The 181108-nt window shown below is 62.1% G+C and carries 150 protein-coding genes, 1 tRNA gene and 2 pseudogenes (1 of these 153 running past the window's edge); 77 read left to right on the top strand and 76 right to left on the bottom strand.

Annotated features, from left to right (window positions below):
• Positions 1–304 precede the first annotated feature (304 nt).
• The 36 genes from flgB to fliP all read left to right on the top strand — a co-directional run bounded on the left by flgB (position 305) and on the right by fliP (position 34998).
• A complete protein-coding gene (gene flgB / locus ACVOLZ_RS01215; RefSeq protein WP_481510530.1) occupies positions 305–709 on the top strand; it encodes a flagellar basal body rod protein FlgB in 405 nt (134 codons plus the stop codon).
• Between the two features lie 11 nt (positions 710–720).
• The gene (flgC, locus tag ACVOLZ_RS01210; RefSeq protein WP_282271517.1) at positions 721–1128 is read left to right on the top strand and encodes a flagellar basal body rod protein FlgC; all 408 of its coding nucleotides are present in this window, start codon (positions 721–723) and stop codon (positions 1126–1128) included.
• 26 nt (positions 1129–1154) lie between these two features.
• Positions 1155–1829 (top strand): flagellar hook capping FlgD N-terminal domain-containing protein, encoded by a 675-nt coding sequence (locus ACVOLZ_RS01205; protein WP_481514787.1) that lies wholly within the window; start codon positions 1155–1157, stop codon positions 1827–1829.
• Between the two features lie 31 nt (positions 1830–1860).
• Complete coding sequence (gene flgE / locus ACVOLZ_RS01200) at positions 1861–3081, top strand: flagellar hook protein FlgE (RefSeq protein ID WP_481514786.1); 1221 nt, start codon at positions 1861–1863, stop codon at positions 3079–3081.
• Positions 3082–3183: 102 nt separating this feature from the next.
• On the top strand, positions 3184–3933 hold the full coding sequence (locus ACVOLZ_RS01195) for a flagellar basal body rod protein FlgF (RefSeq protein ID WP_481514785.1): 750 nt from the start codon (positions 3184–3186) through the stop codon (positions 3931–3933).
• Positions 3934–4234: 301 nt separating this feature from the next.
• Positions 4235–5020 carry a flagellar basal-body rod protein FlgG gene (gene flgG / locus ACVOLZ_RS01190; protein WP_481510526.1) on the top strand — a complete coding sequence of 262 codons (786 nt, stop codon included), beginning with the start codon at positions 4235–4237 and terminating at the stop codon, positions 5018–5020.
• A gap of 22 nt (positions 5021–5042) precedes the next feature.
• Positions 5043–5732, top strand: a complete 690-nt coding sequence (gene flgH, locus ACVOLZ_RS01185; protein WP_481514784.1) for a flagellar basal body L-ring protein FlgH — start codon at positions 5043–5045, stop codon at positions 5730–5732.
• An 8-nt stretch (positions 5733–5740) separates the two neighbouring features.
• Complete coding sequence (locus tag ACVOLZ_RS01180) at positions 5741–6856, top strand: flagellar basal body P-ring protein FlgI (RefSeq protein WP_481514783.1); 1116 nt, start codon at positions 5741–5743, stop codon at positions 6854–6856.
• A 1-nt stretch (position 6857) separates the two neighbouring features.
• Positions 6858–8051 (top strand): flagellar assembly peptidoglycan hydrolase FlgJ, encoded by a 1194-nt coding sequence (gene flgJ, locus ACVOLZ_RS01175; RefSeq protein WP_481514782.1) that lies wholly within the window; start codon positions 6858–6860, stop codon positions 8049–8051.
• A gap of 11 nt (positions 8052–8062) precedes the next feature.
• On the top strand, positions 8063–9940 hold the full coding sequence (gene flgK, locus ACVOLZ_RS01170) for a flagellar hook-associated protein FlgK (RefSeq protein ID WP_481514781.1): 1878 nt from the start codon (positions 8063–8065) through the stop codon (positions 9938–9940).
• A 1-nt stretch (position 9941) separates the two neighbouring features.
• Entirely contained in the window at positions 9942–11144 is a 1203-nt protein-coding gene (gene flgL, locus ACVOLZ_RS01165; RefSeq protein WP_481514780.1) for a flagellar hook-associated protein FlgL, read from the top strand.
• 363 nt (positions 11145–11507) lie between these two features.
• Positions 11508–12680, top strand: coding sequence for a flagellin (locus tag ACVOLZ_RS01160; RefSeq protein WP_481514779.1), 1173 nt, complete (start codon positions 11508–11510; stop codon positions 12678–12680).
• Positions 12681–12752: 72 nt separating this feature from the next.
• Positions 12753–13916, top strand: coding sequence for a flagellin (locus ACVOLZ_RS01155; RefSeq protein WP_481514778.1), 1164 nt, complete (start codon positions 12753–12755; stop codon positions 13914–13916).
• A gap of 82 nt (positions 13917–13998) precedes the next feature.
• On the top strand, positions 13999–15228 hold the full coding sequence (locus ACVOLZ_RS01150) for a flagellin (protein ID WP_481514777.1): 1230 nt from the start codon (positions 13999–14001) through the stop codon (positions 15226–15228).
• A gap of 82 nt (positions 15229–15310) precedes the next feature.
• Positions 15311–16537 (top strand): flagellin, encoded by a 1227-nt coding sequence (locus tag ACVOLZ_RS01145; RefSeq protein WP_481514776.1) that lies wholly within the window; start codon positions 15311–15313, stop codon positions 16535–16537.
• 440 nt (positions 16538–16977) lie between these two features.
• Positions 16978–18384, top strand: a complete 1407-nt coding sequence (gene fliD / locus ACVOLZ_RS01140) for a flagellar filament capping protein FliD (protein ID WP_481514775.1) — start codon at positions 16978–16980, stop codon at positions 18382–18384.
• Positions 18385–18510: 126 nt separating this feature from the next.
• Positions 18511–18933, top strand: coding sequence for a flagellar export chaperone FliS (fliS, locus tag ACVOLZ_RS01135; RefSeq protein WP_481514774.1), 423 nt, complete (start codon positions 18511–18513; stop codon positions 18931–18933).
• The gene (locus ACVOLZ_RS01130) at positions 18933–19244 is read left to right on the top strand and encodes a hypothetical protein (RefSeq protein ID WP_481514773.1); all 312 of its coding nucleotides are present in this window, start codon (positions 18933–18935) and stop codon (positions 19242–19244) included. Before fliS ends, ACVOLZ_RS01130 begins: the two co-directional genes overlap by 1 nt.
• Positions 19241–19810, top strand: a complete 570-nt coding sequence (locus ACVOLZ_RS01125; protein WP_481514772.1) for a PilZ domain-containing protein — start codon at positions 19241–19243, stop codon at positions 19808–19810. Before ACVOLZ_RS01130 ends, ACVOLZ_RS01125 begins: the two co-directional genes overlap by 4 nt.
• A 78-nt stretch (positions 19811–19888) precedes the next feature.
• Positions 19889–20521, top strand: coding sequence for a response regulator (locus ACVOLZ_RS01120; protein ID WP_481514790.1), 633 nt, complete (start codon positions 19889–19891; stop codon positions 20519–20521).
• Between the two features lie 261 nt (positions 20522–20782).
• The gene (rpoN, locus tag ACVOLZ_RS01115) at positions 20783–22192 is read left to right on the top strand and encodes an RNA polymerase factor sigma-54 (RefSeq protein WP_481514771.1); all 1410 of its coding nucleotides are present in this window, start codon (positions 20783–20785) and stop codon (positions 22190–22192) included.
• Positions 22193–22206: 14 nt separating this feature from the next.
• A complete protein-coding gene (locus ACVOLZ_RS01110) occupies positions 22207–22587 on the top strand; it encodes a response regulator (RefSeq protein ID WP_313172108.1) in 381 nt (126 codons plus the stop codon).
• Complete coding sequence (locus ACVOLZ_RS01105; protein ID WP_481514770.1) at positions 22580–24067, top strand: sigma-54 dependent transcriptional regulator; 1488 nt, start codon at positions 22580–22582, stop codon at positions 24065–24067. Before ACVOLZ_RS01110 ends, ACVOLZ_RS01105 begins: the two co-directional genes overlap by 8 nt.
• 449 nt (positions 24068–24516) lie before the next feature.
• Positions 24517–24873, top strand: coding sequence for a flagellar hook-basal body complex protein FliE (gene fliE / locus ACVOLZ_RS01100; RefSeq protein ID WP_481514769.1), 357 nt, complete (start codon positions 24517–24519; stop codon positions 24871–24873).
• 12 nt (positions 24874–24885) lie between these two features.
• Positions 24886–26529 carry a flagellar basal-body MS-ring/collar protein FliF gene (gene fliF / locus ACVOLZ_RS01095; RefSeq protein ID WP_481514768.1) on the top strand — a complete coding sequence of 548 codons (1644 nt, stop codon included), beginning with the start codon at positions 24886–24888 and terminating at the stop codon, positions 26527–26529.
• 10 nt (positions 26530–26539) lie between these two features.
• Positions 26540–27526, top strand: coding sequence for a flagellar motor switch protein FliG (fliG, locus tag ACVOLZ_RS01090; protein WP_057628133.1), 987 nt, complete (start codon positions 26540–26542; stop codon positions 27524–27526).
• Positions 27523–28173 (top strand): FliH/SctL family protein, encoded by a 651-nt coding sequence (locus ACVOLZ_RS01085; RefSeq protein ID WP_481514767.1) that lies wholly within the window; start codon positions 27523–27525, stop codon positions 28171–28173. Before fliG ends, ACVOLZ_RS01085 begins: the two co-directional genes overlap by 4 nt.
• A complete protein-coding gene (gene fliI, locus ACVOLZ_RS01080) occupies positions 28170–29555 on the top strand; it encodes a flagellar protein export ATPase FliI (RefSeq protein WP_481514766.1) in 1386 nt (461 codons plus the stop codon). The genes ACVOLZ_RS01085 and fliI overlap by 4 nt, the downstream gene beginning before the upstream one ends.
• Positions 29552–30004, top strand: a complete 453-nt coding sequence (gene fliJ, locus ACVOLZ_RS01075) for a flagellar export protein FliJ (protein WP_481514765.1) — start codon at positions 29552–29554, stop codon at positions 30002–30004. Before fliI ends, fliJ begins: the two co-directional genes overlap by 4 nt.
• The gene (locus tag ACVOLZ_RS01070) at positions 30001–31062 is read left to right on the top strand and encodes a flagellar hook-length control protein FliK (protein WP_481514764.1); all 1062 of its coding nucleotides are present in this window, start codon (positions 30001–30003) and stop codon (positions 31060–31062) included. Before fliJ ends, ACVOLZ_RS01070 begins: the two co-directional genes overlap by 4 nt.
• 158 nt (positions 31063–31220) lie before the next feature.
• Positions 31221–31733, top strand: a complete 513-nt coding sequence (locus tag ACVOLZ_RS01065; RefSeq protein ID WP_481514763.1) for an REP-associated tyrosine transposase — start codon at positions 31221–31223, stop codon at positions 31731–31733.
• 182 nt (positions 31734–31915) lie between these two features.
• Complete coding sequence (locus ACVOLZ_RS01060; RefSeq protein WP_481514762.1) at positions 31916–32431, top strand: flagellar basal body-associated FliL family protein; 516 nt, start codon at positions 31916–31918, stop codon at positions 32429–32431.
• Between the two features lie 9 nt (positions 32432–32440).
• Positions 32441–33457 carry a flagellar motor switch protein FliM gene (fliM, locus tag ACVOLZ_RS01055; protein WP_481514761.1) on the top strand — a complete coding sequence of 339 codons (1017 nt, stop codon included), beginning with the start codon at positions 32441–32443 and terminating at the stop codon, positions 33455–33457.
• On the top strand, positions 33450–33797 hold the full coding sequence (fliN, locus tag ACVOLZ_RS01050; RefSeq protein WP_481514760.1) for a flagellar motor switch protein FliN: 348 nt from the start codon (positions 33450–33452) through the stop codon (positions 33795–33797). Before fliM ends, fliN begins: the two co-directional genes overlap by 8 nt.
• Positions 33794–34201 carry a flagellar biosynthetic protein FliO gene (gene fliO, locus ACVOLZ_RS01045; protein WP_481514759.1) on the top strand — a complete coding sequence of 136 codons (408 nt, stop codon included), beginning with the start codon at positions 33794–33796 and terminating at the stop codon, positions 34199–34201. Before fliN ends, fliO begins: the two co-directional genes overlap by 4 nt.
• 74 nt (positions 34202–34275) lie before the next feature.
• Positions 34276–34998 (top strand): flagellar type III secretion system pore protein FliP, encoded by a 723-nt coding sequence (gene fliP, locus ACVOLZ_RS01040; RefSeq protein ID WP_481510818.1) that lies wholly within the window; start codon positions 34276–34278, stop codon positions 34996–34998.
• Positions 34999–35049: 51 nt separating this feature from the next.
• Here fliP and ACVOLZ_RS01035 read toward each other — a convergent pair whose 3' ends face one another.
• From ACVOLZ_RS01035 to lexA, 4 genes are read right to left on the bottom strand one after another with little or no spacing between them, the layout of a single operon-like run.
• A complete protein-coding gene (locus ACVOLZ_RS01035) occupies positions 35050–38139 on the bottom strand; it encodes an error-prone DNA polymerase (protein WP_481514758.1) in 3090 nt (1029 codons plus the stop codon).
• On the bottom strand, positions 38136–39563 hold the full coding sequence (locus ACVOLZ_RS01030) for a Y-family DNA polymerase (protein WP_481514757.1): 1428 nt from the start codon (positions 39561–39563) through the stop codon (positions 38136–38138). The genes ACVOLZ_RS01035 and ACVOLZ_RS01030 overlap by 4 nt, the downstream gene beginning before the upstream one ends.
• Positions 39564–39566: 3 nt before the next feature.
• On the bottom strand, positions 39567–40187 hold the full coding sequence (gene imuA / locus ACVOLZ_RS01025) for a translesion DNA synthesis-associated protein ImuA (RefSeq protein ID WP_481514756.1): 621 nt from the start codon (positions 40185–40187) through the stop codon (positions 39567–39569).
• Positions 40187–40795: a transcriptional repressor LexA gene (lexA, locus tag ACVOLZ_RS01020; RefSeq protein ID WP_481514755.1), complete on the bottom strand. Its 609-nt coding sequence runs from the start codon at positions 40793–40795 to the stop codon at positions 40187–40189. Before lexA ends, imuA begins: the two co-directional genes overlap by 1 nt.
• A 102-nt stretch (positions 40796–40897) precedes the next feature.
• On the opposite strand from lexA, the gene ACVOLZ_RS01015 reads away from it, so the two are divergent.
• Complete coding sequence (locus tag ACVOLZ_RS01015; protein WP_481514754.1) at positions 40898–41899, top strand: GGDEF domain-containing protein; 1002 nt, start codon at positions 40898–40900, stop codon at positions 41897–41899.
• Positions 41900–42050: 151 nt separating this feature from the next.
• Here the strand turns inward: ACVOLZ_RS01015 and ACVOLZ_RS01010 are convergent, their stop codons facing one another.
• From ACVOLZ_RS01010 to serS, 12 genes are all read right to left on the bottom strand, one after another.
• Positions 42051–42239: a hypothetical protein gene (locus ACVOLZ_RS01010; protein WP_481514753.1), complete on the bottom strand. Its 189-nt coding sequence runs from the start codon at positions 42237–42239 to the stop codon at positions 42051–42053.
• 103 nt (positions 42240–42342) lie between these two features.
• On the bottom strand, positions 42343–43041 hold the full coding sequence (locus ACVOLZ_RS01005) for a YiaD family glycine zipper/OmpA-like lipoprotein (protein WP_481514752.1): 699 nt from the start codon (positions 43039–43041) through the stop codon (positions 42343–42345).
• Positions 43042–43178: 137 nt separating this feature from the next.
• Positions 43179–44588 carry a cryptochrome/photolyase family protein gene (locus ACVOLZ_RS01000; RefSeq protein WP_481514751.1) on the bottom strand — a complete coding sequence of 470 codons (1410 nt, stop codon included), beginning with the start codon at positions 44586–44588 and terminating at the stop codon, positions 43179–43181.
• Positions 44589–44602: 14 nt separating this feature from the next.
• Positions 44603–46033, bottom strand: coding sequence for a replicative DNA helicase (locus tag ACVOLZ_RS00995; protein ID WP_481511325.1), 1431 nt, complete (start codon positions 46031–46033; stop codon positions 44603–44605).
• Positions 46034–46247: 214 nt separating this feature from the next.
• Positions 46248–46805 carry an NADPH-dependent FMN reductase gene (locus ACVOLZ_RS00990; protein ID WP_481514750.1) on the bottom strand — a complete coding sequence of 186 codons (558 nt, stop codon included), beginning with the start codon at positions 46803–46805 and terminating at the stop codon, positions 46248–46250.
• Between the two features lie 100 nt (positions 46806–46905).
• Positions 46906–47760, bottom strand: a complete 855-nt coding sequence (locus ACVOLZ_RS00985) for an EcsC family protein (RefSeq protein WP_481514749.1) — start codon at positions 47758–47760, stop codon at positions 46906–46908.
• A 5-nt stretch (positions 47761–47765) separates the two neighbouring features.
• On the bottom strand, positions 47766–48341 hold the full coding sequence (gene orn / locus ACVOLZ_RS00980; protein WP_481514748.1) for an oligoribonuclease: 576 nt from the start codon (positions 48339–48341) through the stop codon (positions 47766–47768).
• A 91-nt stretch (positions 48342–48432) separates the two neighbouring features.
• A complete protein-coding gene (gene tadA, locus ACVOLZ_RS00975) occupies positions 48433–48936 on the bottom strand; it encodes a tRNA adenosine(34) deaminase TadA (protein WP_481514747.1) in 504 nt (167 codons plus the stop codon).
• Between the two features lie 290 nt (positions 48937–49226).
• Positions 49227–50765: a sensor domain-containing diguanylate cyclase gene (locus tag ACVOLZ_RS00970; protein ID WP_481514746.1), complete on the bottom strand. Its 1539-nt coding sequence runs from the start codon at positions 50763–50765 to the stop codon at positions 49227–49229.
• Positions 50766–50992: 227 nt separating this feature from the next.
• Positions 50993–51082 (bottom strand) — tRNA-Ser (locus tag ACVOLZ_RS00965).
• 67 nt (positions 51083–51149) lie between these two features.
• Positions 51150–52142 carry a LysR family transcriptional regulator gene (locus ACVOLZ_RS00960; protein ID WP_481514745.1) on the bottom strand — a complete coding sequence of 331 codons (993 nt, stop codon included), beginning with the start codon at positions 52140–52142 and terminating at the stop codon, positions 51150–51152.
• A gap of 733 nt (positions 52143–52875) precedes the next feature.
• A complete protein-coding gene (gene serS, locus ACVOLZ_RS00955) occupies positions 52876–54153 on the bottom strand; it encodes a serine--tRNA ligase (protein WP_481514744.1) in 1278 nt (425 codons plus the stop codon).
• 113 nt (positions 54154–54266) lie between these two features.
• On the opposite strand from serS, the gene ACVOLZ_RS00950 reads away from it, so the two are divergent.
• Both ACVOLZ_RS00950 and ACVOLZ_RS00945 read left to right on the top strand, forming a co-directional pair.
• A complete protein-coding gene (locus ACVOLZ_RS00950; protein ID WP_481514743.1) occupies positions 54267–54917 on the top strand; it encodes an energy transducer TonB in 651 nt (216 codons plus the stop codon).
• A 102-nt stretch (positions 54918–55019) separates the two neighbouring features.
• The gene (locus tag ACVOLZ_RS00945) at positions 55020–55517 is read left to right on the top strand and encodes an energy transducer TonB (protein WP_481514742.1); all 498 of its coding nucleotides are present in this window, start codon (positions 55020–55022) and stop codon (positions 55515–55517) included.
• On the opposite strand, the gene aroA is transcribed toward ACVOLZ_RS00945, so the two are convergent.
• The 4 genes from aroA to ACVOLZ_RS00925 all read right to left on the bottom strand — a co-directional run bounded on the left by aroA (position 55501) and on the right by ACVOLZ_RS00925 (position 60306).
• Positions 55501–56814 (bottom strand): 3-phosphoshikimate 1-carboxyvinyltransferase, encoded by a 1314-nt coding sequence (gene aroA, locus ACVOLZ_RS00940; RefSeq protein WP_481514741.1) that lies wholly within the window; start codon positions 56812–56814, stop codon positions 55501–55503. The two genes, ACVOLZ_RS00945 and aroA, sit on opposite strands and share 17 nt — an antisense overlap.
• 176 nt (positions 56815–56990) lie before the next feature.
• On the bottom strand, positions 56991–58217 hold the full coding sequence (pheA, locus tag ACVOLZ_RS00935; protein ID WP_481514740.1) for a prephenate dehydratase: 1227 nt from the start codon (positions 58215–58217) through the stop codon (positions 56991–56993).
• A 50-nt stretch (positions 58218–58267) separates the two neighbouring features.
• A complete protein-coding gene (gene serC / locus ACVOLZ_RS00930) occupies positions 58268–59353 on the bottom strand; it encodes a 3-phosphoserine/phosphohydroxythreonine transaminase (RefSeq protein WP_481514739.1) in 1086 nt (361 codons plus the stop codon).
• A gap of 140 nt (positions 59354–59493) precedes the next feature.
• Positions 59494–60306, bottom strand: a complete 813-nt coding sequence (locus ACVOLZ_RS00925) for an FHA domain-containing protein (RefSeq protein ID WP_481514738.1) — start codon at positions 60304–60306, stop codon at positions 59494–59496.
• 119 nt (positions 60307–60425) lie between these two features.
• Here ACVOLZ_RS00925 and ACVOLZ_RS00920 point away from each other — a divergent pair, with 119 nt between their 5' ends.
• From ACVOLZ_RS00920 to ACVOLZ_RS00905, 4 genes and pseudogenes are all read left to right on the top strand, one after another.
• Positions 60426–60701, top strand: a complete 276-nt coding sequence (locus ACVOLZ_RS00920; protein ID WP_481511312.1) for a polyhydroxyalkanoic acid system family protein — start codon at positions 60426–60428, stop codon at positions 60699–60701.
• Between the two features lie 79 nt (positions 60702–60780).
• Positions 60781–61245 carry a phasin family protein gene (locus ACVOLZ_RS00915; protein WP_481514737.1) on the top strand — a complete coding sequence of 155 codons (465 nt, stop codon included), beginning with the start codon at positions 60781–60783 and terminating at the stop codon, positions 61243–61245.
• A 221-nt stretch (positions 61246–61466) separates the two neighbouring features.
• Positions 61467–62273: a YggS family pyridoxal phosphate-dependent enzyme gene (locus ACVOLZ_RS00910; RefSeq protein ID WP_481514736.1), complete on the top strand. Its 807-nt coding sequence runs from the start codon at positions 61467–61469 to the stop codon at positions 62271–62273.
• Between the two features lie 89 nt (positions 62274–62362).
• Positions 62363–63401: pseudogene (locus ACVOLZ_RS00905) on the top strand (restriction endonuclease).
• 74 nt (positions 63402–63475) lie between these two features.
• Here ACVOLZ_RS00905 and hutC read toward each other — a convergent pair.
• Positions 63476–64204, bottom strand: coding sequence for a histidine utilization repressor (hutC, locus tag ACVOLZ_RS00900; protein ID WP_481514735.1), 729 nt, complete (start codon positions 64202–64204; stop codon positions 63476–63478).
• Between the two features lie 42 nt (positions 64205–64246).
• On the bottom strand, positions 64247–65611 hold the full coding sequence (locus ACVOLZ_RS00895; protein ID WP_481514789.1) for a formimidoylglutamate deiminase: 1365 nt from the start codon (positions 65609–65611) through the stop codon (positions 64247–64249).
• A gap of 66 nt (positions 65612–65677) precedes the next feature.
• Between ACVOLZ_RS00895 and hutI the strand changes: the two genes are divergently transcribed.
• From hutI to hutU, 4 genes are all read left to right on the top strand, one after another.
• Complete coding sequence (gene hutI / locus ACVOLZ_RS00890) at positions 65678–66883, top strand: imidazolonepropionase (RefSeq protein ID WP_481514734.1); 1206 nt, start codon at positions 65678–65680, stop codon at positions 66881–66883.
• Positions 66884–66934: 51 nt separating this feature from the next.
• The gene (hutH, locus tag ACVOLZ_RS00885; RefSeq protein ID WP_481514733.1) at positions 66935–68482 is read left to right on the top strand and encodes a histidine ammonia-lyase; all 1548 of its coding nucleotides are present in this window, start codon (positions 66935–66937) and stop codon (positions 68480–68482) included.
• 358 nt (positions 68483–68840) lie between these two features.
• Complete coding sequence (hutG, locus tag ACVOLZ_RS00880; protein ID WP_481514732.1) at positions 68841–69692, top strand: N-formylglutamate deformylase; 852 nt, start codon at positions 68841–68843, stop codon at positions 69690–69692.
• Positions 69689–71356: a urocanate hydratase gene (gene hutU / locus ACVOLZ_RS00875; RefSeq protein ID WP_481514731.1), complete on the top strand. Its 1668-nt coding sequence runs from the start codon at positions 69689–69691 to the stop codon at positions 71354–71356. The genes hutG and hutU overlap by 4 nt, the downstream gene beginning before the upstream one ends.
• 97 nt (positions 71357–71453) lie before the next feature.
• Here hutU and ACVOLZ_RS00870 read toward each other — a convergent pair whose 3' ends face one another.
• Positions 71454–71873, bottom strand: coding sequence for a DoxX family protein (locus tag ACVOLZ_RS00870; RefSeq protein ID WP_481514730.1), 420 nt, complete (start codon positions 71871–71873; stop codon positions 71454–71456).
• A gap of 256 nt (positions 71874–72129) precedes the next feature.
• Between ACVOLZ_RS00870 and ACVOLZ_RS00865 the strand changes: the two genes are divergently transcribed.
• Both ACVOLZ_RS00865 and tssA read left to right on the top strand, forming a co-directional pair.
• Positions 72130–74253 carry a CocE/NonD family hydrolase gene (locus ACVOLZ_RS00865; RefSeq protein ID WP_481514729.1) on the top strand — a complete coding sequence of 708 codons (2124 nt, stop codon included), beginning with the start codon at positions 72130–72132 and terminating at the stop codon, positions 74251–74253.
• A 220-nt stretch (positions 74254–74473) separates the two neighbouring features.
• On the top strand, positions 74474–75535 hold the full coding sequence (gene tssA, locus ACVOLZ_RS00860) for a type VI secretion system protein TssA (RefSeq protein ID WP_481514728.1): 1062 nt from the start codon (positions 74474–74476) through the stop codon (positions 75533–75535).
• 35 nt (positions 75536–75570) lie between these two features.
• Here the strand turns inward: tssA and ACVOLZ_RS00855 are convergent, their stop codons facing one another.
• From ACVOLZ_RS00855 to ACVOLZ_RS00830, 6 genes are all read right to left on the bottom strand, one after another.
• On the bottom strand, positions 75571–76362 hold the full coding sequence (locus tag ACVOLZ_RS00855) for an OmpA family protein (RefSeq protein WP_481514727.1): 792 nt from the start codon (positions 76360–76362) through the stop codon (positions 75571–75573).
• 2 nt (positions 76363–76364) lie between these two features.
• Positions 76365–77348, bottom strand: a complete 984-nt coding sequence (gene tagF, locus ACVOLZ_RS00850; RefSeq protein ID WP_481514726.1) for a type VI secretion system-associated protein TagF — start codon at positions 77346–77348, stop codon at positions 76365–76367.
• The gene (gene tssM, locus ACVOLZ_RS00845; protein ID WP_481514725.1) at positions 77345–81070 is read right to left on the bottom strand and encodes a type VI secretion system membrane subunit TssM; all 3726 of its coding nucleotides are present in this window, start codon (positions 81068–81070) and stop codon (positions 77345–77347) included. The genes tagF and tssM overlap by 4 nt, the downstream gene beginning before the upstream one ends.
• A 16-nt stretch (positions 81071–81086) precedes the next feature.
• Positions 81087–82511 (bottom strand): hypothetical protein, encoded by a 1425-nt coding sequence (locus ACVOLZ_RS00840; RefSeq protein WP_481514724.1) that lies wholly within the window; start codon positions 82509–82511, stop codon positions 81087–81089.
• Between the two features lie 44 nt (positions 82512–82555).
• Complete coding sequence (locus tag ACVOLZ_RS00835; protein ID WP_481514723.1) at positions 82556–82816, bottom strand: PAAR domain-containing protein; 261 nt, start codon at positions 82814–82816, stop codon at positions 82556–82558.
• A 101-nt stretch (positions 82817–82917) separates the two neighbouring features.
• On the bottom strand, positions 82918–83802 hold the full coding sequence (locus tag ACVOLZ_RS00830; RefSeq protein WP_481514722.1) for a M15 family metallopeptidase: 885 nt from the start codon (positions 83800–83802) through the stop codon (positions 82918–82920).
• Positions 83803–84000: 198 nt separating this feature from the next.
• On the opposite strand from ACVOLZ_RS00830, the gene ACVOLZ_RS00825 reads away from it, so the two are divergent.
• A complete protein-coding gene (locus ACVOLZ_RS00825) occupies positions 84001–84756 on the top strand; it encodes a hypothetical protein (protein WP_481514721.1) in 756 nt (251 codons plus the stop codon).
• Between the two features lie 139 nt (positions 84757–84895).
• Here ACVOLZ_RS00825 and ACVOLZ_RS00820 read toward each other — a convergent pair whose 3' ends face one another.
• From ACVOLZ_RS00820 to ACVOLZ_RS00740, 17 genes are all read right to left on the bottom strand, one after another.
• Complete coding sequence (locus ACVOLZ_RS00820; RefSeq protein WP_481514720.1) at positions 84896–85903, bottom strand: DUF6708 domain-containing protein; 1008 nt, start codon at positions 85901–85903, stop codon at positions 84896–84898.
• Between the two features lie 147 nt (positions 85904–86050).
• A complete protein-coding gene (locus tag ACVOLZ_RS00815) occupies positions 86051–86785 on the bottom strand; it encodes a putative type VI secretion system effector (protein ID WP_481514719.1) in 735 nt (244 codons plus the stop codon).
• Between the two features lie 75 nt (positions 86786–86860).
• The gene (locus tag ACVOLZ_RS00810; protein WP_481514718.1) at positions 86861–87784 is read right to left on the bottom strand and encodes a DUF6708 domain-containing protein; all 924 of its coding nucleotides are present in this window, start codon (positions 87782–87784) and stop codon (positions 86861–86863) included.
• Positions 87785–87986: 202 nt separating this feature from the next.
• Positions 87987–88898 (bottom strand): DUF6708 domain-containing protein, encoded by a 912-nt coding sequence (locus ACVOLZ_RS00805; RefSeq protein ID WP_481514717.1) that lies wholly within the window; start codon positions 88896–88898, stop codon positions 87987–87989.
• A 239-nt stretch (positions 88899–89137) separates the two neighbouring features.
• A complete protein-coding gene (locus ACVOLZ_RS00800) occupies positions 89138–90244 on the bottom strand; it encodes a hypothetical protein (protein WP_481514716.1) in 1107 nt (368 codons plus the stop codon).
• Positions 90241–93504 (bottom strand): toxin VasX, encoded by a 3264-nt coding sequence (locus tag ACVOLZ_RS00795; protein WP_481514715.1) that lies wholly within the window; start codon positions 93502–93504, stop codon positions 90241–90243. Before ACVOLZ_RS00795 ends, ACVOLZ_RS00800 begins: the two co-directional genes overlap by 4 nt.
• Complete coding sequence (locus tag ACVOLZ_RS00790; RefSeq protein ID WP_481514714.1) at positions 93497–94447, bottom strand: DUF4123 domain-containing protein; 951 nt, start codon at positions 94445–94447, stop codon at positions 93497–93499. Before ACVOLZ_RS00790 ends, ACVOLZ_RS00795 begins: the two co-directional genes overlap by 8 nt.
• Positions 94410–97145, bottom strand: coding sequence for a type VI secretion system Vgr family protein (locus ACVOLZ_RS00785; protein ID WP_481514713.1), 2736 nt, complete (start codon positions 97143–97145; stop codon positions 94410–94412). Before ACVOLZ_RS00785 ends, ACVOLZ_RS00790 begins: the two co-directional genes overlap by 38 nt.
• 126 nt (positions 97146–97271) lie before the next feature.
• On the bottom strand, positions 97272–97622 hold the full coding sequence (locus tag ACVOLZ_RS00780) for a hypothetical protein (RefSeq protein WP_481514712.1): 351 nt from the start codon (positions 97620–97622) through the stop codon (positions 97272–97274).
• A 21-nt stretch (positions 97623–97643) separates the two neighbouring features.
• Entirely contained in the window at positions 97644–100394 is a 2751-nt protein-coding gene (tssH, locus tag ACVOLZ_RS00775) for a type VI secretion system ATPase TssH (RefSeq protein WP_481514711.1), read from the bottom strand.
• Between the two features lie 66 nt (positions 100395–100460).
• Positions 100461–101546: a type VI secretion system baseplate subunit TssG gene (gene tssG, locus ACVOLZ_RS00770; protein WP_481514710.1), complete on the bottom strand. Its 1086-nt coding sequence runs from the start codon at positions 101544–101546 to the stop codon at positions 100461–100463.
• Positions 101510–103345, bottom strand: coding sequence for a type VI secretion system baseplate subunit TssF (gene tssF, locus ACVOLZ_RS00765; protein WP_481514709.1), 1836 nt, complete (start codon positions 103343–103345; stop codon positions 101510–101512). The genes tssG and tssF overlap by 37 nt, the downstream gene beginning before the upstream one ends.
• The gene (gene tssE / locus ACVOLZ_RS00760) at positions 103345–103836 is read right to left on the bottom strand and encodes a type VI secretion system baseplate subunit TssE (protein ID WP_481514708.1); all 492 of its coding nucleotides are present in this window, start codon (positions 103834–103836) and stop codon (positions 103345–103347) included. Before tssE ends, tssF begins: the two co-directional genes overlap by 1 nt.
• A gap of 120 nt (positions 103837–103956) precedes the next feature.
• The gene (locus ACVOLZ_RS00755) at positions 103957–104454 is read right to left on the bottom strand and encodes an Hcp family type VI secretion system effector (protein WP_057628616.1); all 498 of its coding nucleotides are present in this window, start codon (positions 104452–104454) and stop codon (positions 103957–103959) included.
• A gap of 146 nt (positions 104455–104600) precedes the next feature.
• Entirely contained in the window at positions 104601–106091 is a 1491-nt protein-coding gene (gene tssC / locus ACVOLZ_RS00750) for a type VI secretion system contractile sheath large subunit (RefSeq protein WP_481514707.1), read from the bottom strand.
• A 3-nt stretch (positions 106092–106094) separates the two neighbouring features.
• A complete protein-coding gene (gene tssB, locus ACVOLZ_RS00745; RefSeq protein WP_481514706.1) occupies positions 106095–106595 on the bottom strand; it encodes a type VI secretion system contractile sheath small subunit in 501 nt (166 codons plus the stop codon).
• A gap of 32 nt (positions 106596–106627) precedes the next feature.
• Positions 106628–107254, bottom strand: coding sequence for a tetratricopeptide repeat protein (locus ACVOLZ_RS00740; protein ID WP_481514705.1), 627 nt, complete (start codon positions 107252–107254; stop codon positions 106628–106630).
• 239 nt (positions 107255–107493) lie between these two features.
• On the opposite strand from ACVOLZ_RS00740, the gene tssJ reads away from it, so the two are divergent.
• The 8 genes and pseudogenes from tssJ to ACVOLZ_RS00700 all read left to right on the top strand — a co-directional run bounded on the left by tssJ (position 107494) and on the right by ACVOLZ_RS00700 (position 116530).
• Positions 107494–108105 carry a type VI secretion system lipoprotein TssJ gene (tssJ, locus tag ACVOLZ_RS00735; RefSeq protein WP_481514704.1) on the top strand — a complete coding sequence of 204 codons (612 nt, stop codon included), beginning with the start codon at positions 107494–107496 and terminating at the stop codon, positions 108103–108105.
• A gap of 221 nt (positions 108106–108326) precedes the next feature.
• Positions 108327–109661 (top strand): type VI secretion system baseplate subunit TssK, encoded by a 1335-nt coding sequence (gene tssK / locus ACVOLZ_RS00730; protein ID WP_481514703.1) that lies wholly within the window; start codon positions 108327–108329, stop codon positions 109659–109661.
• Entirely contained in the window at positions 109661–110452 is a 792-nt protein-coding gene (gene icmH / locus ACVOLZ_RS00725) for a type IVB secretion system protein IcmH/DotU (RefSeq protein ID WP_481514702.1), read from the top strand. The genes tssK and icmH overlap by 1 nt, the downstream gene beginning before the upstream one ends.
• A gap of 10 nt (positions 110453–110462) precedes the next feature.
• Positions 110463–113378, top strand: a complete 2916-nt coding sequence (gene tssI, locus ACVOLZ_RS00720; RefSeq protein ID WP_481514701.1) for a type VI secretion system tip protein TssI/VgrG — start codon at positions 110463–110465, stop codon at positions 113376–113378.
• Positions 113379–113390: 12 nt separating this feature from the next.
• Positions 113391–113648 (top strand): annotated as a pseudogene (locus ACVOLZ_RS00715) (peptidoglycan-binding domain-containing protein); the annotation flags it as partial.
• 24 nt (positions 113649–113672) lie between these two features.
• Positions 113673–115208: a hypothetical protein gene (locus ACVOLZ_RS00710; RefSeq protein ID WP_481514791.1), complete on the top strand. Its 1536-nt coding sequence runs from the start codon at positions 113673–113675 to the stop codon at positions 115206–115208.
• 3 nt (positions 115209–115211) lie between these two features.
• Complete coding sequence (locus ACVOLZ_RS00705; protein WP_481514700.1) at positions 115212–115769, top strand: hypothetical protein; 558 nt, start codon at positions 115212–115214, stop codon at positions 115767–115769.
• A gap of 155 nt (positions 115770–115924) precedes the next feature.
• The gene (locus ACVOLZ_RS00700) at positions 115925–116530 is read left to right on the top strand and encodes a DUF7738 domain-containing protein (RefSeq protein ID WP_481514699.1); all 606 of its coding nucleotides are present in this window, start codon (positions 115925–115927) and stop codon (positions 116528–116530) included.
• A 345-nt stretch (positions 116531–116875) separates the two neighbouring features.
• On the opposite strand, the gene ACVOLZ_RS00695 is transcribed toward ACVOLZ_RS00700, so the two are convergent.
• The 15 genes from ACVOLZ_RS00695 to ACVOLZ_RS00625 all read right to left on the bottom strand — a co-directional run bounded on the left by ACVOLZ_RS00695 (position 116876) and on the right by ACVOLZ_RS00625 (position 138729).
• Positions 116876–117325 (bottom strand): SMI1/KNR4 family protein, encoded by a 450-nt coding sequence (locus ACVOLZ_RS00695; RefSeq protein WP_481514698.1) that lies wholly within the window; start codon positions 117323–117325, stop codon positions 116876–116878.
• A 12-nt stretch (positions 117326–117337) separates the two neighbouring features.
• Positions 117338–121966, bottom strand: coding sequence for an RHS repeat-associated core domain-containing protein (locus tag ACVOLZ_RS00690; protein ID WP_481514697.1), 4629 nt, complete (start codon positions 121964–121966; stop codon positions 117338–117340).
• 146 nt (positions 121967–122112) lie between these two features.
• Positions 122113–123729, bottom strand: coding sequence for a tetratricopeptide repeat protein (locus tag ACVOLZ_RS00685; protein ID WP_481514696.1), 1617 nt, complete (start codon positions 123727–123729; stop codon positions 122113–122115).
• Between the two features lie 18 nt (positions 123730–123747).
• Positions 123748–125994, bottom strand: coding sequence for a type VI secretion system Vgr family protein (locus tag ACVOLZ_RS00680; protein ID WP_481514695.1), 2247 nt, complete (start codon positions 125992–125994; stop codon positions 123748–123750).
• A gap of 435 nt (positions 125995–126429) precedes the next feature.
• Positions 126430–128157: a single-stranded-DNA-specific exonuclease RecJ gene (gene recJ / locus ACVOLZ_RS00675; RefSeq protein ID WP_481514694.1), complete on the bottom strand. Its 1728-nt coding sequence runs from the start codon at positions 128155–128157 to the stop codon at positions 126430–126432.
• On the bottom strand, positions 128150–129073 hold the full coding sequence (locus tag ACVOLZ_RS00670) for a phosphoglycerate mutase (RefSeq protein WP_481514693.1): 924 nt from the start codon (positions 129071–129073) through the stop codon (positions 128150–128152). Before ACVOLZ_RS00670 ends, recJ begins: the two co-directional genes overlap by 8 nt.
• 2 nt (positions 129074–129075) lie before the next feature.
• Positions 129076–129540 (bottom strand): transcription elongation factor GreA, encoded by a 465-nt coding sequence (greA, locus tag ACVOLZ_RS00665; RefSeq protein WP_481514788.1) that lies wholly within the window; start codon positions 129538–129540, stop codon positions 129076–129078.
• Between the two features lie 8 nt (positions 129541–129548).
• The gene (carB, locus tag ACVOLZ_RS00660; protein ID WP_481514692.1) at positions 129549–132791 is read right to left on the bottom strand and encodes a carbamoyl-phosphate synthase large subunit; all 3243 of its coding nucleotides are present in this window, start codon (positions 132789–132791) and stop codon (positions 129549–129551) included.
• 54 nt (positions 132792–132845) lie between these two features.
• Positions 132846–133406, bottom strand: a complete 561-nt coding sequence (locus tag ACVOLZ_RS00655) for a hypothetical protein (RefSeq protein WP_481514691.1) — start codon at positions 133404–133406, stop codon at positions 132846–132848.
• Entirely contained in the window at positions 133403–134533 is a 1131-nt protein-coding gene (gene carA / locus ACVOLZ_RS00650) for a glutamine-hydrolyzing carbamoyl-phosphate synthase small subunit (RefSeq protein ID WP_481514690.1), read from the bottom strand. The genes ACVOLZ_RS00655 and carA overlap by 4 nt, the downstream gene beginning before the upstream one ends.
• Positions 134534–134770: 237 nt before the next feature.
• Complete coding sequence (dapB, locus tag ACVOLZ_RS00645) at positions 134771–135502, bottom strand: 4-hydroxy-tetrahydrodipicolinate reductase (RefSeq protein ID WP_481514689.1); 732 nt, start codon at positions 135500–135502, stop codon at positions 134771–134773.
• A 49-nt stretch (positions 135503–135551) separates the two neighbouring features.
• Positions 135552–136058, bottom strand: coding sequence for a hypothetical protein (locus tag ACVOLZ_RS00640; protein ID WP_481514688.1), 507 nt, complete (start codon positions 136056–136058; stop codon positions 135552–135554).
• A gap of 312 nt (positions 136059–136370) precedes the next feature.
• Positions 136371–136625, bottom strand: a complete 255-nt coding sequence (locus tag ACVOLZ_RS00635) for a DUF6587 family protein (protein WP_481514687.1) — start codon at positions 136623–136625, stop codon at positions 136371–136373.
• Entirely contained in the window at positions 136625–138484 is a 1860-nt protein-coding gene (gene feoB / locus ACVOLZ_RS00630; protein WP_481514686.1) for a ferrous iron transport protein B, read from the bottom strand. The genes ACVOLZ_RS00635 and feoB overlap by 1 nt, the downstream gene beginning before the upstream one ends.
• A complete protein-coding gene (locus ACVOLZ_RS00625) occupies positions 138481–138729 on the bottom strand; it encodes a FeoA family protein (protein ID WP_481509755.1) in 249 nt (82 codons plus the stop codon). Before ACVOLZ_RS00625 ends, feoB begins: the two co-directional genes overlap by 4 nt.
• 125 nt (positions 138730–138854) lie before the next feature.
• Between ACVOLZ_RS00625 and ACVOLZ_RS00620 the strand changes: the two genes are divergently transcribed.
• From ACVOLZ_RS00620 to yeiP, 5 genes are all read left to right on the top strand, one after another.
• A complete protein-coding gene (locus ACVOLZ_RS00620; protein ID WP_481514685.1) occupies positions 138855–139643 on the top strand; it encodes an enoyl-CoA hydratase/isomerase family protein in 789 nt (262 codons plus the stop codon).
• Between the two features lie 48 nt (positions 139644–139691).
• Complete coding sequence (locus ACVOLZ_RS00615) at positions 139692–140585, top strand: hydroxymethylglutaryl-CoA lyase (protein WP_481514684.1); 894 nt, start codon at positions 139692–139694, stop codon at positions 140583–140585.
• Positions 140582–143167, top strand: a complete 2586-nt coding sequence (locus ACVOLZ_RS00610; protein WP_481514683.1) for a sensor domain-containing protein — start codon at positions 140582–140584, stop codon at positions 143165–143167. Before ACVOLZ_RS00615 ends, ACVOLZ_RS00610 begins: the two co-directional genes overlap by 4 nt.
• A 65-nt stretch (positions 143168–143232) precedes the next feature.
• Positions 143233–144003: an SDR family NAD(P)-dependent oxidoreductase gene (locus ACVOLZ_RS00605; protein ID WP_481514682.1), complete on the top strand. Its 771-nt coding sequence runs from the start codon at positions 143233–143235 to the stop codon at positions 144001–144003.
• Positions 144004–144144: 141 nt separating this feature from the next.
• Complete coding sequence (gene yeiP / locus ACVOLZ_RS00600; protein WP_062167704.1) at positions 144145–144711, top strand: elongation factor P-like protein YeiP; 567 nt, start codon at positions 144145–144147, stop codon at positions 144709–144711.
• A gap of 164 nt (positions 144712–144875) precedes the next feature.
• Here the strand turns inward: yeiP and ACVOLZ_RS00595 are convergent, their stop codons facing one another.
• The 5 genes from ACVOLZ_RS00595 to ACVOLZ_RS00575 form a co-directional block, all read right to left on the bottom strand.
• Positions 144876–145994 carry a two-component system sensor histidine kinase NtrB gene (locus ACVOLZ_RS00595; RefSeq protein ID WP_481514681.1) on the bottom strand — a complete coding sequence of 373 codons (1119 nt, stop codon included), beginning with the start codon at positions 145992–145994 and terminating at the stop codon, positions 144876–144878.
• Positions 145991–147868 (bottom strand): DUF7844 domain-containing protein, encoded by a 1878-nt coding sequence (locus ACVOLZ_RS00590; protein WP_481514680.1) that lies wholly within the window; start codon positions 147866–147868, stop codon positions 145991–145993. The genes ACVOLZ_RS00595 and ACVOLZ_RS00590 overlap by 4 nt, the downstream gene beginning before the upstream one ends.
• Complete coding sequence (locus ACVOLZ_RS00585; RefSeq protein WP_481514679.1) at positions 147868–148167, bottom strand: DUF2388 domain-containing protein; 300 nt, start codon at positions 148165–148167, stop codon at positions 147868–147870. Before ACVOLZ_RS00585 ends, ACVOLZ_RS00590 begins: the two co-directional genes overlap by 1 nt.
• Before the next feature lie 93 nt (positions 148168–148260).
• Positions 148261–151389: a multidrug efflux RND transporter permease subunit gene (locus tag ACVOLZ_RS00580; RefSeq protein WP_481514678.1), complete on the bottom strand. Its 3129-nt coding sequence runs from the start codon at positions 151387–151389 to the stop codon at positions 148261–148263.
• Between the two features lie 9 nt (positions 151390–151398).
• Positions 151399–152496 (bottom strand): efflux RND transporter periplasmic adaptor subunit, encoded by a 1098-nt coding sequence (locus ACVOLZ_RS00575; protein ID WP_481514677.1) that lies wholly within the window; start codon positions 152494–152496, stop codon positions 151399–151401.
• A gap of 176 nt (positions 152497–152672) precedes the next feature.
• On the opposite strand from ACVOLZ_RS00575, the gene ACVOLZ_RS00570 reads away from it, so the two are divergent.
• Both ACVOLZ_RS00570 and ACVOLZ_RS00565 read left to right on the top strand, forming a co-directional pair.
• Positions 152673–153419 carry a response regulator gene (locus ACVOLZ_RS00570; protein WP_481514676.1) on the top strand — a complete coding sequence of 249 codons (747 nt, stop codon included), beginning with the start codon at positions 152673–152675 and terminating at the stop codon, positions 153417–153419.
• Complete coding sequence (locus ACVOLZ_RS00565; RefSeq protein WP_481514675.1) at positions 153419–154486, top strand: ATP-binding protein; 1068 nt, start codon at positions 153419–153421, stop codon at positions 154484–154486. The genes ACVOLZ_RS00570 and ACVOLZ_RS00565 overlap by 1 nt, the downstream gene beginning before the upstream one ends.
• Before the next feature lie 37 nt (positions 154487–154523).
• Here the strand turns inward: ACVOLZ_RS00565 and ACVOLZ_RS00560 are convergent, their stop codons facing one another.
• Positions 154524–155912, bottom strand: coding sequence for an FAD-binding oxidoreductase (locus ACVOLZ_RS00560; protein WP_481514674.1), 1389 nt, complete (start codon positions 155910–155912; stop codon positions 154524–154526).
• Positions 155913–156114: 202 nt separating this feature from the next.
• Here ACVOLZ_RS00560 and serA point away from each other — a divergent pair, with 202 nt between their 5' ends.
• Positions 156115–157356 carry a phosphoglycerate dehydrogenase gene (serA, locus tag ACVOLZ_RS00555; RefSeq protein WP_481514673.1) on the top strand — a complete coding sequence of 414 codons (1242 nt, stop codon included), beginning with the start codon at positions 156115–156117 and terminating at the stop codon, positions 157354–157356.
• A gap of 306 nt (positions 157357–157662) precedes the next feature.
• Here serA and ACVOLZ_RS00550 read toward each other — a convergent pair whose 3' ends face one another.
• Positions 157663–158208 carry an NUDIX hydrolase gene (locus ACVOLZ_RS00550; RefSeq protein WP_481514672.1) on the bottom strand — a complete coding sequence of 182 codons (546 nt, stop codon included), beginning with the start codon at positions 158206–158208 and terminating at the stop codon, positions 157663–157665.
• Positions 158209–158396: 188 nt separating this feature from the next.
• Between ACVOLZ_RS00550 and ACVOLZ_RS00545 the strand changes: the two genes are divergently transcribed.
• The 6 genes from ACVOLZ_RS00545 (at position 158397) to ACVOLZ_RS00520 (ending at position 164298) form a co-directional block, all read left to right on the top strand.
• The gene (locus tag ACVOLZ_RS00545; RefSeq protein ID WP_481514671.1) at positions 158397–159872 is read left to right on the top strand and encodes an amino acid permease; all 1476 of its coding nucleotides are present in this window, start codon (positions 158397–158399) and stop codon (positions 159870–159872) included.
• A 78-nt stretch (positions 159873–159950) separates the two neighbouring features.
• Positions 159951–161396, top strand: a complete 1446-nt coding sequence (locus ACVOLZ_RS00540) for an amino acid permease (protein ID WP_481514670.1) — start codon at positions 159951–159953, stop codon at positions 161394–161396.
• Positions 161397–161570: 174 nt separating this feature from the next.
• Positions 161571–162218: a methylthioribulose 1-phosphate dehydratase gene (locus ACVOLZ_RS00535; RefSeq protein ID WP_481514669.1), complete on the top strand. Its 648-nt coding sequence runs from the start codon at positions 161571–161573 to the stop codon at positions 162216–162218.
• A 28-nt stretch (positions 162219–162246) separates the two neighbouring features.
• A complete protein-coding gene (locus ACVOLZ_RS00530) occupies positions 162247–162801 on the top strand; it encodes a 1,2-dihydroxy-3-keto-5-methylthiopentene dioxygenase (protein WP_481514668.1) in 555 nt (184 codons plus the stop codon).
• A gap of 142 nt (positions 162802–162943) precedes the next feature.
• Positions 162944–163642 (top strand): acireductone synthase, encoded by a 699-nt coding sequence (gene mtnC, locus ACVOLZ_RS00525; protein WP_481514667.1) that lies wholly within the window; start codon positions 162944–162946, stop codon positions 163640–163642.
• 146 nt (positions 163643–163788) lie between these two features.
• Positions 163789–164298, top strand: a complete 510-nt coding sequence (locus tag ACVOLZ_RS00520; RefSeq protein ID WP_481514666.1) for an MgtC/SapB family protein — start codon at positions 163789–163791, stop codon at positions 164296–164298.
• A gap of 135 nt (positions 164299–164433) precedes the next feature.
• Here the strand turns inward: ACVOLZ_RS00520 and ACVOLZ_RS00515 are convergent, their stop codons facing one another.
• Together ACVOLZ_RS00515 and ACVOLZ_RS00510 are read right to left on the bottom strand one after the other, a co-directional pair.
• On the bottom strand, positions 164434–165591 hold the full coding sequence (locus ACVOLZ_RS00515; protein WP_481514665.1) for a metallophosphoesterase: 1158 nt from the start codon (positions 165589–165591) through the stop codon (positions 164434–164436).
• 351 nt (positions 165592–165942) lie between these two features.
• The gene (locus ACVOLZ_RS00510; protein WP_481514664.1) at positions 165943–167760 is read right to left on the bottom strand and encodes a DUF885 domain-containing protein; all 1818 of its coding nucleotides are present in this window, start codon (positions 167758–167760) and stop codon (positions 165943–165945) included.
• A 218-nt stretch (positions 167761–167978) separates the two neighbouring features.
• Here ACVOLZ_RS00510 and ACVOLZ_RS00505 point away from each other — a divergent pair, with 218 nt between their 5' ends.
• On the top strand, positions 167979–169247 hold the full coding sequence (locus ACVOLZ_RS00505) for an amino acid permease (RefSeq protein ID WP_481514663.1): 1269 nt from the start codon (positions 167979–167981) through the stop codon (positions 169245–169247).
• 138 nt (positions 169248–169385) lie between these two features.
• On the opposite strand, the gene ACVOLZ_RS00500 is transcribed toward ACVOLZ_RS00505, so the two are convergent.
• The 6 genes from ACVOLZ_RS00500 to ACVOLZ_RS00475 form a co-directional block, all read right to left on the bottom strand.
• A complete protein-coding gene (locus ACVOLZ_RS00500) occupies positions 169386–171023 on the bottom strand; it encodes a family 43 glycosylhydrolase (protein ID WP_481514662.1) in 1638 nt (545 codons plus the stop codon).
• 125 nt (positions 171024–171148) lie between these two features.
• Positions 171149–172645 (bottom strand): efflux transporter outer membrane subunit, encoded by a 1497-nt coding sequence (locus tag ACVOLZ_RS00495; RefSeq protein WP_481514661.1) that lies wholly within the window; start codon positions 172643–172645, stop codon positions 171149–171151.
• A 10-nt stretch (positions 172646–172655) separates the two neighbouring features.
• Complete coding sequence (locus ACVOLZ_RS00490; RefSeq protein WP_481514660.1) at positions 172656–173771, bottom strand: ABC transporter permease; 1116 nt, start codon at positions 173769–173771, stop codon at positions 172656–172658.
• Between the two features lie 2 nt (positions 173772–173773).
• Positions 173774–174895, bottom strand: coding sequence for an ABC transporter permease (locus tag ACVOLZ_RS00485; RefSeq protein WP_481514659.1), 1122 nt, complete (start codon positions 174893–174895; stop codon positions 173774–173776).
• Positions 174895–176655 carry an ATP-binding cassette domain-containing protein gene (locus tag ACVOLZ_RS00480; RefSeq protein WP_481514658.1) on the bottom strand — a complete coding sequence of 587 codons (1761 nt, stop codon included), beginning with the start codon at positions 176653–176655 and terminating at the stop codon, positions 174895–174897. Before ACVOLZ_RS00480 ends, ACVOLZ_RS00485 begins: the two co-directional genes overlap by 1 nt.
• Entirely contained in the window at positions 176655–177656 is a 1002-nt protein-coding gene (locus ACVOLZ_RS00475) for an HlyD family secretion protein (RefSeq protein WP_481514657.1), read from the bottom strand. The genes ACVOLZ_RS00480 and ACVOLZ_RS00475 overlap by 1 nt, the downstream gene beginning before the upstream one ends.
• Before the next feature lie 110 nt (positions 177657–177766).
• Here ACVOLZ_RS00475 and ACVOLZ_RS00470 point away from each other — a divergent pair, with 110 nt between their 5' ends.
• From ACVOLZ_RS00470 to ACVOLZ_RS00455, 4 genes are all read left to right on the top strand, one after another.
• The gene (locus tag ACVOLZ_RS00470; RefSeq protein ID WP_481514656.1) at positions 177767–178453 is read left to right on the top strand and encodes a TetR/AcrR family transcriptional regulator; all 687 of its coding nucleotides are present in this window, start codon (positions 177767–177769) and stop codon (positions 178451–178453) included.
• Between the two features lie 149 nt (positions 178454–178602).
• On the top strand, positions 178603–178872 hold the full coding sequence (locus ACVOLZ_RS00465) for a flagellar biosynthetic protein FliQ (protein WP_481511224.1): 270 nt from the start codon (positions 178603–178605) through the stop codon (positions 178870–178872).
• Positions 178873–178876: 4 nt separating this feature from the next.
• Positions 178877–179668, top strand: a complete 792-nt coding sequence (gene fliR / locus ACVOLZ_RS00460; RefSeq protein WP_481514655.1) for a flagellar biosynthetic protein FliR — start codon at positions 178877–178879, stop codon at positions 179666–179668.
• Positions 179669–179837: 169 nt separating this feature from the next.
• Positions 179838–181108 carry the 5' portion of a putative bifunctional diguanylate cyclase/phosphodiesterase gene (locus tag ACVOLZ_RS00455; protein WP_481514654.1) on the top strand. 853 nt of this gene lie beyond the right edge of the window, so 1271 of the gene's 2124 nt are visible here — the first part of the coding sequence; its start codon is at positions 179838–179840; its stop codon lies beyond the right edge, outside the window.

Genomic DNA, 181108 nt, shown 5'->3' with positions numbered 1-181108 from the left:
CCCCCCCCCGGCCGCGCGCCCGCGGCGGCGCCGCCCCCCCCCCCCCCCGCGCCCCCCCCCCCCCCCCCCCCCCCCCCCCCCCCCCCCCCCCCCCCCCCCCCACTACCGCCCCCTCCCTTTGGCGAAGCCAAGGGGAGGACTGGGGAGGGGTAGCTCTTTGCGACCTGTCGCAGCAACGGCTTCGCGGCTTACGCCACTCCTACGGCATTGCTGGTAACGCCCCTGCCGAGCATGGCTCGGCACTACATGGCTTTCTGGCACAGGTTTTGCAGCTTCCCCGGCAACGTTCCGTGGGAGGTTCCACATGGCCAACCTGTTTTCAAATTATCTCGGCATCCACGCCCAGGCGATGCCGCTGCGAGAGCAGCGCATGAAGCTGATCGCCAGCAACCTGAGCAATGCCGACACGCCTGGCTACAAGGCCCGCGACCTCGACTTTGATGCCGCCCTGCGCAATGCACAGGGCGCGACCAGCGGCAATGGCCTGCTGACCGCCACCGCCGAACAGCACTACGCCATCGGCGGCGCCAACGGGCTCAATCCGTTCCAGATCCTGCGCGAAGGCGCCCAGCCCAGCCTCGACGGCAACACCGTCGACCCGGATACCGAGCGCGCTGCTTATGGCCGCGCCGCATTGGAATACCGCGCCTCGCTGAGTTTCGTCGAGTCCAAGGTGAAGACCATGCTCACCGCCATCACCGGCCAGTAAGGAAACACGCCATGAGCAACCTGCCCATCTTTGATATTGCCGGCTCGGCGCTACAGGCGCAGTCGGTGCGCATGAGCACCATTGCCTCCAACCTGTCCAATGCCGATTCGATCGCCGGATCGCCGCAGGCGGTTTACAAGCCGCTGGAGCCGATTTTCCAGGCCGTTACCAGCCGCAATGACCCGAACCTGACCGGCGTGCAGGTCAAGGAAATCGCACAGAGCGATGCGCCGCCGATCAAACGCTACGAACCCAACCATCCGCTGGCCGATGGCGAGGGCTATGTGTACTCGCCCGACGTCGATCCGGTTGCGCAGATGGTCAACCTCATCTCCACCTCGCGCAATTACCAGGCCGGCGTGGAAATGCTCAGCACCGCCAAGGAACTTGCCCTGGCCACGCTGACCATGGGCCGCTGAGCCCACTCCCCCAGGAATCTGCCGACATGAGTACCAGCGTCAACTCCGATCTCTACAAGTCGCTCGGCCTCACTGCGCCGAACACCACGCCCACCAGCAAGAACAAAGGCTCGCTTGACCAGGCCGACTTCCTGAAGCTGATGACTACCCAGCTGCAGCATCAGGACCCAACCAAGCCAATGGACAACAGCCAGATGGTTGCGCAGATGGCGCAGCTGTCCACGGTGCAGGGCATCAGCGATCTGAACACCTCCGTGAAGGGCTTCCAGGAATCCATGGCCAGCGACCAGGTGCTGCGCGGCGCGGCGCTGGTCGGGCATGACGTGATGGTGCCCTCCACCAAGGTCTCTCTGGAGGCCGAAGGCGGCACCAGCGGCACGGTTGCGGCGCCGTCGGCCGGCTCGGTCACCGTCGATATCACCGATGCCAATGGCCTGAAGGTCAATCAGTTGACCGTGCCGGCCAACGCTGCGGGCGAGGTCGCCTTCCAATGGGATGGCAACAATGCCGATGGCAAACGCATGCCGCCTGGCAGCTATACCGTCACCGCAAGCCACACCGATAGCGCAGGTGCGCAAACCAAGCTCGCCACCTACGTCGAGGCGGAAGTTGAAAGCGTGACGGTGGGTTCCGACGGCCTGTACCTGAACCTCAAGGGGCTGGGCACCGCCCCGCTCGACTACGTGCTCCGCGTCAGCTGAGCCCCCTCTTCGATTTCCCAGGAGTATCGCCATGGGCTTCAATGTCTCACTGTCGGGCATCAACGCGGCCAACGCCGACCTGAATGTCACCGCCAACAACGTCGCCAACGTCAACACCACCGGCTTCAAGGAGTCGCGCGCCGAGTTTGCCGATCTGTTCAATGCCACGAGCTATGGCCTGTCGCGCAACGCAATGGGCTCCGGTGCACGCTTGAGCAATGTGGCGCAGCAGTTTTCGCAGGGCAATATCAACCAGACCGGGCGCAGCCTGGACCTGGCCGTGGCCGGCGAAGGCTTCTTCACCTTGAACATGAATGGTGCGCGCGTGTACTCGCGCGCCGGCAACTTCCAGACAGACAACAACGGCTATGTGGTCAACCCACAGGGCGCGCGGCTGCAGGTGTTCACTCCCAACGCCGATGGCACTCGCTTCGATGGCCAGCTGACCGATCTGCAGTTGCTCACCACCGACAGCCCGCCAAAGCAGAGCACCTTGGTCAATATGGCATTCACCCTCCCCGGCAATGCGCCGGAGCCGACGGTAGCGCCGTTCGACCCAACCGATTCCAACACATACAACCACTCCACCGGTGGCATCACGGTGTACGACTCACTGGGCGTCAGCCACACCCAGACTTCGTACTTCGTGAAGACGGCCAATGCCAACGAATGGCAGGTACACAACTATGTGGACGGCCAGCCGGCCGGCGCGCCGTCGGTGCTGCAATTCTCCAACGCTGGCGCCTTGATCAGCCCGGCCAATGGCGACATTGCCTTGGCACCGTTCACGCCAAGCACCGGCGCCGGCGTGGTCAACCTGACCTTGAATGTCGCAGGCGCAACTCAGTACGGCGAGAAGTTTGCGATGCGCGATACCCGCCAGGACGGCTACGCTGCCGGCAAGCTCAATGAGATCAGCATTTCCGAGCAAGGCGTGGTGTATGCGCGTTACTCCAATGGCGACGACAAACCGCTTGGCCAGGTCGCATTGAGCACCTTCAACAATCCGCAGGGCCTGCAGAACCAGGGCAACAGCCTGTGGGTGGAGACGTTCTCCTCCGGCAACCCGCGCGTCGGCGCGCCTGACTCTTCGGATTTCGGCCAGGTCCAGGCCGGCGCACTGGAAGCCTCGACCGTGGACCTGACCGAGCAGCTGGTCAACATGATCGTCGCCCAGCGCAACTTCCAGGCCAACTCGCAGATGCTTTCGACGCAGGACCAGGTCACCCAGGCCATCATCAATATCAGGTAAGGCAAGGAGCGGGGATCAATCAAAACCTGACTGATCCCCGCTCCACGTTTGCTGCCGCCTGCGATTTTCCAACTCCAATCTCAACACGCGAACCACAGCCCCATGGACAAAGCCCTCTACGTTGCCATGACCGGTGCCCGCGCCTCGCTGCAGGCACAGGCCACCGTGTCGCACAACCTGGCCAACTCGGATACGCCGGGCTTCAAGGAAGCGCTGGCCAATACCGAGGCGTTCCGCATCCAGGGACCGGGTTTTCCGTCGCGGGTGGATGCAGTGCACGTCGACGCAGGCTTCAACCGGCGCGTTGGCGCGCAGCAGATCACCGGCAATTCGCTGGATCTATCCCTGCAGCCGGGCAGCTGGTTGGCGGTGCAGTCCAGCGATGGCAGCGAGGCATATACCCGCAGCGGCGCCTTGTCGTTGACGCCGAACGGACAGTTGGTGACGGCCGAAGGCAATGCCGTTCTCGACGACAACGGCAATCCGATCGCGGTACCGCCACACCAGGCCATGGAGATCGGTCATGACGGCACCTTGTCGATCATTCCGCTGGGCGAAGGCCCGCAGACTATGGCAATGATCGGCCGTTTGCGTGTGGTTGATGCGCCCAATGAACAGCTGGAGCGGCGCCTGGATGGACTGATGCGCAACACCGATCCGCAGCTGCCTTTCGCGCAGCGCCAGGGCAAGGCTTTGGACAGCGGTATGCTGGAATCCAGCAACGTCGATGCGGCCGGCGCACTCGTGCAGATGATCCAGCTGCAACGCCAGTTCGAAATGCAGGTGAAAGTAATCAAGCACGGCGACGAGAATGCGCGCAGTGCCAACAGCCTGTTGCGCCTGAACGGCTGATAGAACGACGCCAGCGCGCATGCATTGCGCGCGCCCTCGCCTTCGGCTGAGTCAGTGCAGGAAACGGTGATTTACCCGTTGCTGCCGCGATGGTGTCACACCCACTCTTATTCCTGTTCGACCGGCATGTACTGTGCCGGCGCATGCGGAGCCGTGCCACGAGCCACGCATGTGCGCAGCGACAGGCCCGTGCAATGTCGCTGTGCTCAGCGCCGATATTCCGACACCGGTTTTGGCACAGCCCATGCATTGACAGAGGCAAGGGCCAATCGGCCGGTATCCGTCACCAAGGAATTGCACCATGAATCAGGCATTGTGGGTCGCCAAGACCGGCTTGGATGCACAACAGACACGTATGTCGGTTGTCTCCAACAACCTGGCCAACACCAATACCACCGGATTCAAGCGTGATCGCGCCAGCTTCGAGGACTTGCTCTATCAGCAGGTGCGCCAGCCCGGCGGCTCGTCATCGGCCCAGACGCAGTTGCCGACCGGCCTGCAGCTTGGCACTGGTGTTCGCGTGGTCGCCACCTCCAAGCACTTCGAACAGGGCAGCCAACAGCAGACCGGTCGCGCTCTGGATGTGATGGCAAATGGCCGCGGTTTCTTCGAAGTGATGATGCCCGATGGCACGTCAGCCTATACGCGCGACGGTAGCTTCCAGATCAACGCACAGGGCGAACTGGTGACCAATAGCGGCTACCCGGTACAGCCTGGCATCCAGATTCCGGAGGGTGCGCAGTCGATGACCATCGGTACCGACGGCACCATCAGCGTGAAGATGGCCGGTGAGGCAGCCTCGGTCGAAATCGGTTCGTTGACGCTTACCGATTTCATCAATCCCGCTGGCCTGCAGGCCAAGGGCGAAAACCTATATCTGGAAACCACCGCATCCGGTCCGGCCCAGAACGGTACGCCCGGCCTCAACGGCTTGGGCACGGTCGTGCAGGGTGCGCTGGAAGGCAGCAACGTCAACGTGGTCGAAGAGCTGGTGTCGATGATCGAGACCCAGCGCGCCTACGAAATGAACGCCAAGGCTATCTCCACCACCGACTCGATGCTCGGCTACCTCAACAACAACGTCTGATTGGTCGCCAAGGGATACCGTCATGAGCAGCACCCCACTCCTGCGCCAACTTTCCATCGCCATGTGCGCGGCCTTGATCGGCGGCTGCACGCTGGCCGGCGACGTGCGTCCGTATGCACCGATGGCGCCGATCCAGCCCATCGTCGTGCAGGCCGCGGCGCCGACCGCTGGCGCGATCTACGCGGCCGGTCCGGGCTTGAATCTGTATGGCGATCGGCGCGCGCGTGATGTCGGTGACCTGCTGACCATCACCTTGGTCGAAAACACCATGGCCACCACCACCGCCACCACAGCGATAAGCAAGAAATCCAGCGTTGATGTCGGCACGCCGACGTTGTTTGGCGCGCCAGTCACCTTGGGCGGCAAAGACATTCTGGGTGCCTCGGCATCTGCCGAGCGCGACTTTGGCGGCAAGGGCAATAGCGCGCAGAGCAACCGCCTGCAGGGTAGCGTCACTGTCACCGTGATCCAGCGCCTGCCCAACGGCAACCTGGTCATACAGGGGCAGAAGAATCTTCGCCTCAATCAAGGCGACGAACTGGTGCAGATCCAGGGTGTCGTACGTGCTGCGGATATCAACCCGGACAACACCATTTCCTCCAGCAAGGTTGCCGACGCACGCATCGCTTATGGCGGTCGCGGCGCAGTGGCGCAGTCCAATGCGATGGGCTGGCTGGGCCGCTTCTTCAATTCAGCGTTTGCGCTGTTCTGAGCACTGTGATGAAGACTTTCTCTTTCATGCGTCCCCTCGCCCTGGCTGCGCTGGCATTGGCTGCCGCCCTGCCCGCCCATGCAGAGCGGATCAAGGATCTGGCCCAGGTCGGCGGCGTGCGCGGCAATGCGCTGGTCGGCTACGGCCTGGTGGTTGGCCTGGATGGCAGCGGTGACCGCACCAGCCAGGCACCGTTCACCGTGCAGAGTTTGAAGAATCTGCTGGGCGAGTTGGGCGTCAATGTTCCGTCCAATGTAAATCCGCAGTTGAAGAACGTCGCAGCAGTGGCAATCCATGCTGAGCTGCCGCCGTTCGCCAAGCCCGGCCAGACCATCGACATCACCGTCTCCTCGATCGGCAACGCCGTCTCGCTGCGCGGCGGTGCATTGCTGATGGCGCCGCTGAAAGGTATCGATGGGCAGGTGTATGCCATCGCCCAAGGCAATCTGGTGGTCGGCGGTTTTGGCGCGCAGGGCAAGGACGGCTCGCGTGTTTCGGTGAATATTCCAAGCGCTGGCCGCATTCCCAATGGCGCCACCGTTGAACGTGCGCTGCCTGACGTGTTCGCTGGCGGTGGCGATATCACCTTGAACCTGCACCAGAACGACTTCACCACCGTCTCGCGGATGGTCAATGCCCTCAATGCCACCTTCGGTGAAGGTGCGGCGCGTGCGGTTGATGGCGGTACGGTTTCGGTGCAGACACCGACTGACCCCGGTGCGCGCATCGGCATGCTGGCGCGTATTGAGAACGTCGAGCTTTCGCCTGGCACTGCGCCGGCTCGTATCGTGGTCAACTCGCGTACCGGCACCGTGGTCATCGGCTCGCAGGTGCGGGTCAGTCCAGCAGCGATCTCGCACGGTTCCTTGACGGTGACCGTCAGCGAATCGACCCAGGTCAGCCAACCCAATGCCTTTGGCGGTGGCCAGACCGTCGCCACGCCACAGTCCACAATCACGGCCAGCAACGAAGGCAGCCGCATGTTCCGCTTTGATGGCGGCGCGACCCTGGACGAGATCGTTCGTGCGGTCAACGAAGTTGGCGCGGCACCGGGTGACCTGATCGCGATCCTGGAAGCCCTCAAGCAGGCCGGCGCATTGACTGCCGACCTTGAGGTGATCTGACATGCGTATCGCCGCGCCTTCGCTGGAACTGAATCCGGCCATCGCCAATGATCCGGCGAAGATCGACAAGGTTGCACGCCAGCTGGAAGGCCAATTCGCACAGATGCTGGTCAAGAGCATGCGCGATGCCAGCTTCGGCGATTCGCTGTTCCCGGGCGAAAACCAGATGTTCCGCGAGATGTACGACCAACGTATTGCCGAGGCGATGACGCGCGGTCGCGGGCTCGGCCTGTCGGCCATGATTGCGCGTCAGTTGGGCGGCACAGAAGGTGCTGCAACGGCGCCGGTAGATCCCAGTATCAAGCCAGCCGCCGCAGCACGTGCCTATCAATTGGCCGCTCCCGCTGCCACTGGTCTGCCACTGAGTGCAGCGCCGGCAATCGGCGAGGACCCACTGTCTTCGCTGAACATCAATGACCAGTCCACCTACATGGCACCGCAGGCACAAGCACTGGATCTGATTGCCGGCCGTGACAGCAGCAGCTTCCATGCCTCGTTGAACAATGCCAACCCGTACCAGGACACTGCAGTGGCTGCACAGCCAGCCGATTGGGCGATGAGCAACGACCGCTGGAGCAATGTCTCGGCGGCAGAGCGTGGGGATGCGGTTGATACCACCACCGCCAACGTCGCTGCCAACAAGCTCGGCAAGCACACCCCGGAAGGCTTCGTCGCAAGCATCTGGCCGCATGCCGAACGCGCTGCGCGCGAACTCGGTGTCGATCCGCGCGCACTGGTCGCCCAGGCTGCACTGGAAACCGGCTGGGGCAAGCGCCATATCAAACGCGATAACGGTGATAGCAGCCACAACCTGTTCGGCATCAAGGCAACCGGTTGGAGTGGCGAACGCGCCACCACCGGCACCCACGAATACGTCAACGGCCAGCGCCGCAACGAGACCGCCAGCTTCCGCGCCTACGGTTCGATGGCGGAGAGCTTTGGCGACTACGTCCGCATGCTGAAGACCAGCCCACGCTACCAGGCCGCACTCAGCGCCGGCAGCGATGTGCGCAGCTTCGCCCAAGGCCTGCAGCGCGCCGGCTATGCGACTGATCCAGCCTACGCCGCCAAGATCGCCGCCATTGCTGCTGGCCCCACCATCGAGCGCGCAGTCGCCGCCATCGGCGATGCCGGGGCGCGACTGGGCCAGACCTTTGCCAGTAACGCCGGCTTTGCCGGCATCACCCGTCGTTGAGATAGCCGTCCATGTCTAATGTTCTTTCCACCGGTACGAGTGCCCTGCTTGCTTTCCAGCGCGCATTGGCCACCGTCAGCCACAATGTGGCCAACATCAAGACCGAAGGTTACAGCCGGCAGAAGGTCGATTTTGCGACGCAAGATCCTACCAACGTCGGTTACGGCGATGTGGGTAACGGCACCAAGATCACCGATATCCGCCGCGTAGCCGATCAGCTGGCGATATCGCGCCTGCTGGACAGCAATGGCGAATTGGCGCGACTGCAACAGCTGTCAGGCATGGCCGACCGCGTTGATGCCTTGTTTTCGGATCCCGCCACCGGGGTTACTGGTGTGTGGTCCAACTTCTTCGACTCAATCAGTGGCTTGTCGGCCAATGCATCGGGCGCCGCAGACCGGCGCAATGTGCTGGACAGTGCCAATACGTTGGTTACGCGCTTCAAACAACTCACCAACAACCTCGACTCACTGAACAGCGAGGTCAACAACGGCTTGCTGTCAGCGGCGACTGAGGTCAATCGATTAGCGAGCGAGATCGCCCAGCTCAACGCCGCTGTTGGCAGCAACGCTGCGGCGGCCGCCCCGGATTTGCTGGATCGTCGCGATCAGCTGGTTTCGCAGTTGGTGGGCTTCACCGGTGGCACGGCGGTGATCCAGGACGGCGGTGTCATGAACGTCTACTCGGCTGGCGGCCACGCCCTTGTAGTCGGCAACAATGCATCGCAGGTCACTACCGCGGTCGATCCCTATCGTCCAGAGCGCCTGCAGTTGGCGATCAAAACCCAGAGCATGACCGTGACCATGGACAGCAAAGCCATGGGTGGCCAGATTGGTGGCCTGCTGGAAGTGCGCGATTCCGTGCTGACACCGGCTCAGGCCGAGCTCGGTCGCATTGCTGTCGGCATGGCCCAGACGTTCAACCAGGCCCATCGCGAAGGCATGGACCTGTACGGCGACATGGGCACCGATTTTTTCAATCTCGCCCCCCCCCAGATCAGCGGACACAGCAGCAACGCTGGCAACGCCACGCTGACCGCAAGCTATGGCGATCTATCCGCGTTGGATGGCCAGAACCTGCTGCTCAAGTTCAATGGCACCAATTGGGAAGCCAATCGCGCCGACACCGGTGCAGGTGTGCCGATGACGGGCACCGGCACCGCAGCGGACCCGTTCGTGGTCAATGGCGTGCAGTTAGTGGTCAGCGGCACACCTTCAGCCAACGACCGCTATCTGCTGCAGCCAACGGCCGCTGCCACCAACGGCTTGTCGGTTGCCATCACTGACCCTTCGCGTGTTGCCGCAGCCAACCCGATCAGGGGCTCCGGCAACCTGTCCAATTCCGGCAGCGGTGTATTGGGCAAGCTCGACGTACTCGACGCTGCCAACCCTGCGCTGCTCAACCCGGCCAGTATTCAGTTCACCAGCGCCAATCAGTACACCATCGATGGCACGGGGCCGTTCCCGTACACACCCGGCCAGACCATCAGCGCCAATGGCTGGAGTGTGGTGCTGGACGGCAAGCCAGCCACCGGCGACAGCTTCAACATCGGCAAGACCGCAGCCGGCTCCAGCGACAACGGCAATGCCTCGCAACTTGCCGGCGTAGAAGACATGAAAGCCTTCAGCGGTGGCACCGTGACGCTCAACGGCGCGCTGGGGGGGCTGACCACCCAGGTGGGCTCGGCCGCCCGTGCGGCGGACTATTCGCTGCAAGCCCAGCAGGTCATCCATGCCAATGCTCAAGCCAGCCGCGATACGGTGTCTGGCGTCAACCTCGATGAAGAGGCCGCAGATATGCTCAGGCTGCAGCAAGCCTACCAGGCCGCGTCACAGTTGATTTCGACGGCGGACACGATGTTCCAGACAATCCTGCGCGCGGTGGGCTGAGATGAACAACCGTATTTCCAGCAACATGGTCTACGACCAGTCAGTCTTCCTGATGCTCTCCAAACAGCGCAAGCTGGCCCATTTGGAACAACAGTTGGCTACCGGCAAGAAAATCATCACCGCCAAAGACGACCCGGTCGCCTCCGGCACCGCGGTTGGCCTGGACCGAAGCCTGGCCGCGCTGGAGCAGATGAAGCTCAACGGCAGTACCGTGCAGAACCGGCTGGGCCTGCAGGAAAACACCTTGGCGCAGGTCAACGACATGATGGGGCGGGTAACCGAACTCACCATCTACGCCAACAATCCCGGGCTAGCCGCCGCTGACAAGAAGACATTGGTCGCCGAAATCAGCTCCATCCGCGATGGTTTGTTGGCGCTGGCCAACGCCACCGACGGCACCGGGCGCTATGTCTTTGGCGGCACCCAGGATGGCAGCCCACCTTTCAGCATGGTCAATGGCAACGTGGTCTACAGCGGCGACCAGACCCAGCGGCAGGTAGAGGTTGCGCCTGACACCTACGCCAAGGACGCGCTGCCCGGCAGCGAGGTGTTCCTGCGGATACCCACGGGCGATGGCGCAGTGGATGCCGCGGCAAACGCCGGCAATACCGGCACAGCAGTACTGACCAACGTAGGCCGTGATGGCAGTGGCGGTTGGGACGGCACCGCGTTCAGCGTCCGCTTTACAGCTACCGACCAGTACGAAGTACTTGATGCGGGGGGTAATGTCACCGCTACCGGCACCACGTCCAGTGGTGAGGATATTGTGGTCAACGGCGTGCGTCTGCACATCGACGGCAACGCCGCAGCCGGCGACAGCTTCAACGTGCAACCTGCCACCAGCCGCGACATCTTCGCCACACTGGATGGTTTGATAAACACGCTGAACAGCGACACCGGCACGCCTGCGCAGATGGCGGCACAGCAGAACCTGCTGCAAGGCGCGCTGCGGGATGTCGCCCGTGCCTCGGAACGCATGATCGACGCCCGCGCCTCCGGCGGTGCCCAGCTCAAGACCCTGGACGATGCATCAGCGATGCGCGAAGCCAATAACGTGACGATCAAAGGCACGCTCTCGCAACTGCGCGACCTCGACTACGCCGCCGCCATCAGCGAATACCAACTTGAAAGCACCGCCTTGCAGGCGGCACAGACCATCTTCATGCAGATGCAGCAGATGTCGCTGTTCAGCCGCCTGGGCTGACCCCAGCCGCCAAACCACACCGTGTTCACCAAAGGCCGCGACGCCACAGCATCGCGGCCTTTCTGCGTTTTGGCTCAAGTACCGTTCTTCCATGCCGCTAAGCGCACCCGCCTGAGCAGATCCGCCACCCCGCAGATACCCAGGCGGCTGGGCGCAGCGCCCCGCATCCAGCCTTTCGTCTTCGCTTTTCCGGTGGGTTTGGCAATGGCGTCAGCGCACCGCGTGGAAGCAAACGAAATTCCCTTCTAAAGGTTGTTGACAGCGCGCCGTTATTCCTTTTGCACCAGCGATATGCACGACCGAAAAAACAAAACAACGGCGGCACTTCGCTTCACCAACGGGATTCCATAAGGGAGACGACCCATGGCACAAGTAATCAACACCAACACGATGTCACTCAACGCTCAGCGCAACCTGAGCAGCAGCGGCAGCTCTCTGGCCACCACCATCCAGCGCCTGTCCTCAGGCTTGCGCATCAACAGCGCCAAGGACGACGCGGCTGGTCTGGCCATCAGCGAGCGCTTCACCACCCAGATCCGCGGCCTCGATGTCGCCATCCGCAATGCCAACGACGGCATTTCGCTGGCCCAGGTCGCCGAGGGCGCGCTGAGTGAAGTCGGCAACAACCTGCAGCGCATCCGCGAGCTGGCCGTACAGGCCTCCAACGCCACCAATTCGGCGACCGACCGCAAGGCTCTGCAAGCAGAAGTGACCCAGCTGGTCAGCGAAATCGACCGCGTCGCCAAGCAGGCCGACTTCAACGGCACCAAGCTGCTGGACGGCAGCTTCACCAGCCAGTTGTTCCAGGTCGGTGCCAACGCCGGCCAGTCCATCGCCATCGACAGCGTGGTCAATGCCAAGGCTGATTCGCTGGGCAACAGCAAGTTCGCGGCAGCCAGCACCGGCGGCACCCTCCCCGCGATTGCTGCCCCGACCACGGTCGCCGGGCTGACGATCAACGGTGTCACCATCGGCGACATCACTGGCGGCACCACCAATGAGCTGGCCTCCTCGGCCGCCGCACAGATCAACTCCAAGATCGGTGAGGCCGGCGTCTACGCCGAGGTTGTCACCACCACCGGCACCCCGGACACCTACGCACTGAAGCTGACCCCGGTTCAGGCAGACCGCGATCTGGTGATCAGCGCCAGCGCCGCGCTCGGCCTCACCGCTTCCACCGCTGCCGCCCCCACCTCGGTGGCAGCCACCGCCACCTCTACCTACGTCGCGGCCCTGAACGTTTCCGACTATGTGGGCGCGCAGAAGGCGCTGGGCATCGTCGACAAGGCACTGGAGTCGGTCAACAGCGTGCGCGCCGACCTTGGCGCCATCCAGAACCGTTTCACCTCGGTGGTCGCCAACCTGCAGACCTCCTCGGAAAACCTGTCCGCATCGCGCAGCCGCATCCGCGATACCGACTTCGCCAAGGAAACCGCCGAACTCACCCGCACCCAGATCCTGCAGCAGGCCGGTACGGCCATGCTGGCCCAGGCCAACCAGGTTCCACAGAACGTGCTCAGCCTTCTGCAGCGCTGACATGAGTCGCTCCTGAAGCACGTCAGGACCGCCTAACCCACCGTACGTGCAACCGCTCAAGGACCCCTCCTCATGGCACAAGTCATCAACACCAACACGATGTCGTTGAATGCTCAGCGCAACCTGAGCACCAGCGGCAGTTCGTTGGCCACCACCATCCAGCGCCTGTCGTCGGGTTCGCGCATCAACAGCGCCAAGGACGATGCGGCCGGTCTGGCCATCTCCGAGCGCTTCGGTACGCAGATCCGCGGTACCGACGTGGCCATCCGTAACGCCAACGACGGCATCTCGCTGGCGCAGGTCGCCGAAGGTTCGCTGAGCGAAATCGGCAACAACCTGCAGCGCGTGCGTGAACTGGCCGTACAGGCCTCCAACGCCACCAACTCGGCCAGCGACCGCAAGGCCCTGCAGGCTGAAGTGACCCAGCTGGTCAGCGAAATCGATCGCGTCGCCAAGCAGTCCGAGTTCAACGGCACCAAGCTGCTGGACGGCTCGTTCTCCAGCCAGCTGTTCCAGGTCGGCGCCAATGCGGGCCAGGCCATCGCCATCGACAAGGTCGTCGACGCGACCGTCGCCAAGCTGGGTGGTTCGAGCTTCAGTACGGGCAAGCTGGCTGATGCCGGCGGCGCCTTGGCAGCAGACGGCACCCTTACCGGCACCATCAAGGTCGGCACAACCACGGTCAACCTCGACAAGATCGAGCTGAAGAGCGGCGCCAGCGTGATCGACCAGAACAAGGCCGCCGTCACCGCGATCAACTCCAAACTCGGTGAAACCGGTGTATTGGCTGAGCTGGACACCAACAACAAGATCGTTGTGACCCAGGTCAAGGACGGTGTCGCAATGGCTACTGCCGACATCAGCCTGACCATTGGCGGCACGGCCGCATTCGCCCACACCGCGGACGCCGCCACCACCAAAGCCAACGTCAAGGACATCGACGTGTCCACCGTAACCGGTGCGCAGAAGGCTCTGTCGCTGGTTGACAACGCACTTGGCTCGATCAACAACACCCGCGCCGACCTTGGCGCCATCCAGAACCGCTTCACCTCGGTGGTGGCCAACCTGCAGACCTCGACGGAGAACCTGTCGGCGTCGCGCAGCCGCATCAAGGACACCGATTTCGCCAAGGAAACCGCGGAACTGACCCGCACCCAGATCCTGCAGCAGGCCGGTACGGCCATGCTGGCCCAGGCCAACCAGGTGCCGCAGAACGTGCTCAGCCTGCTGCGCTAAGCCGACCTCTAAGCGCCTGCGTCGGTCGTGATCGACGCAGGCGTTGGCTACGCAACCTGCACCACCGCCTAAGGACACAACCATGGCACAAGTAATCAACACCAATACGATGTCGCTCAATGCCCAGCGCAACCTGAGCACCAGCGGCAGCTCGTTGGCCACCACCATCCAGCGCCTGTCATCGGGTTCGCGCATCAACAGCGCCAAGGATGATGCGGCCGGTCTGGCCATCTCCGAGCGCTTCGGTACGCAGATCCGCGGTACCGATGTCGCTATCCGCAACGCCAACGACGGCATCTCGCTGGCCCAGGTCGCCGAAGGTTCGCTAAGCGAAATCGGCAACAACCTGCAGCGCGTGCGTGAACTGGCCGTGCAGGCCTCCAATGCGACCAACTCGGCCAGCGACCGCAAGGCTCTGCAGGCTGAAGTGACCCAGCTGGTCAGCGAAATCGACCGCGTCGCCAAACAGTCCGAGTTCAACGGCACCAAGTTGCTGGATGGCTCGTTCTCCAGTCAGTTGTTCCAGGTTGGCGCCAATGCCGGCCAGGCCATTGCCATTGACAAAGTCGTAAACGCCAAGAGTGATTCATTGGGGTCGACGAGTTTCATGAGCGGCACGATGACGGTGACCGCACCGGCGACGACTCCTGGTGTAGCAGGTCCGCCTGCAACTTCTGGCTACAACGCAGTGTCGATGACTGGCATCCAGATCAACGGCATTGCCATCGACAACGTCGATCTGGTCGCCAGCGGAGCCACCTTCAGCGCTGCAAACCCGGGTGCAGCCGATACCGCTGCCGCCGCTGCCGGCAAGCTGGCCCTGGGTAATGCACTGGCATCAGCTATCAACAAGAAAACGGGCGACACCGGCGTGACCGCAACCGTTGATGCTGCTGGCGATCTGAAGTTTGATTCGTGGAAGGAAGGCACTACTGCCATCAGCCACGCAGGTCTCGCCGCCAATGGCACCGTGACCATGGCAACCGCTGCCACACAGCAGACCGCGAAAAACCTCGATGTCAGCACCTTTGCAGGGGCTCAGCAGGCACTGCAGATCGTCGACAACGCGCTGGGCTCAATTAACAGCACGCGCGCTGACCTTGGTGCCATCCAGAACCGCTTCACCTCGGTGGTGGCCAACCTGCAGACCTCGACGGAGAACCTGTCGGCGTCACGTAGCCGCATCAAGGACACCGATTTCGCAAAGGAAACCGCAGAGCTGACCCGCACGCAGATCCTGCAGCAGGCCGGTACAGCCATGCTGGCCCAGGCCAACCAGGTGCCGCAGAACGTGCTCAGCCTGCTGCGCTAAGCAGACGGCCAATCGCTAGCACCGGCACTGGTCGGGGCTGGCACTGTCAAACAATTTTGCTCTATCGCCTAAGGAAATCACCATGGCACAAGTCATCAACACCAATACGATGTCGTTGAATGCTCAGCGCAACCTGAGCAGCAGCGGCAGTTCGTTGGCTACCACCATCCAGCGCCTGTCGTCGGGTTCGCGCATCAACAGTGCGAAGGACGACGCGGCTGGCCTGGCCATCTCCGAGCGCTTCGGCACCCAGATCCGCGGCACCGATGTTGCCATCCGCAATGCCAATGACGGCATCTCGCTGGCCCAAGTCGCCGAAGGTTCGCTGAATGAAATCGGCAACAACCTGCAGCGCGTGCGTGAACTGGCCGTGCAGGCTTCCAACGCTACCAACTCCACCAGTGACCGCAAGGCCCTGCAGGCCGAAGTGACCCAGCTGGTCAGCGAAATCGACCGCGTCGCCAAGCAGTCCGAGTTCAACGGCACCAAGCTGCTGGACGGCTCGTTCTCCAGCCAGCTGTTCCAGGTCGGTGCCAATGCTGGCCAGGCCATTGCCATCGACAAGGTGGTCAATGCCAAGGCCGACGCGCTGGGCAATGCAGGCTTTGACGTCACCGCGATCACCATCGCTGCTGGTGGTTCTGTGGCTGCCGACAAGGGCAAGACCATCAGCTTTGATGGGCTGAAGATCGGCGGTGGCGGTCTTGCCGCCGCCGTGAGCATCGACAAGGTCGAGATCACCTCGACCGGCGTTGCTGCCGAAGACCAGAAGGCACTTGTGGCAGCGGTTGCTACTGCCGTCAATGCCAAGATCGGCGAGACCGGCGTTTACGCCGAGATCGACGCGACGGCCGGCAAAATCAACCTGACGTCGGTAAAGGAAAGCGTCGACAAGAACGGCAATTTCAGCGCGATGACCGTCACTGCTGGTACCAGCGCTGGTGTTACCGGCTTCAACTCGACTGCTCCCACTGCAACAACCGGTGCTACTGGCAAGTTGCTCAAGGACGTCAACATCGACAGCGTCAAGGGCGCCCAGCAGGCGCTGGAAATTGTCGACAAGGCACTGAGCTCGATCAACAACACCCGCGCCGACCTTGGTGCCATCCAGAACCGCTTCACCTCGGTGGTGGCAAACCTGCAGACCTCGACCGAGAACCTGTCGGCCTCGCGCAGCCGCATCAAGGACACGGATTTCGCCAAGGAAACCGCGGAACTGACCCGCACCCAGATCCTGCAGCAGGCCGGTACGGCCATGCTGGCCCAGGCCAACCAGGTGCCGCAGAACGTGCTCAGCCTGCTGCGTTGATCTGCTAGTTGCTGCACTCGTTTCATCCCCTCTCCCGCAAACGGGAGAGGGGCTTCTGGAACCGCTTCAAAGGTGCAGGCCATGCCGGCCCCGGGGATTCCCCGAAACGGCCAGGCATCGCCAGCCCCTGTGGCGCTTTCTGTTTCAGCGTTGTGTTTTTAACTGCACGTAACGGACGGCTTCGTCTCCCTCCGATTGTCAGTAGCCTGATCCCTCCCCTGCATTGGGGGAGGGTTTTTTCGTTGGGCCACCGGCAGCCTGCGGCAACTTGCCCGCACCCTGCCCCAGTACCCATGCAACCTGTGTGCCAGAACGCGCCTCGCCGTTGGCACAACTCCTGCATCAAACCAATCCTCAAGATCAGGCGGCGCGAGCCGCTACTTTCGTTGACGATCCGGCAAGCGGCCAGCTGGCGGCCCCGGGAAACCAGGAGATACAACATGGCAGACTTTGGTTACGGCGGCATTGGCTCGGGGCTGGATATTTCCGGCATGGTCAGCCAGTTGGTGGCTGCGGACCGCAAGCCGGCCGACAATGCGCTCAACCTTCAGCAATCCAAAGCCAAGATGCAGCTCTCGGCCATCGGCACGGTCAAGTCAGCGTTTGACACGTTGAAGACGGCACTGGAAGCACTGAAAGCCAACACCGCATTTGACACGCGCACCGTCACCGCCACCAAATCCGGTACGGATGAGATCCTGTCCGCTTCGGTGTCGTTGATCGACAACGTCACCGGCAAGACCGCCGCGGCAAACGGCACGCATGTGGTCAAGGTCGACTCACTGGCCGCCGCCAACAAGTGGATCGCCAACGACGCCATCCCCAAGACGCAGACCTTTGCCGCCGGGACCTTGACGCTCACCGTGGGTGCTGGCGACAAGCAGAAGACGCTGAACATCGAGGTCGAGCAGGACGATACGCTCAGCAGCATCCGCACCAAGATCGACGCAGCCGGCCGCAAGGAAGGCGTGCAGTCCACCTTGATCAGCTCCGGCGACGAACAGTACCTGTCGATATCGCAGGAAAAAACCGGCACGGCCAATGCCATCAAGCTGTCCTATGCCGGTAGCGACCCAGGCCTGACCGCGCTGGTCAACTCAATGACCGAACATACCGCGGCGGCCGACGCCAAGCTGACCATCGACGGCGTCGCTGTTGTCAGCAGCGAGAACACCGTTGCCAATGCGGTACCCGGGCTGACGCTGAACCTCAAGAAGGAAGGCACCAGCACGGTAACCATCAGCACCGACGTGACTGCTGCCACCAAGGTCATGCAGGACTTTGTTACCGCTTATAACGGTGCGCTGGCCGCAATCAACAACTCCACCAAGTACGACATCGAGAACAAGGAGCCCTCCTCGCTCACCGGCGACGCGCAGATGCGCGGCGCAGCCAGTCAGCTGCGTTCGGTGATGGGGGCCTTGCTGAAGGACCTTTCCAGCGCAGGATTGGACCCGAAGACCCTGGGTTTGCAGACACGCGGCTACCCCAACGCAGATGGCAGCCTGGTACTGGACACCACCAAGTTCAGCGCGGCACTGGCCAACCAACCGGAAAAGATCCGCCTGGCCATCACCGGCGACATCGGCGGCGCCAACAAGCTGTTCGGTGTCGTCGATGGCTACGTCAGCACCACCGTTGGCAAAGAAGGTGCCTTCGTATCGCGTACCAAGAGCCTCAACACCAACCTGACCGACATCGACAAGCGTCGCAAGGCGCTGGACACACGCATGGACGGCGTGGCCGAGCGTTACAAGAAGCAGTTCCTAGCTTTGGACACCCTGATGGGCAAGCTCAGCCAAAGCAGTGCGGCATTGCAGCAGCAGCTTTCCCAGCTTTCCAGCTGATCGGCTGGCCCGGTGGGCGTGACGCTCAAGTTTTGCGTCACGCTCACCGATAACAGGTTAGAAACGTCACCGTCGCGCTGCGACGCGCAAACCACCCACGCGGGTGCGCACCAGGAGAATCACTGAATGTACGGTTCCAGCCGTCAATACGCAGAACAGTACCGCCATGTGGGCGTGAGCAGTGCCGTCGCTGAGGCTGACCCCCACAAACTGGTGGCATTGTTGCTGACCGGAGCGCTGGACCGGTTGCGCCTGGCGTCGGCAAGCATCGAGCGTGGTGACCAAGCGCGTAAAGGCAAGGCTATCGGCGAGGTCTGCGCCATTGTCGGGCACCTGAATGGCTCGCTCGATCACCAGGCCGGCGGTGAAATTGCCGGAAATCTTTCAGCGTTGTACGAATATGTGCTGCAGCGGCTGACGGAAGCCAATCTGAACAGCGACAACAGCGCGCTGGATGAAGCGCTGCAGCTGATGACCGAGATCGACAGTGCCTGGAACGCCATTCCGACCGAGCAGCGCAGCGTGCCAAGCGCAAGCGGAGCACGCTGATGGCCAACGCCGCGAACGAGATGCTTGATGCGCTCCAGGCCGACCTCGATGCCCTGAAGAACGCCATCGAGGTCGAAGATCACGACGGCGCCGAGCAGATTGTCGTCGCCCATGATCAGCGCCTGCGCACCTATATCCAGGACAATGGGGTGGCGGGAAGCGCCGCCGCCCTGCAGGCATTGCTGGAACAGCAGCACGCTGTAACCGAACGGATGCGCGACCTGCGCGATCAAGCTGCCATGCACCTGCGCGCCGAGCGTCAATCCACCCGTGCGGCCAGCGCCTATCAACAGGCTGGAACCCTGGCATGAACCCCACCGGCATCGCCCACCCTGCAGAAACCGAGCTGTTCGACGACACACTCAGTTGTGAACTGTCACTGCCAGCGGTGTTCGAGGCCGGCGCCAAGGTCAAGCGCCCGGGCAGCGCTGAAATGCTCCTGCGCAGCATCGCCCTGGTCGAGGATGCCCGCAACGTTGATGACAGCGACGAGCGCAACGACAACAGCCTGCAGCTGCAGCGGTTGGAAGCACGCCTGGATCTGACCCTGGTACTGCTGGGCCGCCTGCTGCAGCGTGAGGCGCCGCCTGTGGCAGCCACGCAGCTGCGCTGGTCTCGGCATGGTCTGCGCCTGCAATGCCAGCAGTTGGGCGGCCTTGTGGCCGGCACGGCGGGCGTCGTCAGCCTGCAACCCGCCGAATGGCTGCCCGACGCGATTGAACTGCCTGTCGTGGTCCTGGCCGAAGCCGATACTGCACAGGGCGCGCAACTGTGGCTGCGCCTGGATACACAGAATGATGCGTTGCTGGCAGCGGTGGAACGTCACTTGTTCCGAGTGCATCGCAAGCAGATTGCTGACATTCGCCGCAACCGGTGAGCCTATTCCCACTTTGTGCTCTGGCGCCCGCCTCGCTGCTCCGCTAAGGTGCAGCCTTCTGTTATGACCCGGTCTCCTGTGCGCGTTCTTATTGTCGACGACCATACCTTGGTTCGCGCTGGGCTCACCCGGCTGCTGCAGACATTTGACGGGATCCAGGTGGTGGCCGAAGCCAGCAATGCTGATCAAGCATTGGAAATGGCGCTGTTTCATGTCCCGGACCTGATCCTGCTGGACCTGTCCCTGCCGGGCCGCTCCGGGCTGGAAGCCTTGACCGATATCCGCCAGCGGCTGCCGCATGCACGTGCGGTGATCATGTCGATGCACGACGACGCTGCGCACGTGCGCGACGCACTGGACCGCGGTGCCGTTGGCTTTCTGGTCAAGGATGCGGCCCCTGCCGAGCTGGAGCTGGCATTGCGCGCCGCCCATGCCGGCCAGGTTTTCCTGAGCCCGCAGATTTCCGCAAAGATGCTGGCGCCGCTGATCGGCAAGGAGCGGACTACCGGCATTGACGCGTTGTCACCACGACAGAAGCAGATCCTGCGACGTCTGGGCACCGGCCAGACCACCAAGGAAATCGCTGCTGACCTTGGTATCAGCGTCAAGACGGTTGAAACCCATCGCGCGCGAATGATGGAATCGCTGGGCTGCCGCCGCGCCAACGACCTGCTTCTGCTGGCGCTGCGCCATGAAAACGACCTTTCTTGACACCAGCACGCCAGTAAAAGCGAAGCTGCGTCACGAAATCGGAAAGCCGTCGCCAGCGCGCCGCAAACAATACAAATCAATGGCTTGCAGAAGCAACGCAGATTTAATGCGCCAATTATTCGACGCCACGTAAGGGAATCACCTACGGCGCGTAGGGTGGATTTTGACAGGTATAGGGCCAACACCTATTACCGCCCTGACATGAAGCACGCAAGATGCGTTCCACAACGCAGCCATCCACTGGCAGCAACGGGGAAACGCATGAAGGCCACACTCTCTGCCCAGCTGGGCCAGCAACTCCATCTCACGCCTGCTCTGCTGCAATCGATCCGCTTGCTGCAGCTCAATGGCATGCAGCTGGAGCTGGAGATCCGCCAGGCCCTGGAGAGCAATCCGCTGCTGGAACTGCAGGAGCAGGCAGAGGACGCACCAGCATCGACCGATGGCGATGTCGCACAGACTGAAACTGCAGCGTTCGATGAACTGCCCGAAAGCAATCTGTGGGATGTGCCCGGCGCCAGCTGGAACGCCGACGACGAGGACCGCATGGCCCGCGTAGCGGCCGGTGAGTCCACCGATCCGCAGCTGCGCATCCTCAACGCGCTCGCCTACGAGTTGAACGACGCCGACCTTGCCGTGGTCAGTTTCTGGCTGGATCACTGCGATGAAGCCGGCTACCTGCAGGCCCCGCTGGCCCAGTTGACCCAGCTGGCCAGCGCCCGCCTGGATCGCAGTAGCGCCGATATCGAAGCCCTGCGTCAGCGCCTGCTGCACGGCGAACCGGCCGGTATGGCGGCAGTCGATCTGCGCGAATGTCTGCTGGCTCAGCTCACTGCCCTGCCCGGCCAGGTCCCGGCCCGCAATCTGGCGCGCCGCTTGCTCGACGCCGACATGCAGCTGCTGGCCAACCACGACTATCTGGCCTTGGCCCGCGCCCTGGATGCCGAAGTAGAGGACGTGCAGGAAGCCTTCCGTCTGGTTCTGTCCTTGCAGCCGCGCCCGGGTGAAACCCTGCTGCCGCAGCAGGAATTGAGCGTGATTCCGGACGTGGTCGCCTGGCACGCCGACGGCCAATGGCGGGTTGCGCTGAATCCGGCAACAACGCCGCGCCTGGCCATCAACAGCAGTTACGAGCGGGTTGTCGCCGACAGCAGCGGTGAATCCGCGCAGCCCCTGCGCGACATGCTGCAGGAAGCGCGCTGGCTGACCCGCGGCCTGTCGATGCGCTACGACACCCTGCTGCGCACCGCACGGGTCATCATCGAGCGCCAAGCTGCCTTCCTGGTGAATGGCGACGAGTGCATGGCGCCGCTGACCTTGAAGGAAGTGGCCGACCTGATCGGCATGCACGAATCCACTGTCTCGCGGATCACCTCCGGCAAGTACCTGCAGACCCCGCGCGGCACCTTTGAACTGAAACACTTCTTCGCCGTGCGCCTGGAAGGTGCCAGTGTCTCCGGGCAGGCCGTCAAGGCCATGGTCAAGCGCCTGATCGATGCCGAACCGGTGGCCCGTCCGCTGGCCGATGAGGCCATTGCCGGCCTGTTGTCGCGCCAGGGAGTGAACATTGCACGCCGGACCGTCGCAAAATACCGCGAACAGCTTGACATCGCCCCGGCCCGCGAACGTCGCCGCCAGAGCAGCAAGCCCCAGCTGGCCCGTGTGGGCTGAGACCAAGGATTCCCATGAACAAGCTCACCGTAGTGCTGGTCGATGACCATGAAGGTTTCATCAACGCCGCCATGCGCCATTTCCGCAAGATCGACTGGCTGGAAGTTGTAGGCAGCGCCGCCAACGGGCTGGAAGCGATCGAGCGCTCCGAAACGCTGCGCCCGCAGGTGGTGCTGATGGATCTGGCGATGCCGGAAATGGGCGGCCTGCAGGCCACGCGCCTGATCAAGACCCAGGACCAACCGCCGTACATCGTGATCGCCAGTCACTTCGATGATGCCGAGCACCGTGAACATGCACTGCGCGCCGGTGCCGACAATTTTGTCAGCAAGCTGTCCTATATCCAGGAAGTTATGCCGATCCTGGAAGGACTCAAGGTACAAGAAGATGAGTGAATCACGCATTCTGGTGATCGACGCCGACGGCATGCGCGCCGAGCGTACCTTGGCCCTGTTGGAGTTCATGGACTTCAACCCGCGCTGGGTCAGCGAAGCGCAGGACATCGACGTCAGCCGTCATCGCAGCAATGACTGGATGGCAGTGGTGGTTGGCGCGCTTGAAGATGCCGACCGTGCAGCCGGCTTTTTCACCTGGCTGGCGGGCACCTCGCTGCCGCCGCCGATCCTGTTGGCCGAAGGCGATCCGCTGGCGTTCTCGCGCCACTACGGCCTGCACGAAGCCAATGTCTGGCCGCTGGAACAGCCGATGCGCCACGCGCAGATGGAAGCGCTGTTGCGCCGCGCCAGCCTGAAGCGACTGGATGCCGAGCACCAGGCGGACAATGCCGGTGACAGCGGCCCGACCGGACACAGCCCAGCTGTTACCGAGCTGCGCCAGCTGATCGAGCAGGTCTCCAACTTCGATACCACCGTGCTGGTGCTGGGCGAGTCCGGTACCGGCAAGGAAGTAGTCTCGCGTGCCATCCACCAGCGTTCGCCGCGCCGCGACGGTCCGTTCATCGCCATCAACTGCGGAGCGATTCCGCCGGATCTGCTGGAAAGCGAACTGTTCGGCCACGAAAAAGGCGCCTTCACCGGCGCGCTGACTGCACGCAAGGGCCGTTTTGAAATGGCCGAAGGCGGCACCCTGCTGCTGGACGAAATCGGCGACATGAGTCTGCCAATGCAGGTCAAGCTGCTGCGCGTGCTGCAGGAGCGCAGCTTCGAGCGCGTTGGCGGCAACCAGACCATCCGCTGCAATGTGCGGGTGATCGCCGCTACCCACCGTGACCTGGAATCGCGCATCGCCGATGGCAAGTTCCGCGAGGATCTGTTCTATCGCCTCAACGTGTTCCCGATCGATGTACCTGCGCTGCGTGAGCGCGCCAGCGATCTTCCGGCGCTGGTGGAAACCATCGCCACCCAGCTTGCCCGTACCGGCCGCGGCGAAGTCCGTTTCGCTCCCGAAGCGCTGCAGGCGCTGGCCAGCTACGCATGGCCTGGCAACGTGCGCGAGCTGACCAATCTGGTCGAACGCCTGGCCGTATTGCATCCCGGCGGCACGGTACGCGTGCAGGATCTGCCCAGTCGCTACCGCGGTGACCAGGCGAATCTGGCTGCAGCAGCAAGCAGCGACGACGAGCGACCGATGCTGCTTGGCAAACTGGCTGCAGCGCCAGCACAAGCTGCCAGCCAGCCCAGCGGCCTGATCAGCAAGGTCAGCGCACCGGAGAACGGCAACCAGCTGCCCAGCGAAGGCATGGACCTGCGTGATCATATGGCCAGCATTGAGCTGACCCTGATCAACGAAGCGTTGGAGCGCACCCAGGGCGTGGTTGCCCATGCTGCCCAATTGCTCGGCCTGCGCCGCACCACCTTGGTCGAGAAACTGCGCAAATACGGTATCGAGCGTGACTCGGTCGAGGCCAGCAACTAATAGCGGTTCACAGCGCGGGCAAGCCCAGCACACCCGTGATGCTGTTCACTCAAGCATTTGCGGAAGCCCGAATCCGATGCCAGACCTCTGGCATCGGATTTTTTTTGGAACGGCGCTGGGTAACGCTGATACTCCGGAGTGAACTGTCCGGAGCCCGGGTAAGCACAGCCCCAGCTGTTGGCGGAGAGCCCGAACGACCGCTGGATCCCGCCGCGTTTGGCAGGCTACGGCCCAGAAGCATCGCCGCAATCAGCTACTCCCACGGCGACCGCCGATTATCCGGCGACCTTCTTCGTTTGCACCAAGTCAGACCCTGGAGTCGGCGCCGTCCGTATCGCGACCGCGACGGAAATCCGACGTATTCACCAACATCAAGGCCTTCACGGTTCCGGCACGCAACTTGCAGCTGTCCCAGCAGCTCCCCCACACGTTGCCCGGAACCCCGCACGATGTCCCACTCCATCACTTCTGTTCTCTCCCAGATCCGCACGCTGCAGAACCAGGTCGGGCAAACCGCGCCCATCGGCGATGTGCCGCGCAGCAACGCGATCCAGGGGCTGGCCGAAGGCGACGCTGTTGCCGCTCCTTCGTTCAGCCAGGCCTTGCAGGGCGCCATCCAGGGCGTCAACGAGGCCCAGCAGAAGTCCGGGCAGCTGGCAGCTGCCTTCGAGCGCGGCGATGCCAATGCCGACCTGGCCAAGGTCATGGTCGCCTCCCAACAGTCCTCGCTGGCGTTCCGCGCCACCGTGGAAGTCCGTAACCGTCTCGTCCAGGCCTACCAGGACGTGATGAACATGCCGCTGTAAGGATCCGCACGCATGGCACTCGCGCTGTCCAGAGAATCACTGAATCCGGAACGGGCTGGCGCCTGGTTCGATCGTCTGCAGAGCCTGCAGATCACCCGTCGCCTGGGCTTGATGGCGATGATCACGGTTGCGGTGGCAGCCGGTTTATTCGTGTTCTTCTGGGCGCAGAAGCCGCAGATGATGCCGCTGTATACAGGGCTGGACCAGAAGGCGACTGCCGAGGCCACCGACCTGTTGCGCTCGGCGCAGATTCCGTTTGAGCTGGACGCCACTACCGGTGCGATCAGCGTGCCGGAAAAAAACGTGCACGATGCGCGCCTGAAGCTGGCCGGTTCCGGCCTGACCGAAAGCGGTCGGCTCGGCTTTGAAATGATGGAACGCGATCCCGGATTCGGCGTCAGCCAGTTCGTCGAAACTGCGCGCTACCAGCATGCGCTGGAGACCGAGCTGGTGCGCACGATCAGCAGCCTGCGCCCGGTCCGTGATGCGCGCGTGCACCTGGCCATTCCCAAGCCCAGCGCCTTCACCCGCCAGCGCGATGTCGCCAGCGCCTCGGTGGTACTGGAACTGCGCGGTGGCCAGCAGTTGGAACGCAACCAAGTGGACGCCATCGTGCACATGGTCGCTTCCAGCATTCCCGATCTGGCACCGGAACGCGTGACCGTGGTCGACCAGAGCGGGCGCATGCTCACCATCGCCGATCCCAACAGCGAAGCCGCGCTCAACGCCGCCCAGTTCGATCAGGTACGCCGTCTGGAAGGCTCCTACAACCAGCGCATCCGCGAGCTGCTGGAGCCGATGACCGGCGCTGGCCGGGTCAATCCGGAAGTCAGCGTGGACATGGATTTCTCGGTTACCGAGGAAGCCCGCGAGCTGTACAACGGCGAGCCGCAGAAGGTCCGTAGCGAGCAGATCAGCGAGAACACCAGCGCCACCGCCGGCCCGCAGGGCATTCCGGGCGCGACCAGCAACACCCCACCGGGCGCCGCTGCTGCACCACCGGCCACTGCGGCGACGCCGACCGAAACCTCCAAGAACGCCACCCGCAACTACGAGCTGGACCGCACCCTGCAGCACACGCGCCAGCCGCCGGGCCGGGTCAATCGCGTCTCGGTCGCCGTACTGGTCGATCACGTACCGCGCGCCGGCAGCAACGGAAAACTGGCCGATCAGCCGCTCAGCGCCGCTGAACTGACCCGGGTTGAAGCACTGGTGAAGCAAGCCGTCGGCTTCAATGCAGAACGCGGCGACACGGTGTCGGTAATGAACGCACCGTTCGTGCGTGAATCCGTGCCGGTCGAAGCCCCCAAGTGGTGGGAGAACCCGCAGGTGCGTGACGCACTGCGTCTGGTGCTTGGCGCCATCGTGGTACTGGCCCTGCTGCTCGGCGTGCTGCGCCCGGCCCTGCGTCAGATCACCAGCCCCCCCAAGGCCTTGTCGGGTCCGGAAGATCCGCTCAGCGCCGACGTCCAGGTACTGGATGACGGCACCGAGATGCCAGCGCTTGCCGCCGACCGCCTGCACCTTGATGGCAAGCCAGCACTGGCATTGCCGGTAGACGCTTACGAAGAACGCCTGCGCATGGCCCGCGAAGCAGTGAAGACCGACTCCAAGCGGGTTGCCCAGGTAGTGAAGGGATGGGTGTCAAATGACTGATGCAATGCCGATGACCGGCGTGCAACGTGCCGCCGTACTGCTGCTGTCGCTCGGCGAAACCGACGCGGCCGAAGTGCTGCGTCATATGGAACCGAAGGAAGTGCAGAAGATCGGCATCGCCATGGCCACCCTCACCGACGTCACCCGTGAGCAGGTGCAGAAGGTGATGGATGACTTCGGCGCCGAACTGGGCAACAAGACCTCCTTGAGCGTCGGCTCGGACGACTACATCCGCAACATGCTGGTGCAGGCGCTGGGCAATGAGAAGGCCAGCAACCTGATCGACCGCATCCTGCTCGGCCGCAATACCACTGGCCTGGATGCCCTGAAGTGGATGGACCCGCGTGCCGTCGCCGATCTGGTGCGCAACGAGCACCCGCAGATCATCGCCATCGTCATGGCCCATCTGGAAACCGACCAGGCCGCCGAAGCGCTGAAACTGCTGCCCGAGCGTACCCGTGTCGACGTGCTGCTGCGCATCGCCACCCTCGACGGCATTCCGCCGAATGCGTTGAACGAACTCAACGAGATCATGGAGCGCCAGTTTGCAGGCAACCAGAACCTGAAGTCGTCGAACATCGGTGGCGTGCAGTGTGCTGCCAATATCCTCAACTTCATGGACGGTGGCCAGGATCAGGCCATCCTCACCGAGATCGCCCGCATCGATTCGCCGCTGGGCAGCCGCATCCAGGACCTGATGTTCGTCTTCGACGACCTGGTGGATCTGGACGACCGCGAAATGCAGCTGGTATTGCGCGAAGTCAGTGGCGAACGCCTGGGCCTGGCCCTGCGCGGTGCCGACATCAAGGTGCGTGACAAGATCACCCGCAACATGTCGCAGCGCGCCGCCGAGATCCTGCTTGAGGATATGGAGGCGCGTGGCCCGGTGCGCCTGTCCGATGTGGAAGGCGCGCAGCGCGAGATCCTCGCCATCGTCAAACGCATGGGCGATGAAGGCACCATCACCCTCGGCGGCGCCGCGGAGGCCATGCTGTGAACAACGCCGTTCGCTGGCATGCCCCGGATCTCAACGCAGCGACTGGTCAGTCGGTGGCGCCGGCGCTGGACGACATTGATCTGGCGTCGCTGGAAACCATCGTTGCCGAGCCGGCACCGCCGCCGTTGCAACCGCCCACTCTGGAACAGATCCAGGCGATCCGCGATGCCGCGCAGGAAGAAGGCTTCCAGCAGGGCCATGCCGAAGGCTATGCACAGGGACAGGCCGAAGTGCGGCGCTTGACCGCACAGATCGAAGGCATCCTCGACAACTTCAGCCGGCCGCTGGTGCGACTGGAGAATGAAGTGGTTGGCGCACTCGGCGAACTGTCGGTACGCATTGCCGGTGCACTGATCAGCCGTGCTTACGAGGCCGATCCTTCGCTGCTGAAGGATCTGATCGATGAAGCACTGGACACGGTCAGCGGCACCAACCGCGACGTGGAAGTGCGTCTGCACCCTGACGACATCGCAGCGATCAGCAATCTGCTGACACTCCCGGCCGGACAGCGTCTGGTGCCCGATCACAGCCTCAGCCGTGGCGACCTGCGCGTGCACGCCGAGGCCGTGCGCGTTGATGGCACCCTTGATGCGCGCCTGCGTGCCGCCTTGGCAACCGTGCTGCGTCGTGCCGGAGCCACGCAATGACCGCTTCGCCCTCGCCCGCTCCCGCCGACTGGGCTGACGCACGCAATCTGCGTCTGGCCGCACGCCTGGATGGCATCTCGCTGGACGCCGGCGGCGGCCACGGTCTGGTTCGCGAAGGCATTCTTCGTCGTGCCGTCGGCCTCACCCTTGAAGCGGTTGGCTGCGAGGCACCGATGGGCGCCAGCTGCAAGGTAGAGATCATCGACGGCGGCTGGGTCGATGCCGAAGTCGTCGGCTTCTCCGGCGACCGCACCTACCTGATGCCCAGCGCCGAACTGCATGGCCTGCTGCCCAACGCCCGCGTTGTGCCCTCCTACCGCCGTGGCGGTGTAGAGGTGGGCGAAGGCCTGCTCGGCCGTGTCATCGATTCCGATGGCATTCCGCTGGACGGCAAGGGCCCGATCCGCGCCGAAGGCGTGGTCAGCATGGCCGGTGTATCGATCAACCCGCTGGCACGCGAGCCCATCACCCAGCCGCTGGACGTTGGCGTCCGCGCAATCAACTCGCTGCTGCCGATTGGCCGCGGCCAGCGCGTCGGTCTGTTCGCCGGCTCCGGCGTCGGTAAATCGACGCTGCTGGGCATGATGACCCGCTTCACCGCCGCCGATGTGATCGTGGTTGGCCTGATCGGTGAACGTGGTCGCGAAGTACGTGACTTCGTCGAATCCACGCTGGGCGAGGAAGGCCTGCGCCGCGCGGTGGTTGTCGCAAGCCCGGCCGACCGGCCACCACTTGCGCGCCTGCACGGCGCCTACCGCGCCACTGCCATCGCCGAGTGGTTCCGCGACCAGGGCTTGAACGTGCTGCTGCTGATGGATTCGCTGACCCGCTTTGCGCAGGCGCAGCGTGAGATTGGCCTGTCGGTCGGCGAACCGCCGACAACGCGTGGCTATCCGCCTTCGGTATTCGCCAAGCTGCCGGCACTGGTTGAGCGCGCCGGTAATGGCGCCAAAGGCCGTGGCTCGATCACCGCATTCTACACCGTGCTTACCGAAGGCGACGATCCGCAGGACCCGATTGCCGACGCCGCCCGCGCCATCCTCGACGGCCACATCCTGCTGTCTCGACGTGTCGCCGACAGCGGCTTGTACCCGGCCATCGACGTCGAATCCTCGGTCAGCCGCGTAGTCCAGGACATCGCCGACGACGTCTGGCGCGCGCGCATCCGCAAGCTCAAGCAACTGGTATCGGCCTACACCGCCAACCGCGACCTGATCGCCATCGGCGCCTATCAGCGCGGCAACGACCCGCTCACCGACGAAGCATTGGATCGTTGGCCGGAGATCATGGAATTCCTTGGCCAGGACGTGCACAACGCCGCCGACCTGAGCCACAGCCTCAGTGCATTGCACCAACTGGTAGATAGTGAGACGCCCGCATGAGCCCTAGCCGTCGCCTGGACCCGCTGCTGCGCCACGCGCAGGACCGCGAAGATGAAGTCGCCAAAGCCCTGGCCGAGCGCCAGCAAGCCTTGGACCTGCATCAATCGCGCCTGTCCGAATTGCGCCAGTACGCCGATGAGTACGCCAACGCACAGCTGGCCACCACCAGCGCCGCACAGCTGCTCAATCGCCGCGCCTTCCTTGACCGGCTCGACAACGCGGTGGAAGCGCAGAGCAAGACCGTGGACAGCAACCAGGAACGCGTTGATGCTGAGCGTGCCCGGCTGCTGCTGGCCAGCCGCGACAAAGCGGTGCTGGAACAGCTGGCTGCCAGCTACCGCGCCCAGGAAAAGCAGGTCGCCGATCGCCGTGATCAGCGCGAGATGGACGATATCGGTGCTCGCCGTGCGCGTTTGAAAAAAGCCGAGAGCGAAGGAGAAGGCCAGTGAACGTGCTTTCTTCCGGGCTCTCCAGCGCCGGCAGCGTCGACAACACTCCCGCACGCAGTAGCAACACCGACAAAGCCAGCGACAACGGCTTCGACGCAATGCTCAACAGCAAGCCAGCAGCGCAAAAGCCTGCCGCCAGCAAGCCATCCAGCAATGATGCCAAGCCCAGCAACGAAGCACGTGGCGACGACAGTGCCGCCGAGGCTGGCACCGAGCAAACTACCGCTACTGACAACAGCGCCAACGACCACGACAAGCCCGACACGCAAGCAACGGCCGACGATGCGCCTTGGCCGCCCTTCGGCCTGTCGGCAATGGTCGCGCCGGCTACGGAGCCGCCACCGCAATTGCCAGCAGCCATGCCCGCCGCCAATCAGCCTGCGCAGGCGACAACGACAACGCCGGGGCTGCCAGTTGCTCCAGCTATCGCCGCTGCCAATCCGCAGGGCGCGCTCAAGGCCGATGACGTCGCTGCAGAGTTGACGCTGCCAATGACCGCGGCGGCGGCAAACGACGATGCGAGCGATCTCAACCTCGACGTTGATACGCCAGCACCAACTACGTTTGCGTCCTTGCTGCACAACCAGGCTTTGCAGGAGGTACGGGGCAGCACAGCAACCAGCAACATCACCGCACCCACCCCGACTCCGGATCTGAACGCCGGCGACTTTGACGAGGCCATCGGCGCCCGCGTCGGCTGGCTTGCAGAGCAGAAGATCGGCCACGCGCATATCCGCATCAACCCCGACAATATGGGTGAGATCGATGTAAAGCTGCAGCTGGACGGCGACCGCGTCCACGCCAGCTTCAGCAGCGCCCACGCCGACGTCCGCCACGCCCTTGAAAGCAGCCTGCCTCGCCTGCGCGAAATGCTTGGCGAACAAGGCCTGCAGTTGAGCCACGCCGATGTAGGCCAGCAATCCATGTCGCAGCAGCAGAACGACAAGGGTGAGGCTGGTAGCGGTTTGGCGGGTGGAGGCCCGCAGGAAGGCAGCGAGCTGCCAACCACCACCAGCCACGACCTGCGTATGCGGGGGTTGTTGGATGCGTATGCCTGAGAGAAGTGACTTGTGGGAGCGGTGTAAACCGCGAAGCTGATGACCTGAAACACCCCCTGCTTCGCAGCTGACGCAGCTCCCACAAGGACGACTACTTTTGTGGGAGCGGTGTAAACCGCGAAGCTGACGATCCATCCGCCCATCTGCAAACGATCACTGTGCTGACAGCACTTGGGAAGCCGCAGCGCCATCCTGCGTTGATGGCGCTTCCAGCAATCAACCCAAAGCCGGGCTCCAAAATTCTTCGCAAAGGCAGAATTTCCGAACCCGGCCACGTATATCTGATCACCTTCACAACGCTAGCTCGCCAGCCACTTTTTCCGGACTTCCAACTGGCCTCGCGCATAGCTGAAGCCCTGTATCACCCTCTACTCTGGCGTGATGCACGGTTGCTTGCCTGGGTATTGATGCCAGACCACTGGCATGGCCTGGTACAGCTTGGGGACTCCAACGGTCTCAGCTCATTGGTTCGCAGTATCAAATCGAATACGGCACGCAGCTTGCCGGAATCAATGAGCCGCCCCGTTTGGGCGCCGGGATTTCACGACAGGGCCGTCCGCAAGGATCAGGATCTGAAGGCGACCGCCCGCTACATCATCATGAACCCGGTTAGAGCCGGGCTGGTTAGCTCGCCGCGCTTCTACCCATATTGGAATGCGATATGGATATGACCCCTCAGCTTTTGTGGGAGCGGTGTAAACCGCGAAGCTGGTGAGTTGTCAGATGGTCAGCTTCGCGGTTTACACCGCTCCCACAAAACCCTATAGCCGAGTCAAATTCCCGCCACCGGCCCATTCACCTCCTCCGGCACAGCCCTTGCATCTGACTGGGCAGCAATCCTGAGGAGCTCCACGTGGCCGTTGCCGCTGATAAAAACCGCAAAGCTGAACCCACCAAGGAAGCGGCAAGCAAACCGAAGCGCTCGTTGTTGGTTCCCGCCCTGATCGCCGTGTTCGCTGCTGCCGCAGCCGGCGGCGGGGTCTGGTACTTCACCCAGGGCAAGGCCCATGCCGAAGCCAGCAAAGACGCCAAGCCCAAGACGCCGGCTCCGGCCCAGTACTTCGCGCTGGACCCGGCCTTCGTGGTCAACCTCAGCGGCCCAGTTGACGGCCCGCGCTACCTGCAGGTCGAAGTGCAGCTGATGACCCGTGATCCGCTGGCGCTGACTGCGTTGCAGACCCATGCACCGGCCATCCGCGCCAAGTTGTTGATGCTGTTCTCGCAGGTCGAGCCGACCCAGATCGCCGACCGCGCGGGCAAGGAAAAGCTGCAGGCCTCGGCGCTGGCCGAAGTGAAGAAGCTGATGAAGGCCGAAACCGGCCAGAACAGTGTCGACGACTTGTTGTTCACCAGCTTTGTGACCCAGTAAGGCGCCACGATGAGCATCAACGACCTGCTGTCCGAAGACGAGATCGATGCCCTGCTGCATGGCGTCGATTCCGGCTCGGTCAATACCGCCGAGCCGGAGGCGGCACCTGGCGAAGCGCGCTCCTACGATTTCGCCAGCCAGGACCGCATCATCCGTGGGCGCATGCCGACCCTGGAAATGGTCAATGAGCGCTTTGCGCGCTTGTGGCGCATCGGTCTGTTCAACCTGATCCGGCGTTCGGCCGAGTTGTCGGTACGTGGTATCGAGTTGATCAAGTTCGGCGATTACCTGCATTCGCTGTATGTGCCGACCAACCTCAACCTGATCCGCTTCAAGCCGCTGCGTGGTACTGGCCTGATCGTGTTCGAGCCGACCCTGGTATTCGCCATCGTCGACAACTTCTTTGGTGGTGACGGGCGCTACCCCACGCGCATCGAAGGCCGCGAGTTCACCGCCACCGAGATGCGCGTTATCCAGTTGCTGCTCAAGCAGACGTTCACCGATCTGCGCGAGGCCTGGGGTCCGGTGATGAACGTTGATTTCGACTACATCAATTCCGAGATCAACCCGCATTTCGCCAACATCGTCAGCCCGCGCGAGTACGTTGTGGTCAGCCGCTTCCACGTCGAGCTCGACAGCGGTGGTGGCGACATCCACATCACCTTGCCGTACTCGATGCTGGAGCCCATCCGCGAACTGCTCGACGCCGGCATCCAGAGCGACCGCAACGACCGCGACGAAAGCTGGGCGGTGATGCTGCGCGAGCAACTGGACACCGCTGAAGTCGAACTGTCCAGCGTGCTGGCCAAGCGTCGCATGAGCCTGCGCGAGCTGACCAAGCTGAAGATCGGCGATGTGCTGCCGATCGATATGCCCAAGCAGGTGCCGTTGTGTGTGGAAGGCATCCCGGTTTTCACCGGCGAGTTTGGCGTATCCAACGAACGCAACGCCATCAAGATCACTGCTACCCATCCTCCGGGAAAGCGCCCGAGCGTCCCCGTGATTCAGGAAAACACCCATGAATGACAATCACTCCCCCGAGACTGAAAACGCCGCAACGCCGGCACAGTTCACCAACCTGCAGGCCGACAACGGCGTAAGCACCGATCTGGATCTGGACGTCATCCTCGACGTACCGGTGACCTTGTCGCTGGAAGTAGGCCGCGCTCGCCTGCCGATCCGCAACCTGCTGCAGCTCAACCAGGGCTCAGTGGTGGAGTTGGAGCGCGGTGCCGGTGAATCGTTGGACGTGTTCGTCAACGGCACCTTGATCGCCCACGGTGAAGTCGTCGTCATCAATGATCGCTTCGGTGTGCGCCTGACCGACGTGGTCAGCCCCAGCGAGCGCATCCGGAGACTGCGTTGATCGCATTGCTCGCCTATGCCGCACCGGCTGCCAAGGCGGCGACGCCGGTCGGCCAGCATGCAGCCAGTGCGCCCGGCCTGTTCGGCGCGTTCTTCACCTTGCTGCTGGTGCTGGGCCTGATCATTGGCCTGGGCTGGCTGCTCAAGCGTATGCCCGGCGGCGCGTTCCGCCCGGCCGAAGGCCTGAAGGTGGTCGCCAGCATCAACGTCGGCGCCAAGGAGCGCGTGGTGGTGGTCGACGTCAACGGCCAGCAGTTGCTGCTGGGCATTACTGCTGGCGGCATCAGCACCTTGCACCAGTTGCCCGAGCCTTTGCCGCAGACGCCTGCGCCGGCCATGCCCAACCTCAAACAACTACCGAATTTCGCCCAGCTGCTGGCACAGAAGCTGCGCAAGGACTCCTGAACATGTCGGGCCAAGGTTTCAACTCTCGCGGTTTCAACTCACGTACGCTCTGGCAGCTGCTGATCGTACTGGCGATGCTGGCATTGCCACTGTTCGCCTGGGCCGCACCCGGCCCGCAGGTACCAGCGCTGCCGGACGTCAATGTCGGCAAGATCGGCGGCGCGCCGGTCAGCCTGCCGTTGCAGACCTTGTTGTTGATGACGGCAATCACCTTGCTGCCGTCGATGCTGCTGGTGCTCACGGCTTTCACCCGCATCATCATCGTGCTCGGCCTGCTGCGCCAAGCACTTGGCACCGGCCAGACCCCGTCCAACCAGGTCCTGCTTGGTCTGGCTCTGTTCCTGACCGCAATGATCATGATGCCGGTGTGGGACAAGTCGTGGTCCACCGGCATGGCACCCTACCTCGACGGCAAGATCGACTTCCAGACTGCCTGGCAACTGACCACCGCCCCGCTGCGTGCCTTCATGCTGGCGCAGGTCCGCGAGACCGACCTGATGACCTTTGCCGGCCTGGCTGGGCAAGGTCCCTACGCCAGCCCGGATGCGATCCCGTTCCCGGTATTGGTTGCCTCCTTCGTCACCAGCGAGCTGAAGACTGCGTTCGAAATCGGCTTCCTGATCTTCATCCCGTTCGTCATCATCGATCTGGTCGTGTCCAGCGTGCTGATGTCGATGGGCATGATGATGCTGTCGCCGATGCTGGTCTCGGCACCGTTCAAGATACTGCTGTTCGTGCTGGTGGACGGCTGGGTATTGGTGGTTGGCACCTTGGCGGCCAGCTTCAACGCAGTGTAGTTGCGCGCCAGTATTCCGGCACGCCTTCGCGACGCGACTTTCCGCTGGCCATCAATGGAAGTCGCGACTGCGCACGTCCAGGCTGCCCAATAGCGGCGACAGATCATCCAGACGGCGTGCGATCAGATGACGCACGCCGTTCTCGGCTTCCAGCCGACCGCTGACCTGCAGCAGCCGCGATTCCAGAAACACCTGCCGCTGGCGCTCGGCCAGCTGCCGCCAGACCACAACGTTGATCTGGCCGAACTCATCTTCCAAGGTGATGAAGGTGACGCCGCTGGCGGTTGCTGGCCGCTGCCGCCCGCGCACCAGCCCGGCCACCAGCACATTGCCGGTACTGCGCATGCTTTCCAGATCCTTGGAACTGCGGCAGCGACGCGCACTGAGCTGTCGCCGCAGTCGCGCCAGCGGGTGCAGCTCCAAGGTAGTCCCGAGCAAGGCGTAATCGGCATTCAGATCCTCACCAGCGGTGGGCATCGGCAAGGCGACATCGGCTTCAGCCGTCGCCGGCTGATCGTCAAACAGCGGCCGCTGATCTTCAACACCGGCGATAGCCCAACGCGCCCGATGCCGGTTACCCGCCATGCCACGCAAAGCGCCAGCATCGGCCAGCAAGGCACGTGCGCGTGCATCCAGATCAGCCCGTCGGCACAGGTCCGCAATATCGGTGAACGAGGCCTGTGCCCTCGCCTGCTCGATCCGCAGCGCGTCCTCTGCGTTGAAGCCACGCACCAGGCAAAAGCCCAAACGGATCGCCAGCCGCTCACCGTCTTGCTCCCGCTCCAACGAACAGTCCCAGCCGCTGTAGCGCACATCCAGCGGTCGCGTCGCCACGCCGTGCCGGCGCACATCCTGCAGCAACTGATCCGGACTGTAGAAACCCATCGGTTGGCTGTTGAGCAACGCGCAGGTGAACTCGGCTGGATGGTGGCATTTCAACCAGCTGCTGGCATAGGCGATCAGCGCAAAACTCGCCGCATGGCTTTCCGGAAAACCATAGCTGCCGAAGCCCTTGATCTGCTCGAAAATGCGCTCGGCGAACTCAAGCGGATAGCCGCGTTCAAGCATGCCTTCAGTAAGTTTCAGCCGATGCGGCTCCAGCCCACCGTGGCGCTTCCAGGCCGCCATCGAACGACGCAGACCATCGGCTTCGCTAGCGTTGTAGCCAGCCGCCACCATCGCGATCTGCATCACCTGTTCCTGGAACAGCGGCACCCCCAGGGTGCGCTTAAGCACTTCCTTCAAGGCTTCAGAGGGGTAGTTGATCAACTCCTCACCGGTACGGCGGCGCAGATAGGGATGCACCATGTCGCCCTGGATGGGACCAGGGCGAACGATGGCCACTTCCACCACCAGATCGTAGAAAGTCTGCGGCCGTAAACGCGGCAGCATCGCCATCTGCGCGCGCGATTCGATCTGGAACACACCAACGGTATCGGCGCGGCTGATCATCGCGTAGGTAGGCTTGTCTTCCTGCGGAATCGTCGCCAAGGTGAAATGCAACCCGCGATAACGCTGGATCAGATCGAAGCAGCGACGCACCGCGGTGAGCATGCCCAAAGCCAATACATCGACCTTCATCAGCCCCAACGCTTCCAGATCATCCTTGTCCCATTGGATTACCGTGCGCGCTTCCATCGCCGCATTCTCAACCGGCACCATGCTGTGCAGGGCACGCTCGGAAATGACGAAGCCACCCGGATGTTGGGACAGGTAATGCGGGAAATCGATCAGCTCGTTGGCCAGTATCAGGATGCGCCGCAGCAGCGGGCTGTCCGGATCAAAACCGTGCTCACGCAGACGTTCCTCTTCGGGCACGCTGTCCGACCACTGGCCAATGCTGGAGGTCAGCTGTGTGATCACATCACCGGGCATGCCGAGCACGCGCGCCACATCACGCAATGCACCGCGCCCGCCGTATTGCGTGGCGACCGCCGCCAAGGCAGCGCGCTCACGGCCATAGCGTGAAAACACGTACTGGATGACTTCCTCGCGCCGCTCATGCTCGAAATCCACGTCGATATCCGGCGGCTCATCGCGGTCATCCGAGATGAAACGCTCAAACAAAAGATGGCTATGCGAAGGGTCCAGCTCGGTGATACCCAGCACGAAGCACACCACCGAATTGGCGGCAGATCCGCGTCCCTGGCAAAGAATGCCGATGCTGCGCGCATAGGCCACCAGGTCATGCACGGTGAGGAAGTACGAGGCGTACTTTTTCTTGGCGATCAGGCCCAGTTCCTTTTCGATCAAGGCCTGCGCCTGCAGCGGGGTTCCATCCGGCCAACGCTTGCCTGCACCACGCGTCACCAGCTCCGCCAACCAGCACTGCGCGGTGTAACCGGCGGGTACTACCTCGCTGGGATATAGATAGTTGACGGCTTCTTTCAGGTCGAACCCAGCACAGCGTTTGGCAATGTACAGCGTCTGCTGTAATAACTCGGCTGGATAGATCGCCTGCAAGGCCTGTAGCGGACGCAGGTGCCGCTCACCATTGGCGAACAATCGCTGCCCGGCCTCGGCAACGGTGACGCGGTGGCGGATGGCCGTCATCACATCCTGCAATGCCCGGCGACCACGCGCGTGCATATGTACATCGCCAGCGGCCACCAATGGCAGCTGCAGCTGTGCGCCCAGCACCTGCAGCTGCTGCAGACGCGCGTCATCATCGGCACCGTGATGCAACTCCACCGCAATCCAGCAGCGCTGCGGAAACCATTCCCGCAACTGCATGCCCTCGGCAGGTTCCAGCTGTGTCGCCGGCAACCACAGCGCCAACAAGCCGCTGCGGTCAACCGCCGCCAGATCTTCGGCCAGCAGCCGGTATTCGCCCTTCTCCGCACGCCGCCGTGCCTGCGTTATCAGCCAACACAGGGTTTGATAGCCCGCGGCGTTTTCCACCAGCAGCACCAGCTTTGGCCCGTTCTCCAGCTGGATTTCGCTGCCGACAATCAGCTGCAACCCGATTTCCTTGGACGCACGCCAAGCGCGCACGATACCGGCCAGCGTGCATTCGTCGGTGATCGCCAGTGCCTGGTAGCCATGCGCTTTTGCCCGCGCGAACAATTCATCCGCAGTCGATGCGCCGCGCTGGAAACTGAAAGCGGACAGGCAATGCAGTTCGGCATAAGCGGCATTCATGCGAACCAGCCCTGCAGCATGAAGCCACCCTCGCCGCCGACCTCACGCCAGGCCCAGGCCTGCTGGCCGAAGCGAGTGCTGACCCGGTAGTAATCACGGCGTACATCATCACCATCCCACCAGCCACTCTCGATCCGCTCGGGTGCCGACAGCAGTTCCGGGCTTGCTCCCGGCCAAGGCTGCGGCGTGCGCAGCAGCCAACCAGGGCGTACCGGCGACTGCAGGCTATCGGCGGCACCAGTTGAAGCAGCAGCGGGGGCAACCTCACCGCGCCAGGCATATTCGGGTCTATGGTCGGCATGCACGCGCAGGCCGTGCACCGATTGATCGCCCAGGCGCGCGCGCAGACGTTCGCGCAGCTGTTCCCACGGCATGCTCTGCTGCGGGCGGGTATCAAACAGCTCGCGATGCTCCGGCACAAACGCCGGCAACTGATCGGCGCGCAGACCAAACTGGCGTACCGGTGCCGGAATCTTGGCCTGCTCCAGACGACTGCGGGCGATCTCGAACAACAAACTGGCATCACGCTCGGCCGCAAGCAGGCCGATTTCCAAGGTGGTAGCCGGCCGGTCCTCGTGCTCCAGCAGCAGCGTAAAACGCTGCACACTGCCATCGCGGCCAGCAAGAAACGCGGCAAGATCCGAGGTCAAACGCCGCAACGGGAACAGCAAGGCCTGCGAGGACTCTACTTCGTAACCCAGCTCGATGCGCAGCTCGAACACATCCGGCGGCTGATACGGCTGCAATACAAAGGCCCGCTCGCCAAGCAAGGCATCCAGCTGTCGCAGCACATCGGGCGCAAAGCGCCGATTGATGCTTGCCCGTGGCAGTCCCTGCAATTGTTTGACGGTGCGGATGCCCATGCGCGCGAATGCCGCCGAGGCGCTGGCACCAAAGCCTGCCCGCGCCACCGGCAGTTGTCCGAGCAATGCGGCCAAACCGGCCTCATCCACACTCAAACCATCGCGCGCATTGGCCAGTGCGCGTGCAGCCACCGGATTGGGCGCCAATGCGATGCGGTGACGGAAGCCCAGCGCGTCCAATTCCTGCCGCAGACGTGCCTCGAACTTCGGCCACGGCCCGAACAGCGCCAAGCTGTGCTCGATTTCAATGATCAGTGCCTGCGCATACTGCAGGCTTACCTGCGAGCTGAACTGATAGGCCCAGGCCGCCAGAAACTGGTGCCAATGCAGCTGCGCATCGGGCTCATACGGGTGTATCTCAAAACCGGTGGCCAGCGCCTGCGCGGTCACCAGCGATTGCCCCGCCTTCAAGCCCAAAGCCGCCGCTGCAGGATTGACCGCATGCAGCACCCTCCGTTGGCTGGGCCCACTGATCAATACCCGCGCCGCTTCCGGCTCGGCACAGGCGCGCAACACGCCGTCCATGGCCAGATGCGGCAATAGAATGCAGGCCCAGCGCATCGCTTACTGTCCCCGGGCAAAGGGCAATGGGCGCGTTGGCACCATGCCACCGCGACACTTCAATACCCGCAGCTGCGCCGGCTGCGCATCGATGGCGATGCGCAAGGCAGCTGGCGAAGGATTCTTCGCCGCCTGCAACGGGCGGCTGGCAAAACCCAGCGTCTGCCCCGATTCGGCAGCCACCTGCAGCCGTCGCAAGGCCTTGTCCTCGGCCATCTGCGGCCAGCACAGCACAGCACCGCAACTGCCAGAACGCAGGCACTGTTCAGTGGCCCACAGCGCATCACGTTGATCCGTGGCCTGCACCACCTGCAACTGGCGCAGATCGACACCCGCCGCCTGCCAAGCCGGTGCATACGGAATATGCGGCGGCGCCACCAGCACCACGCGCTCACCGGCCTGGGTCAATCGTGCCAATGACGGCCATAGCAGACGCAGCTCACCAACGCCTTCAGCCGGCAACAGGATTTCGCTTAGCGCGGACTCCGGCCAACCACCGGTAGGCAGAACGTCATCCAGTTGCGCATAGCCCGTGGATTGGCGGCTGGGCGGCAACGGCGCAGGCCGACCACGCCAGACCCGGCGTTCGTGCAGCAGACTATCGAGGGCAACAACCGCCCCCATCAGCCGCGCCGCACCAGGCCACAGAACACGCCCTCGATGGCGAAGTCCTGATCGTGTTGCACTTCAATCGGCGCATAAGCCGGGTTGCGTGGCAACAGACGTAGCTGGGTTCCGCTGCGTGAGAGCCGCTTGATGGTCAGCTCGCCATCCAGCCGCGCCACCACCGTCTGCCCGTTGCGCGCATCGCTGCTGCGCCTGACCCCGACCAGATCGCCATCGAAAATACCGTCGTCGATCATTGAATCGCCTTGCACCCGCAACAGGTAATCCGGACGCGCGGCAAACAGGCGTTCATCCAACGCGAGGGTATCGACCAGCTCAGCATCGGCGCCGATCGGCGTGCCCGCCGCGACCCGGCCAAGGATGGGCACCTGCAGCAACTCCGTACGCGGCGCCAGTCCCAGCGGGCGAATCCCACGTGCCTGCCCGGCAGCCACCTCGATCAGGCCCGCCTCGCTCAAGGCCAGTACGTGTTTGCGTGCCGCCCCGCGTGATGCCAGCCCACAGGCGGCGGCAATCTCGGCCAACGAGGGGGCTTGTCCGTGCCCATTCACCTGGTCACGGATGTAGCGAAGGATGGCGGCACGGCGCGGGCTGAGGTCAGTCATGGAGTACATTTGTACTCCATCTACACAAAGCTCGCCAGAGGCTGAGCACCGCTATTCAGGTGAATACGAAAAAGACAACGCCGCTGCTATCTTTTGCAGCATATGGACCCTAAAACCTCCATAAAATCGCATCCGTCCCTGCCCCAGGCATTGCGCAGCGTGCCGCTGCGCACCATTGCTCCGGTCACCACGCTGGCCTTGCTGTTCTTCTCGATCTGGCTGTGGTTTGACGGGCAGCGCCTTGCCGCCGCAGCCAGCTGCCTGTTGTCAGCAATGGCCTTGCTGGCCAGCGTATGGATCCATCAGCGCAAGCCCCGCCTGGAGCTGGGCGGCGTGTTGCTGTGCTTGGGCACGGTGGGCGGCAGCCTGCTCTCCGCCTGGCAACTTGGTAGCGACGCATTGCCGTGGGCCTACCTGACCTTGATGTCCAATTTCTTCATCGTCCGCAACCAGATCGCCACCCCGCTCAATCTGTTGCTGGTTGCCGGCCTGCTGCTGATGCCAAACGTACTGCTCGGCCACCCTGCACACCTGCAGGCACTGACCGTGATCGTGCTGGTGTTCGGCTTTGGCTACCACTTCTCGCGCCGCCTGCAAGGCGACCGCACGCGTCTTGAGATGCTGGCATCACTGGATGCACTGACCGGCGTCCCCAACCGGCGCGCTTTGGAAAAATCATTGCAGGCGCACATCGATGGCGTCCGCGGTGAGCGCTACCGGCAAGGCCTGGTGGTGATAGACATCGACAACTTCAAGGAGGTCAACGACCACTATGGTCATGGTGCCGGTGATACCGCCCTGTCCGACCTGGCTGCGATCCTGCGTTTTGAACTGCGTGCAAACGATCAGGTATTTCGTTTTGGCGGCGAGGAGTTCGTGATTCTTGCCGATACCGGCAGCCATGAAGCGCTGGTCCGGTTTACCGAGCGCCTGCGCAAGGCGGTCTATGAATCACTGCGTGGACCCGGCGGTCGCATTACCATCTCGGTAGGTGCGGCGATGTATGCCGGCGAGCAGCGTTGGCAGGACTGGTTTGCGCGTGCTGATGCCGCGCTATATAGGGCCAAGGGCAAAGGGCGCAACAGCGTGGTGGTTTCGGAGTAGCTTTGGCTTTGGCTTTGGCTTTGGCTTTTGCTCCCTCCCTTACGCCGCAGGCGTAGGGGAGGGTTGGGGAGGGGTAGCTTTCGCTTTCGCTTTCGTTTTTGCTTCCGCAGTGCATGCAGCGCTTTTGCCGCGAGCCAAAGCCAGAGCCCCCTCATCCGGTGCTGCGCACCACCTTCTCCCGCAAGCGGGAGAAGGGAGCGAAAGCAACAGCTGCGACAGCAACCAAAACCAAAGCAACAGCCAAAGCCAAAGCCAAAGCTAAAGCTAAAGCAGCAGCAACAGCCAAAGCAGTAGCAACAGCCAAAGCAGTAGCAACAGCCAAAGCAGTAGCAACAGCCAAAACTACCGCTCCCCAGCCCTCCCCTGCACCTGCGGCGCAAGGGAGGGAGTAAAAAGGGCCGCTTGCGCGGCCCTTCCTTTACATCATCAAGCAAGTGCTTCGATCAGGAACGCAGCGGGATCACGCGGATCTCGACGCGGCGGTTCTGTGCGCGGCCGGCATCAGTGCTGTTGTCGGCGATCGGATAGGCCTTGCCTGCACCCAGGGTTTCAATGCGCTCACGCTGCACGCCCTGTGCGGTCAGGTACGCAGCCACTGCATCCGCACGTTCCTTGGAAATACGATTGTTCACCGCATCGCTACCAATGCTGTCGGTGTGACCAACCACTTCGATCATGGTCTGGTTGTACTCGCTCAAGGTGCTGGCAACGCCATTGAGCGCGCCGTAGAACTGCGGCTTCAGCGTGGTCTTGTTGAAATCGAAGGTAATGCCGTCGGGCAGGCTCAGGGTGATGTTGTCACCGTCGCGCTGCACGTCGATACCGGTATTGGCGGTGCGCTCACGCAGTGCGCGCTCCTGACGGTCCTGGTAGTTGCCAACTGCAGCACCGCCGAGTGCGCCGATACCGGCACCGACCATTGCGCGCTGACGACGCTCTGTGGCGTTGCCGCCGCTGAGCAGGCCGGCAGCAACACCGATGGCCGAGCCGATCAGCGCGCCCTTACCGGTCTTGTTCTGCTGCTGGGTCTGATTGCCGTACTGGTCCTGCTGCACATACGAGCCACCGGTAGCACAGGCCGAGAGGACGGCTGCCGCCACCAAGCCAATGGAAAGATTACGAACAACAGTAAGGGTGGTCATCTGAGTCTCCTGATAGGCCGGACTGGCCAGCGTGGATTTGCCGGGCAAGCATAAACATCGCGACGCACTACCTGCGTGATCCTCAACCTTCGTCACAGGTGTCCATTCATCTAACTGTCTTGCACGTTAAGCCAGTGTCAGCGACAACGCTGGTAGGCGGCCAGCGCCGCATCGCGCCCTTGCGCCAGGTCCACCAAGGGCTGCGTCGGGTAGCTCGGCGCATGCTCGGCAAGCAGCTGCGGGAACTGCCAGGGCGCGAATCGCGCCTTCAGCGGCAATGCGGCCAGTTCGGGCACCCAGCGACTGATGTAGCGCGCGCTGGGATCGAACTTCTGCGCCTGCGTCACCGGGTTGAACACGCGAAAATACGGTGCCGCATCCGCACCGGTGCCGGCGATCCACTGCCAACCCATGCTGTTGTTGGCAAGGTCAGCATCCACCAGGGTGTCCCAGAACCAGCGTGCACCTTCCTTCCAGTGCATGCGCATGTGCTTGCACAGAAAACTGCCCACCAGCATGCGCACCCGATTGTGCATGTAACCGGTCGCCCACAGCTCGCGCATGCCCGCGTCAACTATGGGAATGCCGGTACGGCCTTGCTGCCACGCCGCCAGCATCTCCGGCTGCGCCGGCTCCCAGGCGAAACGTTCGAAGCGCGGATTGAGGTTGACGTCGCTGGTCTGCGGGAAGTGATGCAGCAGATGCCAGGAGAACTCGCGCCAACCCAACTGGCGGATATAGCCATCAATGTCCGCATCGCGGCCGGCACTGCGCATGCCTTCCAGCGTATGGGCTACACGCCATGGCGTGATCTCACCAAAATGCAGGTGCGGCGACAGCAACGAAGTACCAGTGCGATCCGGCAGATCGCGCTGTTCGCGGTAGCCATTGAGTGCGCCTTCGGCGAATACTTCCAGCGCTTCCTGTGCCCCGGCTTCGCCGGGCTGCCAGTGTTCCCAGAAGCCGGCATCCCAACCCAGACGCGGTTTCAGCGCGAGTGCCTGCAAGGACAGGCCCGACATCTTCGGCGAGCTCAACTTGCGCGGCGCTTCTGAAAGCCCAGGCAGCCGCCAACGGGTCAATGCGTTGCGCCAGAACGGCGTGAATACCTTGTACGGACCACCTTGCAGCGTGGCCAGCTCCCACGGTTCGAACAGCAGATAGCCGTTATGGCTTTCCACCTGCAAACCCTGCTCGCGCAAGCCTCGCTTGATCGCCGCATCGCGCGGCTGCGTGGCAGGTTCGTACTTGCGGTTCCAATAGACCGCCTCGGCCCCGCTTTCAGCGATCAGTGCCTGCAGTTGCGCCATGCTGTCGCCACTGCGCAGCAGCAACGCCGAGCCAATGGCGCGCAGCTGCGCGTCGAGCTGCTGCAGCGAATGATGCAGCCAGGCGTCGGAGGCCGCTCCCGGTACCCATGCGCCCTCTTCCTGCGGCGCATGGATGTAAACCGGCACGATCTCATGACCGGCTTCAATCGCGGCCTGCAACGCCGGGTTGTCACGCAGCCGCAGATCGCGGCGGAACCAGACAATGGCGGTGGACATGCAGCAGCTCCCGCTTATTCGAATGAACCGACCGAATCGTGGCTCAGGTTGTCAAAGCGGGTGTACTCGCCGAAGAACTTCAATTTGCACGAACCTGTGGGGCCACCACGGTGTTTGCCGATGATGATCTCGGCCAAGCCCTTGTCCGGCGAATTTTCCTTGTTGTAGTAATCGTCGCGGTAGATGAAGACGATCATGTCCGCATCCTGCTCGATAGCGCCGGATTCGCGAAGGTCAGCCATCACCGGGCGCTTGTCGGTACGGGTTTCCAGGGAGCGGTTGAGCTGTGACAACGCGATCACCGGCACATGCAGCTCCTTGGCCAGGCCCTTGAGCGAACGCGAGATCTCCGAAATTTCGGTAGCACGGTTTTCACTGTTGCCCGGCACGCTCATCAGCTGCAGGTAGTCGATCACGATCAGGCCCAGATCGTGCTCGCGCTTTAGTCGGCGGCATTTGGAACGCAGGATCTCCGGCGACACGCCAGGCGTATCGTCGATGAAGATCTTGGTTTCCTTCAGCATGCGGATGGCGCCGGTGACGCGGCTCCAGTCCTCGTCCTCAAGCTGACCGGTACGCAGCCGCTGCGCATTGATGCGGCCGTTGGAGGAAATCAGACGCATCGCCAGCTGCGATGCGGACATTTCCATCGAGAATACCGCCACGCCCTTCTTCGACTTGATCGCCGCGTACTCGGCGATATTCAAGGCGAAGGTGGTTTTACCCATGGCCGGACGTGCGGCCAGAATGATCAGATCGGTCGGCTGCAGCCCGGCGGTCATCGCATCGAAATCGTTGTAGCCGGTCGGCAGACCGGTGATGTTGCCGCCGTTCTCGAAACGGTTGCGCAGCTCTTCGAAGGCGTCTTTCAATGCGCCCGGCATGGCGACGAAGTCGGTACGCCCGCGCGCGCCCTGCTCGGCAATGGCGAACACGGACTTTTCCGCGGTCTGCAACAGCTCCGAGCTGTCACGCCCTTCCGGCTGGAAACCATCGTTGACAATGTCGGTGCCGACCTGGATCAACTGCCGCAGCACCGCCTTGTCGCGCACGATCTCGGCATAAGCGCTGATATTGGCGGCCGACGGCGTGGTGCTGGCCAGTTCAATCAGGTAGGCGCCATCGCCGACCATGTCCAGCTTGCCCTGCGACTCGAACCATTCGCCCAAGGTCACCGCATCGAACGGGCGATCACGCTCGGACAGCTCGCGGATCGCGCGGTAGATCAGCTGGTGGTCGCGTCGGTAGAAGTCCTTGTCGGTCAACGCCTCGTTGACCCGGTCATAGGCCTCGGGCGCCAGCATCAGGCCACCCAGCACTGCCTGCTCGGCTTCCACCGAATGTGGGGGTACGCGCAAGGCGTCGATGCGCTGATCGCTGCGATCGGAGCGGTCATTGCGGTCACCGCGGTCGCGGTCGGAACGGAAACCAGTACGGGCGGACATGAAAAGCGTTATTCCTGCAATAAGGCCGTGCGGCCATGGTAGGTGGGCAATGCCCACCGGGATACGTACAAGTCTGTGGATAACCTGTCTACAACCCAAGCCCCGATGGATTCAGGAGTGGGCTGGCATACAGAAACGAGCACCCGGCGCCGTTGCAGCGCCGGGTTCGGATTATCGCATGAGCAGCGCCCGCGCCGTCCCGCCACTGGCGGCTTCAGGCTTTGTGCTGGCGCTCGATCCAGACCAGGAACTTGTCGACAAAACCCTGCAGGAACTGGCGTGTGCCATCGTTGCTGATGCTGCCATCAGCCTCGATAAGGCCCTCCTTGAAGTGCAGGAAGGCCTCTGGCTGCGGCATAACCGCCAGGTCAACGAACACCAGTACATTGCGCAGGTGCTGCTGGGCCAAGGCACTGCCGATGGCACCGATGGAGGCCCCCACCACCGCTGCGGGTTTACCGGCAAAAGCGTTGTCGCCGTAAGGACGCGAGGCCGTGTCGATGGCATTCTTCAGCACGCCGGGAATCGAACGATTGTATTCAGGGGTGACAAACAGCACTGCATCGGCGGCGCGCACCTGGTTCTTCATGCGCGTACCCTGCGCCGGGAACTGGCTATCGTGATCCTGGTTGTACAGCGGGATGTCACCGATCTGGATGTAGTCAAACTTGACCCGATCACCGGCCAGCTTTTCCAGCGCCAGCGCCAGCCGCCGGTTGATCGACTCCTTGCGCAGACTGCCCACAAAAACCGCGACCTTGTACTGGCTCATGACCACCTCGCTCGGTAAGAAGGACACAGGCTAGCCAGCATGGGCTTCGTAACAGGTGAAGGCAACGCCTCGCCGAACCATCAACGCGGGATGCGCAGCATCAAAGGCGCAGACGCCCTGTAAGCCCGCCATAGGCCAGCCTCACCGTATCGAAGCCGTACTTCGACTCCAGCCGCTTGATGATGAAATGGCCGCGTGCCATGTCCTGGTAGTAAGCAGTGAACATGGTGTTCAAGGTGGCACCGGCCACCGCACCGATCACCGGCACTGCCTGCGCGACAAACTTCTCCGACACCACAACGCCGAAGCGGGCAGCAATCTTCTCCACGATCCTCGCCAACCACTTACCGGCTTCCTTCGGGCCCAGCCCGAGCAGCACACCGTGACTGCCGCTGACGGCGCTGCCGGCCAGTTCCGCTGACAGGTGCCGCATTACTTCGGTGGTGAAGCCACGCGCCAGGTAATAGCCAGTCTCACTGGCGTCGTCCTGGCCGGAATTGCCACCCAGTGCGAACACTTCAAGACAGGCCTGCCGGGTTGCCATCTCATTCAGATCGAAACCTTCGCTGCGGGCGACGTCGGCTACTGCGCGCATGATGATGGTGGTCGACAACGGCAACTCGATGGCCAGTGCCGGCAGACCACCCGCCCCGCCCAGCGCACCGGAAGCCGCCGCCGCCAGCTTGTGCAGGCGTGGTGATGCAGGCTTGCCGGGTTGCTTGTTGTCCATCGTCCACAGCGCCGTCTGCGCGGCCTTGTACAAGGCTGCCTCGGTGACGCCCTGGATGCGCGAAGACACCGCCGTGGGCAGCTTGCGTACCGCGAATTCCAATGGCCCACCAATCAGGTTGGCCATTTTGGCGGTGAGCGTGGGCGATTCCAGCAAGCCCACCGCACGCTCCAGATCGGCCAGATCCTGCGCGTTGTCGTGCAGACGAAGGGCGATCTCGTTCATCGTGTTCAACCGGCTTCCGGCAAGCCCGCCAGCACACCCATGAACTGCCGATAATGGCGCAGCTCGGCAATGGAATCGTGCACGTCGCTGAGCGCGGTGTGGCTGGAGGTCTTGCTCACCCCGGCGGCAACGGCCGGCGACCAGCGCTTGGCCAGTTCCTTGATGGTGGACACATCGAGGTTGCGGTAGTGGAAGTACTTCTCCAGCCGCGGCATCTGCCGGTGCAGGAAGCGTCGGTCCTGGCAGATGGAATTGCCGCACATCGGCGAGGCGCCAGCCTTGATCCAGTCCTGCAGGAAGGCAATGGTCCTGGCTTCGGCCTGGCCAACCGTGATGGTACTGTCCAGCACCCGCTGCCACAGGCCCGAACGCTGGTGCTGGTTGCGGTTCCATTCGTCCATCGCTTCCAGCGTGGCCAAGGAATGGTTGATGGCGAACTCAGGGCCTTCGGCCAACACATTGAGTTGACCGTCGGTGACGACGGTTGCGATCTCGATGATGGAGTCGTTGTCCGTATCCAGACCGGTCATCTCCAGGTCAATCCAGATCAACCGATCATTGCCCGCGCTGTTGTCCGCCATGTGCTGCCTCATGCTTGGGGCCGGCGATCAAGCGCCGCACGGCCGGAATATCGAAGCGCACATGATACCCCTGCTCAAGGTAGGAGCTGCGTCAAAGGTCGTCAGGGGTCAGCAGCGGTCGCCCGCGCTTGGCCCGGAAGTAATTGGTCAGACGCAGGCTGGCCTCCTGCGCCAGCACCCCGCCCTGTACCTGCACGCGATGGTTGTGACGTGGATCGGTTAGCAGATCGAACACGCTGCCGCAGGCACCGGTCTTGGGATCGGTGGCGGCAAATACCACCCGCGCGATGCGCGCGTGCACCAGCGCCATCGCGCACATCGCACAGGGCTCCAGTGTCACGTACAGGGTGCTGCCAATCAGCCGGTGATTGCCCAGCGCTTTGCCGGCCTGGCGCATGGCCACGATTTCGGCATGCGCACTGGGGTCATGGTTGGCGATATTGAGGTTCCAGCCTTCGCCCAGCAGCGCGCCATCGGCGCCTACCAAGACCGCGCCAACCGGGATTTCATCGAACTCGCGCTGCGCGCGATCGGCGAGCGCCAACGCTTGGCGCATCCAATGTTCGTCGCTGAGGGCTGGATCAATCTGGGACATGCAGGAACTACAGGGATGGAAGCGGCGCAAGGGTAACGCAGATGACTACAGCCTGCTGCTTCACGCCCCGAGCGGCAGGTATTGGCCTGTGGGAGCGGCGCAAGCCGCGAAGCTGACGTTACCCAGCCCCAAGCAACTGCGTCGTCTGATGAACAGCGTGTTTCGCGGCTTACGCCGCTCCCAGACACAAAGCCGCCCGGCGTTGGCTCTGGACGGCTCGAGTGCTTGAATGAACCGCATTGAAGCCAACGCCCGGCCTCGCTGCATCCCCGGGACAGGCAATCTGGGGGCTACGAGGTCGTGGCGCTCTCGCGCTGCTGCACCGAAACCCGGTTCCTGCCGCCGCGCTTGGACGCATACAGCATTTCGTCCGCCGCTTTCAGCACGGCCTCGATCTCGAAACTGCTCTGCGGCCAATTGGCCACACCCAGCGAAATCGTGATCGCGCCAACCTTGGCAATCTTCATTTCCTCCACCGCCACGCGCAGACGCTCGGCTACCTGCGTTGCCGTTGTAGAAGTGGTGGAAGGCAACAGAATCAGGAACTCCTCGCCACCGACGCGCAACGGCACGTCATAGGCGCGACAGGCCTCACGCATGCGCTGGGCGAGCTGCTGCAGGACCAGGTCACCGACGGCGTGCCCATAGCTGTCGTTGACCCTCTTGAAGTGATCGATATCGATCGAGATGACCGAGAACGTATTGCCCTGACTCTCGAAATTCGCAAGCGCTTCATCCAAGCGACGGCGGTTGCCCAACTTGGTCAGCGGATCGGTGGTGGTGTCCTCACGCAGCTTGCTGAAGCTCTTGTGGATCGCGTCAACACCGATCAGCAGGGCCTTCTTGAGCTCGCGTGACTCGAAGTACCAGGACTTGACCTCACGAATGTCCTTGGCCGAGGCCGGATCTTCCATATTGCGCGCGCCATCGGCCAACAAACGCAGCGGGCGCGAAATCAGCCGTGCGCTCCACAGCACCAGGATCAAGGTCAGGATCGTCGCCGGCAGCGCCTTGTACAGGGTGCTCTGCATCAGCTGGGTCAACGGTGCGAGCGTGACCTCCTCGGGGCGTTGGGCGACGATTCCCCAGCCGGTCGAGGCTACCGGTGCGTAGCCAGCCAGCATTTTCACGCCTTGTGAGTTGACCGCATGCCCTTTGCCCGCCTCGCCAGCCGCGACGCGATCGACCACGACATTCTTGTCCACAAAATCACCGATCCGGTCCGGATTGGGGTGATAGATGATGCGCTTCTGCCTGTCGACCACGAACAGGTAGGACCCATCGACATAGAAATGCTGGCCGAGCAGACGATCGAGGATGTTCTCCTTCTGCAGGTAGATCGCCCCACCAACCGCACCAAGATAGCTGCCGGACGCGGACACGATCGGGTGATTGATGAAGACGATGAAGTTACCTGTCGCCGACTGGTACGGCGCACTGATCAACGGCCGCTTCTCACGCAATGCGGTCTTCACCGCCTCGCTGTTGAGCACCCGCCCCTGCAGGCCAATGGCTTCAGGCGAGGTCGCCAGCACCTTGCCGCTGGCGTCGAAGATGGTGATGGAGTTGAAGCTCTTGCTCATCATCCGCAGGCGCGCAGCTTCCTCCTCCAACTTAGGGACGTCGTCCATTTTCATGGCGAGCAGCTGCGCGGTGTAGGCCAGCTGCAACTGGGATGCCTGCAGGAAGTCTTCGGTGCTCTTGGCCAGCTTGTTGGCGTAGGCGTAGTTGCCGTCCAGCGTGGTGTCGACCAGCTGCTGACGCTGCACGGTGTAGCCGGCGTAGAACGTATTGGCGAACGGCACCAGTGCTCCGATCAACGTGAGCACCAAAATAAGTTTTCGTAAATCCATGGATCCCAACGCGGACGCTTGAAGGTGGTGCCGCGACGAGCCCATGCATGCCCGGGCGCGCAGCTCCCCCAAGCTGTATTCAGTTTACCAGCGGAACTGTCCTGATTGCCCGATACCGGTGTCATACCGCTGCGAACAACTGCGCAGGCAATATGTCTACGCGCACAAAAAAGCCGCTGATGTCAGCGGCTCTTCCGAATATCTGGCGGGCAAAGTGGGATTCGAACCCACGGAAGGTTTAACCCTTCGCCGGTTTTCAAGACCGGTGCCTTAAACCGCTCGGCCATCTGCCCGTAAGGTACTGCTACCCCGGATAACACTCCGGGGCGCGCATTCTCGCATGCCTGCGGGCTTTTTTGTTCAACCCGCTTCGATTGCCAGCGAACCAGCCATCGAGGCGCGGATCTTCTCCTTGGCCCGCTCGCAGGCGCCGCCACAGTGCAGACGCGAGGCCTCCAGCTCGGTCGGCAGGTGTTCGGCCAGGAAATCGATGAATACCCGCACCGCCGGCAACAGCCCGCGCCGCGAGGCAAACACCGCGTGGCAGATGCCCTGCGGCAGCGACCAATCCGGCAACACCACTTCCAGCTCGCCGTTGCGCACGGCTTCGGCACAGACGGTTTCCGGCAGCATGGTGATGCCGAAACCATCCTTGACCATGGCCTGCAGCAGCGGGAAATCGAAGCCAGCTACGCGCGGCTGCAATTCAACCCGGCGCACTTCACCACCCGGTCCATGCAGCTCCCAGCGCTGCCGCGCTTCGTCTTCGCTGATGCTCAAGGTGACATGATTGCCCAGGTCTTCCGGCGAGGCCGGCCGCCCTGCCCGGTCCAGATAGGCGGGGCTGGCAACCAGCAGCTCCTGCACCTGGCCGAAGCTGCGCATCACCAGGCTGCCATCGTCGTCCAGGCGCGATCGCACGCGCAGGGCAACGTCATAGCCTTCATTGATGATGTCGACGCGGCGATTGCTGATGTTCAGTTGCAGCCGCACTTTCGGGTACTGCTCGAGGAACTTGGGCAGCAGCTTGGGCAGCTGCATCTGCGCCAGCGACACCGGCACGCTGGCACGCACCAGCCCACGTGGTTCGGCGCTTAACCGATCCACCACTTCGCGAGCAGCCTGCGCTTCGGCCAGCATGGTCTGCGCATGCCGATGCACGCTTGTGCCCACATCGGTGACCGCAAAGCGGCGCGTCGAGCGCTGCAGCAGGCGTACACCGAGATCGGTCTCAAGCTGGCTGATGCGTCGGCTGAGACGTGATTTCGGGATGCCCAGCGCTCGCTCGGCGGCAGCAAAGCCGCCATGGTCGACCACCATGGCGAAGTAATAGAGGTCGTTGAGGTCCTGCATGGATTGAGCCCATCATTGGAACGAACCGGTAAATTTAATCACCTTTGTCCTGTATTTACAAATCAGGCCACAAACAGTCCTGATTGAAGGTTCAGCGTGCTGATTGCCAAGCGCTGCAGACGCCCATTCAGTTTTTAGGCCACAGCGCCGAGGAACGGCGTCAGCCGCGAAGCTGGCAAGCCCTGTGGCCAAGGATTTCCTCGCACCTTCAACGTTCCAGCTTCGCGGTTTGCACCGCTCCCACAAGGCAGTGCAGCTTTGCGGCATTGGGGCGTGAGCGCTTGAAGCGCTATCGGGCGGGCCTCTGCCGAGCATAGCTCGGCACTACCAGAGGCATCAGCAACCTGCTGTTGTGGGAGCGGCATCAGCCGCGATGCCCACGATCGTTGCGATTGCGGGCCGTTGTGCAAGTTCGGCGAACCCGGCTTTGCGGTTTACACCGCTCCCACAAGGATCAGAGACCGTGTGGGCACGGGTGCCGATGCGCTATCGGGCAGGCCTCTGCCGAGCATGGCTCGGCACTACAGAGGCATCAGCAACCTGCTATTGTGGAAGCGGCGTCAGCCGCGAAGCCCGCGATCATTGCGATCGCAGGCATTTGTACGAATTCAGCCAACCGTGCTTCGCGGCTGACGCTGCTCCCGCAGGATCAGCGGTCGCGCCTGAAACGCTACCCGGCAGGCCCCTGCCGAGCATGGCTCGGCACTACATTGAGAGATCGGCAATTCGTTGCTCAGGCGATGCTTTCGGCGCCGCCCATGTACGGACGCAGCACTTCAGGGATGGTGATCGAGCCGTCGGCGTTCTGGTAGTTCTCCATCACCGCGATCATCGCCCGGCCTACCGCCACACCAGAGCCGTTGAGGGTGTGTACCAGCTCCGGCTTGCCGTTGGGGTTGCGCCAGCGGGCCTGCATGCGCCGCGCCTGGAAATCACCACAGTTCGAGCAGGAGGAGATTTCGCGATAGGTCTGCTGCGAGGGCAGCCAGACTTCCAGATCGTAGGTCTTGATCGCCGAGAAGCCCATGTCGCCGGTGCACAGCAGCACCTTGCGGTACGGCAGGCCCAGCTTCTGCAGCACCGCTTCGGCGCAGCCGGTCATGCGCTGATGCTCGGCATCGCTGTCTTCGGCGGCGCAGATGCTGACCAGCTCCACCTTCTCGAACTGGTGCTGGCGGATCATGCCGCGCACGTCACGGCCGCCGCTGCCGGCTTCGGAACGGAAGCACATCGAATGCGCGGTCATGCGCACCGGCAAACGCTCGGCGTCGATGATCTCGTCGCGGACGATATTGGTCAGCGGCACTTCCGAGGTCGGGATCAGATAGCGCGTGGATTCGCCCAGCGCGGTCTTGAACAGGTCTTCCTCGAACTTGGGCAGCTGGCCGGTGCCGCGCAGCGAGTCGGCATTCACCAGCACCGGCACGTTGGTTTCTTCGTAGCCATGTTCGTTGCTGTGCAGGTTGAGCATGAACTGGCCCAACGCACGGTGCAGACGCGCGATCGAGCCGCGCAGCACGGTGAAGCGCGCGCCGGACAGCTTGGCCGCGGTTTCCGCGTCCAGGCCATTGTTGCGGGCGCCCAGTTCGACGTGGTCGAGCACCGGGAAGTCGAACTCGCGCGGGGTGCCCCAACGCAGCTGCTCGACGTTCTCGCTCTCGTCCTTGCCGGCCGGGACATCGGCGGCGGGCAGGTTCGGGATACCCATCGACAGGGTTTCGATCTGCTCGCGCAGCACATCGAGCTGGGCCTCGGAGCTCTTCAGTTCATCGGCGAAGGCGGCAACTTCGGCCATGATCGCCGACACATCCTCGCCCTTGGCCTTGGCATGGCCGATCGACTTGGAACGGCTGTTGCGCAGGCTCTGCAGCTCCTGGGTGCGCACCTGGATGCGCTTGCGATCAGCCTCCAGCGATTCGAAGGCGGCCACATCCAGCACGTAGCCGCGCGTACTGCGCAGGCGTTCGGCAAGTTCGGCGGGCTGCTGGCGAAGAAGGGCTGGATCAAGCATGGCTGGGCACTGTGTACGGGTGTGAGCCATAGATTATCGCGCGAACTGCGCCTGTCTGCCGCGTGATTCACCTTTCCTGTGCAAGAATCGGCCTGATCCACACGGTCAAGACCATGTCTGCCCCAAGCTCCCGCTCCGACCAGAATTTCACTTTCCACCTGCCCCGCAGCAGTTTGAAGATTGCCGGTATCGCCTTTGGCGTCGGTGTATTGCTGTTCCTGGTGGTCTGGCTCAATGCCCGCCGCCAGAACGAGTTTTACCGCGCCGATCCGGCCCAGCCGCAGGCCAACAGCGCCGTACTGGCGCCATTGCCGGCGCCACTGCCCGCCGGCGCCGGTGCCAGCGACATGCCCGATGCGCGCCCGGAAGCCGTGGAAGATACCCCGGAGCTGGTGGAAACCGCGCCAGCCCCGCCACCGCAACCCATTGCCGAGACGGCACCGGTCGATACCGCACCCGCAGCGCCGGCACCTGCCAGCACCCCCAGCGACCAGCCGGTGCCGTTGCCCGGCCAGAGCCCCGCCCCGGAATACCCTGCTGCAGCGCTGCGCCGTGGTGAAAGCGGCACAGTGATCGTGCATGTGGATGTCGATGCCAGTGGCGCGCCGCTGGACGTGCGCCTGGTCCAGCGCAGCGGCTCCCGTGATCTGGATCGTGCCGCCCAGGAGGCGGTGCGCAACTGGCGTTTCCAGCCGGCGCAAAGTAACGGCCAGCCGATGCAGGGCAACCTGGAAATCCCGTTCGACTTCAAACCGTCGCCTTAAACTGAACCCCGGCTCCCCAAGGGTGCCGGTTCATGCCAAAAGTCATTCGCCGTTTGGGAGTGCAGGACCAGACTTGCTGCGTAGACGTTACGCAGAGCCAACATGTCGATGTCCAGCATCCCGCAGCACAACACAAGCCATCATCCAATACCGGCCCGCCCGCATGGCGTTGCTGCGGCTTGGCTGTGGGGCCTGTTGGCGCTGGCGGTTGTAAGCGTCTTCAGCCTGTTGGGCTACCGCACCCTGCAGACACCAGTGGCCGCCGGCCCGGTGTCCATAACCACGGCCGATACCACCTCGGTGGTCAGCGTTGCCGGCAATCGCGACGCAGAGCCGCTGACCAGCAATCCGACGCCTGACTACCCCGCCGCAGCGCTGAATGCCGGCGTCGAAGGCGATGTAATCGTGCGCCTGCAGGTGGACGCCAACGGCAGTGTCAGCCATGCGAGCGTGGTCGGGCATGAGGGCGGCGTTGATCCAGCGCTGGATCAGGCCGCCATCGCAGCACTGCAGCACTGGCGCTTCCAGCCCGCGATGCGGGATGGTCGCGCCATCAACAGCGTGGTGCAGGTACCAGTGGAATTCAGGACCGGGCGCTGAGTCCGAAGCCGGCACCACCGGCCAGGCTGTCGAAGCCCGGGAACGAGGTCGCCACGTTGGCGACATCATTGATACGCACTTCTCCGGTGCTGAGCTGACCGGCAATGGCGAAGGCCATCGAGATGCGGTGATCGCCATGGCTTTCGATGGTGCCGCTGCCCAGCGGACCGCCGAAGATGGTCGCACCATCGTCGGTTTCGTCAACGCGCAGGCCCAGATCACGCAGGCCGGTCGCCATCGCCGCAAGACGATCAGACTCCTTCACCCGCAGCTCGGCCGCGCCGCGTACGACGGTCTGCCCTTCAGCAGCGGCGGCAGCCACGAACAAGGCCGGGAACTCGTCGATCATGTCCGGCACCAGCGCTTCAGGAATCTCCACGCCCCTGAGCTGCGCATAGCGCACAACCAGGTCAGCGACCTGCTCGCCACCGTGCTCGGCGTGGTTCTCCTCGGTGATGTCCGCGCCCATCAAACGCAGTGCCGCCAGCAGGCCGGTACGGCGCGGATTCAAGCCCACTGAGCGTAAACGCACTTCCGAGCCGGGAATGATGCTGGCGGCAACAATGAAGAACGCCGAGGACGAAAAGTCTGCTGGCACCGAAATGTCAGTCGCGCGCAGACGCTGACCGCCACGCAGACGCGCCTTGCCAGGCTCAAACTCGATCTCCACGCCAAACGCGCGCAGCATGCGCTCGGTGTAGTCGCGGGTTGGATGCGGTTCGACCACCGAGGTTTCGCCCTGCGCATACAGGCCAGCCAGCAGCACCGCCGACTTGACCTGCGCACTGGCCACCGGCAGTTCGTAATCGATGCCCTGCAGCGACTGCCCGCCGTGGATGTGCAGCGGCGGCGTGCCATCGTCCTGGGTGTCGATGCGCGCGCCCATCTGTGCCAGCGGCCCGGTCACCCGACGCATCGGCCGCTTGGACAGCGACGCATCACCAACCAGCGTGGTGTCGAACGGCTGTGCGGCCAACAGGCCGGCCAGCAGGCGCATGCCGGTACCGGCGTTGCCGCAGTCCAGCTCGCCTTGCGGTGCCTTCAAACCATCCACGCCTACGCCATGGACGATCCGCTGCGACGCAGAAGGGGTCTCAAAGCGAACGCCCATCTGTTCGAAGATGTGAGCGGTAGCGCGGGTGTCTTCGCCTTCAAGAAAACCATCGATATGCGATACGCCATCGGCCAGCGCGGCGAACATCACCGAACGATGCGATACCGACTTGTCGCCGGGAATGGCGAGCGTGCCCTGCAGGGCGGAACCTTTGCGTGCAATCCAGTAGGGCTGGGAACTCATGCGGTCTCTCTAGTATTCAGTGCGCCAGCGGCGCGTCAGCAAACCCTTCTCCCTCCGGGAGAAGGTGCCCGAAGGGCGGATGAGGGTGCGGGAGCACAGGGCTGCAGCGAATTGAAGAATGTCGGCAACCCGGCCCTCACCCCAACCCCTCTCCCGCAGGGAGAGGGGCTCGAAACTCAGGGCACGGCGACCGGATAGGAGCCGAGCACCTTGATCTGCGCCGAATGCGCCTCTAGCTCGGCCAGTGCGGCCTGCATCGACTCGTCTTCGATATGACCAGCCAGGTCGATGAAGAAGCCGTACTCCCACTTGGCCTGATGCGATGGCCGCGATTCAATGCGATTCATGCTGATGCCGTGGCGCGCGAACGGGCTGAGTACGTCGAAAAGTGCGCCCGGCTTGTCGTGGATGAAGACCAGCACCGAGGTGCGGTCATGGCCCGATGACGGGAACAGCTGGCGGCCGATCACCAGGAAGCGCGTGGTGTTGTCGGCGTCGTTCTGGATCGGCTTGGTTACCACCTTCTTCAAGCCATACACGTGCCCTGCACTCTCGCCGCCGATGGCCGCCGCATCTTCGGCATTGCGTGCGCGGCGGGCGCCTTCTGAGTTGCTGGAAACCGGCACCTTTTCAGTCTTGGGCAGGTTTGCCCGCAACCACGCCGAGGTCTGCATGAAGGCCTGCGGGTGCGCGTAGATACGCTCGATGTCTTCGATGCGGCCAGTGCGCGAAAGCAGGTACTGCTGCACGCGCAGCTCGACTTCGCCACAGATCTTGAGGTTGGAGGTCAGGAACATGTCCAGGGTGATCTGGATGGTGCCCTGCCCGGAATTCTCCACCGGCACCACGCCGAAATCGGCGTTGCCGTTTTCCACTTCCTGGAAGATCTCTTCGATGTTGGCCAGCGGCAAGCCAAGCGCCGAACGACCGAAGTGCTTGTGCGCGGCCTGCTGGGTGAACGAGCCTTCCGGACCGAGGTAACCGATCTTCAGCGGCTCCTGCTGGGCCAGACAGGCCGACATGATTTCGCGGTACACATGCACCAGCACTTCGTCACTGAGCGGCCCTTCGTTGCGGTCCACCACCATCCGCAGCACCTGTGCCTCACGCTCCGGGCGGTAGTAGTCAACGGCTGCCGCCAGCTTGCCCTTGGCCTTGCCGACCTGATGGGCGAAGTTCGCCCGCTCGGCAATCAAGGCCTGGATGCTGCGATCGATCTGGTCGATCTTGGCGCGCACATCCGACAGCACCGGCTTGGCGACGGTCAACGTTCCGGCAGCGGCTTTCTTGCTGACGGCGGCTTTCTTGGCTGCAACCTTCTTGGCCGGCTTTTTGCTGGCGGCAGGTTTGGCGGCGGCGGCCGGCTTGGTCTTGCTGGCGGTCTTGCTTGGCTTGGTCGCCATGGAATCGTCTACCTGTTACAGGCCGGCGCAGTGCGCACGGCGGGAGTGGTTCAACCGTTGCGCTGCTGGAAGTCACGCATGAATGCTGCCAGCGCCTGCGCGCCTTCCAGCGGCATGGCGTTGTACAGCGAGGCACGAATGCCACCGACAGCCTTATGGCCCTTCAGCGCCAGCAAACCGGCAGCCTTGGACTCGCTGACAAAGCGCGCATTGAGCTCTTCGCTGGGCAGGAAGAACGGAATGTTCATGCGCGAACGCGCCACCGCAGCCACTTCGTTGCGATAGAAACCACCGGAACCATCAATGGCGTCATAGACCGCCGACGACTTGGCAAGGCTGAGCTTGGCAAAGGCTTCCACGCCGCCTTGGGCCAGCATCCACTTGAACATCAGACCGGCCAGGTACCAGTTCCAGGTCGGCGGCGTGTTCAGCATCGAATCGCGCGCGACATGCGAACGGTAATCGAAGATATCGGCACGCGGCTGGCCGGCACGCTCCAGCAGGTCGCGGCGAATGATGACCACGGCAATGCCTACCGGGCCCAGGTTCTTCTGTGCGCCTGCATAGATCACGCCATAGCGCGACACATCAATCGGCTCGGAGGCAATCGACGAACTGAAGTCAGCGATCAACGGCACGCCGCCCACATCCGGCACATCGCGGAATTCGATGCCGTGAATGGTTTCGTTGGCGGTGATATGCACATAGGCCGCGTCGTCCGACAGCTGCCATTGTGAGCGCGCCGGGATATCCCGATAGCCACTGGCCTCACCGCTGGCGGCGATGTTCACATTGACATAGGGCTGGGCCTGTTTGACCGCGGTCTTGCCCCAGTGGCCACTGACCACATAGTCCACGCGCTGGCCGGGGCTGGCGAAGTTCAGCGGCAGCAGTGCCTGCTGGGTGGTGGCACCGCCACCCAGGAAAAGCACCGCGTAATCGTTGGGAATGCCGATCAGACGACGCAGATCAGCCTCGGCCTCGGCGGCCACGGCCATGAAGTCGGCACTGCGATGACTGATCTCGACAATGGACGCGCCTACGCCATTCCATTCCAACATCTCCGCCTGCGCCTGGCGCAGGACCGATTCCGGCAATGTCGCAGGGCCGGCACTGAAATTGAATGCGCGCGTCATGTCACACCTGTTGAGCAGAACGCCTAGTATGCCGCAGCGCAACAGCCTTGGGCCATCCGGAAAAGGTTGCATCTGCACCCATTCCAGCCTGTCGTTTCGCCCCGCCCGGGCATAGGGTGCATTGCTGCTGAAGCCGCTGCTCAGCGTGCCCCGAACAGCAACAAGGCGCTGATTGCCGCACCCAGCAGCAGGGCGCTGAGCAGCAGCCAGGGCCAACGCCGCGGCAGCTTGGGCTTTGCCGGTGCCAATGTCGATGGCTTGAGCGCTACTGGCTCGTCATCATCCTCGACCGCGAATGCCGCCCCCGCAGAAACCGGGCCCAGCGGAATTTCCAGCACAAAGCGATGATTGCCTTCGAACACCACCTGGTCACCGGCCTGCAGCCAGCAATGCCGGGTAATTACGCCATTGACCAGGCTGCCATCGGCCGAGCCCAGGTCGCGCAGCAGCACTTTGTCGCCGTGCCGCTCAAAGCGGGCATGACGTTCGGCGAAGGCTGGGTCGTCGATAAGTATGTCGCTGGCCGGATCACTGCCGATGACGCGCGGCTTGTCCAGGGTGAAACTGCGTCCATGATGCCGCCCACCTACTCCGCGCAGCAGCACCCGCAGATCTTCGCTGCCATCATTCGGGGCTTCGGGGGGATGCAGCACCTGCTCGCAGTCGCCACGCAGCAGCATTTCCGCGCCGTCTGCATAGACCGAATCACCTGCCCGCAGCAGCGCCATGCGCCGCACCGGGCGGCCATTGACGTGGATCCCGCGGCCACCATTGGCAACCTGCAGCCAGACCCCGCGCTGATCGGTACAGAACTGCGCCAACAGCAACGGGCCGACGCTGCCGTCGCCCAAGCGGACTTGACCCGAGGCGTGGCGCACAATGCGCTGGACACCCGGCATCAATGACTGATCCGGCTGCTGACGATTACTGAAATGAACTTGCAGAGTGCGCACCGGCAGCAGACTAGCAGGTCATCCGGTAATGCAGAAGATGTACGCGAGGCTTGGACTACGCCGCGCAGGTCCGCACAATGGCGCATCTTTCTTACAAACAGCAGTTCAGGCCACACGCCATGTCCAACATTGATATCCAGCACCCCCATTCCCTGTCCGATGACAAGGCGCGCACCGCAATTGCCGAAGTCGCCGAGAAGCTGCAGGAACGCTTTGACGTGGTGACCCGCTGGGACGGCCCGGTGCTGCACTTCAACCGCTCCGGCGTGGACGGTGCCATCGAGCTGTTGCCGGGCGCTGTGCGGGTCAAGGCCGAACTGGGCTTCCTGCTGTCGGCAATGAAGGGCATGGTGGAATCTGAAATTCAACGCGTGCTGACTGACAAGCTCGGCTGAGCTGGTCCCGTCACACAACCCAAGCCGCCAAACCGTTACGGTGTAGCTGGACTCTTCAACCCCGCATAGGAGCATCGTCATGACCACGTACGAGCAACGCCCGGAAGACGAGGACGACAGCGCTGGCGCGCAAGGTCAAGCTGAGCGCTTGACCAGAAAGGTGACCGAGTCGGCGCAGCAGGTCTGGCTGGCCGGCCAGGGCGCGCTGTCGCGCGCGCAGGCCGAGGGCAGCAAACTGTTCGAGACCCTGGTCAAGGAAGGCCAGGACAGCGAAGCCCGTTCCCGCGAGCAGTCGCGCAAAGGCGAAAGCCTGCGCGATACCGTGGAGAACACCCTGGGCCAGGCCCGCGAGCGCGCCGCCGGTACCTGGGACAAGGTCGAAAAGTCGTTGGAAGACCAAGTCCACAACGTGCTGCGACGCATGGACATCCCCTCGCGCTCGGACATCGAGGCCCTGAACGACCGGCTGGACGCCCTCAACCGCCGCCTTACCCGGGCCGAGAGCCGCGCCGTGCACGACGGGCAGCACGCTGAAGATCAATGATGTTGCAAAGCAGCATTGGTTGAGCAAGAATCAATCACCCGCCAGCAGTACCGCGCCGTAAGTCTCCCTCCCCTCACGGCATCGGATGGCGGGTTTTTCATGCCTGCGATTTGTCCAGGCCGCCAGATCCCGGGTTTCGAACCTGCCAGCGAGCGATAATCCGCTGTTAACCGCGCCGCTTACGCAGCATCAGGCGGCGGAAGCAATCGCTGAAGGCACGCATGCAAACCCCGCACCCGGACGCTGATTCCGGCACCCAGACCCGCCACGCCCTGCACGGCCAGTACCCGCGCGCCGAGACCGTGGATGACTTCCGCCACAATCTGGCGCTGGTCAACGAACGCATCGCTGCAGCTTGCCAGCGCGTCGGCCGCGACCCGGCCAGCGTGCGCCTGCTTCCGGTCAGCAAAACCATTGACGAAGCCCATATCCGCCTGGCCTATCAGGCTGGCTGCCGCCTGCTGGGCGAGAACAAGGTGCAGGAAGCCCATCACAAATGGGAGGCCATGCAGGACCTGGGCGACCTGCGCTGGTCGGTCATCGGCCACCTGCAGACCAACAAAGCCAAGCTGGTGGCGCGCTTCGCCGACGAATTCCAGGCCTTGGACAGCCTGCGTCTGGCCGAAACCCTGGAGCGCCGCCTGCAGGCCGAAGGCCGCTCGCTGGACGTATTCGTGCAGGTAAACAGCTCCAACGAGGCCAGCAAGTACGGGCTTGCACCCGAAGCGGTCGCCGGTTTCCTGCAGGCCCTGCCGCGCTCCGGCGCGTTGCGGGTCCGCGGCCTGATGACACTGGCCCTGTTCTCCGCCGAGCCGGCGCAGGTCCGGGCCTGCTTCGTTCGTCTGCGTGAGCTGCGCGATCAGCTGCGCCAGCACGCACCTGCCCACATCGGGCTGGATGAGCTGTCCGGGGACTTCGAGATCGCCATCGAGGAAGGCGCCAGCGTGGTTCGGGTCGGTCAGGCCATCTTTGGCGCGCGGGCGCTACCGGACAGCCATTACTGGCCGACCACCACACCTGCGGATTAATTAGCAGGCGCAACTCAAAAAGGCGAAGTCAGCCTGCTCTTACGGTCGTCAGGGAAGATAGACTGGGCCCCATCTCTAGGCTTTCAGGTATGTCGATGTTTTCGTGGATTCTGGCCCTGTTGCTTGCGTTGCTCCTGTGGGGTCTGGCTTCTGCATACCTGTGGTTGGTCGCCCGCCGTCAAACCGAGCGCCAGCATGGCCTGGCCGCACTGGCTGGAATGCGCTGGAATGCGCTGGCGCGAGTTTTCCCGCATCGTGCATCAGGCCATGGCCGAGCAGCGCGACCTGCACCCGCTGACCGATGCCGAAGACAACGACCGCGGCACCAGCAGCGACTTCCTGCTGCAACGCGACGGCCAGCGCTGGTTGGTGTCGTGCAAGCACGGCCGCGCCTACCGGTTCGATGCCAGCGCAATCCATGAGCTGGCGTCGGCGATCAGTCTTACCGGCGCCGCCGGCGGCCTGCTGATCACCGAAGGTCATGTCGAACGCGATGGCCTGGCCGAAGCGGAGAAGCATTCGATCGAGGTCATCGATGCGCGCCAGTTATGGGAACTGCTCAAGCCCTATATGCCCGCCGAAACGCGCGAGACCGTTACCGGCATCGCCCGTCGCGAAGCCGTGCGGCACACCGGCATTGCTGGTTTGGCAGCAGTCACCTTGGGCCTGCTGGCTGGCATGGGCTACATGACCATGCAAGGAGACTCCCCGGCAACTGCACCGATCGCTACGGCACCGCAGTTTGTCGCCGAACCAGCTGCCGAATCGGCAGCTCCAGCTGCAGCCGAGCCTGCCACTGAACCTGGCAAGGCCAAGCCCGCAACCGCCGTCGCAACCAAGAGCACACCTCACCCGGACGATCTGGTCCAGGATCCGGATGCTGCTACCTTGCTGCGCTACCAGCAATCCGTTTCAAAAGCCTTGGCCGGTACCTCTGGCGTGGTCAGCGGCATCTGGCTGACCCGTTCCACCTTGTCGGTGGAGCGCAATGGCGATGATGCCCAAGTATGGCCGCTGATCTGCCAGCAGCTGCAGCGCTACCCCGCGCTGCGCACCACCCGGGTACAGCTCAACCCGCGCCCGGGCGTGGATGAGCCGGTGCGCTGGCGGCAGTGCAGCACGATCTGACGATCAGCAGCGTCCAGCCAGAGCATCGGCTTGGCTGGACCATGAGTCAGATGGGTTGAATCAGGCGGATTGAATCAGCGTGCGCCCGGCGCGAAGCGGGCAATCAGGTCGTAGGCATCGCCGAGGAACATCTGCCGCACCCAGGTAATGGGCAGCTCGCCGCGCCAGGTCTGCCGGTCGATGACCAGACAGGCCGTACCCACCGGCACCTTCAACAATGCAGCTTCATCGGCAGTTGCGGCCACCGCACTGATGCGGTGCTGGCCGCGTGTCCATGACACGTTCTGCAGCAGCCAGCTGCCCGGCGCATGGATGGAGAAATCCACCTTCAGGGTTTCCGGCACCGCTTCGGGATTGATCAGGCGGCGCTCCAACGCCAGCGGCTTGCCGTCGGCCAGGTGCAGGCAGCGCATCGCCAGCAGCTTGCCCTCGCCTACCAGCAGCAGCTCTTCGGCCACGGCATCCTTGGCCTTGCGATGTGCGCGCTCCAACAGCTGGAAGCCGTATTCGTGGCCGCGATCAGTGACCGCCACCTCGATGTCGGGGATCTCCAGCGCCACCTGTTCCAGATGCGGTGGCTGCCGGGCGACGAACGAACCGGCGCGACGACGGCGCTCGATCATGCCGCTCTCGGCCAGCGCGGTCAGCACCTTGTTCACCGTCATCCGCGAGCAGCCGTACTGCTCCATCAACTCGTGTTCAAACGGAATACGGAAGCCAGGCTCCCATTCGCCGCTGAGGATGCGGCCTTCGATGTCACTGCGGATGCGGTGATTGAGGGTGGGAGCTTTCTTGCCCTTCACTCGGGTTTCCTGAAAGAGACGGCGTCTGGCCGATAGCCGACCTTAGCCCAGTATCCGCGCAAGCGCGGCACGGTAACGCGCGCTGATCGCATCACGGTTCACGTGGCGACCATCGCGGACCAAGGTCCGACCGTTACGCCAGACACTGCGAAGGGCGCCATTACGTGCGGCGAACAGCCAGCTGTCAAGCAAGGCATCGCTACTGCGGTTGAGAAGCGCTGGATGCTGGGCATCCAGTTCCAGCAGATCAGCGGCAGCGCCCACACTCAAGCCGGTCTGCAGGCCCAGTGCCTGTGCACCACCCTCGCCTGCCTGCTGATAGAGCCAGCGGCCGCTGGACAGGTCGCCAGGTGAGAGCACATTGCGCCCGCGCAACTGCAGGCGCTGGCCATACTCGAGCAGTCGCAACTCCTCAGCTGCATCGATCAATACATTGGAATCAGAACCGACCCCGAAGCGACCACCGACCCGTACGAACTCGCGCATCGGGAACAGGCCATCGCCCAGATTGGCCTCGGTGATCGGGCACAGGCCGACCACCGCGCCACTGTCCGCCATCAACTGCACTTCTTTGTCGTTGACGTGGGTGGCATGGACCAGGCACCAACGCGCATCGACGGCGGCATTGGCGTACAACCATTCGACCGGTCGCTGACCGCTCCAGGCCAGACAGGCATCCACTTCGCGGGTCTGCTCGGCAATATGGATATGGATTGGGCCCGGTGCCAACGCAACCAGCGCCTGCAATTCCTCCGGCGTACTAGCGCGCAGGCTGTGGGGAGCAAGACCCAGCACAGCATCAGGCGTATCTGCCAATGCTCGTTTGCAGCCCTCCAGCAAGTCAGCAAAGCCATCGATGTCGTGCAGGAAGCGCCGCTGCGCCGGGGTCGGCGCGGCTCCGCCAAAGTCGCTGTGTGCGTAGAACACCGGCAGCAGGGTCAGACCCAGACCGGTTTCATCCGCCGCCGCCGCAACCCGTACCGACATTTCGGCATGGTCTGCGTAACGGCTGCCGTTCTCGGTGTGATGCAGATAGTGGAACTCGCCGACGCGGGTGAAACCACTTTCCAGCATTTCCATATAGGCCTGCGCGGCGATGGCCTGGAAGGTATCCGGATCCAGCCGGTCCAGGAAGCGATACATCAGCTCACGCCAGCTCCAGAAACTGTCCCCCGATCGGCCACCGACTTCGGTAAGCCCGGCCATTGCCCGTTGGAAGGCATGGCTGTGCAGATTGCCCAGGCCCGGCACCACCACGTCCAGACGCTGCGACTGGCCGTCCCAGGCTTCGCCGGCAACCACTGCGGTGATGCGGCCGGCGACGCTGTCGATGCGCACATCCTGCGCCCAGCCCTGCGGCAACAAGGCCTGGGCGGCGTGGAAACGAACAGTTGAGGCTGGCTTGATCGTTGTCACTGGACACTCTCCGATTGTCGCCGTTATTGTATATACAAATAGGCACGGAGAGGGACAATGCGCTGCGACACGCTATGGCATAACGCCAACCTGATGACCCTGGACGACGCCTCGGGCGGACTGGGGACCATCCGCGACGGCGTGATCGCCGTCAGCGACGGCCGCATCCTGCATGTGGGCCCAGCAGCAGATGCACCTGCATTTGAAGCCGATACCCGCATCGACTGCAACGGCCGCTGGATCAGCCCGGGCCTGATCGACTGCCACACCCATCTGGTCTATGCCGGCAACCGCGCAGGCGAGTTCGAGCAGCGACTGCAGGGTGTGACCTACGCACAGATTGCCAAGGCCGGTGGCGGCATCGTTTCAACAGTCAGCGCGACCCGCAATGCCGATGACGCGGCCTTGATCGAGGCCAGCCTGCCCCGCCTGGATGCGATGCTGGCCGAAGGCATCACCACCATCGAGATCAAATCCGGCTATGGCCTGACCCTGGCCGACGAACGCAAGCAGCTGCGGGTGGCACGCGCACTGGGGACACTGCGCAAGGTAGAGATCGTGCCGACCTTCCTCGGCGCGCATGCTGTGCCGCCGGGCCACGAGGCACAGGCCTACATCAACGAAGTCTGCGCAGTGATGATCCCGGCAATCGCGGCCGAAAATCTGGCCGAAGCGGTCGATATCTTCTGCGAGAACATCGCGTTCTCGCCGGCCCAGGCACAACAGGTTTTCGACGCCGCCAAACAACATGGCCTGGCAATCAAGATCCACGCCGAGCAGCTGTCCAACCAGCACGGCGCCGAACTGGCTGCACACAATGGCGCGCTGTCCGCCGACCATATCGAACACCTGGACGAAGCTGGCATTGCTGCGATGCGCGCGGCTGGCACAGTCGCTGTGCTGCTGCCAGGCGCTTACTACTTCACCCGTGAGACTGTGTTGCCGCCCATCCAGAGCCTGCGCGATGCAGGTGTACCGATGGCCTTGGCCACCGACAGCAACCCCGGCACCTCGCCGCTGACCAGTCCGCTGCTGACGATGAACATGGGCGCGACCTTGTTCCGCATGACCGTAGCCGAGTGCATCGCCGGGTTCACCCGCGAAGCCGCGCGCGCACTGGGCCGTGCCAACCGTGTTGGCAAGCTGGCTGCCGGCATGGATTGCGACCTTGCCATCTGGGACATCGATGCCCCCGCCGATCTGGTCTACCGGATCGGTTTCAACCCTTTGCATGCCCGCGTCTGGCGCGGACAAACCGTTTGACCTTTTGTCTCTTCAACCTCGCACTCTGAACCTCGCACTGCTGGAGCACGCATGAGCACTACCTTGACCCTCCTCCCCGGCCACGTTCCGTTGGCGCAATGGCGGCTGATCTATCGCGGCGCCAACGTGCGCCTGGACGAATCGGCCCAAGCCGCGGTCCTGCGCAGCGCGCAGGTGGTGGACGCCATCGTCGCCAAGGGCGAGCCGGTGTATGGCATCAATACCGGCTTCGGCAAGCTGGCCAGTGTCCGCATCGAACGTGAGGATCTGGAAACCCTGCAGCGCAATATCGTGCTGTCGCATGCGGCCGGTGTAGGCGAGCCGATGCCGGCCAACGTGGTGCGGCTGATGATGGCGCTCAAGCTCACGAGTCTGGCCCAAGGCGCCTCGGGCATTCGTCCGCAGACGCTGGCACTACTGGAAGCGATGCTGCAGAAGGATGTGGTGCCGGTGGTGCCCTGTCAGGGCTCGGTTGGCGCGTCCGGCGATCTGGCGCCGCTGTCGCATCTGGCCAGCGTGATGATTGGCGTTGGCGAAGCCTTTGTCGGCGGTGTTCGCATGTCGGCCGAAGCCGCCTTCGAGCAGGCCGGTCTACAGCCGCTGGTGTTGGGCGCGAAAGAAGGCCTTGCGCTGCTTAATGGCACCCAGTACTCGACCGCTTATGCACTGGCCGGTCTGTTCGAAATCGAAGTGGTTTTCCAGGCCGCACTGGTTACCGGTGCGTTGTCGGTGGAAGCCGCCAAGGGCTCGGATACGCCGTTCGATCCGCGCATCCACAGCATTCGCGGCCAGCGCGGGCAGATCGCCACCGCCGCGGTACTGCGCGAGTTGATGCAGGGCTCGGCGATCCGCGAATCGCATCGCGACAACGACGTGCGCGTGCAGGACCCGTACTGCCTGCGCTGTCAGCCGCAGGTAATGGGTGCGGCGCTGGATGTGATGCGTCAAGCAGCCACCACGCTGGAAATCGAGGCCAATGGCGTTTCCGACAACCCACTGGTGTTCACCGATACCGGCGAAGCGCTGAGCGGCGGCAACTTCCACGCCGAGCCGGTGGCATTCGCAGCGGACATGCTGGCTATGGCGATCTGTGAAATCGGCTCGATCAGTGAGCGCCGTACCGCGATGCTGGTTGATCCTGCGTTGTCCGGCCTGCCGGCCTTCCTGACGCCGAAGCCGGGCCTGAATTCCGGCTTCATGATTCCGCAGGTCACCGCGGCAGCATTGGTTTCTGAGAACAAGCAGCGTGCCTATCCGGCCAGCGTCGATTCGATCCCGACCTCGGCCAACCAGGAAGACCATGTATCGATGGCGGCGCATGGCGCGCGTCGTTTGATCGCCATGGCTGAGAATGCTGCCAACGTGATCGGTATTGAACTGCTTGCTGCCGGCCAAGGTTGTGATTTCCACGCGCCGCTTCGCTCTAGTTCACCGCTGGAGCAGGTGCGTTCGACCTTGCGTGCGCAGGTACCTACGCTGGTAGACGACCGTTACTTCCATCCGGACATGGTTGCTGCGACTGCGTTGGTGCGTGCTGGTGCGCTGACGGCTGGCTTGGGTGTGCAGCTGCCGGGTGTTGATGTGGCGGACAAGGCCTGATCGAAGCGTATGCAGAGCTGCTGGCCAGCGTTGGGGCGTTCTCGCGAAGAGCGCCATCACCTGCCCTTCGGGCATCCTCTCCCGCGCGCGGGAGAGGCGAAGGCAAGCAGCCCTGCGATGCGTCAGGCCAGGTACAACGCGCCGCAAGCCGCGATGCAGTCCCTTCTCCCGCCTGCGGGAGAAGGTGGCGCGAAGCGCCGGATGAGGGGAGCTTTTTGCATTCACCGCGAAGAGCGCCCTCACCTGCCCTCCGGGCACCCTCTCCCACAAGCGGGAGAGGTGAAGGCTGGGGGCACCGCAATCTGCCATGCAACGCGCAAAGCAAAAATCGCCGCTCCGCCTTACATCAGGAATCCCCATGACGAACTCCCATGACTGGCTGCAGATCCACCACGGTCACGCTCCGCTGATCGTCAGCTTCCCGCATACCGGCACCGAATTGCCGGCATCGCACGTCGGCCACTTCGTATCACCGTGGCTGGCACGCCGTGACGCCGACTGGTGGGTGCACGAGCTCTATGCCTTTGCCAAAGCGATGGGGGCGACGACGGTACGCACCGCAATCTCGCGCTCGCTGATCGACGTCAATCGCGATCCATCCGGTGTCTCTCTGTACCCAGGGCAGAACACCACCGGCCTGTGCCCGCTCACCACTTTCGACAACCAGCCGCTGTACCGCGCCGGGCACGAGCCCGACGAAGCGGAAATCCAGTACCGTCGCGAAACCTGGTTCGATCCTTACCACGCTGCGCTGGCCGGCGAGATCGCACGCCTGCGCGCGCAGCACGAAACCGTGGTCGTCTACGACGCGCACTCGATCCGCTCCCTGATTCCGCATCTGTTCGATGGCGAACTGCCGCAGTTCAACATCGGCAGCGCCGGCCCCAGCGGTGCGCCAGACACCTCCTGCGACAACGCACTCACCGACGTGGTCGAGAACCTGTGCGCGATGAGCGGCATGAGCCATGTGCGCAACGGCCGCTTCAAGGGTGGCTGGATCACCCGCCACTACAGCAACACTGCCAACGGCGTGCACACCCTGCAGATGGAACTGGGCTGCCGCGGCTATATGCACGAACCCGCACCCGAAGACGTGGACGAGCACAGCTGGCCCACGCCCTACGACCCCGAACACGCAACCCCCGTCCGCAACACCTTGCAGCAAGTGCTTGGCGCTTGTCTGGAATTTGCTACCAGGAGAAATGCATGACCCGTCACGACCCCACCCGCAACCCGCGCGCGCCACGCGGCAACACGCTCAACTGCAAGTCATGGCAGACCGAAGCGCCGTTCCGCATGTTGCAGAACAACCTCGATGCCGAGGTCGCCGAAGACCCGACCTCGCTGGTGGTCTACGGCGGCATCGGCCGCGCCGCGCGCGACTGGGAAAGCTACGACAAGATTCTGGAAACCCTGCAGCGTCTGGACGATAACCAGACCCTGCTGGTGCAGTCAGGTAAGCCGGTCGGTGTGTTCCCCACCCACCCGGATGCACCGCGCGTGCTGATCGCCAACTCCAACCTGGTGCCGCATTGGGCCAACTGGGAGCACTTCAACGAGCTCGATAAGAAGGGCTTGATGATGTACGGGCAGATGACCGCCGGTAGCTGGATCTATATCGGCAGCCAGGGCATCGTCCAGGGCACTTACGAAACCTTCGTGGAAATGGGCCGCCAGCATTACGGCGGCAGCCTGAAGGGCAAATGGATACTCACAGCGGGTTTGGGCGGCATGGGCGGGGCGCAACCGCTGGCCGCATCGCTGGCCGGCGCCAGCAGCCTGACCATCGAATGCCGCCAGAGCAGCATCGACTTCCGCCTGCGTACGCGTTACGTCGACGAGCAGGCCACCGACATCGACGACGCATTGGCACGCATCGCCAAGTACACGGCGAGCGGTGAAGCCAAGTCGATCGCCCTGCTCGGCAATGCTGCCGAGATCCTGCCGGAACTGGTACGCCGTGGCGTGCGCCCGGACTGCGTCACCGACCAGACCAGCGCCCACGACCCGGTACACGGCTACCTGCCGATCGGCTGGAGCGTGGAGCAATGGCTTGCCGAACAGCAGGCCAATCGAGAGAAGGTGCGCGATGCTGCCAAGGCCGCGATGCGTGTGCACGTTGAAGCGATGCTCGCCTTCCATGCCGCTGGCATTCCGACCGTCGACTACGGCAACAACATCCGCCAGATGGCCTTCGACGAAGGCTTGAAGAACGCCTTCGACTTCCCCGGTTTCGTGCCGGCGTATGTGCGTCCGTTGTTCTGCCGCGGCATCGGCCCGTTCCGTTGGGTGGCACTGAGCGGTGACCCGGAAGACATCTACAAGACCGATGCCAAGGTCAAGGAGATCATCGCCGATGATCCCAACCTGCACCGCTGGTTGGACATGGCACGTGAACGCATCGCCTTCCAGGGCCTGCCAGCGCGCATCTGCTGGGTCGGCCTGGGCATTCGCCACAAGCTTGGCCTGGCCTTCAACGAAATGGTACGCAATGGTGAACTCAGCGCGCCGGTGGTGATCGGCCGCGATCATCTGGACAGCGGCAGCGTCGCCTCGCCCAACCGCGAAACCGAATCGATGAAAGACGGCTCTGATGCGGTCTCAGACTGGCCACTGCTGAACGCCATGCTCAATGTCGCCGGCGGCGCCACCTGGGTCAGCCTCCACCACGGCGGCGGCGTTGGCATGGGTTACTCGCAGCATTCCGGCGTGGTCATCGTCTGCGACGGCAGCGAAGCCGCCGACCAGCGCATCGCCCGCGTGCTGTGGAACGACCCCGGTACCGGTGTGATGCGCCATGCCGATGCCGGCTATGACATCGCCATCGACTGTGCCAAGGAGAAGGGCTTGGATCTGCCGGGCATCCTCCGCTGATCCAGCGCCCCAGGTTGCGACTACAGCGGGCAGGCCATTGGTCTGCCCGCTGTGTATTCAACATTGCATGGCTTCTGGTCCCGGCCTGCAGAAGCACTCAGCCGCGGCGTCCGCTCAAACCATAGCGTCCGCCACCGGTGACCACCAGCAACAACAACCCGCCCGCGATGGACAGGTTTTTCAGGAACTGGATCAGGTTCATGGCTCTGTCCGCACCCTCCATCGTCCAGAACGGGTGGCCAAGAACACTCGCAGCCAGCGCAAACAACGCGAGCAACAGGCTCAACGGGCGCACCCACAGCCCAAGCATCAGCGCGATCCCGACAACCAACTCCATCGCCACCGCAATCAGCGCAGCCAGTTGTGGCATAGGCGCGTGCAGCGAATCCATATACCCCACCGTAGCCTGGAAATCGCTCAGCTTTCCGAAGCCAGAGTACGCAAAAACCACCGTCATCGCGATGCGCGCAAACAGAATGATTCCATCGCGATTATGTTCTACCAAACGATCCAACATGGCATTGCTCCCACGTTTTGCACTGCATGGCAGCCGATCTCGCCGCCATCCTTGAATGCGCCCCTGCCCGCTCTCGCCAGCCCGCTTGTTACCTCCGTTCGAACGATGTGATATTAAAAGCCATCGTCACAGCAATGGTCTTACCATGCGCGGCTTGTTTGTCGTTCTGCTGTTGCTTTGTGCGGAAACTACGTCCGCACAGAACTTATCGGTCGTTGCGCCTGCCCGGCAGCATGATCACGCGATCAATGCGGCCATGCCTGAATTGGCCCGGGCCACTCTGGCCAGTCACCAGAACGCTGACCCGCAGCGTCTCCTCGACAACCGCTTCCGCCTGCAACTTGTAGCAGGCGAGTACGCGCAGGCGATAGAGAGCATCCACCAACTGCGTGCACTGCGCAAGGATCCGTCACAGCAACCACCGCTGTACCTGCAATACGAGGTGTACGCCTCGGCCAAACAACTGCAGCGCGATGAACGCATCAGCTTTGCCGACGCCTGGACTCGCAGCTTCGCGGCGCACTTTTCGCAACTGGACGATGTCAGCGCGCTCAGGGCCGAATATTCCTTTGGCAGCAACCTGCAACGTTTACGCGCCGATAGAGACAGGCAGATCGATGGCGCCGGCAATCTCAATGCGTTGAGCGAGGAGCAAGCCATCGCGCTGCTTCGCGCCTGGCAGGTTCACAGCGCCTACGCTGAGTTTCTTCCCTTGGTGGCGCAGGCGATTGCACAAGACGATGCGCGCCGCTACCGCATCGATCGCGATGTCATGGTCACCACCAGCGACGGCGCGCGCATCTCTGCCATCTCCGTGCATCCGGCCAAGGCAGGCAAACTACCGGTATTGCTCACCTTCACCATCTACGCCAATGACGAGTGGGCGTGGATGGATGCAAAAACCATGGCTGCGCACGGCTACGGCAGTGTTGTTGCTTACAGCCGCGGCAAGGGGCGCAGTCCTGATCCAATCCGTCCTTTCGAACACGATGGCAGCGATGCAGCCGTAGTAATTGCCTGGGCTGCCGCCCAACCGTGGAGCAATGGCCAGGTCGGCATGTATGGCGGCAGCTACAGCGGTTTTACCCAATGGGCCGCGCTGAAACAGCAGGCACCCGCGCTCAAGGCCATCGCCACCTCGGCAACCACCGCACCCGGCATTGACGTGCCGATGGAAGGCGGAATCTTCCTCAATTTCATCTATCCGTGGCCGTTCTACACAACCAACAACACCGCGCTGGACGACGCCACTTATGGTGACAGCGAACGCTGGAGCACACTCAACAGCCGCTGGTACGGCAGCGGCCAAGCGTATCGCGAGCTGCCGAAACTGGACGGCACTCCAAACCCTCTTTTCGAGCGCTGGTTGCAGCACCCCACCTACGACGCTTACTGGCAGGCATTGATTCCCCAAGGGCGCGAGTTCGCTGATATCGGCATCCCGGTGCTGGCGACAACCGGCTATTTCGACGGCGCGCAGATTGGTGCCCTGCACTACTTCCGCGAGCACCTCAAACAGCGCCCGGATGCCGATCACACACTGCTCATTGGCCCCTATGAGCACTTCACCATGCAGACCGGTGTGCCGGAACAGGTGCAGGGCTATCGTCCGGATCCGGTGGCGCGCATCGACCTGCAAGCGTTGCGGCTGGCATGGTTCGACCACGTGTTGAAAGGCGCCGCCAAACCGGCGTTGCTCAGCGACCGGGTCAACTGGCAGGTGATGGGCAGCAACCGCTGGCGGCACGCCGCAACGCTGGATGCGATGCCTACGCGGCAACAGCGCCTCTACCTGGTACCAGGAGGCGATGGCATTCAACAGCTGGCCGCGACCGCTGCCCCGGCACGCAGCAGCCTGCAACGCATCGATTTCCGCGACCGCAACGATGCGGCATGGCAAGCGCCACACAACGTCGTCAACCAGGCACTTGACCCGCATGCAGGACTGGTCTTCCGCAGCGCGCCGATGGCGCATGAAACCGAACTGGCAGGCGCGTTCAGCGGCATGCTCGATTTCAGCCTCAACAAGCACGATGCCGACGTGGCCCTTGCCGTCTACGAGCTCACCGCCGACGGCAACTATCTCGATCTCGCCTACTGGCTGCAGCGACTCAGTCATGCGCAGGACCCGAGCCAACGTCAGCTTCTCGCACCGTCACAACGTCATCGCGTACGCGTCGCTGATACCCGCCTGATCGGCCGCAGAATCGCAGCAGGCAGCCGTCTGGTGGTCACTTTGGGGGTAATCAAACAACCGGACCTGCAGCTCAACCTCGGCAGCGGCAAAGACCCGAGCGACGAGACACAGGCCGATGCCGGCACCCCGCTGGAGATACGCTGGTATGGCAGCAGCCATATCGACGTGCCTGTTCGCGATTGAAGATCAGTGCTGTCGGCGAGTGCCGCACGAAAAATGCGGATGTCTCCAGCAATTGCCAGAGATGTTCAGACTATTCCTGTAGCCACAGACCGGGATTGATTCCGGGCAATTGCTAAACGAACGCAACCGGTGCCAACCGTGCCCGACCTGCAACCGGCCTCTACATTCTCTTGCCCATCGCCGCGCTAGAATCGGCCGGTAACCCACAATGAGATTTGCCATGCTGGATCAGGATGCCCTGCTGGCCCCGATTGACGGACACGCGGCGACCGGTGAAGACCTGTCGTTTTCGGCCGAATTCGATCGGATCATCGAAAACCGTCGCGCTGACGACCCCACCCTGGACCAGGGGGCGTGGCAGACCGACATCAAATATGCCGACTGGGGCAGCGTGCTGCGCGACTGCAACCAGTTGCTGCAGACCCGTACCAAGGACCTGCGACTGGCCGGCTGGTTATGCGAAGCAGCAACGCAGCAGGAAGGCTTCCCCGGTTTGGCTGCTGGCTTCCGGGTCACCGCCGGGCTGTGCGATCGCTATTGGGATGACGTGCATCCCGTAGCGCAGGACGGCGACTACGAAGAACGCATCGGCAACCTGAGCTGGCTGCTGACCAACACCTCGCAGTGGCTGCGTGCAATCCCCATCGCCGTCGCGCCACAGGGCCGCTTCAGTCTGGCCGATTTCGAGCATGCGCATGCCAGCAACGGCGACCATTCCGATGGCCGGCCAAGCCTCGACGTTCTTGAAGCAGCGCGACGCAGCACTTCGCACGATGTCTATCGGCAACTGGTTGCCGCCCTGCCCGACTGCAGCCAAGCGTTGGATGAGCTGCAGGCCGCCGTGGACAGCCGCCTGGGCATGGATGGCCCCAGCTTCAGCGCGGTACGCGAACAGCTGGACCACCTGCAGCGCACGGTCCGGCGCTTTGCCCGCGAAGCCGGCATGCTGCTTGATGGCGAAGTGGACGACCCCGCTGATGATGTTGGCGAAACGTTCAACGTGCCCGCAGCCGGTGCCGAGCCGACAGCGAGCAGCATCGCGCCCCGCGGCCCGGCAGGTGCCCCGACCAGTCGCAAGGAGGCCCTGGCACAGCTGCGTCAGGTGGCCGAATTCTTCCGCCGCACCGAGCCGCACAGCCCTGTCGCCTATCTGGCCGAGAAGGCCGCAAGCTGGGGCGAGATGCCGCTGCATGTGTGGCTGAAGCGCGTCATCAAGGACCACACAACACTCGAGCAGATGGAAGAAATGCTCGATGTCAAAAACGAAAACGACGGGCTTTAAGCCCGTCGTTTCCTTGCAGAACTGACAAAGCGCAGCTACTGGATCTTGAACTCGATACGACGGTTGCGTGCGCGGCCGTCATTGCTGGTGTTGTCCGCCACCGGCTCGTCCGGACCCTTGCCCAGCACATCCATATGCGTGCTCGGGATGCCCTTGGACATCATGTAGCTCTTCACCGCCGCAGCACGCGCATGGCTCAAGGACAAATTGGATTCGCGTTGGCCAACGTTGTCGGTATGACCAATGATCAGGAAGCGGCTATCCGGCATCTGCGCCATCTTCGCGACCATCTCGTCGAGGATGCTCATGCCGAACGGCGTCAACCTGGCGCTGCCGCTCTGGAACTCGATGATGCGGTTGGCCAACGTCTGATCCAGAACGCCTTGCTGTGAGCCTACCTTCAGGGCATTGCTGACCGTATAGCTGGTGTTGCTGGCCAGGCTGAGATCACTGGCCACCTGCTGGCGCAGCGCTTCATTGGCCACCTCGCCCGTGACCCGCACAGATTGGCCGTTGACCTCGAGCTTGCCGGGAGAAACCCGCTTGAGCCCGGAATTGATCATGCCGGCAACATAGTCGCCCCAATTGGGCGGCGTGGCGATACTCTCGACCTGGATGCGATCAACCACACGCTCTGCGCCGTAAACCGCGCGCAGATTATTGAGCAACTTGGCCTTGGTAGCCTGATCCGGCACCACGCCTTCGATCACCACCGGTCGCTCGGCAGCTGCAGGCGATGCCCCGGCTGCAGGCGCAGCGGTCTGCGCCAAGGCCGGCATGGCCACACACAACAACGCGGCGATAAAGCTAACTTTGAACAAATGCATCGTCAGGTTCCCAGGAAGGTCTCGCCGAACAGCCGACGCGCAGTGACCAATGCAAGGTCATCGCGTTCGAGGAAGCTGCCGAAGCGGTTCAAGTTGTAGTCGCCGTGCAGGTAGTCATCCACCCACTCCGAGTGCTGCAGGTGAATCAGATAGTCGCCGGCTTCGGACGGATCCAAGGCCGCGCGCAGCACCATGCGATCCGCGCCATTGAAGCCGATCACCATGTTCGGCTTGGCATCGTTGCGGATCAGCACCGCCAGCTCGAAGTCACCGCGGCTGACGAAGCTGGACACCAGGTCCAGCCAGAACGCGGCCACCAGCGGCCGGTAGGCCGGGTCGCGCACCAGCGGCAGCACCAATGCCTTGTCGATATTCACCTCGCCACCGCTCAACACGGGCTGCAACAGCAGGCCCAATGCCGGCAGCATCTGCCGCAACGAAACCTCGCCATGCCCCGCCTCACGCAGGCGTTGTTCGAAGCTGGCGATGGTGGTGCCTTCGAGGAAGTCCTGGAAGCTGGCGTTGTAGTCGGCAGGGTCGGTGCTGATGCTGAAACGCGCATCAGCCAACTGGCTCAGCGCCTGCGTCGCGTCGGCATCCTCGTTGGCCTGCCGCGCCAGGCGGGCCAGCCCCGACCACGCGTTGGACAACGCCAAGGGGCTGCGGCCGATGAACGGCAGTGGCTCAGGTGCCTCCAGCCGCAATGCTGACAGCAGCGGGAAGCGGCGTTCAGAGGCATCACGGCTGGCCAGGAAGTGGCCACACACAAGCATCTTGCTACGCGAACCGAGGAAGGCGTAATTGATCTCTGGCGCCTCATCGTACCGTTGCTTCCAATCTGGACTTTGGCTCAGCAGTTCCAACGATTCGCCGGCCCAGCGATCAAGCCAGCCAAGCAACTGGTGGTTGTCGGCGGCGCGCACGAAGTCACCGCGCGACGGGACTTTTCCGAAGTACGAAACTCCGGCACTGACGACGCGGCTCATCGTGCACCTCCCGCAGCCTGCTGTGGCGCGGCTGGCGCGCTCGCAGGCGACTGCCCTTCCGGTGCAACCGGAGCAGCAGCGGCAACTGGTGCACCACCAGCCACCCGCTCTGGAAGCTGCAGACCGCGCTGCCAATCGGCGCCATCAGAACCCGTGCCAGCACGTCGCACCACGCGCATTTCCACAGTCACGGCAACACCGCTGCCTTCCCAGGTGATACGGCTGGAATCATCAAGGCGTTCGTACTGGCCTTCGGACATCAGGCGCTTGAAGCCATTCGAGCCCGGTGCATTGAACACTTCCACCGTGCGGCCATCACCCGTAACCGCCGAAATTTTCACGCCAGGAATCTGGCCCGCGTTCGGGTATTGCATGGTGGTCCACTGCGGCGGCGTATTGCGGTAACGCAGCTGCTGGCCGTCGATCTCGATGGTGTACTCAACGGCACCAGTTGCAGGCGACGGTAGCAACTCGAAGATCGTCGTGTCCTGTGCAGCGCCTGCAGCCGCGCCACTTACCCAATTGCCATAGTTGGCGACCAGTTCGGAAGACAGGTTGATACCGATGCCTGCCCAACGACGCGCCTCAAGCAAGGGACCGCGCTGGATGACCAGCGCACCCATCGCATCCTTGTTAAAGGTAGCGATGCTACCGCTGGCACCGAAGATGGCAGCGATATCGCTGGCCGCAGCATCCACATCCGAGTTCAGGTTGAACGGATACTGCTGACCAATGCGCGCCTTGAACGGATCGTAGACCTGGGCCTTCCAGCTCTTGTTGACCTCGTCCTCGGTCGGCGGCACCAGAGCTGCAAAGGTCTGCGTCAACGGACGCAGCAGCAACGGCCGCAATGCCTCGCGTTGCTTCTCGTCCAACCCGTTCAACACCTGCTCGTCGACCAGCGCCAAGGCCACGCTCAACTCGGAGCCTTCATTGCTGAAGGTGTCCTGCATCAGCTTGCGTGCGCCAACGCCCACGTCGCCTTGCGACTTGATGGCGTTCAAGCGTGCCCGCAGCTTGCCCAACGTATCAAAGTAGGCCGCGATCACCGCCGGCTGATCACCGCGCGGCATTGTGAGCCGCGCGATGCCTTCAAACGCCTTGCCAATCGGTCCCACCGGCGCGGCAGCGGCCGCCGCCGCCGGGTCCTTGCGCAGGATGGTGCGCTGGAACCAGGCCACGAAGCCCTTGCCGGACTTGCTGGAACGCGCCTGTGCAGGCGGGTTGTCCCAGATGGTTTCCTCGTTGATCTTCTCAAGCAAGGTACGCAGCGGCGAGTTGCTGGCATCACCAAGACGGTCGATGCGCGCCGTGGCCTCGTCGAAGGTGTTGAACTCGGCAACACTCAAGCCGGCAACGAACTTGCCCCACTCGCGCGCGTACTCCTGCTTGTACATCGTCACCAGTTCACGCGACACGTGTTCCGGGCTGCCGGCCAGCGACAGGTCGCTTTGTTCGGTCGTGCCCAACACCCAGTCGGTGGTGCTCAGCTGGGTATTGGCCGCTTCCTTGATCGCGTCCTGAACATAGTCTTCCCAGGCCTTGCGGCTGAAGGCGCCGGAGATGGCATAGCTGCCATTGATCAGGCGCGCATTGCGCTCCTCGCCCACCAGGCCATCCACCGTCACTGTGCCAAAGCGCGCGCCAGCACGCGCCTTGATCTGCGCGAACACGCGCTCCATCGCCGGCGCGCCCTTCATCACCTGCGACAAGGCCTGGCGCGAATCGGTAACCAGCGTCACCTTGTTCTGCACCTGCGGCCAGCCCGGTTTGCCGGCCTGCGCCACATAGAAGGTCATCAGCTTCTCAGCAGCCCGCACCATTTCCTCGCGGCTCATCTGGCCACGGTTGGCTTCCAGCCAGTTGCGCCAGAACAGCGTCAGTTGCTGCGACAGATGTGCGCCTTCCACGTACTTGGGATTGCCCAGCATCAAGTAGGTCTTGAGCGCGTTGTAGGCGTCGTTGGTGCTGGTCGGCGATGCGTTCTGGTACAGCGTCTCGCTCTCCGCAGCCCCAGCGTTGGACTGGCCGAGCTTGTCGCGTTCGGCAACCACCTGCCCAAGATAGTTCTCGAGGTTGGAAACGGTGGGCGCCAGCATTACCTGCTGCATGCCGTGGTTGTACTCGCGCAGCAGCTTGTCGCGGATCGCGTCGCCCTGGTACAGGCCGAGGCTGGTGGTGATGCCGCCTTCCTTCTTGTAGCGGTCCAGCTGTTCCATGCGGTCCTGCAACAGCAGCAGCGCATCGACGCGGGACTTCAGATCCATGCGGTCCTTCTGCACGCGCACGGCCTGATCCAGATCCTTGGTAGCATTGGCCACCAGCTGCGCATTGGTGGTGTAGGACCAGGTCCACAGGCCAAGCCCAAGCGCGAGCACACCTACTGCCCCCAAGAACACGCCGTAGCGCAGGCGGTTCTGGTGCGGGCTTGCGTACTGCCGCACCAGATCGCGGTCGGCAAAGATGACCTTGCGGAACAGGTCCTTCAGGAAGAAGGCGGTCTGCCCACTTGGTGCTTCGTCCACGTTCGAACCGCGTTGCAGGCCAAACTGCCTGCCCACGCGCTCGGACGCATGGTGGACCGAGCGACCTTCCTGCAGCGCACTGCTGAAGTAGAAGCCACGGAACACCGGCTTGAACTGATAGGGGTTGTCTTCAAACAGCGTGGCGATGAAGGTGCGCAGCGCGGGTTTGATGCCAACAAACTCCAGCGGCAAGGACAACAGGCCCGGCGATACTTCGCGCCCGCGCTGCATCGCCATGTGGGTCAGGCTCATTTCCTTGATGCCGTCGGCCAGCTCGTCAAAATGCTTGTCGAAGGCCGTCAGTGCATCACCCTGCTGCTGCACATCCGCCGGCAGCGTGGCGCCCCAGACGTTCTCGCGTTCGCCCGGATCCAGATTGCCAAAGAATTCACTGAAACCGGCAATCAGGTCGGCCTTGGTGAACAACACATACACCGGCGCGAACACTTCCAGCTGCTCGGTGACTTCCTGCACACGCTGGCGCAGGTTCTTGGCCAGCTCCATCGCGAACTCGGGCTTGCTGCCAGACAACTCGGCGATGCTGACCGCGATGATGACGCCATTTATAGGCGCGCGCGGACGGTTCTTCTTCAGCAGCCCGAGGAACGTCAGCCACTCCATGCGGTCTTCGGTACTCACCGAATAACGGCCGGCCGTATCCAGCACGATGCCGTTGGTGGTGAAGTACCAATCGCAGTTGCGGGTACCGCCGATGCCCTGGATGACGTTGCTGCGGTTGTCTTCGAACGGGAACTGCAGCCCGGAATTGAGGATCGCCGTGCTCTTGCCCGCTGCCGGGTTGCCGATGATCACGTACCAAGGCAACTCATACAGCGCAGCTTTGCCTTTGAGCATGCCCATCCGCGAGGACTTGATCTGCTTCACCGCATCCAGCATGCGCTTGCGCAAGGCTTCGGTATCAGCACGCTGCGACGGTTGCGCGTTGGCCACGGCCTTGTCGGCCTCGCCCTGCACCATCGCCTCCACACGCCGCGCCGCGCGCCGCGCCATGATCCGCTTGATGATCCAGACGATCAGCGCAATGACCAACAGCGCTGCAAGCACGATCGCCGCCCAAATCCCGATCTGCCTGGCCTCGGCCTCACCGTATTTGGCCAGACCGGCGGCGCCGATAAGACCAATCACCATCCACAAGCGATAGTCGCGCAGGTAGTAGCTGAAATTGCTCAAACTCATGCAAGGAATCCAGGGTTCAGGAGACTGCCGGCATTGCAACCGCCAGCGTCGGGGAAGGAAGCGGCTCTACGAGACCAAACAAACGTTGCTGCGCGTCGGCAACGCCAAGCAACACAACCGCCTCGGACTGACGCTGCAACTGCGCATGAGCCAAGGCCAATTGGGCGAACGGCAACACCGGGCCGAGCTCACCTGAGCACACCGTCAGGGCAAGGCTCTGTGAGCTGAAATCAAGATCAGGATTGATCGCAGCCGTGACCGCTGCTGTATCGACCAGGGATTCGGGGCGCCGATCAGAATCATGCAGCACGAACTGCACCCGTTCCGCATCAGCAAGCAAGGGATGCAACCACTGAGTTGCCGCAGTGGCAAGCTGACGACGGAGCTCTGCAGGACGCGCGCCGTGAACCGGCTCCAGGCGCTCGAACTGCGGCCGCCAGAACCGAGCAGCGTCCTCGCCTGCGAGCTGGCTGCTTGCGAGCAGCACACCAGCGGCTCCCTCACCCGGCACATGGCCGTCGGCGTGTTGCGCGGTTGCCAGCAGGCCGCGCGCCAGCCAGGTGTTGATGACTGCCGCATCTATCGCGGAATAGCAGGAAGCGATCAAGTGCCAGCGTGGCGTGCCCGAACTCAAGGCATCCACGACGCGCTGCAGATGTGGCCACACATCGCCGGACCGCTCGAACACGCTGATGCGCACATCGAATAGTCGCGCATCCAAGCCTGCCTGCAGTGCTTGTTCTTGCAGCCATGCCTGCGCCCAGTGACGCAGACCATCCGACCAGGTCGGCGAAACAACCAGCTCGATGCTGAGAATATTCTCAACCCGGTCTTCTTCGCGCCGACGCAGGCCAGCAATCACAACTTCTTCACCACCAACGATTGCCGGCATCGCGCCATAAGCCGCATCCAGCAACTGTTCGAGAACGGGCTGCAGCAACGCCATCGCGCGCCGCTCATGGGTAGCGGTATCAATCGTCCCTTCGCGTTCGGACAACACCGTCCACTCGTCAAGGCCAGCGACGGCACTGACACGAATCGGAAGATTGTTCGCGTCGCGAAAGCGAGTGTCCAACTGCGGCCGCGGCAACGCCGAGGCGGCAGCCAACACCGCGTTCGCGTCTTTGCTCGCAGGCAGGTGAACGCTTCCTGCGGTGATTGCCACCGAGCAAACATGCGTGTTGTTGGACTCGACTGCTGCAGCAGGTGCGGCCTCTTCGGCATTCGCGCTTGCTGCAACCGCCTTGTCAACGTCACGTGAAAGCATGCCGCGCAGCATGTAGCCCGCACCGCTCAACCCCACCGGCAATACGCCGAGGTAGGCCAGCATCTGCATGCCATTGGGGGTGGTGCCACTGCTACGCCAGTACATGATGGCCGCCGCCCAGGTGGCGACAAAAACCATCATTACGCTCACCGCGTTCTTCAACCATCCTGCCATCAGTCGCTGTGCTCCATGCGCTGCTCCTGTACCGCGTGTTGCGCTCAGCCCAACCCAGTGCTGCTCTGTGTGGCCATCAACGTGGCCCCACATGCAGTGCGATCTCCGTCACGTGCTACAGGCTGCCCGTCGATTACGACGGTAGCGTCACCACTGATGATTGACGTTGCCCCGTGCACCGCGCAGATGGCACGGTCCCCGATGCGGGAAACTGGTTTGCCGTTCACGTCTGTCTGGCCAGTGCCAGACACCACGCTACCGCCATGACTTAACTTGTCGCCGACAACGATAAACGGTCGTGCCATGCATCACACTCCTTGATTCGCCGTGACCCGGTCTTTCCATCGCCCCTGTCCAACGGCGACCCGAGTCATCACCGGCGTACGATACCAGCACTTGTTCGCGCTTATAAGCCTTGGCGTCGCAGTTCATCACGCTTTGCGTTGCGTGCCACCTTGCATCGCGCCGTGGCTTCTACGTGCACGTAGTCCTTGATGCTGCGCCAGTTGCCGCCCCAATCCAGACCTGCCTGTTCAGCAAGCTCGCCGTACAAAAAATAACCGCGCCTGGTCCACGGATCTTCCATGTCCCATTGCAGACGTCCGTCACGAATTGGCGCACTGTCCACACCCAGGCCATATTGGTGACAGCTCTGCCAGGCACCGGCGCGCGTCGCCTTGCCGCCCGCCATCAACTCCGCCTGCCGCTCGGGGCTGCGGTAGCCTTCGATCAACACCATCTCGTAACCATACTGGCGGCGCATCACTTCGTAGATAGCCAGAACGCGTTGCTGCAGATCCGGATCAATCTGGTTCCATTTGCGATCAGCAGTGACTATCTCTGGTCGCAGGCGGCGAATTTCTGTGGTCGTGAACACTTCCGGCGGCGGCGCAGGCGGCGGCGTCAGACGCTCGCCACGTAGCAACTGCGCAACCATGGAGCCGGACTCGGCAAGATCATCACCGCGGAAATCAGACAGCACCACTGTCTGTCGTGACATCAGAATTATCACCGGAGGAATACACAGCAAGCCTATTGCGATGGCCAGCACGGGCCAGTGACGACGCAGCGTGCCACGTACATTCACAACCTCTTCACGAACCCCGCTGCGCACACGCGCAGCACCTGCGCCAGCGTGATCGCCTGCACGTCCCGCCCTTTGTCGCACTGCAACCCAACGCTCCCGCAGACGCGCCAACACCGGTCCCAACGACTCAGGGAACAACAGGCCCCAGCAAAGCAACGCAACAAGCAGCAACAGCACAATGGCTACAACGACAATTACAGTCACCGGTCCTCCATGACGACAATGCAGGTTGACGCATCGAGAGGCTTACTCTACAAATGCGCGTATTCGTTTCGGCACTAGCCGACTCAAACCAAGGGCTGGAAGCACTTGAATAATGGCGGAATAAATCGGCCGAGTCTGCTCTCAGGGGGAGCGCAGAACAACGGCCCGGCACCGAACACGGGCCGCATTCTCGCAGACATGGAAGGTCGACAGGTTGCCGCATCATCGCGCGCCACCAAAGACCACTCCCCCCAAAGCCGGCGCGTCTGGTTGTGGGTTGGTGCGGGTTGCGCACTGCTGTTTGCATTCACAAGCGCAACACTGTGGTGGCTCTCAGGCAGCACCACGCAGGACGATGCCGAGTACTCGTTGAACCCTGACGCAGTTCCAGATTCGTCTGCAACTTCTGTCACCGGACACCCCGACGCACCCGCAGCTGCAGGCAGCAATGGCGCCGCGATGATTGTTGATGCACCGGACACCACGGACGCCAACAGCCGCAATGCAGCCTCGCCGGCGCAGGCGTTGCCTGCGACAGCAAGTACAAGTTCAAGTGCAACGGTTGCAACCCCTGCAAGAGAAACGCGTGCGCAGCGCGCACCAGCAGCTGCACGCACTGCTGCTGGCAGCAGGACGCAGGATGAAAACCTGCTCGGCACGCTGCTGGGCATCATCAAGGAAGAAGAAAGCAAGAAGAAGAAAGCTGCTGCAGCGCCACAGCCTCAGACCATGGACGATCTGATCGCGAAGATCGAAGCAGACGACAAGAAGCGTGCCGATGACGAACGCGTCGCGTTCGAGCAGGTGGCAACACGGAAGACTGCTTCAACCGAATCGACCATCCAGACCCAACTGCGCGCATGCCCTGGTGCGAACACCACCAAGGGGCTGGAATGTCGCGCGAAGATCTGTGCAGGGGTGCGTGGAAGGGATCCGGCTTGTCCTGCTATGTGATGGCGTGTGTGCTGCGCCTGGGCATCGACGGGAAGTCAGCAATTCCCGAACGACGCTGACTCAGCCATCGGGAGGCTCTGCACTGCTTCTCAACGAGCCCGCCTAGGCGGGCTTTTTCTTAAGCGAAGCAGGCATCGAACTACAAGGAGCCTGTACCGCCCCTTCCGCGCTTCCGCTCACGATGAAGCTGCCTCATTCTCGCCACTACGTCCGGGCGCTCACCAAACTGGTCGATGTATTCAGGCTCTTCCCAACGCCCCTCGTCATTTGGATCAAATCTACTCTCCGCAACGGTCGCGGGCGAAAAATGGGGCGTCGCACATGTTGCAATAACCAACCAACGAGTTAGCGCCAATACCCCATACCAAGGAAACAGGAAGTGTCTTAAGGGAAACAACGACCTGCCAAGCAAGAAGCAGGTCCAGCGATATGAGTTCCTAAAGCTGTTCTTCATGGACAGCGTAATGATCTTATCCGACTCGTGAGCAACAGCATAATCGGGCCCGCCGTCCATGTACCTATTAATAAATTCCCAACGACCACGAACTCGCGAAGGATCATCAGTGAAAGTCCCTACAGTAAACGTATCTACGATCGTCCTATTTTTATCTAAAATATGGCAACGAAGGTCGCACAACTCCTTGTTTTGATTGCCCCAACCCACAAAGAAGAAGAGACGTTCACTTCCCCAGGAAACAACAACCTCGCCATTCGCGCCGTTATTCCTAAAAATATGAACCCTCTTCGTCAGCCTATTGAATCTAATCGGATAATAACGGCATGCAAATAAGTCGTGTCGAAGCACCAGGCTCCAAAAAAAATATACCAACCCGCTCGCCAGCAATAGAAATAGAACCACAACCGTGAACTCGGTCAATGTTGGATTCACCGGAAAGACCAAAAACACAGCACAAATAGCAACAACGGCAATGAAAAGGCTAAGAGCACCTGCGGCGAATGTCGGGATGAAACCTTTCATTGAAAATGTTCGATCCACGAAGTCCGCATATGTCGAGTTAATGGATATCAGTGATGCGGAGTCATCTGGATGGAAATCATCGCTTACCCCCTGAGCAAGATGCTCTTTCCTTTCGACATTGAGTATCCCTCTCTCAGTCTCAAATTTTGGATACCAACCTGTCAACATATCAACTCACTCCATATGCACGCAGATACCCATCCGTCGCTTGCATAACTACGAATACAGTATTGAAATTTACGAACCTCGACCAGCTATAGGAAGACCGCAATCGATTACAGAATCTCCAATTAACAATACTGCTTCTGATACCGATTAATAGCGAAAATAGAAAGGACCGAGCGCTGGCGGATCATCCGGCCGAATAGAAATCATAGTCTTCTTGCGCAAATTTATTTCCTCAGGGTTCTTCCAACCAACCGAAGTGAAAACAATCTCCGCCATCTTCACAAACGGAAGATACTTCCTGGAAACACTCCAACCGATTAGTGAAAAAATAGCTGTACCTCCTAGTATCACAAAACCAATAGTAACCATCAACATGGCGACCTCACCTCCGCCACCTATAGCCCAAAAGAACGTCAACATTACAACGGTGACAATCGCTACAACCAATGACATCCACAGCAAGCCCCTGATTGTTGTCTTAACATGCGCCGATCGACCGGACACAACGTGAGGAAAAAGAGCGATGATCCGGTCACGTGGACGAAGCACGGCGAATGCCCGCATGTAACCATCGGCCTCTTCCGCCACCACTTCAACCTCATCCCCTTCCTGAAACGGGTTCGCCCATAAAATCGCACGCACTGCCTCATCGCCCAACTGAAAAGTCAGCGCAAAAGCCTCCTCGCGCATCTCTTCCATAGACATAGCCACCATCCCAGCAGCTAGCCCGCTCAATCCGACAGCGGCTGCCAGAGTTCCGGCAAGCGCATTGCGCTTTTGCAACTCCTCCCCCTGGAACGCGTCAACCGTTGTTACTTCAACTTCAAGGTTGCGCATGGTGCCAACCAGAACTCGTACCGATGACGCCGCTTCAGTGTTCATCTTTATCCTCCACCCACATCCCCGCCCTGCTGATCGAAATGCAGCGCGCAACCAGAACTTGCGCCGGAAGGATTGCTAGTTTCCAAGTGATTCCTTATCTACGGCTTCCGGCCAGATGACAGCAGGCGAGAATCGCATCGCAAAATAATGCGCAGCCCCCATCGGCAAAAATAGCCAGAATGTCAACAGCAGAAACGGCAAATTAAAAGACCAATCACCTGCCGTCATTCGACTCCGCACTTTCTCTCCATCTTTGGTTGGGTCAAACATACGCATATAGTGGAACAAGCTGCGCCGAAATGTTACGTCTTGATCTCTAGGCTCGCAGGCAGGAACACCCGACACGCCGGACTCCATGTATTCAACACAATAATCCCAAGCATCATGCATCTCTTTGGTGGTTGGCCAATTACCCATCAACTGAAAACATCCACCCACATCAGAGCGCCCTCGATCTATTAACCAAAGGGAAAACCTCTGCATATAGACCTTGCCAGTGAATCCCTTATAACAATATATCTTGGCATCAACATCACTCCAGTCGAAAATCTTTACAGTCACAGGCCACTCCCTAAATGGATTCAAGCTATAGGAATGCTCATAAACATAGATTTTCTTAAGAGCTCTATTAAAACGAACTGGCCGATCACTCGAAGTACCAAGATCCGTTTTGAATAACAGAAAAACAATCCAAGATGCACCCATCAATAAAACTGGTAAAACAAAAACAACAGCAATAACTTCGCTATCCAACGGGAAAGCAATTTTTATAAGCAACGAAAAACAAGCGAAGAAACCAAAAAGACCTAAGATTGCGAACAATAAAGAGCCGCCCCGCATAATTATCGAAGACCTTGATATCTCCAAAACAACGTCGTCGATTCTGTTAACCAACTCGGTCGGCAATTTCGAATTTCTTATATACCCAGCACAACTTCCTACCAAATCCTCGACGCAGCGCCCCAGGATCAAATTCGAGCCAACCTCTCCGGAAACCATCAATCCTCGTCCTTTACTTCAAGAGTAGCCCGTGCATCATCATCGGAAAAATCTGGCCAGCAGAGGGGCCAGGCTTACTGCTGGTCCTTGCGAACGGAAGTGGTGTGGGGATCCAGCGAATCGCCAGATCAGGATTTTTATGATCCGAAAGCCCTCACTATTGCTATGGATCGGCAGCCAAAGTTCGTACTCCTTGCTGTACTCATGGGCGATGCTTCAACCGGATCAACTGGTCAATCGCGCTTTGGTCCAGCGCTTGGCCGCCAGCCTCAGCGACGATTTCTGCTGGAAATTCTGGTACTCGAGATAGATCCGTTGCGCGCATTTTGTCGCCTGGCTGCAGCGGTGGGCCGTCTTCTTCCATGTACTGCCGGATGTGCTCCCATAACGCTAACTGCGTGCTGTCGAAACCATTGGATTGAACACCCAGTTGGATCAGCTGCTCCACTTCGTTCGCGGCGCCTTGACGAATAGCAAGCAGGCCGAGTTCAAAACCCTCCGATGCAAGATTCGCGCCTCGGAAGTAGATATAGTTGTAGATACGCGCTCGAATCTGATCATCCCATCTGTATGCTATAGGTGTGCCGTGAGAGCCGTTCTTCCAGAATCTAAAAAAGCCTCCATTTAGATACGGAAGAATATAAACCAACTTTGTTTTTTTGTTAAAGAGCACTGGATCATCCAGCGAGTTCTTTGTCGCTAGGCGCCAAAAATAGGTCCCGAAGCAGAAAAGAAAATATGACGGAAACCCAAAAAAAGCCAGCGTGAACAGCAGATCAACTGTTATAGGGATCTCGACCTCCACCAGCGCCATCAATAACAGAACAAAAAAAACGACCCCAACTGACCACATAAAATAAGCGGAGAATTTCGACCAGCCAACACTCTTAGCGTATTCGCCACGAACGGTACCAACTTCTAAGCCATCAGGATGTACCCGCAATATGGCATCAAATGCAACAGGGTCAACACCAATCGACTCCGAATGGATCGAAGGAATAACACGGTAGGGAGCGCGTCTCGCATGTGCGTTCTCTCGATAAAGCTCTGAACTGAACGCCAACTCAGCCTCCACCCTACCCCAAACTGCAACTGTTGTTTCCTTCAATGCCATTATCAACCTCTGCAGCCCACCGATTTCCCATCAGAATCATAATTGACTCTTGGCGAGCCGATTCGCTGGACGGGCCCGGCGAGCAGTTCGTTCTAGGAGAATTTGCTCTCGCTCATCAGGGGTCTCTTTGGCGCTAGCTTGCCCGGAAACGCTCAAGAATGCCTGGCTCAAGTTTACGGGAAGGCGACATCGGCTCCAAAGTTGCGAAACTGCTATGCCCCAACATCATCAAAACAGTTCTAGTTGATCGCCACAACTGCACTATCGGCCCCAAATATCAACATAACCAACTTCAGCGCTATTGCACCCCACAACACTCCGCCAGACATCATTGAAACCCAATAGAGAAACTTCTCCGCAGGTTGCAATCGCGATGGTGCTTTGATCTTGTCCTGAAGCGATGCCGGCATTGGCTCCGCAGTGCCACCGCGCGCTTTCCTAATCTCGCTTTTATCAAATCGCAGAACACGACCGGTGCGCGTACCTGCAATTGTTAACATTACCAAAGGCCAGAAAATTGCCGTCCAGAGGGGAGTAAGCACCCACATCCAACGACGGGACGCTTCAGAGCGTTCATCCCAACGCGGGACACCAATCCAGCCGTTAAAGAAACCGTAGCGGTATGCGTCCCAGAACTTAGGGCGGACACCTGGAATCAGGTGTATATCGGGCAAGTTTTCCCAGTCACCCTCCATATAGCTCGCAAAGAACTCATATGTGGCCAAGCAATCGTATAAACCCAGTGCGTTCTGCAACAAAATTTGCCGGCGGGCACTGCGTCCGTCTTCAGTAGGCTCAATTAAATGAACATTACAGGACGTTGATGCGCCCACAGAACTTACGCTCGTCACAGGTTCAATGTAGGGTCTAAGACGTTCCCAATCGGCCTCAACACGAGCACTGCCCTGCAACTGAACAACCTTACGCTCTTTACGAAGCGCTAATAGCGGAAAGCCAACCACCTGCCGCCTCAACGATTTGATGACTGCAACATTTCCAGCACCAAAGAGGAGAAACCCCAGCACGCAAACCGTCGTTATAAACCAGTCTCCGCTCCCCTCTCCAATAATCGCCAAGAAGATCCAATTACCAAAGAACAACATCGTTATCGAAAGCAAGACCACCAGGAGAATATGAAATCCATTAGCCGCACCACTTGCTGTCCCTGCAGGATTCAATATCGCAAAATCTTCATTAATCTCTAGGACGAGATCAAAAGACCTACCGTACCGCCCCTTTAATGGCAGCGGATACATCGCGCTCCGCCCCTTAACAGACATCCATCCTTTTCCGCCGATTTCAACCCGCTCCGCTGGCCGAGCCAGTTTGCGTTCCTCCGAAATCATACAGAATCCGCCGCAGTAATCATCTTCCTCAGTCCATCTGGAGCTGGAACAATAAAATCAGGCCGACCGTCAATCTCTGGCATATACTTAATATTAATGGCAACTACAGACAACATATCACGAGAATACCCAACCATCCATCTCACCCCACCTTTTTGCGTAATGGTATATGTCGGAGATGTAGTCGGCGCACTTAAGCCGGTAGTATTTACAAACTTCCCAGCAGACATCTGACTTGGATCATTCATTCCAGCTCCAGACCTGTCTGATATTTTTCTATTCTCCGAAACGGTGTAAACAGCTCCGTCCTTCATACGGAAAGAGAGCCCGTAAACAAGCCCCCCCAGCCCATCAGACAAATCCGGAATGTCCACCTCGACAACAATTGTACCGAAGCCAAATTTACCTTTCCGCCATTGCATGCGCAGCTCCATCGGTATCTCAAACAACCGTTCAAATGCCAATAACTCATCGCTCGAACTACCGAATGCCGGATTAGTTCCGAGACAACTCGAACGCAGCCAAGTTTGCAGCGGATTATCTCGCCAGCTCTCACCGATGAAAATGGAAGCGACACCTAAAACCGCAAGGCCCAACGCCAGCGCACCCCAAGCAAAAGGCCCCAATCCCAGAACAAGTCCAGCGCTGGATAATGCTGCCGCGCCCCCTCCCACGGCAGCCACTCCGCTCACAGTCAGGAATGCGCCTCCAATGAAAGTGGCACGCCCGGAGTCAACATCTCCAGCCTCGGAACGGTTGTAGCCTTCTACCATCGTGACGATTCCACCAACCACACCGGACACCCCACCAACTAGCCCGCCAATTCCCGCAATTCGCGCCGGAGTTAGCGCCAAAATCAACCTCTTGTCTGCAGACGCACCGGACAGCAAATAGCCCGCCGCGATCACCTCAATGAAGGCCCCTGCAACTCCGAGAGTCGAGCTCATCACTTTCGCCCAAGTCTCAGCATCTGGCTTCTTTTCCAGATCCTTATAGGACGCGACGAGTGCCGTCATCTGGATAGCACCTATCCAAGCAGAGAAGGCACCATTTGCGCCACCATTCCTCGCAACCTTCATTGCACCGCTTAACCAGTTTCCGGATGGCGCGCGCTGCAACGACCGGAGAGCTGCCGGAACAACTACAGCGTCTGCAGCGCCCAGCGAACCCAGGCGAGCACGATTCCTCGCAGATGCCGCGGCAATCCTTGCGTTCTCCGCTTCCGCCTGCCTGAACGCTTCGAATTCAGCACTCATCTCTTCAAGGCCTTGCTCCATAGCAACTGCCAGCGTACTTCTCTGTGGCCCAGGACCGTTCTTCAGTCGCTTGGCTTCTGCCTTCCGATCACGCCGCGCTTCTTGGCGGCGTTGCTGCCTGCTTGCTTCTCGCGCCCCTTCAGCAGACATCATTGCGACGTCCGGGGGATTTCCAAATCGAATACGCAGCAGTGGGATCTTCTTTCGCCCGGCCTCCCCAAGCTCGCTGGCGTAATCCCCCAGTTTCACCTTGGCAACGCGCCGCCCCTCTGTATCAATGAATATCTGATTTCGATTTTCAATTGATGTTCCCCAGGCCACCTCGTTGTTCTCTCGAACGAGCGATGCCAACGTCTTTTCTTCGTAGAATGGCAATGCGGTAGTACGGTGCCAAACCGCTCCCAATAAAACGAATACTCTAAGCTCGCCAAACGCTTTTCCGGCAGCTTTACCAACCAGAGCTTGCAGAGAGAGCGTCAACTGCATTATTGCTTCGCTAAGGGGAAGTGTTGCCCTGAACAGCGGATCCACGCCCTTGAGATACCCAGCAGCCCCTGGCGCGAAAGCCAGCGAATCGCGGTTTGAGAGATTCAGGGCAGCAGCCATCTTTTCGTGAGCATTTATCCATTCATCAACAACGCCGTACGCAGACTTAAAACTGCCCAAGACGTCGGAACCCTGATTCTCGGACAAAAAAGACAAAAGATCCTTCTGCCCAGCCAAGAGCGCGCGATACCATAGATTTCTGGATACATCCTTAGCCATCAACTCCTGTGCGAGATTCGCCCCCTGCTCTGTAGCGTCAAGGCCACAAAGAATAGTACTCAGCTGACTCACCATATCTACAGTGCTGCGAACATCATTGCTGTCAAAGTCACATTCTGTAGCCGCCTCAAAGTTGGTGGATTTGCACCACCTCTGAACATCATCAACCAGTATCAAGTGTTTTCCGCGCAGCGTGCCCATTTCACTCTTATAATTTCTTTCGAAATCCGCGATGCGGGATGCGTCCAACTTGTCCTTGTAATTAAGCTCCCAGTCACTACCTTCTTCCAGCTTACCGCGAGCATCTTTGCTTTTAACCCAGCTCTTCCCAAGCTCATCGACGAGCGCCTTGACCTTGCGTTCCCTTGCATATTTGGCGTCAATCGCATCAATTCTCAGCTTAGTTATTTTCTCGAGATGGCGAATCTCTTGAGCAATCCCAATAGGATCATCCAAGTAAACCGCCACCCCGCCCAGCCCACCAGAACAGGCGCCCTTGACTCGTTTTCCGAGCGCAACGGGGCTGTCCTTCAATTTCACCGGAGGTGTAACGCTGTACTCGAATGGCTCGATTTTTCCCGAAAACTCAGGAACTTTCGACTTTAGATTGGAGCCATCAAGCTTAATTCCCAGCGCCTTATCTGTCGCACTCTCATCTTTCGCCATAGCCAGTAGCGCTGGGACGTCATGCATCTGAAAGCGCACGCCCATAAGTGTAACCGTTCTTTCGCACTCATCTCTGGGCGCCTGCCCTTTCAATATAAGCGATCGAAATTCGTCAAGCTTATTCGGTGTATATAGAGTGCTTGCGTAAGAAAGCCATATTTTCTTGGCATTCTCTGGGCGGTCCACACTGAACATCGAAGATCGCGTTAGATGATCGCCACGACCACATTGGTACTCCTCGATCCTTGGGCTTGTCTTAGCTGGAAATTCCCAAAGTGAGCCCTCACGACCGACAAAAAAAACTCTCCATGTACCTCCATCACGCTCGTCAAGCACATGTAGATAGCCACCACTGAGTGGCCTAAGCAGAAGTTCACCGGCCATTTTGTCAAAGCTTGTTTTTGACAAATCCGCTCTTGTGCCGTGATCCGAACGACCATCCCAATATGCGTAGGAGAACCTCAGCGGCAAAATAGGAAAACCGCGCTTATCACAACGTTGGCAGTCACCGAAAGCACCAGCATTGGAGTTTGTATTGCGCGCCGCATTGGCAATCTGTGCACCATCAGCCATAACGAAGTCCTTGTCGTTCTTTCAACCCAAGCTGCCAGTCGCCAGCCGATATTCCCTTCCATACATCTGCATCAGCGTGCGCGGCTGCATCTGCGTACGGCCGCTTCATCTCGCGTGCATCATTCAGCCAGACTGAAACAATCGGATGTAACTCGATACGCTCATGAACCAAGCATCGATGCAGAATGAAGGCCACACAATCCGCTTGCTGATGCGGCTGCAATCCAACTGCTGCAGCAACACGGGCGGCATCGTAGATCCTCTCGATCTCGACGATATCATCGGTAAGCGATGGCCACGTATTGATCACAGCGTTTATTGTCTTTAGCCAATCAAGACGTTCCAAAGAGGACTCTTCAGGATAGCGAATGCTCTCCGTCTCGCTGACGGGCAGCTTCTGAAGCCTCCCTGACGCATCCAGAAAAGACCAAGAGGTAGGACCTGAGATGCAGAAATCTTTACTTACAAAGGATACCAAGTGCTGGGAGACTCTTGGGTCATAGAACCTGAAAAGCCAAGTCCTGACTCCAACCGACTGCAACATTTGCTTTGACATTCGGGACTGCAAATCTCCCACCTCAAGATCACTACCAATCCAGGCACACACCGGGTAAGGAGCCTGAGGGTCCGATAGCTGTGACCAAGCTATTTCGAAAGTCCAATCAAAGATTCCACCAACTTCGTTGTTCAATGGGACCAAGAACGGACAAGCATCCTTCGGCAAATTCAGTTTCCGAGGTGCCACAAGAACCTCGCTATAACTATCGCCAACCTTCGTGTACGACCTATCCCAAGGCACACCCGACGTTGGATCAACAAATAAATAGCTATGCTTAGCCTTGAACAATCGCTCACGAAGGGATGTTAACGCGTCCCACTTCAAACCTTCATCGTCAGAGAGGGACCTAGAGAGCGACACGTCCAGCCCCTCCTCTGGTTGCATCCTTGAACTTTTCGAGGCACCCACTGAAAGGTGCCTGCTTTGACTCGACCGCAGCATCCACCGCCTGGGGCCCCACCCAATCCCTCTGGCTAGCCTTGAACTCAATCTTTCCAGGCGCCCCCAGCTCGATGTTGTCACCTTCAATCCGAATGTAGGCACCAGCCGCAGTGGCCAGCAGATGCTTGCTCGGCGCCGCCATTTCAATATTGGCGTCGGTGCTGGCAATGCGGACATTGGTCTTCGCAGCGATCGTGGCCTGGTTCTTGTGCGCGCGTGCGCTTACCTTGCCTTGTGCTGCGTGCAGGGCAATGCCGCGCTCCTGATTGGGGCTGTCTTTCCTGCCCTCGCTGCCCACGGTGTAGAGCACCAGACCTTGTGCGACTGCCAGGCTCAGCGAGCCCTGCGTCATCCAGTTCAATGCGACACCGCTGCTCAGCAAGGTGTGGGTACCGCTTACCCATGCTTGATCGGCCGGGGTCAGGCTCATCACGCCGGCTACGCCGCTGCCGAGCAATACGGGCGCGCTCCAGCCGGGTGCTTCGCCGTCGCCGCCATTGATGCTGCCTGCGCTGCTGCCGCTATGCGTTGCTTTCAGCTGTTCCTGCAGTTCGGTCAGGGTTTGATCGATGGGCAGTTCGGCGGGATCTTTGGGCAGCTGCGCGGTTTGATCAGTTGCGGAGTCGGCCAGGCTCTTGAGCAGGTCGTGGCCTTGCTGCAGCTGTGCGATGGCTTGTGGTGCTGCCATCTGCGGCGTGCCTTCCTCCGTTGTCAGCAGCAGGCCGCGACCGGCGCGCAGGCTGCCGTGTGCTTGGGTTGAAAGCTCGACGCCGAAACCGCGCTCGCCTTCGCGCACGTTGTCTTCGCCACCTTTCAGGTGGCCGAGGGTCAAGGTGGTGTCGTGCTGCGTTGTCGACAGCTGGGCGCGGCCCTGCCCCGGCGTGTCGTCGAAGCGTAGCTGCTGATAGCCGCCTGTGCCGCTTTGGCTTTCTGCCAGTGCCTGGCTCTTGAAGCCGGTATACACGGCGGAGTGATCGTTGCCTTCGAACCATGCGGCGGCATTGCCAGTGGCGTTCGCGCCACCGCTGTTCAACTTGTTGTGCTGTGCGTCCTGTTGGCCGCGGCCGTTATAGAGCGCGCCAACAATCACCGGGCGATCGATATCGCCTTCCAGGAACGCGACCAACACTTCCTGGCCGCGCCGCGGCAGCACTACGCCACCCCAGTTGTCGCCGGCCCACGGGGTCATGACGCGCACCCAGGTCCAGGCGTTACCGCTGGCGGGCGCGTTGTCGTCGCCGGCCGGGTGCGCCAAGCCGTTGCTGGCATTGCCGCCTCGCTGCCACGGGAACTGCACTTTGATGCGGTGGTCGCGGTCAGACAGCAAGGGATCGCCATCACTGACCACAACCGCACTCAAGGTGCCGATCACGCTGGGGCGCGGGTGCAGGTGTACGCCATGCCCGTCTTCAGTCTGCGGGCGGTAGATGACCTCGGCCGGAATCACCGCGAACTGGTTGTCGTAGAAACCTGTGTTGATGTCATTACGGCCTGCACCATTACGGATGCCGGCCAATGCCGTTGGCAGCTCCAGTGCGCGCTGGTTGATCGGGCCAAGCGTCTGCTCGAGTGCATCGAATACGTCAGCATCCAGGTTATTGCGGGCCTGGTGTCGTACCGAGATACAGAGGAATGCGGCGTCCTCTGCCACCTGCGGGTGCTGTGACAGGGCGAGCTTGGCGCCCGGCGCAAGTGCACGCCACTGGCCGCCGCCTTCAATCAGGTGCGAGCGCACGCGCAGTGCATCCAGATGCTGTTGCGCGCGACGTTGCCCGCGCGCATTGTCCTGCCAGCCATAAGGCCCGCTGGTGTCCTGGTCAACCACACCGAGGTCGGCACCCTGCTCTGCTTCGGCGCTTGCCTGGCGACGCTCAAGGCTGCGGTAATCCCAGGTTGCCCGCTCCACCTTCGGCGTGCACCAGCTGCGGGCTTCCTGCCACTGCTGGATGGCATCGCTGCGTTCGCTTTCATTGCTGCGATGGAAGCGAACGCTGCCGAGATCGGTAACGTCATGCGCGTGATCGGCCAATACCAGGGTGTGCTTGCCGAAAGCCGCTGCATCCGGGTCGCCTTCATGCTCGAACCAATAGAAGATGCCTTCTTCGGCCAGCAGGCGCTGTACGAACGCTAGATCGCTCTCCTGGTACTGGGTGGTCAGGCTGCGCTTGGCGTACTGGCCAGCATCGGTAAGCACCCAGCGCCACTCGGGCGCCAAGCTACCGTAGTCGGCAAAGATGTCTTCGATGATCTCGACCACGGTCTTGTCGTGGAATACATAGCTGTCGACGCGCTGCGACAGAAACGCCAACCATGGCTGCAGGCGCAGGCGATAACGGGCGAGTCCGCCATTGCTGCCAATCCGTTCGACGGCGGTGATGCGTCCGTGCAATGGCCGGTGATTGCCATCGGCCTGCTGCAGCTGGAGCAAGGCAGGCTTGCCGATCAGCGGCTGCAATTGCAGGCCAGCATCAACGGATAGCGCGGTGATCGTCCATTGAAAGCCGATGCCGTCGATCTGCTCGACGCCATCCAGGGTTTCCGCAACCAGCACATCGATGCCCAGCGCGGTATGCAGCCGCAGGAAGCGCTGTGTCTGTGCGGGCTCGGCCAGGGCTGCCAATGCGTTGTTTACCAAATCCATGGTGTTGATCTGCCTTCATGGGCTGTAGTGCGCGCTACGGCCCGGACTGAAAACTGCTGGATGCATCTGTTTGTTGCCATCCATTCCGGCACCCGCCAGCACCGGAATGGCGTTGTTACCGTTGCATCAAGCGACCTGCGCGATTTCCTCAAGGCGCAGACGAACGCCTTCGCTGACCTGCAGGCGATAGTCGCGCCCACCTGCAGAAATAAGCACCTCTCGCATGTTGCTCACCAACTGCGGCTTGCCGACCGGCGCGCTATCCATGTGGATGCGCCAGGAGCCACGGCTGATCTGGCCAGCCACAATGCGTGCATCCTGACGCGCTGCCGGTACGGCAGTTTCGAGCAGTTCGACGATGTGTTCCGGGCGCAAGCGATTCCATGCGCGCACGCGGTCGAGGTCGCGCCCCAGGCCCAGCTCGAGGCTGTCGCAGTGGCTCAGTGCTGCCTGGCGGTCAAATCCGAAAAATTCCATGCTGTTCTCCTTCTTCCGTAATCAAGAAACTTTGTACTTGAAATCGCCCTTCTTGCCGGCGCTTACTTTGATGCTGTTGATTCGGGTGCCTTCGGCCATGGCAGTCAACACGTTCTCCGCAATCTCCGGCAACAAGGTGCCGTTGAGAATGTGATCGACATTGCGTGCGCCCGAGTCCACCTCGGTGCAGCGCGCCAGTACAGCTTCAACCAGCCCTTCGTCCCAGCTGAAGCTGGCCTTGTGGTTTGCACTGACGCGGTCACGAATTCGACCCAGCTTGAGGCTGATGATGCGCACCAGCACGTCATCACTGATCGGGTAATACGGCACCACTTTCAAGCGACCAAGGAAGGCCGGCTTGAAGCTGCGCATCAGGATCGGTCGCAGGGCTTCGGCAAGTGCGTCTGCGGCGGGAATTTCTTCCACCGGCTTGTTCAGGCAGGACTGCATGATCTGCGAGGAGCCGATGTTGGAGGTGAGGATGATCAAGGTATTGCGGAAGTCGATCTCGCGGCCTTCGGCATCATCCATCACGCCCTTGTCGAACACCTGGAAGAACATTTCCAGTACGTCCGGATGCGCCTTCTCCACTTCGTCGAGCAGCACCACGCTGTACGGGTTGCGACGAACAGCTTCGGTCAGCACGCCGCCTTCGCCGTAGCCAACGTAGCCCGGCGGGGAACCCTTCAGGCCGGACACGCTGTGCGCTTCCTGGTACTCACTCATATTGATGGTGATCAGCTTGCGCTCACCGCCATAGAGAATGTCGGCCAAGGCCAGCGCGGTCTCGGTCTTGCCCACACCGGAGGGCCCGACAAACATGAACACGCCGCGCGGCTTGTTCGGGTCTTCCAATTTCGCGGTCGCGGTACGCACGCGCTGGGCGATGGCGTCGAGCGCGTGGTCCTGGCCGATGACCCGCTCTTCCAGCAGGCTGCCAAGTGAGCGGATGGTGCGGATCTCATCCTTGACCATGCGGCCAAGCGGCACGCCGGTCCATGCCGACACGATTTCAGCGACGACGGTGCCATCCACCTGCAGCGGAACCATCGGGGTCTCGCCCTGCAGGTCACGCAGCTCCGCCTGCAACTTCGCCAGCTCTGCATGTTGTGGCGACAGCTCGCGCGTTGACTTGCTGCGCTTGCCAGTTGTTTTTGCGACAGCGACGTCGGCCTGCTCGTCTGCGGAGGAATCCGCATCACCCTCGCCCGCCAGGCCTTGTTCAAGCTGCTGGCGCAGCGCTGCAACCCGCCCGGCCAGTTCGCGCTCGACACTCAAACGCTGCTCATTGCTGGCAAGCACAGCCTGCGCTTCAATCTGCTGCGCCTTCAGTTCGGCAAGACGTTCCTCATGCAAGGTACTGCCGCCGGCAGTCTCGCGCTGCAATGCGGCCAGCTCGGCCTCGAGCCGATCCAGGTGCTTGCGGGTGTCTTCGATGATAGCGGGCGTCGCGCTTTGCCCAAGTGCGACCTTGGCGCAGGCGGTATCGAGCACGCTGACGGCCTTGTCCGGCAGCTGGCGGCCGCTGATATAGCGGTGCGACAGGCGCACGGCTTCGGTCACGGCTTCATCCAGCACGCGGATGCCGAAGTGCGCCTCCATCAGGCTGACCATGCCGCGCAGCATGGCGGCGGCCAGTACTTCGCTGGGCTCCTCCACCTTCACTACCTGGAAACGACGCGCCAAGGCGGCGTCCTTTTCAAAGTACTTCTTGTACTCGCTCCAGGTGGTGGCGGCGATGGTGCGCAACTCGCCTCGTGCCAGGGCTGGCTTGAGCAGGTTGGCGGCGTCGTTCTGGCCAGCAGAGCCGCCGGCACCAATCATGGTGTGGGCTTCGTCGATGAACAGGATGATCGGGTGCGGGCTCTTCTTGACCTCGTCGATCACGTTCTTCAGGCGGTTCTCAAACTCGCCCTTGACGCTGGCACCGGCCTGCAACAAACCCATATCCAAGGTGTGCAGTTCAACGCCTTGCAGCACGTCGGGCACATCCTTCTCTGCAATGCGACGGGCCAGGCCTTCGACGACGGCGGTCTTACCGACGCCGGCCTCACCGGTGAGGATGGGGTTGTTCTGGCGGCGGCGCATCAGGATGTCGATAACCTGACGGATCTCGGCATCACGGCCAATCACCGGGTCGATCTTGCCGTCACGCGCACGCTGGGTAAGGTTGGTGGTGAACTGGTCCAGCGCGGGGGTCTTGGACAGACCGCCCTTTGCCTCGCCCGGCACTGCATCCGCATCTTCGCCAGCACCTTCGCCCGTTGCCGAAGCATCGGCGAAGCGCACGGTCTGCGCTTCCTGCGAGCCCTCGGTCAGCTTGGCAAAATCGTGCTTCAGCTCTTCACGCTTGAAGCGCACGAACAATTTGGAGCCGCGGTAGGCCAGCTGCGCAAGATCAGGCTCGGTCAGCAGTGCCAACAGCAGGTGACCGCTGCGGATGCGGGTGGTCTCCGAATCCAGCGAAGCAATCAGCCAGGCGTGCTCGAACAGGGCCGGCAGATGCTGGGAGAACACGGGCGTGCGTGTGTTGCCGGTCTTGAACTGGCCGATCTCGTCGCTGAGATCGCGCTCAAGTGATTCGGGCGATATGCCACTGCGCTGGGCAATCAGCACGAAGTCGCTCTTGGGCTGCTCCAGCAGCGCCAGGAACAGGTGCTCCAGATCCACCTCGTAGTTGCCACGCGCCATGCACAGATTGGCTGCGCGCTGGGTTGCCTGACGGCAGGTGTCGTCCAACTTGCTGATAAGTGTTTTGAGGTTGATGCTCATTCGGAACCACGCACTCCCTGCTGAAACCGTTCAATTACCGGCAACGTCATCGTCACCGGTGCCTCGTCATTGCAATGTATGAATGCCATAGGTGGTGTCGTCGCGCGCGCCGGATTGCCCGCGTGTACACATATAGCTGTCCCAACCCAAGCGCGCTCCATTTCCCAGTGCGCTGCCTTGGACGTCCTCGGCACGCAGCACCAGCCGCACCTCGTATTCAAGCGTGCCGCCGGTGAGCAGCGACAGCCACTTGGCCAAAGCCAGGGCTGCGGTACCGCCGGGCAGGAAATCGTCAAATGCCGTCTTCGACAGCGGGCCGATGCGCAGGCGCAGGCGCAGATCGCGCTGCCAGACGCGGTCACCTGCCAACGCGCTGGCACCCAGCACAGCGTTTGCCTGCCCCAAGCGCGTCGCCTGCCCTGCCGGCACCCGATACCAAGCGCCGACAAACTGCTGCACTTCGAGCGGTACCTGGAAGTAGTCCGATAGCACGCGCTGCATCAGCACTGCCGATACCGGCCGCTGCCTGATCGCGCCCGCGTAGTACGCCACTGCCTGATCGAAGATGTCGCCTTCGCCGTCGTGCAGGCGATCGCGCAGCTCATGCATGCCCATGCCAAGCAGCGACAGCACCAACGGCAGAAAGCGCTCACGCCGGTCCAGTTCGTACTGCAGCGCAAGCCGGTGCTTCTTCCACGCCGCGTAGTGCAGCGCTACGGCGCGGGTGGAGAAAATATCGAGGAAGGCACGTGCGGTTCGATCGCGCTCGTAGAGCTCGCGGATCTGCAGCGTTTCGGTGTAGTGCAGCGGCAATGCACCTGAAGTGCCGAGCAGGCCCATGAAATGGGGTGTCAGGTGTATTTCACCCAGCGTTTCAGCAGCCAGCGCCTGCTCGATGTCTTCACGCTCCTGCAGGCGATCGCCAGCCAGCGAGTACACCTCACCTTCGGCAGACAACTCGGTCGCCGGGAAGCCCAGGGACAGGCTGTTGCGGAAACGCACCCGCATTGGAATCGCCTGCCCCGATTTCACTCCTTGCCGCTCGAACACCTGCTCAAGCAGGCGCACCGCCTGGAAGAACTCGAAGCGGTGCGGCTCGGCCAGCAGCTGCTGGGCTACGCCAGGATCGATTCGCCGCTGCGCGCTTCGCATCGGACGATCTCCTCCCCGCTGTCGCCGGAAATCAGCACCAGTCGGGTAAAGCTGTTGGCATGCACATACAGTGCGAAGAAGTGATCCATCACCTGCGCGAATGCAGCCACGCCGGTGCCGACAAAATGGGCCTCATTGATGGTCAAGCGGATTTCAAGACCGCGTACGACAGATGCGAACTGGCGCCCAGACATCCAGGTCGTCGCCGGCACCTGCTCCAGCGCAAGAATGCCATCGACCTGCCGCGCGGAGACATTGCTGCCAGACAGGTCATACAGACGCAGCATTTCTTTCAGCGCAGCCAAGCCGCTGCCACTCAGGGACAGCTGGTTAAGCGACAAATGCGAGATCAGGCGCCACTGCGCGCTGCGCCCGTGGCGGAAGCGCAGTGGTCGGGTTGGCTTGCGCAGCAGCGTGATGGCCTTGGCAGGGCTGCCACCTTCGATGCTCAAGTCGCCACCGGCCACGCCATAGGCGAGCTGATGCGGCAGATCACGGTTGCTGCAGGTCAGCTCCAGGCTGACCGTATCGGTTTGCGGCAGCACCGGGTTGAAAGACAGATCAACGAAGCTGATCTCCATCTCGAAGCCCGGGCTTTGCCTTGCGATGTCTTCGTCGTGGCGGGCGACCCAGTATTGCCCGGTACGATCCGGGTCTTCACCGTGATGCAGCGAATAGAAAGGACGGAACTCGTGGATCGCCTCGCCCTGTGGTGTCTGCCGGATGCGGTAGACCGAATCGATGGAATGCACTTCGAAGGCATAGGCGCGGCGTGCGTCCGCCAACACCGGGTAGTTCACCGTGCGATGGGTTACCCGGATCGGCTCACCGTTGATCTTGAACAAATTGACGATGGGCGTACAGCCCAGCCGCACGTTGTGCAGGCCGATATCTTCAAGCACCATTGCGTTGGCCCGTTCCTGCTGCCCAGCCGGCAGGATCAGGTGCAAGGTGAAGCGGCGGCTGGCGCCTGCGCTGGTGGCAGTCAAGTCCAGGTCAACAAAGCCGAACTTTTCCGGGTAGCCGAACAGTTCGGTCAGCAAGCGATACGCCGGGTGCGAGCGCGCCGGGAAATCGATCAAAGCTTCGCTGTCAGCGAAGCCAACCGGGCTGATCGGCACTGACTCAAGACGACGCCAGCGACCGTCGCCGTCGGACTCGACATAGGCGGCCTTTACGCCAAGCAGCAGTGCGTCGCGCAAAGCAGCGCGCACCGACGGCTCCCCGTCGAGGAACAGGCGCAGTTTATCGGTACCCAGCTGAGCGAAGCCAAGCTGATCTGAAAGCAGATTGAAGCTCAGTGAGATCTGTCCTCCACTACCGCCTGGCAATGCCGTTGCCATGGGCGCGTCTGCCACCGCCCGGTACGTCACAGCAGAGATACCGATGGGCGCCAGCACCACGTCGTAACTGGTACGGAAATCACAAGGGACGCCGCGAACTGCGCGACTCTGCAAGGAAGTGCCACGCGGAATCCGCACCGGTGCACTCAGCTTTGACGCCACGCCGTCCATATCGAAGTATGCGATCGAGCAGGCTGGGAACGGCCGCAGATAGTGCGGGTACAGCACATCCAGCAGCGCGTCGGTGAACTCGGGGTAGTCGTCGTCGATGCGCTTGGATACGCGCGCACTCAACAGCGCGAAGGCCTCGATCAGGCGCTCGACGTGCGGGTCCTGGCTGCCATCGGCAGACAACTGCAGGCGGCCGGCGATCTTCGGGTAACGCTCGGCGAACTCGCGGCCATAACGGCGCAGGTAGGCCAGTTCGCGCTCATAGAAGGGCAACAGATCCTGCATCAGAGCGCCTGCTGGGTGCGACGAGCGCGGGTAACCTGGTACTGCAGCGTGGACGGCTGCAGCATCGCGTCGAAGCTTACCGGCTCACGCGCGGGCTCGAGATCCAGCAGCGCGTGAATGGTGAAATGCAGGCCACCGGCAAACTGGTTACCGGCATCAAGCTGCACACTGACATTCTTCAAACGACGCTCATGCCGACCAACCGCTTGTTCCAACGAACGGCAGATGGAAGATCGATCATAGGCATTGGCAAGGCTCATTGCCGAGAAATCGGCAAGCCCGTAGGTCAGCAGCGACTGGCGGCAGTTTGGGAACTCCGCCATATCACTCTCCTGGAATGCGGCGCGCGAATTCAGCAGCCCCTCCAGGTCACGCGCGATGGACTCTTTGTACTGCTCCAGCGATACGGACTTGAAGATCGGCCCGGCACCCGCACTACGCGGATTATCGTCAAACAGCTTTTCCAACAGGCTGGGTTCGAGTCCCTTCATCGTTGTTTCCGGTAGCTGGGCATCCGTGCGAAAAGGCATCGATGCAACTGCAGGGCCGTTCCTGGCCTTGCCGGGATTGAGACTGCGATGGCGCTTGACGCGCCATCGCAGAACACATCATCAAACGGTGTAGTTCGGGATGTTCTTGGTTGCGCTCCACTGTGCCACGGTCTTGCCACCAACTCCGCCTTCCGGCTTCTGCTGCTGGTAAGTCCACTTGATTGCACCGAAGCTCAACTGAACCACTTCCTGCGGCATACCTTCCTTGTCAACCGTGGTGGTGACGCGGTGTACCAGCACGTTCAGCAGCTCGACCAAGTAGTAATTGATCGCGTTGCCGTCCTTGTCCGCACGCATGAACTCAACGCGTGCCTTCGGGAAGGTGGTGCCGTTTGCGGCGGCCTGGTTAAGGGCCGTGGAAGCGAGATCGATCGACTTGATGATTTCGATCGGCGACAGATTCACGCGGGCTGCCGTGGTACCACCAGAGGTGGAGGCAGTGGCCGAGCGAGGCTGCAGCAGATCCTGCGAGAAGGACTGGATTTCAATCCAATCCTTGTGCTTGTCGTCGTGCGACTCACCTTTGATGGTGTCAATTGAAAGAAAAGCATGTTGCATATCTGGTCTCCTAAATTCCGTTCTTCCGTGAGATTGTTTGCCGGGCGGGGGCCCGGCGATTGAGGGGGGCTTCGCCCTCTAGAAATGCGCGCCACCGCTAGGCAGGGACCGAAGTCCCCACCCGACGCTAAAGCAACATCAAAACGTTACGCCTTCTTTGCCGACGCCGGCAGTTCAGCAACAAGACGCAACGAAACAGACAGCTCATCGAGCTGGAAATGCGGCCTGATGAAGGCCACAGCGCGGTAGACACCGGGCTTGCCCGGAACTTCCGAAACCTGCACAGATGCTTCACGCAACGGGAACTGCGCCTTGGCTTCCTGGCTGGCGTTGTCGTCCAACAATACGTATTGGGCGATCCACCGATTCAGGAATTCCTCGACGTTGCCCGCGGATGCGAAGCTGCCGATCTTCTCGCGCATCATCGCCTTCAAGTAGTGAGCGATACGCGAAACCGCGAAAATGTACTGCAGCTGCGCAGACAGGATCGCGTTGGCATTGGCCGAATCGGTGTTGTACTTCTTCGGCTTCTGTGCCGACTGCGCACCGAAGAAGGCGGCGTAGTCGGTGTTCTTGCAGTGCACCAGCGGCATGAAGCCGAGGTCACTGAGTTCTTTTTCACGACGGTCGGTGATGGCAACCTCGGTCGGGCACTTCAGCGCCACTTCGCCGTCATCGGTGCGGAAGGTGTGCGTAGGCAGGTCTTCGACCAGGCCGCCACCTTCAACACCGCGAATCGCTGCGCACCAACCGTAGCTCTCAAATGCCTGGGTCAGGCGCGCACCGGCCGCATAGGCGGTATTGCACCAAAGGAACTTGCTGTGATCGGCGGCTTCGATCTCTTCAACGAAGTTGAAGCCTTCAACCGTGGTGCCGTCTTTGGGGTTGTACGGCAAACGGCCAAGGAAACGCGGCAGCGTAAGGCCGACGTAGCGGCTGTCCTCGCTCTCGCGGAATGACTTCCACTTGGCGTACTCGACCGTGTCGAACACTTTGGCCAGATCGCGCGGCTTGCCCAGGTCGGTGAACGACTCAAGGCCGAACATGCCTTCGCTGGCAGCGGACAGGAACGGTGCGTGCGCGGCAGCCGCCACGTGCGACATCTGCTCGATGAAGTACATGTCTTCCGGCTGGCGGCCAAGGAAATAGTCGCCGATCAGGGCGCCGAACGGCGCGCCACCGAAGGTACCGAACTCTTCCTCATAGACCTTCTTGAACAGCGCGCTCTGGTCGAAATCGATGGCCGACTTGAAGTCCTTGACCAGGTCCTTCTTCGGCGAATTGAAGACCTTGATCTTCATGTTCGGGCCGGTGGAGGTCTGCGAGCAAAGGTAGTGCAAGCCGCGCCAGCTGCCTTCCAGTGCCTGGAACTCCTGGGCATGCATCACCGCGCTGAGCTGCTCGGAGATGATCCGGTCAATCTCGGCGATACGTGCGTCCAAGGTCAGGTTGAGGTTGTCAGACACCACGACCGTGCCATCCATCACTTCCTGCGCGAGCGCGGAGATGATGTCCTTGGCACGTTCATGCTCGGTGCGCGACTTGGCGACCTTGCTCTTCTCGACGATCTGGTCGAGCAGATCGATTTCTTCGGTAGCCGCGACCGGCGCGGACAGTTGACTGGCTTCAGACGCCATCGCTTACTCCTCCTTCGCCGCGCCGAGCTTCTTGAGCTGCTCGGTGTTGTTGAGCACATCGGTCAACAGGTCTTCGAGCTTTTCATTGCCCGCCAACTTGTTGCGCAGATCAGCCAGTTTGGTGCGTGACTCGAGCAGGCGACGCAGCGGCTCGATCTGCTGCACCACCGATTCGGGACGGAAGTCTTCAATCGAGTTGAACTTCAACTCGACGCCGAACTCGCCGCCGCTCTCGCTGATCTTGTTGGGCACGCGATAGACCGCGCGCGGGCCAGCGGCTTCCATCACCTCGTCGAAGTTGTCGAGATCGACGTTTACGAACTTGCGATCCTTGACCTTGGGCAGCGGATTCTCCGGCGTGCCGCTGAAATCACCCATCACACCAACCACAAACGGCAGCTCTTTCTGCTCGATCGCGTCGCCCTTTTCCACGTCATACGTAAGCTGCACGCGCGGCGGCCGGATCTTCTGTAGCCGCTTTTGAACGCTGTCCTTCTTGGCCATGAGTGTCTCCTGACTGGTCCTGTTGATCCGGCTTAGTTGCCAATGTTCTGGAAGGGATCCGCGCCCTTGTCACGCGCCGGACGCGCCGGTGCAGGCTGTGCGGCTGCAGGCTGGGCGGCACGACGGCTCGCTGCCGTCGAACGGGCGGCCGACCGCGTAGCGCGTGGCTTTGGCTTGCCGGTTTCAAGAATGGCGTCACCCATGGTGCTACGCAGCGTGGTAACCAACGTCTGCGCTTCACGCTGTGCGGTTTCCGACGCCAGCGCACCGCGCCCACCCAGGCGCTGCAGTGACTCATTGGCGATGCGGAAGCCAGCGACAGTCAGAACACCATCGGCAACAAGGTCATCCGGATCACGCTGCAATACTTCTTCCGCCGCGACGATTGCGCGCGCGTAGCGCTTCTGGTCGAACTGCAGCTGCGCAATGCGCACCCACGGCTCCTTGCGCGTTGGATCGGCTTTCGCAGCAACCTCGAACGCACTGATCGCTGCATCCGCACCTGCCGTGGAGACCTGCGCCTCGGCATTGGCCAACGTTACATCGAAAGGGACTTCTGCTGCCTTCTTTGGTGTCGACGCACAGGCGCCCAACCCCGCGACCAGTGCCAACGCCAAAACCGAACGACGTGTTGCCGCCCCAAACACCTTCACATCCATAGTGATTCCTTCGTCGAAATTAGTTCCTAAAGGGAGCCGCATTTCCGCCGATACAACTTGCGGGAATCCAGTCCCAGCGGCGGCAGTGTACATTCGCAAATGCGCGTGGGTATAGTTATTTTCAAATCCGCGATTTGCTTGTTCCGGACATTTCCTTCACATCGGCGTGCTGTACATGCACCGATATGTAGCCACTGACCTGCTGTTTTCTTGGCGCCCATCACTAAATGAATGCGTACATGAGCAAACTTTTGCGTGTGGCTTCCGTCACAACTATCGTCCTTGTTGGCTCCATTGGATTAGGCGGCTGCGCTTCCGGTGGCAAGTTGAGCAAGGCGATGGACAGTACACTGCAAGCCGTTGGTCTGCGTGAAAGCAAACCTGAAAAACCCCCTGTAATCCCGCTCAAGATCTATGCCGGGACAAATCTCAATGCCGGCAATGACAAGCGTGCAAGCGCTGCCGTGCTGAAGATCTATCACCTGCGCAGCGCGCAGCGGTTTGAACAAGCCCCCTTCAATTCCTTCCTCGACCAGGCCGGTGAACAGACCGCGCTTGGAGCAGATCTTCTTTCTGTGAACGAGGTGGTACTGACACCGGGTGTACGGCAAGAATTGTCCGAACAACTTAGTGATGGCACCGCTGTCATTGGCGTCGTCGCCCTGTTCCGTTCGCCAGCGGAAGCACGATGGCGCATGGCCTTTGATGCACGCAATAAGACGCTTCCCAATGATGGCCTGACAATTGGCGTACACGCATGCGCACTTACAACTGATAGTGCTGCTTTAAGCTCACGCATCTCTGGTGATCCAGGCAGCCTGGCCTCCATACGCTGCGCAACTTCCCGCTGAACCACGGTGCGTTTTTGTCAGCACCCAACACTACGGCGCGGGCATGCGCTAGTATCTGGCGCATCCGAATCACAAGATGTGATGCGGATCAGGATGTGAATGGAGTTTTCACATCAAGCTGCGAAGCTGTCGGTGCAGTGGCACTGCACCAACGGGCCAAGCGCCCGGAGCAACGCGCCAACGAAATTTCCAAGGACTGAAATGTGGCTTACGTAAGCAGGATGTCGAAGGTCTTATGGGGTGAAGGCTTGTTCCTCCGCCCACAGCACTTCCAGCGTCAAGACGCCTATCACGAAGCGCGCCTGCAGGACCTGTCCCAGACATTACACCCGTATGCGTGGGGCGCACGTCGCGTCCGTTTCGATCCGCATGCATTGGCCGGCGGCACGCTGCGTCCGTTGGATTTGTCCGCGGTGTTTTCTGACGGCGAGAGCTACGATGCACCGGTGCACGACAGCCTGCCGGATGCTGTATCACTTCAGGATCTACCACCAGGGGTACAGTCGACTGTTGTGCATCTCGCATTACCGCTATTGCGTGATGACGGTCGCAATTGCACAGATACCGAAGGCACCGCACTCGCCCGCTATCGGCAAGCCAATCGGATTTCGGATGACTTGTTTACCGATGCTGCAGAAGCTGAATTGGCATATCTCAGCAAAGCGGTGAAGCTACTTACCGACGACCAGCCCAAGGATGCCTACGCCACGGTTCCCGTTGCCCGCGTACGCCGAACCTCCAGCGGTGGCTTCGAGCTGGACGATGAGTTCATCCCGCCGTGCGCACAGTTGCAGGCCTCGCCGTTTCTGCACCGCGAACTGCGCTCTGTATTGGATGCGCTGCAGGCGAAAGTTGATGCGCTTTACGGCCTGCATCGGCAGACCTCGCAGAACATCATCGAATTTCGCTCGGGCGATATCGCATCGTTCTGGTTGCTGCACACCATCAACTCTTCGTTCAGTGCGCTGGCGCATCTGCTGCATCACCCGCAACTGCATCCGGAACGCCTGCATCAAGAGTTGCTGCGCTTGGCCGGTTCCCTGCTCACGTTCTCCAACACCTACCAGCTCAATGACCTGCCGGTGTACCGCCACGATCAACCGGAGGCGTCATTCCGAAAATTGCTGGAGATCGTGCGCGCCTTGCTTGAAACAGTGATCTCCACGCGCTACTTCAAGATCGCGTTGAACGAGACCAAGCCCTCCTACCACCTGGGCCGGCTCGACTCGCAACGCATCGATGGCGAAGCATCGTTCTATGTGTCCGTATCGGCCTCGATGCCGGCACAGGATCTCATTCAGACCGTCCCGATCCGCTTCAAGATCGGCGCACCGGATGATGTGGAGAAATGCGTCCTTTCCGCGCTGCCTGGCGTCAAGTTGACACATGCAGCACAAGTCCCAGCAGCCATTCCGGTGCGTCCTAGCAGCCACTATTTCGAGATTGATCCGCGTGGCGCGCTGTACGAGCGCATGCTCAAGTCGCAGTCTCTGATGATCTACGTGCCAGCCGGCATAGCTGACCTGAAGCTTGAACTCGTTGCGGTGACTACCTGATGAACTCACACCTGCCCCCAACCCCTGGCCCGATGCCATCGCTGACCGGCAACACTGCCATGGCCAGCAACGCACCCATCTCGGCTGCGCCGCAAAGCCTGCAGGACCTGATGTCAGACGGTTTCTACCTGCTGCTGTTATTGAAGCGGGGCCAGTTGCCAAATGATGCCGAGGGCTTCGTGCAAACCGTGCAGAAGTTCCTCGACAGCGTCGAGCGCAGCGCGATGCGCCTGGGCATCGCGGCCGAAGACGTGTACGCCTCGAAGTACGCATTCTGCGCAGCCGTTGACGAAGCCATACTCTCGCAGCCCTCGGCGTTGCATGAAGTGTGGGAGCGCAGCCCACTGCAGCTGCGCATGTTTGGGGAACATCTTGCCGGTGAACATTTCTTCGACAAGCTGGAAGAACTACGCCGCCAAGGTGGTCAGCGCCTGCCTTCGCTGGAGGTATACCACTACTGCCTGCTGATGGGCTTTGAGGGCAAGTACCGCCTGGAAGGCACAGAGAAGCTCGGCTATCTCACTGCGCGGCTGGGCGATGAAATCGTCTACCTGAAAGGCAAGCGCCACGGCTTCGCACCGCATGCGCTGCCGCCGGACAACATCCGCAATCAGCTGCGCCGGGTAATCCCGCTATGGCTGCCCGCTGCGGTGGTTGGCTGTTTCGGGGTGCTCGCCTTCGTGGGCCTGCGCACCTATATGGCCCACGACACCCGCCAGCAGCTGGCCGCTTACAACAACGTCGTGCAGATGCCCGAACGCACTGCACACATCACGATCACTTTGCCATGAGCCTGTCGATATGGACGTCCCGAGCTCCTCGTTGTCTGCTGCGCTCGCCGCGCTTTCACATCACAACCGGCTGATCAAACTGCAGGCCCCGCATGAGGGCCTGGTAGTGGAACGCTTCGACGGCGAGGAAGCACTGTGCGGCGATACGCGCTTGCAGATCGACTGCCTCAGCACCGATGCTTATCTGGACACGGACAGCTGGCTGGAGCAGCCGCTGACCCTGCAACTACAGCTTCCCGATGGCACACAACGGCAATGGCACGGGCTCTGCACCAACGTAGCGCAACTCGGCAGCGACGGCGGCCTCGCCCGCTACCAGCTTGCCCTCGAGCCGTGGACGGCACTGCTGCGCTTACGTCGCAACGCGGTGATCTTCCAGGACCTGGATGTGCGTGCCATCTGCGGGCAGATATTTGATGACTATCCGCAGGCAGCGTATCGCTTCGACGTCGAATCAAGCCTGCCGCAACGCGCCATCACCACCCAGTATCGCGAGACCGACTGGGATTTCGTCAATCGGTTGTTGGCGGAGAACGGGCTGGCATGGCGCATAGAACAAACACAGGAGGGCGATGGGGTTCACACCTTGGTTGTGTTCGATCCGCAGGCAGAGTCGCCCGACATCGGCACTGTTCGCTTCCATCGCATTGCCGCCAGCGAGTCCAGCGATGGCATCACCAGCTTCGGTGAGCAGCGGCAGCTGGTGCCCAACAACACTACGGTTGCAAGCTGGCACAGCGAAAAACTCGCGGCCATTGCTGCACAGGCCAGTGCAGAAAGTGGCGACATCCCCCACCTCGAAGTCTATGTACAGCCGCGTGCTGGCCGCTTCAATGAGTCGAGCTGGGCGCAGAACGAGGCACAGGCACGGCTGGACGCACTGCAACTTGCACAGACCCTCTATAGCGGCAGCAGCAGTGAACGTCGCATGGCTGCAGGCTCCCGCTTCGCGCTGTCCCAGCACCCGCAATACGAGGCCGGCCAGTTCCAGCTGTTGGTCGTCGCCCATAGCGCAGTCAACAATCTCGACAGCGGCATCGCCGAACTCCTTGGCAATAGTGCACTTGAGCGCGGAAGCTACCGAAACCACTTCCTCGCAACAGATGTCAGTGTCCCGGTGCGGGCACTCCCGCTCGACCGCCCTGCCCTGCACGGCCTGCAGACCGCACGCGTCGTGGGCGTGGCCGATGCCGCCCTTAGCCCCAATCGCGAGCACCAGGTTCGCGTCCAGTTCTCGTGGCAGCGCGGCAGTGCGCCAAACGCGGGCGGACTGAGCGAAACCGGTAGTGCGCAGCCCGGACACGCGCCCGGCGACCATACCAGCGGCAGTTGGGTATCGGTTGCCGAGTGGGTTGCCGGCCCCAACTGGGGCACTGCCTTCCTGCCGCGCATCGGCAGCGAGGTGTTGGTTGAATTCCTGCATGGCGACATCGACCAACCTCGCATCACCGGCCAGCTTTACAACGGCGACGTCGCACCGCCGTTTGGCGGCGGGCTGGATGAGAATGCAAAGCATCCTGGCGTACTCAGTGGTCTGCACACGCGTGCACACGATGGTGGCGGCAGCCAGCAATGGGTGATGGACGATACGCCCGGGCAGTTGCGTACCCGCCTGCACAGCTCGCTCGCCGACAGCCGGCTCGAGCTCGGCTATCTGGTCGAGCATCAAGACACGGCCCGCGGCACGCTCCGCGGCGAAGGCTTTGAGCTGGCGACACTGGGCTGGGGCAACGTGCACGCCGCGCAAGGCTTGTTGTTATCGGCCAGTACACAGGAGCGCGCTGCCTCGACGGTGATGGACAACGCCGAAGTAGTTGCACAGCTGAGAGGCGCCGAGCGCAGCCTTGAACAAATGCAGCAGACGCTGCAGCAACAGCAAGTTCCAGGCCTCAAGGCCTGGCAGCAGACCGCCCAGTTGCGGGAGCAGGTGGACCCAACCGCAGAAGGCCGTTTCCAGTCAGTGGTAAATGGCCAATCGCAATTCAAGCCCAGCGATGGTCGCGCTGCTGGCGATCAACCGGTCGAGCGCTTTGCCAAACCTGTACTGCTTGCCGAGGCACCGAACCACATTGCCTGGACAACGCCGGCAAGCGCGATTGCCTTCGCTGGACAGAACCTGCAACTGACCGTGCAACAGGATCTGCACGCCAGCAGCGGCGAAACCATCGCTGCGGTTTCCGGCGGTCAGGTTTCACTGTTTGCGCAAGCCGGGCCGGTGCGGCTGATTGCCGCCAACGGCCCCATCAGCCTGCAGGCGAACGACGGCGAACTGGAACTGCTGGCCGACCAAGCCATTACTGTCACCGCCACCGACCAGCGCATCGATGTGCTTGCGAAGAGCAAGGTGGTGCTGCAGGCAGGCAGCAGCGCAATCACCCTGGAAGGTGGAGATATCACCTTCAGCTGCCCTGGCGAGTTCAAGGTCAAGGCGGGCGAGCATCCATTCCTGGGCCCCCAGACCAATCCAAGCATTCCCGAGCATCTACCCAAGGGCACCGCTTTGCCCTTGCAGCAGTTCGGAATCCGGGTAGCGCAACAATTCGAACCTGGCGCGCTTGCAGGAAAGCCTTATCGTCTCGACTTGGGCGGGAAGATCTACGAGGGCGAGCTCAGCTCGGATGGGACCATCGACCAACCCATGCCCGATGGCGTCAAGAAAGGCCTTCTGAAGGTGTATCCATTCGGCCTTGAGAATCACCCATGGGAATGGGAACTCGACCTGGCAGCGCAAAAACAAACCACCGAGCACATCGGTCTACAGTCGAAACTCAAAAATCTTGGCTTCTACGACGGCGCGCTTGATGGCGATTTCGGCCCGAAGAGCCGCATGGCACTGCAACGTTTCCATCGTTCGGTTGACGTTCCCGGCCTCAATACGCCAAGCCTCGACGGTGTGGTTGCGCTGGGCAGTAAACACGACATCTAGGACGGATGCAGCATGCTATATGGCAACCACAACCTCCAACGTAGCGACAACGACGGCAACCCCGCCGCCAATCGCGCCCCGCGTTGGGGCGGAGTCAACAACCCACCACCACCTGCACCTGCAGCTGCGCAGACACCCCAGAACCGAGGCGGCGGCACCGTAGCGGTACCTCAGCATGTCCGTCAGTTGCAGAATGACCTACGGACACTCGGCTTTCTCTTCATTGCCAACGCAGATGGCGACTTCGGGCGCACTACGGAATGGGCGGTACGCGAGTTCCAGATATATGCAGCCATGGCCAACGTCGCCCAGGTCAACATCGGGCGCCTTCAGGGATGGCGCCCACAAGCGGGTACAACCGCCCCGGAAGTGGCCGCTCTGGGACTTCGTCCAAATTCCACCCCCCCAGAGAGCTTCCATGTCGGCTCGCTTGACCGAGTGGCCAATGGAGCCAGGTATACGGGGCCGATCAGCGGTGTCGTCAACCAGCGCACGCGTGCTGCCATCGAGCATTGGCTTCAGAACAACTATCGATGCCCGGTGGTAATCGAAGCTTGGCAGGTCGCACCGACTACCGGTCAACGCACCACGCCTGTCGCCAACGGCGTCAACATCTGGAACTACAACCAGATCACACAAGGTGTGGTCCGCGACGCGAACCGACGCGTGACCGCATATGTCCGCATGTTCTCACGCGACTTCAGTCGCTATTACACCTACCCTGCCGGGCGCAGCCAAGACGAATATCAGATCCTCGGCGGCTATGCCAGTTACATGACCTACGGTGGTGCTCGAAGCGAAGTCCCTACACACACGTGGACCGAAGCGGAGATGACGCCGGAACGTTTGATCGGCCCTCCCAACACCCTTGCGACCCTTGCGGCCAACACAAACGGTGCAACGGCATCCACCTACCGTGTGGCCCGAGCTACCGCCGAGATGGAATGCATGGGGATGTTCGATGGTATCAATGCGTACGACGATGCATTGATCTCGCTAGGCCCATGCCACTGGACCATGGGCCTCATGCCGCAGAATGGTTACGACAATGGCGAACTGCCAGGATTTCTGGCCTATGTTCTACACAGCAACCAAGCGCACTACCTGACCGCGTTCGGAAGCTTCGGCCTCTTCCCATCCAGCACTTGGGTAGCAGCAAACGCCGGAACGCTATGGAACCGCACCGCACGCAAGTACGAAGGATGGATTCGCCAACACAATGAGCAAACGCAGCCAGCCCAGGCCGTGACCGCGCTGGCCCAGACGGCCACGGCGAATCAACAATTGCCGACGGTGAATCGAGCCACTGCTGAGGCGGACTACTTCAAGACCTGGCACTGGTTCCACCGTTTTGCCATGGCCGGCAGAACCATAACCGGCGTACAGCGGGCAATGTGGGGCATGGTACGTCTACGGTTGCGCGATGTGCGCGCCATCAATGTAAACATCACCTCGGGGCGAACCGTCATAAATGCAGCGCTGGGAGATATCTGCACGTCCGAGAAGGCAACCGCCATCCTGTTGCGCTGGCACATCTTCCGCCCGGCCCACGTGACTGGCCAAAGCGTTCCCAACTCGATACGCGCCGCCATTGCCAACAACACCAGATTGAACTGGTCATTGCCACTTGGGCAATGGACCGATGCACATGAGCAGGCTGTGACTGACCAATTGCTCTCGGATGCAGCCGCCATCAATGCAACACAAAACCAACTTGCCGCTTGGCCGCAATACGCCGGTCGCGCAGGCCGCCGTTACACAGTCAATAATGAGCTCGGGTCACTGCGTGTTGGCCGCAACAGTTTCCAGCTCGATGCAACGGGAATCTGACGCATGAATCGCATCTGGCTCAAGTACATCTCAGTTCTGTTCGTGTGCAGCGTCGCGAGTTGCACTACAAACGCCGCACCACCGACGCTTGCGCAGCGATGTGCAGCTACACCGATCGACGAGCTTGTTGAGATCAAGACCTATGAACAGGGGCTGATAAGTGCCTGCCCCCCGGATGCGGACGAGGGCTGCATTTACAATCTGACAACTGGTCAAACGTTCAGTGCTGGAGCTCCGGATCTGAACGCCGATGGACTACCCGATCAGATCGCCAAGAACCTGGGAAGCAACTACGGCAGTGCCGACATCACTCACTATCTGGGTTTCGTGCAATGCGGCGACGGCACCTCCCTAAAAGTACTGGAAGGCGACTTCAAAAGCTTGACTGTCCCTGACCCTGTTGCAGCCGCTTGGCCAGACCTGGCCGCAACGCGGGAATGTGCCGCGCCCGGCAAAGACGATGCCCCGCCCAAACATATAAAGCTTGTCTTCAACCGAACGACTTTTTTATATGAAGAAGTTCCAAAGGTTGACCCACAATCCGTTTGTTCACGCAATTAGAGCGAGGGCAACGCGAACCTGATCAAAGCCGCATCAGCGACAGAGAGCCGGGACTACATCACTCGCTTTTACAAAGATCTCCTCAGCGAAGAGAACAAGGCCAAGTGACCCGGAAAAAAATCACCGAACGCTTGCTCTTAGCCGCCATGCTCGGCATGGCACTCCTAGGCTGCGATGCGAGCTACTCCGGCGCTCAGCCTTCGGTAGCAGCAGCTACCGCCGCAGCTGCCAGCGTGGAGCCTGCGATCGAAACCACGCCCAGAGGATTGATCTATCAGGGTAAAGTGCTGGATCTTGGCGCGCCGATGAGCGCATGGATCCAGGCACTGGGCCCAGACCATCGAAGCACGCAACCTAACCCCAGCCTCACGGTTCTTGTCTGGGACAAGCTCGGTATCCGTGTCTATCCGGACAACGCCAAGGAGCCAAACGCCAACATCGTCACCATTGTCTTGAATCACATGGACAACGGAGCAGCCGGCCTTGAAGTCTCCTCGCCAGGAACCGAGCAGGAACCACGGAGCGTCTTCACTCAGTCGCTGTCTTTGCAAGGGCTGCCGATCACCAATAGGACGACGGTACGCGACCTACGTGCCGCCGGCGGTGATGCTTGGGATTTCAGCTGCACCAAGGGTGTAGCCACCTGCTTCACCCATCGCACCGATCTGGCAACGGACCAGCTGTCCATCGCCTTTGCGGTTGATGGACGAATAGAAAACAGCGTGATCTACACGGTGGAGCTGCAGAAGGCCGGGCAATAGCCGGTCGCGCAACCACGAATCAGCCCAGCACTGAAACCGGATCGGGTGACATGCGCCTCGGAAGGTGTAGCCAAGTAACCGTTCTGCTGTTGCTCAGCACCGCAATCGTTCCATCGCGTAGAAGTCGCTGCCACAAAACAGCTCAACTACGCCAATAGATGATCGGGTAGCAAACAGGATATATGTGCAAGAGCTGCTCAGCACTTGCCCACTTAGCGTAAACGAAGGCTGCATGTATTGATGCTTGAGCAGCAGCTGCTGACTGGTCAACGATCAATCCCAGAAGTCGTTCTTCCATAGCTCTTGATGCCTCCGGAAGCTGGCAACCACCGAACAGCCAACGCTTCAAACCGATTGGCGAGCAATATCCATCAAAAACTCCAAGAACGAGTCTGAGAAGGTGGAAAATGTTCCGTCATTGTAGTCAAACCTGACAATCGGATATTCCCCTTCAAGAAGTCCCTGCCTGGTGTCAAAGTAAAATGCTTCATCGGAGTCGGGGACATAGACAGGAAGAAGTCCAGTCGGAGGGAAGTCATTCTCTTCAACGAGACGGGCGTTGTATATCAGGTCGTCATCAGCTATCTCCCGATCTTCGATGGAAGCCAAAGTGAAAACCTGATCAGCGCCGATACTGAGGTTGCCGTACTCACGCAGCCATTGTTTGTAGCTAAGAGGAAGCGGAAGCCCCAGCTGCATCTCGGCATCAGCAATCAATTCATTGGACACACCCTGCCCAGGAAACGCCTTCAAGCGAGGAGATTTCGCCATCAATTCTTCAAGAAATTCAAACATTTCGATGTCCGCTCATTGTCTGCAGGCGCCAATTATAGCTGCCGCCCTTGCTTTCCAGTACGACGCGCGGAACGTATCGAACTGCCCGGCCAATAACGACTCAGTACCATCCGCATTCTTCCGGAAGCTCGGGAAGCGAGGCAACGTCTGTTTTTTGTTATTAGGATTTCGAGGGAATGGAATATGTAGAACAGAGGTGTACTTCTGATGCGTTGTTTCCTTTATTTCGGCCAATGACCCTCTCCGCCCATTCATGCCTGGAGCTTCAGTCATTGTCAGATGATGCAGCTGCACAGGACGCCCATCTTTTCCGATTGGCGCGAATCCTTCTGACATACGCTCGACATTTGTGCCGTACTTGTACTCGCCGCTAGACGGATCCTTCCATCGCACCCTCCTGTCGGGATTGAAGAGATCATCGTTTTTGTAAACTCTGCGTCCATCACTTGCCGTTGTTTTCTCGTAAGCCAGCCCAAGCGGGTCGCAGTACATCAGGGAGTTGAACGAATACTCATACAGCCCTGATCCGGCATCCAAGCCCAATGGATCCTGGGACACGAAACCGCCGACATTTGGATCGAAGTAACGGTTCCTGTTGTAGCACAGACCAGTTTCTGGGTCTCTGTACTGCCCTTGGAAGCGGAGCGGGAAATCAATGGAGCCTTGCAAGCTTGCTTCTTCCGCACCCCATGCGCTGTAACGGATACTCCATACCGGCCTCCCGGATGAACTGACAACCCCTGTCACCGCACCGTTCGGATCTGTACAGCACACAAGCACGGACTTACAGCCAACCGCCGCTATTGCCGCTTCGTGTGGAGCCGGTTCCGCGAAGATCGATGGGCCCTGAGTTCCGACAGCCCTGTCTCCAAAGTTCCCTCCCGGAACTGCACCAAGCTTGATCAACGTCGGCGCAACAGCATCATCAGCTGCCCCTACAAACTGCGGGCGCACAGGTGAGCTGTCCAACGTCGATACACCCAGCCTTCCTATGACGGATGGCGGACTTTGGCTCGAACGCCTCTGCTTTACTGAGTCATCTTTACTCTGGCGCCCCCGCTGTCTGGACGAAAGCACCGAATCACTGTCTTGATCAGAGTTCGTACCAGTGACACTCGGCCTTCCAAGTTCATTCCGTGCACCGGATTCTTCGACAACGAAGCCATATTCGCCATCGTTGAGAAAGATGCCAGCAATCGGCACAAATGAACCCGGGTAGTACACATACTCCCGAACGCGCTCACGCAACGTCGCCAACTTCTGCTGCCGCGCTTTGACCTCAACCAAGTTCGCAACATTCCCTACCCAAACCGGTGCCACGTCTTCCGCGTCATTAGCCTGCTGCACTTCACCCAGCAACGCATCACCATCCCAGAAGAACCACGTCGTCTGCGTCGGATTGCGCTTGAACACGCGCCGGCCAAGCGGGTCATAGCCGTAGTGGGTGACCTGTCCATTGCGCCGGCTTTCGGCCAAGCGATGGTTGGCATCCCAGATCAAGGCCAGATCGTCAGGAGCATCGCGGTGCGGCGCGCCCTTGCGTATCAGGTCGCCTGATCGGTCAAAGACGTAATGCACGCCTTGATAGCTACCTTCACGCGTCCAGGTGACCAGCTCATCGTTGTCGCCACCCACCACTTTGCGTGCCTGCACCTGCTTGATCTCGGTGCGTAGGCGGTCGCCCGCCGGGTCATTGAAGAAGCGTTCTATCTTGCCCTTCGGGTCGGAGTGCTGGAGCAGGCGGCCAATGGCGTCGTAGCGGTATTCGTCCACGCCTTGGCCGCTGTCACTGCGTCGGGTCAGGTTGCCGCTGCGGTCATAGTCGTAGTTGGTTTCAAACAGCGGCGCCGCGTCCTTGAGGATGGACTGCGAGGTCAGCAGGTTTCGGCTGTCGTAGCTGAAGTTGCGCTGCAGATGCGGGCTCAGGGTTTCCTGCGTGGTCCGCCCCAGCGCGTCGCGCTGCATCAGGATCGGTGATTCATCGTTGATCGCTATCGATACCGCCTGATCACGCAGGTCGTAACCGATGGCAAGTTGGTTTCCGGCGGAGGTCTCCCGTGACACCCGGTTGCCCACCTCGTCGTAGCCATAGTCAATACGGAAGCCATCCTGCAGCTCTTCAAGCAGCTGCCCGACCGGATCGTAGCGACGTTTTACCGTACGCGATGGATTGCGCATTTCCACCAACTGGCCGAGCTTGTCGTAAACAAAGTGCTCCTGCAGTTGCTGTCCGGGATGACGCACGTCCGGCAGTGTCTTGCGGGTGATCCGCCCCATCTTGTCGGTGTTGAAGGCTATTTTCTGGCCGAGGGGGTCGACCGTAGTGCTCAGGCGCCCGGCAGCATCGTAGCTATAGCGTCGTGCCTGGCCCCAATAATCGACTTCCTCGATGATGCGACCAAGTGGGTCGCGCAGCAGCTGATAAGTCTCACCGCGCTGATTAATGACGGCGACCAGTTGCTCTTCGCTGTCATAGCGGTATTCCACCGCATGGCCATCGGCCTGAAGGCGACGGCCGATCTGGCCAATGCCGACATATTCCAGCCGGGTCTGCGCGCCGGCTTCATCGGTGTAGCGGACAAGCTGATCTTCCGCGTCGTACTCGCAGCGCACACCGGCACCGTCGGGCGTCACCGTTGCCAGCAAGCGGCCCTTGGCGTCGTATTCATAGCGACTGACTTGGCCCAGCGGATCCACCTGCCGCAGCAGATTGCCCAGCGCGTCCTGCTCGTAGCGACTCTCATGCCCCAACGCATCGACGACCGCAGCAACCAGACCATGTCGGTCGTAGCGCAGCTGGGTAACGGCCTGCCGCGCGTTGGTCTGCGCGAGCAGCTGCCCGCTCGCGTCATAGTCATAACGTGAGGTCGCCGCCAATGGGTCGGTCTGCGCAACCATCAACCCGCGCAAGTCGTAAGCCTGCTGCCACGTGGCACCATCTGGCGAGCGCAGCGCGACCATGTTGTCGTGGTCGTCATACTCCATCTGCAACGCACTGCCGTCTGCCCGTGTCAGGCAGCACAAGTTGCCATGTGCGTCATAGGAAAATTCGGTACGCAGGCCCTCCGGATCCGTCACCGCCACTGTGCGGCCGAAATCGTCGTACTCGAAGAAAGTAACGCCGTCGAGCGGATCGATCTCGCACAGTGGCAACTGGTTCTCGTCGAACTTGATCACGCTCAGGTGACCAAGTGAATCGGTCACCCGACTCTCGCGCAGCAGTGCGTCGTACTCGAAGCGATAATCGTACAGGCCACCATCACCCCAGGAGTGCACTACCCGCCCCTGCGCATCGAACGCGTAGTAGAACGACAGGCCGACCCGGTCGGTGTGCTGCACCAATCGGTGCTGCTGATAGGCAAATGTGCGCGCCGCGCCTAAAGCGTCCAGCGCTGCAACCAGATCACCTTCATTGCTATAACGGTAGCTCACCAGCGGATGCACAAGCCCGGTTGCAGGGTCGTGCAGTGCCATCCGCTCGATACGGCCGTGGCGCGCATCTACGTCGATGAAACGGCCTTGCAGGCCGCCCAGACCGCTCTCGACAATGCGCACCAAGTGACCATCGTTGCGCTCGAAACGCCAGTAGTTGCCACTGGCGTCTTCGATGCGCTCCAACGCCAGCAGGCCGTGCGCTGGCAGCGCTACAACACCGCTGGGCAGATCATTGCCGAACACATACTCCAACCCACCCTTGAAGCGCACCCGTAACTGACCCTGCCGACGCAACAACCGCGCGCCATCCACGAAATCGAGTATCGCGGCCGCCTCGCCATCCACTGGCGGCAGCTCGGGAAAGAACGCTACCTGCCCCGGGCCGGACATCCACACCGAGCCATCGCCCAACACCTCCAGCATGATGTCGGCAGGTGTCTGCCAACCGATGCCACAGGCGCCGCCGCGCCCGATCTGCGCGGAGCTGTAGCTGCGCTGCCATGCCAATGGCAGGCGTCCAGGGATATCGAAATCCTGGTGGCTGACCACAACGCTGCCATCGCGGATATCGACCGGTTCGGCACGTAATATCTTGCACTTGAGCGTACCCGGCGGCAGGTGCCCCCACTTGCCCTGGCGCCACTTCTTGAAGGCATCCATCTTGCCTTGGAAGAACTTGCTCTTGCGCAGCTTCCCCAGCCCCGCAAACGCCGCACGAAACGCCATCGCTGTCCACGAGATCGTCGGCGGCCCACCCACTGTCACGCTGGTCGGAATGGCGACGTTCAAGCCGGTCGGCAAGGACATTGCACGCAGCGGTTTCTTCGGCTTCTTCACCCGGAACGGATTGATCATGCCGGCCAGATTGCAGTCCAGCACCGGCATCGCCAGCCGGGAGAACGGCTCGCCATCCGCGGATACAGTGCGGCTGCCCATGAAGATCTCTTCGCCGTCAAACTGCGGACCCATTGGCGCAGCCAACGGCGGCGCCCAAACGCCCAGCGGAATATGCACATCCAGTCCGCCAGTACCGGCAGTGGCGCGATGCACACCATTGACCTTGATCGTTGAGCCGATAAACGGGATGTAGTCGAACGGATCCAGCACCAGCCCGATGTGCGGCGTGGGCAGCGGGCTTGGCGGCACCGCATACATATGGATGTCGATGCCCAGCTGCGGATCAAGATGTTTAGCGGCGATGCTCATGGCAACACTCCTTGTCGCTCAGATCGCGCGCAGCAGCGCACGCAGGAAGGCCTTGACCTCGTCGCGGTAATCCGCGCTGATCCACGCCACCACGATGATCCCGATCACGATGGCCACTGCCATCACTGCTGTTTTCCGGCTTGGCGTCATGCCAATGCTGCTCCAGTTGTTGTTGATGCGCTACGCGGCGTGGCGGGCGACTGCAGCAATGCTGATGGGTCGGGCAACGGCTGCATTGCCGGCGGCTCGCTCCACACCGGTATTTCGTGGTCGAGCGGATGTTCTATCGCGGGAATGCCGTTCCAACCGGGGTCAAGAAAGTCGCGCCCCACCGCGACGATCTTGCGGAAGAACTCATCACCGGCCTGGATCAGTCGCTCACGCTCCTGTTGGGCACGGTGGAAGCCCTGCTCCAATGCAATGTCCAGCTGTGCTTCGATGGCGTCCAATGCCGGTCGCGTTGGTCGCGGGCCCAGCGCCATGGTCTTGCTTTCGGCGATGCCGAATACACTGGCGCTGGTCTGCAGATAGCCCGCCGAAACCTCCTGCAACTTCTCGCAGCGGCGTGCATCCTGCAGCAATAGCAGGTCCCATAACGCCTGTGGCAACGTCGTCGTCTTGCGGTCTGCGGGCGAAAGCGGCTTGGCAATACGGATGGCCTCCAGCAGTTGGGTGCGCGCGACTTCTTTATTGCCCGCCTGCAACTGGCACCAACCCGCCATGCGCTGCCCTTCCAGCTGGAACATGGGGTTGGGAATGCTGGCGGCCGATCCCGATGCCTGCAGATAGGTCTGTGCGGCGCGTTCCGGCTGCTTGGCGGTCAGCCAGCAGCCCGCTTCGCCAAACCAGCTCTGCATCACCAGATCCGCGCCAGCAGCATTGCCGCCGACGCGTGCGCTGTCAGCGGCACTACGCGCGCTACGGTAGGCGGTGATGGCTTGTGCGTGATCTCCCCGCTTGAGCCAGGCACCGGCCACCATCATCTGCACCACCGATTGCTGGTCGTGCCAGCCGTTGCGCACGGCCAAGCCCTGCGCACGTTCGGCGCGTGCCACCACCTGTGCCGGGCTGCCACGCTCGATCAACAGCATCAGGTCCGCAAGCAGCTGCCGGTAGAGCACCTCAGGCCCGCGGCCGCTGGCCTGTGCTGCGGTATCGCGGGCAATACCGAACATGTCGACATCGCCGCCGATCACCGCCGCCGTGCTGGCGTGCTTGTCCAACAGTGACTGCCAGCGCGGATCTTCCAGCGTATCCACCAGTACCAATCGCAGACGTGCGCTCGGCCCGGCCGCCAAAGCAGTCGATATCCAGCGTTCAAAGCCATCACCAGGAACATGCCGCTCCGGCTCGAGCACGGCAGCCATCAAGCGCATGTGGGCGCCGTGATGCTCAATGAAGCCATTCAACACCTCGACCACGCCGGCAGCGGAATCCGGGTGCGTCTCGCTAGGGCCGCGCCAACCCAGTGTCACGCCCTGCTCACGCAGTTCGTCCTGACTACCGAGATAGCGCTCCAGCAAGTCCTGCTTGATCTGCCGGCTGTAGCGGAACCCAAGCTCATAACGGGCATCTATACGCAGGAAGTAGTCCGGCGTATCGCGGCCTTCGTCATGTCGTTGCATTTCGAAGAACGCTGCCAACAGGCGGCTGGCATTGGCCGGCAAACGCCAGATAAGCAACCGCTTGTCAGGGTCGGAACTTGCCTGCAACCACGCTTCGCGCAGGGTATTGAGGCCGCGCAACATAGGGGTGTCCTGCATGCTGAATCTCCGTTCTGCTTAGCAGTTGAGCTTGATCTCGCTGCCGTTGACCGAAACGCCGCTGGCATTGATCACCACCTCCGAACCACCGGCACTGATCCTGATCTCGCCCGCAGTGATCTCGATGGCTGACGACTCGCCCACCGCCGCGGTCAGTTTGGCCGCAGACGCCAAGGTCATGTCGCCGGTAGAGAACTGCGAGTGGGTTTCAGTGACACCCTGCTCAAACGTGCCTTCCACGCCGATGGTGCGCGAGCCCTTGTTGGCGTCCTCTACCGCACCTGTGACCCCACGCTTATCCAAGCCGGTGATGGTGGTTTCGCGCCCCGCCAGGTACTGCTCGGTGACCTTCCCCTGCACCTGCTCCCACGAGGTCGAAGTGATTGTCTGCTTCCACGTCCCGGTACGTTGACTGATGTAGTTGCCGGTCAAGGTCGTGGTGAACGGACCGGTGATGGTTTCGGTATAGCCAACCGCAACAATCGTCTTGGTCTGACCGTTGTGATACGTCTCACCGACGGCACCGGTGACATCAGTTGTGCGCGTACCGGTGACGGTTGAGGTATCGGTACCGGTGACGGTGATGCCGCGATTGCCAGTAACACCGATGGTCTGGTTGCCGCCTACGGTCATACCGTGGTCAACCGTCACGCTGGTGGTTTTGTTGTTGAGGATGCTCGCGGTCTGGTCGTTGAGCACAGTGGTGACCATGTCGCGCTGGGCACGCATGTTCAGCAACTCGCCGCCGGCACCATCGTGCATGGTGACTTCGTTCCAACCGCCGCCCTTGACCGTTTTCGACTTCAGGCCGCTGACTTCCATACCGAACGGCGGCATGTTCTGTTCGTTGTAGACACGGCCGGTGATGATCGGGCGATCCGGATCACCATCGAGGAAATCGACAATGACTTCCTGGCCGATACGTGGTGGCGACACGCCGCCCATGTCGGCGCCTGCCCACGGACTGGCGCTGCGGATCCAGCATGAGGCGTTCTCGCGCCGATCCAGCTTCCTGTCCCAATGGAACTGCACTTTCACCCGGCCATAGGCATCGGCATGCAGTTCTTCGCCCGGCGGTCCAACCACCGTTGCGGTCTGCGGCCCCGGCATGCGCGGCCACGGCGTCTGTCGTAGTGGGCGAAATGGAATGCGCCGTCGCAGGACCTGCGCCTGCATCTCCACGCTGGGCAGCTCTGCACTGGAAAAGTCACTGGCGAAGTTGTTGTGGCCTTCGCGCTGCATCGATACCACGAAGAAATCGCAGTCCGCTTCATCGCGGCCGATGAAGTCGGGATGTCGTTCCAGGCTGAAGCAGCCCCCCGCCCCAAGCTCGCCAGCGTTGCCAGCGCACTCGAACAATTTGGTTGGCCAGCTGACTTCCTCATTGCGCACAGCTGCCAAGGCCTCGCCAACGCGGCTGTTCGCGAAACGCGCGGCACCGTCATAACGGTATTGTTCGAGCGGTGGCAACAAACCCATCGGCAACTGGTTTCCCTGGTTTCCATCGAGCTGCTGCTTAGGCTGTTTGAAGTCAAAGCTGCGCAGCGTCTGCGCAGTCGGCCCTACCCTGCGCCGCGCACCCCAACGATGTAGGCCAGTACGCGCCAGTGTGCCTTGATCGGAAACGTAGGCAATCGCAGTTGGTTCGCCGTGCACGACGCTGAGCGTGGAGTCATCGCTGATTATCAACGTATGCCCATCATCATCGTGCACGAAGCTGTAGTAGAGGCCGGCGTCTTCCAGCAAGCGGCTGACGAAGGCAAAGTCGGACTCGTTGTATTGCACGCAGTACGACAATGGATGCAATTTTCCGGCATTGAGATCGTAGCGATAACGCGCCAGCTGTTCGTAGCCAGCGAACACGTCTTCGATGATCTCCAGGACGTTCTTGTCCTGGAAGATGCGACAGTTGCTGGTGTAGTCGAGGAATGCAAACCAAGGCGCGACTTCCGCGCGGTAGCTGTTGAATTGCGCCTGCTGGCCGGTGCTGGCGAACTCGCGTACATAGCCATGCACAGTGCGACCGCCGAATTCGTCGCCAAGCAGCAGGCGCAGCGGTTGACCTACCAGTTGCTTCAACTCCAGCCTTGGCTGGGTCGACAGCAACTCGACGTGATAGAGGAATGGCGCTGAGACCGACTCGTTGCCGTCAAAACGCTTGACCAGGAACGTCTCTGGTGAAAGCGCGGTTTCTACACGAATCAGGCGGCGGTCTTGGTGCAGGCGCTGCAAGCCGCCTGCTGCTGAAATTGATTCTGCAAACATCGGGCGTTCCGTCGTCCCATGTGTTGTCGAGAACCCGACTGTGCCATCGCCTTATGAAACGCGCCAGTTTTCTGACACACATATCGGGTCTTTGAATGCTGAATTCGTAGGAATGTATTAGTGGAGGATGACTTTCATCACGCAGCCCTCACGCAATCAAAGCGTGGCCTGGTGTTGAACTGCGCAGATTCTGTGGTCGTTGGTTTCCAAACGACGTTTGTTGTCTGGACATTCGAGACTCGTCTTTAGCGATGTAGATCACACAAAGCTACATGTGCAAGTACCGTAGCCGGGGTAAGCAGAACGCACCCGGGCCAAGGAACCAGAATTATTCAAGTTGGCCGCAAATGCCCCAGGTGTGCGCTGCTTACCCGGGCTACGAGTTGTGATGGATTTGCGGTGAAGCCCCTGCCGAGCATGGCTCGGCACTACCCATCAAGCGGAGGTGCAGTGTTCGACGATCAGCTGGATGGCCTTGCCACCGCGGTAGTCATCGCTCACCAGACGGTAAGCGATCTGCACATGTTGCGCGGGTGCCGTGCCGGTCCAGCCGCTGAAATAAATCGCGTTGATCCGCGCGGCACTGCCAGGCTGACGTAGCACAAACTTCAGATGGCGCTCCTTGAGCACGCGCCATTCGAGCACTTCGAATGCGCCATCAAACAGCGGTTCGGCAAAGCCCTGGCCGAACGGGCCGGCCAAGCGCAGGGCTTCGGCGTGCTGGAAGTCCAGTTCAGCCGGAGACAACTCGCCATCGCTGAGCAACTGCTGCTGCAGCAAGGCCGGGTCCATGCTGCGCTGCACCTGTTGTTCGAACGCTGCCTTGAACGCGTCCAGATTTGCCAACGGCAAACTCAGCCCGGCGGCCATCGCATGACCACCAAACTTCTCCATCAGGCCCGGATGATTGGCGTTGATCGCAGCCAAGGCATCGCGGATATGGAAGCCGCTGATCGAACGTGCCGAGCCACGCAGTGCATCGGCACCAGGCTCAGCCGGTGCAAAGGCAATAACTGGCCGGTGCAGCCTGTCTTTCATTTTTGAGGCGACCAGCCCGACCACGCCCGGATGCCATTCGGCATCGAACAGGCAGGCCGCAACCGGCCGTTGCATATCGTCATCCAGCAATGCGCGGGCGACGGCACGTTCGGCATCGTCGGTCATGATCTGCTGCACGGCGCGGCGCTCAGCATTGATCTCTTCGAGCAGCGTTGCGATATGTCGCGCCTGTGCGGGGTCTTCGGTCAGCAACAGCTCAATGCCCAGCGCCATGTCTTCCAGGCGTCCTGCTGCATTGAGGCGTGGCGCAACGGCGTAGCCGATGTCGCTGGCGCTGAGCCGGCGCGCATCGCGGCCGCTTACCTCGATCAAAGCCTGCAGACCCACAATGGCCTTGCCGGCCCGCAGCCGACGCAGACCCGCAGAGACCAAGGCGCGGTTATTCCCATCCAGTGCCACCAGATCGGCGACAGTGCCGACCGCAACCAGATCCAGCAGCGTCAGCAGATCGGGTTCGGGCTGCGTACCGAATGCCGACTGCTCACGCAGATGACGCCGCAGCGCCATCAGCACATAGAAAATGACGCCAACACCGGCCAGCGCTTTGCTTGGGAATGCGTCGCCGTCGACGTTCGGGTCGACAATCGCATCGGCTGGCGGCAGCTGCTCGCCGGGCAAGTGGTGGTCGGTGACCAGCACCTGCCAACCCAGCGCCTTTGCTGCGCGCACACCAGCATGACAGGCGATGCCGTGATCGACCGTGACCAGCAGGTCCGGTTTCAACGCGGCCAGTTCTTCCACCAAGGATGGCGACAAGCCATAGCCATGCAACATCCGGTTCGGCACCGCATGCACCACGTCACCCGCACCCAGCATGCGCAGGCCGCGTACACCTACCGCACAGGCGGTGGCACCGTCACAGTCAAAGTCGCCTACGATCAGAATGCGCTTGTCATTGGCGATGGCATCAGCCAACAACTGCACCGCAGCCTGCATGCCGCCCAGCAACTCGGGTGCGTGCAACTGCGCCAATCGCGGCTGCGCCTGCTCGGGCGTGGTTGCGCCGCGCGCGGCATAGATGCGGCGCAGCAGCGGCAGGGTTTCATCATTCCAGCCGTCGGTCGCGACCAAGTCACGCCGAACGATCCTCAAACTTTCACTCATCAGCCAAGGTCGCTATTGGCTTTTTCCAGAAGCACCAACGCTGCCCGCGGGTAATGCGGTAGCCGGTGCCATCCTCGAAATCCAGCTGCAACTCGCTGAGCTCGCCGCGCTTGAGTGCATCGAGCAAGGGGGCGATTGCATCGCGCGCGAGCTGCTGCAGCGAACGCAGCTGGCGCAGATCGACCAGCGCATCAACGCTCTGCTCGCCACCCAGGCGTACGCCGGCCATTGCCGCCAGGCCCTGCACCAGCGCATCGCGGCTGCGCACCTGTGCGTGTGCGGTATGCACGCTCTGCGGCAGGTTTCCTGCGCCCCAGAACCATAGGGAGTTCACTGCACGCTGGCCCTGGGCCACGCGTTGTTCGTTCCACGGATGCTGGTGCAGCACCACCTGTGCTTCGGTCAGCAACGCGCGCCAACGACGTCCGTTCTCGCCACTGGGCAGATGCGAAAACAGGTCATCGCCCAGCACCGCGTCAGGCTCGGCGAATTCGGGCAGCGGCGTATCTGCCGGCAGGCGCAGATACCAACGCGACGGCGTCGGTGCATCCAGCTGGTAGCCAAAACCGGCAAACAAGGGCTGCAGCGCGGGCAACAAGGCATCCACGTCGGCCTGCTCCAGACGCAGGGTTTCGGCCGCAGCCATCAGCCGCGCGCCCTGCATGTCCGGCACGATATTGGCCGGATCGGCACGCAGCCAGAAGCCGCCAGCGGCATCGCCGGCATCGGTCTGGCGGGTCAAGGCGGCAGCCGACCAGGCAGCCGGCTGCACGTTGAAGTGACGGCGCAACTGCGCCGATTCACCGGCCGTACCGAGCGAGCGCTCGGCACGACCCAGGGCCGCAGCCACCTGCGCCGGCAGTTCGCCCGCCGGAAAACGGCTGCGCGCGGGCAGCAGCAGTGTGGCTTTGGCCATCGTCAGTCGAGGTATTCGACGCTGACGATTTCGTACTCGCGCTGGCCAGCCGGCGCATCGATGGCGATGGCGTCGCCCTCGTGCTTGCCGATCATGGCGCGCGCCACCGGCGAGGAAATGGCAATCAAGCCCAGCTTGATGTCCGCTTCCAGGTCGCCAACGATCTGGTAACGCTTCTCTTCGTCGCTTTCCACGTCGGCCAGCGTCACCGTCGCGCCGAACACCACCTTGCTGCCGGCGTTGAGCTTGCTGATGTCGATGACTTCCGAATGCGACAGTTCGCCTTCCAGCTGCTTGATGCGGCCTTCGATGAAGCCCTGCTCTTCGCGTGCGGCGTGGTACTCAGCGTTTTCCTTCAGGTCACCGTGCTCGCGCGCTTCGGCGATGGCAGCGATGACCTTGGGGCGCTTTTCCGACTTGAGGTGATCCAGTTCCTCACGCAGGCGCTTGGCGCCCTTCATCGTGATGGGGGCTCTCATGCATTCAACTCCTTGTGCAGTTCCTGCAGCGACAACACCGGACCGGTGCCACGGAACTCCAACGATTGCACCAGCGCCTTGGCGCCAGCAACGGTGGTGGAGTACGTGATGCGGTTCTGCAGTGCTTCGCGGCGGATCGAGAACGAGTCGTTGATCGCAGCACGGCCTTCGGTCGTGTTGACGATGTAGACGATCTCGCCATTCTTGATGCTGTCCACGATATGCGGACGGCCTTCAACCACCTTGTTGACCACGTCACAGGTGTAACCGTGCTGCTGCAACCACGCGGCCGTGCCGCGGGTGGCAACCAGCGAGTAGCCGCGTTCGACCAGACCCTGCACCGCCGGCATCACGCGCTGCTTGTCAGCGTCGCGCACCGAAATGAAGACCTTGCCGACCGGCGGGGTCTTGATGCTGCCGGCTTCCTGCGCGCGTGCAAACGCGGCGCTGAAGCTGCGGCCAACGCCCATCACTTCACCGGTGGAGCGCATCTCCGGCCCGAGGATCGGATCGACGCCCTGGAACTTGGCGAACGGGAAGATGGCTTCCTTCACCGAGTAGTAGCCCGGCACGATTTCCTTGGTCGCGCCCTGCTCGGCCAGCGTCTTGCCCGCCATGCAACGGGCGGCAATCTTGGCCAGCGCCATGCCGGTGGCCTTGGACACGAACGGCACGGTGCGCGAGGCACGCGGGTTCACTTCCAGCAGGTAGATCACGTCCTTGCCATCGGCATCGGTCTGGACCGCGAACTGGGTGTTCATCAGACCCACGACCTGCAGTGCCTTGGCCAGCTCGGTAACCTGGCGACGCAGTTCGGCCTGGGTTTCAGCCGACAGCGAGTACGGCGGCAGCGAGCAGGACGAGTCACCGGAGTGCACGCCGGCTTCTTCGATGTGCTCCATCACGCCGCCGATCAGGACCTTGCCGTCCTTGTCGCAGATGATGTCGACGTCGGCTTCGACCGCGGCATCGAGGAAGTGGTCCAGCAGCACCGGCGAATCGTTCGACACCTTGACCGCGTCGCGCACGTAGCGGGCCAGGTCGGATTCGCTGTAGACGATTTCCATCGCACGGCCGCCAAGCACGTAGCTCGGGCGCACCACCAGCGGGTAGCCAATTTCGCGGGCCAGCAGCAGGGCTTCCTGGTCGTTGCGGGCGATGCGGTTCGGCGGCTGCTTCAGGCCGAGCTTCTCGACCAGCTGCTGGAAACGCTCACGGTCTTCGGCCAGGTCGATGGAGTCCGGCGAGGTGCCGATCACCGGCACGCCATTGGCTTCCAGCGCACGTGCCAGCTTCAGCGGGGTCTGCCCGCCGTACTGCACGATCACGCCCTTGGGCTGTTCCAGCTCGACGATTTCCAGCACGTCTTCCAGCGTCAGCGGCTCGAAGTACAGGCGGTCGGAGGTGTCGTAATCGGTCGAAACGGTTTCCGGGTTGCAGTTGACCATGATGGTTTCGAAACCATCTTCGCGCAGGGCGAGCGCGGCGTGCACGCAGCAGTAGTCGAACTCGATGCCCTGGCCGATACGGTTCGGGCCACCGCCCAGGATCATGATCTTGTCGCGGTTGCTCGGTGCTGCCTCGCACTCGTCCTCGTAGGTCGAGTACAGGTAGGCGGTGCCGGTGGCGAACTCGCCGGCGCAGGAGTCAACGCGCTTGTAGACCGGACGCACCTTGTGGGCGCGGCGTAGCGCACGGATGGCCGCTTCGTTGGTGCCGGTGAGCTGTGCCAGGCGTGCATCGGAGAAACCGGCGCGCTTGAGCTTGCGCAGGCGCGCTGCGTCCAGCGCGTCGATGCCTTCGGCATGAACCTGCTTTTCATCGGCAATGATCTCTTCGATCTGGTCGAGGAACCACGGGTCGATGTGCGACAGCCCATAGATTTCTTCGACGCTCATGCCGGTACGGAAGGCATCACCCACGTAGAACAGACGCTCCGGGCCCGGGGCCTTGAGCTCACGCTTCATGGTGGCGACGTCGTCGGCATTGCCCAGGTCGAGCTCGGTCGGGTCGAGGCCGACCTTGCCGGTTTCCAGGCCACGCAGCGCCTTCTGCAGCGATTCCTTGAAGGTGCGGCCCATCGCCATCACCTCGCCCACCGACTTCATCTGGGTGGTCAGGCGCGCATCGGCAGCCGGGAACTTCTCGAAGGCAAAGCGCGGAATCTTGGTGACGACGTAGTCGATCGACGGTTCGAACGAGGCCGGGGTCAGGCCGCCGGTGATCTCGTTCTTCAATTCGTCCAGGGTGTAACCCACAGCCAGCTTGGCCGCGACCTTGGCGATCGGGAAGCCGGTGGCCTTGGAGGCCAGTGCCGAGGAACGCGACACGCGCGGGTTCATCTCGATCACCACCACGCGACCGGTAGTCGGGCTGATGCCGAACTGCACGTTGGAGCCGCCGGTATCCACGCCAATCTTGCGCAGCACGGCGATGGAAGCATCGCGCAGGCGCTGGTATTCCTTGTCGGTCAGGGTCTGTGCCGGCGCAACGGTGATCGAGTCACCGGTGTGCACGCCCATCGGGTCGAGGTTCTCGATCGAGCAGACGATGATGCAGTTATCCGCGGTGTCGCGGACCACTTCCATCTCGAATTCCTTCCAGCCCAGCACCGACTCTTCCACCAGCACTTCGCTGGTCGGCGACAGTTCCAGGCCCCGGCTGACGATCTCGATCAGCTCTTCGCGGTTGTAGGCGATACCGCCACCGCTGCCACCGAGGGTGAAGGACGGGCGGATGATGGTCGGGTAGCCAACGCGGGTCTGGATCTCCAGCGCTTCTTCCAGCGTGTGGGCGACAGCGGCGGTCGGGCATTCCAGACCGATTTCGCCCATCGCCACGCGGAACAGCTCGCGGTCTTCGGCCATCATGATCGCTTCGCGCTTGGCGCCGATCAGTTCGACGTTGTACTTCTCCAGCACGCCGTTGTCAGCCAGGTCCAGCGCGCAGTTCAGCGCGGTCTGGCCGCCCATGGTCGGCAGCAGCGCGTCGGGGCGCTCCTTCTCGATGATCTTCGCCACCGTCTGCCAGTTGATCGGCTCGATGTAAACGGCGTCGGCCATCTCCGGGTCGGTCATGATCGTGGCCGGGTTGGAGTTCACCAACACCACGCGGTAACCCTCATCGCGCAGCGCCTTGCACGCCTGCGCGCCGGAGTAGTCGAACTCACAGGCTTGGCCGATGACGATCGGGCCAGCGCCGATGATCAGGATGGTTTTTAGGTCGGTGCGCTTTGGCATTTTCTTCTCTAAGTCAGTACAGCGTGTCTGGGGGAAGTGATCGCACGCTGTCGATCAGGAAAACTCTTCTGGATCAATCGTGACGCCGCATTGGCTCTGGATGCGCTCGCTCAGGCGCAGCGGCAGGCCATCAGGCATGTCGCCCAGTTCCGCTAGCACAGCACCCAAAGCTTCATAGGAGCCACTGGCCATGAACTCGCCTACCTGCTTGCGCTCCAGCTCGCTGGGCTCGCCCTCGAACTCGGCAGGCAACGCCGCGCCGTACATCATCTGGCGCTGGCTAGCGACCATGCGCTTGCCGCCCTGGCTCGAATAGAAAGCATGCCAGCGCTTGAGGTGCTGCTGCCCGTCATTGCCGATTTTGGCGACAAGGCGATCCACCAGTGCTTCATTCAGGACATCGCCGATCGGCTTGGCCATGCACTCGCGCTGTGGTGCCGGAATCTGCTGGAAGATCGTGACATTGGCCAACATGGAGGTGGCCGCGTCATTGCCCATGCGCTCAAAGCCGGTCAACGGCAGCAGATCGCGGATCTCCTGCGCGGTCACTGCCGCCGCGCTGGCCACCGAGGTGGCCAGCAGCGCCGGCAACATCAGCCAGCGCGCCTTGCTCACGCCTTGGCCCCTTCCATCAGGGTGATGAAGCGATCGAACAACGGTGCCACGTCACGCGGACCCGGCGACGCTTCCGGGTGCCCCTGGAAGGAGAATGCCGGTGCATCGGTCAATGCGATGCCCTGGATGGTCTGGTCGAACAGCGAGCGATGGGTAACCCGCACATTGGCCGGCAGCACGCTTTCGTCGATGGCAAAGCCGTGGTTCTGCGAGGTGATCATCACCCGACCGTCGTCGATGTCCTGCACCGGATGGTTGGCACCGTGGTGGCCGTGACCCATCTTCATCGTCTTGGCGCCTGCAGCCAGGCCCAGCAGCTGGTGGCCCAGGCAGATGCCGAAGGTCGGGATCTTCTGCTCGACGAAGGTCTTGATCGCGCTGATGGCGTAATCGCACGGTTCCGGGTCGCCCGGGCCATTGGAAAGGAACACGCCGTCCGGCTTCAGTGCCAGCACTTCAGCAGCAGGGGTCTGTGCCGGCACCACGGTCAGCTCGCAGCCGCGCTCGGCCAGCATGCGCAGGATGTTGGTCTTCACGCCAAAGTCGTAGGCCACAACCTTGAACTTCGGTTCGGCGCGCACGAATTCGTTGCGGTCCAGGTCCAGCTGGCCATCGGCCCAGCCGTAGGTCTTGTCGGTGCTGACCACCTTGGCCAGATCCATACCCTTCAGGCCGGGGAACTTGCGAGCAGCTTCCAGTGCCTTCTCGACATCGATGTCGTCGCCGGCCATCAAAGCGCCATTCTGGGCGCCCTTCTCACGCAGGATGCGGGTCAGCTTGCGGGTGTCGATGCCGGAGATGGCCACCACGCCGCGCTGGATCAACCAATCCTGCAGCGATACCTGGTTGCGCCAGCTGCTCGGGCGGCGCGGCACGTCGCGTACGATCAGGCCCGATGCCCATACCTTGGAAGCTTCGTCGTCCTGGTCGTTCATACCGGTGTTGCCGATATGCGGGTACGTCAGGGTGATCATCTGCCGGGCGTAGGACGGATCGGTCAGCATTTCCTGATAACCGGTCATGGCGGTGTTGAACACCACCTCACCCACGGATAGGCCGGGCGCGCCTACGGATTCGCCCTCGAATACGGTGCCGTCTTCGAGCACGAGAATTGCGGCTTGGGTCACGGGAATCTCACTTTGGCTACCGGGGGACTCCGAAGCCACGCCTGCGTCCACGGTCAAAAACCGGTTGCAAAAAAGCGCGGACGGCGGTCTGGGAACCGGTCCGGCTAACGTGTTTCGGCGAGCCGGAATTGTAAAGGCAAGGGGGCACCAACGCCAGCGCCCCGTGCGCTTTCCTTCAGCTGTTCAGTGATTACAAAAGCCACATTCCGGAGGGACTGCGCTCCGCATTCAGCTATTTCAAGCCTGCTCGGACGTCCCGACCAGGTCCCGCACCCGGTATTGCCCCGGACTGCGCTGGCACAGTTGTTTGGCCGCGTGCAGTGCGCCACGCGCAAAAATGTCACGGTTGGTGGCCCGGTGCACCAGTTCCACCCGCTCGCCCAGCCCGGTGAACTGGACGAAGTGCTCGCCGATGATGTCCCCGGCGCGCAGGCTGGCATAGCGCGGCTCGGCGCCGCCGTGCTGGGCCGACTCCCCCAACGTCAACGCGGTGCCGGAGGGTGCGTCCTTCTTGTGCACATGGTGCGATTCGACAATGTCGCAGTCCCAGCCTGGCAGGGCCGCCGCCGCCCGCTCCACCAGCTCGGCCAGCACTGCCACGCCGAGGCTGAAGTTGGTCGCCCAAACCAGAGGAATTTTGTTCGCAGCAGCTGCCAGGGCAGCCTGCTGCTGCTCGCTGATCCCGGTTGTGCCCGACACCAGGCCAACACCGCGCTCCACGCACAGTGCCAGAACCGGGTCAAATCCCTCCGGCAAGCTGAAATCGATCGCCACATCAAACGCCGGCGCGCCGGACAGCTCACTGGCAGCGAAATGCGGGATGCCGTCAATCACGCGTTGGATTGGCGGTTTGCGCACCACCGCAGCAACCACCTGCAACGAGGAATCTTCTGCGGCAAGACGCAGCAGGGCTTGGCCCATGCGGCCGGAGGCGCCATGGATCAGCAAACGGATTGGAGTCGTATTCATGCCCGCACGCTAACGCCTCAACGGCCCAGCACACAAGCACAGCGCGCGTTTACATCCTGCCGACATGGGTAATCGCACGGCTACCGGTCATATAAGTCCGCCAACGATTGCGTTCCACGGTGTCGCGGCCGCGGCTGACCATGCGCACGCCCGCCATTTCGACAATGGCCGACACCTCAACCTCGGCCGAACGACCATCGCTGGCAATGTTGATGCTGTTTACCTTCTGCTCGTAGCGCAGCGGCATGCGATCACCGAAGGCTTCCCGGAACTCACGCAGCTGACTCATGCTCTCAGCCAGGGAAGCGCAGTACTGCTCCCTGTCATAGCGCTGCTCGGCCTGCTGGGTTTCGGTCTTGGTTACGGTGGTCTGTACGTAGTCTTTCGACAACATCTCGCATAGCGGCTTGTCGTCGCCTGCCGCAAGCGCTTGGTCGGCGCGCAGGTACAGCGCGCGCACCTGTGACTCTGTGATCTTGTTGCCGCCACGCAGATAGATCGATCCGCCTACGGCCAACAACACGACCAACATCACAACGCCTATCAATGACTTCATGCCTTTCCCCTGGTTGCTTCCTGCAATTGGCGCAGTGTACAGCCGAAATGCTTCGTTCTACATGGAACCCCTGCCCGCGCCGCTACCAGTTTGGTGACAACACCAAATTGCCCAATGCCGCGCAGCCAGGACTGTAGCCCGGGCAAGCGTCACGCACCGGGGGCAAGTGTCCAATGGTCTTTCGGACTGCCTGCCGATGCTCCGGTGCCAGCTGAGGTTGCTCGAGCTTCGCGGCTTACGCCGCTCCTACAAAAGGCGCGCGCTGTTTTCGACATGCAACAACGCCGGGCTTCCCCGGCGTTGTTGTATTGCTCAATGCTGCTTGGGCTCGCTTGGCCCGCAACTGTTGCAGCCGCCGCATGCGCCCCCAGCACTTGCTGCAGGCGGTGCCAGACGTCGCCCCCAGGCCTGCAGTCGCGGTGAGCGCTGCGGCTTCACCAGCCATAGCGCTAACAGGCCGCGCAGCTTGCGCAATACGCCCGGGAACTGCTTCTTCAGCACCACCCAGGCACTGACCAGCACCGCCACGGCGATGATCAGGTATTGCAGCAGCAGGCCCTTGTCCATCAGCCCGCTCCCAACGCCACCGCCACCTGATAGGTAACGAACGCCGCCAGATAGGCCGCACCGAACAGGTATACCGTGGCGAACGCCATCTGCTTCCACGAGTTGGTCTCGCGCTTGATGGTGGCCAGGGTGGAGATGCACATCGGCGCGTAGATGAACCACACCATCAGCGACAAGCCAGTCGCCAGGGTCCATCCATCGCTGATCACCGGGGTCAGCGCCTGGATCGCCGCGTCATCATCGGCGGCCGACAAGGCATAGATCGTGGCCAGCGAAGACACTGCGACTTCACGCGCGCCCATGCCCGGGATCAAGGCAATACAGATCTGCCAGTTGAAGCCCAACGGGGCGAAGATGACCGCCATCGCGTGGCCGATCTGGCCGGCGAAGCTGTAATCGATGGCCGGCATGGTCGCGTTCTCTGGCGCACCGGGGTACGACAGCAGGAACCACAGCAGGATGGTCAGCGACAGGATGATGCCGCCCACGCGCTTGAGGAAGATCATCGCGCGCTCATACAGACCGACCAACAGATCGCGCGGATTGGGCAGGCGGTAGGACGGCAGCTCCAGCATCAAGGGATGCTCGCTCTTGTCGCGACGGAACTTCTTCATCGTCCACGACATCACCAGCGCACTGAGAATGCCAGCCAGATACAGCGCAAACAGCACCAGACCCTGCTGATTGAACACACCCCACACGGTTTTGGCCGGGATGAAGGCACCAATCAGCAAGGCATACACCGGCAGGCGCGCCGAGCAGGTCATCAGCGGCGCCACCAGGATGGTCGCCAGGCGATCACGCGGATCCTGGATGGAACGGGTGGACATGATGCCCGGCACCGCACAAGCGAAGCTGGACAGCAGCGGGATGAACGAACGACCAGACAAACCGGCCGAGGCCATCATCCGGTCCAGCAGGAAGGCAGCGCGCGGCAGGTAGCCCGATTCCTCAAGCGCCAGAATGAAGGCGAACAGGATCAGGATCTGCGGCAGGAACACCAGCACGCCGCCGACGCCGGCAATGATGCCGTCCACCAGCAGACTGCTCAGCGGCCCTTCCGGCAGCTTCTCGGCCACCACCGGCCCCAGCCAGCCAAAGGCCGCTTCGATCCCATCCATCAATGGCGTCGCCCAGGCGTACACCGCCTGGAAGATCAGGAACATCACCACGGCCAGGGTCAGCAGGCCGTACACCGGGTGCAGCAACCAGCGGTCGAGCGCGTCGTCGACCTTGGCGGTGGGCGCCGGCATACGCACGGCCGAGGCCAGGATGTCACGCACCTGTACGTGGTAGTCGGCACCTGGCTCAACCGAATGTACCGGCATGGCTTCCAGCTGCGGCATCAATGTATCGATGCGCTCGACCAGCGCGCGCGCACCGTTGTGGCGTACCGCGACGGTTTCCACCACCGGCACGCCCAAGGCCTTTTCCAGCGCCGGCACGTCGATTTCGATGCCACGCTTGCGCGCCGCATCAACCATGTTCAGGGCAACCACCATCGGCTTGCCAAGCTCACGCACTTCCAGCGCAAAGCGCAGATGCAGGCGCAGGTTGGTGGCATCGATCACACAGATCAGCGCATCCGGGGCAGCTTCGCCCGGGTAGAAGCCCCGGCACAGGTCACGGGTGATGGCCTCATCCAGGCTGGCCGGATGCAGGCTGTAGGCGCCCGGCAGATCCAGCACCGCGTACTCCTGCCCGGACGGCCCGCGCATGCGGCCTTCCTTGCGTTCGACGGTGACGCCGGTGTAGTTGGCCACCTTCTGGCGGCTACCGGTCAGCTGGTTGAACAGCGCGGTCTTGCCACTGTTCGGGTTGCCTACCAGCGCCAGCCTGGCGATCGCCGTACTACTCATGCCTGTGCTCCCTGTGCGCTTATCTGGACCCGTGCGGCCTCGCTACGACGCAGCGCAAAGCGGGTAAAACCGACCTGGAACAGCAGCGGTTCGCCGCCGACCGGACCACGCGCGACCAAACGAACTTCTTCTCCGTTCACGAAACCCAGTTCGCGCAGACGGCGCGCGATCGCATCGTTTGCATGCAGGTCCTGAACGCTTTCCACGCGCGCTGAAGCATGCAGCGGCAAATCTGACAACGTCACTGAATGGGCGCCTATGTAGAGTTGATAAGAATGGTTATCAATTCTAGCATCGCCGCGCTGCGTCATGGCGTCCCACCCCTGCACCGCTATGATTCGTCGGATTACCGTTTAAACAGGCATTACCTATGAGCGATGCATTGCTCGTGCAGCACCAGGGCGCGGTAGCGACCCTTTCCATGAACCGGCCGGACCTGCACAACGCCTTCGACGCGGCGCTGATCCAGTCCTTGACCGAGACCTTGTCCAGCCTGGGCGCCGACCCGGCGGTTCGCGCCGTGGTGCTGGCAAGTACTGGCCCCTCCTTCTCGGCCGGTGCCGACCTGCAGTGGATGCGCTCCATGGCCAACGCCAGCCAGGAAGAGAACCGCATCGACTCGCTGGCGCTGGCACGGCTGATGCGCACCCTCGATGAGCTGCCCAAGCCGACCATCGCCCGCGTGCAGGGGGCTGCCTTCGGTGGCGGCGTCGGCCTGGTCGCCTGCTGCGATATCGCCATTGCCGCCGAAGGCGCACGCTTTGGGCTGACCGAAAGCCGGCTCGGCCTGCTGCCTGCGGTGATCTCGCCCTATGTGATCGCCGCGATCGGCCCGCGCCAGGCAAGGCGATGGTTTGCTACCGGCGAGCACTTCGACGCCACTACCGCGCAGCAGATCGGCCTGGTCCACCAGGTCGTTGCCCCTGATGAGTTGGATGCCGCCGTGCAGACCCAGCTCAACCTGCTGGGCAAAGCCGGCCCGGTTGCGTCCGCATCAGCCAAGGTACTGGTCCGCGAGGTCCATGCTGCGCTGGCCGACCGCGACGGGCTGGACCGTGCCAATGCCGGCTTGATCGCCGCCCTGCGCGCCTCCGATGAAGGCCGCGAAGGGCTGACCGCCTTCCTTGAGAAGCGTCCTCCCCGTTGGACCGCGCAGTAATCTGCTCTCCAGTCCAAGCCGCGCCCTCCTCCAGCCAAAGACCGCTCCATGAATGATTTCGTCCGTATCGTCGAAGTAGGCCCGCGTGATGGCCTGCAGAATGAAAAGCAGCAGGTCGCCACCGCCGACAAGATCGAGTTGATCGACAGACTCTCGGCTACTGGCCTGCGCAGCATCGAGGCCACCAGCTTTGTCAGCCCCAAATGGGTGCCGCAGCTGGCCGACGCCGCCGAGGTCTTTGCCGGCATCCAGCGCAAGCCCGGTGTCAGTTACCCGGTGCTGGTACCCAACGAACAGGGCTACGAGCGCGCCTTGGCGGTGGGGGTAACCGAGGTTGCCGTGTTCACAGCCGCCTCCGAGCAGTTCAACCGCACCAACACCAACGCCGGCATTGATGAGTCGCTGCAGCGCTTCGAGCCGATCCTGGCCCGGGCCAAGGCGGATGGCGTGCGCGTGCGCGGCTATGTCTCCACGGTATTGGGCTGCCCCTACCAGGGCGAAGTGCCGTTGGCCGACGTCGTCCGCGTGGCTGCTCGCCTGCACACCATGGGCTGTTACGAAATATCACTGGGCGACACCATTGGTGTCGGTACCCCGCTCAAGGCCCGCGCCATGCTGCAGGCCGTGGCCGCGGAACTGCCGATAGAGGCCCTGGCCGTGCACTTCCACGATACCTATGGGCAGGCCTTGGCCAATATCGCCAGCTGCCTGGAAGAAGGCGTGCGGGTGGTGGATTCGGCCGTAGCCGGCACCGGCGGCTGCCCCTATGCACGCGGCGCTAGTGGTAATGTCGCCAGCGAAGATGTTATTTACATGCTGCACGGCATGGGGATGCGTACCGGCGTGGATCTGCCGGCGCTGGCCGCTACGGGGAACTGGCTCGCAGAACGACTGGGCCGGCAGACAGGCAGCAAGACAGGAAGGGCATTGACAGTGTCATGACCGGAACCAGCCAGCTTGGGATATCTGACGACGGCGATCACCGCGCCGCGCATGTCGACGCGCTGGCTGGACTGGAACAAGCACTGCTGCAACCATTGCCATTGGGCCTGCAGCAGGCCTTGCTCGCTGCACGCTCGGCCTTGACCGAGGCCATGGCCGAGCGGCGGCTGGCACAACGTCGCTACGCCGCCCTGTTCAATGCGGTACCCGACCCGGTCAGCATTCTCAGCGCCACCGGCGTGGTGCTGGACGTCAACAGCGCTGGAGTCCGCGCCTATGGCCGTACCCGCGAAGAGATCGTCGGCCAGCCCATCGAGCTGCTCAACCCCGACCTGCCAGCCGACCATCTTGAACCGGTCTGGGAAACCCTCAATCGTGGCGAAACCTATGTGGTGGAAGTCACCAACATGCGCGGCGACGGCAGCCGCTTTCCGGTGGAGGTGCATTCGGCCACCATCGAGCATGACGACGCACATTGCATCGTCGCTGTTGCCCGCGACCTGAGCCGGCGCTGGCAGGCTGAAACCCGCTACCGCCTGCTGCTGGAGTCCATCGACAAGGGTGTGATGCTGTTCGACCGCCAGCTCGGCATCATTTCCGCCAATCCCGCCGCACACCGCATTTTCAACCTCGGCAGCGTTGCCCCGGCCAAGGTGCCCTTGCACAGTGACGAATGGATCAGCGTTGACGAACACGGCCGCCGGCTGCGGCCCGAGCAGTGGCCGGTGACCCGCTCCTTTGCTGAAGGCAGGGCCATCCCCAGCACCATCATCGGCCTGTACCACCGGCCCAATGGGCGGATGATCTGGATCTCGATCACTACCGTGCCGGTGTTCTCGGCCGGCTGCGACCTGCCCGACCATGTGTTTTCCCTGTTCAGTGACATCACCGAACTCAAGCGCGACCACGCCTTGTTCGACCGCGCCCAGTCGCTGGCGCATATCGGCGGCTGGGAGTGGGATCGCGGCCAGCAGCGCCTTTACCTCACCGGCGAGGCACAGCGCATTCTTGGCCAGCAATCGGCGCCTACCGATCTGGAACAACTGCTGGCCTGCCTGAGCAGCCTGTCGCGTCAGCAGCTACGCGAGGCGATGGAGCGCGTGGTCGAGCAGCGCACCGGCTTCGAGCTGGAGCTGCAGGGCCAACGCGCCAGCGGCCACAGCTTCTGGATACGGATGATCGGCGAGGTCGAGCTTGGCGACCTGGCCTCGACCCGCATCGCCGGCACCCTGCAGGACATCACCGAGCCCAAGCACGCCGAGCAGACCCTCAAGAACCAGGCCCGCACCGATCCGCTTACCGGCATCATGAACCGCGATGCCGCCCTTACCGATCTGGAAGCCCGGCTGAGCAATCCCTCGCATGCCGAGGTCGCCGTGCTCTACATCGATCTGGACCGGTTCAAGACCGTCAATGATGTGCTCGGCCACAATGCCGGCGACCTGCTGCTGATCGAAGCCACCCGGCGCATTGCCGATGCGATAGGCACCGAGGGCCTGCTCGCGCGCTTTGGCGGCGATGAATTTGTGGTCACCTGCGACACCCGCGAACTGCCCGGGCGACCGGAAAAGTTGGCCGAAGCGATCACCCGCGCGTTCGTCCCGCCGTTCCAGTTCGGCAAGGACGAGTTCCCGGTCACCACCAGCATTGGTATTGCCCGTGCCCCCAAGGACGGCGTGCGCCCGCAGCAGCTGATCCAGAACGCCGATCTGGCCATGTACGAGTGCAAGCGCCGCGACCGCAATGGCTGGCAACTGTTCTCGCCCGAACTGGCGCGCCGCCAACGCGACCGCCTGCAGATCGAGCGACGCCTGCGCAAGGCTTTGGACCGCGACGAATTCCGGCTGGTCTACCAGCCACAGGTGGATCTGCGTAGCGGCCAGATCATCGCCTGCGAGGCGCTGATCCGCTGGCGCAACCGCCAGCTCGGCGAGCTGCGCCCGGACATCTTCATCAGTCACGCCGAGAACACCGGCGATATCGTCCGCATCGGCGAATGGGTGCTGCACCAGGCCTGCCGGCAGATCCGCGAATGGCAGCGCGAAGGCCTGGGCATGATGCGGGTGGCAATCAATGTCTCCTACCGCCAGTTCAGTGGTGACCGTCTGGCCCGCCAGGTGCGCGAGGTTCTTGATCACTACAGCCTGCCGGGCAGCGCGCTGGAGTTGGAGTTCACCGAGCGGGTACTGATCGAGGACGCCCCGGCGACTTTGCGCACCTTTGCCGAGCTGCGTGCCATGGGCGTGGTGCTGACCATCGACGACTTCGGCGAGGGCTATAGCGCGCTCAACTACCTGCGCACCCTGCCAATCCACGGCCTCAAGCTCAGCCAGCTGTTCATCAGCGGCGTACCCGGCAACCCTTCCGATGTCGCGGTCTGCGAGGCGGTCTGTGGCATCGCCCGCAGCCTCGGCCTGGGGCTCGTCGCCGAAGGCATCGAGTCCGAGGCGCAACGCCAGTTCCTGCTGGAGCTGGGGGTACCGGTCGGTCAGGGCTTCCTGTTCGCACCCGGCCTGTCACCGATGGACTTCAGTCGACGCCTGCCCATGGCTGACGTGGCAGACCCGGCGCCACAGGTCTGATCTCGCCAACTAGGCGCGGATCGGCATCAGCTAGAATCGGTAGATCACTCAGCAGGATTGTTCCAATGCAGCTGTCTTCCGTTCGTGCCGTCATCACCGGCGGTGTCTCTGGCCTTGGCCTCGGCGTCGCCCAGTTCCTGGTTGCCAATGGCGGCAAGGTCGCCCTGTTCGACCTCAATGATGAAAAGGGCGCCGCAGCGGTCGCCGAACTGGGCGCCGACAATGCCCGCTACTTCACCACCAATGTCACCGACGAAGCGGGCGTCGCCGCCAATCTGGCGGCCGCGCGTGAGTTCCTTGGCGGCTTTAACGTGGTGATGAACTGCGCCGGCATCCTCGGTGCCGGCCGCGTGCTCGGCCGCGAAGCAGCGATGCCGCTGGCCAACTTCCAGAGCACGGTGATAGTCAACCTGGTCGGCAGCTTCAATGTCGCCAAGGCCGGCGCCGAGCTGATGCAGCACAACGAGGCCAATGCCGACGGCGAGCGCGGCGTGATCATCAACACCGCCTCGGTAGCTGCCTATGAAGGCCAGATCGGCCAGGCTGCGTATTCCGCCTCCAAGGGCGGCGTGGTCGGCATGACCCTGCCGATGGCGCGCGAGCTTTCACGCTTCGGCATCCGTGTGCTGACCATTGCCCCCGGCGTGTTCTGGACCCCGATGGTCGACGGCATGCCGCCGAACGTGCAGGAATCGCTGGCCGCCTCCATCCCGTTCCCGTCGCGACTGGGCCAGCCGGCCGATTTCGCCAGCCTGGTCGGCCACATCATTGGCAATACCTACCTCAACGGTGAGACTATTCGCCTCGACGGCGCCGTACGTTTGGCGCCGAAGTAATTGAGCCGGGAATGGGGAATAGAGAGTGGGGAATTGAACCCCGCTATCGCTTCACCATTGCCTGAACCTCATTGCCTGCCCGTTGAATGGAAGGCGGTTGACCTTCCATTCCCGATTCCCCATTCCCCACTCCCTGCATTTATGAAAGCCAACGACATCAAAAAAGGCAACGTCGTCGAGTACAACAACGGCGTCTACCAGATCCGCGACATCGAGCGCAGCTCGCCGCAGGGCCGCGGCGGCAACGTCCGCTTCCGCTTCATCATGTACAGCGTGCCGGGCGGCAACAAGCTCGATGCCAGCTTCGATGCCGATGACAACCTGCCGGAAGTCGAGCTGCTGCGTCGCCAGTCCACCTTCTCCTACATGGACGGCGATGCCTTCGTGTTCATGGATGACGAGGACTACACCCCGTACACGCTGGACGCTGACGTGATCGGCGACGATGCTGGCTACATCACCGAAGGCCTGACTGGCATCTTCGTGCAGGTCATCGACGACCAGCCGGTCGCGATCCAGCTGCCGCAGCACGTAACTCTGGAAGTGGTGGAGACCCCGCCGGAACTGAAGGGCGGCACCGCTACCAAGCGTCCGAAGCCGGCCAAGCTCAGCACCGGTCTGGAAATCATGGTGCCGGAGTACATCGTCAACGGCGAACGCATCCTGGTGAACACCACCACCGGTGAGTTCGGCGGCCGCGCTGATTGATTGACTGCAGCCTCCCGCCAAACGGCGGGAGACTGCACGGCATTTTGTAGGAGCGGCGTCAGCCGCGAAGCCGATAGGGCTTCAGATCTTGAGATCCTCAGAAAACCGGCGTCGTTACCGATAGCCAGCTTCGCAGCTTACGCCGCTCCTACAAAACCAGCTGGCTACGCTACTACCGGGAAATACAGCGACACCGCTGCCCCGCCCAGCGCCGAGGTGCCAATGGTCGCCGTGCCTCCCGACTGCGCTGCAAAGCCATACACCTGGCTCAGCCCCAGCCCGCTGCCATCACCCACGCTCTTGGTGGTGAAGAACGGCTCGAACACGCTCTCCTGGATCTCGGCCTGAATGCCTGGCCCGCTGTCGCCAACGCAGATGCAGACAAACTGCCCGGCCTCCCCCGCGCCCGACGGCACAATGATGCTTTCAAGCCGTGCCGACAACAGCACCTTGCCAACACCGTGCATGGCATCGCGGCTATTGCTCAACAGGTTCAACAGCGCCGCCTCCAGCTGACCGATATCCACCGAAATCGGCGGCAGTTGCTCGGCAATACTCAGGTTCAACTGGATCGTCTCGCCACAGACGCGGCGGTAGAGTTCCAGCGAGGCATTGAGCAGATCATCCACCTGGCTCAGCTGCGGCACCAAGGTCTGCCCGCGCCCGAACGCCAGCATCTGCCGGGTCAACTGGGTGCCGCGCCCGACGGCACGATGGGCGATGTCCAGGATGCGGCGCACGCTCTCGTCACCGGAGCGACGCAGCGACAGCATGTCCAGGCTGTTGCCGATCACCGACAGCAGGTTGTTGAAGTCGTGCGACAGGCCCAGGGTCAACTTGCCCACCGCGTCCAGACGCTGCGCGCGCAGCGCGACCTCCTGTGCCTCGCGCACCCGCTTCTGGGTCTGGAATGCCTCGGTAACGTCGCGGATCAATACCAGCACCCGTACGCCACGCGGGTCGGCTACCCGCTCCAATATCATCGATGCGCGAAAACGGCCACCGTCCTTGCGCACCATCGCCAGGCTGAGCTGGTCGCTGCCCTGCTGCAGTGTGCGCGCGACTGCCTGCTGTGCCGCGCCGCGCTGTGTATCGGCAGCGCTGAACAATTGCGAGAACGGCAGCCCGCGAATCTCTTCGCAGGGATAGCCAAACACTGTTGCCACCCCAGCATTGCAGCTGAGCACCTGCCCATCAGGATCGAGCTGGAGAATCGCGCAGGAGCGCAGCTTCAACACATCCTCGGCCATCGCATCGGCCGTCTGCTGCCCAGTACCAATCAACCGCGCTCTCCTGAAAACCGACCCGGACGTCGCTCATCGAGCGTCGCCGCCTCCCCTGGTTGCGTACCGTACCCTAAACGCAGCCGCTGCCGCAGGTACAACAGGTTCGCTTCAATCTGCTCCATCCGCGCGCGCTGCGCTTCGGGCAAGGCGGCCAATGCGGCCTCGCGCAGGGCCTGCCATTGTTGCTGGGCAAGCCCCGCCCCAGCGGCAGCCTCGGCGCTCAAGCGCGCCCGTTCATCCGCATCGGGAATGCCATAGCCGTGACCCAACAGGCTGCCCGGAGCCAGCAGCACGGCAGACCGCGCCATCAACGCCTGGAAGTCCGCCATTTCCTGCCGCCGTTTGCCACCGGCAAGCAGACTGCGCTTGAGAACATCTGCTGCAGCCAGCTCCGCCCGTCGCCATGCAGCCTGTTCCAGCAGCAGCATGGCCGCCAGCACCTGATCATCAGCCTGCTGCATCCACGTCCGCCGTTGTGCGGGCGGCAGGGCCAACCACGCCTCCACGTCGTTGGCCGGCAACGACAGGGCTTTGCGCGCGACCTCGAACACCAGCGCGTAATGGGCGGCCGCCGACTCGAAGTAATAGCCCCCACGCAGCGCCTGTGCACGATCGCGTGGCGGATCGGCCAATACTTCGGCACGCAGGCTGTGCAGCAAGCCAGTCGGAGTGATCGATAGCAGCTCGGCCGCGCCCAAGCGCGGCGCGCCATCGCCAAGCAGCTTGCCGGTTTCCACCGCGCAGTTGTTGCTGATGAAGTAGTAACGCCCGTCGTAATCCCAGTGCAGCCGCGCCGCCTGCTGCAGCACCGCGTTTATCTCATCACGATGCAGGCGCAGTGGCGTGGATGAGACCCCGCGCAGCTCCACCTTGGTGTATTCCTCGATCACCCGGCTCAGCGGCAACACGAACAAGCGCGACGGATAGGACCCGGTCAGGCCGCGCCAACTGGATATCTGCACATCGCCGACGAAGGCGCGGAACGACAGCACCAGGTGATATTGCAGATCCATCCGACAAGCGGGGCCGGGCGTGCGCCCGGGCGCACAGACCACCAGCCGCAACATGCTGTGGCCCCAGCGGCTCATCAGCTTCTCGTTGCCTTCGGCCAGCAGGTAGTCGATTTCGTAGACCCGCGCCGGGTCGAGATCAAGCAGGTCGGCCTGGCCTTCCTGCTCGCCTGCTTGCATGAATGGCAAGTTCTGCGGGCACTGCACCACCTCCAACTGCCGCGGCGCGCCAAGATTCTCGCCGAACCATGCATGCAGAAGCGGACGCCGGCAGGCGTAGTCCGGGTCCAGCAGATAGTGTTCAAGGTTCACCGCGAAGAACTCGGCCGGGCTCTCCAACTCGTAGCGATCGAGGCTACGCAGACTGAAGTGGTTGCGCCCACGCCCCGGCCACAACGGCCGTTGCTGCCAACCGGCGAGATCCAGAAAGCGCGGTTGACGTGACCAGCCGCCCTTGGCAGAACGGTCCAGCGCATGCCCCAGCTCGTGGATCAGCGCAGCACGTGCCTGTTGCCACGCCTGGGCGGAGCTGGCAGAGGATGCAGGACCACCCTGCAACAACAGCGGCAGCAGGCGCTTGTCCAAGCCAAGTTCAGCTCCGCGCGCCCTGCCCTGCACATGCTCGGGCAAGTCGTCACGCCAACGTAGCTGCAGCGTCAAGGAACTGCTGCCCTCGATGCCGGCGGGAATGCGCGCCAGTACATCGTCGATCAGTTGCTGGCTGGCCAGTAGCTGAGCCGGATCCAGCGCCGGCGCAGTTGCCTGCAGCTCGATGCGTACTGCCGCCTGCAGCGGCGTGGCGGTGCAGAGCAACAGCAACACCGCCAGCCACCGCGCGGGCGGCAGCCGGCGGAGCTTCATCACAGGGCCAGAATCTTCCGGGCCAGTTCCATGTCGCTGGCGTCGCGCGCAGCAACATCACGCTCGCGCAGCTGGATCAAGGCCGCTTCCAGCCATGCGCCACGGATTTCGCCATTGCTGGCAACAAAACCCGCTGCGTCTTCGCGTGCATCCAGCAGCACCTTGTCGTCGCCCGAGGAACTGCCCGAAGAATTGGACGAAGCGCCCGATGCGGAACCGGCCGACGTGCCTGCGAAGCTGGAGGCGAATGCCGACATCGGCAGGGCAATCAAGGCGCAGAACAGGATCTTACGGATCATCGGCAGGTCAACATCGGGCATAAAGGACGCCAAGAGTAACCACCACCGCCCACAGTTGGAACCTGTCGCCGCCCTGCCCGGCCGATCCGTTCATCATCTCCCGACTCCGGAACTCCCCCGCGAGACCGGCAAACGCGGCCGCAACCAGCGCCAACTGCCATCCACCACCACATAGAACACCGGCACGAAGAACACCGCCAACACGGTTGCGGTCACCATCCCCCCGAACACGCCGGTACCAATGGCCTGCTGGGTTTCCCGCGATGCGCCCTGTGCCAGCATCAACGGCAGCACGCCCAGCGCGAACGCCATCGACGTCATCAGGATCGGCCGCAGACGCAGACGCGCGGCCCGCAGTGCGGCCTGCGCCGCCGTCATCCCCTGCCGCTGCAGCTGTCGCGCAAACTCAACGATCAGGATCGCATTCTTCGCCGACAGGCCAATCACCGTGATCATGCCGACCTTGAAGAATATGTCGTTGGGCATGCCACGCAGCAATACCGCTGCAACCGCACCCAGCAGGCCAAGCGGCACCACCAGCATCACCGCCATCGGGATCGACCAGCTCTCGTACAGCGCCGCGAGCACCAGGAATACCACCAGCATCGATATCAGCAGCAGCCACGGCGCTTGTGCGCCCGAGGTCTTCTCCTGCAGCGACTGGCTGGTCCATTGCAGCGCAAAGCCTGGCGGCAGCTGCGTGGCCAGCCGTTCCATCTCGGCCATGGCTTGTCCGGTGGAGACGCCTTCGGCGGGCGCACCAGACACATTCAGTGCGGGGAATCCAAGATAACGCTGCAACTGCAACGGCGACTCCTCCCAGTGCGGGCTCACCAGCTCCGCAAGTGCAACCATGCCGCCCTGGGCATTGCGCACGTACAGACGCAGCACATCCTCGACCTCCATCCGGAACGGCGCATCTGCCTGCAGGATCACTTGCTGCAGACGCCCGGCATTGGGGAAGTCGTTGACGTATTGCGAGCCCATCGCTACTGACAAGGTGTTGCTGATGTCGGCAAATCCAACGCCCATCGCCTCGGCCTTGGCGCGATCTATCTGCAGCCGCACGCTGTTGCCCGATGGCAGGCCATCAGCGTGCACCTCGCCCAGCAAGGGGCTGGCCTGGGCCAACGCCAACAGCTGCTTCTGCGCCGCCCGCAGCTGCTGCTGGGTCTGGCCGCTGCGCGCCTGCAACGCCAGACTGAAGCCGGAGGAGTTGCCCAGACTGTCGATCGCCGGTGGCGTCACACTGATCACCTGTCCTTCGCCGGTAGCCGCCATCGCTTTCAGGGTGGCCGCCACCTCGCCGGTTGCGGTGGCACCGTCGCGCTCACCCCAGTCCTTGAGCATGGTGTAAGCCATCGCTGCACTGGGGCCCGATCCGGCAAAGCTGTAGCCGGTGATTACCTGGTTGGCGGCGATGCCTGGCCGCGAGGCGATATGTGCCTCGTAGGCCTGGACCACGGCCAGGGTTCGTTCTGCAGTCGCTTCGGCTGGCAACTGGATCGAGGTCATGAAGTAGCCCTGATCCTCTTCCGGGAGGAAGGCACCTGGCAACCATTGCAGACCCAGCAGCAACACCAGTACCAGACCGGCGAACACCGCCATGACGCGACCGCAGCGGCGCAGCACCGCAGCCACACCGCGGTGATAGCGTCCACTCATGCGCGCGAATCCGCGATTGAATGCTGCGAACACACGCCCGTGCGGCCGTTCGTGCGCGACCGGCCGTAGCAGTGTTGCGCACAGTGCCGGGGTCAGGCTCAACGCCAGCAGCGCCGAGATCAGGATCGCCACCGCCATCGATACCGTGAACTGGCGATAGATCGCGCCCACCGAGCCACTGGCGAACGCCATCGGAATGAACACCGCGGTCAGCACCAGGGTGATGCCGACCACGGCGCTGGTCAGTTCACGCATCGCCTTGATCGTGGCCTCGCGCGGTGCCAAGCCTTCCTCGGCCATGATCCGTTCAACGCCTTCGACCACCACGATCGCGTCGTCGACGATGATGCCGATCGCCAGCACCATGCCGAACATGGTCAGCACGTTGATCGAGAATCCCAACGCCAGCATCACCGCAAAGGTGCCCAGCAGCGCAATCGGCGCCACCAGTGCTGGCACCAGCGTGTAGCGCCAATCCTGCAGGAACAGGAACATCACCGCGAACACCAGCAGCATCGCCTCCAGCAAGGTCTGCAGCACCTTCTGGATGGATATCTTCACGAACGGCGCGGTATCGAACGGAATACTGCTTTCAACACCCGGCGGCAGCAGAGCCTGCAACTCGGCCATGCGCGCACGCACCGCCGTTGACGTACTCACCGCATTCGCGCCCGGACGCAGCTGGATACCGGCGGCAGTCGCCACCTGACCGTCCTCGCGGGTACCCCATGCATAACTCTGCGCACCGAGCTCCACCCGCGCCACATCGCCGAGCAGCACCCGCGAGCCATCAGCACCGGCACGCAGCACTATCGCCGCGAATTGCGCCGGCGTCGTCAGCTGGCCATCGGCGACCAAGGGCACGGTGATGCGCTGCCCGGTCACGCTGGGCGAGTCACCGATTCGGCCCGGGGCGATGTTCTGGTTCTGTTGCTCGATGGCGGTAACCACGTCGCCTACGGTGAGCTCATAGCCTGCCAAAGCGGTAGGGTCCAGCCAGATCCGCATGGCCTGCTCGGCACCGAACAACTGCACCCGACCAACACCGTCGATGCGGCGCAGCTCCTCGATGATGTTGCGCGCCATGAAATCGCCCAGCTGCGCTTCGTCCACGCTGCCGTCAGGCGATTTCAGCCCTACCAGCATCAGGAAGCCGGACCCGGACGCCTCCACATACAAACCACTCTGGCGCACGCTGGCCGGCAAGCGCGGCTCGATCGCCTTGATCCGATTCTGTACGTCGACCTGCGCCAATTCCGGATTGGTGCCCGGAGCGAACGTGGCGGTGATGGAGGCCTCACCAGAGGTATCCACCGACGACTGGAAATACAGCAGGTGTTTGACGCTGGACAGCTCACGCTCGATCAACCCCACAACCGAGTCATCCAGGGTCTGCGGACTGGCGCCGGGGTAGCTGGCGTAGATGCTGACGCTGGTTGGCGCCACCGCCGGGTAGCGCTCCACCGCAAGCTGCGGGATTGCCAGTACGCCGGCCAGCACGATGAAGATCGCCAGCACCCAGGCGAACACCGGGCGATCAATGAAGAAACGAGCCATGTCTTACCTTCAGTGGTTGCTGGATGCGACGGCGGCTTTGCCCTGCACTGGCACTGGCTGCCAAGGTGAGGTTTCGACCAGCCGCCCTTCCTGCAGACGCTCCTGTCCTTCCACCACAACCCGCTCACCGGCCTTCAGGCCGCTGCGCACGATCCACTGCCGATCCACGCTGCCGTCGATTTCGATGGTGCGGATGACGGCCTTGCCGTCGCCGCCGACCACCCAGGCATAAGCCTGGCCACCGGCACTGCGCAGCACCGCTTGTTGCGGTAGCAGCGGCAGCTGGCTGGCCGCGCCACGCGGCACCCGCGCACGCACGAACATGCCCGGCAACAGCTCGCGACGAGGATTGTCGACCAGCACCCGCAACACCACATCGCCAGTACGCGCGTCGACATTGATACCCGAGAACAACAGCTGCCCGGGCTCCTCGTGCACCTGACCATTCGCGCCGATGATCGCCACCGACAGCCCGCTGCCATCGACCACACCCTTGCGCATTTCCGGCAGCTGCGAGGCGGGCTGGCGCACATCGACATAGACCTGGTCGATCTGCTGCACCAGCGCCATCGGCTCGCTGTCGGCGGCGCTCACCAAGGCGCCTTCGGTCACCATTGCCTGGTCGATACGGCCGTCAATGGGCGCGCTGACCGTGGCATAGCGCAGATCCAGTTGGCGCCTTGCCAGGATTGCCTTGGCCTCGGCCACCGCCGCACGCGCCTGCTCGTATTCAAACGTCGCGTCATCGCGATTCTGCTGGCTCACCGCCTGCGCGGCGGCCAGCGCCTGCAGGCGCTGCGCCTGCACCCGGCTGCGCGCCAGCGCCGCCTCGCTGCGCTGCAATGCCGCCAGCGCGGAATCGACATCGGCACGGAAGGCCGCCGGATCGATCTGGAACAACGCCTGCCCAGCGGCAACTTCGGCCCCCTGCTCGAACAGGCGCTTGCGCACGATGCCGCCTACCTGCGCGCGGATCTGCGCGGTGCGCAACGCCGACACCCGCCCCTGCAGCTCGTCATCGCGCTGCACGCGTTGTGCGGCAACGGTCAGCACGCTGACCTTGGGTACCGCTTGCGGGGGTGCTTCAGGGGAGGAGCAGGCCGTCATGGCCATAACCAGAGCCGCACACAAGGCCGTCGTAATCCGTCGAATGGTCATCGCTACACGTGGTACTGGAAAGCCTGCAGGAACGCAGGCGCGCAGTGTGCGGGCCGATGATGGGGTTTCGATGGAGGGAATGTGGAGATAGCATGGAGGCCAGAACCTTTCGGTCCCACCCGGCAATGACTGCACATCTACCCGCCGCCGCGATGGCGCAATGGGACCGCTCCCATGATGCACTTGTCCTGATCGTCGAGGACGAAACCGAGATCGCCGACATCATTGCTGCATATCTGGAGCGGGAGAAACTGCGCGTCGTCCGCGCCGCGGACGGCCGGAGTGCACTGGAGCTGCACCGCAGTGCCCGCCCCGACCTGGTGCTATTAGATGTCCAGCTACCCGGCATCGATGGCTGGGGTGTGCTTTCGCAGCTGCGCCAGAGCAGCGATACGCCGATCATCATGCTGACCGCACTGGATCAGGATCTGGACAAGCTCACCGCATTGCGGATGGGTGCAGACGACTACGTGGTCAAACCATTCAACCCGGCCGAAGTCGCCGCGCGGGTACGTGCGGTACTGCGCCGCACCCTGCGTGCAGCGCCGCGACAGGCCGCCGCATCGTTGCGCGCAGGGCCATTGCTGATCGATCCGCAAACCCACTGCGTGCACGTCGAGGGCGAAGGCTATAGCCACGAGCTGTTGCTCACCCTCACCGAGTTCAAGTTGCTGCACTGCATGGCACTGGCGCCTACCCGCATCTTCAGCCGCAGCGAGCTCATGCACCAATGCCTGCCCGAGAGCGAGGCACTGGAACGCACCGTCGACAGCCATGTCAGCAAACTGCGCCGCAAGCTCGATGACGTAGGCGTGGCCAACATGCCGGCCAGTGTGCGCGGTGTCGGCTACCGCCTGGCGGCGGATCGCTGATGCGCCGCCCCGGTCTCAATCGACACATCGTCATGTCGATGTCGCTGATGGTCATCGGCGTCATCTTGATGATGGCCTTGTCCTCCTGCCTGCTGTACGCGATTCTGGTCGACTCCTATCCAGTCAGCATGCTGGAACTGCGGGAATGGTTGCCCACTGGCCCCGATCTGGCTTGGATGGCGTGCGTCACCGCTATCGGCTTGGCCTTGGCATTGGCCACATCGATCCGCCTCTCTCGTCGCATCGTGTCTCCGCTCAACACCTTGATGGAATCGGTGCGCGCACTCGCCGATGGCGACCTGAGTGTACGTGCCAGCGCCAGCGACGATGCACTGGATGAAGTGGCCTTGCTGGTCGAGGACTTCAACACCATGGCCGCACGCCTGCAGCACATGGACCGCGAACGCACGCTGTGGCACGCCGCGATCGCGCATGAACTGCGCACGCCGCTGACCATCCTGCGCGGCCGCCTGCAGGGCTTGGCGGATGGCGTGTTCCAGCCGGACGAAGCGCAGTTCCGCAGCCTGCTGGCACAGGTAGAGGGGCTGTCGCGGCTGATCGAGGACCTGCGCGTGTTGGGACTGGCCGGCAACGGCAGGCTCGACGTAAGGCGTGCGCCGACCGACGTAGTGCAGGAAGTGCATTCGGTGATGACCATGGTCGACCCCGCATTCCGCAGCGCCGGCTCCGTGCTGGAGCTGGAAACCCACCGCGACGAACACCTGGCGTATTGCGACCCGACCCGACTGCGTCAGGCCCTGCTTGCCCTGCTGGAGAACGCGCGCCGCTATGCCAGCCCGGGGCGGGTGCGTATCTCAATCCAGGACGGCAAGGAACACGTGCGGCTGGCCATCGAGGACAACGGCCCGGGCATCGAGGCCAACCTGCAACCACATGTCTTCGATCCGTTCATGCGCGGCGATGGCTCGCGCTCGCGCCAAGGTGGCGGCAGCGGACTCGGCCTGGCCGTGGTCAAGGCGATCGCCGATGCGCACGGCGGCCACGTTTCCTGCAGCAGCGGCGCCGACGGCGGCAGCCGCTTCGTGCTGGAACTACCGCGCGAGTAGTTGCTCCTTCCGGGAGTTCGCGCGGCCAGCTGCGCGATTACTGATCGAACAGCTTGCCCGGATTCAACAACCAGTTCGGATCGAACGCGCGCTTGACCACGCGCATCAACGCGACTTCGGCCTCGCTACGGGTGCTGGAGAGATAGGCCTTCTTGACCAGGCCAATACCGTGTTCGGCCGAGATGCTGCCATCAAACCGCAACAGCACCTGCGCCAACAGCTTGGTCACATGCTCGCACTGGCTGAGGAACTCGGCGTCACTGGTGTCATCGGGCTTGAGCACATTGATGTGCAGGTTGCCGTCGCCGATATGGCCGAACCACACCACTTCAAAGTGTGGATAGGCGCCATTGATCAGCGCCTGGGTTTCGGCCAGGAAGGCTGGCATCGCCGAGATCCGCACCGACACGTCGTTCTTGTACGGCTTGTAGCGCGCCACCGATTCAGTGATGCCTTCGCGCAGACGCCACAGCTGCTGTGCCTGTGCCTCACTGGTGCTGATCACGCCATCCAGCACCCAGCCCTGTTCCATGCAGTGCTCGAACGCCGCCAGCGCGGCGGCTTCGCCAGCCTCATCGGCCGAGGCGTATTCGGTCACCACGTAATACGGGTGAATCTCCTCGAACGGATACTGCGCGCCATGCGCGGTGACGTGCTTGACCGCCAGATCGGTGAAGAACTCGAAGGCCTCCAGCTGCAGGCGCTCGCGGAATGCGGAAAACACCTGCATCAATACTTCAAACGACGGCAGCGCCAATACCATCACATTGGTGGTCGGCGGCGGATCGGTCAGCTTCAAGGTCGCTTCGACCACGATGCCTAGCGTGCCTTCCGAGCCGATCATCAGCTGGCGGAAGTCGTAGCCGCTGGAATTCTTGATCAAGCCCTTGTTGAGTTCCAGCAGTTCACCATTACCGGCAACTACCTTGAGCCCGGCGATCCACTCGCGGGTGTTGCCGTAACGGATCACGCGGATACCGCCAGCATTGGTGGCGATATTGCCGCCGATCGAACACGAGCCACGCGCGGCGAAATCCACCGGGTAGATCAGCCCATGTTCCTTGGCGGTGTTGTGCACCGCTTCCAGCGGCATGCCGGCCTGCACCACCAAGGTGCGATCCACCGCGTCAAAGCCCAGCGGCTTGTTCATGCGCTCCAGGCTCAGCACCAGCTCGCCGTTGGCCGCAACCGCACCACCGGACAGGCCGGTTCGACCACCGGACGGCACCACGGCCACATTGTGCTGATTGGCCCAGCGCACCACCGCCTGTACTTCTTCGACGTTGCCCGGCAAGGCGATGGCCAACGGGGCCGGCGTCCAGCGTCGGGTCCAGTCGCGTCCGTAATGCTCCAGATCGCCCGGCTCGGTCTTCAAACGCAGGTCGGGGCAGGACTGCAACAGGGATTCCAGGCGCGGATCGGTCATGGCGGTGTTTCGGCGACGTGAAAGCCGCCAAGCGTGACAGCCGCGCCGCGCGCCGTCCAGTCACACTGCCAGCATCGGCCCTGCGCCCTGGATTTCATCTGAAACCTTTTGCCATCAAGGCTTTGCCGCATTGCGCAGCGCACAAAAGCCTGCGGGTTCTGGCATAGTTGGCGGCCTACCCCTTTACGCCGCCGTTCACGACATGTCGCCCAAGAAGACCTCGTTTCCGAAGCAGGACATCCGCGTTTTGTTGCTTGAGGGGGTCAGCCAGACCGCCGTGGACGTCTTCAAGGCGGCCGGTTACTCGCAGATCGAGCTGCACAGCAAGTCGCTGCCCGAGGACGAACTGAAGGCGCGCATCGCCGAAGCCCACATCGTCGGCATCCGCTCACGCACCCATCTAAGCGCCGAGGTGCTGGCCGAAGCCAAGCGCCTGATCGCGGTCGGCTGCTTCTGCATCGGCACCAACCAGGTCGACCTGGAAGCGGCCGAACTGGCCGGCATTCCGGTGTTCAACGCACCCTACTCCAACACCCGCTCGGTCGCCGAGCTGGTGATTGCCGAGGCGATCATGCTGACCCGCGGCATTCCGCAGAAGAACGCCGAGTGCCACCGCGGCGGCTGGTCGAAGTCGGCCGCCGGCAGCCACGAAGTGCGCGGCAAGACGCTGGGCATCATCGGCTACGGCCACATCGGCACCCAGGTTGGCGTGCTGGCCGAAGCGCTGGGCATGCACGTGATCTTCCACGACATCGAGACCAAGTTGTCACTGGGCAACGCGCATCCGGCGATCAGCCTGGATGACCTGTTGAAGCGTTCGGACGTGGTCACCCTGCACGTGCCGGAGAACGCCTCCACGCAGTGGATGATGGGCGCTGAGCAGCTGGGCAAGATGAAGAAGGGTGCGCACCTGATCAATGCAGCGCGCGGCACCGTGGTCGATATCGACGCACTGGACGCGGCATTGGCCTCGGGCCACCTCGGCGGCGCTGCGGTGGACGTGTTCCCGGTCGAGCCCAAGGGCAATGGCGATCTGTTCGAATCGCCGTTGACCGCGCATGACAACGTGATCCTGACCCCGCACGTCGGCGGCTCCACGCTGGAAGCGCAGGAGAACATCGGCGTGGAAGTGGCCGCCAAGCTGGTGCGTTACAGCGACAACGGCTCGACCCTGTCTGCGGTCAACTTCCCGGAAGTGACCCTGCCGGAGCACGAGCAGAGCCTGCGCCTGCTGCACATCCACCGCAACGTGCCGGGCGTGCTGTCCAAGATCAACGAGATCTTCTCGCGCCACAACCTCAACATCGACGGCCAGTTCCTGCGCACCGACCCCAAGGTCGGCTACGTGGTGATCGACATCACCGCCAGCGAAGAACAGGCTGCTGCGATCCGCGAAGAGCTGGCCACGATCCAAGGCACGCTGCGTACCCGAATCCTGTATTGATAGAGCCGCCCTCACCCCAACCCCTCTCCCGCAAGCGGGAGAGGGGCTAGTTGGCTGCGCGCCGCAGCGCCACGTAGTGCCGAGCCATGCTCGGCAGAGGCGGTCCTAGCAAAGTCAAAACCAACCCCTCCCCAACCCTCCCCTTCGCTACGCGAAAGGGAGGGAGCTGTAGTGCCGAGCCATGCTCGGCAGAGGCTTTCCTGGTAATGCTCCAGCCGAGCATGGCTCGGCTCTACCAATGCGCCTTTCCGGCAATCAACCTACCCTCCCGGCAATGCCCCAGTGCAGCATCGCTGCGCGTCGCAGCTATCTCTGCAGCCAGCGGCGTGCCATCCGCCGCATCGATTCATCTTCGTCGCTGGCGATCTCGGCCACCGGCCGCCATGCCAGCTCCAGCGATTCCTCACTGACCACGAACGCCTCATTGCTACCGGCGACGACCACATAGCGCACGTCATAGTGCCAATGACCAGGAACATCCTTGCGCTCAGGAATCCAGTGCCGGTCCAGATCAAAAATATCGGCCGAAGCCAGCGTCAAACCAGGCAGACCGGACTCCTCTTCGGCCTCGCGCAGCGCTACCGCGGTCAGGTCGTGGTCGCCATCGGCATGCCCACCCAACTGTAACCAGCGTTGCAGCTTGCGATGATGGGTGAGCAACGCGCGCTGGCCATCAGAGCTGACCAGCCAAGCGCTACCTGTGAAATGCCCAGCCAGCCGCTCGCGGGTGAATGGATCCACCCCGCCTTCATCAAGCAGGGTCAGGAATTCCCGCGCCACCCCCTCATGCTCCGGATGCCGTCGGGAATAGCCCTCAAATGCCTGTCGCAACTGCTGATCCTGTCCAAGCATGACTGTAAGCACATCCCAACATTTCAATCCGGCGGTCATTATCGCTGTCGATGTTGCAGTTGCGCTTGTCGAGTTTCGCTAGCTTTGGCAAGGTAGAGCAGTTGCCGACCGTTCAGCTTGCGTCGCCATACAACCGGCCCCGTCGCCCCAGCGCGTTCGGGCCAATACACAGCTCGGGAATTTGCGGAATGCTTAAAACACTGTTGAGGGTCAAACCGGTCGAACCGGCCGCACATGTCGATGCCGGTGAGCCGATCGAAGGCAGCCTGCAAGGCGAAGCCACGCTCAAGCGGACCCTCACCGCCAAGCATCTGATCCTGCTCGGCATCGGTGCGGTGATCGGCGCCGGCATCTTCGTGCTTACCGGCCAGGCCGCGGCCAACCACGCCGGACCGGCGGTGATGCTGTCCTTCGTCTTCGCCGGCATCGCCTGCGCGCTGGCCGGCCTGTGTTATGCCGAGTTCGCGGCGATGATGCCGGTTTCCGGCAGCGCCTACTCCTATTCCTACGCCACGCTGGGCGAAGGCATGGCCTGGTTCATCGGCTGGTGTCTGGTACTGGAATACCTGTTCGCCTCGGCCTCGGTGGCGGTCGGTTGGTCGGCCTACCTGATCAGCTTCATCACCACCACGTTGCACATGCCCTTCCCCGACGCCTTGTCGGCGGCGCCGCTGGCCTGGACCGGCAGCGAGTTCGTCAACTCCGGCAAGCTGTTCAACCTGCCTGCCGTGCTGATCGTGGCCGCCATCACTGGCCTGCTCTACGTCGGCGTTACCCAGTCCACCCTCGTCAACGCGGTGATCGTCGCGATCAAGATCACCGTGATCTGCCTGTTCGTCGGCTTTGGCATCCAGTACATCGACCCGGCCAACTGGCAGCCGTTCATCCCGCAGAACACCGGCACCTTCGGCGAGTTCGGCTGGAGCGGCGTGTTCCGCGCGGCCACCATCGTGTTCTTTGCGTATATCGGCTTCGACGCCGTTTCGACCGCCGCCGGCGAGACCAAGGACCCGCAGAAGAACATGCCGATCGGCCTGCTCGGTTCACTGGCCGTCTGCACCCTGGTCTACATCGTGGTCTGCGCAGTCCTGACCGGCATGTTGCCGTACAACCTGCTGGGTACCGACAAGCCGGTAGCCACCGCGCTGGAAGCCTATCCCAGCCTGTCCTGGCTGAAGACCGCAGTCGAGATCGGTGCCATCGCCGGCCTGTCTTCTGTGGTGCTGGTGATGATGATGGGGCAGTCGCGCATCGCCTACACCATCTCACGCGACGGCCTGCTGCCGAAGATGTTCGGTAAGGTGCACCCTCGCTTCCGCACTCCCTACATCAGCACCATCGTGGTCGGCGTTCTGGCAGCCGCGCTGGCCGGGCTGGTACCGCTGAACGTGCTCGGCGAACTGGTCTCGATGGGCACCCTGCTGGCCTTCGCCACGGTCTGCATCGGCGTGCTGGTGCTGCGTCGTACCAAGCCGGACATCGTGCGTCCGTTCAAGGTACCGGCCGCATGGTTGATCTGCCCACTGGGTGCACTGGCCTGCCTGGCCTTGTTCATGCAGGCCTTCGTGGTGCATTGGCACCTGTTCGTCGGCTGGACCGTGCTTGGCCTGTTCATCTATTTCGGCTACGGCATCCGCAACAGCAAGCTGAACAAGCGCGCCTGATCCATACCCTGACCGGCGCCCTGCGCGCCGGTTTTCTTTTGCGCGCCCGCCGCGCACCGATGAGCGAAGACCCGAAACATGTTCAAGCAACTCTGGGCCACCAAACATCCGCACGCCGCACATGAGGAAGCCAATGGCCTGAGCCTGCGCCGCACCCTCGGCCCCTGGGGGCTGACTGCGCTGGGCATCGGCGCGGTGATCGGCGGCGGCATCTTCGTCATCACCGGCCAGGCCGCAGCCAACCACGCCGGTCCGGCGATCATGCTGTCCTTCGTGCTTGCAGCCATCTGCTGCGCCTTCTGTGCACTGGCCTATGCCGAGTTCGCCTCGATGGTGCCGGTCTCCGGCAGTGCCTACACCTATACCTACGCAACCTTCGGCGAGCTGTCGGCCTGGTTCATCGGCTGGATGCTGGTGCTGGAGTACGGTGTCTCTGCTTCAGCGGTGGCGGTCAGCTGGACGGGTTACTTCCTCAGCTTCCTCAACCATTTCGACATCCACCTGCCGGCCGCGCTGGTCAGTGCGCCACTGGACGCCCAGCTCAAGCCGACCGGCGCCATCGCCAACATCCCAGCAGCGATCCTGGTGCTGCTGCTGACCTGGCTGTGCTACGTCGGCATCAGCAAGTCCTCGGCAATGAACATGGCCATGGTGGTGCTCAAGACCGGCCTGATCCTGCTGGTGATCATCGCTGGCTGGAAGTACGTGGACACCAGCAACTGGACCCCATTCATTCCGGCCAACGAAGGCCCTGGCAAGTACGGCTTTGAAGGCGTGCTGCGTGGCGCGGCGATGGTGTTCTTCGCCTATATCGGCTTTGAAGCGGTCTCGGTGGCGGCGCAGGAATCGCACCGCCCGCAGCGCGATCTGCCAATCGGCATGCTGCTGTCGCTGGTGATCTGCACCGTGTTGTACATCGCCATGGCTGCGGTGATGACCGGTCTGGTGCCTTATCAGCTGCTGGGCACGGCCGAGCCGGTGGTCACCGCCGTTGCCGCGCACCCGCAGCTGGACTGGTTGCGCATCATCGTCGAAGTCGGCGCGCTGATCGGCCTGGCGTCAGTGGTGTTGGTGATGGTGATCGGCCAACCGCGCATCTTCATGATCATGGGCCGCGACGGCCTGCTGCCGCCGGTATTCACCAAGATCCACCCCAAGTACCGCACCCCGCACATCAATACCGTGATCACCGGTATTGGCATCGCCCTGCTGGCGGCATTGTTCCCGCTGGACATCCTCGGTGAACTGACCTCGATGGGCACGCTGATAGCCTTTGCCGCAGTCTGCGCCGGCGTGCTGGTCCTGCGCCGCACTCAGCCGGACCTGCCGCGCCCGTTCCGCATCCCGATGGCCTGGTTGATCTGCAGCCTGGGTGTGCTCAGCTGCATTGCCCTGCTGACCGCGATGACCCTGCACAACTGGATGCTGATGGGTGTGTGGACCGCAACCGGCTTCATCATCTATTTCCTGTATGGCGTACGCCACAGCAAGCTCAATGCGGCAAACAAGGCCAAGAACGGCTGAGTTGTCAGCGCTGAACGAAACTGAAGCCCGGGAGCGATCCCGGGCTTTTTCATTACCTGGATAGGCCTCCTCGCAAAGCCCCGCGCCACCGGAACCCTCCCATATTCCATGCCGGCATCAGTTCCATCCGGATACATGCATGAACCTGCGGGCGTTCTTAGTAGAATGGGCCCCATGAACGCGCCTACTGTCCCCTACGACGCCCAGCGACTGAGCGAACTGGCCCAGCTGCTGATCGACAACATCCGCGAGCTGGCCCACGCCGGCTGGACACCTGCCACCAGCAGCAACTTCTCGCACCGGCTGGACGACCAGCATGCGGCCATCACCGTGTCCGGCAAGGACAAGGGGCGGCTGATCGAAAGCGACATCATGGTGGTGGATTTCGACGGCAAGGCCGTGGGCCGCCCGCTGCGCCCGTCCGCTGAAACCCAGTTGCACACCCAGCTCTACGCCCGTTTCCCGGAAATCGGTTGCGTGCTGCATACCCATTCGCCGGTGCAGACTATTGCCTCGCGCCTGTACGGCAGCAACGGCCATATCCGCCTGGAGGGCTATGAGCTGCTCAAGGCCCTGCATGGCAACACCACCCACGAGACCGCCGTCGACCTGAAGGTGTTCCCCAACACCCAGGACATGGACGTGCTGGCCGCCCAGGTCGAGGCCGAACTCGACAAGGGGCCGATGTGGGGCTATCTGATCGACGGCCATGGCCTGTATGCCTGGGGCCGCGACATGGCCGAAGCCCGTCGCCATCTGGAGGCGTTCGAGTTCCTGTTGCATTGCGAACTGGAACTGCGCCGCCTGCGCGGCCACGCCTGATCCTTCTTTCTACTACGTCGAGTCCCCCATGAGCCGACTGCGCATTTTCAATGAAACCGCCCCGGACGCACCGCTGTTCGACAGCCGCGACGGCGCCGTCATCGCCGCCGAACTGAACAAGATCGGCGTCACCTTCGAACGCTGGCAAGCCAAGCACCCGGTTACCCCCGGCGCCAGCCAGGAAGAGGTGTTCGCCGCCTACCGCGAGGACATTGATCGTCTGGTTGCCGAGCACGGTTTCAAGAGCGTGGACGTGGCCTCGATCGCCCCGGACAACCCGGCCCGCGCCGAGATCCGCAAGAAGTTCCTCGACGAGCATTACCACAAGGAAGACGAAGTGCGTTTCTTCGTCGCCGGCTCCGGCCTGTTCACCCTGCACGTGGGTGACAAGGTCTATGAAGTGGAGTGCGTCAAAGATGATCTGATCGCGGTGCCCGACAGCGTCAACCATTGGTTTGACATGGGTGAAGAGCCCAGCTTCGCCGCCATCCGCTTCTTCACCGAGCCGGACGGCTGGGTCGGCCACTTCACCGGCACCGACATCGCCCAGCGCTTCCCCCGCTACCAGCCCAGCGCGGCATAAGCCGAGCTGAGCCCGCTCTATGCTCAAGCCCCTCTCCCGCTCGCGGGAGAGGGGTTGGGGTGAGGGCAGCTCCACGCTGTTCAAGCCTCAACCCAACCGCACAACGCGCGTGCCGCCAACGCAGCGCGCAGGACTCCAAAGCATGACCATCAAAGCCATCCTCACCGACATCGAGGGCACCACCTCCAGCATCTCCTTCGTCAAGGAAGTGCTGTTCCCGTATGCCCGCAACGCCCTGCCCGGTTTCGTCCAGGCACACGGCAATGAACCGCAGGTCCGCCAGTGGCTGGACGCGGTCGCCACCGAGATCTCCGCCAGCGCCTGCCAGGATGAGGTCATCGTCGAAACCCTGCAGGGTTGGATCGACCAGGACCGCAAGCACACCGCACTCAAGGCGCTGCAGGGCATGCTCTGGGACGTGGGCTACCGCAACGGCAACTACACCGCCCACCTTTACCCGGAAGTGGCCGATGTACTGCGCGGCTGGCACGCCAGCGGCCTGCCGCTGTACGTGTATTCCTCCGGTTCGGTGCCGGCGCAGAAGCTGTTCTTCGGCTTCAGCGACGCCGGCGACTTGAACAGTTTGTTCTCAGGCAACTTCGACACCGAAGTCGGCGGCAAGCGCGAGGCGCCCAGCTATGCGCACATCGCCAAGGCCATCAACATCGACCCGGCCGAGATCCTGTTCCTGTCCGACGTTGTCGAAGAACTGGACGCCGCGCGCGAGGCCGGCCTGCAGACGGTGCTGGTCGACCGCCTCAGCGATTACCCGCAACCGCGCACCGGCGAGGCCACCCACGGCCACACCCGGGTCGAACGCTTCGACCAGATCGCGCTTTGATCGTCTGAGCTGCAATCCGCACCACGACGGCCCCTGACGGGGCCGTTTTTGTATCCTCGGCATCACCGCCGGTAAAGGAAAACCAACGCACGATCAGCCTTCAAAGCCCGCCCACCGATCACGCCAGCAACAAAGGACGCCATCGCATGAGCATCGCCGCAGAAATCGGCCAGGCACTGGCCGCCGAGTTTGCCCTTCCCGATGTCGGCACAATGACCGTCATCGTCTCGCGGCTGGCTACCGCCATCGTGCTCGGCGGGTTGCTCGGCCTGGAGCGGGAGCGCAAAGGGCGCGCAGCCGGCCTGAAGACCCATATCCTGGTCTCGGCGGGTTCGGCTTTGTTCGTACTGACGCCCTTGCAGATGGGCATTTCCGGCGCCGATGTGACCCGGGTGATGCAGGGCATCGTCTCCGGTATCGGCTTCCTCGGCGCTGGCGCCATTCTCAAGCTCGACAACGAAGAACGCATCCAGGGCCTGACCACCGCCGCCGGCATCTGGATGACGGCCGCCATCGGCATGGCCGCCGGCATGGGCATGGAAATGGTGGCTTTCATCACCACGCTTGCGGCATTGGCGGTCGTGAGCACGCTACCGAAACTGATGCCCGACAAGCGCAAAAGCACTGAAGGCAGCGAAGCAGACCTCGATACCTGACCAAACTCCCATCCAACCCTGCTTCTTGCGGGAGCGGCGTAAGCCGCGAAGCACGCACATCATCAGATGACAAAAATGCCAAGAGGCTGAGCACCGCCAGCTTCGCGGCTTACGCCGCTCCCACAAGTCCGGTGGTTACCTGGCCGGACTGCGCAGCACCAGCACATCGATGCTCGAAGGCACGCCCAGGCGCGCGGTGAAGCCGTCCCATTGGCCCACGCCGCTACTGACGAACAAGGCCATCTCTCGCACCCGGTATTCACCCCGGACAAACCCGTGGTTGAACGGAGCTACCACCCAGCGGTCGAATCCCAGCATGTGTCCGCCATGGGTATGCCCGGAAATCTGCAGGTCGATCGCGCCGGTTGCAGCGGCCGCGCGCGCCTGCTTTGGCTGGTGGGCCAGCAATATATGGACTTCGCCGCCCCTGCCACCATCCACGACAGCCTGCATGTCCGGTGCCATCCCACCGTGCATGTACGAGCTGGGCTTCAGCGCCGCGAGGTCCCCGATGCCGGAAACCGCCAGCCTGCGACCATTGATGTTCAGCAGTGCGGTCTGGTTCTCCAGCACCCCCAGGCCCATCTGCCGGAAATGCGCCATCCACGCGCTGTAGTCGTAGTAATACTCATGGTTGCCCGGTGCCAACCAGACGCCGTAAGGCGCCTTGAGCTGCGCCAGCGGCGCGGCGAAACGTCCGCTGTCCTCCAGACCACCGTCGGCCATGTCGCCGGGCAACACGATCATGTCGGGTTTGACCGCCAGGGTTGCATCGACGATGCGCTGCGTGCGCCAGGTGCGCTTGACCGGGCTGATATGCAGGTCAGCCAATACCGCAACGCGCAGGCCGTCCATTTCCTTGGGCAGATGCGGCACGACCAGCTCACGCTCGTGTACTTGCGGTGGCTTGAGGCCGTTGTAGATGCCCAGCGTTGCGAGCAGCACGATCACCGCTGCTGCGCCTTGATTGAAGCCGACGCCGTGCCACAGCGTTGCGACGCGTGATGCGCGCGGCAGCAGTCGTGACAGCAGCCATCCAGCTTCGCGCAGCAGTACGAACACCAACACCAGCATGAACATCACCAGCACCCAACCGAATACCAGCTGGATCCAGGCTTCGATCGTGTAACTGAAGATATCCAGCCGCCACAAGGTGGCGAAACTCAAGCCGATCAGTGCAAGCGCCACACTGATGCCGGTCCGCCACCGGCGTTGCAGCTTGGACAAGGGATGGACCGGCCACCAGAACAGGATGGCCAACAACGGCAGCAGCAGCGATACGATAAAAGTCATCAGCGGTACGCGATAGGTAAACGAGGAACGCCCGCGAATAGACCGCCAGCGGGCTCAAGTGGTTACCGTGCACTGTGGCACAGCAACATGGCAGAGCTAGCGCCTACCGCTGGAACACTACGTAGCCCAACTGTAGAGCCGAGCCATGCTCGGCTGGGGCTTTGCCGGCAATGTCGTTGTAGCCCGCAATCAACTGATTGCGGACCGTTCTGCCGTTTTATCATTGCCAGCTTCGCGGCTGACGCCGCTCCTACAAGCAATTCCTGTAGAGCCGAGCCATGCTCGGCTGAGGCATTACCGGGAAAGCCCATGCCGAGCATGGCTCGGCACTACCGGTAGGCGGCTTGCCGCTTACTTGGACTTTTCGGCGATCCAGGCGTTGAGCTTCTCGTCGAGCACGTCCAGCGGCACCGAGCCGTCCTTCAGCACTTCGGCGTGGAACTCACGGATGTCGAACTTGGCGCCCAGCTTGTCCTGCGCGCGTTTGCGCAGTTCCTGGATCTTCAGTTCACCGGTCTTGTAAGCCAGCGCCTGGCCCGGCCAGGCGATGTAACGCTCGGCTTCGGCAACCGCATCCGGCTCGCTCACCGAGGAATTGGCGAACATGTAGTCCAGCACCTGCTGGCGGGTCCAGCCCTTGGAATGCAGGCCGGTGTCCACCACCAGACGCACTGCGCGCCACAGCTCGCCCTGCAGGCGACCGAAGTAGCTATACGGGTCGGTGTAGACGCCCAGGTCCTTGCCAAGGCTTTCGGCATACAGGCCCCAGCCTTCGATGAAGGCGGTCTCGCCACCGAAGCGACGGAACGCCGGCACACCCTTCAGTTCCTGCTGCAATGCCAGCTGGAAGTGGTGGCCCGGGATCGCCTCATGCAGGAACAGGTCTTCGGCGTCCCAGGTCTTGCGCGTCGGCAAGTCGTAGGTGTTGACGTAGAAGATGCCCGGACGGCTGCCGTCTTCGCTGGGCTGCATGTACTCGCCGCCAGCGGCCGACTTGGCACGGAACGCCTCGATCGGACGGATCTCGAAACCGGCCTTCGGGGTCAGCGAGAACAGCTTGGGCACGTTCGCGTTGATCTTGGCTTCCAGCCCGCGGTAATGCTCCAGCAGTTCCGGCTCGGACTTGAACTCGAACTGCTTGTCTTTCTGCATGAAGGTGAAGAATTCCTGCAGCGAGCCCTTGAAACCCACCTCGGTCATCACCGTCTGGATTTCAGCGTGGATGCGTGCCACTTCCTTCAGGCCAATCTCGTGGATCTGCTCCGGGGTCTGCGCGGTGGTGGTGCTCTGCTTGGCGTTGAAGGCGTACCACGCCTTGCCGTCCGGCAACGAGTCAAGACCAACCGTGTCGCGGGTGGCCGGCAGGTATTCGTTGGCGATGAAGTCACGCTGCTGCTTGATCGCCGGCATCAGCTTGTCGTTGATCACGCTGCGGAAGGCTTCGGTCAGGCGATCCTTGTCGGCCTGCGAGAAATCGGCCGGCAGCAACTTGATCGGCCCCCAGAACTGGCTGTCTTCAGCCTTGGCAGTGATGATCTCATCGAACTGCGGCACAACTTTTTCCATCAGCACGCGCGGCTGCACCACGCCAGCCTTCATGCCTTCGCGCATGTTGGCGTTTTCGGTTTCCAGCAACACCGGAACGCGGGCGGCACGCGCCAGCCAATTCTCGTAATCCTTGACCGTCTTGAACGGCTGCGCCACCTGGCCCGAACCCAGCATCACCGCATAGCTGACGGTGGAGCCCATCTGGTTGACCGGCATCATCCAGGTCGGGAACTTCTCCCCCTCCAGCGACTGCTTCTGGTCTTCAACGAAGATGCGGTAGCTGAGCAGATCCTGCCCAGCAAGGCCCGCGTCTCCGATCTTCTCGGCCTTGCCCAGCCATTCCTGGGTGAAGTCGTGGCTTTGCTTGCGGAACTCGGCCGAGCCGAAATCCGGCAACTGGTCGTTGTAGCGGTTGTCACCCTGGAAGGTGGCCTGCAGCGGGTTCAGCTTGAGCACGCCTTCCCAATAGTCAGCGTACAGCTGGTTCAGCTGCGCGGCCTTGTCGGCCTGCGGTGCCTGCGCAGTACTGTCGCCAGCGGCTGGTTGCGATGACGGCGAACAGGCGGCCAGCACGGTGGCCAGGGAGAACGAGACGGCAAGCGCGAGCGGTCGAACAGTCATCGGAGGTTTCCAGGACAGGGAACAAGGCCGCCAGCGTCAGCGCTGCTGTGCCCTGCCGGAAGGGCCAAAGGTCATTACCGGCAGGTTTCACTTAGCGGTCTGGCCTGCAAACCGTCATAATCCGTCCCCTGCTGCGGTCGCCACCGGCGTCTGCCAACCTTGTTCACGCTCTCCCGGGCCTTCTGTACCCGGCGCGAGCCTTTGCCGTTGCTGTATTTATGACTACTTCGCGTCGCCCGTTGGGCTTCTGGTCCGCCACCGCCCTGGTTGTGGGCAGCATGATCGGCTCGGGCACCTTCCTGTTGCCAGCCACCCTCGCCCCCTATGGCGCGGCCACCCTGATCGGCTGGGGCATCACCTTGTGCGGCGCGCTGCTGCTGGCAGTGACCTTTGCCCAGCTGGCCAAGCGCTGGCCGCAGACCGGTGGCCCCTACGTGTTCGCCCGCAACGCTTTTGGCGAGCTACCCGGCTTTCTTGTCGCCTGGAGCTACTGGATCTCAATGTGGTGTGCGATTGCCGCCATCGCCGTCGCCTTCGCCGGCAGCATTGGCGCCATCTTTCCTGCCCTGACCGCAACCCCGGTGCGCGCTGCGGCCTGCGGTCTTGTCGCGCTGTGGCTGTGTGCAGGCGTCAACCTGATAGGTGTGCGCGAAGCCGGACGCCTGCAGCTAGCAACCACCGTCCTGAAAGTAGTACCGCTGCTGATGTTCGGCCTGGTCGCGCTGTGGCTGGTGGATACCAGCCACTACGTGCCGTTCAATCCGTCCGGCGAATCGCTGGGCAGCGTTGCCGCCGCCACCGTCGCGCTGACCCTGTGGGCGATGATCGGCCTCGAGGCCGCCACGGTCCCGGCCGAGTCGGTCGACGACGCACCTCGCACCGTCGCCCGTGCCACCGTCGCCGGCACCGCCATCGCAGGTATCGCGACCGTACTGGCCTGCACCACCGTGCTGGGCCTGCTGCCAGCCGATGTGCTCGCCAGTTCCAGCGCACCGATGGCCGATGCCGCCGCCGCCTTGTGGGGGCCGACCGCCGGCATGCTGCTGGCCGTGGTGATGGCCATCTCCTGCGTCGGCGCACTCAATGGCTGGACGCTGCTGGCAGCGCAGCTGCCGATGGCGGCCGCCCGCGATGGCGTGCTGCCGCGCGCTTTTGCCCACGAGAACAAGCGCGGCGCGCCGGTCTTCGGCGTCATCGTCAGCTGCCTGCTGGCCACCGTGCTGGTGATCTGCAACTACAACCGCTCGCTGGTGGACCTGTTCAAATTCTCGGTACTGCTGTCCACCGCCGCCACCCTGCTGCCCTACCTCGCTGGCGCCGCCGCATGGCTCTGGCGTGGCAGCGGCATTGCGTCGCGCATCGCCGCTGCTGGCGCATTGATCTTCAGCCTGTACGCGATTGCCGGCATCGGCAGCGAGGCCCTGTTGTGGGGCGTGGCATTGATCGTGGCCGGCCTGCCGATCTACTTCTGGCTGCGCCGTCGCTGACTGTGGGAGCGGCGTAAGCCGCGAAGCCCGCACATCATCAGGTGACAAAGCTGGCGAGGATTCCGCAACGCCAGCTTCGCTGCCTACCCCTCTCCCACAAGAATCTGATGGCAGGACCTGCACCGGGTTCCTGATCGATCAAATTAGGCCCACGGATCTCTCACCCAGCGCCCGATAACGGAAATCACTGATCGCCACTTCACCGTTTCCTGCGGCGTAGATCCCTATCTTCAGGCTCAAGAATCCACCGAACACATTGTGGTGCAGGCCGGAGACTTCCATCCGGGTTGGGTGCAACTGCCAGCTGCGGCCGCCGTCATGCGAGTAATGGAAGGTCACCACGTTGTTGGTGTTGTTCAAACGCACCCGTACTGGGCCAGCAACGCGTGGCGCACGTGCCCACACCAGCTCTTCGGCGTATTGGAAGTTCTTGATGGTGTTGTCATCAAAACCGACGCCGATAAACGCCTTGTTGTTGTAGAACAGCAGCAGGCCAGCTTCCGCACCCGCGCCGGGGGACAAGGTGACTTCAACCTCATAGGACCGATCAGGCACCACGCAGGTCAGTGGTGAGCTGTCGATGGGCGAGGCACCGCTGGCTTTCAGTCGCAGCGCGCCTTTGTCATAGCGTGCGCGCTGGCGCTCGTCCGGCCCCGGACTATGAAACGCCCATTGGGTGCCAAAACGATCACCCGAGAAGTCGTCCGACAGTGCGAATCCCGCCGCCCTGGCCTTGCCACCTGCCGGCTTGCGCAGCGGTCGCGACAGATCCCCGCTCAGCGCCCGGAACCAGCCGTCATCGGTCCACTCGATGGGCTCAAGCAGTGTCTGTCGCCCCAGCGTTCGGAAGCCATTCTCGTAGGCGTGATAGACCATCCACCAATCGCCAGCAGGGCCTTCCACCAGCGTTGCATGGCCGCGGGACCACCATGGCTCCGCTTCTGATTGGGTACGCACCAACGGGTTCTGCGGGCAGTGCTCCCACGGCCCGTGGATGGAACGCGAACGTGCGGCGATCACCATGTGTCCGGTCACCGGGCCGGCGGTTCCGCCCACGGCAGTGATCAGGTAGAACCAATCACCATGACGCAGCAGCTTCGGGCCTTCAGGCGCAAAGTTCTCGGTGATCCAGTCATCCGGATAGCGCCACGGGCTGTACGCTGGCTCCAACGTGCCATCGGTGGCCAAGCCGTCATCGCGTAGACGCACACGGCGGATACCGTTGACGAACAGATAGCGCTTGCCGTCCTCGCCGACGATGTGACCAGGATCTATGCAACCGTCGATCTTGAGGTCGATCGGCTCGCTCCAGGGGCCGGCGATGTCGTCGGCCCAGATGACGAAGATCGACCAGCCCGATCCGGTCGGATTGGCCGGCAGATAGATGAAGTAACGACCATCATGCTTGCACAGGTCCACAGCCCATATATCGCCGAGTGTCTTGTGCAGTGCTGGCCCGATCGGCGCCCAGTTGACCAGGTCGGTGGAGTGCCAGATGACCAGGCCCGGGTAGGAATAGAACGACGAGAAGGTCATGTAGTAGTCGTCACCATCCTTGAGGATGGTCGGGTCTGGATGGTCCCCGGCGACGATGGGATTGAGGTAGGTACCATCCCCGAGGTCAGCGATGCGCTGACCTTCCGGCCCCTGACCCCAACGCGGCGTGGTGCTCGCACAGGTACCCGCGGCGGCCGGCTCCGCCAACAATGACAGTGGCGCCACCATGGCACCAGCGGCAACGGCTTTGAACAGCTCCCTGCGGGAAGTATCTGGCATGCAATTCACTCTGGGTCAGCGGAAGGCCGTCGGGACACCGTGGCGGGCGGAACTGTTCGAGTGTAGCCGCAGATGGACGCAGCCAATCCATCCTGCCCAAGCCCGCCCTGGTGCAGCACTTTCAGTCAGTCGTTTGATGGCGGTGCATTGCCAACGGCCTTGTTGACCGCAATGAACTGGCTACGCAGCAGCGCCTCGCTATCAACCAGGTAGCGCCGCGTCTGCAGATAGCCTCTGCGTGCATCAAGCACCGCCAGGAAGTCGATCAAGCCTGCTTCGTGCCGCGCCAGGGCGATCTTGTAGGCATCCGCCGTGGCCTGCTCGCGCACACGCAGCTGCGTGCGCTGCTGCTGGGCGGCGGTGTAACCGTTCAAGGCATTGTCGACGTCCTGCCAGGCCTGCAGCACGGTCTTCTGGTAGGCCACAGCGGCTTCCTGCTGTTCCAGCTCACGCAGCTGCACCACACTCTTGCGCCGACCGTGATCGAACAGTGGCAGGTTCAGCACCGGGCCGATCGACCAGGTGCGGCTGCCCCAGTCCGAGAACTCACCGGATAAATACGACTCGTAGCCGAACTTGGCACCAAGCCGGATGCTGGGATACAGATCCGCTTGGGCAACACCGACGCTGGCCGTCGCCTGTTGCAGGCGTGCCTGCGCGGCGCGTATGTCCGGGCGCCGCTGCGCCATTTCCGACGGCAGGCCCAGCGACAGATCCGGCAGCGCGTCGCTGGCGGCAACCACCGGCGCTGCAAGCTGGCTGCGCAATGCGCCGGGGTGCTCGCCGAGCAATAGCGCGAGTTGGTTGCTGCTGCTGGCTTCCTCGGCCAGCAAGCCCGGCAAGCGCGCGCGCACAGCCGCCAGATCGGCCTGCTGACGGTCCAGGTCCAGATGGTCCTGCAGGCCGCCGTCCACCCGTGCCTGCAGCAGCGACAAGCGTTCTTCAAGTGCGGCTATGTCCTCGTGTGCCAGTAGGATCTGGCGCTGTGCGGCGCGCAACTGCACGTAGCTGCGCGCCACTTCGCTGCTGACGCTCAGCCTTGCCAGATCCAACAACGCGGCCTGTTGCGCCATGCCGGCATCGGCCGCTTCGATCGAGCGCCGCACCCTGCCCCATAGATCCAGCTCCCAGGATGCATCGAAGCCGGCCTGATACAGATTGAATGGCTCGGCCAGCAGCTGTTTCAGTGCGTCACTGTCATTGCTGAGGATGTCGAGCATGCGCGTACCAGCACCGTTCTCGCTTTGGCGCTGACGATTGACGCCTGCAGATGCATTCACGTCGACACCGCGCTGCGCGGCAACCGTGCGCCGCTGCGCCCGCGCCTGGGCGAAGTGCAAGGCAGCTGTGCGCAGGTCCGGGCTCGCCCGCAAGGCGCGTTGTTGCAGTTCATCCAGAGTCGGGTCGGACAGCTGCGTCCACCACTCCGGCTGCAGTGCCTGCGTACCGACGTCGGCATTTAGTGACGCGTCACCGCCCCGCCATTGCGTCCAGTCGGTAGGGGCCGCCGTGTCCGGACGCACGAAGTCCGGCCCGACCGCGCAGCCGCCGAGCATCAAGGCAGCAGCAAGCGGCGACAGCAGCAGCGGCACGTTCAACAGTGAGCGCATTTGGGGAAACATGGATCGCGTCCTAGGTAAGCCGATTACGGAACAACCACGCCGCCAACGGCAAGGTGATCGCCGCCACCGCCAGCATGGGAATGAAGTTGAAGCCCACTTCCTGCAGGCCTGCCCCTTCCAGATAGACCCGGCGCACCAGATCGATGCCAAAACGCAGCGGATTGGCGTAGGTCGCCAACTGCAGCACCTTGGGCATGTTGGCCACCGGCGTCATCAGCCCGGACAGCAGCATCAACGGCATGATCAACAGGAAGGTGTAAAGCATCGCCTGCTGCATGTTGGCGGCCACCGCCGAGATCGACAGGCCGATACCTACCGAGGCGACGGTGAACACCGCAAGCGCCAGGTACAGCACGCCCACCGAGCCCGCCATTGGGATCTGGAACCAGAAACGGATGATCAGCAGGATGATGGTGGACTGCACCAGCCCCACCAGGATCGAGGGCAAGGCCTTGCCGATCAGGATCTGCATAGGTGTCAGCGGCGTGACCAGCAGCTGATCGAAGGTGCCCTGCTCGCGTTCGCGCGCCACTGACAGCGCTGCAATCAGCAAGGTCTGCAACATGCTCAGTGCGGCGATCAACGCCGGCATCAGCTGCCAGCGCGATTCCAGATTCGGGTTGTACCAACTGCGCGTGACCAGCTGCACCGGCTGCGCACCTGCAGCACGCATCTGGTTGAAATCAGCAACGATGGCGCCGATATAGCCGGCTGCAGCACCGGCCGTGGTCGAGTTGCGACCATCCATGATCAACTGCAGCGGCGCGCTCTGCCCAGCTGCCAATCGCTGCTCGAAATCACCAGGAATGCTGATGACCAACAGCGCTTCATTGGCGTCGATCAAGCCTGCAATCTGCGTCGACGAATCCAGCGTGGCCACGCGCTCGAACATGCCTGCACCATGCACCCGCGACAGCAACTCGGTCGAGGCCTGTCCGCCACTGAGGTCGAGCACCGCGTACGGCACATGACGCAGATCGAAGGTCGCGCCGTAGCCAAACAACAACGCCTGCATCAACGCCGGCATGAACAGCATGGCGCGACTGGAAGGTTCCTTCAGCAGGGTGATCAGTTCCTTCCTGCACAGGAAGGCAATGCGCCGGAAATAGATGGCAATGGCTTCCATGCTTACACCAGCCGCTTGCGCAGTTTGTAGCGGGTGCCGGCAAACAGCAGCAACGCATACAGCAGCAGGATGGCTGATTTCTGCAGGAACAATGGCCAGTTGTCACCGGTCAGGAACAGCGACTTGATCAGCCCCATGAAGTGCGTGGCCGGCAGCAGCTGGCTGATCACCTGCACCGCGACTGGCATGTTGCGCAGGTCGAACACGAAGCCGGACAGCATCATCGCCGGCATGAAACTGGTCAGCAGTGCTACCTGGCTGGCCTGGAACTGGTTGCGGGTGACCGCCGATATGAACAAGCCCAGCAGCAGCGACACGGTCAGATAGAGCAGCGAGCTGATCACGATCGCCAGCAGCGAACCACGCATCGGCACCTCGAACAGAAAGCGCGCGGTCAGCAGGCAGATCGTCAGGTTGATCGCGCCTATACCGAGATACGGCAACAGCTTGGCCAGCACCAGTTCGGTCGGCCGCACCGGCGTCACGAACAGTGCTTCCAAGGTGCCGCGCTCCCATTCGCGCGCGACCAGCAACGAGGTCAGGAAGGCGCCAATCAAGGTCATTACCAGAACGATCAGGCCCGGCACCAGATACCAGGTACTGGTGCTTGCCTCGTTGAACCACATGCGTTGGATTACGTTGACGCCGCCGCCCGCACTGCTGCCGCCCTGCCGATCAAGCGTGGTTTGCAGCTGCGTCGCCAAGGCGCCGCCCACATAGGCTTCCAGCGTGCGCGCCGTATTGGCATCCACGCCATTGAGGATCAACTGCACCTGCGCATTGCCATCCGCCATGCGCCGGCTGAAATCCACTGGCACCCGCACGATGCCGCCAACCTTGCCTTGCCGCATCAAGTTCACCGCGGCGCTCATGTCACGGACCTGCACCGGCGCCAGATACGGCGAGCCCTGCAGCCCTGCGACCAGCGATTGTGTGGTCGGCGAGCGCTCATCCAGCACCACCGCAACCGGTGCGTGGCTGACATCGAACGACAAGCCGTAACCAAACAGCAGGATCAAGGCCGCCGGCAACAACAGGCCGACCGCAAGGCTGCTGCGCTCGCGCAGCATCTGCCGGGTCTCCTTGCGCACCAGCGCCCATAAGCGGGGCAGGAAGCCGGACATCACGCGGCCCTGCCGCCTGCAGTGGCACTGCGCTGCGCGCGGCCCTGCTCGACTATGCCAATGAAGGCGGCATTCATGTCGATGCCATCACCACCGGCCTGCTCACGCACCTGCTGCGGCGTTCCCAAGGCAAGCAGTTCGCCTGCGTCCTGGATCGCGATGCGGTCGCAGTACTCGGCCTCCTCCATGAAGTGGGTGGTGACGATGATGGTCACGCCCTGCTGCGCCAGCCCGGTGATGGTGCGCCAAAACGCGCGCCGCGCCAGCGGATCGATGCCACTGGTCGGTTCATCCAGGAACAGGATTTCCGGTGCGTGCAGCAAGCCGACTGCCATCGCCAGACGCTGCTTGTAACCGGCCGGCAGCTCACCACTGCGGGCGTCCCTCTGCAGGTCGAAACGGCTGATGGCGTCGGCAACGCGCTGGCGCAGCTGCGCACCGCCCAAGCCGTAGGCACCGCCGAAGAATTCCAGGTTCTCGCGTACCGTCAGGTTGGCATAGAGAGCGAATTTCTGTGAGACATAGCCAATGCGAGCGCGCGCCTGGGCTCGGGCGCTGCGAAGATTCAGTCCGGCTACTTCCAGATGCCCGCTGCTGGCGGGAAGCAGCCCACAGAGCATGCGAAACGTAGTGGTCTTGCCAGCGCCATTCGGGCCTAGCAGGCCGAAGATCTCGCCACGGTGCACATCGAAGCTGGTGCTCGCCACCGCGGTGAAGTCCCCGAAGCGACGCACCAGATTGCGCACCACGATGACCGGCGCATCATCCTGCGGGATCGCTATCGGTGCGACCTCCGCCACCGGCAACGACGCTGGCGATTCATGCGCGCGCAGCAGCATCATGAAGGCGTCTTCCAACTCAGCTGGCCGCTGGCTGGGCGATTGATCCTGCAGCAACCTGGCGATATCCGACGGTGCTACACCGGGCTGCAGGCTGAAGCGCACCGAACCAGCACGCGGCACCGCATCCAGCACGTGGCGGCTATCGTCGATCAGCTGCGCCTGCAGCTCACGCGGCTGCAGCGGCGGCGCTGGTGCTACCGACCAGGTCAGACCCTGCGCCTTGCCGGTCAGCGCGGCCGGATTGCCCTGCGCCAGCAAGCGCCCTTGATGCAGCACGAAGATCTGCTCGCAGCGCTCCGCCTCATCCATATAGGCGGTGCTGACCAGCACGCTGAGCTGTTCCTCCTGCACCAGCTGTTGGATGATCTTCCATAATTCCCGCCGTGATAGCGGGTCCACGCCGACGCTGGGCTCATCCAGCAGCAACAGCTGCGGTGAGCGCACCAAGGTGCAGGCCAGGCCGAGCTTCTGTTTCATGCCGCCGGACAATTTGCCGGCCGGGCGCTGTTTGAACGCGGCCAGGTCGGTCATCTGCAGCAGCCGCTCGAAGCGCGCATGGCGCTCGGCCACAGGCACGCCATGCAGGTCTGCGTACAGATCCAGGTTCTCCTGCACGCTCAGGTCTTCATACAGGCCAAAGCGCTGCGGCATGTAGCTGATACGGTCCTGCACCTGCTGTGGTTGCCTTGCCACGTCATAGCCCAACACCTGCAGCTGACCAGCATCGGCCGGCAGCAAGCCGGCAACCATGCGCAGGAAGGTGGTCTTGCCAGCACCATCCGGTCCAACCAGCGCGCTCAGCTCGCCCTTGCGCACGCTCAGGGAAATCCCAGCCAGCGCCTCCACCTGCCCGCCACCGGCCGCCGGGAATCGCTTGCGCAGGTCAACCGCGACTACCGTGGCAGCAGCCGCTTCCATCAGCGCGCAGCCTCCTGCAGCCGCACGCTTACCGGCTGGCCCAGGCGCAGCTGATCCTGCGGATCCTCGACCACCACACGCACCTCATAGACCAGGCTGGTGCGCAGTTCTTCGGTCTGCACCGATTTCGGCGTGAATTCGGCCACGGAGGAGATGAAGCCGACCTTGCCTGCAACCGGTTTGTCTGGATGGCTGTCACTGGTCACCTGTGCGGCTTGCCCGCTGCGGATGCGGCCCAGTTCGGTCTCGCTGGCAAATAGCCGTACCCACTTGGGCTGGGTCAACGCCAGCGCAAAGGCCGGCCGTTGCGGACCGGCCATGTCGCCAACTTCCACCAACCGCGAGCGCACCACCGCTGCCACCGGCGCGGTGAGCTGGCCTTGCGCAATCTGGTGTTGCAGCAAAGCCAGCTGCGCATTGGCTGCCTGCAGCTGCGCTTCGGCTGCGGCGATGTCTTCCTTGCGTGGCCCTTGCTGCACCAGCACCAACGCCTGCTGCTGGAGTTCAACCGTCGCTGCCGCCACTTTCGCCACACTGCGTGCGCGGTCCATTTCCTGAGCGCTTACTCCACGTCCGCTGGTGGCGTTGGCCACGCCCTGCAGCCGCTGCAGGTCCTGCGCCGCACGCGCTGCATCGGCCTGCGCTGCGGCCAGCTGGCTCCTGGCCTGCACGACTTCCTGCGGCCGCGCGCCATTGTGCAGCCGCGCCACCGTCTGTCGTTGGCTCTCGATCTGTGCTTTGGCTTGATCGGCTTGCAGTTGCAAGGTGCGGATATCAAGCGTCGCCAGCACATCGCCGGCCCTGACCTTGTCACCCTCCTCCACCCGAACTTTCTGCACCCGGCCACTGCCATCGAAGGCAAGCGACACTTGGCGGATGTCCACATTGCCCTGCAACTGCAGAGCATCGCCTGCAGGTTTATCTCTACCGCTCCACCACCACAGCAGCAGCGCGCTCAGCACCGCGACGGCGGCCACCACGACAAGGACGGGCTTCTTCATCAGGACGCTTCCGCAAGCTGGGCTGGATCTGCCGAACAGCCTAGTTCAAATTAAATTTAATTTAAAGTAGTGCCGATCGGGACGATGAAGCACGCTAAACTTGCCACGCAATGAGCACCCAGAAAACCACCCTCCGCGGCCCGCGTACCGATGGCGAGGCCACCCGCGCCCGTTTGCTGGAGGCGGCCGGCCAGCTGTTCTCGCAGCAGGGCTTCGCCGAAACCACCAGCAAGGCTGTCGCCCAGGCCGCCGCTGCCGACCTGGCCTCCATCAACTATCACTTCGGCAGCCGCAACGGCCTGTACCAGGCGGTGCTGCTGGAAGCGCATAGGCAACTGCTCGATCTTGACGACCTACAGCGCATCGCCGGCAGCGCGCTTTGCGCCGAGCAGCGCCTGTTCGAACTGCTGGCAGGCCTGGTCCACCGCGCGCAGCAACCCGAGGCGTGGGCACCACGCGTGCTGGCACGCGAACTGTTGGCGCCCTCCTCCCATCTACAGGTATTGATGGAAGAAGCCGTTCCGCCAAAGATGATGGCGGTGGCGCAGATCCTCAGCGAGATATCCGGCATCCCGGCCAGCGAGCCAGCGCTGCTGCGCTGCCTGCTAAGCGTCGCCGCACCCTGCATGATGCTGATCGTGATCGGGCGCGGCGTGCCCGGCCCGTTGCAGGCAATGGTGCAAGGCCCATCACAGGCCCTGCTGGCGCATCTGCATCGGTTTGCCATTGCTGGATTGCAGGCGGTTGGCGAGGATTACCGCAGCAAGCCAGGGCAGGCAGTTGTAGGAGCGGCATAAGCCGCGAAGCCAGGATTGTTTGTCCGTTGATACAGATTCGATCTGGTCGACCATGAGCTTCGCGGCTTACGCCGCTCCTACAAAAGGCCGCCGCCCCTGCCAGAAACCCGCCGCCAGCACTCTGGCACCGCTCTTGCATCTGCCCCGGCATGAGTCCCGAACTTGCCCTTACCGAACTCCGCGGCGGCCTGGTTGCCACCTTGTGGATCGCCGGCCCGCTGCTGCTTGTCGTACTGGTCGTCGGTGTGGTCATCGGCGTGATCCAGGCGGCCACCCAGATCAACGAGCCAACCATCGCCTTTGTCGCCAAGGCCGCCGCGCTGACTGCAGCGCTGTTTGCGCTGGGCAGCCTGCTGCTTGGTCATCTGGTCGAGTTCACCATCCTGTTGTTCCAACGCATTCCACATCTGATCGGCTAGCGTCATGGATTCGGTCACCCAGACAGTCATCGACGGCCAGCAGGCCTTTGCCATCATCGGCAATACCCTGTGGATCATGCTGCGTATCGGCGCGATGCTGATGGCCATGCCGATGGTCGGTACCCGCGCGGTGCCGGCGCGGGTGCGCGCACTGCTGGCGGTCGCCCTGTCGGTGGCGCTGTCACCGGTCCTGCCAGCGGTGCCTGTCTTCAACGGCTTTGACTCGATGACCGTTCTGAGCATCCTTCGCGAAGTGGCGGTGGGGGTCAGCATCGGCTTCCTGCTGCGGCTGATCTTCGAAGCCGGCGCCATGGCCGGTGAAATGATCGCGCAGAGCACCGGCCTGGCCTTCGCGCAGATGGCCGACCCGATGCGCGGCGGCAGCTCCGGCGTGATCGGGCAATGGTTCTACCTGGTGTTCGGCCTGCTGTTCTTCACCAGCAACGGCCACCTGGCACTGATCTCGCTACTGGTGGACAGTTACAAGGCACTGCCGATCGGCACCGCCCTGCCCGATCCCCACGCGGTCGCAGCCTTGGTACCGACCCTGGCTCTGCAGATCTTCCGTGGCGCACTGTCACTGGCACTGCCACTGGTGGTGGCGATGCTGGCAATCAACCTGGCCTTCGGCGTCCTTGCCCGTGCGGCGCCAGCGCTCAATCCCATGCAGTTGGGCCTGCCGGTTGCACTGCTGCTGGGCCTGTCCCTGCTCACCCTGCTGGCAGGGGAAATGGGGCCGCCGATACAGCGCCTGTTCGACACCGCCTTTGATACGGCGCGGCAAGTAACAATGTGACGCCCTACACAGCTCTCGTTTTTGGATTTGACATTGCCTGAAGGCCCTCTTGCCGGTTCCCCTATACCGGTGGATAGTCCGGGTACAGCACGGACCGCAGGGGAATGCGGAACCAAGTACGACATCTCGCTTCCGCAACCGCGGTGCGACAGCCTTAGGGAGAGGTTTGATGCTCGTTGGCAGCTACAACCCGTTGTTTGTCGTGCTGTCGATCCTGGTGGCTATCCTGGCCTCGTTCACGGCCTTGGATATGGCCTCGCGGGTATCCGCTTCGCAACCACGTCGCGCCGCTGCCCGCTGGCTTGTTGCCGGTGGTGTCGCGATGGGTGCAGGCATATGGTCGATGCACTTTGTCGGCATGCTGGCTTTTCGCCTGCCAATCCCGCTGGGCTACGACCTGTGGCTGACCGTGGAATCGCTGCTGGTGGCGGTCGCCGCCTCGATTTTCGCGCTATGGCTGGTCTCGCGGCCAACCCTGCCGCACCTGCGCCTGGCACTGGGCGCATTGCTGATGGGTCTGGGCATTGCCTGGATGCACTACGTCGGTATGGCAGCGCTGAAGATGAACCCGGAAATCGACTATGACCGGGTCTGGTTTGTGCTTTCGATCGTGATTGCGGTTGGCGCCTCGTGGAGTGCGCTGTATATCGCCTTCCGTCTGCGCACCGTCGAACACGCCCTGCCGCCGCGATTGATCGCCGCCGCGGTGATGGGCCTTGCCATCGTCGGCATGCACTACACCGGCATGGCGGCGGCACGCTTCCCGGCCAACTCCGTCTGCACGGCGGCCACCACAGGCGGCGTTCCTACCGAATGGCTGGCTGCGTGTGTGGTGCTACTAACCGTTGGCGTAATGGGAGTGGTCCTGACCATTTCCCTGTTCGAGCAGCGCATGCAGGCGCGCTTGCTGCATCTGCGCAATTCCATGCTGTCGGCCTCGCTGGACGATGCCCGCAAGGAGTTGTTCCATGCCAGCCAGCACGACTCGCTGACCCGCCTGCCAAACCGCCAGCTTTCGTATGAGCGTATCGAACAGCTGCTGCAGGGCGCCCAGCCATTCGCGGTGATGTCCATCGACCTGGATGGCTTCCGCCATATCAATGGCGCATTCGGATCGCAGACCGGCGATGCCGCCCTGGTCGATATCGGCGAGCGCCTGCGCCAGCTGCTGCCAGCCGACGACCTGGTCGGCCGCCTTGGTGGCGATCAGTTCGTGATCGCCTGTCAGCTCAGGCAGAGCGAAGAACTCGATTCGCTGGCAGACCGCATCATTCTGGCGGTCAACTCGGTGCGGGTTAGCGGGCGCGAACTGCGGATCACCGCCAGCCTTGGTATCGCGCAATCTCCGCAGGGCGGCACTACCACCGCCGCGCAACTGATCGCCATGGCCGAGACCGCCATGGCCTATGCCCGGCAGTCCGGACGCAACACGCACGCAGT

The organism is Stenotrophomonas sp. STEN020 (assembly GCF_056760195.1).
Note: the sequence above shows the minus strand (reverse complement) of the source record. Positions and strands in the feature narration are given on the sequence as shown.

Excerpts from the sequence above, each read along its gene's own strand:
- ACVOLZ_RS00530 (WP_481514668.1), top strand. The coding sequence starts at position 162,247 with ATGAGCCGACTGCGCATTTTCAATGAAACCGCCCCGGACGCACCGCTG.
- ACVOLZ_RS00870 (WP_481514730.1), bottom strand. The coding sequence starts at position 71,873 with ATGTTGGATCGTTTGGTAGAACATAATCGCGATGGAATCATTCTGTTT.
- ACVOLZ_RS00690 (WP_481514697.1), bottom strand. The coding sequence starts at position 121,966 with ATGAGCATCGCCGCTAAACATCTTGATCCGCAGCTGGGCATCGACATC.
- ACVOLZ_RS00960 (WP_481514745.1), bottom strand. The coding sequence starts at position 52,142 with ATGCAGGACCTCAACGACCTCTATTACTTCGCCATGGTGGTCGACCAT.
- hutH (WP_481514733.1), top strand. The coding sequence starts at position 66,935 with ATGAGCACTACCTTGACCCTCCTCCCCGGCCACGTTCCGTTGGCGCAA.
- ACVOLZ_RS00610 (WP_481514683.1), top strand. The coding sequence starts at position 140,582 with ATGACCGGAACCAGCCAGCTTGGGATATCTGACGACGGCGATCACCGC.
- tssJ (WP_481514704.1), top strand. The coding sequence starts at position 107,494 with ATGAGCAAACTTTTGCGTGTGGCTTCCGTCACAACTATCGTCCTTGTT.
- ACVOLZ_RS01180 (WP_481514783.1), top strand. The coding sequence starts at position 5,741 with ATGAAGACTTTCTCTTTCATGCGTCCCCTCGCCCTGGCTGCGCTGGCA.
- ACVOLZ_RS00810 (WP_481514718.1), bottom strand. The coding sequence starts at position 87,784 with ATGGTTTCCGGAGAGGTTGGCTCGAATTTGATCCTGGGGCGCTGCGTC.
- fliE (WP_481514769.1), top strand. The coding sequence starts at position 24,517 with ATGTCCCACTCCATCACTTCTGTTCTCTCCCAGATCCGCACGCTGCAG.
- ACVOLZ_RS01000 (WP_481514751.1), bottom strand. The coding sequence starts at position 44,588 with ATGTCCACCGCCATTGTCTGGTTCCGCCGCGATCTGCGGCTGCGTGAC.
- ACVOLZ_RS00540 (WP_481514670.1), top strand. The coding sequence starts at position 159,951 with ATGTTCAAGCAACTCTGGGCCACCAAACATCCGCACGCCGCACATGAG.
- ACVOLZ_RS00620 (WP_481514685.1), top strand. The coding sequence starts at position 138,855 with ATGAGCGATGCATTGCTCGTGCAGCACCAGGGCGCGGTAGCGACCCTT.
- ACVOLZ_RS00985 (WP_481514749.1), bottom strand. The coding sequence starts at position 47,760 with ATGAACGAGATCGCCCTTCGTCTGCACGACAACGCGCAGGATCTGGCC.
- tssB (WP_481514706.1), bottom strand. The coding sequence starts at position 106,595 with ATGGCCAAGAAGGACAGCGTTCAAAAGCGGCTACAGAAGATCCGGCCG.
- ACVOLZ_RS01105 (WP_481514770.1), top strand. The coding sequence starts at position 22,580 with ATGAGTGAATCACGCATTCTGGTGATCGACGCCGACGGCATGCGCGCC.
- ACVOLZ_RS00700 (WP_481514699.1), top strand. The coding sequence starts at position 115,925 with ATGGCACTCCTAGGCTGCGATGCGAGCTACTCCGGCGCTCAGCCTTCG.
- ACVOLZ_RS00505 (WP_481514663.1), top strand. The coding sequence starts at position 167,979 with ATGACTACTTCGCGTCGCCCGTTGGGCTTCTGGTCCGCCACCGCCCTG.
- ACVOLZ_RS00995 (WP_481511325.1), bottom strand. The coding sequence starts at position 46,033 with ATGTCCGCCCGTACTGGTTTCCGTTCCGACCGCGACCGCGGTGACCGC.
- ACVOLZ_RS00790 (WP_481514714.1), bottom strand. The coding sequence starts at position 94,447 with ATGCAACCAGAGGAGGGGCTGGACGTGTCGCTCTCTAGGTCCCTCTCT.
- ACVOLZ_RS00815 (WP_481514719.1), bottom strand. The coding sequence starts at position 86,785 with ATGAACACTGAAGCGGCGTCATCGGTACGAGTTCTGGTTGGCACCATG.
- fliN (WP_481514760.1), top strand. The coding sequence starts at position 33,450 with ATGAATGACAATCACTCCCCCGAGACTGAAAACGCCGCAACGCCGGCA.
- ACVOLZ_RS01035 (WP_481514758.1), bottom strand. The coding sequence starts at position 38,139 with ATGAATGCCGCTTATGCCGAACTGCATTGCCTGTCCGCTTTCAGTTTC.
- ACVOLZ_RS00990 (WP_481514750.1), bottom strand. The coding sequence starts at position 46,805 with ATGAGCCAGTACAAGGTCGCGGTTTTTGTGGGCAGTCTGCGCAAGGAG.
- ACVOLZ_RS01015 (WP_481514754.1), top strand. The coding sequence starts at position 40,898 with ATGGACCCTAAAACCTCCATAAAATCGCATCCGTCCCTGCCCCAGGCA.
- flgC (WP_282271517.1), top strand. The coding sequence starts at position 721 with ATGAGCAACCTGCCCATCTTTGATATTGCCGGCTCGGCGCTACAGGCG.
- ACVOLZ_RS00945 (WP_481514742.1), top strand. The coding sequence starts at position 55,020 with ATGTCGATGTCCAGCATCCCGCAGCACAACACAAGCCATCATCCAATA.
- fliS (WP_481514774.1), top strand. The coding sequence starts at position 18,511 with ATGTACGGTTCCAGCCGTCAATACGCAGAACAGTACCGCCATGTGGGC.
- ACVOLZ_RS00615 (WP_481514684.1), top strand. The coding sequence starts at position 139,692 with ATGAATGATTTCGTCCGTATCGTCGAAGTAGGCCCGCGTGATGGCCTG.
- ACVOLZ_RS00475 (WP_481514657.1), bottom strand. The coding sequence starts at position 177,656 with ATGAAGAAGCCCGTCCTTGTCGTGGTGGCCGCCGTCGCGGTGCTGAGC.
- ACVOLZ_RS00915 (WP_481514737.1), top strand. The coding sequence starts at position 60,781 with ATGACCACGTACGAGCAACGCCCGGAAGACGAGGACGACAGCGCTGGC.
- feoB (WP_481514686.1), bottom strand. The coding sequence starts at position 138,484 with ATGAGTAGTACGGCGATCGCCAGGCTGGCGCTGGTAGGCAACCCGAAC.
- ACVOLZ_RS01110 (WP_313172108.1), top strand. The coding sequence starts at position 22,207 with ATGAACAAGCTCACCGTAGTGCTGGTCGATGACCATGAAGGTTTCATC.
- imuA (WP_481514756.1), bottom strand. The coding sequence starts at position 40,187 with ATGGGGGCGGTTGTTGCCCTCGATAGTCTGCTGCACGAACGCCGGGTC.
- ACVOLZ_RS00825 (WP_481514721.1), top strand. The coding sequence starts at position 84,001 with ATGGAAGGTCGACAGGTTGCCGCATCATCGCGCGCCACCAAAGACCAC.
- ACVOLZ_RS01005 (WP_481514752.1), bottom strand. The coding sequence starts at position 43,041 with ATGACCACCCTTACTGTTGTTCGTAATCTTTCCATTGGCTTGGTGGCG.
- flgK (WP_481514781.1), top strand. The coding sequence starts at position 8,063 with ATGTCTAATGTTCTTTCCACCGGTACGAGTGCCCTGCTTGCTTTCCAG.
- ACVOLZ_RS00795 (WP_481514715.1), bottom strand. The coding sequence starts at position 93,504 with ATGGCTGATGGTGCACAGATTGCCAATGCGGCGCGCAATACAAACTCC.
- flgB (WP_481510530.1), top strand. The coding sequence starts at position 305 with ATGGCCAACCTGTTTTCAAATTATCTCGGCATCCACGCCCAGGCGATG.
- ACVOLZ_RS00550 (WP_481514672.1), bottom strand. The coding sequence starts at position 158,208 with ATGCTTGGACAGGATCAGCAGTTGCGACAGGCATTTGAGGGCTATTCC.
- lexA (WP_481514755.1), bottom strand. The coding sequence starts at position 40,795 with ATGACTGACCTCAGCCCGCGCCGTGCCGCCATCCTTCGCTACATCCGT.
- tssF (WP_481514709.1), bottom strand. The coding sequence starts at position 103,345 with ATGCAGGATCTGTTGCCCTTCTATGAGCGCGAACTGGCCTACCTGCGC.
- flgL (WP_481514780.1), top strand. The coding sequence starts at position 9,942 with ATGAACAACCGTATTTCCAGCAACATGGTCTACGACCAGTCAGTCTTC.
- fliM (WP_481514761.1), top strand. The coding sequence starts at position 32,441 with ATGAGCATCAACGACCTGCTGTCCGAAGACGAGATCGATGCCCTGCTG.
- ACVOLZ_RS00820 (WP_481514720.1), bottom strand. The coding sequence starts at position 85,903 with ATGTTGACAGGTTGGTATCCAAAATTTGAGACTGAGAGAGGGATACTC.
- ACVOLZ_RS00785 (WP_481514713.1), bottom strand. The coding sequence starts at position 97,145 with ATGGATTTGGTAAACAACGCATTGGCAGCCCTGGCCGAGCCCGCACAG.
- ACVOLZ_RS00835 (WP_481514723.1), bottom strand. The coding sequence starts at position 82,816 with ATGGCACGACCGTTTATCGTTGTCGGCGACAAGTTAAGTCATGGCGGT.
- ACVOLZ_RS01160 (WP_481514779.1), top strand. The coding sequence starts at position 11,508 with ATGGCACAAGTAATCAACACCAACACGATGTCACTCAACGCTCAGCGC.
- carB (WP_481514692.1), bottom strand. The coding sequence starts at position 132,791 with ATGCCAAAGCGCACCGACCTAAAAACCATCCTGATCATCGGCGCTGGC.
- ACVOLZ_RS01150 (WP_481514777.1), top strand. The coding sequence starts at position 13,999 with ATGGCACAAGTAATCAACACCAATACGATGTCGCTCAATGCCCAGCGC.
- ACVOLZ_RS00910 (WP_481514736.1), top strand. The coding sequence starts at position 61,467 with ATGCAAACCCCGCACCCGGACGCTGATTCCGGCACCCAGACCCGCCAC.
- tadA (WP_481514747.1), bottom strand. The coding sequence starts at position 48,936 with ATGTCCCAGATTGATCCAGCCCTCAGCGACGAACATTGGATGCGCCAA.
- ACVOLZ_RS01125 (WP_481514772.1), top strand. The coding sequence starts at position 19,241 with ATGAACCCCACCGGCATCGCCCACCCTGCAGAAACCGAGCTGTTCGAC.
- yeiP (WP_062167704.1), top strand. The coding sequence starts at position 144,145 with ATGAAAGCCAACGACATCAAAAAAGGCAACGTCGTCGAGTACAACAAC.
- ACVOLZ_RS00670 (WP_481514693.1), bottom strand. The coding sequence starts at position 129,073 with ATGGCCAAAGCCACACTGCTGCTGCCCGCGCGCAGCCGTTTTCCGGCG.
- ACVOLZ_RS00640 (WP_481514688.1), bottom strand. The coding sequence starts at position 136,058 with ATGAAGTCATTGATAGGCGTTGTGATGTTGGTCGTGTTGTTGGCCGTA.
- serA (WP_481514673.1), top strand. The coding sequence starts at position 156,115 with ATGTCGCCCAAGAAGACCTCGTTTCCGAAGCAGGACATCCGCGTTTTG.
- ACVOLZ_RS00685 (WP_481514696.1), bottom strand. The coding sequence starts at position 123,729 with ATGCAGGACACCCCTATGTTGCGCGGCCTCAATACCCTGCGCGAAGCG.
- ACVOLZ_RS01030 (WP_481514757.1), bottom strand. The coding sequence starts at position 39,563 with ATGCGCTGGGCCTGCATTCTATTGCCGCATCTGGCCATGGACGGCGTG.
- aroA (WP_481514741.1), bottom strand. The coding sequence starts at position 56,814 with ATGAGTTCCCAGCCCTACTGGATTGCACGCAAAGGTTCCGCCCTGCAG.
- ACVOLZ_RS01145 (WP_481514776.1), top strand. The coding sequence starts at position 15,311 with ATGGCACAAGTCATCAACACCAATACGATGTCGTTGAATGCTCAGCGC.
- ACVOLZ_RS00520 (WP_481514666.1), top strand. The coding sequence starts at position 163,789 with ATGAGCATCGCCGCAGAAATCGGCCAGGCACTGGCCGCCGAGTTTGCC.
- recJ (WP_481514694.1), bottom strand. The coding sequence starts at position 128,157 with ATGAGTGAAAGTTTGAGGATCGTTCGGCGTGACTTGGTCGCGACCGAC.
- flgJ (WP_481514782.1), top strand. The coding sequence starts at position 6,858 with ATGCGTATCGCCGCGCCTTCGCTGGAACTGAATCCGGCCATCGCCAAT.
- ACVOLZ_RS00855 (WP_481514727.1), bottom strand. The coding sequence starts at position 76,362 with ATGCATTTGTTCAAAGTTAGCTTTATCGCCGCGTTGTTGTGTGTGGCC.
- tssM (WP_481514725.1), bottom strand. The coding sequence starts at position 81,070 with ATGAGTTTGAGCAATTTCAGCTACTACCTGCGCGACTATCGCTTGTGG.
- ACVOLZ_RS00470 (WP_481514656.1), top strand. The coding sequence starts at position 177,767 with ATGAGCACCCAGAAAACCACCCTCCGCGGCCCGCGTACCGATGGCGAG.
- ACVOLZ_RS00865 (WP_481514729.1), top strand. The coding sequence starts at position 72,130 with ATGCCTGAATTGGCCCGGGCCACTCTGGCCAGTCACCAGAACGCTGAC.
- ACVOLZ_RS00545 (WP_481514671.1), top strand. The coding sequence starts at position 158,397 with ATGCTTAAAACACTGTTGAGGGTCAAACCGGTCGAACCGGCCGCACAT.
- icmH (WP_481514702.1), top strand. The coding sequence starts at position 109,661 with ATGAACTCACACCTGCCCCCAACCCCTGGCCCGATGCCATCGCTGACC.
- ACVOLZ_RS00500 (WP_481514662.1), bottom strand. The coding sequence starts at position 171,023 with ATGCCAGATACTTCCCGCAGGGAGCTGTTCAAAGCCGTTGCCGCTGGT.
- rpoN (WP_481514771.1), top strand. The coding sequence starts at position 20,783 with ATGAAGGCCACACTCTCTGCCCAGCTGGGCCAGCAACTCCATCTCACG.
- ACVOLZ_RS00565 (WP_481514675.1), top strand. The coding sequence starts at position 153,419 with ATGCGCCGCCCCGGTCTCAATCGACACATCGTCATGTCGATGTCGCTG.
- ACVOLZ_RS00465 (WP_481511224.1), top strand. The coding sequence starts at position 178,603 with ATGAGTCCCGAACTTGCCCTTACCGAACTCCGCGGCGGCCTGGTTGCC.
- ACVOLZ_RS01130 (WP_481514773.1), top strand. The coding sequence starts at position 18,933 with ATGGCCAACGCCGCGAACGAGATGCTTGATGCGCTCCAGGCCGACCTC.
- ACVOLZ_RS00605 (WP_481514682.1), top strand. The coding sequence starts at position 143,233 with ATGCAGCTGTCTTCCGTTCGTGCCGTCATCACCGGCGGTGTCTCTGGC.
- ACVOLZ_RS01195 (WP_481514785.1), top strand. The coding sequence starts at position 3,184 with ATGGACAAAGCCCTCTACGTTGCCATGACCGGTGCCCGCGCCTCGCTG.
- ACVOLZ_RS00805 (WP_481514717.1), bottom strand. The coding sequence starts at position 88,898 with ATGGCATTGAAGGAAACAACAGTTGCAGTTTGGGGTAGGGTGGAGGCT.
- tssA (WP_481514728.1), top strand. The coding sequence starts at position 74,474 with ATGCTGGATCAGGATGCCCTGCTGGCCCCGATTGACGGACACGCGGCG.
- fliD (WP_481514775.1), top strand. The coding sequence starts at position 16,978 with ATGGCAGACTTTGGTTACGGCGGCATTGGCTCGGGGCTGGATATTTCC.
- ACVOLZ_RS00510 (WP_481514664.1), bottom strand. The coding sequence starts at position 167,760 with ATGACTGTTCGACCGCTCGCGCTTGCCGTCTCGTTCTCCCTGGCCACC.
- fliI (WP_481514766.1), top strand. The coding sequence starts at position 28,170 with ATGACCGCTTCGCCCTCGCCCGCTCCCGCCGACTGGGCTGACGCACGC.
- tssC (WP_481514707.1), bottom strand. The coding sequence starts at position 106,091 with ATGGCGTCTGAAGCCAGTCAACTGTCCGCGCCGGTCGCGGCTACCGAA.
- ACVOLZ_RS00570 (WP_481514676.1), top strand. The coding sequence starts at position 152,673 with ATGACTGCACATCTACCCGCCGCCGCGATGGCGCAATGGGACCGCTCC.
- ACVOLZ_RS00590 (WP_481514680.1), bottom strand. The coding sequence starts at position 147,868 with ATGAAGCTCCGCCGGCTGCCGCCCGCGCGGTGGCTGGCGGTGTTGCTG.
- fliR (WP_481514655.1), top strand. The coding sequence starts at position 178,877 with ATGGATTCGGTCACCCAGACAGTCATCGACGGCCAGCAGGCCTTTGCC.
- ACVOLZ_RS01155 (WP_481514778.1), top strand. The coding sequence starts at position 12,753 with ATGGCACAAGTCATCAACACCAACACGATGTCGTTGAATGCTCAGCGC.
- ACVOLZ_RS00950 (WP_481514743.1), top strand. The coding sequence starts at position 54,267 with ATGTCTGCCCCAAGCTCCCGCTCCGACCAGAATTTCACTTTCCACCTG.
- tssE (WP_481514708.1), bottom strand. The coding sequence starts at position 103,836 with ATGAAGGGACTCGAACCCAGCCTGTTGGAAAAGCTGTTTGACGATAAT.
- ACVOLZ_RS00535 (WP_481514669.1), top strand. The coding sequence starts at position 161,571 with ATGAACGCGCCTACTGTCCCCTACGACGCCCAGCGACTGAGCGAACTG.
- tagF (WP_481514726.1), bottom strand. The coding sequence starts at position 77,348 with ATGAGCCGCGTCGTCAGTGCCGGAGTTTCGTACTTCGGAAAAGTCCCG.
- ACVOLZ_RS00780 (WP_481514712.1), bottom strand. The coding sequence starts at position 97,622 with ATGGAATTTTTCGGATTTGACCGCCAGGCAGCACTGAGCCACTGCGAC.
- pheA (WP_481514740.1), bottom strand. The coding sequence starts at position 58,217 with ATGGCGACCAAGCCAAGCAAGACCGCCAGCAAGACCAAGCCGGCCGCC.
- flgG (WP_481510526.1), top strand. The coding sequence starts at position 4,235 with ATGAATCAGGCATTGTGGGTCGCCAAGACCGGCTTGGATGCACAACAG.
- serS (WP_481514744.1), bottom strand. The coding sequence starts at position 54,153 with ATGCTTGATCCAGCCCTTCTTCGCCAGCAGCCCGCCGAACTTGCCGAA.
- ACVOLZ_RS00515 (WP_481514665.1), bottom strand. The coding sequence starts at position 165,591 with ATGACTTTTATCGTATCGCTGCTGCTGCCGTTGTTGGCCATCCTGTTC.
- tssK (WP_481514703.1), top strand. The coding sequence starts at position 108,327 with ATGTCGAAGGTCTTATGGGGTGAAGGCTTGTTCCTCCGCCCACAGCAC.
- ACVOLZ_RS00710 (WP_481514791.1), top strand. The coding sequence starts at position 113,673 with ATGGCCAACGTCGCCCAGGTCAACATCGGGCGCCTTCAGGGATGGCGC.
- ACVOLZ_RS00580 (WP_481514678.1), bottom strand. The coding sequence starts at position 151,389 with ATGGCTCGTTTCTTCATTGATCGCCCGGTGTTCGCCTGGGTGCTGGCG.
- tssI (WP_481514701.1), top strand. The coding sequence starts at position 110,463 with ATGGACGTCCCGAGCTCCTCGTTGTCTGCTGCGCTCGCCGCGCTTTCA.
- flgE (WP_481514786.1), top strand. The coding sequence starts at position 1,861 with ATGGGCTTCAATGTCTCACTGTCGGGCATCAACGCGGCCAACGCCGAC.
- orn (WP_481514748.1), bottom strand. The coding sequence starts at position 48,341 with ATGGCGGACAACAGCGCGGGCAATGATCGGTTGATCTGGATTGACCTG.
- fliF (WP_481514768.1), top strand. The coding sequence starts at position 24,886 with ATGGCACTCGCGCTGTCCAGAGAATCACTGAATCCGGAACGGGCTGGC.
- ACVOLZ_RS00755 (WP_057628616.1), bottom strand. The coding sequence starts at position 104,454 with ATGCAACATGCTTTTCTTTCAATTGACACCATCAAAGGTGAGTCGCAC.
- flgH (WP_481514784.1), top strand. The coding sequence starts at position 5,043 with ATGAGCAGCACCCCACTCCTGCGCCAACTTTCCATCGCCATGTGCGCG.
- ACVOLZ_RS00480 (WP_481514658.1), bottom strand. The coding sequence starts at position 176,655 with ATGGAAGCGGCTGCTGCCACGGTAGTCGCGGTTGACCTGCGCAAGCGA.
- ACVOLZ_RS00485 (WP_481514659.1), bottom strand. The coding sequence starts at position 174,895 with ATGTCCGGCTTCCTGCCCCGCTTATGGGCGCTGGTGCGCAAGGAGACC.
- serC (WP_481514739.1), bottom strand. The coding sequence starts at position 59,353 with ATGACGCGCGCATTCAATTTCAGTGCCGGCCCTGCGACATTGCCGGAA.
- ACVOLZ_RS00490 (WP_481514660.1), bottom strand. The coding sequence starts at position 173,771 with ATGGAAGCCATTGCCATCTATTTCCGGCGCATTGCCTTCCTGTGCAGG.
- ACVOLZ_RS00560 (WP_481514674.1), bottom strand. The coding sequence starts at position 155,912 with ATGACCGATCCGCGCCTGGAATCCCTGTTGCAGTCCTGCCCCGACCTG.
- hutU (WP_481514731.1), top strand. The coding sequence starts at position 69,689 with ATGACCCGTCACGACCCCACCCGCAACCCGCGCGCGCCACGCGGCAAC.
- mtnC (WP_481514667.1), top strand. The coding sequence starts at position 162,944 with ATGACCATCAAAGCCATCCTCACCGACATCGAGGGCACCACCTCCAGC.
- ACVOLZ_RS01205 (WP_481514787.1), top strand. The coding sequence starts at position 1,155 with ATGAGTACCAGCGTCAACTCCGATCTCTACAAGTCGCTCGGCCTCACT.
- hutG (WP_481514732.1), top strand. The coding sequence starts at position 68,841 with ATGACGAACTCCCATGACTGGCTGCAGATCCACCACGGTCACGCTCCG.
- tssH (WP_481514711.1), bottom strand. The coding sequence starts at position 100,394 with ATGAGCATCAACCTCAAAACACTTATCAGCAAGTTGGACGACACCTGC.
- ACVOLZ_RS00705 (WP_481514700.1), top strand. The coding sequence starts at position 115,212 with ATGAATCGCATCTGGCTCAAGTACATCTCAGTTCTGTTCGTGTGCAGC.
- tssG (WP_481514710.1), bottom strand. The coding sequence starts at position 101,546 with ATGCGAAGCGCGCAGCGGCGAATCGATCCTGGCGTAGCCCAGCAGCTG.
- ACVOLZ_RS00840 (WP_481514724.1), bottom strand. The coding sequence starts at position 82,511 with ATGGCAGGATGGTTGAAGAACGCGGTGAGCGTAATGATGGTTTTTGTC.
- ACVOLZ_RS00740 (WP_481514705.1), bottom strand. The coding sequence starts at position 107,254 with ATGGATGTGAAGGTGTTTGGGGCGGCAACACGTCGTTCGGTTTTGGCG.
- ACVOLZ_RS00635 (WP_481514687.1), bottom strand. The coding sequence starts at position 136,625 with ATGGACAAGGGCCTGCTGCTGCAATACCTGATCATCGCCGTGGCGGTG.
- hutI (WP_481514734.1), top strand. The coding sequence starts at position 65,678 with ATGCGCTGCGACACGCTATGGCATAACGCCAACCTGATGACCCTGGAC.
- fliP (WP_481510818.1), top strand. The coding sequence starts at position 34,276 with ATGCTGGCATTGCCACTGTTCGCCTGGGCCGCACCCGGCCCGCAGGTA.
- ACVOLZ_RS00800 (WP_481514716.1), bottom strand. The coding sequence starts at position 90,244 with ATGATTTCGGAGGAACGCAAACTGGCTCGGCCAGCGGAGCGGGTTGAA.
- ACVOLZ_RS00920 (WP_481511312.1), top strand. The coding sequence starts at position 60,426 with ATGTCCAACATTGATATCCAGCACCCCCATTCCCTGTCCGATGACAAG.
- ACVOLZ_RS00495 (WP_481514661.1), bottom strand. The coding sequence starts at position 172,645 with ATGTTTCCCCAAATGCGCTCACTGTTGAACGTGCCGCTGCTGCTGTCG.
- ACVOLZ_RS00575 (WP_481514677.1), bottom strand. The coding sequence starts at position 152,496 with ATGACGGCCTGCTCCTCCCCTGAAGCACCCCCGCAAGCGGTACCCAAG.
- ACVOLZ_RS00680 (WP_481514695.1), bottom strand. The coding sequence starts at position 125,994 with ATGTTTGCAGAATCAATTTCAGCAGCAGGCGGCTTGCAGCGCCTGCAC.
- ACVOLZ_RS00695 (WP_481514698.1), bottom strand. The coding sequence starts at position 117,325 with ATGTTTGAATTTCTTGAAGAATTGATGGCGAAATCTCCTCGCTTGAAG.
- fliG (WP_057628133.1), top strand. The coding sequence starts at position 26,540 with ATGACCGGCGTGCAACGTGCCGCCGTACTGCTGCTGTCGCTCGGCGAA.
- fliJ (WP_481514765.1), top strand. The coding sequence starts at position 29,552 with ATGAGCCCTAGCCGTCGCCTGGACCCGCTGCTGCGCCACGCGCAGGAC.
- dapB (WP_481514689.1), bottom strand. The coding sequence starts at position 135,502 with ATGAATACGACTCCAATCCGTTTGCTGATCCATGGCGCCTCCGGCCGC.
- ACVOLZ_RS00585 (WP_481514679.1), bottom strand. The coding sequence starts at position 148,167 with ATGATCCGTAAGATCCTGTTCTGCGCCTTGATTGCCCTGCCGATGTCG.